The sequence below is a fragment of the Rhizobium sp. NPDC090279 genome, assembly GCF_044769665.1.
In the GTDB taxonomy this organism is placed as follows: Bacteria; Pseudomonadota; Alphaproteobacteria; order Rhizobiales; family Rhizobiaceae; genus Rhizobium.
The window spans coordinates 341,449-572,134 of record NZ_JBIVYI010000001.1 but is presented as its reverse complement, the minus strand read 5'-3'; the positions used below and the strand labels follow the sequence as shown (position 1 = coordinate 572,134).

General features: G+C 60.4%; 198 protein-coding genes and 1 pseudogene (2 of these 199 running past the window's edge). 99 read left to right on the top strand and 100 right to left on the bottom strand.

The annotated features are described in order from the left end of the window. Both ACIQWP_RS02590 and ACIQWP_RS02585 read left to right on the top strand, forming a co-directional pair. A protein-coding gene (locus ACIQWP_RS02590) for a precorrin-2 C(20)-methyltransferase (RefSeq protein WP_402781876.1) crosses the window boundary here: on the top strand, nucleotides 1–277 show its final stretch. Its footprint begins 461 nt before the window's first position; only the last 277 of its 738 coding nucleotides appear in the window; the start codon falls outside the window, past its left edge; the stop codon is at nucleotides 275–277. Next, nucleotides 274–1,038: a precorrin-3B C(17)-methyltransferase gene (locus tag ACIQWP_RS02585; RefSeq protein ID WP_402781873.1), complete on the top strand. Its 765-nt coding sequence runs from the start codon at nucleotides 274–276 to the stop codon at nucleotides 1,036–1,038. Before ACIQWP_RS02590 ends, ACIQWP_RS02585 begins: the two co-directional genes overlap by 4 nt. On the opposite strand, the gene ACIQWP_RS02580 is transcribed toward ACIQWP_RS02585, so the two are convergent. Beyond that, entirely contained in the window at nucleotides 1,002–1,772 is a 771-nt protein-coding gene (locus ACIQWP_RS02580; protein ID WP_402781870.1) for a cobalt-precorrin-6A reductase, read from the bottom strand. The genes ACIQWP_RS02585 and ACIQWP_RS02580 overlap by 37 nt on opposite strands. Here ACIQWP_RS02580 and cbiE point away from each other — a divergent pair. The 3 genes from cbiE to nikR all read left to right on the top strand — a co-directional run bounded on the left by cbiE (nucleotide 1,756) and on the right by nikR (nucleotide 4,290). After that, nucleotides 1,756–2,997, top strand: coding sequence for a precorrin-6y C5,15-methyltransferase (decarboxylating) subunit CbiE (gene cbiE, locus ACIQWP_RS02575; protein WP_402781867.1), 1,242 nt, complete (start codon nucleotides 1,756–1,758; stop codon nucleotides 2,995–2,997). The genes ACIQWP_RS02580 and cbiE overlap by 17 nt on opposite strands. Nucleotides 2,998–3,016: 19 nt before the next feature. After that, on the top strand, nucleotides 3,017–3,775 hold the full coding sequence (gene cobM / locus ACIQWP_RS02570) for a precorrin-4 C(11)-methyltransferase (protein ID WP_402781864.1): 759 nt from the start codon (nucleotides 3,017–3,019) through the stop codon (nucleotides 3,773–3,775). Nucleotides 3,776–3,852: 77 nt separating this feature from the next. Next, nucleotides 3,853–4,290 (top strand): nickel-responsive transcriptional regulator NikR, encoded by a 438-nt coding sequence (gene nikR, locus ACIQWP_RS02565; protein WP_402781861.1) that lies wholly within the window; start codon nucleotides 3,853–3,855, stop codon nucleotides 4,288–4,290. 54 nt (nucleotides 4,291–4,344) lie between these two features. Here the strand turns inward: nikR and ACIQWP_RS02560 are convergent, their stop codons facing one another. Beyond that, nucleotides 4,345–5,157, bottom strand: a complete 813-nt coding sequence (locus tag ACIQWP_RS02560; protein ID WP_402781858.1) for a TIM barrel protein — start codon at nucleotides 5,155–5,157, stop codon at nucleotides 4,345–4,347. 159 nt (nucleotides 5,158–5,316) lie between these two features. After that, nucleotides 5,317–6,345 carry a LacI family DNA-binding transcriptional regulator gene (locus ACIQWP_RS02555; RefSeq protein WP_402781855.1) on the bottom strand — a complete coding sequence of 343 codons (1,029 nt, stop codon included), beginning with the start codon at nucleotides 6,343–6,345 and terminating at the stop codon, nucleotides 5,317–5,319. Between the two features lie 150 nt (nucleotides 6,346–6,495). Between ACIQWP_RS02555 and ACIQWP_RS02550 the strand changes: the two genes are divergently transcribed. The 5 genes from ACIQWP_RS02550 (at nucleotide 6,496) to ACIQWP_RS02530 (ending at nucleotide 10,812) form a co-directional block, all read left to right on the top strand. Next, nucleotides 6,496–7,581, top strand: a complete 1,086-nt coding sequence (locus tag ACIQWP_RS02550; protein ID WP_402781852.1) for a fatty acid desaturase family protein — start codon at nucleotides 6,496–6,498, stop codon at nucleotides 7,579–7,581. A 26-nt stretch (nucleotides 7,582–7,607) separates the two neighbouring features. After that, nucleotides 7,608–7,919 carry a MocE family 2Fe-2S type ferredoxin gene (locus ACIQWP_RS02545; RefSeq protein ID WP_075855758.1) on the top strand — a complete coding sequence of 104 codons (312 nt, stop codon included), beginning with the start codon at nucleotides 7,608–7,610 and terminating at the stop codon, nucleotides 7,917–7,919. Between the two features lie 10 nt (nucleotides 7,920–7,929). Next, nucleotides 7,930–9,156, top strand: coding sequence for an NAD(P)/FAD-dependent oxidoreductase (locus tag ACIQWP_RS02540; RefSeq protein WP_402781848.1), 1,227 nt, complete (start codon nucleotides 7,930–7,932; stop codon nucleotides 9,154–9,156). 70 nt (nucleotides 9,157–9,226) lie between these two features. After that, the gene (locus ACIQWP_RS02535; RefSeq protein WP_402781845.1) at nucleotides 9,227–9,787 is read left to right on the top strand and encodes an NADPH-dependent FMN reductase; all 561 of its coding nucleotides are present in this window, start codon (nucleotides 9,227–9,229) and stop codon (nucleotides 9,785–9,787) included. 128 nt (nucleotides 9,788–9,915) lie between these two features. After that, on the top strand, nucleotides 9,916–10,812 hold the full coding sequence (locus ACIQWP_RS02530) for a DMT family transporter (RefSeq protein ID WP_402781842.1): 897 nt from the start codon (nucleotides 9,916–9,918) through the stop codon (nucleotides 10,810–10,812). Here ACIQWP_RS02530 and ACIQWP_RS02525 read toward each other — a convergent pair. From ACIQWP_RS02525 to ACIQWP_RS02485, 9 genes and pseudogenes are all read right to left on the bottom strand, one after another. Next, nucleotides 10,809–13,151 (bottom strand): polysaccharide biosynthesis tyrosine autokinase, encoded by a 2,343-nt coding sequence (locus tag ACIQWP_RS02525; RefSeq protein WP_402781839.1) that lies wholly within the window; start codon nucleotides 13,149–13,151, stop codon nucleotides 10,809–10,811. The two genes, ACIQWP_RS02530 and ACIQWP_RS02525, sit on opposite strands and share 4 nt — an antisense overlap. An 83-nt stretch (nucleotides 13,152–13,234) precedes the next feature. Next, nucleotides 13,235–14,140 carry a UTP--glucose-1-phosphate uridylyltransferase gene (locus ACIQWP_RS02520; RefSeq protein ID WP_402781836.1) on the bottom strand — a complete coding sequence of 302 codons (906 nt, stop codon included), beginning with the start codon at nucleotides 14,138–14,140 and terminating at the stop codon, nucleotides 13,235–13,237. A gap of 4 nt (nucleotides 14,141–14,144) precedes the next feature. Next, the gene (locus ACIQWP_RS02515) at nucleotides 14,145–15,170 is read right to left on the bottom strand and encodes a glycosyltransferase family 2 protein (RefSeq protein WP_402781833.1); all 1,026 of its coding nucleotides are present in this window, start codon (nucleotides 15,168–15,170) and stop codon (nucleotides 14,145–14,147) included. Continuing rightward, the gene (locus ACIQWP_RS02510) at nucleotides 15,167–16,105 is read right to left on the bottom strand and encodes a glycosyltransferase (protein WP_402781830.1); all 939 of its coding nucleotides are present in this window, start codon (nucleotides 16,103–16,105) and stop codon (nucleotides 15,167–15,169) included. The genes ACIQWP_RS02515 and ACIQWP_RS02510 overlap by 4 nt, the downstream gene beginning before the upstream one ends. Then, a complete protein-coding gene (locus ACIQWP_RS02505) occupies nucleotides 16,102–17,076 on the bottom strand; it encodes a glycosyltransferase family 2 protein (protein ID WP_402781827.1) in 975 nt (324 codons plus the stop codon). Before ACIQWP_RS02505 ends, ACIQWP_RS02510 begins: the two co-directional genes overlap by 4 nt. Before the next feature lie 20 nt (nucleotides 17,077–17,096). Next, nucleotides 17,097–18,305, bottom strand: coding sequence for a glycosyl transferase family 1 (locus tag ACIQWP_RS02500; RefSeq protein WP_402781824.1), 1,209 nt, complete (start codon nucleotides 18,303–18,305; stop codon nucleotides 17,097–17,099). Nucleotides 18,306–18,410: 105 nt separating this feature from the next. Then, nucleotides 18,411–19,214, bottom strand: a complete 804-nt coding sequence (locus ACIQWP_RS02495) for a glycoside hydrolase family 16 protein (protein WP_402782714.1) — start codon at nucleotides 19,212–19,214, stop codon at nucleotides 18,411–18,413. Nucleotides 19,215–19,424: 210 nt separating this feature from the next. Further along, nucleotides 19,425–20,303: pseudogene (locus ACIQWP_RS02490) on the bottom strand (acyltransferase); the annotation flags it as partial. Nucleotides 20,304–20,389: 86 nt separating this feature from the next. Beyond that, nucleotides 20,390–20,911, bottom strand: a complete 522-nt coding sequence (locus ACIQWP_RS02485) for a hypothetical protein (protein WP_402781821.1) — start codon at nucleotides 20,909–20,911, stop codon at nucleotides 20,390–20,392. Between the two features lie 109 nt (nucleotides 20,912–21,020). Here ACIQWP_RS02485 and ACIQWP_RS02480 point away from each other — a divergent pair, with 109 nt between their 5' ends. Then, nucleotides 21,021–21,980, top strand: coding sequence for a glycosyltransferase family 2 protein (locus ACIQWP_RS02480; RefSeq protein WP_402781818.1), 960 nt, complete (start codon nucleotides 21,021–21,023; stop codon nucleotides 21,978–21,980). 86 nt (nucleotides 21,981–22,066) lie between these two features. Then, a complete protein-coding gene (locus ACIQWP_RS02475; RefSeq protein ID WP_402781815.1) occupies nucleotides 22,067–23,011 on the top strand; it encodes a polysaccharide pyruvyl transferase family protein in 945 nt (314 codons plus the stop codon). A 12-nt stretch (nucleotides 23,012–23,023) separates the two neighbouring features. Here the strand turns inward: ACIQWP_RS02475 and ACIQWP_RS02470 are convergent, their stop codons facing one another. Beyond that, nucleotides 23,024–24,034 carry a glycosyltransferase family 2 protein gene (locus ACIQWP_RS02470; protein WP_402781812.1) on the bottom strand — a complete coding sequence of 337 codons (1,011 nt, stop codon included), beginning with the start codon at nucleotides 24,032–24,034 and terminating at the stop codon, nucleotides 23,024–23,026. Nucleotides 24,035–24,124: 90 nt separating this feature from the next. Next, a complete protein-coding gene (locus ACIQWP_RS02465) occupies nucleotides 24,125–24,415 on the bottom strand; it encodes an exopolysaccharide production repressor protein (protein ID WP_402781809.1) in 291 nt (96 codons plus the stop codon). Nucleotides 24,416–25,145: 730 nt separating this feature from the next. On the opposite strand from ACIQWP_RS02465, the gene ACIQWP_RS02460 reads away from it, so the two are divergent. From ACIQWP_RS02460 to ACIQWP_RS02445, 4 genes are all read left to right on the top strand, one after another. After that, nucleotides 25,146–25,826, top strand: a complete 681-nt coding sequence (locus ACIQWP_RS02460; protein WP_402781806.1) for a sugar transferase — start codon at nucleotides 25,146–25,148, stop codon at nucleotides 25,824–25,826. Between the two features lie 85 nt (nucleotides 25,827–25,911). Further along, on the top strand, nucleotides 25,912–27,186 hold the full coding sequence (locus ACIQWP_RS02455) for a polysaccharide biosynthesis/export family protein (protein WP_402781803.1): 1,275 nt from the start codon (nucleotides 25,912–25,914) through the stop codon (nucleotides 27,184–27,186). A gap of 8 nt (nucleotides 27,187–27,194) precedes the next feature. Further along, complete coding sequence (locus ACIQWP_RS02450; RefSeq protein WP_402781800.1) at nucleotides 27,195–28,502, top strand: O-antigen ligase family protein; 1,308 nt, start codon at nucleotides 27,195–27,197, stop codon at nucleotides 28,500–28,502. Then, complete coding sequence (locus ACIQWP_RS02445; RefSeq protein WP_402781797.1) at nucleotides 28,499–29,500, top strand: acyltransferase family protein; 1,002 nt, start codon at nucleotides 28,499–28,501, stop codon at nucleotides 29,498–29,500. The genes ACIQWP_RS02450 and ACIQWP_RS02445 overlap by 4 nt, the downstream gene beginning before the upstream one ends. A 121-nt stretch (nucleotides 29,501–29,621) precedes the next feature. Here the strand turns inward: ACIQWP_RS02445 and ACIQWP_RS02440 are convergent, their stop codons facing one another. From ACIQWP_RS02440 to ACIQWP_RS02425, 4 genes are all read right to left on the bottom strand, one after another. Further along, complete coding sequence (locus ACIQWP_RS02440; protein ID WP_402781794.1) at nucleotides 29,622–30,593, bottom strand: ABC transporter permease; 972 nt, start codon at nucleotides 30,591–30,593, stop codon at nucleotides 29,622–29,624. A gap of 32 nt (nucleotides 30,594–30,625) precedes the next feature. Next, nucleotides 30,626–32,176, bottom strand: a complete 1,551-nt coding sequence (locus tag ACIQWP_RS02435) for a sugar ABC transporter ATP-binding protein (RefSeq protein WP_402781791.1) — start codon at nucleotides 32,174–32,176, stop codon at nucleotides 30,626–30,628. 94 nt (nucleotides 32,177–32,270) lie between these two features. Beyond that, nucleotides 32,271–33,260: an ABC transporter substrate-binding protein gene (locus tag ACIQWP_RS02430; RefSeq protein WP_402781788.1), complete on the bottom strand. Its 990-nt coding sequence runs from the start codon at nucleotides 33,258–33,260 to the stop codon at nucleotides 32,271–32,273. Between the two features lie 176 nt (nucleotides 33,261–33,436). Next, complete coding sequence (locus ACIQWP_RS02425) at nucleotides 33,437–34,456, bottom strand: aldo/keto reductase (RefSeq protein WP_402781785.1); 1,020 nt, start codon at nucleotides 34,454–34,456, stop codon at nucleotides 33,437–33,439. Between the two features lie 329 nt (nucleotides 34,457–34,785). Here ACIQWP_RS02425 and ACIQWP_RS02420 point away from each other — a divergent pair, with 329 nt between their 5' ends. Beyond that, entirely contained in the window at nucleotides 34,786–35,697 is a 912-nt protein-coding gene (locus ACIQWP_RS02420) for a GntR family transcriptional regulator (RefSeq protein ID WP_402781782.1), read from the top strand. Nucleotides 35,698–35,720: 23 nt separating this feature from the next. On the opposite strand, the gene ACIQWP_RS02415 is transcribed toward ACIQWP_RS02420, so the two are convergent. Next, the gene (locus ACIQWP_RS02415; protein WP_402781779.1) at nucleotides 35,721–37,964 is read right to left on the bottom strand and encodes a glycoside hydrolase family 2 protein; all 2,244 of its coding nucleotides are present in this window, start codon (nucleotides 37,962–37,964) and stop codon (nucleotides 35,721–35,723) included. Between the two features lie 178 nt (nucleotides 37,965–38,142). Then, entirely contained in the window at nucleotides 38,143–39,045 is a 903-nt protein-coding gene (locus tag ACIQWP_RS02410) for an AraC family ligand binding domain-containing protein (RefSeq protein ID WP_402781776.1), read from the bottom strand. 211 nt (nucleotides 39,046–39,256) lie between these two features. Between ACIQWP_RS02410 and ACIQWP_RS02405 the strand changes: the two genes are divergently transcribed. From ACIQWP_RS02405 to ACIQWP_RS02370, 8 genes are all read left to right on the top strand, one after another. Next, nucleotides 39,257–40,723 (top strand): alpha-glucosidase/alpha-galactosidase, encoded by a 1,467-nt coding sequence (locus ACIQWP_RS02405; protein ID WP_402781773.1) that lies wholly within the window; start codon nucleotides 39,257–39,259, stop codon nucleotides 40,721–40,723. 138 nt (nucleotides 40,724–40,861) lie between these two features. After that, nucleotides 40,862–42,949: an ABC transporter substrate-binding protein gene (locus ACIQWP_RS02400; protein WP_402781770.1), complete on the top strand. Its 2,088-nt coding sequence runs from the start codon at nucleotides 40,862–40,864 to the stop codon at nucleotides 42,947–42,949. Nucleotides 42,950–43,111: 162 nt separating this feature from the next. After that, nucleotides 43,112–44,122: an ABC transporter permease gene (locus ACIQWP_RS02395; RefSeq protein WP_402781767.1), complete on the top strand. Its 1,011-nt coding sequence runs from the start codon at nucleotides 43,112–43,114 to the stop codon at nucleotides 44,120–44,122. Next, the gene (locus ACIQWP_RS02390) at nucleotides 44,122–45,249 is read left to right on the top strand and encodes an ABC transporter permease (protein WP_402781764.1); all 1,128 of its coding nucleotides are present in this window, start codon (nucleotides 44,122–44,124) and stop codon (nucleotides 45,247–45,249) included. The genes ACIQWP_RS02395 and ACIQWP_RS02390 overlap by 1 nt, the downstream gene beginning before the upstream one ends. A 13-nt stretch (nucleotides 45,250–45,262) precedes the next feature. Next, nucleotides 45,263–46,933 (top strand): ABC transporter ATP-binding protein, encoded by a 1,671-nt coding sequence (locus ACIQWP_RS02385; RefSeq protein ID WP_402781761.1) that lies wholly within the window; start codon nucleotides 45,263–45,265, stop codon nucleotides 46,931–46,933. 17 nt (nucleotides 46,934–46,950) lie between these two features. Continuing rightward, complete coding sequence (locus ACIQWP_RS02380; RefSeq protein WP_402781758.1) at nucleotides 46,951–48,321, top strand: alpha-glucosidase/alpha-galactosidase; 1,371 nt, start codon at nucleotides 46,951–46,953, stop codon at nucleotides 48,319–48,321. Between the two features lie 179 nt (nucleotides 48,322–48,500). Then, entirely contained in the window at nucleotides 48,501–49,643 is a 1,143-nt protein-coding gene (locus ACIQWP_RS02375; RefSeq protein ID WP_402781755.1) for a fumarylacetoacetate hydrolase family protein, read from the top strand. 311 nt (nucleotides 49,644–49,954) lie between these two features. Continuing rightward, nucleotides 49,955–51,031 carry a YncE family protein gene (locus ACIQWP_RS02370; RefSeq protein ID WP_402781752.1) on the top strand — a complete coding sequence of 359 codons (1,077 nt, stop codon included), beginning with the start codon at nucleotides 49,955–49,957 and terminating at the stop codon, nucleotides 51,029–51,031. 189 nt (nucleotides 51,032–51,220) lie between these two features. Here ACIQWP_RS02370 and ACIQWP_RS02365 read toward each other — a convergent pair whose 3' ends face one another. The 11 genes from ACIQWP_RS02365 to ACIQWP_RS02315 form a co-directional block, all read right to left on the bottom strand. Further along, on the bottom strand, nucleotides 51,221–51,697 hold the full coding sequence (locus ACIQWP_RS02365; protein WP_402781749.1) for a cyclic nucleotide-binding domain-containing protein: 477 nt from the start codon (nucleotides 51,695–51,697) through the stop codon (nucleotides 51,221–51,223). Nucleotides 51,698–51,750: 53 nt separating this feature from the next. Then, on the bottom strand, nucleotides 51,751–54,465 hold the full coding sequence (locus tag ACIQWP_RS02360) for an ABC transporter transmembrane domain-containing protein (protein WP_402781746.1): 2,715 nt from the start codon (nucleotides 54,463–54,465) through the stop codon (nucleotides 51,751–51,753). 238 nt (nucleotides 54,466–54,703) lie between these two features. Beyond that, a complete protein-coding gene (locus ACIQWP_RS02355; protein ID WP_402781744.1) occupies nucleotides 54,704–55,864 on the bottom strand; it encodes a glycosyltransferase family protein in 1,161 nt (386 codons plus the stop codon). Next, complete coding sequence (locus ACIQWP_RS02350; protein ID WP_402782712.1) at nucleotides 55,846–57,111, bottom strand: glycosyltransferase family 4 protein; 1,266 nt, start codon at nucleotides 57,109–57,111, stop codon at nucleotides 55,846–55,848. Before ACIQWP_RS02350 ends, ACIQWP_RS02355 begins: the two co-directional genes overlap by 19 nt. 11 nt (nucleotides 57,112–57,122) lie before the next feature. Beyond that, nucleotides 57,123–58,337 (bottom strand): glycosyltransferase family protein, encoded by a 1,215-nt coding sequence (locus ACIQWP_RS02345; protein WP_402781742.1) that lies wholly within the window; start codon nucleotides 58,335–58,337, stop codon nucleotides 57,123–57,125. A gap of 99 nt (nucleotides 58,338–58,436) precedes the next feature. Then, nucleotides 58,437–59,612 (bottom strand): ABC transporter permease, encoded by a 1,176-nt coding sequence (locus tag ACIQWP_RS02340; protein ID WP_402781740.1) that lies wholly within the window; start codon nucleotides 59,610–59,612, stop codon nucleotides 58,437–58,439. Then, nucleotides 59,609–60,607 carry an ABC transporter permease gene (locus tag ACIQWP_RS02335; RefSeq protein ID WP_402781738.1) on the bottom strand — a complete coding sequence of 333 codons (999 nt, stop codon included), beginning with the start codon at nucleotides 60,605–60,607 and terminating at the stop codon, nucleotides 59,609–59,611. The genes ACIQWP_RS02340 and ACIQWP_RS02335 overlap by 4 nt, the downstream gene beginning before the upstream one ends. Next, nucleotides 60,600–62,516 (bottom strand): ABC transporter substrate-binding protein, encoded by a 1,917-nt coding sequence (locus tag ACIQWP_RS02330; protein WP_402781736.1) that lies wholly within the window; start codon nucleotides 62,514–62,516, stop codon nucleotides 60,600–60,602. Before ACIQWP_RS02330 ends, ACIQWP_RS02335 begins: the two co-directional genes overlap by 8 nt. Beyond that, nucleotides 62,513–64,420, bottom strand: a complete 1,908-nt coding sequence (locus tag ACIQWP_RS02325; RefSeq protein WP_402781733.1) for an ABC transporter ATP-binding protein — start codon at nucleotides 64,418–64,420, stop codon at nucleotides 62,513–62,515. Before ACIQWP_RS02325 ends, ACIQWP_RS02330 begins: the two co-directional genes overlap by 4 nt. A gap of 160 nt (nucleotides 64,421–64,580) precedes the next feature. Beyond that, nucleotides 64,581–65,918 (bottom strand): adenylate/guanylate cyclase domain-containing protein, encoded by a 1,338-nt coding sequence (locus tag ACIQWP_RS02320; protein WP_402781731.1) that lies wholly within the window; start codon nucleotides 65,916–65,918, stop codon nucleotides 64,581–64,583. A 363-nt stretch (nucleotides 65,919–66,281) separates the two neighbouring features. Continuing rightward, nucleotides 66,282–67,457 (bottom strand): DUF3095 domain-containing protein, encoded by a 1,176-nt coding sequence (locus tag ACIQWP_RS02315; RefSeq protein WP_402781729.1) that lies wholly within the window; start codon nucleotides 67,455–67,457, stop codon nucleotides 66,282–66,284. Nucleotides 67,458–67,600: 143 nt separating this feature from the next. Here ACIQWP_RS02315 and ACIQWP_RS02310 point away from each other — a divergent pair, with 143 nt between their 5' ends. Next, the gene (locus ACIQWP_RS02310) at nucleotides 67,601–68,080 is read left to right on the top strand and encodes a class I SAM-dependent methyltransferase (RefSeq protein WP_402781727.1); all 480 of its coding nucleotides are present in this window, start codon (nucleotides 67,601–67,603) and stop codon (nucleotides 68,078–68,080) included. Between the two features lie 67 nt (nucleotides 68,081–68,147). Here ACIQWP_RS02310 and ACIQWP_RS02305 read toward each other — a convergent pair whose 3' ends face one another. Then, complete coding sequence (locus ACIQWP_RS02305) at nucleotides 68,148–69,026, bottom strand: FkbM family methyltransferase (RefSeq protein ID WP_402781725.1); 879 nt, start codon at nucleotides 69,024–69,026, stop codon at nucleotides 68,148–68,150. Nucleotides 69,027–69,095: 69 nt separating this feature from the next. Then, on the bottom strand, nucleotides 69,096–70,820 hold the full coding sequence (locus ACIQWP_RS02300; protein WP_402782710.1) for an adenylate/guanylate cyclase domain-containing protein: 1,725 nt from the start codon (nucleotides 70,818–70,820) through the stop codon (nucleotides 69,096–69,098). Between the two features lie 200 nt (nucleotides 70,821–71,020). Here ACIQWP_RS02300 and ACIQWP_RS02295 point away from each other — a divergent pair, with 200 nt between their 5' ends. Both ACIQWP_RS02295 and ACIQWP_RS02290 read left to right on the top strand, forming a co-directional pair. Continuing rightward, a complete protein-coding gene (locus ACIQWP_RS02295; RefSeq protein WP_402781723.1) occupies nucleotides 71,021–72,118 on the top strand; it encodes a glycosyltransferase family 4 protein in 1,098 nt (365 codons plus the stop codon). Further along, nucleotides 72,108–72,854, top strand: coding sequence for a polysaccharide deacetylase family protein (locus ACIQWP_RS02290; protein WP_402781721.1), 747 nt, complete (start codon nucleotides 72,108–72,110; stop codon nucleotides 72,852–72,854). Before ACIQWP_RS02295 ends, ACIQWP_RS02290 begins: the two co-directional genes overlap by 11 nt. A gap of 35 nt (nucleotides 72,855–72,889) precedes the next feature. On the opposite strand, the gene ACIQWP_RS02285 is transcribed toward ACIQWP_RS02290, so the two are convergent. The 14 genes from ACIQWP_RS02285 to pcaD form a co-directional block, all read right to left on the bottom strand. After that, a complete protein-coding gene (locus ACIQWP_RS02285) occupies nucleotides 72,890–73,720 on the bottom strand; it encodes an MBL fold metallo-hydrolase (RefSeq protein ID WP_402781719.1) in 831 nt (276 codons plus the stop codon). Nucleotides 73,721–74,026: 306 nt separating this feature from the next. Continuing rightward, nucleotides 74,027–74,554 carry a winged helix DNA-binding protein gene (locus ACIQWP_RS02280; RefSeq protein ID WP_402782708.1) on the bottom strand — a complete coding sequence of 176 codons (528 nt, stop codon included), beginning with the start codon at nucleotides 74,552–74,554 and terminating at the stop codon, nucleotides 74,027–74,029. A gap of 85 nt (nucleotides 74,555–74,639) precedes the next feature. Then, entirely contained in the window at nucleotides 74,640–78,293 is a 3,654-nt protein-coding gene (locus tag ACIQWP_RS02275) for a hydantoinase B/oxoprolinase family protein (protein WP_402782706.1), read from the bottom strand. A gap of 224 nt (nucleotides 78,294–78,517) precedes the next feature. Continuing rightward, nucleotides 78,518–79,204, bottom strand: a complete 687-nt coding sequence (locus tag ACIQWP_RS02270) for an alpha/beta hydrolase (protein WP_402781716.1) — start codon at nucleotides 79,202–79,204, stop codon at nucleotides 78,518–78,520. 167 nt (nucleotides 79,205–79,371) lie between these two features. Further along, a complete protein-coding gene (locus ACIQWP_RS02265; RefSeq protein ID WP_402781713.1) occupies nucleotides 79,372–80,088 on the bottom strand; it encodes an ABC transporter ATP-binding protein in 717 nt (238 codons plus the stop codon). Then, a complete protein-coding gene (locus ACIQWP_RS02260; protein WP_402781710.1) occupies nucleotides 80,069–80,833 on the bottom strand; it encodes an ABC transporter ATP-binding protein in 765 nt (254 codons plus the stop codon). The genes ACIQWP_RS02265 and ACIQWP_RS02260 overlap by 20 nt, the downstream gene beginning before the upstream one ends. Next, complete coding sequence (locus ACIQWP_RS02255; protein ID WP_402781707.1) at nucleotides 80,830–81,834, bottom strand: branched-chain amino acid ABC transporter permease; 1,005 nt, start codon at nucleotides 81,832–81,834, stop codon at nucleotides 80,830–80,832. Before ACIQWP_RS02255 ends, ACIQWP_RS02260 begins: the two co-directional genes overlap by 4 nt. Nucleotide 81,835: 1 nt before the next feature. Next, entirely contained in the window at nucleotides 81,836–82,699 is an 864-nt protein-coding gene (locus tag ACIQWP_RS02250; RefSeq protein WP_402781704.1) for a branched-chain amino acid ABC transporter permease, read from the bottom strand. A 92-nt stretch (nucleotides 82,700–82,791) separates the two neighbouring features. Then, the gene (locus ACIQWP_RS02245) at nucleotides 82,792–83,964 is read right to left on the bottom strand and encodes an ABC transporter substrate-binding protein (RefSeq protein WP_402781701.1); all 1,173 of its coding nucleotides are present in this window, start codon (nucleotides 83,962–83,964) and stop codon (nucleotides 82,792–82,794) included. Nucleotides 83,965–84,108: 144 nt separating this feature from the next. Continuing rightward, nucleotides 84,109–85,161 carry a 3-carboxy-cis,cis-muconate cycloisomerase gene (locus tag ACIQWP_RS02240; protein WP_402781698.1) on the bottom strand — a complete coding sequence of 351 codons (1,053 nt, stop codon included), beginning with the start codon at nucleotides 85,159–85,161 and terminating at the stop codon, nucleotides 84,109–84,111. Nucleotides 85,162–85,164: 3 nt separating this feature from the next. Beyond that, complete coding sequence (gene pcaG, locus ACIQWP_RS02235) at nucleotides 85,165–85,779, bottom strand: protocatechuate 3,4-dioxygenase subunit alpha (RefSeq protein WP_402781695.1); 615 nt, start codon at nucleotides 85,777–85,779, stop codon at nucleotides 85,165–85,167. Continuing rightward, complete coding sequence (pcaH, locus tag ACIQWP_RS02230; RefSeq protein WP_402781692.1) at nucleotides 85,779–86,528, bottom strand: protocatechuate 3,4-dioxygenase subunit beta; 750 nt, start codon at nucleotides 86,526–86,528, stop codon at nucleotides 85,779–85,781. The genes pcaG and pcaH overlap by 1 nt, the downstream gene beginning before the upstream one ends. A gap of 12 nt (nucleotides 86,529–86,540) precedes the next feature. Then, nucleotides 86,541–86,945, bottom strand: a complete 405-nt coding sequence (gene pcaC, locus ACIQWP_RS02225) for a 4-carboxymuconolactone decarboxylase (RefSeq protein WP_402781689.1) — start codon at nucleotides 86,943–86,945, stop codon at nucleotides 86,541–86,543. Next, on the bottom strand, nucleotides 86,942–87,751 hold the full coding sequence (pcaD, locus tag ACIQWP_RS02220; RefSeq protein WP_402781686.1) for a 3-oxoadipate enol-lactonase: 810 nt from the start codon (nucleotides 87,749–87,751) through the stop codon (nucleotides 86,942–86,944). The genes pcaC and pcaD overlap by 4 nt, the downstream gene beginning before the upstream one ends. Before the next feature lie 94 nt (nucleotides 87,752–87,845). On the opposite strand from pcaD, the gene pcaQ reads away from it, so the two are divergent. After that, nucleotides 87,846–88,772, top strand: a complete 927-nt coding sequence (pcaQ, locus tag ACIQWP_RS02215) for a pca operon transcription factor PcaQ (RefSeq protein WP_402781683.1) — start codon at nucleotides 87,846–87,848, stop codon at nucleotides 88,770–88,772. A gap of 7 nt (nucleotides 88,773–88,779) precedes the next feature. Here pcaQ and pobA read toward each other — a convergent pair whose 3' ends face one another. Beyond that, on the bottom strand, nucleotides 88,780–89,952 hold the full coding sequence (gene pobA / locus ACIQWP_RS02210; protein ID WP_402781680.1) for a 4-hydroxybenzoate 3-monooxygenase: 1,173 nt from the start codon (nucleotides 89,950–89,952) through the stop codon (nucleotides 88,780–88,782). Between the two features lie 112 nt (nucleotides 89,953–90,064). Between pobA and ACIQWP_RS02205 the strand changes: the two genes are divergently transcribed. Beyond that, nucleotides 90,065–90,952, top strand: a complete 888-nt coding sequence (locus ACIQWP_RS02205) for a helix-turn-helix domain-containing protein (RefSeq protein ID WP_402781677.1) — start codon at nucleotides 90,065–90,067, stop codon at nucleotides 90,950–90,952. Between the two features lie 3 nt (nucleotides 90,953–90,955). On the opposite strand, the gene ACIQWP_RS02200 is transcribed toward ACIQWP_RS02205, so the two are convergent. Continuing rightward, on the bottom strand, nucleotides 90,956–91,711 hold the full coding sequence (locus tag ACIQWP_RS02200) for an IclR family transcriptional regulator (protein ID WP_402781673.1): 756 nt from the start codon (nucleotides 91,709–91,711) through the stop codon (nucleotides 90,956–90,958). A 131-nt stretch (nucleotides 91,712–91,842) separates the two neighbouring features. Here ACIQWP_RS02200 and ACIQWP_RS02195 point away from each other — a divergent pair, with 131 nt between their 5' ends. The 3 genes from ACIQWP_RS02195 to pcaF are packed head-to-tail and all read left to right on the top strand — an operon-like array spanning nucleotide 91,843 to nucleotide 94,689. Next, on the top strand, nucleotides 91,843–92,703 hold the full coding sequence (locus ACIQWP_RS02195; protein WP_402781670.1) for a CoA transferase subunit A: 861 nt from the start codon (nucleotides 91,843–91,845) through the stop codon (nucleotides 92,701–92,703). 10 nt (nucleotides 92,704–92,713) lie between these two features. Continuing rightward, the gene (locus ACIQWP_RS02190; protein ID WP_402781667.1) at nucleotides 92,714–93,484 is read left to right on the top strand and encodes a CoA-transferase subunit beta; all 771 of its coding nucleotides are present in this window, start codon (nucleotides 92,714–92,716) and stop codon (nucleotides 93,482–93,484) included. Continuing rightward, complete coding sequence (pcaF, locus tag ACIQWP_RS02185; RefSeq protein ID WP_402781664.1) at nucleotides 93,484–94,689, top strand: 3-oxoadipyl-CoA thiolase; 1,206 nt, start codon at nucleotides 93,484–93,486, stop codon at nucleotides 94,687–94,689. The genes ACIQWP_RS02190 and pcaF overlap by 1 nt, the downstream gene beginning before the upstream one ends. A 189-nt stretch (nucleotides 94,690–94,878) precedes the next feature. Here pcaF and ACIQWP_RS02180 read toward each other — a convergent pair whose 3' ends face one another. Beyond that, on the bottom strand, nucleotides 94,879–95,127 hold the full coding sequence (locus ACIQWP_RS02180) for a hypothetical protein (protein ID WP_402781661.1): 249 nt from the start codon (nucleotides 95,125–95,127) through the stop codon (nucleotides 94,879–94,881). Nucleotides 95,128–95,168: 41 nt separating this feature from the next. Between ACIQWP_RS02180 and ACIQWP_RS02175 the strand changes: the two genes are divergently transcribed. The 3 genes from ACIQWP_RS02175 (at nucleotide 95,169) to ACIQWP_RS02165 (ending at nucleotide 97,322) form a co-directional block, all read left to right on the top strand. Continuing rightward, nucleotides 95,169–95,744 carry a cation:proton antiporter gene (locus tag ACIQWP_RS02175; RefSeq protein ID WP_402781658.1) on the top strand — a complete coding sequence of 192 codons (576 nt, stop codon included), beginning with the start codon at nucleotides 95,169–95,171 and terminating at the stop codon, nucleotides 95,742–95,744. A gap of 33 nt (nucleotides 95,745–95,777) precedes the next feature. Next, a complete protein-coding gene (locus tag ACIQWP_RS02170; protein ID WP_402781655.1) occupies nucleotides 95,778–95,999 on the top strand; it encodes a universal stress protein in 222 nt (73 codons plus the stop codon). A 120-nt stretch (nucleotides 96,000–96,119) separates the two neighbouring features. After that, nucleotides 96,120–97,322: an MFS transporter gene (locus ACIQWP_RS02165; RefSeq protein ID WP_402781652.1), complete on the top strand. Its 1,203-nt coding sequence runs from the start codon at nucleotides 96,120–96,122 to the stop codon at nucleotides 97,320–97,322. Between the two features lie 42 nt (nucleotides 97,323–97,364). On the opposite strand, the gene ACIQWP_RS02160 is transcribed toward ACIQWP_RS02165, so the two are convergent. Beyond that, entirely contained in the window at nucleotides 97,365–97,751 is a 387-nt protein-coding gene (locus tag ACIQWP_RS02160) for an ester cyclase (protein ID WP_402781649.1), read from the bottom strand. Between the two features lie 34 nt (nucleotides 97,752–97,785). After that, nucleotides 97,786–99,777 (bottom strand): putative bifunctional diguanylate cyclase/phosphodiesterase, encoded by a 1,992-nt coding sequence (locus ACIQWP_RS02155; protein ID WP_402781646.1) that lies wholly within the window; start codon nucleotides 99,775–99,777, stop codon nucleotides 97,786–97,788. Nucleotides 99,778–99,982: 205 nt separating this feature from the next. Between ACIQWP_RS02155 and ACIQWP_RS02150 the strand changes: the two genes are divergently transcribed. After that, nucleotides 99,983–101,014, top strand: coding sequence for a class I SAM-dependent methyltransferase (locus ACIQWP_RS02150; RefSeq protein WP_402781643.1), 1,032 nt, complete (start codon nucleotides 99,983–99,985; stop codon nucleotides 101,012–101,014). Between the two features lie 23 nt (nucleotides 101,015–101,037). On the opposite strand, the gene ACIQWP_RS02145 is transcribed toward ACIQWP_RS02150, so the two are convergent. The 6 genes from ACIQWP_RS02145 to ACIQWP_RS02120 form a co-directional block, all read right to left on the bottom strand. Next, the gene (locus ACIQWP_RS02145; protein ID WP_402781640.1) at nucleotides 101,038–101,658 is read right to left on the bottom strand and encodes a DedA family protein; all 621 of its coding nucleotides are present in this window, start codon (nucleotides 101,656–101,658) and stop codon (nucleotides 101,038–101,040) included. Continuing rightward, entirely contained in the window at nucleotides 101,655–102,245 is a 591-nt protein-coding gene (locus tag ACIQWP_RS02140; protein WP_402781637.1) for a class I SAM-dependent methyltransferase, read from the bottom strand. The genes ACIQWP_RS02145 and ACIQWP_RS02140 overlap by 4 nt, the downstream gene beginning before the upstream one ends. Nucleotides 102,246–102,344: 99 nt before the next feature. Continuing rightward, nucleotides 102,345–103,700 carry a sensor histidine kinase gene (locus tag ACIQWP_RS02135; RefSeq protein ID WP_402781634.1) on the bottom strand — a complete coding sequence of 452 codons (1,356 nt, stop codon included), beginning with the start codon at nucleotides 103,698–103,700 and terminating at the stop codon, nucleotides 102,345–102,347. Next, nucleotides 103,697–104,371, bottom strand: a complete 675-nt coding sequence (locus ACIQWP_RS02130; RefSeq protein WP_402781631.1) for a response regulator transcription factor — start codon at nucleotides 104,369–104,371, stop codon at nucleotides 103,697–103,699. Before ACIQWP_RS02130 ends, ACIQWP_RS02135 begins: the two co-directional genes overlap by 4 nt. Nucleotides 104,372–104,729: 358 nt before the next feature. Beyond that, nucleotides 104,730–104,972: a DUF1127 domain-containing protein gene (locus ACIQWP_RS02125; protein ID WP_402781628.1), complete on the bottom strand. Its 243-nt coding sequence runs from the start codon at nucleotides 104,970–104,972 to the stop codon at nucleotides 104,730–104,732. A 457-nt stretch (nucleotides 104,973–105,429) separates the two neighbouring features. Then, a complete protein-coding gene (locus ACIQWP_RS02120; protein WP_402781625.1) occupies nucleotides 105,430–106,989 on the bottom strand; it encodes a DUF4070 domain-containing protein in 1,560 nt (519 codons plus the stop codon). A 428-nt stretch (nucleotides 106,990–107,417) separates the two neighbouring features. Here ACIQWP_RS02120 and ACIQWP_RS02115 point away from each other — a divergent pair, with 428 nt between their 5' ends. From ACIQWP_RS02115 to ACIQWP_RS02060, 12 genes are all read left to right on the top strand, one after another. Then, nucleotides 107,418–108,617: an MFS transporter gene (locus ACIQWP_RS02115; protein WP_402781622.1), complete on the top strand. Its 1,200-nt coding sequence runs from the start codon at nucleotides 107,418–107,420 to the stop codon at nucleotides 108,615–108,617. A gap of 369 nt (nucleotides 108,618–108,986) precedes the next feature. Beyond that, nucleotides 108,987–110,870 (top strand): MFS transporter, encoded by a 1,884-nt coding sequence (locus tag ACIQWP_RS02110; RefSeq protein ID WP_402781616.1) that lies wholly within the window; start codon nucleotides 108,987–108,989, stop codon nucleotides 110,868–110,870. 557 nt (nucleotides 110,871–111,427) lie between these two features. Further along, nucleotides 111,428–112,909, top strand: coding sequence for a sugar ABC transporter ATP-binding protein (locus ACIQWP_RS02105; RefSeq protein WP_402781613.1), 1,482 nt, complete (start codon nucleotides 111,428–111,430; stop codon nucleotides 112,907–112,909). Next, nucleotides 112,909–113,943 carry an ABC transporter permease gene (locus ACIQWP_RS02100; RefSeq protein WP_402781610.1) on the top strand — a complete coding sequence of 345 codons (1,035 nt, stop codon included), beginning with the start codon at nucleotides 112,909–112,911 and terminating at the stop codon, nucleotides 113,941–113,943. The genes ACIQWP_RS02105 and ACIQWP_RS02100 overlap by 1 nt, the downstream gene beginning before the upstream one ends. A gap of 221 nt (nucleotides 113,944–114,164) precedes the next feature. Then, nucleotides 114,165–115,199: an ABC transporter substrate-binding protein gene (locus ACIQWP_RS02095; RefSeq protein WP_402781607.1), complete on the top strand. Its 1,035-nt coding sequence runs from the start codon at nucleotides 114,165–114,167 to the stop codon at nucleotides 115,197–115,199. A 5-nt stretch (nucleotides 115,200–115,204) separates the two neighbouring features. Further along, nucleotides 115,205–116,017: an ABC transporter ATP-binding protein gene (locus ACIQWP_RS02090; protein ID WP_402781604.1), complete on the top strand. Its 813-nt coding sequence runs from the start codon at nucleotides 115,205–115,207 to the stop codon at nucleotides 116,015–116,017. Further along, nucleotides 116,014–116,847 carry an ABC transporter permease gene (locus ACIQWP_RS02085; RefSeq protein WP_402781601.1) on the top strand — a complete coding sequence of 278 codons (834 nt, stop codon included), beginning with the start codon at nucleotides 116,014–116,016 and terminating at the stop codon, nucleotides 116,845–116,847. Before ACIQWP_RS02090 ends, ACIQWP_RS02085 begins: the two co-directional genes overlap by 4 nt. 27 nt (nucleotides 116,848–116,874) lie before the next feature. Next, entirely contained in the window at nucleotides 116,875–118,233 is a 1,359-nt protein-coding gene (locus ACIQWP_RS02080; RefSeq protein ID WP_402781598.1) for an FAD-dependent oxidoreductase, read from the top strand. Beyond that, entirely contained in the window at nucleotides 118,230–119,387 is a 1,158-nt protein-coding gene (locus tag ACIQWP_RS02075; protein WP_402781595.1) for a CaiB/BaiF CoA transferase family protein, read from the top strand. Before ACIQWP_RS02080 ends, ACIQWP_RS02075 begins: the two co-directional genes overlap by 4 nt. After that, nucleotides 119,384–120,160, top strand: a complete 777-nt coding sequence (locus ACIQWP_RS02070) for an enoyl-CoA hydratase-related protein (RefSeq protein WP_402781592.1) — start codon at nucleotides 119,384–119,386, stop codon at nucleotides 120,158–120,160. The genes ACIQWP_RS02075 and ACIQWP_RS02070 overlap by 4 nt, the downstream gene beginning before the upstream one ends. A gap of 35 nt (nucleotides 120,161–120,195) precedes the next feature. Further along, nucleotides 120,196–121,119 carry a LysR family transcriptional regulator gene (locus ACIQWP_RS02065; RefSeq protein WP_402781589.1) on the top strand — a complete coding sequence of 308 codons (924 nt, stop codon included), beginning with the start codon at nucleotides 120,196–120,198 and terminating at the stop codon, nucleotides 121,117–121,119. A gap of 12 nt (nucleotides 121,120–121,131) precedes the next feature. Continuing rightward, the gene (locus ACIQWP_RS02060) at nucleotides 121,132–122,526 is read left to right on the top strand and encodes an amidohydrolase family protein (RefSeq protein WP_402781586.1); all 1,395 of its coding nucleotides are present in this window, start codon (nucleotides 121,132–121,134) and stop codon (nucleotides 122,524–122,526) included. A gap of 25 nt (nucleotides 122,527–122,551) precedes the next feature. On the opposite strand, the gene fdxA is transcribed toward ACIQWP_RS02060, so the two are convergent. The 4 genes from fdxA to ACIQWP_RS02040 all read right to left on the bottom strand — a co-directional run bounded on the left by fdxA (nucleotide 122,552) and on the right by ACIQWP_RS02040 (nucleotide 126,818). Then, entirely contained in the window at nucleotides 122,552–122,893 is a 342-nt protein-coding gene (gene fdxA, locus ACIQWP_RS02055) for a ferredoxin (RefSeq protein ID WP_402781583.1), read from the bottom strand. Nucleotides 122,894–123,076: 183 nt separating this feature from the next. Further along, nucleotides 123,077–125,365 (bottom strand): xanthine dehydrogenase family protein molybdopterin-binding subunit, encoded by a 2,289-nt coding sequence (locus ACIQWP_RS02050; protein ID WP_402781580.1) that lies wholly within the window; start codon nucleotides 125,363–125,365, stop codon nucleotides 123,077–123,079. Continuing rightward, a complete protein-coding gene (locus ACIQWP_RS02045; protein WP_402781577.1) occupies nucleotides 125,362–126,345 on the bottom strand; it encodes an FAD binding domain-containing protein in 984 nt (327 codons plus the stop codon). The genes ACIQWP_RS02050 and ACIQWP_RS02045 overlap by 4 nt, the downstream gene beginning before the upstream one ends. Further along, nucleotides 126,345–126,818: a (2Fe-2S)-binding protein gene (locus ACIQWP_RS02040; protein WP_402781574.1), complete on the bottom strand. Its 474-nt coding sequence runs from the start codon at nucleotides 126,816–126,818 to the stop codon at nucleotides 126,345–126,347. The genes ACIQWP_RS02045 and ACIQWP_RS02040 overlap by 1 nt, the downstream gene beginning before the upstream one ends. Before the next feature lie 555 nt (nucleotides 126,819–127,373). Here ACIQWP_RS02040 and ACIQWP_RS02035 point away from each other — a divergent pair. Further along, entirely contained in the window at nucleotides 127,374–127,721 is a 348-nt protein-coding gene (locus ACIQWP_RS02035) for an NIPSNAP family protein (protein ID WP_402781571.1), read from the top strand. 161 nt (nucleotides 127,722–127,882) lie between these two features. Here ACIQWP_RS02035 and ACIQWP_RS02030 read toward each other — a convergent pair whose 3' ends face one another. Beyond that, nucleotides 127,883–128,086 carry a hypothetical protein gene (locus ACIQWP_RS02030; RefSeq protein WP_092707204.1) on the bottom strand — a complete coding sequence of 68 codons (204 nt, stop codon included), beginning with the start codon at nucleotides 128,084–128,086 and terminating at the stop codon, nucleotides 127,883–127,885. Between the two features lie 335 nt (nucleotides 128,087–128,421). Here ACIQWP_RS02030 and ACIQWP_RS02025 point away from each other — a divergent pair, with 335 nt between their 5' ends. The 4 genes from ACIQWP_RS02025 (at nucleotide 128,422) to ACIQWP_RS02010 (ending at nucleotide 133,710) form a co-directional block, all read left to right on the top strand. After that, nucleotides 128,422–129,141 carry a CDP-diacylglycerol diphosphatase gene (locus tag ACIQWP_RS02025; protein ID WP_402781564.1) on the top strand — a complete coding sequence of 240 codons (720 nt, stop codon included), beginning with the start codon at nucleotides 128,422–128,424 and terminating at the stop codon, nucleotides 129,139–129,141. A 278-nt stretch (nucleotides 129,142–129,419) separates the two neighbouring features. Next, complete coding sequence (locus ACIQWP_RS02020) at nucleotides 129,420–129,881, top strand: (2Fe-2S)-binding protein (RefSeq protein WP_402781561.1); 462 nt, start codon at nucleotides 129,420–129,422, stop codon at nucleotides 129,879–129,881. Then, the gene (locus ACIQWP_RS02015; RefSeq protein ID WP_402781558.1) at nucleotides 129,878–132,145 is read left to right on the top strand and encodes a molybdopterin cofactor-binding domain-containing protein; all 2,268 of its coding nucleotides are present in this window, start codon (nucleotides 129,878–129,880) and stop codon (nucleotides 132,143–132,145) included. Before ACIQWP_RS02020 ends, ACIQWP_RS02015 begins: the two co-directional genes overlap by 4 nt. A gap of 215 nt (nucleotides 132,146–132,360) precedes the next feature. Beyond that, entirely contained in the window at nucleotides 132,361–133,710 is a 1,350-nt protein-coding gene (locus ACIQWP_RS02010; RefSeq protein ID WP_402781555.1) for a c-type cytochrome, read from the top strand. 140 nt (nucleotides 133,711–133,850) lie between these two features. Here ACIQWP_RS02010 and ACIQWP_RS02005 read toward each other — a convergent pair whose 3' ends face one another. The 3 genes from ACIQWP_RS02005 to ACIQWP_RS01995 form a co-directional block, all read right to left on the bottom strand. Further along, the gene (locus ACIQWP_RS02005) at nucleotides 133,851–134,288 is read right to left on the bottom strand and encodes a VOC family protein (protein WP_402781552.1); all 438 of its coding nucleotides are present in this window, start codon (nucleotides 134,286–134,288) and stop codon (nucleotides 133,851–133,853) included. Nucleotides 134,289–134,431: 143 nt separating this feature from the next. Further along, entirely contained in the window at nucleotides 134,432–135,931 is a 1,500-nt protein-coding gene (locus tag ACIQWP_RS02000; protein WP_402781549.1) for a sensor histidine kinase, read from the bottom strand. Continuing rightward, on the bottom strand, nucleotides 135,928–136,653 hold the full coding sequence (locus ACIQWP_RS01995) for a response regulator (RefSeq protein WP_402781546.1): 726 nt from the start codon (nucleotides 136,651–136,653) through the stop codon (nucleotides 135,928–135,930). The genes ACIQWP_RS02000 and ACIQWP_RS01995 overlap by 4 nt, the downstream gene beginning before the upstream one ends. A 579-nt stretch (nucleotides 136,654–137,232) precedes the next feature. Here ACIQWP_RS01995 and ACIQWP_RS01990 point away from each other — a divergent pair. From ACIQWP_RS01990 to ACIQWP_RS01975, 4 genes are all read left to right on the top strand, one after another. After that, a complete protein-coding gene (locus tag ACIQWP_RS01990) occupies nucleotides 137,233–137,490 on the top strand; it encodes a hypothetical protein (RefSeq protein ID WP_402781543.1) in 258 nt (85 codons plus the stop codon). A gap of 70 nt (nucleotides 137,491–137,560) precedes the next feature. After that, nucleotides 137,561–138,139 (top strand): flavodoxin, encoded by a 579-nt coding sequence (locus ACIQWP_RS01985; protein WP_402781540.1) that lies wholly within the window; start codon nucleotides 137,561–137,563, stop codon nucleotides 138,137–138,139. 151 nt (nucleotides 138,140–138,290) lie between these two features. Then, a complete protein-coding gene (locus ACIQWP_RS01980) occupies nucleotides 138,291–138,884 on the top strand; it encodes a class I SAM-dependent methyltransferase (RefSeq protein WP_402781537.1) in 594 nt (197 codons plus the stop codon). 223 nt (nucleotides 138,885–139,107) lie between these two features. Continuing rightward, a complete protein-coding gene (locus ACIQWP_RS01975) occupies nucleotides 139,108–139,764 on the top strand; it encodes a hypothetical protein (protein ID WP_402781534.1) in 657 nt (218 codons plus the stop codon). A gap of 69 nt (nucleotides 139,765–139,833) precedes the next feature. Here the strand turns inward: ACIQWP_RS01975 and ACIQWP_RS01970 are convergent, their stop codons facing one another. The 3 genes from ACIQWP_RS01970 to ACIQWP_RS01960 form a co-directional block, all read right to left on the bottom strand. Further along, nucleotides 139,834–141,021 carry an arabinose transporter gene (locus ACIQWP_RS01970; protein ID WP_402781531.1) on the bottom strand — a complete coding sequence of 396 codons (1,188 nt, stop codon included), beginning with the start codon at nucleotides 141,019–141,021 and terminating at the stop codon, nucleotides 139,834–139,836. Between the two features lie 319 nt (nucleotides 141,022–141,340). Next, a complete protein-coding gene (locus ACIQWP_RS01965; RefSeq protein WP_402781528.1) occupies nucleotides 141,341–141,970 on the bottom strand; it encodes a ParB-like protein in 630 nt (209 codons plus the stop codon). Nucleotides 141,971–142,603: 633 nt separating this feature from the next. Further along, nucleotides 142,604–143,296, bottom strand: a complete 693-nt coding sequence (locus ACIQWP_RS01960) for a phosphatase PAP2 family protein (protein WP_402781525.1) — start codon at nucleotides 143,294–143,296, stop codon at nucleotides 142,604–142,606. A gap of 271 nt (nucleotides 143,297–143,567) precedes the next feature. On the opposite strand from ACIQWP_RS01960, the gene ACIQWP_RS01955 reads away from it, so the two are divergent. Together ACIQWP_RS01955 and ACIQWP_RS01950 are read left to right on the top strand one after the other, a co-directional pair. Continuing rightward, nucleotides 143,568–144,260 carry a response regulator gene (locus ACIQWP_RS01955; protein WP_402781522.1) on the top strand — a complete coding sequence of 231 codons (693 nt, stop codon included), beginning with the start codon at nucleotides 143,568–143,570 and terminating at the stop codon, nucleotides 144,258–144,260. Then, nucleotides 144,257–145,489, top strand: coding sequence for an ATP-binding protein (locus ACIQWP_RS01950; RefSeq protein WP_402781519.1), 1,233 nt, complete (start codon nucleotides 144,257–144,259; stop codon nucleotides 145,487–145,489). Before ACIQWP_RS01955 ends, ACIQWP_RS01950 begins: the two co-directional genes overlap by 4 nt. 88 nt (nucleotides 145,490–145,577) lie before the next feature. Here ACIQWP_RS01950 and ACIQWP_RS01945 read toward each other — a convergent pair whose 3' ends face one another. Next, a complete protein-coding gene (locus ACIQWP_RS01945; protein ID WP_402781516.1) occupies nucleotides 145,578–147,302 on the bottom strand; it encodes a hypothetical protein in 1,725 nt (574 codons plus the stop codon). A 259-nt stretch (nucleotides 147,303–147,561) separates the two neighbouring features. On the opposite strand from ACIQWP_RS01945, the gene ACIQWP_RS01940 reads away from it, so the two are divergent. The 15 genes from ACIQWP_RS01940 (at nucleotide 147,562) to ACIQWP_RS01870 (ending at nucleotide 163,813) form a co-directional block, all read left to right on the top strand. Next, complete coding sequence (locus ACIQWP_RS01940; protein ID WP_402781513.1) at nucleotides 147,562–148,545, top strand: helix-turn-helix transcriptional regulator; 984 nt, start codon at nucleotides 147,562–147,564, stop codon at nucleotides 148,543–148,545. A 226-nt stretch (nucleotides 148,546–148,771) separates the two neighbouring features. Next, the gene (locus ACIQWP_RS01935) at nucleotides 148,772–149,854 is read left to right on the top strand and encodes an HD-GYP domain-containing protein (RefSeq protein ID WP_402781510.1); all 1,083 of its coding nucleotides are present in this window, start codon (nucleotides 148,772–148,774) and stop codon (nucleotides 149,852–149,854) included. Then, nucleotides 149,851–150,177 (top strand): STAS domain-containing protein, encoded by a 327-nt coding sequence (locus ACIQWP_RS01930; RefSeq protein ID WP_402781507.1) that lies wholly within the window; start codon nucleotides 149,851–149,853, stop codon nucleotides 150,175–150,177. The genes ACIQWP_RS01935 and ACIQWP_RS01930 overlap by 4 nt, the downstream gene beginning before the upstream one ends. Further along, nucleotides 150,174–150,542 (top strand): response regulator, encoded by a 369-nt coding sequence (locus ACIQWP_RS01925; protein WP_402781504.1) that lies wholly within the window; start codon nucleotides 150,174–150,176, stop codon nucleotides 150,540–150,542. Before ACIQWP_RS01930 ends, ACIQWP_RS01925 begins: the two co-directional genes overlap by 4 nt. Beyond that, the gene (locus ACIQWP_RS01920) at nucleotides 150,539–152,563 is read left to right on the top strand and encodes a chemotaxis protein CheA (protein ID WP_402781501.1); all 2,025 of its coding nucleotides are present in this window, start codon (nucleotides 150,539–150,541) and stop codon (nucleotides 152,561–152,563) included. The genes ACIQWP_RS01925 and ACIQWP_RS01920 overlap by 4 nt, the downstream gene beginning before the upstream one ends. Further along, the gene (locus ACIQWP_RS01915; RefSeq protein WP_402781498.1) at nucleotides 152,560–153,072 is read left to right on the top strand and encodes a chemotaxis protein CheW; all 513 of its coding nucleotides are present in this window, start codon (nucleotides 152,560–152,562) and stop codon (nucleotides 153,070–153,072) included. The genes ACIQWP_RS01920 and ACIQWP_RS01915 overlap by 4 nt, the downstream gene beginning before the upstream one ends. A 24-nt stretch (nucleotides 153,073–153,096) precedes the next feature. Beyond that, nucleotides 153,097–154,818 (top strand): methyl-accepting chemotaxis protein, encoded by a 1,722-nt coding sequence (locus ACIQWP_RS01910; RefSeq protein WP_402781495.1) that lies wholly within the window; start codon nucleotides 153,097–153,099, stop codon nucleotides 154,816–154,818. 189 nt (nucleotides 154,819–155,007) lie between these two features. Then, complete coding sequence (locus tag ACIQWP_RS01905) at nucleotides 155,008–156,864, top strand: methyl-accepting chemotaxis protein (RefSeq protein ID WP_402781492.1); 1,857 nt, start codon at nucleotides 155,008–155,010, stop codon at nucleotides 156,862–156,864. Next, complete coding sequence (locus ACIQWP_RS01900) at nucleotides 156,865–157,374, top strand: chemotaxis protein CheW (RefSeq protein WP_402781489.1); 510 nt, start codon at nucleotides 156,865–156,867, stop codon at nucleotides 157,372–157,374. Between the two features lie 12 nt (nucleotides 157,375–157,386). Beyond that, a complete protein-coding gene (locus tag ACIQWP_RS01895) occupies nucleotides 157,387–158,238 on the top strand; it encodes a CheR family methyltransferase (RefSeq protein ID WP_402781486.1) in 852 nt (283 codons plus the stop codon). 5 nt (nucleotides 158,239–158,243) lie between these two features. Then, a complete protein-coding gene (locus tag ACIQWP_RS01890; RefSeq protein ID WP_402781483.1) occupies nucleotides 158,244–159,326 on the top strand; it encodes a chemotaxis response regulator protein-glutamate methylesterase in 1,083 nt (360 codons plus the stop codon). Nucleotides 159,327–159,464: 138 nt separating this feature from the next. Beyond that, entirely contained in the window at nucleotides 159,465–160,187 is a 723-nt protein-coding gene (locus ACIQWP_RS01885; RefSeq protein WP_402781480.1) for a ParA family protein, read from the top strand. A 169-nt stretch (nucleotides 160,188–160,356) separates the two neighbouring features. Further along, entirely contained in the window at nucleotides 160,357–161,085 is a 729-nt protein-coding gene (locus tag ACIQWP_RS01880; RefSeq protein ID WP_402781477.1) for an SDR family oxidoreductase, read from the top strand. 3 nt (nucleotides 161,086–161,088) lie between these two features. Beyond that, on the top strand, nucleotides 161,089–162,786 hold the full coding sequence (locus ACIQWP_RS01875) for a GMC family oxidoreductase (RefSeq protein WP_402781474.1): 1,698 nt from the start codon (nucleotides 161,089–161,091) through the stop codon (nucleotides 162,784–162,786). Between the two features lie 133 nt (nucleotides 162,787–162,919). Further along, the gene (locus ACIQWP_RS01870) at nucleotides 162,920–163,813 is read left to right on the top strand and encodes a hypothetical protein (protein WP_402781471.1); all 894 of its coding nucleotides are present in this window, start codon (nucleotides 162,920–162,922) and stop codon (nucleotides 163,811–163,813) included. Between the two features lie 21 nt (nucleotides 163,814–163,834). On the opposite strand, the gene ACIQWP_RS01865 is transcribed toward ACIQWP_RS01870, so the two are convergent. From ACIQWP_RS01865 to ACIQWP_RS01855, 3 genes are all read right to left on the bottom strand, one after another. Then, nucleotides 163,835–164,605, bottom strand: a complete 771-nt coding sequence (locus ACIQWP_RS01865) for an SDR family oxidoreductase (RefSeq protein WP_402781468.1) — start codon at nucleotides 164,603–164,605, stop codon at nucleotides 163,835–163,837. A 70-nt stretch (nucleotides 164,606–164,675) separates the two neighbouring features. Beyond that, nucleotides 164,676–165,518 carry an alpha/beta fold hydrolase gene (locus tag ACIQWP_RS01860; RefSeq protein WP_402781465.1) on the bottom strand — a complete coding sequence of 281 codons (843 nt, stop codon included), beginning with the start codon at nucleotides 165,516–165,518 and terminating at the stop codon, nucleotides 164,676–164,678. A gap of 56 nt (nucleotides 165,519–165,574) precedes the next feature. Beyond that, nucleotides 165,575–166,261 carry an alpha/beta fold hydrolase gene (locus ACIQWP_RS01855; protein ID WP_402781462.1) on the bottom strand — a complete coding sequence of 229 codons (687 nt, stop codon included), beginning with the start codon at nucleotides 166,259–166,261 and terminating at the stop codon, nucleotides 165,575–165,577. 161 nt (nucleotides 166,262–166,422) lie between these two features. Here ACIQWP_RS01855 and ACIQWP_RS01850 point away from each other — a divergent pair, with 161 nt between their 5' ends. Then, nucleotides 166,423–167,043, top strand: coding sequence for a CGNR zinc finger domain-containing protein (locus tag ACIQWP_RS01850; protein ID WP_402781459.1), 621 nt, complete (start codon nucleotides 166,423–166,425; stop codon nucleotides 167,041–167,043). A gap of 101 nt (nucleotides 167,044–167,144) precedes the next feature. Here ACIQWP_RS01850 and ACIQWP_RS01845 read toward each other — a convergent pair whose 3' ends face one another. Together ACIQWP_RS01845 and ACIQWP_RS01840 are read right to left on the bottom strand one after the other, a co-directional pair. Then, nucleotides 167,145–168,302 carry a DUF3734 domain-containing protein gene (locus tag ACIQWP_RS01845; protein WP_402781456.1) on the bottom strand — a complete coding sequence of 386 codons (1,158 nt, stop codon included), beginning with the start codon at nucleotides 168,300–168,302 and terminating at the stop codon, nucleotides 167,145–167,147. A gap of 38 nt (nucleotides 168,303–168,340) precedes the next feature. Then, nucleotides 168,341–169,087, bottom strand: a complete 747-nt coding sequence (locus tag ACIQWP_RS01840) for an acetoacetate decarboxylase (protein ID WP_402781453.1) — start codon at nucleotides 169,085–169,087, stop codon at nucleotides 168,341–168,343. A gap of 207 nt (nucleotides 169,088–169,294) precedes the next feature. Between ACIQWP_RS01840 and ACIQWP_RS01835 the strand changes: the two genes are divergently transcribed. The 3 genes from ACIQWP_RS01835 (at nucleotide 169,295) to ACIQWP_RS01825 (ending at nucleotide 172,502) form a co-directional block, all read left to right on the top strand. Continuing rightward, nucleotides 169,295–170,083, top strand: coding sequence for a 3-hydroxybutyrate dehydrogenase (locus ACIQWP_RS01835; protein WP_402781450.1), 789 nt, complete (start codon nucleotides 169,295–169,297; stop codon nucleotides 170,081–170,083). 97 nt (nucleotides 170,084–170,180) lie between these two features. Next, on the top strand, nucleotides 170,181–171,095 hold the full coding sequence (gene ppk2, locus ACIQWP_RS01830) for a polyphosphate kinase 2 (protein WP_402781447.1): 915 nt from the start codon (nucleotides 170,181–170,183) through the stop codon (nucleotides 171,093–171,095). A 123-nt stretch (nucleotides 171,096–171,218) separates the two neighbouring features. Further along, entirely contained in the window at nucleotides 171,219–172,502 is a 1,284-nt protein-coding gene (locus tag ACIQWP_RS01825) for a cystathionine gamma-synthase family protein (RefSeq protein WP_402781444.1), read from the top strand. 61 nt (nucleotides 172,503–172,563) lie between these two features. Here ACIQWP_RS01825 and ACIQWP_RS01820 read toward each other — a convergent pair whose 3' ends face one another. The 3 genes from ACIQWP_RS01820 to ACIQWP_RS01810 form a co-directional block, all read right to left on the bottom strand. Next, nucleotides 172,564–173,100, bottom strand: coding sequence for a hypothetical protein (locus tag ACIQWP_RS01820; RefSeq protein WP_402781441.1), 537 nt, complete (start codon nucleotides 173,098–173,100; stop codon nucleotides 172,564–172,566). A 144-nt stretch (nucleotides 173,101–173,244) separates the two neighbouring features. Next, nucleotides 173,245–174,102 (bottom strand): MurR/RpiR family transcriptional regulator, encoded by an 858-nt coding sequence (locus tag ACIQWP_RS01815; protein WP_402781438.1) that lies wholly within the window; start codon nucleotides 174,100–174,102, stop codon nucleotides 173,245–173,247. A 54-nt stretch (nucleotides 174,103–174,156) separates the two neighbouring features. Next, the gene (locus ACIQWP_RS01810; RefSeq protein WP_402781435.1) at nucleotides 174,157–175,200 is read right to left on the bottom strand and encodes a spermidine/putrescine ABC transporter substrate-binding protein; all 1,044 of its coding nucleotides are present in this window, start codon (nucleotides 175,198–175,200) and stop codon (nucleotides 174,157–174,159) included. A 164-nt stretch (nucleotides 175,201–175,364) separates the two neighbouring features. On the opposite strand from ACIQWP_RS01810, the gene ACIQWP_RS01805 reads away from it, so the two are divergent. From ACIQWP_RS01805 to ACIQWP_RS01790, 4 genes are read left to right on the top strand one after another with little or no spacing between them, the layout of a single operon-like run. Next, nucleotides 175,365–176,459 carry an ABC transporter ATP-binding protein gene (locus ACIQWP_RS01805; RefSeq protein ID WP_402781432.1) on the top strand — a complete coding sequence of 365 codons (1,095 nt, stop codon included), beginning with the start codon at nucleotides 175,365–175,367 and terminating at the stop codon, nucleotides 176,457–176,459. Further along, nucleotides 176,459–177,358 (top strand): ABC transporter permease, encoded by a 900-nt coding sequence (locus tag ACIQWP_RS01800; protein WP_402781429.1) that lies wholly within the window; start codon nucleotides 176,459–176,461, stop codon nucleotides 177,356–177,358. Before ACIQWP_RS01805 ends, ACIQWP_RS01800 begins: the two co-directional genes overlap by 1 nt. 10 nt (nucleotides 177,359–177,368) lie before the next feature. Continuing rightward, on the top strand, nucleotides 177,369–178,199 hold the full coding sequence (locus ACIQWP_RS01795) for an ABC transporter permease (RefSeq protein WP_402781426.1): 831 nt from the start codon (nucleotides 177,369–177,371) through the stop codon (nucleotides 178,197–178,199). A 1-nt stretch (nucleotide 178,200) separates the two neighbouring features. Beyond that, nucleotides 178,201–179,331 (top strand): P1 family peptidase, encoded by a 1,131-nt coding sequence (locus tag ACIQWP_RS01790; protein ID WP_402781423.1) that lies wholly within the window; start codon nucleotides 178,201–178,203, stop codon nucleotides 179,329–179,331. A gap of 49 nt (nucleotides 179,332–179,380) precedes the next feature. Here ACIQWP_RS01790 and ACIQWP_RS01785 read toward each other — a convergent pair whose 3' ends face one another. Beyond that, on the bottom strand, nucleotides 179,381–180,319 hold the full coding sequence (locus ACIQWP_RS01785) for a LysR family transcriptional regulator (RefSeq protein ID WP_402781420.1): 939 nt from the start codon (nucleotides 180,317–180,319) through the stop codon (nucleotides 179,381–179,383). A gap of 134 nt (nucleotides 180,320–180,453) precedes the next feature. Between ACIQWP_RS01785 and ACIQWP_RS01780 the strand changes: the two genes are divergently transcribed. After that, a complete protein-coding gene (locus ACIQWP_RS01780; protein ID WP_402781417.1) occupies nucleotides 180,454–181,227 on the top strand; it encodes an SDR family oxidoreductase in 774 nt (257 codons plus the stop codon). A gap of 38 nt (nucleotides 181,228–181,265) precedes the next feature. Here the strand turns inward: ACIQWP_RS01780 and ACIQWP_RS01775 are convergent, their stop codons facing one another. The 4 genes from ACIQWP_RS01775 to ACIQWP_RS01760 form a co-directional block, all read right to left on the bottom strand. Continuing rightward, on the bottom strand, nucleotides 181,266–182,039 hold the full coding sequence (locus ACIQWP_RS01775; protein WP_402781414.1) for a FadR/GntR family transcriptional regulator: 774 nt from the start codon (nucleotides 182,037–182,039) through the stop codon (nucleotides 181,266–181,268). Nucleotides 182,040–182,142: 103 nt separating this feature from the next. Continuing rightward, complete coding sequence (gene araH / locus ACIQWP_RS01770; RefSeq protein ID WP_402781411.1) at nucleotides 182,143–183,099, bottom strand: L-arabinose ABC transporter permease AraH; 957 nt, start codon at nucleotides 183,097–183,099, stop codon at nucleotides 182,143–182,145. A 16-nt stretch (nucleotides 183,100–183,115) separates the two neighbouring features. Further along, complete coding sequence (gene araG / locus ACIQWP_RS01765; protein ID WP_402781408.1) at nucleotides 183,116–184,621, bottom strand: L-arabinose ABC transporter ATP-binding protein AraG; 1,506 nt, start codon at nucleotides 184,619–184,621, stop codon at nucleotides 183,116–183,118. Between the two features lie 71 nt (nucleotides 184,622–184,692). Further along, on the bottom strand, nucleotides 184,693–185,676 hold the full coding sequence (locus ACIQWP_RS01760) for an arabinose ABC transporter substrate-binding protein (protein WP_402781405.1): 984 nt from the start codon (nucleotides 185,674–185,676) through the stop codon (nucleotides 184,693–184,695). 379 nt (nucleotides 185,677–186,055) lie between these two features. Here ACIQWP_RS01760 and ACIQWP_RS01755 point away from each other — a divergent pair, with 379 nt between their 5' ends. Together ACIQWP_RS01755 and ACIQWP_RS01750 are read left to right on the top strand one after the other, a co-directional pair. Beyond that, nucleotides 186,056–186,949, top strand: a complete 894-nt coding sequence (locus ACIQWP_RS01755) for an aldose 1-epimerase (RefSeq protein ID WP_402781402.1) — start codon at nucleotides 186,056–186,058, stop codon at nucleotides 186,947–186,949. A 54-nt stretch (nucleotides 186,950–187,003) separates the two neighbouring features. Next, entirely contained in the window at nucleotides 187,004–187,780 is a 777-nt protein-coding gene (locus ACIQWP_RS01750; RefSeq protein WP_402781399.1) for an SDR family oxidoreductase, read from the top strand. 68 nt (nucleotides 187,781–187,848) lie between these two features. Here ACIQWP_RS01750 and ACIQWP_RS01745 read toward each other — a convergent pair whose 3' ends face one another. From ACIQWP_RS01745 to ACIQWP_RS01720, 6 genes are all read right to left on the bottom strand, one after another. Next, complete coding sequence (locus ACIQWP_RS01745; RefSeq protein ID WP_402781397.1) at nucleotides 187,849–190,053, bottom strand: DUF1217 domain-containing protein; 2,205 nt, start codon at nucleotides 190,051–190,053, stop codon at nucleotides 187,849–187,851. Nucleotides 190,054–190,236: 183 nt separating this feature from the next. Further along, nucleotides 190,237–191,196 (bottom strand): ROK family protein, encoded by a 960-nt coding sequence (locus tag ACIQWP_RS01740; RefSeq protein ID WP_402781394.1) that lies wholly within the window; start codon nucleotides 191,194–191,196, stop codon nucleotides 190,237–190,239. Nucleotides 191,197–191,209: 13 nt separating this feature from the next. Then, on the bottom strand, nucleotides 191,210–191,911 hold the full coding sequence (locus ACIQWP_RS01735; RefSeq protein ID WP_402781391.1) for a ribulose-phosphate 3-epimerase: 702 nt from the start codon (nucleotides 191,909–191,911) through the stop codon (nucleotides 191,210–191,212). Then, complete coding sequence (locus ACIQWP_RS01730; protein ID WP_402781388.1) at nucleotides 191,904–192,725, bottom strand: alpha/beta fold hydrolase; 822 nt, start codon at nucleotides 192,723–192,725, stop codon at nucleotides 191,904–191,906. The genes ACIQWP_RS01735 and ACIQWP_RS01730 overlap by 8 nt, the downstream gene beginning before the upstream one ends. Next, nucleotides 192,722–193,558: a sugar phosphate isomerase/epimerase family protein gene (locus tag ACIQWP_RS01725; RefSeq protein ID WP_402781385.1), complete on the bottom strand. Its 837-nt coding sequence runs from the start codon at nucleotides 193,556–193,558 to the stop codon at nucleotides 192,722–192,724. Before ACIQWP_RS01725 ends, ACIQWP_RS01730 begins: the two co-directional genes overlap by 4 nt. Then, nucleotides 193,558–194,634 carry a Gfo/Idh/MocA family protein gene (locus ACIQWP_RS01720; RefSeq protein ID WP_402781382.1) on the bottom strand — a complete coding sequence of 359 codons (1,077 nt, stop codon included), beginning with the start codon at nucleotides 194,632–194,634 and terminating at the stop codon, nucleotides 193,558–193,560. Before ACIQWP_RS01720 ends, ACIQWP_RS01725 begins: the two co-directional genes overlap by 1 nt. 277 nt (nucleotides 194,635–194,911) lie before the next feature. Between ACIQWP_RS01720 and ACIQWP_RS01715 the strand changes: the two genes are divergently transcribed. After that, a complete protein-coding gene (locus ACIQWP_RS01715) occupies nucleotides 194,912–196,111 on the top strand; it encodes an ROK family protein (RefSeq protein ID WP_402781379.1) in 1,200 nt (399 codons plus the stop codon). Nucleotides 196,112–196,242: 131 nt separating this feature from the next. Here the strand turns inward: ACIQWP_RS01715 and ACIQWP_RS01710 are convergent, their stop codons facing one another. Together ACIQWP_RS01710 and ACIQWP_RS01705 are read right to left on the bottom strand one after the other, a co-directional pair. Further along, complete coding sequence (locus tag ACIQWP_RS01710) at nucleotides 196,243–197,625, bottom strand: sensor histidine kinase (protein ID WP_402781376.1); 1,383 nt, start codon at nucleotides 197,623–197,625, stop codon at nucleotides 196,243–196,245. After that, a complete protein-coding gene (locus ACIQWP_RS01705; RefSeq protein WP_402782704.1) occupies nucleotides 197,622–198,362 on the bottom strand; it encodes a response regulator in 741 nt (246 codons plus the stop codon). Before ACIQWP_RS01705 ends, ACIQWP_RS01710 begins: the two co-directional genes overlap by 4 nt. A gap of 616 nt (nucleotides 198,363–198,978) precedes the next feature. Here ACIQWP_RS01705 and ACIQWP_RS01700 point away from each other — a divergent pair. Further along, nucleotides 198,979–201,324 carry an LPS-assembly protein LptD gene (locus tag ACIQWP_RS01700; RefSeq protein WP_402781373.1) on the top strand — a complete coding sequence of 782 codons (2,346 nt, stop codon included), beginning with the start codon at nucleotides 198,979–198,981 and terminating at the stop codon, nucleotides 201,322–201,324. 328 nt (nucleotides 201,325–201,652) lie between these two features. Beyond that, nucleotides 201,653–203,980: an outer membrane protein assembly factor BamA gene (bamA, locus tag ACIQWP_RS01695; protein ID WP_402781370.1), complete on the top strand. Its 2,328-nt coding sequence runs from the start codon at nucleotides 201,653–201,655 to the stop codon at nucleotides 203,978–203,980. A 286-nt stretch (nucleotides 203,981–204,266) separates the two neighbouring features. On the opposite strand, the gene ACIQWP_RS01690 is transcribed toward bamA, so the two are convergent. From ACIQWP_RS01690 to ACIQWP_RS01675, 4 genes are read right to left on the bottom strand one after another with little or no spacing between them, the layout of a single operon-like run. Beyond that, entirely contained in the window at nucleotides 204,267–205,625 is a 1,359-nt protein-coding gene (locus ACIQWP_RS01690; RefSeq protein ID WP_402781367.1) for an efflux transporter outer membrane subunit, read from the bottom strand. A 44-nt stretch (nucleotides 205,626–205,669) separates the two neighbouring features. Then, complete coding sequence (locus ACIQWP_RS01685) at nucleotides 205,670–208,951, bottom strand: efflux RND transporter permease subunit (protein ID WP_402781364.1); 3,282 nt, start codon at nucleotides 208,949–208,951, stop codon at nucleotides 205,670–205,672. Then, nucleotides 208,948–212,061: an efflux RND transporter permease subunit gene (locus ACIQWP_RS01680; protein WP_402781361.1), complete on the bottom strand. Its 3,114-nt coding sequence runs from the start codon at nucleotides 212,059–212,061 to the stop codon at nucleotides 208,948–208,950. Before ACIQWP_RS01680 ends, ACIQWP_RS01685 begins: the two co-directional genes overlap by 4 nt. Next, entirely contained in the window at nucleotides 212,058–213,131 is a 1,074-nt protein-coding gene (locus ACIQWP_RS01675) for an MdtA/MuxA family multidrug efflux RND transporter periplasmic adaptor subunit (RefSeq protein WP_402781359.1), read from the bottom strand. The genes ACIQWP_RS01680 and ACIQWP_RS01675 overlap by 4 nt, the downstream gene beginning before the upstream one ends. 489 nt (nucleotides 213,132–213,620) lie before the next feature. Here ACIQWP_RS01675 and ACIQWP_RS01670 point away from each other — a divergent pair, with 489 nt between their 5' ends. Continuing rightward, nucleotides 213,621–214,331 (top strand): response regulator, encoded by a 711-nt coding sequence (locus ACIQWP_RS01670; protein WP_402781357.1) that lies wholly within the window; start codon nucleotides 213,621–213,623, stop codon nucleotides 214,329–214,331. Beyond that, nucleotides 214,328–215,641, top strand: coding sequence for an ATP-binding protein (locus ACIQWP_RS01665; RefSeq protein WP_402781355.1), 1,314 nt, complete (start codon nucleotides 214,328–214,330; stop codon nucleotides 215,639–215,641). The genes ACIQWP_RS01670 and ACIQWP_RS01665 overlap by 4 nt, the downstream gene beginning before the upstream one ends. A 35-nt stretch (nucleotides 215,642–215,676) precedes the next feature. Here the strand turns inward: ACIQWP_RS01665 and ACIQWP_RS01660 are convergent, their stop codons facing one another. From ACIQWP_RS01660 to ACIQWP_RS01645, 4 genes are all read right to left on the bottom strand, one after another. After that, nucleotides 215,677–217,221, bottom strand: a complete 1,545-nt coding sequence (locus tag ACIQWP_RS01660) for an MFS transporter (RefSeq protein ID WP_402781352.1) — start codon at nucleotides 217,219–217,221, stop codon at nucleotides 215,677–215,679. 368 nt (nucleotides 217,222–217,589) lie between these two features. After that, on the bottom strand, nucleotides 217,590–219,017 hold the full coding sequence (locus ACIQWP_RS01655) for an efflux transporter outer membrane subunit (protein ID WP_402781349.1): 1,428 nt from the start codon (nucleotides 219,015–219,017) through the stop codon (nucleotides 217,590–217,592). 27 nt (nucleotides 219,018–219,044) lie between these two features. After that, nucleotides 219,045–220,310 (bottom strand): ATP-binding protein, encoded by a 1,266-nt coding sequence (locus ACIQWP_RS01650; protein ID WP_402781346.1) that lies wholly within the window; start codon nucleotides 220,308–220,310, stop codon nucleotides 219,045–219,047. After that, entirely contained in the window at nucleotides 220,310–220,993 is a 684-nt protein-coding gene (locus ACIQWP_RS01645) for a response regulator (protein WP_402781343.1), read from the bottom strand. The genes ACIQWP_RS01650 and ACIQWP_RS01645 overlap by 1 nt, the downstream gene beginning before the upstream one ends. Before the next feature lie 451 nt (nucleotides 220,994–221,444). On the opposite strand from ACIQWP_RS01645, the gene ACIQWP_RS01640 reads away from it, so the two are divergent. From ACIQWP_RS01640 to ACIQWP_RS01630, 3 genes are read left to right on the top strand one after another with little or no spacing between them, the layout of a single operon-like run. Next, nucleotides 221,445–222,425: an HlyD family secretion protein gene (locus tag ACIQWP_RS01640; RefSeq protein ID WP_402781341.1), complete on the top strand. Its 981-nt coding sequence runs from the start codon at nucleotides 221,445–221,447 to the stop codon at nucleotides 222,423–222,425. A gap of 1 nt (nucleotide 222,426) precedes the next feature. After that, nucleotides 222,427–223,644 (top strand): ABC transporter permease, encoded by a 1,218-nt coding sequence (locus ACIQWP_RS01635; protein ID WP_402781339.1) that lies wholly within the window; start codon nucleotides 222,427–222,429, stop codon nucleotides 223,642–223,644. Continuing rightward, entirely contained in the window at nucleotides 223,641–224,795 is a 1,155-nt protein-coding gene (locus tag ACIQWP_RS01630; protein WP_402781336.1) for an ABC transporter permease, read from the top strand. The genes ACIQWP_RS01635 and ACIQWP_RS01630 overlap by 4 nt, the downstream gene beginning before the upstream one ends. Before the next feature lie 46 nt (nucleotides 224,796–224,841). Here ACIQWP_RS01630 and ACIQWP_RS01625 read toward each other — a convergent pair whose 3' ends face one another. Continuing rightward, a complete protein-coding gene (locus tag ACIQWP_RS01625; RefSeq protein ID WP_402781334.1) occupies nucleotides 224,842–225,849 on the bottom strand; it encodes a LacI family DNA-binding transcriptional regulator in 1,008 nt (335 codons plus the stop codon). A 203-nt stretch (nucleotides 225,850–226,052) separates the two neighbouring features. Here ACIQWP_RS01625 and ACIQWP_RS01620 point away from each other — a divergent pair, with 203 nt between their 5' ends. From ACIQWP_RS01620 to ACIQWP_RS01600, 5 genes are all read left to right on the top strand, one after another. Beyond that, the gene (locus tag ACIQWP_RS01620) at nucleotides 226,053–227,372 is read left to right on the top strand and encodes an alpha-L-fucosidase (RefSeq protein ID WP_402781331.1); all 1,320 of its coding nucleotides are present in this window, start codon (nucleotides 226,053–226,055) and stop codon (nucleotides 227,370–227,372) included. 33 nt (nucleotides 227,373–227,405) lie between these two features. Continuing rightward, nucleotides 227,406–228,191, top strand: coding sequence for a DUF4037 domain-containing protein (locus ACIQWP_RS01615; protein WP_402781328.1), 786 nt, complete (start codon nucleotides 227,406–227,408; stop codon nucleotides 228,189–228,191). Between the two features lie 86 nt (nucleotides 228,192–228,277). Continuing rightward, nucleotides 228,278–229,492, top strand: coding sequence for an ABC transporter substrate-binding protein (locus ACIQWP_RS01610; RefSeq protein ID WP_402781325.1), 1,215 nt, complete (start codon nucleotides 228,278–228,280; stop codon nucleotides 229,490–229,492). A gap of 96 nt (nucleotides 229,493–229,588) precedes the next feature. Next, on the top strand, nucleotides 229,589–230,494 hold the full coding sequence (locus ACIQWP_RS01605) for a carbohydrate ABC transporter permease (protein WP_402782702.1): 906 nt from the start codon (nucleotides 229,589–229,591) through the stop codon (nucleotides 230,492–230,494). Next, nucleotides 230,484–230,686: the beginning of a carbohydrate ABC transporter permease gene (locus ACIQWP_RS01600; RefSeq protein WP_402781322.1), read on the top strand. The gene runs 652 nt beyond the window's last position; only the first 203 of its 855 coding nucleotides appear in the window; its start codon is at nucleotides 230,484–230,486; the stop codon falls past the right edge of the window. The genes ACIQWP_RS01605 and ACIQWP_RS01600 overlap by 11 nt, the downstream gene beginning before the upstream one ends.

Sequence of the window (230,686 nt, the reverse complement as noted above, 5' to 3'; positions counted from 1 at the left end):
GGGAGACGATGTTCTCTCCGTGCTGCCGGGAACCATGGCGGAAGCCGAGCTTACCCGCCGCTTGGGCGATACGCAGGCGGCCGTCATCATGAAGGTCGGTCGCAATCTACCGAAGATCCGCCGCGCGCTCGATGCTGCCGGCCGGCTTGGAGAGGCCATCTATGTCGAACGCGGCACGATGGCGAACGGCGCCATGACGCCACTTGCCAGCCGCGACGATGCCGAGGCTCCCTATTTCTCGCTGGTTCTCGTCCCGGGTTGGGAAAGCAGGCCATGAGCGGGCGTCTCTATGTCATCGGCACCGGCCCCGGCAACCCCGCGCAGACGACGCCGGAGGCACTTGCTGCTGTCGCGGATTCCCATGAATTCTACGGTTACGGTCCTTATCTCGACCGCCTGACGCTACGCGACGACCAGATCCGCCAGGCATCCGACAATCGCGAGGAACTGGACCGCGCCAAGGTGGCGTTGCAGCGAGCCGCAGCCGGCGTCAATGTCTGCGTCGTCTCCGGCGGCGATCCCGGCGTGTTTGCCATGGCGGCGGCCGTTTGCGAGGCGATCGATCACGGCCCGGCGGAATGGCGCGCGATAGACCTAATCGTCGTGCCGGGCATAACGGCCATGCTTGCCGTCGCGGCGCGTATCGGCGCCCCTCTCGGTCACGATTTCTGCGCGATTTCGCTGTCGGACAATCTGAAGCCCTGGCCCATGATCGAAGATCGGCTTCGCGCCGTCGCTGGGGCCGGCTTCGTCATCGCGCTCTACAATCCGATCAGCAAGGCGCGGCCCTGGCAGCTCGGCAAGGCTTTCCAAATCGTCCGTGACATCTTGCCGGCGGATACGCCTGTTATCTTTGGACGAGCAGCCGGCCGGCCCGACGAGCGCATGAGGGTGGCGCGGCTTGAGGATGCCGATACCTCCCAAGCCGATATGGCAACCTGCGTCATCATCGGCTCGGCCGAAACGCGCATCATTGCCCGCGAAGGACGCCCGGATCTGGTCTATACGCCGCGTTTCATCAGGGAAGAGACGAAATGATCGATCCGATTGAGCGCAGCATCGACTGTTTCGACCACCGGCAGGCCGGCGGTATCTGTGCGCTCGATCATGATCACCTTAATGCCGAGGTGCCTTGCCGCCTCGATTTTCGCGTAGGTCGCGTCGCCGCCGCTGTTCTTGGCGACGACGACCTCGATCCCGTGCCGCTGCAGCACGTCGAGTTCGTCGGCCAGTCGGAACGGACCCCGGCTGTGGATGTAACTGACATGCGGCACCGTCAGCGGCGGCTCGACGGGATCGACGCTGCGGACCCAGTAATGATGCTGCGGCGCGGCGTTCGCCTGATGCGCCTCCTGCCGGCCGGTTGCCAGGAAAATGCGCAAAGGTGCCGCGCCGAGCGCGGCCACGGCCTGCGAAACGCTATGCACCGAAAGCCAGTCATCTCCTTCGACCGCGGTCCAGGCCGGACGACGCAAGGCGAAGGCCGTCACATCGCATTGAGCAGCCGCCTGCGCGGCATTGGCGGAGATGCGGGCAGCAAAGGGATGAGTGGCGTCGATCACCAGATCGATCGCTTCATCACTGACATAGCGCGCGAGCCCCTCCGCACCGCCGAAACCGCCGCTGCGCACCGGAACGGGCTGCGGCGCCGGATCGGCGGTCCTGCCGGCAAGCGACAGGACAACATCGAGATCGGCGCGGGCAGCAAGGACCGCCGCCAGCGCGCGGGCCTCCGTCGTACCGCCCAGAATCAGAATGCGGGCCTTGCCCATGGCTGAGACACCTTCAATTCAACGCTGGCTCACTCTTATCGGCATCGGCGAAGACGGTCCAGCCGGCCTTGGCGACGAGGCCAAACGGCTGATCGCCGAAGCGTCGATCGTCTTCGGTGGGGCGCGGCATCTCGAGCTGATGAACCCCATCACGACAGGCGAAACGCAGGCGTGGCTATCGCCCTTCGAAAGATCGGTGGAAGCGGTCCTTGCCCGGCGCGATGAGCCGACCGTGGTGCTCGCCTCCGGCGACCCGTTCTTCTATGGCGTCGGCGTGACGCTCTCGCGGCACATTCCGGTCGCTGAAATGATCGTCATTCCAGCGCCCTCCTCCTTCAGCCTTGCCGCATCCCGCCTCGGCTGGCCCTTGCAGGACACCACGGTTCTGTCGCTTCATGGGCGGCCGATCGATCTCATCCGACCGCATCTGCATCCCGGCCGCAAGATCCTGGCGCTGACATCGGATAGCAGCGGTCCGGCCGAGTTGGCCGCCCTGCTCCGGACCTCAGGTTTCGGTCAGTCCGAACTTACGGTTCTCGAGGCGCTTGGGGGGCCGCGTGAGAAGGTCTCACGCCAGAGGGCGGCAGAGTTCACCCTTTCCGGCATCAGCGACCTGAATATCTGCGGCGTCGAGCTCAAAGCCGACGCTGGTGCGCGGATCTTGCCATTGAGCGCCGGACTGGCCGACGAATTCTTCGAACATGACGGCCAGATCACCAAGCGTGAGATACGCGCGATGACACTGTCCGCGCTTGCGCCGCGTCACGGCGAGCTGCTCTGGGATATCGGCGCCGGCTCCGGTTCGATCGGCATCGAATGGATGCTCGCCGATCCCTCGCTGCGCGCCATCGCCATCGAGGCGTCGACTGAGCGTACGGCACGTATCCGCCGCAATGCGGCAAATTTTGGCGTGCCCAGCCTGGCGATTGTCGAAGGCGAGGCGCCGAGCGCCCTTGCGGGGCTGCCGACGCCGGATGCGATCTTCATCGGCGGAGGCGGCAGCGACGCTGGTGTGCTGGAAGCCGCAATCGGCCATTTGAGAAGCGGCGGCAGATTGGTTGCCAATGCGGTCACCACCGAAATGGAAGCGCTGCTGCTGGCCGAACAAGCACGCCGGGGTGGCTCGCTGATCCGCATCGACATTGCGCGCGCCGCGCCTGTCGGCCGCATGACCGGCTGGCGGCCGGCCATGCCGGTGACGCAGTGGTCGTGGACCAAGCCATAATTCAGAACGAGGTAGAGCGATGACAGTGCATTTCATTGGCGCAGGCCCCGGGGCCGCCGACCTGATCACGGTTCGCGGCCGGGATCTGATCGGCAAATGCCCGGTCTGCCTCTATGCCGGCTCGATCGTTTCGCCGGACCTGCTGCAATATTGCCCGCCCGGCGCACGCATCATCGACACGGCGCCGATGTCGCTCGACGAAATCGAGGCGGAATATCTGAAGGCGGCGGAAGCGGGTGAGGATGTCGCGCGGCTTCATTCCGGCGATCTCTCCGTCTGGAGCGCCGTCGCCGAGCAGATCCGCAGGCTCGAACAGCATGGCATCGACTATACGATGACCCCGGGCGTTCCGGCTTTCGCAGCCGCAGCCTCGGCGCTCGGCCGCGAATTGACCATCCCGGCCGTCGCCCAGAGCCTCGTTCTCACACGTGTTTCCGGCCGTGCCTCGCCGATGCCGAACAACGAGACCCTGGAGAAATTCGGTGCGACCGGCGCGACGCTGGCGATCCATCTGGCGATCCACGCGCTCAAGGAGGTCGTCGAGGATTTGACGCCGCTCTATGGCGCCGATTGTCCGGTTGCGATCGTCGTCAAGGCCTCCTGGCCGGACGAACGGATCGTTCGCGGCACGCTGGCCACGATCGAAGCGCAGGTGGCGGCCGACCCGATCGAGCGCACCGCCCTGATCTTCGTCGGCCCGTCGCTCGCCGCCCGCGATTTCCGTGAAAGCTCGCTCTACGATCCGACCTACCAGCGTCGTTTCCGCGGCCGGCAATAGCGCTGGGCACCGTTGCAAATCTCCTCGAAATTTCCTCTAGTCGACGCCGACAAACTGCGGGGAACGAGGATCAGGACATGCAGCGCATTACCATCACCATTGATGACGATCTTTTGGAGACGATCGACAAGATCAGCGCGCAGCGCGGCTATGCCAGCCGCTCGGAAACGCTGCGCGATCTTGTTCGCGATGCCGTCACGCGTGCCCAGCCGACCGTAGACGGCGAGGCCAGATGCTACGCTGCGCTGACCTATGTCTATGAGCATGAAACCCGCGACCTGTCACGCCGCCTGACGACGGCGCAACACGACCACCATGATCTTTCAGTCTCGACGCTGCATGTCCATATCGACGGGCAGGATTGCCTTGAGGTTTCTGTGCTGAAAGGCAAGGCGGCGGAAATCAAGACCTTTGCCGACAGCGTGGTGACGCAGCGCGGCGTGCGCTTCGGGAACCTGCATATCATCCCATCGGACCAAGGCGCAGATCACCCCGAAACGCATTCGCACGATTGAGCCGTGGGCGCACGATTGAGCTGCGGGCGAGTTGCCCGCGGACTACTATGTCAGTCAGAGCTGACCCGTGACATAGGCCATGCTCTCCTTGAGGGCCGCAACCGGCTCCTTCAAGGCGTGGACTGTTGGAGCGAAGGGCTCGAAAGATGCGGGGCCGGCATAGCCGGTGGACAGCAATGCGCGCAATTGGCCGAGATTGTCGAGGCGATCCCCGGCATCGACGAGAACGCGGTGCGGATCACGCATGTCGGCAACCGAAACCTCGGGATCGCTGACGCCGGAAATATGAACAAGACCGGTCAGCTCCGGGAAGATCGCCGCCTCTCCGGCGAGGTGATGGTGGAAAGTATCGTGGACGAGGCGGAAGGTGGATTTTGCACCGAGCGCTTCGATCGCTGCTGCGGCTTCGCTCTTCAGGCGCAGTGAGCAGATCTCGAAGCCGAGCGGCTCGACGAGCCCCATGATACCCGCAGCATCCAGCATCGGCTTCAGAGCCGACAGCGCAGTGCGAAGATTGGCGCGGCGCACTTCCGGCTCGCGGCCGCTGCCGTCATTGACCGGAACGAGAACGAGGGCCCTGGCACCGCAATCGCGCGCATAGTCGATCAGTTCTGCCGCTTCCCGGGCGCGCGCGTCGTTCCACTCATTGAAACGCTGCAGCGCATTGATCGAGATGATCGTCAGCCCGTGACGCGTCGCAAGCTCCTTCACCGCCGTCGCCGGGGTGCCATCCAGAATAGCGTTGCCTGCGAGATCGTTGCGGATTTCGACACTATCGATGCCAAGCTCCTTTGCGGCGGCAAAAAACGATTCGAGCCTCAGGGACGGCGCGCACATATGATTGAGCGCGAAGCGAATGGAACTCATGGTGGGCACTCCTCCTCAAGGCGTCCGGCCGCAAGAGACATTCCAAATCCGCCGCGCCTGCCTGCGAAGGACTAGCGATATTCATGCCCTTGTTCCATCGTCCCCAGCTATCATCCCTGATAGAATTCCTTGATAAATGATGGAATTACATCATAGTCGTCAGATGTTTTCCGAGAGGAAGATTTCAAATGGCAGGACACTTTGTCCGGGCACGGCGGCCTCATCGTTCTCGACGGATTTGATCATCAGACCCATCAATTCGTTGCAGAGCGCGGGCAACGGCGTGCCGATCGCCATGGTGACGACATCATCGGCAAGCGCCGCTTTCGACTCGGGCGTCAATTCGTTGACGACGGCGATCAGCTTGCCGGACAAGCGCTCTTCGCGAATGGCCGAAATCGCCCCTTCCATGCCGCCACCGCAGACATAGAAGCCGATGAGATCCGGATGCTTCTGGAGAAGATCGAGCGTCGCCTCATGCGTGATCTCGGGCGTATCGAGGTTGATGAGCGTGTCCAGCACTTCGAATTCGGGCGCATTTTCGCGGAAGTAGGAGCGAAAGCCGATTTCGCGCAGCTCATGGCCCAGAAAGCGATGGCTGCCGACGAAGCAGGCGACCTTGCCGGGGCGAGGCGCCGAACGCGCGATGATCCAGGCCGCAGTGCGCCCGACTTTGCGGTTGTCGACGCCGATATAGCCCTGACGCGCCGTGGTGGAAAAATCGGACAGCAGCGAAAAGACCGAAATGCCCTTTTCCTTCAACTCCTCGATGGCGGCCGTGACGGCGGGATAATCCGGCGCAACGAGTGCGACCGCCTGGCTGCGCGCCGCCACCGCCTTCAATTTCTCGACAATCGCCGTCGGCGTCGAGGCAGCCACGAAGTCCACATGGGCGTTGATCCTGGCCGATGTCACCGCCTGTGCGGCCACGACGATTTCCTTGGCAAAAGCCTGATAGAAGGACTGCACCGGCTTCTGCAGGACGAAACCCAAGCGATATTGCGGCAGGTCCTCGAAGACGCGCTGACGCAGCAGACCGACGGCGTGATAGCCGATTTCCTGCGCCGCCTCATAAACCCTCCGCGCCGTCTCCTCGCGGACGCGATGGCGTCCGTTCAACACGCGATCGATCGTCGCAACGCTGACGCCGGATGCCTTGGCAAGATCGGATATGGTGGGGCGACGCATGATTGCTCCTGAGATATGTCATCATTCGTGACATCAGCTCTTGATATGTTTTGATAGATTCCATCATTCCTGCATTGAGGCAAGTGAAAAGTCGATCTATCGTTTCCGGCATCGAGGGCGGTGCGCTGTTGCGCATCGCGGGAGGCGGGGATGACGACGATAATCAAGCGTGACTACGATCTGCTCGGCGAAAGCGGCAGACGCGCGGTGGAAACGGGGCTTGCCGCCGCCGAATGGTATCACACGGATATCACACGCAAGGACATGAAGGCGCTGATGCAGCGCTCCGACGCGCCTGGTATCCGCGACACCCTCCTCTGGCTCGGCGGCATGATGGTCTTCGCTGCGCTGGGTGTCTATTTCTGGGGGTCCTGGATCTGCGTCCCCTTCTTCCTGGCCTATGGCGTGCTCTACGGCTCTGCCTCCGACAGCCGCTGGCACGAATGCGGCCATGGCACGGCGTTCAAGACGCGCTGGATGAACGATGCGGTCTACCAGATCGCCTGCTTCATGATCATGCGCAATCCAGTGACCTGGCGCTGGAGCCACGCCCGCCACCACACCGATACCGTCATCGTAGGCCGCGACCCGGAGATCGCCGTCATGCGCCCGCCGGATCTCTTCCGCCTCGCCCTGAATTTCTTCGGCATCCTCGATGCCTGGTATGCGATCGTCGACATGCTGCGCAATGCGGCCGGCGTCGTCAGCGCTGCGGAAAGGACCTTCATTCCCGAGATGGAACAGCCGAAGGCGATCCGCATCGCCCGCATCTGGCTTGCCGTCTATGTCGTCACGATTGCAACGGCGATCGCCATGGGCTCGGTCCTGCCGCTGATGCTGATCGGCCTTCCCCGGCTCTACGGCGCCTGGCATCACGTTCTGACCGGGCTGCTGCAGCATGGCGGCCTTGCCGACAACGTCATCGACCACCGGCTGAACAGCCGTTCCGTGATGATGAACCCTATCAGCCGCTTCATCTACTGGAACATGAACTACCATGTCGAACATCACATGTTCCCGATGGTGCCCTATCATGCCCTGCCGAAGCTGCATGCGATGATCAAGCATGATCTGCCGGCCGCCAATCCATCCATGTGGTCCGGCTATCGCGAGATGATACCGGCATTCCTGCGGCAATTGCGTAACGAGGACTATTTCCTGAAGCGCGAGCTGCCATCGACGGCGCGGCCCTATCGCGAGGAATTCCACGGCGAGCTACCGGCCGCCGCTCAATAGAACCGACATTGCCGAGGGAGGAAACCATGAGCAACTGGATCGAAGTCTGCGCAGCTGATGCAATCGACGAAGAGGATGTCATCCGCTTCGACCATGACGGCCGAACCTTCGCCGTCTATCGCAGCCCCGAAGACGATTATTTCGCCACCGACGGCCTCTGCACGCATGAGAAGATCCATCTCGCCGACGGCCTGGTGATGGATAACATCATTGAATGTCCCAAGCACAATGGCCGCTTCGACTATCGTACCGGCGAAGCCAAAGGTGCGCCGGTCTGCGTCAATCTGCAGACCTATCCGGTCAAGGTCGAAAACGGCACCGTCTTCATCGGGCTCTAGGGAGGTCATCGTGACGCATTTCGTCATCGTCGGTGCCGGAGAATGCGGTGCCCGCGCCGCCTTCGCGCTTCGTGAACAGGGGTTTGCGGGCGGCATCACCCTCATCGGCACCGAGCCGCTTGCCCCTTACGAGCGCCCGCCGCTTTCCAAGGGCGGATCGGGCGAGGCGCCGGAACCGAAATTCATCGCCACGTTGGAGCTCTATCGCGAACAGGCGATCGACCTCCGGCTCGATACGACGGCGGCCACGCTCGACCCCGCCGGGAAGACGATCGGGCTCGCGGACGGGGAAACGCTCTCCTACGACAAGCTTCTGCTCGCAACCGGAGCCTCGGCACGCGGCTTTCCAGGCATCGATGGCGCCTCCCACCGCATCCACATGCTGCGGACCCATGCGGATGCGGTGGCATTGCATGCGGCCCTCCACCCCGGCCGGCACATCGCCATCATCGGCGGCGGCTTTATCGGTCTTGAGCTGGCGGCAACCGCGCGCATGCGCGGCGCTGACGTCACCGTCATCGAGGGTCTGCCACGCGTGTTGAAGCGTGGCGTGCCCGAGGCCATCGCGGAAGCGATCGCGGAACGCCATTGTCGGGAAGGTGCCGATATCCGCTGCGGCCAGGCCATCGAAGCTGTTCAGGAAGAAGCCGATGGAGTGGTCGTTCGCCTGGCCAACGGCGAAATCATTTCAGCCGATCTGCTGCTCGTCGGTATCGGCGCCGCCCCGAATGTCGCGCTTGCCGCGCAAGCGGGGCTTGCGATCGAGAACGGGATCGCCGTCAACGAGCGGCTGGAAACCTCCCATGCCGACATCTATGCGGCAGGCGATTGCTGCTCCTTTCCACTGGCGCTTTATGGCGGACGGCGTGTTCGCCTCGAATCCTGGCGCAGCGCGCAGGAACAGGCAAATCTCGCTGCCGCCAACATGCTGGGAGAAGGCGCGGCAATATCCGCCGTGCCGTGGTTCTGGTCCGACCAGTATGACCTTACGCTGCAGATCGCCGGCCTGGCGGATGAGGCGACCATCCATGTGCGGCGCGATCTCGATGACGGGGCCTTTATCCTCTTCCATCTTGATCCCGATGGACGCCTGCTTGCCGCCAGCGGCATCGGTCGCGGCAATGCCATCGCCCGCGACATTCGGCTTGCCGAAATGCTGATCGCCGCCCGTGCATATCCGGATCAGGCGGCTCTCGCGACAAGCACGGTCAAGCTGAAGTCGCTGCTTGCCGCATGAGATTGCTCTCAGAGCTTGACGCACGGCCGCGAAGCATCAATGTCTCCTCGGAACGCAGATGGGGAAAGCGATGAAGATACTCGGCATATCAGGCAGCCTGCGCAAAGGCTCTTTCAACACGGCCCTGCTCCACGCGGCGGTCGAGCTGGCACCAGAAGGGGCAGAGCTGATCGCCCGCACCATCCATGGCGTACCGCTCTATGACGCCGATATCGAGACGGCGGATGGCATTCCGGACAAAGTGCGCGAGCTCAAGGATCTGGCCATTTCGGCTGATGGACTGATCCTGTTTACGCCGGAATACAATAATTCGCTTCCGGGCGTGTTCAAGAATGCCATCGACTGGATGAGCCGCCCGTCTTCCGACATCGCTCAGGTCTTCGGCGGAAAGCCGATCGCTGTTCTCGGCGCCTCACCCGGCAATTTCGGCACCATTCTCAGCCAGAATGCGTGGCTGACTGTGTTGCGTACACTCGGCGCCGAGGCATGGTTTGGCGGGCGATTGATGGTATCGCGCGCCGGCAGCGTCTTTGATGCCGATGGCACGATCGTCGACGAGAAGGTGAAACACAATCTCGCGGCCTTCATTGAAGGTTTCGCGGCTTTCATCGCAGATCGCAAAAAGGGTTGAAGCGCGGCTCTCCGGATCGACCGGAGGGTAAACACGAAGCCTATGATTGAACCGATGAATAGCCTAATGTAACCGCGGCGCCGGGTTCCGGCGCCTCCGGGGCCCCATATCTTCTTCCTTCGAAAACCATGAAATCCAATAGTACCGGTTACGTCTTCACGCTGTTGGCAATCAGCATCTTCGCCATACAGGACGGCATATCCAAGCACCTTGTCAGCGTCTATCCGCCGCTTCTGGTGGCGATGATCCGCTACTGGGCTTTCATGCTCTTTGCCGTCGCAATGGCCTCGCGCGCACCTGGCGGCTTGCGACGCAACGTCAGAACCAAGCGGCCTGTCCTGCAAATTGCTCGCGGCCTGCTGCTCGCCGCGCAGATCGTCGTCGCCATCTCATCCTTCGTCATCGTCGGATTGGCCCATTCGCAGGCAATTTTTTCATCCGGCCCGCTGATGGTCGCCCTATTGTCCATACCGATCCTCGGCGAGACGGTCGGCTGGCGGCGATGGCTGGCGATCTGCTTCGGCTTTGTCGGCGTGTTGCTGATCCTGAAACCGGAAAGCGGCGTCTTCGATGCGCGATTTCTGGTGCCGCTTTTCGGCGCGCTGCTATTTTCGCTCTACGTCGTCCTCACCCGCTATGTCAGCCGCGAGGACGGCGCCATGACCAGCTTTTTCTATACGGGCGTCGTTGGCGCGGTCGCCATGAGCTGCATAGGCCCGTTCTTCTGGACGACGCTGGCGCCGCATGACTGGATCTTCATGGGCATTCTCTGCCTGACGGGCGTTTCGAGCCACTATTTCCTCATCCGCGCCTACGACATGCTCGACGCGGTAGTGATCCAGCCGCTCACCTATCTGCAGCTCGTCTTCTCCGCCATTATCGGCGTCATGATATTCGGCGAAAAGCTGAGCGCGCCCATGATTTTGGGCGCGCTCATCGTCGTTGCGGCAGGGATATTCACGATCTGGCGCGAACATGCTTTGGCAAGGGCGCGGCTGAAGGCCGGCAAGGTCCGGGTGGGCTAAGCGTCCACCTGCGCGCGCGGCTGCGCCTCCGTGTAGTAGCTCACATATTTCTGCCGGTAGCGCTCCGTTCCGCCGAAGTCGCTGTAGCGCGGCAACTCCGACATGTCGGTCTTGTTGAGGATGACGCCGAGGATGCGCGAATTGATCTGCGGCTCTTGCTCCAGAACATCGCGGACCAGATTGGTCGGTGTCGCGCCCCATTCGGTCACCAGCAGGAAGGCATCGACCTGCGGCGCAAATGCCTTCGCGTCGATGACGGGACCAAGAGGTGCAAGGTCGACAATGATATAGTCGAACATCTTGCGCGCATTTTCCATCAGATGCTGCATGCCCTGCGAGGACAGAAGCTCGCTGGTGTGCAGCAGGTGATCGCGCACGACAACCGGCAAGATGGCAAGCTTGGTGCGCGGATCGACCTTTACGGCATTCGTCCAGGGCACCTCGCCGAGCACGGCCTCGATTAGGCCGGCCTGTGGCGTCGTTTTCAGCGTGCGGCTGAGACCCGGATTGCGCAAGTCGGCATCGATGAGCAGCGTGCGCTTGCCGCTGCTGGCGAGCAAGGCGGCAAAATTGGCTGCTGTCGTCGACTTGCCCTCGCCCGGCAGCGCCGAGACGACACCGATGACGCGGTCGGCGCGGCCCTGCAGCATCACGTCGCTGGCGAGCTTGGCGTTCCTGAGGGTCTCGGCAAAGATCGAGCGCGGCGCCTCGACCGAGATGCGCATCATGCGTTCGAAGGTGACACCGTTTTCCGCCTCTTCCGCCGTTATCGGCTGAGGCCCGGCATTGACCTTGCGCGGCTTCTTCCTGTTCTTGCTCTGCTGGCCGAGCAACGGCAGATAGCCGAGGAACTTCAGCCCCAGAGCAGAACGCACATCCGCTTCGACACGGAAGAAACGATCGCGGAATTCCTGGAACGCAGCCACGCCGCAGCCCACCATCAAACCGAGGATCACCGAGAGCGCCATGACGAGCGTCTTCTTCGGGCTCGACGGCGCGGTCGGCACGCCGGCAACCGAGATGACGCGCGCCTTGGCAATCGGGAAGGAGCGTTGCTGGGTCGCCTGTTCGAAGCGGCCAAGATAGGATTCATAAAGCGTCTTCAGCGCCGATGCCTTCTGGTTCAGCTCATTGAGGTGAACCAGCGACTTGTTAGCCTCGGAATTCTTGCCGACGACCTTGTCGATACTTTCGCGCAGCGATTCCGCCCGCGACTGCGCGACATCAAGCTCGTTCTTGTAGCTGGCAGTCAGCTGCTGAAGTACCTGGTAAATCTGCCGGGTAATGTCCTGCCGCTCGGCCTTGAGCGCGACGGCTTGCGGGTGATCGGCGCCGAAATTCTGCGTGACATCCTGCTCGCGCTTTTCGACGGCGAGGTAGCGCGTTTTCAGGTCCTGGAGCACCGAGTTGTCCGTCGAGCTTGACGAGATGGTGGCGTTCTTGACCGCGTTGTCGGGACCCTGGTCGATGATCGACTTGTACTGATTGTAACGCGCGGATGCGCTTGCCGTGTCGGCCTGGGCGATGATCAGCTGCTTGTTCAGGTCGGAAATCTGCTGTTCCGACATCAGCTCGCCGCCGGTCGACGTCAACCCATTGTCGGCCTTGTATTTCTCGACTTCGAGCGAAGCCTCCTGGGCGCGCTGGCGCAGGTCGTTCAAGCGTTCCTGCAGCCAGACGGAGGCACGTTCGGTCGCATCGAAATTGGCATTCAGCTGATCGGTCAGATAGGCATCGGCATAGGCGCGCGTGACCTTGGCGGCGAGCAGCTTGTCCGTCGAGCTGTAGGAGACGGCAACGACCGAGCTGCGCGTGACGCGCTCGACCTTCAGATTGTCCTGCAGCACGGCAGCAACCTTCTGCCGCTGGGCCTCGCGCTGTTCCTCGGGCGTCATCGGTGGACGCCCCGGCGTGAAGATGCTGACGATCAGACTGACGCCGGATTTGAGCAGCGCCGCTGGAGACACCGGTGGATTGAGCAAGGTATTGTTGTCGGAGAGACCGGCCGTATCGACGACGCGCAGCGCCATCTCGTTCGATTTGAGGATTTCGACCGCACTGGCGATCTCCATGTCCGCCTGCTGGCTGCTCGCCGCCGGCGGCTGATCCTCGGCATATTTCGTCATGGTTTCGTCGAGCAATATCTGCGTCATCGAGGTATAGCTCGAGGTAGCGGTCAGCAGATAAGCGACGGCCAGAATGACAAAGGCGGCCACGGCGAAAATGATGGTGCGGATGCGCCGGACCACGACGGCCATCAGCCGATCGAGGTCGATAAAGCTATCCTGCGACTCCGCTTGCGGAAGAGCGCTGTGGAAAGTGAAATTCTTCTGATGCATGGCGACCACCTTGTCGGAGAAGCCCGAATGAACAATAGCTGTGGCCTGCAGCCTTCCGGCCGCAGGCCACAATGTGAGCAGGCTTAAGCGGCGGTCATCTGCGCTTCGTGCGAGACGACCAGGTTGCGGATCGAGTCGTAGACCAAGCCGCCAATATCGGAGCGAGCGAGCGCGAAGGCGACATTCGCTTCGATGAAGCCGTGCTTGGACCCGCAGTCGAACGTGCGTCCGTTATAGACCTGGGCATGGAAGGATTGCGTCTCGGAGAGGCGCAGCATGCCGTCGGTCAGCTGGATCTCATTGCCGGCGCCGCGCTCCTGGCGGGCCAGAATATCGAAGATCTCAGGCTGCAGAATATAACGGCCATTGAGGTAAAAGTTTGAAGGCGCCTCGGACGGATGCGGCTTTTCAACCATTTTGGTCACGGCAAAGCCATGGCGCACCGCCTCGCCCTTGCCGATAATGCCGTATTTCGACGTTTCTTCCGGAGCGCATTCCTCGACGGCGACGATGTTGCCGCCAGTCTCATTGTAGAGATCCATCAGGCCGGCCATGCAGCCGCGCATGCCGTAGCAGAGCATGTCGGGCAAAAGCAGCGCGAAGGGTTCGTTGCCGATCAGGTCGCGGGCGCACCAGACGGCGTGGCCGAGGCCGAGCGGAGCCTGCTGGCGGGTGAAGCTGACAGCGCCCGGCCGCGGCAGAAGGCGCTCCAGCTCGCTGACCTGATGGCTCTTGCCGGCAAGCCGCAGCGAGGAAATCAGCTCCGGCGTGTCATCGAAGTGATCTTCGATCGCCGACTTGTTGCGGCTGGTGACGAAGACGATGTGCTCGATACCGGCCTCGATGGCTTCGTCGACGGCATATTGCACGACCGGACGATCGACGATCGTCAGCATCTCCTTCGGCATCGCCTTGGTGGCGGGCAGGAAGCGCGTTCCATTGCCGGCAACTGGGATGACTGCTTTTCTCACGCGATGTTTGGGGTCCATGGCTCTATCCTTTGTTAGAGTGAGGGCCTGCGCCCATATTGGGCAAGGGCGAGGAGAGTGGAGAGGTGGGCGAAGGCTGGCGACCGCTCCGCAAGGACGCGGCCAACCGACGGAAACGGGCGGCGATCGGCATGCTGAGATGGCGGACCGCCCGGGGATTGAGGCATGCGATCTTCAGCATCGCCTGCAGTTCGCGCTCCTTGATGCTGTTGACCAGCTTCAGGAATGCGATGACATCCTTCAGATTGCGCGTGCGCCGCCGCTGCGCGGCAAGAGCAGCGGCTCCGAAGGGATGTTCGGCGAAGAATCGGGTGTCGGCGGCCAGCATGGCCTCGACATGGTCTTGTCTGAGAACACGCGAGATCGAACCATCACGAATATAATACAGGTAGCCCACGGTCGGCTCGACGACGCAGACGCCGCCCCTGGCAAGGGCGGAAGCAAGGAAAATATAGTCTTCACCGATCCGCAAGGTCGCATCGAAGCGCAGGCGATGCTTCTCGACGAAGGCACGCTCGAAGACCGGCTTCATATAGCCGAAATTGTGCTCCGACTGGAAAATCATGTTCGAGGCGATGAACTTCGCCAGCGTCAGCAGCGGCATGCGCGCCAGCATCGGCTCGGGGAACATCGGCAGCATCGTGCCCACGTCCTCGCGGATGACGTCGAGATTGTCGACCGCGATCTGCGCTTCGGCCTTTTCAGCCCTGGCGATCAGGCGGGCCATGCGGTCCGGACGCAGCGCATCGTCGGAATCGAGCACGGCAATCCAGCGGCCGCGAGCCGCATCGAGCCCGGCATTGCGGGCAGCACCCGGACCGCCGTTGCTGGCCATGGCGACGAGGCGAACGCGCGGATCAGGGTGGTTGCCGGCAATCTCACGCGTACCGTCCGTCGAGCAATCGTCGACGACGATGACTTCCATGCTGACGGCACCTTGCGCCAGCGCGCTGTCGATGGCGCGCTCAAGCGTTTCCTCGGCGTTGTAGGCAGCGATGACGAAACTGACATCGGGGATGAAATCCGTCATTGCGGCGCCTTCTCCAGATTCCCGTATTGCTCGATTTCGCGAACCCCGAAGAGGCCGCTGACGACGCCGGCATGCATGATGCCGCGCAAGCCATAGCGATGACGCTTGATGGGTGATGCCGAGAGCAGCGCTGCGGCCACGAAGCAGTAGGCGGATTTCGTGCCCGCCAGCGCAATCGCGCGCCAACGCCCGAAACCGCCCCTGGCCTCCAGCAGCATGCGACCATGAGTCTGACCCATGCGATACCGGCGCTTCGACAGCCAGGAGATGGTCGCCCGCCCATTGGGGACGGGTTCGTAGACCAGTGCATCCGCCGCATAGGCGATCCTGCCGCCCGCCTTGTGCATATGGGCGAAAAACTCGGTATCCTCGCCGCCGCTGCGCCCGAGCGCGATATTGAAGCGCCGGCCGGCGAGCGAAGGCGCGCCGCGGCGCAGCAACACATTGCAGGTGTAACCGGTCAGAATGTCTCCGGCGACCCAAACCGGCAGGGTCGAATGGAAGTCGCCGCGCTGCATCCAGGCCGGAGCAATGTTTGCATAGATTGCCTGAACCGGACCGAGCACGGCGTCGGCGCCGGTCGTGTCGGCCATGACGAGCATCTCCGTCAGCCAGTCTTCGGAAGCGGTCTCGTCATCATCGATGAAAGCGAGGAAATCGCCGCTCGCATGTTCCAGGCAGGCATTGCGGGCGATCGAGATATTCGATGCCGGGCAATGGACATAGAGGATCTCGAAGGGCACAGCCGAACGCATGGCGTCGACGCGACCCTGCGCGCTTGGCGTCACATCATTGTCGGCAACGATGATCCGGATGATCGCGCCGACCGGAATATTGAGTACGGCCAGCGACAATAACGTCTGATCGAGCTCTGCCCGTCTGTATGTGCAGACCGCGATATCGATCTTTATCGGGCGCCGATGGACCTGTGTCATGACGCGATCCTGCGGTTGCGGAAGCTGAGGACCTCCATCCAGAAGCCCATGGACCAGGCGAAGTGCATGACCATGGCGGAGATTGCGGCGAGCGGCCCATAGGGGTTCTTCTGGCCAAGAGCGATCCAGAAACCGTAAGCGATACAGGCGACGGCCCAGAGGCTGACAGGAATGACCGCGATCCAGTTAAGCACGGCCAGGAAGGCGCCGATGAAGATCGGCACCACCGCCAGCGGCAGCATCTGGCGCAGGCTCGGCATGCTGCGATGCTTGAGGATGTTGCGCGCACGACCGCGGCCGTAACCGAGATATTGCTTGAAGAGTGTCGGGATGCTGGCGCGCGGATAGTAGGTCATGGCCGTCTTGTCGGTGAGCCAGATCCGATACCCCGCCTTGTGCAGCCGGTAATCCAGCTCGGCATCCTCGTTGTGGCTGAAGGTCTCGTCATAGCCGCCGACCGCGCGGAAGGCGGCAACGCGCATCAGCGCATGATGCCCGTGCTCTGCCCAGTGACCCTTGGCGCCTTCGCGATGCTTGGAGCCGCCATTGCCGAGCTTGGAGTTCTGCGCCACGGCCGTTGCCTTCTGGAAGGCGCTGAAGCCCATCGTGCGCATGGCAACGACGACGGAATCCGCGCCTGTCGCGCCAGCTTCCTGAACCAGCATCTGGCAGTAATCGTCCGGATAGTCGCCATGGGCGTCGATACGGATGAAATACTCGTGATCGTCGCCGAAGGTTTCGATGGCAAGATTGATCGCTGCGCTCTGCAGCCGCTTCGGATTGTCGAGCAGCAGGACGCGCGGATCTCTCCCGGCGATATCCCGGACTATCTCGCGCGTGCGATCGGTGCTGCCGCCATCAGCCACCACGATCCTGGCATCGAGTTCGTCCAGAGCCCGACCGAGCTTGCCGATCAGCGGCTCGATGTGCTTTTCCTCGTTGAGGCAAGGAATAACAATTACGCAACGCATATCCCCTGAACTTCCGGTCGTCATTGCAATCCACCTCTATTGCGATGCAGTTGTGGGAGGGTCTGTATTTCGGCAAGCCGCTCGTTGGCGCGCGTCAGCGACGCCAGCCGCTGGACCAGCCCATGACAATCGGCACGGTCCATCATCCATTGCTTACGATCCTGGGACGCCACGGCTTCGAAAGCGGCGAGATAGCGCCTTTCGTCCATCGCGCCCAAAAGCGACGCCAGATATGCGGCATCGGCCGCGTCGAGCGTCAGTCCGATCTTTCGGCTTGCGAGGAACCGGGCCGTCTCCGTGCCCTCGATCGCGATTGGAACGGTGCCATAGAGGCCGCCTTCATAAAGCCGGTTCGGCAGCAGCCAGCTCGAATTCAGTCCCTCTTCGAAAAAGTCGATCGCCCAGGAGAACTGGACCTCGTTATAGATCGTCGAGAGGTCCTCGGGGTTCTTGTAGGCGCCGGCGAAATGCATGAAGGGCGCATTGCGCACGACACGATCGAAATCGTCAAATTCGGAATAGGCGGGCCGCCCACGCAGAACGATCTCGAAACGGCCTTCCATCCGGCGAGAGAAATCATCGAGCAGCGCCAGCGACTTGCGGCAGCGGAGCGCGCCGAACCAGCCGATCTTCCACGGCTTTCCTGGAGCTGGCGGCCTAGCAATCGGCGCGGCGACATGCACTGCCGATTCAAGCACGAGCACCTTGTTTTCGAGCAGCATGACAGGCACATGCAGGCCGGAACGCGGGCGGAAATAACGCTCGATGAAGGCCGGTGAACTGGTCACCAGCAGCTCCGCCTGCGAGCCGAAATGACGCTCCGCGCTGCGAAGGGCGCTGCCCACCACATCGTCGCGCAGCAGCAACCGATGGATATCGAGGCATTCATAGACGATCGGCATATCGCCGCCGAAAACGGATTTGGCGCGGTTGGCCAGCACCAGCATTTCAAGATTGCGGCCGATGATCACGTCCGGTCTTGCGACCGTGCGCAAGGCACTGCGCAGTTTCGCCGCGGATCTCGCCACTGCCGCAATACGCTGCGCAAACTGGGCATCCTGCGTCTTGCCAAGCTCGATCGGCTCGACGCCATGGATGGCAGCCAGCGCATTGTCATCGCGCCGGAAACCCGCGAGCGTCACGAGTGCCCCGCCGGCCTGCAGCATCAGCACCCGCCTGCGCACGGCCGGATCGGCAAGATCATGAACGAAATACAGAATATGCAGCATCAAAATTTCCGCTTTTGCGCCCAGCCGAAACCGGGCGCCTTGTGTGGTGGTGTTGCATGGTGGCATTGCAACCGGCCGCGACGGATGCCGCGCGGCCAGCCAGATTCAATCGAGCTTGCAGGTGATCGATTCCGGGAACAGGCACTTCTGGCCCGGCGCAGTGAAGGCGACGCGCTTGATCTCCATGGTTGCCGGCTCGCCGCCATAGGCGAACTTGCCCATCCAGCCGCTGAGGGTATCGGTGCCCCAGAGGCTGAAGAAGATCTTCTGCGCGTTCGTCGGTATTTTCGAAGGGTCGGTGACTTCCTGAACGAGCTTGCCGTTCACATAGTAGCGCAGACGATCCTTCTCCCAGACGAAAGCATAATCGTTGAAGCCCTGATCGGCGCCGCCTGAAACCGGCACCAGCTTTTCGTTGCCGCCCTTGGCGGAGATATATTGGTTGACCTGAACTTGGCCAGGGTTCTTGCCGAGCACTTCGAAATCGATCTCGTCATGCGGCTTCTTGTCGGTCGGACCGATATAGGTGAAAAAGGCGGAGTTCAGGCCTGGCCCGGTGGCGGTGCGGTAACGTGCCTCGTAGGTGCCGTAGCCATAGCGTTTCATCGTCTGGATTTCGCCGCAGGCATAGTTGCGCTCGCCTGCCTTGGACTGGATGAACTGCAGTTGCAGCATCCCATCCTTGATGTTCACCTGCTTTCGCGACCAGGTGCAATTCTGATGCGGTCCGTTGTTCCAACCGTCGGAGATGTACCAGCGGCCGGTGTCCAGGTGCCCGAAATTGTCGACGAAGGACCCGCCTGTCGGCTGATCATCTTGCGCGAATGCGGCCTGTGGCAGGAAGCAGGCGCCCATAAGGGCGATTGAGACAAGCCCAAGTCTTTGCATGCAGCTTTTCGATGTCGTCATGGCATCACCTTTGCTTTGAACGCGCTTGCCGATTATCGGCGGCGCGGTTCTGGACAGCACGGATTCGGCCCGTGGGCGCGTCCGGCTGCCGGTCAGCAGGTTGTACAAGCTCGGCAGGGCGTAGCGCGCCATGCCGTTGGTCAAAGGCAGCAGCAGCAAGGCAAGCGCCGCCGCCAGAAGATAGAAAATCGGATAGAGATCGCTGCCGCTGCGGTTCCAAAGGACCCAGAGACAGAAGAGCAGCGGATAGTGGGCACAGAAGATCCAGAAGCTGAGGCTGCCGGTTCCGGCCAAGCCCTGTCCGATCCGGCTGCGGATAAAGATCGCCGATAGCGCCCAGAAGCCAGGAATGCCGACAAGCACCATCAGATTGCGGCAAACTTCGAGCCACAACGGCAATCCGGGTCCCGACATGTAGGCAGCCGTCGCCAGAAGCGCTGCCAGCACGATGAAGGCAGGAGCGATAAATGCGGCATAGCGATCCGTAATCGTCACGTCGACACGATAGAGGCCGAGATAGATTCCGAAGCTAAAGCTGAAGAGAATCGAGTTCCGCAGCACAATACCGATAGATACGGGCCACGCAGCAAGTAAAAGCAGAAAGATCAATGTCGGCAACGGAGCACGCCGAATAAGAAAAGCCAATAACGGCGAGAGCAAGATGCAGACGAAGAGATCTCGCAGGAAATAGAGCGGCAGATTTATCGGCTCGCCGTCGATAGCGAGCAAGAGGTTCGAGATCGTATGCGGAGTAGCTTCCGACAGATCCGGCAGATACCCGTCGCCGATACTGTAATACTGGAGAAGCAATACGAACAGGAAGAACGCGCTATTCCACAACAGGAGCGGCAGAATAACGGTCTTTGTCTTCCAGCCAATGGTCTTTGTATAGCTGTTGGGTGCCGCTCCATTACGAAACAGCAAGTATCCGGAAATCACGCTCAGGCAGGGCACGCCAACGCGAAACAGGCTGTCGCGCAGAAACACCCGCAGCCAATCGAAAAAACCATAGGCGCCGTTCAACGGGCTGGTATGCGGATCGAACGGTATATGGACAAAAATTATACCCGAGATGAGCACGATACGCATGAGGTTTATCCGCGAAGACACGTTGGCAGTCACATTCACGATGTCTGTCACCCCTTCTTCGGGCTGCATCCCCCCTCGCAGCCATTTCAAACAGAGCAGAGCTCGCAGACGTAACCTAGGGCGCTCTTCGGAAAGGGAATATGGCACCGCAGCAAAAATGAGAGGAAAGTCATTTGCGGATCTATGCTGAAAACATCCGTTTGCACGGTTTTACGGGCGGAATAATCGATTTGAATCGCGGAAAAGCCGAGCTGTGAAAGATACTTAGACGACCGTGCGATATTTCGGCGCTGGCTTCCGGTAAAAGATTCAACCTGTCTTGATTTTTTTGCCGGAAGGTGAAGATTTTTTGCAGCGCAGCAGAAGTTAGCAAGTGAAGCATGACCAAAATGCGACAACCTTTCAATCATTATGAGAAAAGTAATTCGAACCGCTCCCCTCATGAGTGCGCCGGCGTACGGTCTCGGCGCGCAATGTGTCGCAATGGTGCATCCTCGAAACAGGCCAGGGATTTCCGCCGCATTCCAACAAAGTTTCATAAAATCTCTTTTCTCAACATTGCTCCGCATCGATCGGACGCTACCTGTTGGCGTCACGGCGACATCCATTACGGGCCAATCGGTCGAAGAATTGTCGCGGATGCCGTCGGAAAGCCAATGATCGCGTCCCCAGGGATCAAACCGCAAGTTCTTGAATTAAAACCGTAAAGGCGGGAAAATGGCGTCCATCACGATTGTTATTCCGTTCTATCAGAAGCAAACCGGTGTTCTGCAGCGCGCTTTGAAATCGATATCCCGCCAAACGTTTCAGGATTTCGATGTTCTCATCGTCGATGATGAATCGCCGCTTCCGGCAGAAGGCGAGCTGCAATCGCTGAGCAGCGAGGAAAGAAAGCGCATCCGCGTGATCCGCCAAGCCAATGCCGGTCCCGGCGGAGCGCGCAACACCGGCCTCAACAGCGTGCCGGCCGAGAGCAGGTTCGTGGCATTCCTGGACTCCGATGACGAATGGGCGCCGGAGCATCTTAGCAACGCCTTCGGAACGCTGACCCATTACAACGCCGATTGCTACTGGGACTCCATCGATGGCGGCCAGGAGTTCCACTATCATTTCAGCATCGCAGAGCTTGGAAAATCGACCGAGACGGTGCGATTGTCGGACAGACCGTCCGTCGTCGAAATCCCCAACATCGCCAGCGTCATGCTGCAGGACTGGAGCTTTCTGCACATGTCCTGCATGGTGATCGGACGGCCGCTTTTCGAAAAAATCCGTTTCGAGCCGTCATTGCGGCTGGCGGCTGAGGATATCTTGTTCTTCTGCGACTGTATTCTCGGAGCCAAGCGCGTCTTGCTGTGCGAGAATGCCGGTGCACTGCGCGGCGAGGGCGTGAACATCTTCCACAGCATCGACAACGATTCCCCGCAATTCCTGCGCCAGCAATTCAACACATGGACGGCGCTCAACACGCTGGAGCAGAGATTTTCGCGGCGGCCCCAGGATGTCGAAGCCATCCGTCTCTACAAAAATCGCGCCCGCCGGCAAGCGCTCTGGAGCCAGGCGCGACAGATGCGGCAGCGGCGGCTACCGCAATTCGGACTGCTGGCAAAATGGGCCTTGCGCGACCCGGGGATTTTACAAAGCGTCATGCAGCTTGCCGTGGGCAAACTCGCGCCCTAGATTTTGCAGCGCAGCATGAGCTGCGCATGCCGCATCGAAGAGCCACGGCATGCCCCGCTATCATTTGGATCAGCAAGGAGTCCTGCATGAAGCCGTTCCACTGGGAATCCACCCATGGCAATTTCGGTGACGATCTCAATCTTTGGCTCTGGGATTTCCTACTTCCCGGCCTTCGCGGTGTTCACGAGGAAACATTGCTGGTCGGCGTCGGAACCGTCCTCAATAGGGAGATCCTGCCCGCCGACGGCCGCAAGCTCGTCATCGGCAGCGGTTTCGGCTATGGCTCCCTTCCCGATATGCGCGACAGGTCGCAATGGGATGTCCGCTGCGTACGCGGCCCGCTGACCGCAGAGAAGGTTGGCCTGCCTGCCGAAATGGGCATCGTCGATCCCGCCGTCCTGGTGACGGAAATGCCTGAATTCCAGAATGTTTCGAAAAACGGGAAGCGTACCTTCATACCGCATTGGGAGTCGGCTGCCGCAGGCCTCTGGCCCGAAATCTGCAAGACCGTCGGCCTTTCCTATCTCGATCCGCGCGGCGAGGCGAAGGCCGTGATCCGTGAGATCGCAGCCTCCGAGCTGATCGTTGCGGAATCCATGCATGGCGCCATCCTTGCAGACGCCTTCCGCGTTCCGTGGATTGCCGTCAGCTCCTCACGCTCCATCAATAGCTTCAAATGGAACGACTGGGCCCGCTCGCTCGGCGTCACCTATCAGCCGAAACACATCCCCGTTTCCACCCGTGCCGAGGCGATCGCCAAGGGTGCCAGGTTCTGGGGCGTCGGCTTCGAACGCAGCAAGCAAGCGATGGCCGAACTCGAAAAGCAGCGCTACGGCGAAAACGTGATGCTCGCCGACCCCGAGCAGACCACGCTGCGCGTCATGGCGAAGCAGGCGCTCGCCGTGCCCTCGGCTCTGGCTCTGTGGCAGGCAAGCAAGGCAAAGCCGCAGCTGAGCAAGGACGGCGCACTTGCTTCCTGCAAGGAGCGCCTCCTCAACGTCATCGAAGGCGTCCGCCGCGACTATCTGTAGGCCGCGATACAGCTATTCCGGAGCGGCCTGCAGAAGATAACGCAGGCCGTTCGCGCCGGAATGAGCGATGGGCGCACCGCCCTGCTTGCGGAAGCGCTCCGTCTTGTCCGCCAGGATGCCGCCGGCGATCGCCGGAACGGCGAAGGGATGCGAAAGCGCGTAGGTTGCCGCGGGCAAAAGTCCCGATTGCGACTTGATATCGAGGAAATGCCGCAGCTCGTAGCGGTCACGGATATGCCGCTCGTGGCGCCGGATCGCTGCGGCATCTTCAGAAGAAAGCCCGCCTTTGGCGAGAATGGTCCGATCCGCCTCATAGAGACGGCGCAGATCCTCGGTCCTGTGCCGGCCGCTCAGGGAATCGCTGCGCACGACCGCACCGTAACCGCAGCTATGGATGATCTTGTAGCGCGCGCGCTTGGCGAGCGCGCGGACATAGAGGTCATAGTCTTCGCCGAGGCGCAGCGCCTCATTGTAGCGCAAGCCGTGAGCGTCCAGAAAGGAACGTCGCATCAAGGGTTTCAGGAAGCCGATCTCGCCGCGGCGCACGCCGCGCTTGGAAATATTGCCCTCGACGAAAGCAACGAGATCGAGAAAGCGCGGCTTTGCATCGAAATGATCGAGCCTTGCCTGCGCGTCCGAGACGGTATCGGCGTTGACGAAAGCGATATTGTCGGCAACGAAATCCCAATCATCGGCGGCAAGCAACGAAGCAAAACGCCCGGGAAAAAAGAAATCGTCGGCATCGAGAATGCCGATCAGCGGCGCCCTGGATATTTCGATCGCATGATTTCGTGCGGCGGCCGGACCGCGGTTCTTCTCGAATTCCTGGATCAGCAGCCTGCCACTGCCGTCATCGGCTTTGGCTGCTACTGCAGCGGTTCCATCCGTCGATCCGTCGTCGATGACGACGACTTCAGCCACTTCAGGCTCCCGAAGGGCCGAGGCAACTGCCAGCCCGATGGTGTCGCTGGCATTCTTCGCGGCAATGATTACGCAGACACTTTTTTCTGCACTGTCGGTCACGTCAGCCTCCAATGGTTCAGGCGGAGACTTAGGACATGGCTCCGATCCGACAACCGCCGGACCCTCAAAAGATCTAACGATCTACCCGGCTCAGGGGTTGAACGGCTCGGACCGCTTGAGACTGGACGCAGCCAGACCGGCGACCTTGCTGTCCTCCTGACCCGATGCCGGCACCTTGTCTTCGTTCAACAGGGCCTCGTGGGCCTTGCGCTCCTTCCAGACAAGATAGAGCACGCCCAGGAAATAGCCGATCTGCAGGAGGACGGCACAGATAACCGTTTCGACCAAGGTGGTCGAAAGCGAATTCGTCAGGAAATATGTCGCGATGGCAAATACGATCAGCGTGCCCAGCATGCTGATGAAGACGCGCGGCGCATACATAATCTTACCTCGCCCGCTCAGACGTCATATGAAAAACGATCAAGGTCTTTCCTCCCTTATCAGACCTGAAACTCAAATATATTTTATGATTCATTGAGATTCAACCAAGTTAAGATGATCCGTTACGATTTGAGACGACCCTAGCGCTGCGCCTGTTAAAACTACACCTCGATTATAATTACAATTGAATTTGTTTATCTTTCTCTTTGCAATTATACGGAGACATATCGAAATTATGCAATTATAGAGACGTATGGGGTCAGCCGCACGCCTCTCGTTTGGCCACCAATCCAATCAACTTTTATTACAAAGTCCTGAGAAACCACATCCCAGTATGTGCGCTGCAAAATATTGCTGCGATGCAATATATCCCGTGAAGAAATCAGGACAGCATGTAGCTGAAGGCAAAGCGGACACAGGCTAACGAAGCCGATGATAATGAACAACTTACCGTTCGATGCCTATAAGATCCTTAGAAATCGTCGAGTATGATACGGCTGAGCTATCAACCCGGTCATTATACGCAGCGCGATACAGTACAACTCCTCCATAACCGACCACTGATTTAAACCAAGTCACCATTGATGCGGTAAATATATACCGCCATGCCATATCGCTACAAAAGTTTGGCTTAAAAAGTCCAAATCCCAACCTACACTCCAGTCATCCCGGCTCTAATTACGCGTCCGAGCAATTCCGACCAATCGTCAACATGAATGGAGTTTTCTCTATGAAGTCTGCGACGAGATCGGCCACATCGGCTTTTTTCAGCGCCGCCGAAAGCGACGTGTTTCCGCCCACTGGCGGGGTACTGAAGCGCGTTTTCGACGTCTCTACCGCTATGGCCGCTTTAGTTTTCATCAGCCCACTCTTTCTGATGCTGATGCTGCTGGTAAAGCTTACCGACCAAGGACCTGCCTTCTACGGCCACCGCCGTATCGGCCACAACGGCAAGACCTTCCGTTGCCTGAAGTTCCGCACCATGGTCGTCGACGGCGACAAGGTCCTGCATGCCTACCTGCAGGCCAATCCGAAGGCGATGGAAGAGTGGCGCGCGACACGCAAGCTGCAGAACGACCCCCGCGTCACCACCGTCGGTGCCGTCCTGCGCAAACTCAGCCTCGACGAGCTGCCGCAGCTCATCAACATCATCCGCGGCGAAATGAGCGTCGTCGGTCCGCGACCCGTGGTGGAGGACGAGCTTGAGCTCTACGAGACCGCGGCAATCTACTATCTGCAGTCTCGTCCGGGCCTGACCGGTCTCTGGCAGGTCAGCGGCCGCAACGACGTCTCCTATGAAAGCCGCGTCGCCTTCGACACGCATTATGTGAAGAACTGGTCGCTCAGCAGCGACATGATGATCATCGCCAAAACCATTCCTGCGGTCTGCCTCTCACGCGGCAGCTATTGATGATGACTGGCAGATACCGCAGGATATCTCCTGCGGTTTTCCCGCAGCTTGCGGGGTTGCCAACCAGTAACAGGGAAGATCCTGCATGATTGAATTTCGGCCTTCCAAGAGGCTTGTTCGCGTCAATAAATCGCTTCGGTGCGCAGCTGCCGTTGCTCTCAGCCTTTGCGCAGCTTCCGTCTCGGCCTCGGCCGAAAATCTCCCCGGATATCATCTGGGCGTCATGGACAAGCTGCATGTGCGTGTTGCCGAATGGCAGACCGCCGAAGGCACCATCCGCGACTGGTCGGTAGTGACGGGCGACTATACGGTAGGACCTTCCGGCTCGATTTCGGTTCCCTTCATCGGCGACATGCCCGCCGTCGGCAAGACCACGGATCAGATCGCCGACGCCATCGGCCTCGGACTACAGAAGCAGTTCGGCCTGCGCGATCGGCCTTCGGCATCAGTCGAAATGTCTCAGTTTCGGCCGATCTACCTGTCCGGAGAAGTCCAGAACCCCGGAGAATATCCGTTCGTACCCAACCTGACCGTGCTCAAAGCCGTCAGCCTTGGTGGTGGCATGCGCCGTGCCGACGCCGGACAGCGCTTCGCGCGCGATTTCATCAACGCCAAGGGCGATGCCGTCGTCTATATGGCGGAGCGCAGCCGTCTATTGATGCGCAAGGCACGTCTGTTGGCCGAATTGTCCGGCAAGGACGATATCGACGTCCCGGCGGAGCTTAAGCAATTGCCGCATACGACAGATCTGCTCGCGAGCGAGAAGGCGTTGATGGACACACGCAGCCAGCGCATGAAGACGCAACTGCAATCCCTGGAAGACCTGAAGACGCTTCTGCAGAACGAAGTCGAGGCCCTTTCGAAGAAGAACGACACGCAGAGCCGTCAGCTCGATCTCGCGAAGGCTGACCGCGACAAGGTCGAAAGCCTGGCCGAGCGGGGGCTGGAGCTCGCCTCCCGCCGGATCTCCGCCGAACAGCGTGCCTCCGACCTGGAAGCGACGCTCCTCGACACGGAAACCGCGTCACTCAAAGCCAAGCAGGATATCAACAAGGCCAATCAGGACGAGATTACTTTGCACAATGACTGGCAGAGTTCATTGGCCCAGGACATGCAGGATACTGACACGCAGCTGGAAACGCTGCAGCTCAAGCTGTCAACCAGCCAATCCCTCATGCAGGAAGCCGTGGCTCAATCGGCGGACGCCAGCAACCTCGATGCCAACGGACCAGGTGTGAGCGTCTCCTACACGATCATTCGTGACGACAACGGCCAGTCGAAGGAAATCCAGGCGCAGGAGAACACGCAGGTACTGCCGGGCGACCTTATCAAGGTCAACACCGGCGTCGCCATGCGATAGGATAGTCGATGCGGATAGCCAAATCGACCTTCGTCCGTCCAGGCTGCAACGCCACCTATGGCATGGTGGCGATTGCTCTGTCCTTCTTCGTCTTTGCCTATTCCTCCCGCTTCGGCCAGCCTTCCATTCTGCTCTACTACGCGCTCTGGTTCCCGCTTGTGATGATGGACTATCGCAATGTGCTCGGCAGCTATCACAGGCAGCTCTGGCTCTTCGCCTTCGGCGTCTTCACCTGCCTGTCGATCTTCTGGTCGGTCGTCCCTTCCGTGACGGCGCGAGCCGCGATCCAGTATACGACGCACATCTTCTGCGCCCTCGTCGCCATGCGAACGCTCGACATCCGCACGCTGACGCGCGGCGCGATCGCCGGCACCGGCATCGTGCTCATCTATTCGATATTGTTCGGCTATTATGCCTATGATCCCATCGACGGAACCTACAGCTTCGTCGGCGCCTTCGATTCCAAGAATCAGCTCGGCTTCTATGCCTCGCTCGGCATCTATTTCGCCTTTGCCGCCGTCTTCATCCTCGGCGAGCGGCGGATCTGGATGCTGGGTGCTGGATTTGCCGGCCTGTTGTCAGCCTATTGCCTACATGCTTCGGCCTCGGCAACATCGGTGCTGACGACGGGGCTGGTCGTGGCATTGTGCATGAGCCTGCGCATCATCCTGTACCTGTCGCCAAAACAGCGCAAAAGGCTGTTTGTAACAGTGGCCGTCTCCGGGGCCATCCTTGCGGTCGCAGGCGTCTATCTCGGTGCGGTCGATCTCATCCTCGGCCTCTTCGGCAAGGATTCCACGCTCACCGGGCGCACCTATCTCTGGCAACAGGGTATCGCGGCCGCGCAGCAGAATCCCTTTTTCGGGGTCGGCTATCAGGCCTACTGGGTCCAGGGCTTCTCCGAGCCGGAGCGGCTGTGGGAAGAATTTTACATCGCCTCGCGCGCGGGCTTCCATTTCCACAATACCTATATCGAAACGACGGTGGAAACCGGGCTCATCGGCGTCTTCCTGCTTGCCTCGATTCTGCTGACGGCCTTCGTCGGCCATATCAGCCGCTTCCTGAGCGACGTCAGAAACGATGAATCCTACGTGCTTCTCGGTGTCGCGACCCTGTTGCTGATCCGGTCTTTCGTGGAGATCGACATCCTGAACCCGTATCACGTCGGCTCCTTCCTGTTCTACTTCACGGCAGGAAAGCTTTCCATGCGGGCGCGGGCGCCGACGAGCGCACCATCGCGGATGGACGAATCGCGGATGGACGAGCAGATGCAGTTCGCGCCGCCTGTCAACTGGGAGCCGCGAACCGGTCAATGAAGACACTTTACGGCATCCAGTATCTCCGCGCCTTTGCCGCTTTAGCGGTCGTGCTGTTTCACGCAGCCGAGCGCAGTGGCGGCCATTTCCGCATCGGCGCCGCCGGCGTCGACGTGTTCTTCGTCATCAGCGGCTTCATCATGTGGACCATGAGCGAGCGCCGCCCCGTGACGCCGCTCCGCTTCGTGCTCGACCGGCTGCAGCGCATCGCGCCGTCCTACTGGATCGTGACGGCCATCATGATCGCCGGCGCGGTCGTCGGTCTGTTTCCGAACATGAAGCTGACGGCGAGCCATATATTCGGCTCGCTGCTGTTCATTCCGGTCCGCTCGCCGAGCAATGGCGAGATCTGGCCGGTTCTGGTGCAGGGATGGACGCTGAACTTCGAGATGTTCTTCTATGTCATCTTCGCCGCCTGCCTGTTTCTACCGCGGCGGCTGCGGCTTGGCAGCCTGATCGGCGTCTTTGCCGCCTTCGTGATCGTCGGCGCCATCATCCACCCGCAATCGCCGCTGCTTGCCACCTATACCAGGCCGATCATTCTCGAATTCGTGGCAGGGGCCGTTCTCGGACAGCTCTGGTTGAAGGGCACCGTGCCAGGATTTGGACTAGGACTTGCCCTGATGATCGCCTCGATCGCCGGCTTCGCCGCCATCGAGATACTCGGCATAGAATTCAATGAGGTGACATGCGGCCCGCTCGCCATTGCACTGGTGCTAGGCATGGTTTCGGTCGAGCGCGGAGGCAGGTTGCCGCAGATTGTGCCGCTTACCTATCTCGGCAACGCCTCTTACTCGATCTACCTATGGCATACGCTGGCAATCTCGATGATCGTTAAGCTCGTGGCAACGACACCGATCCCTTCCGATGTCGTCGCCTTCATCGGCATGATATTAGGCACCTTGCTCGGCGTCTTCGCCTATGAGCTCGTCGAAAAGCCGTTGCGCAATTTGTTGCGGAACTTCAGCTGGCGAAGGGCTCGCCCCTCGCCAGCATAAGAACGGGTGGCCGGGATCGACTAGAACCTTTCCGCTTTTCTTCGAATCGCGAAAACGCTCCATCCTTTGTATTTACGCAATTCCGGACGGAAAACCGCTACGCACTTTTCCTGGAATTGCTCTAGGCCCGACGCCGACGCAGCTGATCGAAATAGACGATGACGATGATCAAGACGCCGGTGATGATGCGCTGCCAGAAAGAATTCAGGTTCAGCAGATTGGCACCGTTGTTGATGGTCGCCAGGATGAAGGCGCCGATCAGCGGGCCATAGACGGTGCCGACCGCGCCGAACAGACTGGTTCCGCCGATGACCGAGGAGGCGATCGCCTGCAGCTCCCAGCCGTCTGCCTGGGTGGCATTGCCGATTGCAATGCGCGATGCGAGCAAAACACCGACGAAGGCGGCGCAGGTTCCCGACAGAATATAGGCGAGATAAATCATCCGGTTGACGTTGACGCCGGAAAGCCGGGCTGCTTCGCGGTTGGAGCCGACGGCGAAAAGATAGCGGCCCCAGCGGCTCAGATGCAGAAAGATGACAGCCGGGATCGCCACCAGGATCACCATCCAGAACAGGCTCGGAATTCCTAAGAAATCCGACACCGCGAAATTGGTGAAACTATCATTGACGATATTGATCGTGGAGCCGTTGGTGATGAGGAGGCCAATACCGCGAAGCGAAGTCAGCGTCGCCAGCGTGATGATGAAGGGCGGCAGGCCCATGCGGACGATGCCGAAGCCATGAAACGCCCCGATCAGAACCCCGAACAGCAAGGTGATGAGAATGGAGGCCCAGAGCGGAAACCCGGCCTGAAGCAACCAGGCGATGATGACGGTGCAAAAGCCGACGATCGCGCCGACGGAGAGATCGATGCCCCCGGTGATGATGACGAAAGTCTGGCCGAGCGCAAGGATGGCGGTCATTGATCCCTGCCGCGCCAGATTGGTGATGTTGAGCGGCGTCCAAAACACGTCCGTCGACAAGCCGAGCACGATCCAAAGCGCGAGCAAAAGCAGGATCAGCGTCAGGCTGAAGAGGATGTTCATCTTGCGCTTGGGCGCAACGGTCGGGCCTTCTGTCGTATTCGCGGCCATTCTTGTTCTCCCTCTATCGACTTGTTCGTTGTTCAGACACCGATCGCCTCGCCGAGGACTTCCTCATGCGTTGCGGCATGGAAATCATGGCTGGCGACCAGCTGGCCGTGGCGAAAGACGTGCAGACGATCGGCAAGTTCGTAGACCTCGGGCAGATAGGATGAGATCACGATAATGCCGGCGCCATCGCGAAGCAGCTTGGCAAATAGCCGATAGATCTCCGCCTTCGTGCCGACATCGACGCCGACCGTCGGCTCGTCGAAGATGAAGAGCTTGGCGCCGTGGCTCAGCCATTTGCCGATGACCACCTTCTGCTGATTGCCGCCGGACATGGCGGAGACCAGAACCCGCCGGCTCGGCGTCTTGATGCTGAGATCGCGGATCTGCTTGTCGGCATTGGCCGCTTCGCTCTTGTTGTTGATGATCGGACCACGGCTCAGCCGCCTGAACACGGGTAGATTGATGTTGAGCCCGATCGGCAGGTTGAGGCAGAGCCCCTGATCGCGCCGGCTTTCCGGCGCCAGCGCAATACCGAGTTCCATCGCATCGCGCTCATTGCGGATGTCGACCTTGCGCCCCTGCCAGTAGATTTCACCGGCGGAAAGCGGTTGGCGCCCGTAAAGACCGAGCGCAAACTCGCTGCGGCCGGCGCCGATCAGCCCGTAAAGGCCGACGATCTCGCCGGCGCGGACGCTCAGCGACACATTCTCGAAACCGGGGCCGGAAAGCCCCCGTGCCTCGAGAATGGTATCGCCGATCGGAATCTCCTCCTTATGGTAGATCTGCTCTATGGAACGATTGATCATCAGCTTGATCAACTCGTCCTCATTGGTTTCAGCAATCGCGCGGGTGCCGACATGCGTGCCGTCGCGCAGCACGGAGACGCGATCGGCCAGTTCGAACACCTCTTCCATGCGATGGCTGATATAGACGATCGTCACGCCCTCGCCCTGCAGGCGGCGGATAAGCTTGAACAACTGCGCCGATTCCTGACGGGTGAGGTAGGCGGTCGGCTCGTCGAAAATCAGAAACTGCGTGCCGCGCATCGCGGCTCTCGCGGTCGCGACCAGCTGCTGTTGGCCGATCGTGAGCGAGCTCAGAAGCTCGCCGGCCGGCAGTCCGAAGCCGAGATCGTCGAGAACGGTCTGCGCCATCGCCACCATCTGCTTCTTGCGCATCAGGCCGAAACGGTTGACCTCGTCGCCGAGGAAAAGATTGGCCGCGACCGTCAGATGCGGGCAAAGAACCACTTCCTGATGCACGGCATTGATGCCGCGCGCGATCGCCTCATTGGGCGTTGCGAGCGCTACCGGATGGCCGCACCAGAAGATTTCGCCGGCCGTCCTCACTATCACACCGGTCAGGAGCTTGATGAGCGTCGACTTGCCTGCGCCGTTTTCGCCGACAATCGCATGAATCTCCCCGGCCAGAAACGTGACGGTCGCCGGCTTCAGTGCTTCGACGAAACCGTAGCGTTTCTGCAGACCTTTCAGTTCCAGGATGGGCGAGCCAGCCGGAATGCGGTTTGCTTCCGTCTTGACGGTGTCGTCGTGACGATGGCTGATTTCTTCAAGGCTCGTCATGAGGTCTCCTCCCTCTCGCATCGCCGCGCGACCACCCGAAAAGGGCGGCCGGACGAAAAGGCCGCGCCCGATCTCGCGGGCGCGGCCCCAAGCCTTACTTGACCTTCGGGTTCAACAGGGCGTCGATCTTCGGATCGCTCATATTCGCCTTGGTGACGAGGTTGGCGCCGGTATCCACATTGGCCTCGACCTTTTCCTTCTTGGAAGCGGCGAGCGCCGTCTTGATGCCGTCATAGCCCATGCGGTAGGGGTCCTGCACCACGAGACCGGCGAGAACGCCCGACTTCAGGAAGCCAACGGTCTTGTCGTCATTGTCGAAGCCGATGACCTTGATCTTGTCGCCGAGCTTGTTTTCGGCAATCGCCTGGCCGACGCCCTGGGCCATGATCAGGTTGGAGGCGAAGACGCCGACGAGCTTCGGATTGGCCGTGATCAGGTCGGTCATGATGTTGAGGCCGGTGGTCGCCTGACCGTCCGCATATTTGTCAGCAACGACCTTGAGGCCCGGATACTTGTTCTTGACCTCTTCCAGGAAGCCCTGACGGCGCTGGTCGAGAGAACCGACACCCGGCAGACTGGTGATGATGGCGATCTCACCCTCTTCCTTGCCGGTCATGCCTTTGATCGCAGCGGCAAGACCGTCAGCGGCGATACGGCCGCCCTGCGTGTTGTCGGTGGTCAGGAACGAGATGAAGGACTTGGAATCGGCAGCGGAGTCGATGCCGACGACCGGCACGGATTTGGCGGCCTCATCCACGGGCTTGCCGAGCGCCTTGAACTCGGTCGGCGAAATGACCACGGCTGCCGGCTTGCCGGCAACGGCGTTTTCGAGAATGCTGATCTGGCCGTTGATATCGGATTCCGACTGTGCGCCGAGTTCCGGCACCTTCACACCGAGATCCTTGCCCGCCTGGCGGGCGCCGGCGAGAACGATCTGCCAGTAGAAGGATGTCGTATCCTTGACGATGATCGGAATTGTCACGTCGGCCGCGAAGGACTGCACGGGCATCGCCATGGCGATGATGGCAGCGCCGGCAAGGCCGGCAAAGCTGCGGCGGGACAGAAGTGACTTGGCAATTTTCATCTGCTTCTCCTCTCAACGCGCTCTCTTTCCTGCACACCCGCCGTTGAACGCTTACGGCTCGGTATCGTGACATCTTAAGCGTCACGCATCGCGCGGCGGAAAGGCCGCCGACGCCAAAACAGGCTTTCCTCCTCTTCGAAGCCGCCTCTCCCGACGGCTCGATAGCTCCTAATCTATTAGACCCGAACCGCCTCGTCTCCCAACGGTGGCGCAACCAGGGTCAATCCTTCGAATTCCGCGTAGAGGCTGTCGGGAAGCCGTGGCTCCATCAGCTGCATGTTGCGGACAAGACTTTCCGGCTTCGCCGTGCCGATCAGCACCGAGGCGACACTTGGATTGCGCAACGGGAACTGAAGCGCCGGCTGAGCAAGTGGTATGCCGTGCTTGCGGGCGATCTCCTCCATCGTCCCGACCTTGGCCAAAACCTCAGCCGTTGCCGGCAGATAGTCGAAATGCGCGTCGGGTACGGAGCCTGTCGCCAAAATCCCGGAATTGAAGACGCCGCCTACGACGAGCGACGTTCCCTTCTTCTCGCAAAGCGGCAGCAGATCGGCAACGGCCGAACGGTCCAGCAGCGTGTAGCGCCCCGCAAGCAAGATACAGTCGATATCGGCGGCATGCATGACATCAAGGCAGACTTCCACCTCGTTGACGCCGAGGCCGTAGGCCTTGATCGTACCTGACGATTTCAACTCTTCCAGCGCCTTCAGCCCGGACTCGAGAAGCTGTCCGAGGTAACGCTGGTTAAGGACCTTGCCGTGGGTGTAGCCGCCGATATCGTGAACGTAGAGAATATCGATGCGATTAAGTCCCAGGCGCGCATAGCTGAACTCCACCGACCGCATGATGCCATCATAGGAATAATCGTAATCGACATCAAACGGCAGCGCATCGACATAGCCGTAGTCCGGCACCTTGTCACTCGGCACCGGCCGCAGCAGCCGTCCGACCTTGGTCGAAAGTACGTAGCTGTCGTCCGGCTTGTCGCGCAGGAACTCGCCAAGACGGTGCTCGCAAAGGCCCATGCCATACCACGGCGCGACATCAAAATAGCGGATGCCGCTATCCCAGGCCGCTTGCAAGGTCGCCATCGCCTGATCGCGAGGGCATGTGCGATAAAACCCGCCCAGCGCTGCCGTACCAAAGCCGATTTCTGTGACCTCAAGGCCCGTCTTGCCGATTGTTCTCGTCTTCATCACCTCTCCCTTGTGATGACTGTCATTTCAATTCCGTCGCATACGGCTCGACGGAGTCGCCATCGTCATGCTGCGTCATATCTATCGCAGGGGTGAGGCAATTCCCACCTCCTCACTGCTTATCGGCGTTTACGGAAACTCCCATCCGTCGCCAATTGATTTTGTTTTTTATCTACAATAAACATTTTGGTGTCAACGAGGAAATCGCCAGCCGCCGAGGAGGAAAGTGGTCGGGACGGTTCCGTCAACACTCCTGCAATTGACTGCCATTCGATCATGGTTCAGACAGCGCCGCCGGTAAAGAGCGGCGACGATACGCGAGGGGGGAAATGGCAAGGCAAAACACGCTCTTCAAGGAGGCGTATAATCGCTACGCGGCGCGCCTGAAGCCCGATACCGAGCTGCCGAGCGAGCCTGATATCGCTGCCGAACTCGGCGTCAGCCGCAGCACGGCGCGAGCGATCCTGATGCGTCTAAGTGACGCCGGCATCATTCTCTGGAACAAACGGCAGAAAACGGTTCTGCGACGGCCGACAGAGGCCGATTTCTTCCCCAAGGAAGAGACCGATTCACTGCATGACATCATCGAGCGCAGCTTCATGATGCGCATCATGTCCGACGAAGCCCAGCCCGGCATGCAGATCAACGAGCTGGAACTGGCGCGCGAGATCGGCACCGGCACCTCCGTCGTGCGCGAATTTCTGATCCGTTTCAGCCGCTTCGGCTTGATCGAGAAGCGCCCGAACAGCCACTGGATACTGAAGGGCTTTACCAGCGAGTTCGCGCTCGAGCTCGCCGACGTGCGCGAAATGTTCGAGCTGCATTCCGCCGCCGAGTTCGGCCGCTTGCCCGCCAATCATCGGGCCTGGGACGATCTGAAGGCGATCGAACGGGAACATCACGAGCTTTTGAAGGACTTCGACGCGCACTACCGCGATTTCTCGCGTCTCGATGAGAAGTTTCATCTTCTCATTCACCGCGCCTCGAAGAACCGCTTCATTGCCGATTTCTACGATGTCATCGCGATCGTGTTTCACTATCATTTTCAGTGGAACAAGGCGTTTGCCCGCGAACGCAACGCCCGCGCTGTCGCCGAGCATCTCGACTATATCGAAGCGCTGCAATCGCGGGACCCGCAACGGATCGATGCCGCCTGCCGCATTCACCTTGCCTCGGCACGGCAGACGCTGTTGCAGTCGATCCCGCAAACTACGGGAGAAATCGCCGGCTCGGTCGCCTGACAGGGCGGGAGCCGGCCGCTCCCTTATTTTGCGGTTAAGCTGACGCTTTGGCTGGCGAAGCGCGGTGACGCGACTTCGAGCCTGATCGTGCCGAGCTCTCCGGTTGCCTGCAGCCAGAAGCCCGTGGTTCCGCCCTGGAATGCGACCGTTTCCGGGCCGATGACCTTGGCCGGGCCATCGATCTTGATCGTGATGGCCTCATTGAGGAAAGCCAGACGCGAGCCGGCCTGATCGAGCGCACGCACGATGACGCGGACCGTGTCGCGATCGCCTGCCCGCAAGGTATCGGCATCCGCTTCGATCTGAAGCAAGGTCGGGAGTGGATCGGCGACCATATGCTGCTCGACGACCGCCTTGCCGCCGATATAGCCGGTGAAGCGCACATCCTCCCACTCCATCCCCCATACGCCCAGTTCATCCGGCGTGAAGGAACGGTGATCGAAAACAACTGGCGGATGCGGCAGATGCGGAAAAGTCTCCCGGTCCGGCCCGAGGCGCTTGGTCAACGAGCCATAACGAAGCTCGACCTCATCGCAATTGGTCAACACAAGGAGCGGCAAGGCGCCGCCGATATTGCGCTCGCCGCGCGCCCAGATCGTCACCGGCCTCATGACGATCTCTTCAGATGGCTCGCACTGGCTGGCATAGGCGTAAGCCGCGAATTTCGGCTCGCGGAACATGTCCATGACGCCGTGGTAGCAGATGCGGTCGCCCGAGCCGAAATCGCTATGGGTATTATAGTCGAACATGCACCAGCCTATGGCGCCGGAGATCGACGGATCGCCATAGGCGGCATTCAGAACCTCCAGATGCCGGCGCACATGCTCGGCTTGGCGCTGCTCCTGATCATAGATCTTCGTCGGATACATATGGCCGCCGAATTCGGTGATCAGATAGGGCACATCCCTGGAAAGACCGGTGTTTTCCTGCTGGGGCCTCAACGGCGTGCGCGGCCGGTTGGCGCCCGCCAGCTCCTCATTGCCGAGGATGAAATCATTCATCGTGTAGACGTCCTCGAGCATCTCGCTCTCGGTGATGTAGCGGACGCCGCCGGTCTGGCGCGTTGGATCGAGTTCGCGCGCAAGGCGGTTGGTTTCGGCGTAGAAATCATGGGAATCCTGGGATTCGTTGATGCGCACACCCCAGATGATGATCGAGGGGTGGTTCCAGTCGCGCTCGATCATGCGGCGCACGTTGCGGATCGATTCCTGCTGCCATTCCTCGCCGCCAATATGCTGCCAGCCGGGAATTTCCTCGAAGACCAAAAGACCGATGCGGTCGCAATGCTCCAGGAACCACTTCGACTGCGGGTAATGCGAGGTGCGCACAATATTGCACTTCAGCGTGTGCTTCATGATTTCCGCGTCACGCTCTTGGGCCGAGCGGCCCATGGCATAACCGACATAGGGGAAAGCCTGATGCCGGTTCAGCCCGCGCAGCTTCAGCTTCCTGCCGTTCAACAGAAAGCCCTCGGCGGTAAAGGTGGCCATACGGAAGCCGAAGGTGGCGGTGAGGTTATCAGCGCCATGCTCGGTCACAAGCTCGACTTCGGCCGTGTAAAGGACCGGATTGTCGAGATCCCAAAGCGAAATATTCGCCAGACCATCGAACGTAACAGTCACGCTTCCGCCGGAGGTTTCGCCACGTGCCGAAGCGAGGACCGTGCCGTCGGGACTGCGTAGTGTGACGGCTGCGATGCCCTTGAAGCCGAGCTTTTGCGGATTGGCGAAATCGCAGCGCACGGTCGCGGACCTGAGGTCGGCGAGCACATTGCCGGTTTCGACCTTGATGTTGGCGATCGATACGGGAGCGGCAACTTTCAGCCAGACATCGCGATAGATGCCGGCATAGGTCAGATAGTCGATGCGGCCGCCGAAGGGCGGGAATTCCGGATTTTCACTGCCATCGATCTTGACCGTGAGAAGGTTTTCTCCCTGTCGCAGTCGGCCGGTCAAACGTGCTTCGAACGGTGTATAGCCATCCTTGTGAGCAACGATCTCCTCGCCGTTCAGATAGACGACGGCATCGGCCATGGCGGCATCGAAGACCAGCGATACCTCGCGCTCAGCGAACCGCTCCTCCCAAAGCAATATCTTCTGGTAGGTGAAGGCGCGCTGATAGGACTTTTCGTCGAAATAGTTGAAGGGCAACTCGACAGCCGTATGCGGCAATGTGACGGCCTCGCCTTCCTGCGGACGGCCGGCATCGGCGGAAGAGAACCCCTGGCGAAACGTCCAGGATTCGTTGAAGGCAACAACTGAGCGCATATTCAGTCCTATCGATTAAGCCCGTCGCATCGGGGACGAAGACATGTCGTCTGGAAAATCGGGTGCGGCAAGGCAGGTATGGTGCCGCGGGGCGATATCTATACAGGCTCGCCGCGCTCGCGCAATGCGACCGGTTGGCGGATTCTAGATTTCCGGGAAAGCGAGGGTATCTCCTCTGCTAACGGTTACGTCCGTTCTTTGATTCCTCATTGGGACTGCGAACGGCGGCATACATGCCTGTCGTGCGAAACTCGGTCGGATTGATGCCGTAGATGCGACGGAACACCTTGGAGAAGTAATTGGCATCGTCGAAACCCGTCATGATCGCCACCTCCTTGACGGGAATGAAGGCCGCCTTGGTCAAGAGTTTCGCGGCGCGCTGCATGCGCTGCTGCAGCACGAATTCCGCCGGCGGCACGCCTTCGCTCTCGGCAAAGACACGAGAGAAATGTGCGCGGCTGAGACCGCTTGCCCTGGCAAGCTCGCTGACAGGCAGCGGCTTGTCGAGATTGGCGCCGATATAGTCGATGACAATCTGCATGGCGGAACGGTCCGCAGCAAAAGCATGCGAGCCGAAGACATCGTCATAGAGCGCCATTGCCGCCTCGTAGGCGAGCGCCGAGGCCGCAGCCGGCGTCTTCGCATCCCTGATGAGCCTCAGGCTGCAATCGGCAAGGTGATCGATCGTCGCCTGTTGCAAACGCAGGATGGGACCGGCGGCGGCAAGGATGAGCCGATGGATGCGCAACGCTTCCTCACCGTTCATCGAGATCCAGAAATATTCCCAGCGCTCCCCCTTTTCCAGCCAGTAGCGATGGTTGTGAGGGACAAGCACCAGCAGCGTATCGCCGGCGCCCAGGCGATAATTGCGGTTTTCATAGCGCAGCCGGCCGGTGCCACTGATCGTGTATTGCAGCACTGTAAACGGCGTCTGGCCACGCCTCCGCCCATCCCAATCGTAAGTCTCGTTGTCCCTCACCTCATATCCGGCGCTGGTCGGCATGGCATGCAGCCGGTGGCGCCCGCGCGGGAGGGAAACCGTCCGCATGACCTGTCCATTGTCGATCAAATTTTGCAGCACAAAATTACCCTTGAAAGCATAATTGTTCTCTGTTCGCCTCGATGATTATAGGCATAATCCCGCCAGAAAACAGCACTTACCCGCCAAAGAGGATCGGCGGATGGAGGAAAATCACGATTTCGTCCCTGTCTCGCAACTGCTGCGATCATAGGACGAAAATGCTGTCATAATCCCTGTTGCTGCTTGTTCGACCGACTTGAAGGTGAGGATCATGAGTTTCAAAATCGCTATTATCGGTGCCGGCAGCGTCGGCTTCACGAAAAAGCTGTTTACCGACATTCTCTGCGTGCCGGAATTCCGCGATGTCGAGTTCGCGCTGACCGACGTCAGTGAGCACAATCTGACGATGATCAAGGCGATCCTCGATCGCATCGTCGAAGCCAACAAGCTGCCAACGCGCGTTACCGCAACGACTGATCGTCGTGCGGCACTGTCAGGCGCGCGCTATATCATCAGCTGCGTGCGGGTCGGCGGCCTCGAAGCCTATGCGGACGATATCCGCATCCCGCTGAAATACGGCATCGACCAGTGCGTCGGCGATACGATCTGCGCCGGCGGCATTCTCTACGGCCAGCGCAACATTCCGGTCATTCTCGATTTCTGCAAGGATATCCGCGAAGTCGCCGAGACAGGCGCCAAGTTCCTCAACTACGCCAACCCGATGGCAATGAACACCTGGGCGGCGATCGAATACGGCAAGGTCGACACGATCGGTCTCTGCCACGGCGTGCAGCATGGCGCCGAACAGATTGCCGAAGTGCTCGGCGCAAAGGACAAGAGCGAACTCGACTATATCTGCTCCGGCATCAACCACCAGACTTGGTTCGTCGATCTGCGCCTCAATGGCCGCGAGATCGGCAAGGACGAGCTGATCGCCGCCTTCGAAGCGCATCCGGTCTTCTCGCAGCAGGAAAAGCTGCGCATCGACGTGCTCAAGCGCTTCGGCGTCTACTCTACCGAGAGCAACGGGCATCTGTCCGAATACCTGCCCTGGTATCGCAAGCGCCCCGACGAGATCAACAAATGGATCGATATGTCGGACTGGATTCATGGCGAAACCGGTGGCTATCTGCGTCACTCCACCGAGACGCGCAACTGGTTCGAGACGGAATTCCAGCAGATCCTCGACAGCGCTTCGCAGCCGATCGACGTCAGCAGACGCTCCAACGAGCATGCCAGCCATATCCTGGAAGCGCTGGAAACCAACCGCGTCTATCGCGGCCATTTCAACGTCAAAAACAATGGCGTCATCACCAATCTGCCTGCCGATGCCATCATCGAGTCGCCCGGCTTCGTCGACCGCTTCGGCATCAACATGGTGGCGGGCATTACGCTGCCTGAGGCATGCGCGGCGACTTGCATCTCGTCGATCAACGTTCAGCGCATGTCGGTTCATGCCGCCATCAGCGGCGATATCGATCTTCTGAAGCTTGCCGTCCTGCATGACCCGCTGGTCGGTGCCATCGCCACTCCGGAGGAGGTCTGGCAGATGGTCGACGAAATGGTCGTCGCCCAAGCACGCTGGCTGCCGCAATACGCCCACGCCATCGGAGACGCCAAGGACCGGCTGTCGCATAGCAAGGTGAAGACGCGCGACTGGAAGGGGGCCGCGAGCCGTAACGTTCGCTCGATCGAGGAGTTGCGGGTCGAAAAGGCTGCGCTGAAGCAGGCCGGCTGAGGCGGGCAAAGTTCGGGAAATGAGCACGCGGCGGTGATTTCGGATGAGATCAACCGCCGCATCTCGATCATTTCCCCTCGTACTGGAGGAGTGCGGCGCCTCGAACAGAGCGCACGCAAAAGAGGGAGAGAGAACAAGATGAGACATTTTCGACCGATCGGCCTTTTAGCCGCGTTGACGATTGCCACATCCGCAATCGCCATCAGCGCCTACGCAGCCGAACCGACAGTGCCACCCGTTCCACCGGTCTTCCCGGCGGAAGGAAAGATCAAATATGTCGAGCGCAGCTCCATCCTGGAGTTTAAGGCACTGCCGGACTATCACGAGCCGGCCTGGGTTACCGATAACTTCGTCAAGACCGGCAAGCTGCCGCCGGTCAAGGATCGCCTCCCGAAAGAGCCACTGGTCTACAAGACCGGTAACATGCCCGACGGCATCGGCGTCTATGGCGACACGCTGCGCCACGTCATCGGTGGCCGGCCGGAAGGCTGGAACTATGGCGCCGGTCAGACCCAGGGCTGGGGCGGCATCGATATCGGCCTTTCCGAATGCCTGACGCGCACCGCGCCATTGTTCCAGGTCGAGGCCAAGGATACCGAGCCGTTGCCGAACCTTGCCAAGGGCTGGGAGTGGTCGCCGGACGGTCATAAGCTGACCATGCACCTGATCGAAGGCGCGAAGTGGTCCGACGGCGTTCCCTTCAACGCCGACGACATCATGTTTTATTGGGACGACGAAGTCATCGATCCGAACGTCTCGCCGCTCGGTGGCGGCGCATCGCCGGAAGCCTTCGGCGAGGGAACGACGCTCAGGAAGATCGACGACTATACGGTCGAATGGACTTTCAAGGATGCCTTTCCGAAACAGTATCTCTACACGATGGCCTACCCGAATTTCTGCCCGGGACCGTCGCATATCCTGAAGCCGCAGCATCCGAAGTATTCGAAGAACACCTACGATCAGTTCAAGAACGCCTTCCCGCCGGAATATATGAACATACCGGTCATGGGCGCCTGGGTGCCGGTCGAATACCGCTCCGACGATATCATCGTCATGCGCCGCAATCCCTACTACTGGAAGGTCGACGAGAAGGGCAATCAGCTGCCTTACCTCAACGAGCTGCACTACAAGCTTTCGACCTGGGCGGACCGCGACGTGCAGGCGGTCGCCGGCTCGGCCGACCTGTCGAACCTCGAACAGCCGGAAAACTTCGTCGCCTCGCTGAAGCGAGCCGCGCAACCCGATGCTCCCGCGCGTCTGGCCTTTGGCCCTCGTCTCATCGGCTATAACCTGCAGATGAATTTCTCCGCCAATGGCTGGGGCAATCCCGATGCACGCGGTCAAGCCGTCCGCGAACTGAACCGCAACGAGGATTTCCGCAAGGCCGTTACGATGGCACTGGACCGCAAGGCGCTCGGCGAGTCGCTGGTCAAGGGTCCGTTCACGGCGATCTATCCGGGTGGCCTGTCCTCCGGCAGCAGCTTCTATGATCGCAACTCCACCGTCTATTACCCGTTCGATCTGGCGGCGGCAAAGGCAGAGCTTGCCAAAGCCGGCCTCAAGGACACCGACGGCGACGGCATCGTCAACTTCCCGGCCGGTGTCAACGGCGGCAAGGATGTCGAGGTCACGCTTCTGGTCAGCAACGACTACACCACGGACAAGAGCCTTGCCGAAGGCATCGTCGCCCAGATGGAAAAGCTCGGGATTCGGGTAATCATCAATGCGCTTGATGGTCCGAAGCGTGACGACGCCAACTACGGCGGCCGTTTCGACTGGATGGTCCGGCGTAACAGCACCGAACTCGCCTCGGTCGTGCAGAACACCGAACAGCTTGCTCCGGTCGGCCCACGTACCAGCTGGAACCATCGCGCCGCGGAAGGCGGCCAGGTGGATCTGATGCCCTTCGAGAAGGACATGGTCGACATCGTCAACAAGTTCACCACGTCGAAAGATAACGACGAGCGCGTGGCCTTGATGAAGCAGTTCCAGAAGATCTCGACCGGACACCTCTACAATATCGGTCTGACAGAGTATCCCGGCGCGCTGATCATCAACAAGCGCTTCTCCAACGTTCCTCCGGGCACGCCGATCTTCCTGTTCAACTGGGCTGAAGACTCGATCATCCGCGAACGTCTTTGGGTCGCGGCCGACAAGCAGGGCAAGTACGAGCTGTTCCCGCAGCAGCTTCCGGGTGCGCCGGGCAGTGCCGGTCCGATCAAGTAAGATCGACCGGACAACCAACTGCGGCAGCCGGCCATCCGTCGGCTGCCGACCAGGCATCACGCATTCCGGCGGCTCGACCGCCGGTCAAACTGAACACAGCCGGCGCCTGCTGCCCCCGACGGATCGGGGCAGCCGCCAGCATCAAGAGAAGCGAACCGTCCCATGTTACGATTCCTGCTCGTGCGAATAGCTTCAGCCATACCTGTGCTCTTCATCCTGAGCGTGGTGACCTTCGCCATCATAAAGGCGCCGCCAGGCGACTATGCCGATTACATCCGTTCGCAATTGATGAACCAGGGCGGTGCATCCTTCGCACAGGCTGACGAGCAGGCGCAGATCTACCGCCGCGAACATGGCCTCGACAAACCGCTGGTCGTACAATACGTCAACTGGGTCGGCGGGATCGTTACACGAGGCGATTTCGGCTACAGCATGTTCTATAACAAACCCGTCGCCGACGTCGTTGGCGAGCGCCTGCCGCGAACACTGGCCCTCGCTCTGGTTTGCCATATCCTCGCATCCATTCTCGGGATCGGCTTCGGCATATGGGCGGCGACGCGGCAATATAGCTGGATCGACAGCCTGCTCTCTGGCATCTCCTTCCTCGGCATGACGGTGCCGCGCTTCCTGATGGCGCTGATCATCGTCTACATCCTCGTTTTCCAGCTCAATGTCTCGGAGATAGGCAGCTTCTTCTCGCCGCAATATGGCGGCGCGCCCTGGTCCTGGGCCAAATTCGTCGATCTCGTCAAACATGTCTGGCCGGTCGTTGCCATCGCCACCTTCGGCGGCCTTGCCTATAATATGCGCGTCATGCGCGGCAACCTGCTCGACACGCTGAATGCCCAATATGTCGAAACAGCGCGCGCCAAAGGCCTTTCCGGCGGCGCCGTCGTCATGCGCCATGCCGTCCCCAACGCGCTGCACCCGCTGGTCATGTATCAGGGCGTGGTTCTGCCTTACATGCTGACCGGCGAGATCGAGACGGCGATCATCTTTACCCTGCCGACAGTGGGGCCGGCGATCGTCGGCTCGATGGCGGTCGGCGACGTCTATGTCACCGCCACTTTCATGATGGTGCTTTCGGCGACCCTCATTATCGGCAACATCATCGCCGACATGCTGCTTGCCCTGCTCGATCCGCGCGTGCGCCAACAGGGAGGGATCAACTAATGCTCGCCTTCAGCAACTCCCCGCTGCCACCGGAAGAAAAGATCAAGCACAAGAGCGGCGGCGAAAGCTACGTGGCGCTGGTCTGGCGGCGCCTGAAACGCTCGTGGACCGGCATGAGCGGCCTCACCCTCGTCATCCTGCTGCTGCTGATGGCGGTCTTTGCCGAATTCGTCGCGCCGCTCGATCCGAAAGCAACCGATACCGGCTTCGCGCCGCCGCAGGTCATCAGCTTTCACGACAAGGACGGCAATTTCGTCTTCCAGCCCCGTGTCTACGCACTGGTCGAGACCAGCGACCTCGACCCCGTGACGTTCCAGCCGATCGTCGGCCCGGATTACGACAACCCGCGTCCGCTCGGCTTCTTCGTCAAGGGCGCTCCCTACTATCTGTTCGGCCTCATCCCCGGCGACCGGCATCTTTTCGGCACGACCGACGGCGGACCGGTGCATTTCCTCGGCACCGACAAATTCGGCCGGGACGTGCTGTCGCGCGCCATCTACGGCTCGCGGATCTCGCTGATGATTGCCTTGACCGTGGTTGCCATCGTCACCGTCGTCGGCACGACGGTCGGCATGATCTCGGGCTATTTCGGCGGCGCGACCGATGCCTGGATACAGCGCTTTGTCGAAGTGGTGCTGGCCTTCCCGCAATTGCCGCTCTACTTGGCGCTGACCTCGCTCATCCCCGTGACGGCGCCGACCAACGTCTTCCTCGCCTTCGTCATCATCGTCATGTCGGCACTCGGCTGGGCGCAGATGTCGCGCGAGGTTCGCGGCAAGACCCTGGCACTGGCAAGGATCGAATATGTGCGGGCCGCGATGGCAGTCGGTGCAAGCGACCGGCGCATCATTCTTCAGCATATCTTCCCGAACGTCATGAGCCATGTCATCGTCGCGGTGACGCTCGCCATCCCGAGCGTGGTTCTGCTTGAATCCTTCCTCGGTTTCCTCGGTTTTGCCGTGAAGCCGCCGCTAATCTCCTGGGGCCTGATGCTGCAGGATACGTCAACCTATTCGGTCATCGGCTCCTACCCCTGGATTCTCTCGCCCGTCGCCTTCGTTCTCGCCACCGTCTTCGCCTTCAATGCGCTCGGCGACGGACTGCGTGACGCGATCGATCCCTATTGAGAGGAGAACGGATATGGCTCTTGCACTCATCAATCCCTTCGCCCCCGACGTCAGGCACGATATTGGCGAAAAGACAACCTCGCCTGTCATCGACGCCCGGAACATCGCCGTCAAATTCAAGGTCGAGGACGGCATGGTCGATGCCGTCAAGGACATCAACTTCCAGCTCTATCGCGGCGAGACCATCGCCATCGTCGGTGAGTCCGGCTCCGGAAAGTCGGTAACAGCCCGTACGGTGATGGGGCTCTTGACCAAGCGCGCCATCGTCTCGGACAAATCCGCCGTTCACTACGACGGCAAGAATGTGCTGAAATTTTCGGAGAGGGCGCGCCGGCAGCTGCGCGGCGACCGCATCTCGATGATCTTCCAGGAGCCGATGAGCTCGCTCAATCCGATCTATACGATCGGCGGCCAGATCGTCGAAGCCATCCGGGTTCACCGCAAGGTCAGCCGCCGCGATGCCGAGAAGCGGGCGCTCGACCTGCTGAAACAGGTGCAGATCCCCGATCCTGAGGCGCGGCTGAAGCAGTATCCGCATCAACTGTCCGGCGGCCAGCGCCAGCGCGTCATGATCGCCATGGCGCTCGCCAACGATCCCGACGTGCTGATCGCCGACGAGCCGACGACGGCGCTTGACGTCACCGTGCAGGCACAAATTCTGAACCTCATCCGCAACCTACAGAAGCAGCTCGGGATGGCCGTGATCCTGATCACACATGACCTTACGGTCGTGCGCCAGTTCTCCGACTATGTCTATGTGATGCAGCATGGCGAGATGCGTGAGCACAACACGACTGAAGCCCTGTTTGCAAACCCGCAACATGCCTACACGCAGCACCTCCTGTCGTCGGAACCGCGCGGACGGGCGAAACCATTGCCGCCGGACTGCGGCACGGTGCTCGAAGGTAAAGCCGTCAAGGTCGCCTTCATGCTGCGTCACGGCAGCTTCTTCAAGCCCGACATGCGCGAGCTTGTCGCCGTCGACAGTCTGAATATCGACCTCCGCCGCCATGAAACGCTGGGCCTCGTCGGTGAATCCGGCTCCGGCAAGACCACCTTCGGCCAGGCGCTGCTGCGCCTGATCGACGCCGATAGCGGCGCGATCTTCTTCGATGGACAGCCGATCCACGGTCGCTCGCGCGCCGAGATGCGACCGCTGCGCTCCCGCATGCAGATCGTCTTCCAGGACCCGTTTTCGTCGCTCAATCCGCGCATGACCGTCGGACAGATCATTTCCGAAGGGCTGGTGGTCAACAATATTGGCGCCAGCAAAGCCGAGCGGTCGGAGCGCGTCAAGGAAGCGCTGGTCAGCGCCGGCATGCCGGCCAACATTCTCTCGCGCTTCCCGCATGAGTTTTCCGGTGGCCAGCGCCAGCGCATCGCCATCGCCCGCGCCATCGCCCTCGAACCGGAATTCATTCTGCTCGACGAGCCGACCTCCGCGCTCGATCTTTCCGTCCAGGCCCAGATCATCGACCTCCTGCGCAAGCTGCAGGACGAACGGGGCCTGAGTTACCTTTTCATCTCACACGACCTCAAGGTCGTCCGCGCCCTTTGCCATCGCGTCATCGTCATGCAGCACGGCAAGATCATGGAGGAAGGGCCGGTCGAAGAGGTTCTGTCCCATCCCAAGACCGCTTACACCGAACGCCTCGTCAGAGCGGCGTTCGACGTAGCTTCATAGCATCAGGAGACTTTGAAATGACAGGCACTCCCAAGATCACCTTCATCGGCGCCGGCTCGACCGTCTTCATGAAGAACATCATCGGCGACGTTTTGCAGCGACCCGCACTTGCTGGCGCCAGGATCGCGCTGATGGACATCAATCCGCAGCGGCTGGACGAAAGCGCGATTGTTGCCCGCAAACTCGCTTCGACGCTCGGTGCATCCGCGACCGTCGAAACCTTCACCGATCAGCGCAAGGCGCTGGACGGCGCTCATTTCGTCGTCGTCGCCTTCCAGATCGGCGGCTACGAGCCCTGCACCGTCACCGATTTCGAAGTGCCGAAGAAGTACGGCCTTCGCCAGACGATCGCCGACACGCTCGGCGTCGGCGGTATCATGCGCGGCCTGCGCACGGTCCCACATCTCTGGAAGATCTGCGAGGACATGCTCGCCGTCTGCCCGAACGCGATCATGCTGCAGTACGTCAACCCCATGGCGATCAACACCTGGGCGATCGGCGAGAAGTTCCCTGATATCAAGCAGGTCGGTCTTTGCCATTCCGTGCAGGGCACGGCGATGGAACTGGCGCACGATCTCGACATTCCCTATGACGAGATCCGCTATCGCTCGGCTGGCATCAACCACATGGCCTTCTATCTCGAATTCGAGCATCGTCAGGCCGACGGTTCCTACCGCAACCTTTATCCGGATCTCGTCCGCGCCTATCGCGAAGGACGGGCGCCGAAGCCCGGCTGGAACCCGCGCTGCCCAAACAAGGTGCGCTACGAGATGCTGACCCGCCTTGGCTACTTCGTTACCGAAAGCTCGGAACATTTCGCCGAATATACGCCCTACTTCATCAAGGAAGGCCGCGAGGACCTGATCGAGAAGTTCGGCATTCCGCTCGACGAATATCCGAAGCGCTGCATCGAACAGGTGGCGCGCTGGAAGAACCAGGCAGAGGAATATCGCACGGCCGAGAAGATCGAGGTCAAGCAGTCGAAGGAATATGCCTCCTCGATCATCAACTCCGTCTGGACCGGCGAACCCTCCGTCATCTACGGAAACGTCCGCAACAATGGCTGCATCACCTCGCTGCCGTTCAATTGTGCAGCCGAAGTCGCCTGCCTCGTCGATGCCTCCGGCATCCAGCCCACCTATGTCGGCGATCTGCCGCCGCAGCTGACAGCCCTGATCCGCACGAATATCAACGTGCAGGAACTGACGGTGAAGGCCCTGTTGACGGAAAATCGCGAGCACATCTATCACGCCGCCATGATGGACCCGCATACGGCAGCCGAGCTCGATCTCGACCAGATCTGGTCGTTGGTCGACGAACTGCTCGTCGCTCACGGCGACTGGCTGCCCGAATGGGCACGCGGTAATCGCAAGGTTCAGGCCGCGTAAAGCCACTCTCTCCCGGTTTGCGGCCCAAGGGCCTCGCGGCGTTGCCGCGGGGCCTTACATTTTTACCGCGTCGGAGAAAATGAAAATCCAAAACGCGGGCGAATGTCGCATCGATAACCGATGGCAAAGCACATTCGCCTGGGTTAGAAAACACTCGCAGTTTGGAGGAGACGAACGACATGGCCAGCTCGGAAACATTCACCACCGGAACATTCGTCGGCCGCATCTGGCGCCCGGATGTGGAAGGCCCTGCCCTCGTCACCCTTCGCGACGGCATGCTCTACGACATCACCTCGAAGCAAGCGCCGACCATGCGCGATCTTCTCGAGCGCGACGATCCGGTTGCTTTCGTCCGCGCTCAGAAAGGCGAGCCCGTCGCCAAACTTGATACTCTCCTGGCTGCCAAGGCCGATCACTCGGCCATCCACCTTCTCGCCCCCATTGACCTACAGGCGATCAAGGCCTGCGGCGTCACCTTCGCCCGCTCGATGCTCGAGCGCGTCATCGAGGAACGTGCGGCCGGCAATCCGGATCTTGCCGAGGCGATCCGCGGCAAGGTCACTGCATTGATCGGCGATAGCTTGCGAAACCTGAAGGCCGGGTCTCCCGAGGCGGCCAAGGTCAAGGCGGCGCTGATCGAGGAAGGCGTCTGGTCGCAATATCTCGAAGTCGGCATCGGTCCGGATGCCGAAGTCTTCTCCAAGTCGCAGGTGATGTCGTCGATGGGGCCGGGCGCAGACGTCGGCCTGCATCCGATCTCCAAATGGAACAATCCCGAGCCGGAAATCGTGCTCACCGTCGATAGTCAAGGCCGGGTCAGAGGCGCAACGCTCGGCAACGACGTCAACCTGCGCGATGTCGAAGGACGATCCGCGCTGCTGCTCGGCAAGGCCAAGGACAACAATGCCTCCTGCTCGATCGGGCCCTTCATCCGTCTGTTCGACGAAACCTATACGCTCGATGACGTGCGCAATGCCGATCTCGACCTCAAGGTCGAAGGCGAGGACGGTTATGTGCTGCATGGCCGCTCGTCGATGAAGGAAATCAGCCGCGATCCTCTCGACCTCGTCTCCCAGACCATCGGCCGCCACCATCAATATCCCGATGGATTCGTGCTGTTCATGGGAACGCTTTTCGCCCCCGTCGAAGACCGCGACACGCCCGGGCAAGGCTTCACCCACAAGGTCGGCGACGTCGTCACCATCTCCAACGACAAGCTGGGATCGCTGCAAAATCGCGTGCTGCTATCGACCGAGTGCCCACCCTGGACCTTCGGCGCGTCGCATCTGATGCGCAATCTTGCAGGGCGTGGACTGATTTAGGACCTCGCTTGAACCCAGATTTGGAGCGGTTCAGCCCGCCAGGCAAGCCATGGCGGGATTTCTTCAATTTGCGTGGTGTTCGGCAGTCGGCGACACATGGAATTGTAAGATGTTCCGCAGTTGCTCCGCTATAGATTGCATGCTTGATCGTCTCGGTCGAAGGCGGCGAATCGCGCGCTCCCGAGAACCATCAAGCTGGACATTTGGGTGCGATGAGCACCCGAGGACTCCTCGATGAAAGCTGGTTGAAAGCTTCGCCTGTTAATTTGCGGAGCCCGGGGGGGAACGGCAAACTTATCAGGAGGAATAGGATGATAAGGTCGCGCTTGGCAATTTCTACAACTGCGCTCGCGTCAATTATGATGACGCCGGCATTCGCATTCGATGGATGGCACCAACAACACGCCACAACGATCGAAGGCAAGGGCTCGGGCTATGACTATGTTTCGGTCGATTCAGCGACGCATCACGTTTTCCTGGGCCATCGCAAGGAAGGTTTGCAGGTCTTCGATCCTGCTGCCGACAAGGTCATCAAGGTGATTGATAAGACAGCGACCGATAGTTCAGATGGCGCTGTGCTTATCCCCGAATTCGATCTCGGCATTTCCAACAACGAGGATGGCACGATCACGCCGTTCAAGCTCTCGACGCTGGAGGCCCAGGCGCCGATCAAGGTTGGTGAGGACCTCGACACCAGTCATTATGATCCCGTCAGCAAACGTCTGGTGCTCAATATGGGCGCCGGACAAGACGGCACCGAGCTGATCATGCTGGATGTTCCTTCGCTCAAGGAAGTCGGTCGTCTGAAGGTGCCTAGCAAAAAGGTCGAAGGTGCCGATAGCGATGGCAAATCCGCCTTTTTCCTCGCAGCACAGGATCTCGATAAAGTCTACAAGATCGACACCAAAGTCGGAAAGATTGTTGCAACCTATGACACGGCCCCGGTCTGCGGTCACCCGACCGCAGTGACGGTCAATGCTGCTGACGAGCGCGTCTACATCAGTTGCCGCGGGCACGACACCATCAAGCCCTCTCTCGCCATACTTGATGGAGATAGCGGCAAGATAGTTTACAGCACTGAGATTGGGGGAGGAACCGATAGCATCGTCTACGACGGTGATCTGAAACGTATTTTCACTGCAAATGGCGTGAGCGCCAATCTCAACGTCTTCGAGGTCGACGGCCCCGACAATTACAAGCCGCTGGAAACGCTCGGCACTCGCGCCGGTGTTCGTACCATGGCGATGGATCGTCAAACCAAGGCGATCTATGCCATCACTGCCGAAGGCAGCGCCGATGCTTCCAGGAAGATCCTGACGGCCGTCTCTCCCTTCTATGCCAACACGTTCTTCCCGAATACGTTCACAGTACTGACTTACGGAAAATAGCGAAACATACGATCAGGACGTCGGCCTTGCCATTGAACCATGGCCGACGTCTTAATGCACAAGCTAAGCAAATCAGTATTAATCGCCATCGGCGACGCGACATCCGAAATACCGCCATGGCCAGAGCTGAATATTGAACGGTTCAGCTCTTCACAACTCCCCCGAACCACTCGATCTCTTTGCTTTTTCTCAATGCGTCGACATAGGCTGCGGCTGGCTCAACCGGCTGCGGACAGCCGTCAGTTCGGAGGTCGTGTGGTTCAGGCGATCAGCGAGAACCCGCATGATCTCGACGGCCATTTCTGGAAAGTCGCTGAGCAACTTCAGAAAATGTTCCTTGCTGATCTTCAGCGCTTCTAGCCTCGAGGTGGCCTTCACGGTCGCGGTACGGGAGACGTCGCAAAGGATGGCGATTTCGCCGACGATGGAATTGAGATCGACTTCAGCAACCTTGATCTCCCCAGCCGGGCTGTCGACGAGAATATCAGCAGTTCCTGAAAGAACAACATAGGCTGCATCGCCCTGATCGCCCTGATGGAACAGAGTTTGGCCAGCATTATAGCTAACGCGATCCGACGTGAACGCCAACAGTTTCAATTTCGCAGGCGCGATGCGCGAAAAAATCGGCACGCGCTTCAGCATTTCAACTTCATCCTTCAGAAGCATGAGCTTCAAAACCCCCAGTGTTCGGCCCCAGACGCCACTGTTGAGATAGAATATTACGATAACAGTTCTTTGAACATACCATTTTTCTCTAAAAGATCGGTCGTGGAGCCGCTTTCGACAAGGCTGCCGTGGTCGAAGACCAAAACACGGTCGAACAACTCGGCAAAGCTGGGATTGGACAGGACCCAAATGATCGCGGGCGCATAGCCGTCGCTCTCGAGCTCGCCGAGAATTGCCCTCGCAATCTGATCCTGAACGCGGTGGTCGAGCGCCGGCAGCGGCCGATTGCAGATGATGTAGTCTGCCCGCTTCAGGAGCGCGCGGCCGAGATTGAGTTTCTGGCGCTGCACGTTCGTCAGACGCTTGCCGCCCGAGCCGACATCAAAATCCAGGCCGATCGAGAGCACGCTGTCATGCATGCCGAGACGCCCGAACACGTCAAACATGATCTGATGGATGCGCTCGGGTGCATTGGCCTGCTGATGCGCGATGCGGCCGAACAGCACATTGTCCATCAACGTGGCAGACGCGGTAAAGCGCTCCGGATCGTAACGTTCGATGACCTTGGCAAGATCGTCCGGAATGTTCTCATAGAACTTCGCACGCGCCTGCACGATCTTTTCCATGAGCACCTGCGTCAGAAGGCCGAAGCGGTGACGCGGTTCGATGTAGGAGAAGCTCAGCCGGATGATGGCGGCGCGCTCGTCGTCGGCGGCCGCCTCATAACCCTTGCCGTTCAGCTTCTGCAGCAGCGCCTCATAGGTCGGGATGTCTTCCGCCGTCATGAAGGTCAGCTGCTGGAAGAACGGATGGTCCGGCGGCAGATCGGTGAAGAGCTCGACCGCGTTTTCGGCGATCTCCAAGCCCATGTCGTATAGATCGGACACCAGGCCGGTCTCGGCGAATATCTGCTGGAAGTAGGGATGAGCCGCCAGCTTGCGATTGGTCATCTGCGGCCGCTTCAGCGTGCCGAAGAGCAGATTTTCGCCAACGGTCGCCTGCAGATTGTAGGCATCGAACTCGAAGGGAACGACGAGGTCCTCGAGCTTCTCTTCCTCGAGCCGCAACCGCAATGCCTGCCGCATTTCGACGATACGCGATGTCAGATCCTGATGTGCCGCGGCATCGACATTCGAGCGCAGCGCCATATCGAAAATATCCTGCGACATGGCAACGGCATCGAGCACGGGGCGGATCGCGGAATAAATATCTCCGGGACCCGTTGCGCCGGCAGCGGCGTAATCGACCCAATCGCTGTTGAGATCGAATTCCGGATTAGCGGCGCGGCGCGCCTCGCTAACGCGCCATTTGGCCTTCGTCGCCTCCTCGTCGTCATAGACCGGAGCGATGAGCGGCGCGTGCTTGAGAGCATAGAGGAGATTGCTGCGCAAGGTACCGTGGAAGAAGAAGGTCTCGGAGGAAGCATAGGCTATGCGTCGCCCGGTGACGGCTTCCGGCAATTCCAGGATATCGCGGCCGTCGATCGAGATTCGGCCGCTGTCCGGCCAGGTCAAGCGCCCGAATGCCTCGGCGAGATATTCGCCGCCGGCACCACTGTCGCCAACGATCGCCACCCTCTCGCCGGGATGAACCTCGACAGAAACGTGGTCCAGCACGCGCGCGCCGCTGTCGTCGACCACGGTCAGATTGGTCGCAACGAGAGAATGGGTGATGCGGCCCGCCGGCGCATGCGAGAGGACCTGGATCTTGGGATCAATCAGGTTGTCGACGCTGAACTGCTCGACCACCTGATTGTATTTCACCTGAACGTCCTGGCGCGACTGGTCCCAGTCGATCAGCTCCTTCAGCGGCCCGGGCAGATCCTTGTAGGCATTGATGACGGCGACGAGCTGGCCGATATCCAGACGACCCTGCAGCGCCAGGAAGCCGCCGATCAGATAGAACAGGAACGGCGTCACCTGCGCGAGAAAGTTGTTGATGAACTTCACCATGAACTTCCACTGGTAGAGATCGTAGCGGATCGAGAAGATCAGCCCCAGCCGATGGGCGATATCGGCGCGCTCCAGGTTCGTGGTGTCATTGGCGTGGATGGTGCCGATACCGTCGACGATCTCGCCGACACGGCCGGAAAGCTCGCGCGCCGTCAGCTGCCGCTGGCGCCCAAGTTCCAAAAGGCGCTTGCGCATGCGGGGAATAACGATCGCCTGCACGGCGACGATGGCTGCGGCGATCATGCCGAGCCAGAAGTTCTGCATGATGATGAAGATGAGCGCCGTGACCGCCTGGCCGCCCAGGAGCGCCGGCTGCACGAAGGCATCGCCCGTGAAGCCACCCATCGGCTCCACTTCGTCCTTAATCATGGTGGCGATTTCCGCGGGCTTTACCCGCTTGAAATGCGCCGGCGGAAACCGCAATACGCGATCGATCAGCTCGAAGCGAATGCGGCGAAGCATGCGCTCGCCGAGACGGCCCTTGTAGGTATTGATATAGAGCTTGAAGAGGCCGTTGAGCACGACAAGCGCCAGGAACACCATGCTCAGCGCAACGAGCATCCACACGCGCGTCAGCTGCATGCCCTGAAAGACCTCGATATGGCCGATCAGCGGCACATCGAAGGCAATGTGCATGAAGGTCTGCGTATCGCCGGGATGTTCGAAACCTTTGCCCTGGATAGGCCCGTTGACGATCTGCTTCGGCAAGTCGAAGGACAAGAAGTACGGAATCATCGAGGCCGCGACGACAAGCAGTATCCAGATCTGCTCCAGCCGGGTATTCGACCAAATGTAACGCGCTAGGCTTTTTTCCATTGCTTACTGCAGGCTTTCAAAATCAACGCCCAGCGCCAGCGTGATGCCGGCACCGATGTTGCAGAGATGCGGGAAGGTTTCGTTGCGGATACGTGGCCCCATATGTGAAAGGGGACTCCGCCCGGTCTTTCGTCCACGCTCCTCCCGATTCATCGATTTTTCGATTTATATCACAAGATTGCAGGAATCCAGGAGGATAAAACGACAGGCTGTCTTCGATACCCGCCGCGCCCATTCGCTACGTGACCCGGCGCAGAATAGCCGATGTTCTGGCGGCGCCGCCGAGATCGATATCCGGATTGCCCGGCTTGGATCGCGACAGCGCGGTCTTCACGGCCTCGAGCAGCAAATCCGTCGTCAATCCCGCCTCCGGCAAGGCCAACGCCAGCCCCAATTTCTCCAGCCGCTCGGCCCTGACGGATTGTTCCGTCTCGCCGCCGGCGGTGAAAGGAACCAGAATGGCACGGCAACCGGCCATGAGAAGATCCCCGACCGTATTGTAGCCCGCCTGCGAAATCGACAGCTCCGCGCTCCGCAGAAGAGACGGAAAATCCCTGCGGAAGCGAACGAGCTCGACATTGTCTGGCGCGTCCCTGGCGAGATCGGCATAATCCTGTTCGGGCAGGTTCGGCCCGGCGATCAAGAGCCAGCGGCGATCGATGGCCACACGGCTTGCTGCCTCCAGTGATGCGCGGATAAGGTCGCGTCCGACGGCGCCGCCGCCGGCCGAAACGACGATATCGAAGGTCTCGCCGGGCTCCGGCGGCAAAGCGGGCGCCACGAGACCCGTATAGACGATCTTGTCGGTGATCGCCTCGGTCAAGGGAAAGGTTTCCTCCAGCCGGACGAAATGCGGATCGCCGTGGACGAGCACGCCATCGAAGTGGTCGCGAAGGAGGCGCACGGTTTCTTCGTCACGCCCAGGCTTCTTCTGCTGCTGCAGAATATCGCGTACCGAGGTGTAGAGCCTTGGCTTGGGATCGGCTTCAGAAATGGCATCGAGCAGCGGCAGAAGTTCGAAGCGCATCTGTCTGCGGCCGAAGGGAAAGGCCTCGATGATGACGACATCGGGCGCAGCCTGCCGGAACGCCTCCAGCAGCAGATCGCGCCGGCGTGACAAAAATTCCTCACCGGCGGGGTTGCCGAATTGATCGGCGAGACCGGAGAAACCGGCGCTGCTGGCTACCACGGCCGGCAATGTGACTGATGTCACATCCGTCCCGGGGAATCCGTTTACCGGCACGCCGCCTGTCACCACCGTCACCTGGCAGCCGTCCTTTGCGAGAGCACTGGCAATGCGGCTCGCACGCGCCAGATGGCCGATGCCGAGTAGATGCTGAACGTAGAAGAAGACACGCAACGGAGGAATATGCGAGGCCGTCATGCGGATTTCCGCCATTCGTCTTCCTTCTGCCATTGCTCCTCGAACAACCCGGTCAATTGCCGGATGCTGGCATGATAGTCGAAATGCTCGCGTACCCGCCTTTCGGCCGCCGCACCGAGCCTGTGGCGCAATGGCGGATTGCGAATGGCGGATTCCAGCGCCGCGGCGAGTGCCTGCGGGTCCTCCGAGGGAACGACAAGGCCGTTGGCTCCATCTTCCAGCAGTTCCGGAACGCCGGAGACATTGGTGGAAACGCAGACGAGACGCTGGCTTGACGCTTCGACGAGGACATTGGGCAGCCCGTCACGATCGCCGTCGGCTGCCACCCGGCACGCCAGCGCAAAAATATCGGCCTGACGATAGTGGGCGAGCACATCTTCCTGGGCAAGTGCGCCCTTCCAGGCGAGGCGATCCGCAATGCCGAGCGTGTCGGCCAATGCCTTCAATTTTGTCAGGCCATCACCGCCGCCGATATGGGTAAAACGCCAGTTGAGGTCGCCGGGCAACAGCGCCAGCGCCTTCAGCAGTACGTCATATCCCTTCTTTTCCACGGCCCGCCCGACGCTGAGAATGAAGGCGGGATCGGCAAGGTCGGCGCCATCGCGATCGGAGTGTTCGCCGGCGAAGGAGGCGAAGCGATCGAGATCCAGCCCGTGATAGCTCAGATGGACCTTGTCGTCTGCTCCGACCAGGTCGCGCATGTGCTCGAAGCCGGTGCGCGTGCAGGTCACCGTCCAGCGGGCGCGGGCGAGCTTTTCCGAAAGCTCCCAGTCGGGCGACGTCCAGATATCCTTGGCATGGGCTGAGCATGTCCAGGGAACGCCGGTCATGATGCTGGCATAGAAGGTCACGGACGCCGGCGTATGGATGAAATGCGCGTGCAGCCATTCCCCGCCATCAGGCCACTCATGCGCCAGCACCAGGGCCTGACCGAAGCGCCGCACGCGGTTCGGCGTGATATCCCGCTTCAGATCGGCCCAGAATTGCTTCACGAGCGGCTTGAACCCAGGCTTGCCGATGCCGGCAACCAAGGCTCGCAGTACTCTCAGCGGTTCATTGTGCAGGTATTCCGGCAGATAGACGACCCGCGCCCTGATCTCGTCATGAACGGGATGGCGTTTCTTGTCCGTCGGTTTGCGCATCGAAATCAGCGTCAGGTCGAAGCCGGCCTTCTCCAGGCCAAGCAACTCCTGCGCAATGAAGGTTTCCGACAGGCGAGGATAGCCCTTCAGGACCACCAGTATTTTCTTCCGCATCGACAGGTTCCGGTGCTCTACTCGGCAACGATCGACAGCGGCGTATAGCGCTCGCGATCATCGAACCATTCGCCGACGGTGCGCGAAATATGCACCAGCCCTTCCAGCCGCATATTGCTGGCACTGGCTGAAGGTGGCGCACGGTTCGGCAGGCGCTTCAAGGCGGCGGCAAGCTGCTTCGGATCGGCCGATTCTTCCGGTAGCAGCATGTCGACGAGGCCGAGCTCGCTGGCCCGCTGCGCGCGGATGAGTTGCTCTTCACGCGGGCGCGTGCGTGGAATGATCAGCGCCGGCTTGTCGAAGGACAGGATTTCGCAATAGGTATTGTAGCCGCCCATCGCGACAACGGCCTTGGCGCCGGCGATCAGCTCTTCCATCTTGTTGTCGAATTCGATGACCTGCAAACAGTCGATCTTGCTGGCACGCTCCAGCAACTGGCTGCGTTCCTTGGCCGGCATATAGGGGCCAAGCACGATCAGCGTCTTCTGGGTCAGTGAGCTGTCGTGCTCGAAGGCGGCGATGACATCACTGACGAGATCGGCGCCGTCGCCACCGCCACCGGTCGTCACCAGGATATAGTCCTCGTCAGGCACATGTTCCGACTTCGTGCCCAGCGTGGAAACGCTGCGCTGCAGGAAACCGACGAACTCCATCTTCCGGCGCACGCCCGCGGGTACATCGAGGCCGACGAGCGGATCGTGGAAATCCGGCGGGCCATAGACCCAGACGCGATCGTAGAACTGATCGATCTTCTGCAGCACGTTGTTCTTCTTCCACTCCGCTTCCAGGAGATGCGGCGCATCCATGACATCGCGCATACCCAGAACGAGCGTCGTGCCGCGGGCCTTGAGATAGGTCAGCGTCTCTTCGACCTCACCCTTCAGGCCCATCGGCTCCTTGTCGACGATGAAAACGTCAGGCTGGAAGGTTTCGGCTGTGTGGCGAATGATCGACTGCCGCATCTTCAACGTCTCCTGAAGCGCGACATGGCTTGCCATTGATGTGTATTCGCCGTCGCGCAACTTGATGACGCTTGGCACTTTGACGAAATCCACACGGGCACGATAATCGAATGCCCCGGCGATGGTTGCGCCGGAGATAATCAGCACGTTCAGCCCGCGATAGTCTTCGACAAGCGCGTGGGCGATGGTCCGGCATCGCCTGAGATGGCCGAGACCGAACGTGTCATGGCTATACATGAGGATTCGAGCATCTTCTAAGCGCCGCTTCATAGGCAAAACCTCTGGGGGTGAAAGTTGTACGCGGTGTGTCGGCAAACGACATCCGCGGCCGCTTCTCGAATTGCAATCCTGTCTTCGCCGTTCATCCTGCTATTTGTAGGGATCAGCGGCATCGCGCAAGCCGTCTCCTAAAAAGTTGAACGCCAGAATGACCAAAATCACCGGGATCATAGGGAAAAGGAGCCATGGATAGAAGGCGATGACGCTGACGCTTCTTGCCTCGGTCAGCAAAATACCCCAGCTCGTAATGGGCGGGCGCAGCCCCAATCCCAGGAAGCTGAGCGCCGTCTCGCCGAGAATCATGCTCGGAACCGAGATCGTCGCAGTTGCGATCAGATGCGACATGAAGCCGGGAACGAGATGGCGGCCGATGATGCGCCGGGTCGGGGCGCCCATCAATTGGGCGGCAAGCACGTAGTCTTCCTCGCGCAGGGACAGAAGCTTGGAGCGCACGGCGCGAGCAAGGCCGGTCCAGTCGAGAATGCCGAGAATGATGGTGATGCCGAAATAGACGATGATCGGGCTCCAGCTCACGGGCATGATTGCCGCCAGCGCCATCCACAATGGCAGGCTCGGCAGCGATTGCAGCACCTCGATCACGCGTTGAACGAGGAGATCGAAAAGGCCGCCGTGATAGCCTGCCAGGCCGCCGATGACGATGCCGAGCACAAAGCTGATAGCTATGCCGATCAACCCGATCGTCAAGGATATGCGCGCGCCATAGATGATGCGCGACAGCACGTCGCGGCCGAGCCGATCGGTTCCAAGCAGGTACATTTGCCCGCCGACCGACGGGCAGACCAGATGGAGGCTCGAATCCACCAAGCCCCAGAAGCGATAGGCATCACCGCGACAGAAGAAGCGGATCGGCTGCACGTCGGAAGGATTTTCGGTGTAGATCCGGCGCAGCGTATCGATATCGAGCGTCATCTTGCGGCCATAGACGAACGGCCCCACGAACTCGCCCTTGTCGAAGAAATGGACCATCTGCGGCGGCGAGTGGATGTAGTCGACATTGCGGGTGTGCAGCCCGTAAGGCGCCAGGAATTCCGCAATCAGGATCGTGCCGTAGGCCAGCAGCAGGAAGATGCCGGAGGCAAGCGCAAGCCTGTGCTTCTTGAACTTCCACCACATCAGCTTCTTTTGCGAGGCCATGTAATAGCGCTGTTGACCAGCGGACATCGCTTCGAACTGATCCGGATCGAAATCCGCGCTCGAGACATAATGCTCCAGAGGGGCACCGGGTTTTGGCAGGGATACGCTCACTTTGTACTCCTGCCTTGCAAGCGGATGCGGGGATCGAGAAAGCCAAGCGCAATATCCGAAATCAGCACGCCGATGACGTTGAGGAATGCCAGAAACATCAGAAATGAGCCGGCAAGATACATATCCTGGCTCTGCAGGGCACGGATCAGCATCGGGCCGGTGGTCTCCAACGACAGCACGATGGCGGTGATTTCCGCGCCGGAGATGATCGATGGCAGGATGGAACCGATATCGGCGACGAAGAAGTTCAGCGCCATGCGCAGCGGATATTTCACCAGAGCCTTCAGGGGATGCAGCCCCTTGGCTCGCGCGGTGATGACATATTGCTTCTGCATTTCGTCGAGCAGATTGGCGCGAAGGCGGCGGATCATGCCCGCCGTCCCGGCCGTGCCGACGATGATGACCGGAATCCACAGATGCGAGAGGATGGAGCGCGCCTTTTCCCAGCTCATCGGCTGCGAAAGGTACTTCTGATCCATCAGATGGCCGATCGACACGCCGAACCAGACATTGGCGAAATACATGAGGATCAGCGCCAGCATGAAATTCGGGATGGCGATGCCGAGCAGGCCGAGGAATGTCAGGCCATAGTCGCCCCAGCTATATTGATGGGTCGCCGAATAGATACCGATCGGGAAGGCGATCAGCCAGGTCACGAGGATCGTCGTCATCGACACGAGAATGGTCAGCCACAACCGGTCGCCGACGACATCCGAAACCGGCAGCTGGTATTCGAAGGAATAGCCGAAATCGCCGTGCAGCATCCCGGCGACCCAGCGGACATACTGAATTGGCATCGGTTGATCGAGCCCGTATTCATGGCGAAGATTCTCGATCTCCTGCAGGTTTGCCGTCTCGCCCTGGGCGCGCAGCTCGGCAATCTGGCTTTCGAAAAAGTCGCCGGGCGGAAGCTGGATGATCGTGAAGACCAGCATCGAAATGACGATCAGGGTCGGGATCATGACCGCGATGCGCCAGAGGATATATCTAAGCATTGCGGCGATCCTCCTTCATCCAGAAGGTATCCGGCATGTAGATACCGAGATAACAGGTCGGATCGAAGCCGTAGAGCGCCTTGTCCGGCACGTTCTGCATGTGCGCAGAATGGACGATCGGCTGCAGCGTGGCATTGATGAGGCCGATGGAAAAGACCTGATCCGTATAGATCGACAGCATTTCGTGCCAGATTTCGGCACGTTCGAATGAAGAGGCGGCGGTCCCCCACTCGCGCAGCAGCTTGACGAGTTTGGCGGCCTCCGGAACATCTGGCGCGACGCCCTGCGTCTCGCGCGAAAGGTAATACATGCCCCAGAGCGGCCATTGCATCTGGTCGTCCTGGGTCGGGGCCAGCTCGGCCGGATTCATGTCCGCCGTCGGCACGCCGTTGTCGAGCCCATACCAGAGCGACATCAGGATACGGCCGCCCATGGCGCGGCTGCGGAAGATGTCGCGCTGCGACACCCGGGTGAAAAGGGCGATACCGACCTTGCGCCAATGATCGGTGACCAGTTCCAGAACGTCGGAATCCAGCGTGCTTTCGCCGGGAGTCTCGACGGTGATTTCCATCCGCCGCCCGTCCGGCAGCAGGCGGATACCATCCTCATCGCGCTTGGCAAGGCCGGCGGCATCGAGGAGCGCGTTGGCCTGATCAGGATCATGGGCGATCCATGCGGAGGCATATTCCGGCTTGAAGAGCGGGCTGTCGGGCAGGACCGTATCGGCGCTTTCCGTCCCGAGGCCGTAGAAGACGGCCATGTTGACTTCGTGACGATCGATCGCCAGCGACAGCGCTCTGCGCACCCTCACGTCACGTAGGACATCCCTCCAGACGGCATCGGCGCTGTTCAGGTTTGGAAACAGCGCGACACGGGAACCGCGAGCCATCTTCCACAGGTCGACCTTGATTGGATAGCGCTTCTCCGCCTCCTTCAGGAACGTATAGTCGTTGAAATCTATGCCGGTTGCCTGCAGGTCGCTCTCACCCGCGCCGGTCTTGGCGGCGATGATCGCGGAAGAGCTGATATTCAGGATCATGCGATCGATATAGGGCAATTGCCTGCCGTTCTCGTCCACACGATGAAAATAGGGATTGCGCTCGAAGACGAATTGCTCCGCCGGCGGCGCGGTCGTGTTCTTCCACGGGTCGAGGACGGGCAAATTGGGGTTTTCGGGCCTGTAAGAGCGGCCCATCTTGATGTGAAGATCCTGCCATTTCTTCACCCGGTTGTCCTTCATGAGCGCAGAAAGGCGAATGCTGTCCTGATATTTCTTGTGGAACTGCTTCAGGTAGTGCGCCGGCCCGGCAATGACGAGCGGCTGCGGCGCGGCGAGAATCGGCAGGAAATTCGGATTTGGATCATCCCAGGAATAACGCACCGTCAGTTCGTCGAGCAGCTCGAAGCGCGGCAGGCTGCCATGTGGGCGCAGCTCCAGGGCGCCCCCGCCCGGCGTAAGCTCCTTGTTGAGGATGACGTCTTCCCACCAATAACGGAAATCATAGGCGGTGAAGGGCTGCCCATCCGACCACTTGTGTCCGTCACGCAGCTTGAAGGTGAAAACCATGTCGTTGACGGAGGTGTAGGATTCCAGAATATCCGGCTGCAGCGACAAAGTGCGGTCATAACCGACGAGACGGGCATAGCCGTAGATCGTCATGAAGCGGATATCGTTCTGGCTGCCGATGATGGTGCGCACGTTGCCGCCATATTGGCCCGGCGTGCGCCCCATGGCGGCAACGTTGACGATGCGCGGAAATTTCGGCAGGCGCCTGGCGAGATGCGGCAACTGGCCGGCCCTCAGCCAATCGGCAAGATATTCCGGCTCATTGTCGACATCAGCCGCAAGAACAGGCTGGGGTAAGACGCTGGACGCCAGCAGACCGAGAAAGACGCGCCGATTGATCATTTGCGCAGCTCCTGGGCACCGAGACCTCGGCGCGCACGCACGAAATGCCCCCCACCCAAATCAGCATAGGTCAGATCTCCATCCGCTCCCTCGGAAAATTGCGGCCCCCATTTCTGCTTGGCTGCGGGCCCTTCGCTATTCAGTGCGGAGAAATCCAGCGGCCGATCGAGATCGGGGAACGGGACGGCCGCAAGCAGTGAGCGCGTGTAGGGATGAACGGGATCGCGCAATATGATCTCGCGCGGCGCAATTTCAACGATGCGTCCCCGCGCCATCACGGCAATCCGGTCGGCCATATAATCGACCACCGCGAGGTTGTGCGAAATGAACAGGTAGGTCAGGCCGAGCTCCTTCTGCAAATCCTTGAGAAGGTTCAGGATCTGCGCCTGTACGGACACGTCGAGCGCTGAGACGGGCTCATCGAGGATCAGAAGCTTCGGCCCCAGCGCCAAGGCGCGCGCAATACCGATGCGTTGGCGTTGGCCGCCGGAGAAACTATGCGGGTAGCGGCTCAGATAGTGCTTGTCGAGGCCGATCGCCTGCATCAGCGCCTTGACCTTCTCCTTGCGCTCGGCGCTGTCGCCATGCCCATGAATTTCCAGGGGCTCGCTCAGGATGTTGCGGATGGTCATGCGCGGTGAAAGCGAAGAGACCGGGTCCTGGAAAACCATCTGGATCTTCGTGCGCAGATCCATCAACTCATCGCGCTTGACGGCGAGCACGTCGATCTTGCCGCTGCCGTCGTCGAAACTGACGGAGCCGCTGTCGGCAGTCACGGCACGCATCAGGATCTTGCTCACCGTCGTCTTGCCACAACCGCTTTCGCCGACGAGGCCAAGACACTCGCCGCGGCGGATATCGAAGCTGACATTGTCGACCGCGCGGAACTTGGTGCCATCCCGCCTGCCGAATAGCCCGCCGGCCTTCGACGTGTACGTCTTGGTCAGGTTGCGCACGCTGAGCAGAACATCGGGCGCCGTGCCCGCAGCCGGCGCAGCATTGCCGATGAGCTTCTTCTTGCCGGAGAAGGTGCCTAGATTGACCGGGACATCCCGCAGGGACTTCAACCGCTCGCCGGGCTTCATGTCGAAATGCGGCACCGCCGACATCAGTGCTTTCAGATAGCGATGCTGCGGCTGGCGGAAGATGGTTTCGACCGGCCCCGCCTCCATGATCTCGCCGTGATAGATGACCACGACCTCGTCGGCCATGTTGGCGACGACGCCGAGGTCATGGGTGATCAGGAGCATCGCCATATTGAACGTCTGCTGGAGATTGCGCAGCAGGCCGAGAATCTGGGCCTGGATGGTGACATCGAGAGCTGTCGTCGGCTCGTCGGCAATCAGCAGCGCCGGATTACAGATCAGCGCCATTGCGATCATGGCACGCTGGCGCATGCCCCCTGAAAGCTCGAAAGGATACATGTCGAAAGTGCGAACCGGGTCCTGGAAACCGACGAGGTTCAGCATCTCTTCCGTCTTTTCACGCTGCTCGGCTCTGCTGGTTCCGACACTGTGGATGCGAAGCGCTTCGCTGATCTGGTTGCCGACCGTGTGCAACGGCGATAGCGACGTCATCGGCTCCTGGAAGATCTTTGCCATGCGCGCGCCACGCAGCCGGCGGATGGCGACACCGTCGCGCGGCAGTTGGAGAATATCGGTCGTCTGGCCGTCGAGCGGGTCGGTGAACAAAATTCGGCCGCTCGCCTTCGCGGCGGTCGGGAGGATGCCCATGATCGATTGGCTGATGATCGATTTGCCGGAGCCGGATTCGCCGACCAGCGCCGTAACCTTGCCCGGAAGCACTCTCAAGCCGGCGTTTTTGACGACGCGCAGACTATCCCCGTAAAGGGAGAACGAGACGTCGAGGTTCTCAATACGCAGCAGATCAGTCCCTGACGCCATACATATTACTTCCCGCTCACATGACCTTTGTGGCCTTACAAGGCACACTAACGTAGGCCATAACGGGTGTCTAGCTGGTCAAAGCAACGCTACGACTGTAAAAAAACTGTCGTCTTTCCAGTGATATATCGGCTTATGCTGAAGCGAGGACCGTCTGCCATTACGGAGTGAGGTTTTCGACTTGAAGACGGCTCTCGAACTTCTTGGCATCCCTGTGCAGGAGAATGACTTGCTCGGCCTCCGACAGGCTATCCGCCGCCTCTTCCTGAAAGATTTCCAGCCCGGCGTTGGCTGCTGTCGCCGCTTTCGGATGGAAGACCGTGAAGCGCTGGCGCACGCCGCGCAGCTTTTCTTCTCCGAGCTTTCCCCATTCGCAATCGGTGTAGCTGGAGAAAGCCTGGCTGGCGACGACCTCGGTCGAATACTTCTTGGTCAACGACTGCAACCGCTCGACCTCATTGACCGCAGCGCCGAAGGCCGAAAACGTCAGCCGATCCTTCAATCCGACATTGCCGAACATGACGTTGCCGACATGCAGGCCGATCCCATAGCGCACCTCGCTCAAGTTGCGTGACTGACGATCACCGTTGAGCGCCTTGACCCGGCGTTGCGCCTCGAAAACGGCCGAAAGTGCGGCCTCGCATGCGACCTTGGATGGGTCCTTGTGCCGCCCGCATGGATAGACGGCCAGAAATCCGTCGCCGAGGAAGCTCAGGATCTCGCCGCCATTGCGATTGAATGGTGCCGCGATCGCATCGAAGAACTCGTTCAGCGTATCGATATAGGCCTGACGCCCTTCCTTTTCGGCGTAAACTGTGGATTGACGCATGTCGCCCATGACCAAGGCGGCACGGATCGTCTCACCGTCGCCGCGGCGGATCTGGCCGTTCAGCACACGCTTTCCGGCATCCCCGCCGAGATAGGTCGTCAGCATATTGTTGGCGAGCCTGCCGAGGACCGCCATCTTGGCAGCCATGGCAAGGTGGTTCTGCATGCGCATCAACGCGCCGATCATCTCCTCGCTGAAGCCGCCGATGCCGTCGGTGGACCAGGAGCCCATCATGCCCTGGACCGAGCCGGCGCCGAAGGTCTGCACGAAGGCCATGTAGTCGGTGACCTTCTCCTTGCGCAGATCCTCGAAGATCGGGAACTCCACGGCGCCGTCGACATCGATCCGGCGGCGCAGGTGCTGGAGATTGTTGGACAGGAGATAATAATAGGGGCTTTGCATGAAGCGTTCCGGCTTCTCGTTGACGTGCCGGTAGCCCTCGATCGTCAGGCCGCCGGCGCGGCGCCAGGTAAAGCCGAGCGCGTCGTAGAGCGGATGAAGCATGGAGAAGGTCAGATGCACGCGGTTGAGCGGCATCCCCGTGGCAGCCATGCGCTCGCAAAAGCCGCGAACAATGGTCTCCAGGTTTTCGCCCGTCAGCGCCGCCTGTGTCAGCCATTCCGCCACTTTATCGAGAAGAAGATCAGAAACACTCGAATGAATAGTCATTATCCCCGCGGCCTATCTTGCTTTGCCCGATGTCTCGCCCGGCCATGGAGCGCCGCCAATTTCGTCGGCGGACATGCCCGGAAATTCCGGCCTATCGTTCAAGGCTGGATGAAACAATGATGCAACAGCGCCGGCACGCTCCCTTGCCACCTCTGGATCGTGCAGGCACCAGAAAAATCGACTTCATTTCCCCACGCCCCCGCACGGGAAATGCTGCAAAAGGACAGCCGTCACAATCGGCGGCTCTCGTTTTGTTCTCTTTGAGATAAGGCGCATATGCCGCTGAAACAATGGGCAAAAACCAAATGGATCGACAAAAATCACGACTGCAGCCTCTAACCGGCTGCGTCTGACTGAGGAAAGTCACTCGCCCGCGGCAAGCTCGGGTGGCCTCTTTTCCCGCAATGCCATGGCGGCCATCGCATAACCGCCGCTTGCCCCGTCGATGAAATGCATGTGGTCGCGCATCAGCGGGGTCGGGACGAAGCAGGTCATCAGTGCACTGTCCTGACGATGAAGGCCGAAGCGGCAGACCCCTTCGGCCTCGGCCTGACGCAAACGAGCCTCGATACGTCCGAGATGTGCCGCATCGACATCGATGGTCATTTTCAGACCGTCGTCGAATTTGCGGAAATCGGAATTTGCGGCGAGGTCGCGCCGATAGATCTTGGCATCGAAGGCTGCCATATGCAGCCCGAGTTTGTCAAGGATGCACATGAAGGTGATCTGCGCGGCGATGGCAAGCTTGCGCCGCCATCGATGGGCGGGCGACGCTTGGGCTCGCGCCTCCATGTCGGCACCTTCGAAGATCAGGCCCGTCTCCGGGCCTTCGACTGGCACCGGGTGGCCGTCACGGTTCTGCTCTCTCGAAATGGCGATGATATCGGCAACAAGCTGCTGGAATTTGGCGCCGTTGCCGCTATTGCCCGGAACAGCGATGATCGACACGATCTCGCCATTCCGAGCCTTGATCGGATTCCAGCGACAGGACAGACCGGTCAGGTCCGGCCTGGCCTCCGGCGGCCCCGCGTCGACAATGAAATTGCCGGCCTTCATCTCTCCTTCGGCCCAACTGGTGCCACCGCCAACGAACATGGCATAAGAGACATATTCGCTCGGATTGAAGCGGGCGACCATGACATCCAGTCCCTGGTTGCGGACGGCCGACACGGGAACGAGCGCGGTACGCAGATCGAGTTCCAGTTCTTCCTTAACCCACGTCCGCACCGCTGCAAGGGCTTGCCGGACCCGAACCGCGCCGGATGGCGGAATGGCGACCAATGCACCGTCGCCCCCGAAGACGAAGGGATAGTCACCCTTGTCCAACGCATTGAGCACGGCCGATATCACGCTGGCGCCGGCCATATTGACGGATTTGTAGTGGCCATCGGCAATGGCTCTGGTCGAACTGACGATATCGGCAACCGCAAGCAGCCAGTCGTCGGGAAGCGGGCGATAATTGGCGCTGTCTGTTACCCCTTCGAAACGGGTAAAGCCCGTCAGCCCACGGAAGAAATCATCGTTGGATGGCTCGGCCATGATATCCCCCTTCAATGAGCGCCGCGACAATCTATCCCTACAGCAAAAGCGTCGAAAAGCCAGCGGGCGGTCGACGGCGCGACGCCGGCTGTGCTACTCCCGTCGCGGGAGAGGCATAGCACGCCAAGGATACTTCAAATACGATGAGCCGCCTGGATAGTTTCATTCGTCGCCTCAGCGCACAGCGCGACATTCTCAATATCGTTGCCGAGGAGGTCAAGACGCTCGATGGCCCAGTGCTGGAGTTGGGGCTCGGCAATGGCCGCACCTTCGACCACCTGCGCGAACTTTTCCCCGATCGCCGCATCATCGCCTTCGATCGCGCTGTCAATGCCTACGGCCCCTCCATGCCGTCGGCAGACAATCTCGTTCTCGGTGAAATCATGGATACGGCGAGAGCCTTCGTCGGCGCGAATGCCTCGCTCGCCCATGCCGATATCGGCACAGGCTATGAAGACAAGGATGCGATAACATTGAGCTGGTTGCCGGGGATCATGGCCGGCGTTCTCGCCTCGGGTGGACTTGCGGTCAGCGGCCTTCCTCTCCACCATCCAGATCTCAAGATGCTGCCCCTGCCCTCGACCGTCAAGGAAGGGCGCTATTTCATCTATCGGCGCCGTTAGAGCGGTTGATCGCCCCGAAGCAATTCCGGACGGAAGCCCTTCTGGCCTTTCCGAAACTGCTCCAGCCTCAACGCAGGAACAGAACGTCGAACTGTTCGCCTTCGGTGGGCAGTTCGACCACCTTCATGACCCGCTCAGCCCCTTCAAAAAAGGCGAGGCATTCGCTGTAATGCGTGGCGAGATCGGCGATGAAGCCCATGGTCTGGTCCTTGCCGTAAAAAGCTGGCGTAAATTCCATGTAGAGCGGCACCTTGCGGGCCATCAATGTGCCCATCGAACGGCAGGCCACCGGCTCGTAGCCCTCGATATCCATCCAGATCAGCCCGATATCGGCGGGGTCGACGCCGGCCTGCAGGAGAATACCGGTAACGGGCCGGACGGGAACCGAGATCTTCTCGTCGGTTGAACTCTGCCGCAACGCACTGCTTTTGCCATGGTTCTTGCGGTTGAGATAGAAGTCGAGCTGCCCCTCGCGGTCGCCGGCCGCGCAGTTGACCGCGGTCACCATCTCCTGCAGGCCATTGTCGGCGATGTTGGTCGCCAGCAGGCGAAAATTGCGTGGGTCCGGCTCGACGCTGACGATGCGGTCATAGGCGCCGCTAAGCGCGAAATAGCAGGTCTGCGTACCGATATTGCCGCCGAGCTCCAGAAGCGCCGAACCCTGGCGCAGCAGGCCGCGCTCGCGCAGCACGCTCAGCAGCCGGTCGACGTGGTCGCGCTCGAAATGGCCCTTGCGAAAAACCTTGCGGCCGATGTAGTCGGCCGGCGAGAAACTCAGGACATGATCTCCGCAATCGACCGTCATTGTTTTCACGCGGGGACCGAGCGCTCTGACGAGGATATCCCGGCCGAGTCTGGTATTGAACAGGCGTATAGCGATCGCATCCCGCTTGCGGCGAAACGCCCGTTTCCAGTATTTTCTCGTGAGGATCTTGCGGTCGAACATGAGCGCCATCCCTACACCAGCGCCATTCCGTTGCAAACGGGGAAGATCGACGCTGCCGGTCTCGGAAAATCAGGCAAAGTGGCCGCTCGCCTCCTTCGAGACGATATAGACCCGCAAGGGCTCGCCTCGGCCTCTAACGGCGATCTCGCGGCTTTCGGTGCCGGCGATATCTGCTTCCGAAAGCTGCGCCACCGGCTCTGAAAAGACGAGTGCGGTGTTGAATTCCTTGGCGACGCTTTCGAGACGGCTGGCGACATTGACCGTATCGCCGATCGCCGTCACGTTCTTGACGCTGCCGTATCCCATCGAGCCCACCACCGCGAGACCGGTGTGGATACCAATGGCGATTTCGAGCGGCGCCGCCAGCTCGTCGGCCAGTTCGTCGCTCAGCTTGTCGATCTCCCTGATGATCGCGGCTGCCGCCTTCAATGCTTGACGATTGGCCTCTTTCGGGGTCGTGCGAAGGCCGAAGAGGGCCATGGCGCCGTCGCCGATGAACTTGTCCATCCGGCCGCCATTCTCCTCGATGATGCGACCGACGATGGCGAAATAGCGATTGAGCAGGAAGACGATGTCGAAGGGCAGCCGCGATTCCGTCAGCGACGTGAAGTGGCGCAGGTCGCAGAAGAAGACGACGATCTCGCGCTCGCGGCCGGGACTTGCGGCTTGGGTATAGACCGGGATCGTCGCCTCGGCCATCGGCGTCAGCAACGGCACGACGCTGACATTGCCGGTCGGACGCAGCTGGCAGGCAAGCCTGATATCCGGCGTCGCGCCGATGCGGTTCAGGGTTTTCTGCTCCAGCAGCTCCGGCGGCGGCAGGTTTTCGGCCCCCTCGATGATCTGCACCCGGCACGTGGAGCATTGCCCCTTGCCGCCGCAGACAGAATAATGCGGAATGCCGCCGAGACGGCTTGCCTCGAGCACGCTAAAGCCGCGCGGCGCGTGCACCACCTCACCGCCGGCATAGCGGATGGCGACCTGATATTGCCGTTCTCGCAGCCTGCGATGCGCGCGAAAACCGAAAAGGGCGACGATCGACAAGCTGAAAGCGCCATAGAATCCGGCGCGATATGGCCATATGGCTTCAGCCATCTGACTGCCCGGCACCGAGCCGGACTCGCCGAAGCTTCGCATATCGCTGTAATAGCCGCCGCGATAGCCGCGCTCGTCGTCATGGGCGACCTCATGCGCCACGGTCTTGCCCATGGCGGCGAAACCGAGCAGAGCGAGAACCGGCAGCACGATGGCAAGCGACAGCAAGACGGGCGCAATCGCCGTGTACCAGGGGCGATAACGCAACCAGAAATGAACGCCGATGCAGCCGTGAAGCCAGACGATCAAAAGCACGATCGATTGGCGCCAGGCACCGATGGGCGACAGTACCCACAAATTGCGCACCACCGCCTTGTAAGTGTCTTGATAGCCGTAGACATCGTGCAGGACACGGGTGCTGACGATGTGATCGATCAGAAGAAGAGGCACAAGCAGGCCAGTGACAATCTGGAAGGCTTCGCCGGCCGGCATGACGAGCGTCCGGCGCCTGTAAAGCATCCGCAGCACGAGCAGAATGTGGACGAGCAGGGCTCCATAGAGAAGCACGGTTCCGACGGGGTTGCGCCACACGTTCATGAACCAATGCTGTGCATGTTCCGCGACGCCGAGGGAAATCAACCCGAGGGAATGATTGGCCAGATGCATGATCACGAAGGCAAAAACGATCAAACCCGAGCCGAGGCGCAGTTTTCGCACGAGGCGATCGGAAATGATTGGCTTTCTTGCCTCGATGGTCATCAAACCCAATGTATATTGTCCGTTCACAACAGAAGCGAAAACGGTTATCGCCTATTCATCTAGCCGCAACGCCGCATGCTGTCGAGGATGCGGCTTTTTGAAGCAGGGATCTTATTGTCACGCAACCGGTCGGAATTCGGGCAATCCTCTCACAATTCTGGCTCCTGCCATCACTTAATCGTCAACCACGTGACGACATCATGAAAATCGCCTTCTACGCTCCCTTGAAGTCGCCCCGCCATCCGGTCCCATCCGGCGACCGGCTGATGGCACGCCAGATCATCGCGGCGCTGGAAATGGCGGGGCACCGCGTCGAGATCGCTTCGGAGTTACGCAGTTTCACGCCGACCCCGGAAGCCGGTCAGCGCATCGAGATCGCCGGACAGGCGCAAAGCGAGACGGGCCGACTGCTCGAACGCTGGCGGTGCGAGGCTGCGCCGGATCTTTGGTTCACCTATCATCCCTATTACAAGACGCCCGATCTGATCGGCCCATCCGTCGCCAGACGCCTGCGCATTCCCTATGTCACGGCGGAGGCTTCCTATTCGCGCCGCCACGATGAAAACGGATGGAGCGAGAACCAGCGCCTCATCGCGGATGCCGTGCGGCTAGCCGCCGTCAATCTGTGCTTTACCGAACGCGACCGGATCGGCCTCCTAGATGCTATTCCGGATGGCCGTTACGAACGTTTCCTGCCCTTTATCGATACTGCGCCCTTTGCACGCTCCATCTCCGATCCGCGTCAGCTGATTGCCGTGGCGATGCTGCGCAAGGGTGACAAATTCGACAGCTACACCATGCTGGCGGGCGCACTCGATCGCATCCGCGATCGGGACTGGAACCTCACCGTCATCGGCGACGGGCCGATGCGGACCGAAATAAAATCGCTGTTTTCCACATTCGGCGAAGACCGGATCACCTGGCGCGGCGAACGCAGCACTTCCCAGATCGCCAGCGAGCTGGCAACAGCCGGCCTCTACGTTTGGCCTGGCTGCAACGAGGCCTATGGCCTTGCCTATCTGGAGGCACAGGCGGCAGGCCTGCCCGTTGTCGCGCAGGCTACGGCGGGCGTACCGGAAGTGGTGATGGCGGACAAGACGGGGCTCTTGACACCGGAGGGTGACATTGATGCCTATGCCCACGCTGTCGCGCAGCTTCTAACCGATCCGGAAAGACGACAAGCGATGGCGAATGCGGCCCATGATTTTGTTCATCGGGAGCGCTCGCTGACTGCCGCGTCGAAGCGACTGGAAACCATTCTTCGAAACCATCTGGGAGACAGCTATTATGAGCGATAGAACCGAATGGCAGCCCTTGCGCGACGAATTGCAGCGCTGGAGCGCGGCCGGACGACAGGCAAAATTCTGGTTCCGAGACGACGATGCCATCGAGCCGACCCCTGCGCTCGACCGGCTGCTGTCACTTTCCGATCGTTTCGACGTGCCGATGACGCTTGCGATCATTCCCGGACCCACGGGCGAACAGCTGGCCGAACGACTGGCGAGCGAAGGCCGCGTCACCGCCACGGTGCATGGCTGGACACATCAAAACTATGCGCCCGATGACACCAAGAAGCAGGAACTCGGCTTGCATCGGCCCCAGGCAATCGTGCTCGACGAACTCCATCGCGGCTTCGACAAGATCAAGGCGCTTTATCCGCACCAGTTCGTTCCGCTGCTGGTGCCACCATGGAACCGGATCGACGACGCGCTGTTGCCGCATCTCGCGCCCTTCGGCTATCGCGCCGTCTCCGTCTTTGGTTTGGCAAAACAGGCGCCTATCGGCCTGGTCAATACGCATATCGACATCATGAGCTGGCATGGTGTGCGCGGCGGCTTACCACATGCAGAGATATTGGGCCGACTGGTGGAAGAGCTCCAGAACCGCTTCGGCGGCAATGACGAGCCGATCGGCGTGATGACGCATCATCTCGTTCACGACGATCTTGCCTGGGATTTCGTCGAAACGCTGTTTGAAGAAACGGCCGGCCATGCCGCCATCGAATGGCGGCCGGTCGACAATTTCATGCATTAGCCTCGATCGGATGCTCGATCTGTCGCCGCTGGCTCTTAAAGCTGCAGCGACTGCCCGTCGAAGGCGAAGAATGCGCCGGGGAAGCTCTTTTGCGCTTCGCGCTGCATGTCGTCCAGCTCGCGATCCGTGCGGCCGGGCGCGTGGTGGAACAGGGCAAGCCGTTTGGCGCCTGCCTTCTTGGCGAGCTTGATACCCTCCTGCCATGTGGAATGGCCGAAGCCGAGATATTTCTGCATCTCCGCTTCGAGATAGGTCGCATCGTAAATGACAAGATCGGCATCGGCCATCAAGGCGAGCGCCGCCTCATCGAGCTTGCCCGCCACATGCTCTGTGTCATAGACCATGGCAATCACCCGGCCCGACCATTCGATGCGATAGCCGATGCAACCGCCCGGATGGTTCAGCTTGGTCGTGTGCATCACGATGCCGGGATGCGGCTTCAACGTGTCGCCGGCAGCGAAATCGCGAAAGCTCATCGCGGCACGACAGATGTCGGGTTCGACGGGAAACCATGGCGGCCGCATGAACTGGCCGATCAGCTGCCGGGTCGTTGTCTTTCCGGCGAGATGGCCCGACCAGAGATCGACGCTGACACGCGGATCATAGATGGCGTTGAAGAAAGGCAAACCGATGATGTGGTCGTAATGCGAGTGGGTAAAGAAGAGATCGATATTGCGGACCTCGTCTTTGGCAAGGGATGCCGCGGCTTCGCGCAAACCGGTCCCGGCGTCGAATAGGATATGCCTGCCGTCATGCCGTAACTCAATGCACGACGTATTGCCGCCGTATCGCTCAAATTCCGGTCCCGATACGGGGATGCTCCCCCGCACGCCCCAAAACTTCAGCTCAAAACTATCGTTGTTCATGGAAGTTCTTACACCATTCCCCTTTTCGGTCAAAAAAAGCACACTTTTGCTATCGTGCGAAGCCAACAATTTCCAAAAGTCGTGCAGTGGTAAAAACTGGATCTCATCGGTCAGCCGACGCAGATCGTTCGACGGATAGCCGTCAACGGATCGCACAGATCTAATATAGGTACGAAATGACAGAATAGATAAGAGGCGGGGATTTGCGTGCGGCCCCGATCGCCCGAACTATATTAGCTCGCAACGAAAAACGAAGCTTAGAGCGAACCAAGAAGATTTGGGAGAAGCTTGGTTCCGGCCTCTATGCTACAGTGTGGCGGCCGATCGTGCGGCCTGCTCGTAGTAGCCGGACAGGGCCCTGAGATGCGAGGCGATATCGGAGAGGCCATCCTGCGAGAGACCGGACACCTTGGTCGCCTCCACCAGTAGCCGTTCGCGAATTTCGGTATAGCGCTTCAACGCGTCCAGACCCTTGTCGGTCACCCGGATCGTCTTTTCCTTGCCGGCCTTGCCGCTTTTGACGAGCCCCCCGGCCTCGAGCTTCTTGATGGCGTAATTCGCCACATGCGTATCCTCGATGTCGAGGACGAGGCAGAGATCGGCGAGTGTCTTCGGTCGGTCGCGGTGCCGCACCGAATGAATGATCAGGATCTCGATCGGCGAAAGGCCGGGCACGCCGGCCGCGGCCATACAGCGGACCAACCACCGGTTGAAGGCATGCGAAAAGAGGATCGACCCGTATTCCAGCTCCGAGAGAGCGGGCGAACTGCCTCCCGCAAGATGGGCCGACGATACGATCAGTTCGCGCCGTTTGCTCTTTTCCTCGGACGTCACCTGAAAACTCCTTCGAACCGGATCAAGGCCCTGCAGATTCGACAGGCCGAGCGGTTCATTGCCGCTCGGCTTTAGCATCACATTTCTATTCGTCCCGCTTTCCGTAGCCGCCGCCTGTGGGGGTGACCACGATGAAGGCCTCACCCGCCTCGAGCACGGTGTGTGCCGAGCCGATCAGCTCTTCGCTCGTGCCATCGTTGCGGCGAACGTAGTTGCGGCCGGTCTGGCCTGCTTCACCGCCCTTGACGCCGAAGGGCGCCACGCGCCGATGGCCCGAAAGGACGGCGAATTCCAGCTTTTCACGGGTGCGGATAGTGCGCTGTGTGCCATTGCCGGCGTTCCACTTGCCGCGTCCGCCCGAATTCGGACGAATATGGAAATCCTCCAGCACGACCGGGAAACGCGTCTCGAGGATCTCGGGATCGGTCAGGCGCGAGTTGGTCATGTGCGTGTGGACCGCATCGGCACCATTGAAGCCCGGCCCCGCCGGCGCGCCCGAGCAGATCGTCTCGTAATATTGATAGGCGTCGTTGCCGAAGGTGAGATTGTTCATCGTTCCTTGCGCTGCGGCAAGCGCCTCGACCGCGCCGAACAGGCAATTGGTCACGGCCTGACTGACCTCGACATTGCCGGCGACGACGGCGGCCGGATATTTCGGCGTCAGCATCGTGCCTTCGGGAATGACGATCCGGATCGGCCTTAGGCAACCGGCATTCATTGGAATATCGGCCTCGACCAGAACGCGGAAGACATAGAGCACGGCGGCCCGCGTCACCGGCTGCGGCGCGTTGAAATTGTCGGCGCGCTGCTCCGACGTGCCGGTGAAATCGACCGTGGCTTCGCGCTCGTCCTTGTCGATCGAAATCTTGACGACGATCTTGCAGCCCTGATCCATTTCATAGCTGAACTCGCCATCCGGCAGGCGGTCGAGAACGCGGCGCACGCTTTCGGCGGCATTGTCCTGGACATGCCCCATATAGGCGTCGACCACGTCTTCCCCGAAGTGGACAATCATCTTCTTCAGCTCGGCGACGCCCTTTTCATTGGCGGCGACCTGCGCCTTCAGGTCGTTGACGTTCTGGGCAAGCGTGCGCACGGGATAGCGGGCGCCGGTCAAAAGATTCGCCAGTTCCGCCTCGCAGAACCGCCCGCGATCGAGCAGCTTGAAATTGTCGATATAGACGCCTTCTTCCTCGATATGGGTGGCAAGCGGCGACATCGATCCCGGCGAAATGCCGCCGATATCGGCATGATGACCGCGGCTGGCGACCCAGAAGCGGATCTTCTGGCCGGCTTCGTCGAATACCGGAGTGCAGACCGTGAGATCGGGCAGATGCGTGCCGCCATTGTAGGGCGCGTTGATGAGGAAGACGTCGCCTGGATGAATGACGGCGTTTTCACGGATCGCGGTTGCGACGGACGCATCCATCGAGCCCAGATGAACCGGCATATGCGGCGCGTTGGCGACCAGATTGCCTTCCGCATCGAAGACGGCGCAGGAAAAATCCAGCCGCTCCTTGATGTTGACGGAATAGGCGGTGTTCTGCAGCGTCATGCCCATCTGCTCGGCGATCGACATGAAGAGATTGTTGAAGATCTCCAGCATGACAGGATCGGCCTTGGTGCCGATGGCATTGCGCTCCGGCAGCGCCTTGATGCGCTTGAGGACGATATGATCCTTGGCCGTCAGCTGCGCCTGCCAGCCGTCTTCGATGACGATCGTCTGGTTCGGCTCGATGATGATGGCCGGGCCGCTGACGGTCTGGCCGGGCACAATCGCCTGGCGCAGCACGACGGCCGCATCGTGGCTCTCGCCACCGGAATAGAAAGCTGTACGTCTTGCCGCGTTAGCCTCGCCTTCGGCAGCCCCTTCGAGCTCGACCGCAATGTCAGCGGCCGCGCCGCCGATGGTTTCGATTTCCACGGCCTCGACCACCAAAGGCTTGTCTTCCGCAACGAAGCCGAAGCGGCGCTTGTGCAACGCCTCGAACTGGCTGCGCAGCCGCGCGGGATCATCGATCTCGGGGAAGGTCGTCTCGACCGCCAGCAAGGTGTCGGTGCCGGCATAGCGGATATGCGCACGCTGAACCGTCTTGATTGCGCTTGCGGGGACACCCTGCGCCTCCAACTCGGGCACGCATTCACCGCGTAGTTCGATGCCGAGCGCAGCAATGGCCGACGGTGCGGCATCATCAAGGGAAACACCAAGTGCTTTCTGGCGCGTGGCCCTGATATCGGCAAGCCCCATGCCATAGGCGGAAAGAAGGCCGGACATCGGATGCAGCAGGATACTCTTCATGCCAAGCGCATCGGCGACCAGGCAGGCATGTTGTCCGCCGGCGCCGCCAAAGCAGTTCAGCGCATAACGCGTCACGTCATAGCCGCGCTGGACCGAGATCTTCTTGATCGCCTCGACCATGTTGGCGACGGCGATGCGGATAAAGCCGTCAGCCACGTCTTCCGGGCTGCGACCATCGCCGATTTCGGCCGCGAGTGCTGCAAACTTGCCGCGCACCGTTTCGACATCGAGCGGCTGATCCTGGTTGGGGCCGAAGATGGAGGGAAAGAATTCCGGCAGAAGCTTGCCGGCCATCACGTTAGCGTCGGTCACCGCCAATGGGCCACCGTTGCGGTAGCAGGCTGGCCCCGGAAAGGCACCAGCCGAATCCGGACCGACGCGGAAGCGGTCGCCATCGAAATGCAGGATCGAGCCGCCACCGGCGGCCACGGTATGGATCAGCATCATCGGCGCGCGCACACGCACGCCGGCCACTTCCGTTTCAAAGGCGCGCTCGTATTCACCGTCGAAATGCGCAACATCCGTCGAGGTGCCGCCCATGTCGAAGCCGATGACATTGGTAAAGCCCGCCTGCTCACCCGTCTTCGCCAGGCCGACCACGCCGCCGGCGGGACCGGAGAGGATGGCGTCCTTGCCCTGGAACATATCGGCGGCCGTCAATCCGCCCGATGACATCATGAACATGACGCGCGCGCCTGTGCGCTCGACATCAAGCTCATCGCAGACTTGGCCGATATAACGGCCGAGTACCGGCGAGAGATAGGCGTCGATGACAGCCGTATCGCCGCGGCCGACGAGCTTGATGAGCGGCGAGACCTCATGGCTGACGGAGACCTGCTCGAAGCCAACGGATCTGGCGATCTTGGCGACGGCAGCTTCATGGCTGGGGAATTTATAGGCATGCATGAAGACGATGGCGACAGAGCGATAACCTTTCGCAAGCAGGTCGCGGAGCGACGCTTCGGCCGTCTTCTCGTCCAGGGCAAGCTCGACGGTGCCGTCGGCAAGCACCCGTTCCTCGATCTCGACGACGTCTTCGTAAAGCGCTTCCGGCTTCACGATCTCGGTCGCGAAGATCTTCTTGCGCTCCTGATAGCCGATGCGCAGCGCATCGCGGAAACCCTTCGTCGTCACGAGAGCGAGGCGTTCGCCCTTGCGCTCGAGCAGCGCGTTGGTCGCGACCGTCGTGCCCATGCGGACCTCGCCGATGGCACCTTCGGGAACCGGCTCACCCTTGCCGAGGCCAAGATGGAGACGGATGCCATGAACGGCCGCATCGCGATAGGCCTCGGGATTTTCCGACAGAACCTTGCGGGCATGGAGAGCGCCAGACGGATCGCGCCCGACAACGTCGGTGAAGGTGCCGCCGCGATCGATCCAGAAATCCCAATGACCCGAAATGTTCTCCGACAAACCAGCCTCCAGCAGCACTGCGCCCATAACGATGATAATATATCGATAAATCGTCAACGTTTTGTCGTCAACATGAATCGAGAACTATATCCTCGCAAGCTGGATTTGGCTGCGTATCGGCACGCAAAGCGCGCTGACACAGTTCGGCAAACAGGATACGCCCGGTTTGCCCGGGCGAATGCACAATCCACCGCTGCGACGAAAGCCACGCTTCCGTCGCGCTTGCGGTTAAACGATGCCTCGCAGATGTCTCAGCTTCTTGCCGCCTCGGCAATCAAGGCGGCCACTTCAGCGGGATGCGACGCGAGGGACGCATGGCTTGCATCGAGCTCGGTCTGTTTGATCGGCTTCATGCGCGCCGCCATCATCCTCTCGTTGTCCGGATGGATCATGCGATCCGCCGTGGAAACCTGGTAATAGCAGGGCTTCCTTTTCCAGGCGGGATCGGAGACGGTGTCGCCGAACGTGCTGCCGAGCGGCGCTTTCTGTGTCACGGCCATGACCAGAGCCTCATCTTCCGTCAGATCCTGGCAAAAGCTCTGCCGAAACTTGTCCGGCTTGATCCAGAGATAGCCGTCGCTATCCGGAGCGATGTTTTCGAAGGCAGCGGGAGGCTTTGCCTGGCTGATGCCGCCGGCGCTCTCGCCGGCATCCGGCGCAAAGGCGGCGATATAGACCAGAGCCTTCACGTTCGGCAGATCACCCATTTCGGTAATGACCTTGCCGCCGTAGGAATGACCGACAAGGACGACCGGGCCAGGGATCTGTTTGACCATCTGGCGCGTACGCGCAGCGTCATTTGCGAGGGATGTCAACGGATTCTCGACCGCATGCAGATCGGTATAGCCGAGCCGGTTCAGCTCAAGAATGGCCTTCGACCAATGCGCCGCGCCGCCCCAGAACCCATGCACCAACACGATAGCAGGTTTATCAGGCATCTCTTCCTCCCAAGATTTAAGGACAAGTCTTCCCTGTATCTGCATCGGTCGAGGCGCTGGCATCGTATCATGCCTTCGGTCACGCCATGCGTCTTCAGACTACGATCCAGAGCCCGAACGATAGGCGCCCGTCCGTGAAAGCGTCAACTTGTTTATGGATGCTCGAACTAATGCAGGCCGCCGACGCCGAGCAGGCGCTCGACCGCGTGATGATCCCTGGCGAGCGCCTCGGGCGTGCCCTTCCAGGCAAGCCGGCCGCGCTCCAGAATGATGACGTCGCTGGCGAAATCCAGTGCGCTCTGGATGCGCTGCTCGACGAGCAGGATCGTCATGTCGCCCGATTTGGCAAGCTTGGCGAAGGCGGCCATCAGCTCCTCGCAGATGACGGGAGCAAGCCCCTCCAGCGGCTCGTCGAGAAGCAGGACGGAGGGACGGCCGAGGATCGTGCGGGCGGTCGACAGCATCTGCTGTTCGCCGCCGGAAAGCTGGCCGCCGAGGTTCTTCCGGCGCTCCTGCAGGCGCGGGAACATGTCGTAAGCCTCCTGTATCGCGCTCTTCGGCCGTCCTTTCAGCCCGACGGAAAGATTTTCCTCCACCGTCAGCGTCGGGAAGACGTCGCGCGTCTGCGGCACGTAGCCGAGGCCCTGATGGGCGCGTCTGGCGCTCGGCAGGCCGGCAATCTCGGCCGAACCCAGCCGGATGCGGCCGTCGTAGCGGCGGGTCTGGCCGGCAAGCGTTGCCAGCAGCGTACTTTTACCCATGCCGTTACGGCCGAGCACGGCAAGCCGGCCACCGGCAGGCACCGCGAAGGAAACGCCTTCCAGCACCCGCGTCGGCCCGTAACCGGCCGACAGATTTTCGACTTCAAGCGGCGTGGCCGGCATTGGCGTAGCTCCCGAGATAGGCTTCGCGCACACGCGCATCCTGCGTCACGTCTTTCGGCGACCCGTCGAAAATGATCGTGCCGGCGGCCAGCACCACGACGCGCTTGGCGAACCGGAAGACGAGATCCATGTCGTGCTCGATCATCAGCACGGCGAGATCATCAGGCAGATCGGCGAGCGCCTGCTCGATACGGCCGGTATCGCTTTGCGGCACTCCGGCGGCGGGTTCATCGAGCAGCAGCACCTTCGGCTTCAGGGCCATCGCGACGGCGATCTCCAAAAGCCGTTGCTGGCCATAAGCGATCTCGCTGACCTTGCGGTGCGCCAGGCTGGCAAGACCGAGCGTACCGAGCAATTCCTCGGTCTCGGCCATGACATCGCGCATGGCAAGGAAGTTGCCGAACATGCGGCCGGAGCGGCCCGTGCGTTGCAGCACCGCCATCCCCACATGCTCGGCCGGCGTCATGTCCTGAAACAGCCGGGTCACCTGGAACGAGCGCACCAGACCGCGACGGACCCGGCCGATGGCATCGACCTTGTTGACGTTATGGTCCGCAATGCGGACCTCACCGGAATCCGCCGGCAGGTTGCCTGTCACGAGATTGACGAAGCTGGTCTTGCCGGCGCCGTTCGGGCCGATCAGAGCGACGCGGTCGCCCGGCGCCATCGACAGGCTGACATTGTTGGTCACCGTCAGGCCGCCGAATGCCTTTTTCAGATTGCTGACCTCGAAAATCGCGCTCATGTCCGCGCCTCCCTGCGGCGGGCGACATAGGCGGCAGCGGTGCCGTAGATACCCTTCGGCGCGAACAGAACGACGAGGATCAACAGCGCGCCGACGATCGTCAGCCAGTGGAAGGGATTGGCGGCGGAGACGTAATCCTCGAACAGCATGAAGATCAGCGTGCCGACGAGCGCACCGAACAGGGAACCGGTGCCGCCGAGCACGAGCATGACGAGCGCCTCCGCCGATTGGGTGAAGGACAGGCTGTCGAGACCGACGACCTGCGTCGAAATTGCAGTCAGCGCCCCGCCAACGCCGGCAACGGCGCCGGAAATCATATACATCTTGATAAGCGCCATCTTTGGCGATGCACCCATCGCGCGGATGCGCAGCGGGTCCTGACGAACACCACGGCAAAGCATGCCGAAAGGCGAGCGCACGAGGATGCGCAGCAATACAAGCGTAACGATCAGCAGCGCTACGCCATAGATGTAGGCCGTATGGCCATAGAGATCGAACTCGAAAGTGCCGAACAGCGGATCAGCCGATATGCCCGACAATCCGTCGCTGCCGCCCGTCCAGCTCGATGCCTTGTTGGCGAATTCGTGGAAGAGATAGACCAGCGCGATCGACAGCACGAGCTGCGGCAGCCCGTGCGCTCTTAGGATAACGACGCCACAGATCAGCCCGGCAATAGCTCCGGCGACAATGCCCGCAAGCGTCATCAGCAGGGGATCGTTGATGCCGTAGTGGGCTGATGCGATGCCGGCCGCATAGGCGCCGGCGCCGAACAGCGCCGCATGACCAAGGGTCGCCACGCCGCAATAGCCGGTGACGAGATCGAGCGACAGCACGAGAAGCGCGATCGCGATCAGACGGGTGAGAAGCGCAAGGTTATCCGGAAACAGCAGGTAGCCGACGGCCGCCACGACGATGATGACCGCAACCGCGATCAAATCCTGCCCGAGTGTACGATGTCTTGTCACGGTCGGCGCGGCCTCTCTTTCAAGGATCAAAGCCATGTTACTTCATTCTCCCGGCAAAGCCGCGCGGGAAGACGCAGACGATGGCGATGACGGCCAGATAGAAGAAGAACTCCCCATATTCCGGCATGAGGTAGCGGCCGGTCGTGTCGATGCAGCCGAGGATCAGACAAGCAAGCAATGCGCCGGAAATGGAGCCGGCGCCACCGACCGAGACGACGACGAGGAAAGTCACCATATAGCGCAGGGCATAATAGGGTTCGACGGGCAGAAGCTCCGCACCCACGACACCGCCGAACGCGGCAAGCCCGACCGCGATGGCGAAACTGACAGCGTAGACGATTTCGGTACGGACACCAAGAGCCGCCGCCATCGAGGCATTGTCGACGGAGGCGCGCAGCTTGACGCCGAACGATGTCTTCTCGATCGTGTACCAAAGCGCCAAAGCAACGATGAGGCCACAGACGATCGCGAAGATGCGATGCGTGCCGATGGTCCGAAAGCCGAGATCGACCGAACCTTGCAGGGCCCCCGGCAGCGGTATGGTCTTCAGGGTCGGGCCGAAGACATAGTTGGCGATACCGATGATGCAGAAGGTGATGCCGATCGTCATCAGCACCTGCGTCAGTTCCGGTGCGCCGTAGATGCGACGATAGAGCAGCCGTTCGATCGGGATGGAGATGATGACTGTCCCGACCACGGCGAGCAGCACGGCCGCACCGTAACCAAGGCCCAGATCGCGCGCCGCATAGGAAGCGATATAGCCGCCGATCATGGCGAAGGCGCCGTGGGCAAGATTGACGACGCGCATCAGCCCCATGGTGACGGAGAGGCCGATCGAGATGACGAACAGCACCATGCCGTAAGCGAGGGCATCGACTGCTATGCTGAGCACGGTTTGCATTAATATCGCTGGTCCGGTTGTTGTGGCGCGACCGCTGCCATCATGCACCTGAACGGAATCTTCCGCTCAGGTGCAAAAGGGTCGGAAGTGCCTTACTTCGCCGCGGCAAGGCCGGGATCGCCCTGCTTCTCGAAGGTCTGGATTTCCTTGTTGTAGTACTTGCCATCGCTGCCCTTGGCGACTTCGCGCAGATAGATGTTCTGCGTGATGTGCCGGCTTTCCGGATCGATGGTGACGGGGCCGCGCGGACTGACCCAGGACAGACCCTTCACGGCATCGACGGCCTTCTGCGCGTCCTGCTTGCCGCCGGTCGCCTCGATCATCTTGTAGATGACATGCATGCCGTCGAAGGCGCCGACAGCCGGGAAGGTCAGTTCGGCTGGATTGCCGATCGCCTTGTCGGCGGCGGCAACGAAGGCCTTGTTTTCCGCTGAGTCATGCGAAATCGCGTAGTGGAAGGTCGTCTGCATGCCGAGTGCCGCGTCACCAAGGGCCGGCAGATCGGATTCTTGCGTGAGGTCGCCGGGCGCGAACAGCTTGATGCCGGCCGACTTCAGGCCGTTTTCATTGTACGCCTTGACGAAGCCGAGCGTCGTCGGGCCGGAGGGCAGGAAGGCGAAGACGCCCTGTGCGCCCGAATCCTTGATGCGCTGCATGATCGGGCTGAAGTCGTTGGTCGACAGCGGCATACGGATCGCCTGCACCACCTCGCCGCCCTGCTTCTCGAAACCGGCCTTGAAGGCATTTTCGGCATCGACACCAGGACCATAATCGCTGACGACGGAGATGACCTTCTTCACGCCGGCATCATAGGCAACCTTGGCGATCGGCGTCGAGGTCTGCCAGGTGGTAAAGGAGGTGCGCACGACGAGCGGGCTCTTGGTGACGATCGCCGAGGTCGCGGCATTGAAGATCACCATCGGCACATTGGCCTGCTTGAGGATCGGCGTCACAGCCATCGCGTCTGGGGTGAAATAGAAGCCGGCGAGATACTGGACCTTCTCTTTGACGACGAGTTCCTGGGCCAGCGCCTTCGACTGGGCGGGATCGGCCTGCGGCACGTCGCGATAGATCACCTCCACCTCGTCATTGCCGACCTTCTTGCCGTTGACGGCCATATAGGCGTCGATGCCGGCCTTGAAATTCTTGCCCTGAAGGGCGAACGGACCGGAAAACGGACCGATGACCCCGACCTTGATGGTGTCTGCATAGGCAGCGCCGCCAAGAGCAACAACCGCGATGGCGGCCAAGATAAACCGTTTCATTTTTCTCCTCCCGGCAGCCGTTTTTCGAACCGCCCTTGATCGTCTAGATCTTGATCATCACCAATTTCTCATAGGAAATGGTGATGTAAAATGAAATAAAGCCTTATATTCGTACTTATTTGGTTATGGATTCCGGCTGATACTCTATTCCGCTACCGCTCCCAGGCGCCTGATCATGCCGACCAATTGCAGCGCATGGCGCAGCGATGCCGCCGTTGCCACCACCATGGGCGGCAACAGCAACCATTCCAATGTCCAGGCAGCACCGGAGCGCTCCTGTTCGTGTACGAGCGAATGATGAATGCCTGAAAGCTGCACGGCGTTGAAGCGGGCAAGCGTGACCAGCGTTTCGGCCGCCACCGGATTCTGCTTGTGCGGCATCGCAGAGGAACCGCCGCCGCCTGTAAGCTCGATCTCGTCGCCGGCTTGCGCCAGAAGAGCGATATCCTGGCCGATCTTGCCGAGACTGCCGGAGATCATGGAGAGCAGCCCGGCCAGCTCGGCAACGCGCGCCCTCTGGCTTTGCCATTGCAGCTCGTCCGTCAGGCCGAGCGCCTGTGCGAGCGAGCTCCGGACCTCAGCCGCCTTCGGCCCGAATTTTTCCAGCGTGCCGGCGGCACCGCCGAACTGCAGCGGGAAGGTCTCCTGCGTCAGCCGATCCCGATATTGATCCAGAGGATGGCGCCATGCCCGCAGCCGATCGGACACTGTAATCGCGATCGCGGCCTGCATCCGGGTGCGGCCCATGAGCCTGTTCGACCCGAAACCCTCGTCCAGCTTGGAAAGAGCGGACGATACTGCGAAGAGACGGCCGCCAAGGATAAAGGTGGCAGCCTTCAACCGCATCATCAGGCTGGTATCGATGACGTCCTGACTGGTGGCGCCGAAATGCACATGCTTGTCCGCATCCCCGCCGACCGCCTTGCGCAACTGTCTGACAAGATCCGGCACGACGACGCCGTCGGACGCCGTTGCCGTCGCCAGACTTTGCAGGTCGGGCTCGAAATCCGTGCAGACATCTGCGATATGCGCGGCCGCGGCCTGCGGGATCAACCCGTGCTGCGCCTCGACCTTGGCAAGCGCCGCTTCAAAGGCGAGCATCGCGCGGATATCGACCTTGGCCGAGAAATACGCCGCGATCTCCTCGTCACCGAGAAGACCCGACAGGAATGGATGGTCGAAGGGTGAAACGCTCATGGTCTATATATCGAGGAAAACCGTTTCTTTGTCGCCCTGCAAATGTATATCGAAGGTGTAGGCGGAGCCTTGCTTGACACCGACGAGCGTTGCGACGCGATCCCTGTGCTCGATGCGCGCAAGCAAGGGGTCCTCGGCGTTGGCGGCAGCCTCTTCCGGGAAATACATACGCGTGTGCAGGCCGATATTGATGCCGCGCGCCACGACCCAGAAGGTGATGTGCGGTGCCATCTTGCGGCCGTCCTTAAAGGGAACGCGGCCCGGCTTGATCGTCTCGAAGCGGAAAACGCCGTCGGCCGAATTGGTCGGGCAACGCCCCCAGCCGGTAAAATTCAGATCGGCTGTGCCGCGCAGTTCCGAGGGGCTGTTGTAAAGCCCGGCGCTGTCGGCCTGCCAGATCTCGAGGACCGCATCCTTGACCGGCGCTCCCGCGCCATCGAGCACCCTGCCGGTCACCGTGATGCGCTCGCCGAGCGTCTTGTCGTTGACCATGACGGAGCCGAGATCGGTTTCATAGACGCCGTCGATCTCGCTGTAGTTCGGCGTCAGGCCGATGTGGACATAGGGCCCTGCCGTCTGCGACGGCGTTTCCTTGAGATAGCCGAGTTCCTGTACCATCAGTTGCCCTCCAGCCGGTTTTCGAACAGGGTCGAACGGCGACCGCGTAGCACGATATCGAATTTATAGGCACGCGCATCCATCGGGATCGTATTGCCCCAGTCGAGCGGCGCGATCAGCTGCTCTATAGCCTGCTTGTCGGGGATGGTCCCGACGATCGGACATTTCCAGATCATCGGATCGCCCTCGAAATACATTTGCGTGATCAGCCGCTGCGCAAAGCCGTGACCGAAGACGGAGAAGTGAATATGCGCGGGCCGCCAGTCGTTGACGCCATTGGGCCAGGGATAGGCGCCGGGACGGATGGTGCGGAAGGCATAATAGCCTTCGTCATCGGTGATCGCCCGGCCGCAGCCGCCGAAGTTCGGGTCGATGGCCGCGAGATAGGTTTCCTTCTTATGGCGGTAGCGCCCGCCGGCATTGGCCTGCCAGAATTCGAGCAGCGCGCCCGGCACCGGCCGGCCGCGCTCGTCAAGCACGCGACCATGGACGATGATCCGCTCGCCGATGGCGCTCTCGCCCGGCTTTGCGAAGTTGTGGATCAGGTCGTTGTCCAGTTCATTGAGTATGGAGTGACCGAAGACCGGTCCGGTGATCTCCGAAATCGTGCCGTCGAGCGAGAGCAGCGCCCGCTGCGGCGAGCGCAGAACGGAAGTCTTGTAGCCGGGCGCGAAAGCTGGCGGATGCCAGGCGCGATCCCTGGCGAAAAAGGCGCCCGTTTCGGGCTTGCTATTGCTTCTATCGGACATGTCTGCCTCGCTTCAAGCCGCCCTTTCGGCGTCCATCTGTTCAAAAACCTGCTTGGCGATCTTGATCGCATGGTTGGCGGCCGGCACGCCGGCATAGATCGCCACATGCAAAAGCGCCTCGCAAATATCGTCGCGCGTTGCGCCGGTATTGCTTGTGGCGCGCACGTGCATCGCTACTTCGTCGTCCTGACCGAGCGCGGCAAGCAGCGCGATCGTCACGATAGACCGCTCACGACGGCTGAGCGTCGGGCGCGACCAGACGTGCCCCCAGGCCGCCTCGGTGATCAACTCCTGAAAAGGCTGGTCGAATTCCGTCACCCCTTGCTGGGCACGATCGACATGGCCGTCACCGAGAACGGCACGGCGCGTCGCCATGCCCTGCAGATAGCGCTCGGAGGGCGTGGTGGTGTCATTCATGGGGCTTGTTCTCCACGCAGGACGACGTCGATGAAGGCACGGATGACTTCGGTCAACGCCTCGGGTTGTTCGACGCAGGGAATGTGGCCCGCGTCCTTGATGACTTCATAGCGCGCATTTGGAATGAGCTTGGCCATCGACAGCACCAGCTCCGGCGGCGTGGAGCCATCCTGATCGCCGACGATGCAGATGGTGGGAACCGCGATCTTGGCCGCGGCGTCGGTCAGATCGGCATCGCGAAGGGCGGCGCAGGTCGCGGCATAGCCTGTGGCCGGTTGGCGGATCAGCATGTTGCAGTAACCGGCGAAGGCAATATTTTCCGGACGGCGGAAGGCCGGTGTGAACCAACGCTCCATGACGGCATCAAGGATGGATTCGATGCCGTCGGCCTCGACCTTCGCGATGCGGGCGTTCCAGCTGTCGGCCGTGCCGATCTTGTGGGCGGTGTCGCACAGGATCAATGCACGTACCAGATCCGGGCGCCGCTGATAGAGCGACTGCGCGATCAGCCCGCCGACCGATAGACCGCAAATCATGGCATTCTTGACCGAGAGAAAATCGAGCAGGCCGGCAAGATCGGTGGCATGATCTTCGATGGAATAGGGCATCTGGCCGACATCCGAGAGGCCATGGCCGCGCTTGTCGTAGAGCACAATGGCGAAATCGCCGGCCAGCCGCACGATCACGTCGCGCCAGATCCGGAAATCGGTGCCGAGCGAATTGGCAAATACAAGAACCGGCTTGTCGGCGGGGCCGCCAATGATCTGATAGTGGATCGTAACGTCGTTGATGCGGGCAAACTGCACTGGAAATCTCCTCGGAGGCGAGATTGGAACTATAATTTGGTTAGGTAAAATGATATTTCCTTGCTCTACGATAACTCCATGGTTATGAGTGAGCATGCTCGACGCACGCATCAAGTTCCGCCATCTGCAGACCTTTGTCGAGGTTGCGCGTCAGAAAAGCGTGGTCAAGGCAGCCGGCCTGCTGAATATCAGCCAGCCGGCCGTGACGAAGACGATCCGGGAGCTGGAAGAGGCGCTCGGCGTCGACGTCTTCGAACGCGAAGGACGCGGCATCCGCATCACCCGCTATGGCGAGGTGTTTCTGCGCCATGCCGGCGCCGCGTTGACGGCGCTCCGACAGGGGCTGGACTCTGTCTCGCAGGAACGCTCCGGCGAAGCGCCGGCGATCCGCGTCGGCGCGTTGCCGACGGTCTCGACGCGGATCATGCCGCGGGCGATGGACCTGTTTCTCCGCGAGGAGACCTGGAGCCGCATCAAGATCGTGACAGGCGAAAACGCTGTGCTGTTGGAGCAGCTGCGTGTCGGCGACCTCGACCTCGTCGTCGGCCGGCTGGCAAGCCCCGACAAGATGACCGGCTTTTCCTTCGAGCATCTCTATTCCGAGCAGGTAGTCTTTGCGGTCAGGGCCGATCATCCGCTGCTTTCGGCGGAACAGTCGCCGTTTTCCGATCTCAGCCATTACACGCTCCTGATGCCGACGCGCGGCTCCATCATCCGCCCCTTCGTCGAGAGCTTTCTGATCGCCAATGGGGCCGGCGGGCTGCCCAACCAGATCGAAACCGTTTCGGACTCGTTCGGCCGCGCCTTCGTTCGCGCCAGCGATGCCATCTGGATCATTTCGGCCGGCGTCGTTGCCGGCGATGTCGATGACGGGCTGCTGGCTCTGCTGCCGATCGACACCAGCGAGACGAAAGGGCCAGTCGGGCTGACCATGCGCACCGACGCCATCCCCACCCTGCCCTTGTCGATCCTGATGCAGACGATCCGCGAAGCGGCGAACGAGGTCGCCAAAAAGCTCTAGGACCAGCTCAGAACGGAAGACCGACATAGTTTTCGGCAAGCGCGGTCGATGCGGCGCGCGAATGGGTGAGATAATCGAGCTCGGCTTCCTGGATCTTCTGGTCGAAATCATTGGTATCCGGGAAGCGGTGCATCATCGTCGTCATCCACCAGGAGAACCGCACGGCCTTCCAGACCCGGGCGAGAGCGCGGACGGAATAGGCGTCAAGCCCGGCATTCGAGCGATCCCGATAGTGTTCGGCAAGCCCGGAGAATAGATAATGCACGTCGCTCGCCGCCAGATTGAGCCCCTTGGCGCCGGTCGGCGGCACGATATGGGCGGCATCGCCGACGAGAAACAGACGGCCGAAGCGCATGGGTTCGGCGACGAAGGAGCGCAGGGGTGCGATCGATTTCTCGAAGGATGGTGCGGTGAGCAGGGCTTCGGCATGATGGACCGGCAGGCGCCGGCGTAATTCGTCCCAGAAACGGTCGTCGCTCCAGTCCTCGATCTTCTCGTCGAGCGGACACTGGATATAGTAGCGGCTGCGGGTCGTCGAGCGCATCGAGCACAATGCAAAACCACGCGGATGGTTGGCATAGATCAATTCGTGATTGACCGGCGCCACTTCCGCCAGCACGCCGAGCCAGCCGAAGGGATAGACCTTCTCGAAACTGCGGATCGATTTTTCCGGAACCGATTTGCGGCTGACGCCGTGAAAGCCGTCGCAGCCGCTAATAAAATCGCAATCGATGCGATGGGAAACACCATCCTTCTCGTAGGTCAGATAGGGCGCGTCGCCGTCGAAGCCGTTCGGCTGGACATTGGACGCGCTGTAGATGGTCGGCGCGCCGCTTTCCTCGCGGCGGGCCATCAGATCGCGGGTCATCTCCGTCTGGCCGTAGATGACGACCCGCTTGCCGCCTGTGAGACCATGAAGGTCGATGCGATGATCGCGGCCGTCGAAAGCGAGCGAGAAACCATCATGCGGCAAGCCCTCCGCATGCAGCCGTGCGCTCGATTTCGCCGCGTCCAGCAGCCGGACGGTGCCCTCCTCCAGAACGCCGGCGCGCACGCGACCGAGAATGTAATCCTTGCCGACCCGGTCAAGGATGACGTTGTCGATGCCGGCCTCCGTCAGCAGCTGGCCAAGCAGCAGCCCGGATGGCCCCGCACCGATAATGGCGACTTGAGTGCGCATCGTCTCCTCCCATGTGTGATCTTCATTCAAGTCTCTTCGGCGCATCGCCGATCCGCAATGGACATTTCGGTCATGAAATTGCACAAATCGAACATGGTGACGGAGGAAAGCCATGACGAAGAATGTGCCGACCTACGAGCTCTACGGTGAAAATACCGGCCGAAAGCCGGATTTCTGGCTGCATTGCGAGACGATTCCATCGCGCAGCAGCCTCCATCACTGGGAGATCCACCCACATCGGCACGAGAGCTTCTTCCAGATCTTGTACATAGATGCCGGCTCCGGCGATGCGGTCTTCGACGGAACCAGCCATGCAATCGTACCGCCCGCCGTCATCACGGTGCCGCCGCACCTCAATCACGGCTTCCGGTTTTCGCGAGACATAGACGGTTTCGTCATCACGGTGCTGATATCTCACCTGAAGGCCTCTCCCGGCGATCGCAGCCGGCTGGGAACATGGCTTGCCGATCCGCATCTGACCCTGCTCGACACCCGCAACGAAGACGCGGCTCACGTCGCGAGCACGCTAAAGCGTCTGGGCGAAGAATTCGCCAGCCACCGCAATGGCCGCAACGACCTGCTCGACGCCTATCTGACCTCGGCCTTGCTTCTGACGGCGCGCATTGCCCAAAGAGCAGATGAAGGATCAAGCCCGAGCGATGAGAGCGAACGCCGGATGGAGATGCTGCAGGGCCTGATCCAGCGGCACTTCCGCTCGCACAAACCAGCCGCCTTCTATGCCGAAAGCCTCGGCATCTCGCCGGCCCATCTTAGCCGAATCGTGCGCAGCCGGACGGGGCACGGCGTGCATGAGTTGATTACCCGCAAACTGCTCGACGAAGCCAAGCGTGAACTGGTCTTCACCTTCGCGACCGTCCAGGAGATCAGCTATCGCCTTGGCTTCGCCGACCCGGCCTATTTCTCCCGCTTCTTCGTCAAGCAGGCCGGCCAGACACCCCGCACCTGGCGCATCGAGGAGCGAGAGAGGCTGGGGATGTAGCTGCTAGGGCAGCACTAGCCGCAGCGCCTTCTGCGTTTCCTTCAGCAGCGGCAGGAATCGCTCCACCATTTCGGCAGCGGCGACATAGGCGGCCGGCGCGCCGATATTGATCGCCGCCACGATCTTGCCGTGGTCGTTCTCGATCGGAACGGCGATGGAGCAAAGGCCGATTTCCAGTTCCTGGTCGATGAGAGCATAGCCCTGCGCCCTCACCCGCTGGAATTCGAGCATCAGCTCCTCCGGATCTGTCTTGGTGTTCGGCGTATTCGCCTTGAGATCGGTCCGCGCAAGAACGGCGCGCGCCTCGCTCTCCGGTAATGACGCTAGCAGGACGCGGCCCATGGAGGCACAGAAGGCCGGAAGGCGGCTGCCGGGCGTCAGGTTGATCGACATCACCCGGCGCTGCGAGGCGCGGGCGATATAGACGACCTCGGTTCCATCAAGCACCGAAGCCGAAGCATTCTGGCCTGCCCGCTCGGACAATAGATCGAGGTGCGGCTGGATGATGATCGGCAGGGGCGTCGCCGCGAGATAAGCATGACCGAGCCGCAGGACCTTCGGCGTCAAGGTGAAGAATTTTCCGTCGTAAACGGCATAGCCGAGCTCGGAGAGCGTCAGCAGGGAGCGGCGCACAGTGGCGCGGTCGAGCCCGGTCAGCTTCGAGGCTTCTGCGATCGTCAGGCGCTGTCGCGTTTCGCCGAAGGCTTCGATGACTTTCAGGCCCTTGGCAAAGCCGCTGACGAAATCGGTCTCTCGCATCTCGCTCTCCAGATTTGCGATAATTTTGTGCGATATATGAACAAATGTCAAATATCGCACAAAATTATTGACGGCCAGAGGTTGAAGGCGCTTATTGACGGCAACAGGACAGCATTTGTTGAGGAGGCCTTATGGCAAAGATTCTATCGCTTTCGCAGGCGGTGGCGGAGAATGTGCGGGATGGCGATACGGTCGCCATGGAAGGGTTTACTCACCTCATTCCCTATGCAGCCGGCCACGAAGTCATCCGCCAGGGCAAGAAGGATCTCTACCTGATCCGCATGACGCCGGACATTCTCTATGACCAGTTGATCGGCGTCGGCGCGGCCCGGGGCATGAAATTCTCCTGGGGCGGCAATCCCGGCGTCGGCTCGCTCCATCGCTTCCGCGATGCCGTCGAGAACCAGTGGCCGCGACCGCTTGAGATCGAAGAACATTCGCATGCCGCCATGGCCAATGCTTATGAGGCAGGTGCTGCGAACTTGCCGTTCGCCATGCTGCGCGGCTATATCGGCGCCGACCTGCCGAAGGTCAATCCGAACATCAAGAGCGTGACCTGCCCGTTCACCGGCGAAGTGCTGGCGGCCGTCCCGGCGATCCGGCCCGACGTTTCAATCATCCACGCGCTGCGGGCCGACCGGAAGGGCAATGTGCTGCTCGAAGGCATCGTCGGCGTGCAGAAGGAAGCGGTGCTTGCCGCCAAGCGCTCGATCGTCACGGTCGAGGAAATTGTCGACGAGCTGAAGCCGTCCTCGCCCAATTCCGTGGTGCTGCCAACCTGGGCGGTCACGGCAGTCGCGATCGTGCCGGGCGGAGCCTTCCCATCCTATGCGCAGGGCTACTACAAGCGTTCCAACGCCTTCTATATCGCCTGGGACGAAATCGCCCGCGATCGTGACAGCTTTCTGGCCTGGATCGACCAGCATGTGATGAAGGCCGACCCTGAGGACTTTGCCAAATATGCCGGCAAGACGCCGGCCAAGTCGGCGTAAGGAGGTCAAGATGAACGATTTTACGCCTACCGAAATGATGACCATTGCCGCCGCGCGGGCGCTGACCAATGACGATGTCTGCTTCGTCGGCATCGGCGCGCCATCAGCCGCCTGCAATGTTGCGCGGCTGACCCATGCGCCCGATATCACCCTGATCTATGAAAGCGGCACCGTCGGCACCAAGCCGGATGTACTGCCGCTGTCGATCGGTGATGGCGAGCTTTGCGATACCGCACTTTTCACCGTCGCAGTCCCCGAAATGTTTCGCTACTGGCTGCAGGGCGGCCACATCACGACGGGCTTCCTCGGCGGCGCGCAGATCGACAAGTTTGCCAATCTGAACACGACAGTCGTCGGCCCCTATGACCATCCGAAGGTCCGTCTGCCCGGCGGCGGTGGGGCGCCCGAAATCGCCAGCAATTGCGGCCAGATCTTCATCACCATGGCGCTCTCCAATCGCGGCTTTGTCGAAAAGCTGCCCTTCATCACATCGATGGGCCATGGCGAAGGCGGCAATCACCGCGAGCGCCTGGGCATGAAGACGAAGGGGCCGACTCGCATTATTACCGATCTCTGCATTCTGGAGCCTGATCCGGTGACCAAGGAATTGACCGTCGTGTCGATCCACAAGGGTGTTACCCGAGAGAAGATATCGGAGAATTGCGGCTGGGCGATCAAGTTTGCCGACGAGGTGATCGAGACGCCGCCGCCAACCGAGACCGAACTTTCCGTCCTGCGCGACATCAACGCGCGAACCAAGAAAGCCCATGAGGCAGCCTGATGACCGAAGCTTTTATCTGCGACTACATCCGAACCCCGATCGGCCGCTTTGGCGGATCGCTCTCCTCCGTCCGCGCCGATGATCTCGGGGCCGTGCCGCTGAAGGCTCTGATCGAGCGCAACAGCTCGGTCGACTGGGAAGCCGTCGACGACGTGATCTACGGCTGCGCCAACCAGGCCGGCGAGGACAATCGCAACGTCGCGCGCATGGCAAGCCTGTTGGCCAGCTTGCCGATTTCAGTGCCAGGCACAACGATCAACCGCCTTTGCGGCTCGGGCATGGATGCCGTCATTGCAGCCGCCCGCGCCATCCGCGCCGGCGAAGCCGAACTGATGATCGCCGGCGGCGTGGAAAGCATGTCGCGCGCGCCCTTCGTCATTCCCAAGGCCGAAAGCGCCTTTTCGCGCAACGCCGAGATCTATGACACCACCATCGGCTGGCGCTTCATCAACCCGCTGATGAAAAAGCAATATGGCGTCGATTCCATGCCGGAAACCGGCGAAAACGTCGCCGAAGATTATAAGGTCAGCCGCGAAGACCAGGACGCCTTTGCCGTCCGCTCGCAGGCAAAGGCCGCTGCAGCGCAGGAAAACGGCCGTCTTGCCAAGGAGATCACGCCGGTCACGATCCCGCAGCGCAAGGGCGATCCGATCGTCGTCGGCAAGGACGAGCATCCGCGCGCCACGACGGTTGAAACGCTCGCCAAGCTCGGCACGCCCTTCAAGAAGGAGGGCGGCACGGTCACCGCCGGCAATGCGTCCGGCGTCAATGATGGCGCAGCAGGCCTGATCATCGCGTCGGAAGCCGCCGCCAAGAAATACGGCCTGACCCCGATTGCCCGCATCCTCGGCGGAGCCGCCGCCGGCGTTCCCCCGCGTATCATGGGCATCGGCCCCGTTCCGGCCTCGCGCAAGCTGATGGCGCGGCTCGGCATGCGGCAGGAGCAGTTCGACGTCATCGAACTCAACGAGGCCTTCGCATCGCAGGGACTTGCCGTGCTGCGCGAACTCGGCATCGCGGATGACGACACCCGCGTCAATCGCAACGGCGGCGCGATCGCGCTTGGCCATCCACTCGGCATGTCCGGCGCGCGCATCACCGGTACCGCTGCCCTGGAACTGCAGGAAACCGGCGGCCGCTATTCGCTGTCGACCATGTGCATCGGCGTCGGCCAGGGAATTGCCATCGCGCTCGAACGCGTCTGATCGGTCCGATCAACCATAGCCCGCCGCCGTGTGAGCGGCGGGCTATCTTTGTCGCCGCGCCCGCACGACAAACTAAATAAGGCGGCAATCACCGATGTAGTCGGGAACGGCAAAGGCTCCGGCGCGTTTTCCTGCTGCTCAGCGGGATCGATCCATGCCGTCACGCCAGAATTCTTAAAAACATTTCGGTCAAGCGCCCTCGTCATTCTCATTGCCCTCATCCTGTCGCTGTCGATTGCGCAAGCCGCCTTCGCCGCCGAGGGGCAAAGGGCCAGCCACCCTTCCGAAGGGTTGTTTCTGGTCCAGATCGTTCTGCTTGTCGTATTGGGCAGGTTGCTCGGCGAATTGATGGTGCGCATCGGCCAGCCATCGATCATGGGCCAGATCATCGCCGGCATCATTCTCGGCCCATCCCTTCTGGGGCTGGCCTTTCCGCATGTGCAGGCCAGTCTCTTTTCATCGAACAACGCCCAGAGAGCATGGCCGATGCGGTCGGCCAACTCGGCATCGTCTTTCTCCTGTTGCTCGCCAGCATGGAAACCGATCTGGGCCTGGCAAAACGTCTGCGCAAATCGGCGGCCGGCGTCTCGTTGACGGGCATCGTCATTCCGTTTGCCGCCGGCTTTGCGCTTGGCGAACTTATTCCGGACGCCTTGCTTCCCGATCCCGAAAGACGGCTGGTCACATCGCTCTTCCTTGGAACCGCGCTTTCCATCTCTTCGGTAAAGATCGTCGCCACCGTCGTGCGCGAGATGGACTTCATGCGCCGGAACATCGGTCAGTTGATCGTTGCCTCGGCGATCATCGACGATACTGTGGGATGGGTCATCATCGCGATAACCTTTGGCCTGGCCGGAAAGGGGCACGGTCGACCTCACAACGCTGGCGACCAGCGTTATCGGCACGGAGCGTTCCATCCTGGCGGCCGAATTCGGGCTCGCGATCGCCAAGGCGGCTGGAGCCCATTGTGCGCTCCTGTTGATCGTGGAGCCTCGGCAGGTGAGAGCCATCCCGCGCATCAGCGATCGCGGCAACGACCGTATGGACGTTCTTAAAAAAAGGTCGGTGCGATTGCTGACTATTACGGCGTGGACGTCGAAGAAGTGGTGCAGGAGGGACCGTCGCCGGAACTATCGATCCTGCGCCATGCGCGCAGCGGCAAATATAATCTGATCGTGCTTGGGATCAGCAAGCGGGCAAGCGGCGATCTCTCCTACGGCAGCGTAGCCGATACGCTGCTGCAGACGGTGGACAGATCCTGCATTTTCATCGAGACCGACCTAGCCGCCTCGCAGGCAATTCGTGAATAGATCCGTCCGTCGGACTTTGGACCGATCAAGAGAATCAATCAAAGGATCAACGCTATTCATTTCTCCAATGCTGTCCCCCAAGCCATACTGACGGGCAGTATGATTTGACCGAGCGCGCCGATGTCCGAACTTGCTCTTTCGCGTGACCAGGAACAAGCCGATACGCGGGAAGGATGGAAAGTCGTCGCCGCCACGCATGTGCTGACGGCCGTGACCTTCGGAGCCGCCTATTCCTTCTCCGCCACCTTGCCGGGGCTTGCCGCGGAATTCAGCGCCTCTCGCGGCGAGATCGCCCTCGTCTTCTCCATTTCCGCATTCCTCTTCTATTCCCTTGGCGCAGTTGCCGGGCCGCTCGCCGACAGATGGTCGCCACGCAACCTGAACCTTCTCGGGCTCGCGGCCATGATCCTCGGCTATATCGGCGCCAGTCGCGCAGGCTCTCTCTTGTCGCTTTACATCTGGTACGGCTTCGGCGTCGGGTTTGGGATCGGGCTGTCCTACGTCCCGGCGATTGGCGCCGTTCAATCCTGGTTTGTCCGCAAACGAAGCCTGGCATCGGGCATCGCGACGGCGGGAATCGGCCTTGGTACCCTGATTCTGCCCTTTGCCGTCGGTCAAGCTCTGCCATCGATCGGCTGGCGGGGATGCTTCATCGCGCTTGCATGCGCCGTTGCGGGTTTTGGATTGCCCGCGGCAATGCTCATCCGAAAGAGGCGCGACAATAGCAATGCATCCCCGCACCGCGAGCGCACCGATACAAGCGCTCCCGCAATATGGCGGGACAGCCGGTTCTACCTTTTCTATCTCGTGCTTATTCTGTCGTCGTTTTGCACCTTTATCCCTTATGTCCATATCGTTGCGGCGGCCCAGGACCTCGGTCTTTCCATTCAGGACGGAACCACACTTGTTGGTCTTATCGGCGTCGGCAATATCGTCGGCCGCTTTTTCCTGGCCGGTCTTGGCGATCGTCTCGGGCGCCGCCGGCTGCTGGCATCGCTGACATTCGCAGTCGCCGCGTCCTTTGCCCTGTGGGCATCGGCATCAGGCATGATCCAGCTGGGATTGTTCGCACTGACGTTTGGCATGAGCTATGGCGGCTGCGTCGGTCTTTACCCCGCTGTCGCGGCCGATCTGTTCGGCACGCGCAATATCGGCGCGGCGATCGGCTACCTCTATACGGCGGTGGGTATCGCAGCCTTGATCGGCCCGACGGCCGCAGGCTCCATTTTCGACCATACCGGCAGCTATTCCGGCCCCATCATCGCAAGCGGCCTGGCCGCGCTCCTAGCGGGTTTCATGGCGCTGCGCCTTGGACAGAAATAGCCGGATTGCCGGCGGTGAATTGCGAAACGGAAACGTCGTCACTTACAGCTGGTCTGCGATCGCCGTCTTGTCAATGACAGACCAGACATTCCGAATGCGCCCGTCCAGAAATTCGTAGAAGACATTTTCCACAAACCGCACCCTTCTGCCGTTCACCGCCATGTCGAACAGCACTCCAGTCGGCGTACAATCAAATTGCAGACGGCTTGCGATGCGCGGCGGTTCGCAGAGCAGCAGCGCAATATCGAAATGGAGATCCGGAATGGCGCGAAAGTCGCCTTCGAGCATTTCCAGATAGCCTGACAGCCCAATATGAGCGCCGTTATGATGCACGTCTTCATGGACAAATTTGCCCAGATTCGACCAATCCTGGCCGTTCAGGCAGGCAATATAGCCTCTGTAGATCCCGGACAGGTCGACGCTTGCCATTCTCATTGCCTTCGGCCCGGTAAGGGCCGGCTGCTCACGCCGACGCCTGCAGGCGGAGGCGACCCCCATGCATCATGGTGATCGGATGCTTGAGCGGCGGGGCCGGACGGCCGATATGGTATCCCTGAACGGCGTCGATGCCAAAGGATTTGACCAGATCAAGCTGCTCCCCGTCCTCCACGCCCTCGACCAGGATGCGATGGCCGCGATTGCGCACCAGACCGATGATGTCCTCGAGAAGGATCTTCGCACCGTCATTGTTTGCGGCATCATGCAGGAAGGATTTGTCGATCTTGACGGTTTCGAACTCCATCAATCGAAGCCATGACAGACCGGCAAAGCCTGTGCCGAAATCATCCAGCCAAAATTTGATGCCGAGCTTTTTCAGATCCTGAATACTGTCGAGGACATCGGGGCGGATCTCCATATCGACGCCCTCGGTGATCTCGAAGGCCACCCTGTGACCCGAAACGCCCGTTTCAGCCAGAATGGCGGCTACCTGCGCCGCGAACCCCGGCGCCCGCAGCTGGATGGGGGAGACGTTGATGCTGACCGTGTCGACGATGTCGCGGGTGAGCAGGTCGCAGCAAGCTCTTCTGATCGCCCAATAGCCGAGCTCCATGATGGCGCCGGTACGCTCCGCTATCGGGATAAACACCGCCGGAGAAGAATTTGACCCATCGAGCAATTGCAGGCGCATCAGGGCTTCGTAGGCGCCGATCTCTCCCGTGTGAAGATATTGGATCGGTTGATAGACCAGGGAGACGAGGTTCTGCTGGATGGCGATCTTCAGAATGGCCGCGATATTTTCGCTCGCATCGCCGCCGGGCAATTCGTTCGGATCGAATATCCTTGCGCAATTGCGGCCGCTGGCCTTTGCGGAATACAGAGCGCGGTCGGCTTCGTTGATCACATTCTCCAGCTTCGCGCCGGCGACATCTCTTGTAACGGTCGCTCCGACGCTGACGGTGACATGCCGGAAACCGTCGAGACGCTGGGCATGGACGATATCAAGCGCTTCGATCCCCTGACAAATGGCTTCCGCCAAGGCGAGCGCATCCGAGCTGCACTCCAGATCGAGGATGACGATGAACTCCTCGCCACCGTAGCGTCCAACCGTCGCCCCCAAGGGAGCGACGATATTCGACAAGGCATTGGCAACCGTCACAAGGCAATGATCGCCCTCCTGATGGCCGTAGTAGTCATTATACTTCTTAAAGAAATCGACATCGACCAACAGAATGGCGAATGGTGCGTTCTTCTCTCGCCATCGATCCCAAAACTGCTTCAGCCTTATATCCGCAGCTCTTCTATTTTCCATTCCGGTGAGGGAATCGGTAATGGAAAGCCGCAGAAGCGCCTCGCCACGCTCGGTCGCCTGGCGCTGCTGCAACTCCGCTTCTCTGGCATTGAGAAAAACGTTAAAACGCTCCTTGTTCAATTTCCAGTTCACATAGGACGTGAACACGAAGCAGCAGAGATAAAAGGTCGCGAAGGCCAGGCAATAGGCGGGGCTGTAGTGAAACTCCGTAAGCGACAGCAGGAAGGAAGCCAAGATCAGCCCTGACGAGACAATTGCCAGGCCGAACTCAAGACTGAAGAAAAGGTTAACGCCCATCATGAAGATGGCACCAAAGGCGGCATAGTAGGAGAATGCCTCGGCATTGGTTGTCTGCAGCGCGGGCACCAGCCACACGACATAACCAAGGACAACGGCGGCAGCACATGTCGCCTCAAGCTCGCCGGCGCGACGCTGGCGCGAAAACTGGATTTCCAGGATCAGAAGCGACAGGCCGCCGATCAGAAAACGGGCGGGGATCGTCACCGGCGAGACGTCGGGAATGAAGACCAGATCGGTGATCAGGAAAAGGACATAAACGGGTACGGCAAGCCACAGACCGCTGCGAGCCAAGGCACGCCGCGCATCGTTGCTATAGGCTTTGTAGAGCACGCGCAGTTCGTCCGGGCGTTCAGTCCTGCGAGCCTCGCTCCGACCAAGATCGCTTCTTCCCGACAATCGACGCATGCTCACCATCACCCGAGTTAGCCGAGACTTCATGTCCACCGCGTTACCTTTGCGTCACTCGACTGAACAAATCACTCGCTTCACCAAGGCGGCTAATTTGATCCGTTTGATAACGACAGCGTTGCCGCAGCGACATTAACAAAACCATAGCGCTCAATTTTTATATGAGATATGGTTTGCATAGTGTTCACGGAATGATTTAAAATTGAAACAATTTCAGACCGCTCTCGATGGCTTCAGCCTGGTTACCGCCCAGTCCATCTCGGAACATACGAGATCGTCCGGTAACAACCTTGCAACTGATCAAATCAAGGAGGGCGAGGCCGAACTCGCCCTCATTCTCTCCCTCACACAGCAGGCGTTCGAAGCAAACGCACCCGTTCAAGGTACGATGAAAGCCTTGACGGAGCGTCTGCAGACCCTGAAGAACAAGACGACACCCCTGACCTGGGCTCATCTGGCCTCGGTTGCGCAGGGTCATCCCGTGTCGTCCTTTCTACTGCAGGACCCTCTGACGCGATGGTCGTTTGAAAAGCCGCGCGGCTACAGTGGAGATGCCTATCTGCTGGATTTCATTTATGAACATCCGGCTGTTGCGGCACAGGTGAAAGAGGCTTCGGCGCTTGGCGCGGAAGTTTACGATTTCACCCGGCGCGCAGCATCCGCCGTCGCCGTGCGCGAAAGGCGCGAGATCCTGGCAGCGCATGTCGATGCGGTGGCGGAGAACAAGGATGACGCCGAGATCCTGGCGATCGCGGCTGGTCATCTTCGCGAAGCGGAGCGCTCCCAAGCTCTGCAGAGCGGCAGGCTCAAGCGCTGGGTCGCACTCGACCAGGACCCGGTCAGCGTCGGGACTGTGAGCTCGGCCTTCCACGGAAGCTGCATCGAAGCGATCAACGGCTCCGTTCGCACCATTTTGGGGCGTGCGCAGAAGCTCGGCACGTTCGACCTCATCTATGCAGCCGGCCTTTACGACTATCTGGCGGAAAGCGTAGCCGTGCGGTTGACAGAGCGCTGCCTGCAGATGCTGAAGCCCGGCGGCAAGTTCCTGCTCGCGAACTTCGCAAAGGATATCGGTGTCGAAGGCTACATGGAAACCTTCATGAATTGGCCGTTGATCTGGCGTACTGACGAGGATGTCCAGTCGATCATCGACAAGGTCAAGCACCCGATCTCCGATGTCTCCGTCACGCGCGGCGAGAATGGCGGCGTCATATACGCTGTTCTGACCGTATAGTTAACGGCATGTGACATGACCGGCTAAGCCGCGGTACGGCTTAGCCGGCAAAGTCGGGACAGGGCAAGTAGCGGAAGATTAACCAAGACGATTGCGACGATGGCGGCAGGTACCGCTGTATCCGGCGCAACTATCTGCTTGCGCAGCAAGTAGCCCGATACTAGAAACGGCGCATTCCACATCACTGCGCCGCAGTATGTTGCAACGGCAAAGCCTGGCGCCGGTACGGCAAGCACGCCTGCCGGAAATGCCATATAGGCCCTGACGACCGGCACAAGCTGGCCGAAGAACATGACCCATATCGGGTTATGACGATAGTTGCGCTTCAGGCGCAAATACCATTCCTCTTTGATATGCAGACGCCTGCTCATTTTCTGCGCGAAGGCATCGCCGCGTGCAGACCCCAACCATCGACCCGCTCCATACCAAAACAACGATCCGACCGTTGAACCGGCGGCCGTGATGGCAATCACGGCGGGCAGATCGCCTGGATTGGCGGCACCCAACAAGCCGAGCATCAGGAACATGCCGGCTGAAGGTATGATGGGGACAAGCTTCTCCATCGCAGAACATATCGCAAGACCGAGCAGCCCCCATGCGGCCAGATCAGGCACGATATCCAAGAGGTAAGAAGAACCATTCATTCGGCGATAACCGGACAATGACGTGGCCGGCGCCGGACGATCTTATAGACCCTTGCAGGCGGGAAGTTGCGCAGCACCTGGCCATGCAGCGTTGCCTTGAAGCCGAACCGGTCGAGCAGGCGGAGCGGCACCGGGCAGCGGATGCCATAGGTGAACTGGTAGAGCGCGCCGCCTTCATGCAGCCTTGAGGAGATCCCAGTCAGAATGGCTACCACTGTCTTCGGCGACATATTCAGCAATGGCAATCCGCTGATCGCGCAGCTGAACAACAGCCCTTCGGGCAGGGTTTGAGAGCCAAGTCGCGCGGCATCGGCGCAGATAACGCGGGCATCGGGAAACCGCTGTCGAAGCAGGCTGGCAAAGCCGTGAGCGGACTCAATCAGTGTGATATCGCTTTCGCATATGCCGCGCGCAAGCAAGGCTTGCGTGAAGACGCCCGTGCCGGGACCGAGTTCCAGAACCGGCCCGGCCGAGGGATCAACCTCGCTCGTCATGAGATTGGCTAGCATTGTGCCGGAAGGAGCTACCGCTCCAACCATGCGCGGATTGGTCAACAGCGTTCGCAGAAATAGTGAGGTGCTTGACATGTTCCCGCCAGTAGGGCCTGAAAGATTCGCCTGTGCGACAGGCTTTTCCTTAAGGAGAACCGATTGCGAGAACATTGCACCGGGAAGCCGGTCTATTGCCTATCCGACCGCCGGGAAGCTCAATCTGAAAGCTGCCCCGCCGGTCGGTCCATCCAAGACGCAGACGCCGCCGCCATGAAGCCTGGCAATTTCCTGAACGAGGTTGAGACCAAGACCGAAGCCTTTGCCATGTCCTGGGAGACGATGAAACGGCTCGAAGATGCGAGCCTGCTCCTCCTGCGGGATGCCGCTGCCTTCGTCGGTTACCGTGATACCGCTGGCACGGCCGACATGGACCGTTATTCTGCCGCTGCGGCCACCGTGCTGGATCGCATTCTGCACAAGATTGGTAACGGCTCGCTCGATGGCGAGCCGGTCGCCGAGGACCTCCACCACCTCCTCATCCCTATTGAAACAAGGCTCATAATTTGCAGCGATCGCAAGCGGTGCCAACTCCGAAACGACCTGCTGCGCGACCTCGACAAGATTGACCGGCACCGGTTCGAACCGATGATTGAGACGCTGAAGATCGAGGAACTGCTCGGCAAGGGTCGCAAGGCGAACCGTATCCTCGAAGAGCCGTTCCTTCAAAGGACCAGCCGGCAGACTATCGAGACGCGCCTGCAAGATCGCGACCGGGGTCCGCCACTCATGGGCAAGATGAGAAAAGAGACGCTTCTGCCGCTCGTAGCCCTCGTCCAGCCGGCTCAGCGCCTCGTTGATGGCTTCGACAAGCGGCAGAATCTCGCGCGGAACATCTTCGACCGGCAGCCGCGTACCCTGCCGATTGATGTCGATCTGCCCGGCGCGGGCAACGGCTGAATCGAGCGAGGAGAAAGCGCGGCGAACCACGAGTGGCGCGGCAATCACCGTTGCGACCGCCGTCACGATGAGCAACGGCAGAAGGGCGCTGAAGAACACGATGCCCATCGCACCGAGGATACGAATCGTCGATACGCTGCCGTCCACGCCCGTCAGGACCTGCACCTCGCCGGCCGGAGACGATACCCATTGCAGCCGGGCGGCGGGCACGACGCTTCCGCCGAGATTGCTGCCGAAGCGGGCCTGCCCGATGCCGTCGAGCGCGCCGCCGATTACCGCATAGGCCGGCGGCACGCTTCCATCTCTTATCGTGTTACCGCCGCGATCCCGCGCGACGAACCAAAGGCCCGGCAAGTTGCCGCGCCGCGCCGCAAGCGCGGGTGTCTCCTTCAGCACAAGGGCACCCGTCTGATCCCGCCCGACGGACTGGGAGATGGCGTCGATGGTCTCGTCTTCCGGCTGAAGCGAGATAAAACTGCCGGTCGCCCAGAGGGCGACGACGATGAGCACTGCAAGCAGCGACAGAAAAATCGCCTGCAGGAAAGACAGGCGCGAGACGAGGCGCCATCGCAAGGAAGGCTGGCTTTTGCTCATGATATCCGTCTCATCAGATAGCCGATGCCGCGAACCGGGTGAATTTCCAGGCCGGAGCCGACCGAGGCGAGCTTGCGGCGAAGGCGGGAGATATGCGCATCCAGCGTGTTGGACTGGATATCGTCGGCAAACCCATAAACGGCCTCTTCCAGTGCATGACGCGGCACCGTGCGGCCGAGCCGGCGCGCAAGCGCCTCGAAGACCAGCACTTCTCGACGCGGCAGCTCAAGCCTTTCGCCTTCGATCAGGATATCATGGCAGCCGAAGTCATAAGAGAGCCTGCCGAAGTTCACCACCTCGGTCCGCACATCGCCGGGGCGGCGCATGATGGCGCGCAATCGCGCCAGAAGCTCCTCCATGGCGAAAGGCTTGACGAGGTAATCATCGGCGCCAGTGTCGAGGCCACCAATACGGTCGTCGAGTTCGCCGCGCGCCGTCAAGACGATAACCGGCGTACCGACACCGGCAGCCCGCAGCTTCGGAACGATCGACAGGCCGTCTCCGTCCGGGACCTGACGGTCGAGAAGGATGACATCGTAAGGGAGGTTGATTGCCGCCTCCTCGGCATCGGCCAGCAGCGACACGTGGTCGACAATGGCATCGCGAGCCCGTAACGCAACGCTCAGCGCCGCGGCCATTTCCGGCTCGTCTTCAAGCAACAAGATCCGCAATGAACCATCCCCACAAATGGAACAACGTCGTTGCATAGGCGGATTGCGGGAAGATTGCGACCCTCTTCGGACGCGGTTCGATCATTTATGGGAAGAACTCGGATCGCGGGACATTCTGCGCAGAACGCGCTGAATGAGATCGTCAGCTGCAACGGTGTTGCAGGGGAGAACGCATCGCCTTCTCCCCTGCTGCGCCCCTCGCGGGACATTCCATCGGTAAGCATGAGCTGACTAATTCGGTCGGCCCGATCCGCCAGCAGCTTCCCTTTCCGGTCTTGCTTCCTGCCACAGAACCATGCTCGAGCCAAAATGGAGCGAGAATGATATGCAGCCGGGCCTTAGCTTGCACCGCTTCCATTCAGCTGTAGCTGCGCAGATGCGGAGGCATGTAGCTGGGATGCCCCAAAGGGTCTTCCCGTTCGGGCAGACCGATATCCCGAAGCTGGTAGTTCGACAGTTCGGACACCAGCTTGCGCGTCTGGCGTTGCCTCCAGACGACGAACATCAAGGCGCGCGCCGTCCTCCAGGCACCGAATTTCAGGCACAGTTCATCGACCGTTGCTGTTAAGCTATCAGCAACTAAAAATTGTGAGTTCGTCATTGTTTTTCCTGGCGCAATCACGCAACCAGGTCCTCTTGAAGCTCGACTGGCATCAGGAGCTGACGCATGGAACATGCGTCGGTTTATTCCATCAGCAAGTCACAATGTGTTTATGGGAAAAACGCCTAAGTGGCGGCATTCAAAGCTATTTCTGGCTTTAAATAGCTGCTCGTCGTGTAGCTGGCATGGCACATACCAAACCAGTAACGAGCATTCCGCTAGAGGCGTAGGTAAACATGTGTGTATGTTGCATATCACGCCTCCTGTGTTCGATTTGCGGATGAGCGAATAATACGCGAGATCTGGAAATCGGCAAGCCCACAATTTCGAATTGTAGATTTGCAGCCTTCTGTGTTGCCACATGGCAACAGTCCGTAGCTCGTATCCTCGATGCGAAAAACGCGCGTCGAAAACCGGAAGCACATATCCGAACCGGCTTTCCAGGCCGCCAATCAGGTCAGAACGAATTGACGATACCGCCGCCCGTGCGCATTTGCTGAACCATGATATGGGCGTGATAATGCATGGCACACTTGATGGCGTAGATCTGCAGCACCACCGGGGAACGCCGATGTCGCAGGAGATTGAAAAGCCGCGCGCGATAGGTGGCGCGCAAATCCGCCTCCTTCACCCGGCGCATCAACCGAATGAAAATCCCGACCGCTTCGAACGCCCATGTGGCGTTGAGCGCCAGCAAACGCAACGGGTGGCGACGCAGGTGGCGTAAGCGGGTACTTTCCGGTTCGATACGGGCATCGATGTAGAGCGCATCCAGCCGATCGAAATAGGCGGCCGGCTGATGCAGATCGCTGAGAACGGAAAGATATCCGTCCCGCAACGTTTCGCGCGAGAGATTGAGCGGAATGACATTGGTGCCATAGGCCGGCGGATCGTCGTGATCGAGCCTGCCTTCCTTGGCGAGGCGCGTGTATAGCGGCGTCTTCGGGATCGCCGCCAGCATGCCGATCATGGCGTTGACGATGCGCGCATCCTTGATGAAGACACGCTGCGCCTCGAAGATGGTCGCATCGTCGCTGTCGAAGCCCAGGATCATGCCGCACCAGACTTCCATGCCGGTCTGCTGGATCGCGTGGATCTTGTCCAGCATCGTCCCGCCCTTGCGCAGGTTCTGCAGCTTCTTGGTTTCGCGCAGCGCCTCCTCGTTCGGCGTCTCGATACCGACGAAGACGGTACGGATGTTGGCGTCGACCATCAGCTGCATCAGTTCCGGGTCATCAGCCAGGTCGATCGATGCCTCCGTCAGGAACGTCATCGGATAATGATGGCGCTCCTGCCAGGCGACGACATCGCGCAGGACTTCCTTGATCGCCTTCTTGTTGCCGATCAGGTTATCGTCGACGATGAAGGCCGTATCCATTCCGGATGCGAGCAGGGCCTCCATCTCGGCGACGACCTGGACACTGGTCTTGATGCGCGGCTTGCGGCCGAAGACCACGATGATATCGCAGAAATCGCAGGTGAAGGGACAGCCGCGCGAGAACTGGATGCTGCCGACGGCATACTCGTCCATCTTCAGGAGGTCGAAGCGCGGCACGGGCACCGTGCTCATATCCGTCCTGTCGGATTGTTCATAGCGCCGCGCGTGCTGCCCCTCCTGCCATTCGAGCAGAAATCTGGGCCAGGTCTCCTCTGCCTCGCCGATGAAAGAGACATCGACGAGATTGCCGAAATAGTCCTCCTTGACCGTCACCCAAGGTCCGCCGACGACGGTGAAACAGTTGCGCCGTTTGAGCTCGGTCAGGATTTCCGTCATTCGGAAGCGCTGAACGATCATGCCCGTCAGCGCCACGATATCGGCCCTCTCGCACAGGCCGTAATCTATCGGCTCGATATTCTCATCCACCAGCGTGATGGTATGTTCAGCCGGCGTCAGTGCCGCCAGCAAGGGCAGGCAGGCCACCGGCAGATTGGCCTTGACATCGAACAGGGGCAGAGCGTGCTCCATGCCCCAGTAGGAGGTTTCGAAACGCGGATTGATGATGACGATATGAGCCATTGAATATGCCGCTCCATGACGTGAAGATCTGGTTCGGTATGCTTTATGCCTGTATGTCATTTTCAGCCGCTTGCGCTCGCCTTACGGCTGCGAAGCAGGGTCTTACAGCATCGAGGCGGTTGTCTTAGCAGCCCTAAATGAGCTCAAGATTAAATCCGCGACGCCAGGATGCCGGCAGCCTTGCGGCGCGATGTCCGTGGATCGGCATCCTCATATTTGCAGAATGGCACAGATATCTGACGGGACCATTGCGTCCCGGCGATCCTGTCGCCAGACTCTCGAAAGCACCGCCCCGCAATGCCGATCAAAATTTTTCGGGCGGCAATGTCGAAATCATTCCGATGCAATCGTCTTTATTCCAGACATGAGGCGAAAGATGATAATCCGATCTTTCGCACCTGGGCTGAACCGGATGGAGGGAGCTGCAAATGAGTTCGTCCTATCGTTGGGTGATCGTCGGCGCCGGTGCGCTGATGACCTGCGTCGCGCTCGGCGCGATGTTCTCCCTTGCGATCTTTCAGGTGCCGATCGCCGCCGATACCGGGTGGTCACATGCCGGCATCGCTGCCGCCATGACGCTGAATTTCCTGACCATGGGCCTCGGTGCCTTTGCCTGGGGTGCGGCAAGCGATCGTTTCGGCGTCCGTATCGTCGTGGTGATCGGCGCTCTGCTGCTCGGGCTGGCACTTGTCCTCGCGAGCCGGGCTGGCTCGCTTTTGCAATTCCAGCTGACCTACGGCATTCTTGTCGGCCTTGCCGCCAGCGCCTTCTTCGCGCCGATGATTGCGGCGACAACCGCCTGGTTCGACGAGGGCCGAAGCCTCGCGGTATCGCTGGTTTCAGCCGGCATGGGCGTCGCGCCGATGACCGTGTCGCCTTTCGCCCGCTACCTGATCTCGGCCTATGACTGGCGTTTCGCCATGCTTGTCATCGGCATCATGGCCTGGGTTCTGCTGATTCCAGCGGCATTGCTCGTGCGCAGAGCCCCCGTTCTTGCCGAAGCTTCCGGCGCAGACGGACGGAGGGAGGAGCAGAGCCTGCCGCTCGGCCGGATTTTCCGTTCGCCGCAGTTCCTCGTGCTTGGCGCGACCTTCTTTGCCTGCTGCGCGGCCCATTCCGGGCCGATCTTCCACATGGTCAGCTATGCCACCATCTGCGGCGTGGGGCCGATGGCGGCCGTCAGCATCTATAGCGTCGAGGGGCTCGCAGGTCTCGGCGGGCGCCTCCTTTATGGAACGCTCGCCGACCGACTCGGCGTCAAGCCGGTGCTTGTCGCCGGCTTGCTGGTGCAGGCGGCAGCGCTTGCCACCTATCTGCTGGTCAGCGAACTCGGCGAGTTCTATGCGCTGGCGGTCATTTTTGGGAGCGCCTATGGCGGCGTCATGCCGCTTTATGCCGTGCTTACACGCGAATATTTCGGACCGCGTGTCATCGGCACCGTCTTCGGCGCGGCATCGATGCTCTCAAGCATCGGCATGGCGGCCGGGCCTTTGATCGGCGGCTGGATATTCGATACCTTCGCCAATTACTCCTGGCTCTTCATCGGATCGTCGATGGTGGGCCTGGGCGCCGCGGCCATCGCCCTTGCCTTTCCGCCCATGCAACGCCTGCGGCTGCAGCCGGCGTGACCTACGTCAAAAACGACTCGAATGCGGGTCGGCAAACTTTGTCAGCTGCGCCGCGTTTCACCGCAGCTGACGCCACTTTTCCTCGGGAGAATTCGACGCAGCAGCCTCGCCTGGTGATATATTCGGATTTCTTGATGATTACACACAGTTTTCCATAAGCGACGGCGGTTGCAGCCATTGCAATTTTCAATTTTTAGCCAACACTCGCTCATGCATCAGGTGCGTGATCTCCTGGGGGAGGAAATCAGGAGAGCATCCACTGGCGCGACTTTCCGCGCCCATCGGCAGGAGAGTCCCGCGTAATGTCATCATGGGGGACAGACACGGGTCTTTTGACCATGTCCCTGGTGCAATTGGGAGGATTGATTAATGGCATCCACGTCCGTGGCCGAGACGACGAGTCGAGGCATGACCAGGGAAGAGAAGAAGGTCATCTTCGCCTCCTCCCTCGGAACCGTGTTCGAATGGTACGACTTCTATCTCTATGGGTCCCTGGCCGCATTCATCGGCGCAGCCTTCTTCAGCGACTATCCGGAGGCAACCCGAAACATTTTTGCCTTGCTTGCGTTCGCCGCGGGCTTCCTCGTCCGGCCGTTCGGCGCGCTGGTTTTCGGACGGATCGGCGATCTTGTCGGCCGCAAATATACATTCCTCGTCACCATTCTGATCATGGGTCTTTCGACCTTTCTGGTTGGTATCCTGCCTGGCTCGGCCAGCTGGGGTTTCGCGGCCCCGGTCATCCTGATCGTACTGCGCATGTTGCAGGGCCTGGCGCTTGGCGGCGAATATGGCGGCGCGGCAACCTATGTTGCCGAACACGCGCCCAATGACCGTCGCGGCTTTTACACATCATGGATACAGACCACGGCGACGCTCGGCCTCTTCCTGTCGCTTATCGTCATCCTTGTGGTGCAGAATTGGCTTGGCAAAGACGCCTTTGCCGCTTGGGGCTGGCGCATTCCCTTCATCCTATCCTTTGTCCTTCTCGGCATTTCCGTCTGGATACGGTTGTCTCTCAGTGAATCGCCGGCCTTCAAGAGGATGAAGGAAGAGGGCAAGGGCTCGAAGGCACCGCTGTCGGAAGCCTTCGGACAATGGAAGAATGCCCGGATCGCTCTGCTGGCGCTCCTCGGTCTCACCGCCGGCCAGGCCGTCGTCTGGTATGCGGGCCAGTTCTACTCGCTGTTCTTCCTGCAGAACGTGCTGAAGGTCGACGGTCAGTCGGTCAACATCATGATCGCCATCGCGCTTTTGATCGGCAGCGGCTTCTTCGTGTTCTTCGGCTGGCTTTCCGACAAGATCGGCCGCAAGCCGATCATCATGGCCGGACTTGCCCTGGCGATCCTCACCTACTTCCCGCTGTTCAAGGCATTGACCCACGCAGCAAATCCGGCGCTCGCCCAGGCCGAACAAACTGTCCGCGCCACCGTGACTGCTGCCCCCGGCGATTGCACCTTCCAGTTCAATCCTGTGGGAACGGCGAAATTCAACAATTCGTGCGACATTGCGACCTCGTTCCTGTCCAAGAGCTCGGTTCCCTATACTGTCGTTGACGGCCCAGCCGGACAACCAGCCACCATCAAGGTTGGTGACGCCACAATCACTTCCTACGACGCTGTTGCAGCCGGTGCCGGTGCGGCTGCCAAGAGCGCGGCCTTCACGCACGATATGAACCTTGCCCTGCAAAAGGCCGGCTTCCCGCTGGCCCGTGATCCCGCCAAGGTGCCGGACGCCAAACTTGACGGCTTCATCACCGCAAACCCCGAGCTCGCGCTTAACGCGGCAACGGTTCGGGCTGGCGACAAGGCCGTCACGCCTGTCGCCGATCTCATCAAGGCGAAGCTGCTGACGGCGGACCAGGCGGCAGGCGCCACCGACATGCCGGTCTATACGATCGCGAATGGCGGCGCCTTCAAGATGGTCGCCGATCCCGCTGCAATCAACTGGCCGCTGACGATCGCCATCCTGACCGTTCTCGTGATCTACGTGACCATGGTCTATGGCCCGATCGCCGCGATCCTGGTGGAGATGTTCCCGACCCGCATCCGTTATACCGGCATGTCCTTGCCCTATCATATCGGCAACGGCTGGTTCGGCGGCCTGCTCCCGGCAACCGTCTTCGCCATGAGCGCCGCCAAGGGCGATATCTACTATGGCCTCTGGTATCCGATAGCGGTGGCGGCGATGACCCTGGTCATCGGCCTCATCTTTATTCGTGAAACCAAGGGTGTCGATCTGAACGCCATCAAGTAACGGCTTAAAGGCCCGGCGTGCAAATACGGCACGCCGGGCTTTGTCACTCTTTTGTGGTCACTCGGGATTTCAGGCTCCGCAGAGAGCGTGCAGCAATACCAAAAAGGAGAATAGGACCATCAGACCTGCCAGGACGTGCTGCAGGATCGACCAGATGCGCCTGCTTACGGCGCGACTTGGTCGCGTTGCGAGAGAAGCAAGGTAGAGCACTGTGTCCATGAAAACTCCTGGCGCAGGTTTCCGCACGAGCGAAACGAATGCCATCGCGACAGCGGAAATTCTTGATATCTAAGCGTTTTATATTGTCTATAAAATTAATAGATTAAAGGAAGGGTTTTCTGGCTCTCTCAGAATTTCAGACAAATTAAACTCCCATGCGGCAGGACCGGCGTTGCTCGTTCAAGCGCACCGCAGACCCTCATTAGCAGCGCCAACGAGGTCAAGCCGACAGCGGCTAAAAATTTATTCTATAGAATAAGTGAACAAAGCAAGGCCCATCCTTGTGATTGGGCGTCGGTGGCTTACGAGTATCGCAAACGATCATCGAACCCTTGCTCATGACCTTGCTGGATGCCCAAAATCTCTCGCTTGCTTTCGGCTCGACACAGGCCCTGGCGAGCGCGTCCCTGACCATCGATCGCGGCGAGGTCGTCGCGCTGATGGGAGCCAATGGCGCCGGCAAGTCGACGCTGGTGAAAATCCTGTCGGGTATTCACAGTGCCGATTCAGGTCGGATCGTATGGAATGGCTCGGATTATCGCCCCGAAAGCCCGGCCGAGGCAACGGCACGGGGCATCGTCACCGTGCATCAGTCGACCGACGTCGTCGGCGTGGTGGGCCTTTCGGTGGCGGACGCGCTGCTGCTCAATCAATTCGTTGACGGACGCCAGCCCTTCTTTCTGTCGAAGCGCTCGGTGCGGCGAAAGGCGGAAGCCATCCTGTCGGAAGCCGGCTTCGACCTACCGCTCGACCGGGATTTCGGCGATCTGGGCACCGCCGACCGGCAGATGGTCGCCATTGCCCGCGCCCTTTCCAACAAGGCGCAGCTGCTGATCCTGGACGAACCAACGGCAAGCCTCTCTGCGCGCGAGACAGCCCGGCTCTATGATATCCTTCGCCAGCTGAAAGCCCGCGGTCTGGGGATTCTCTACATCTCGCATCGCACCGCCGATCTCGATGCGCTTGCCGACCGCGTGGTCGTCCTGCGAGGCGGCCGCAATGTCGGCGCCTTCTCTCATCCGATCGACTTCGACGCAGCCATCGAAACCATGATCGGCCGTTCCATGAAAGCGGCGCGTCCGCACCGCCGGGAACAATTCGACACGACGGTACTGGAGCTTCAGCGCGTGCAGCTGTTTGCCGACAGCCCGCCGATCGATCTCAAGCTCCATGCTGGCGAGGTCGTGGCCATTACCGGCGTTCTCGGCGCGGGCAAGAGCCGGCTTCTGTCGACCCTCTTTGGTCTCGAACGCTTTGCGGCCGGCGTTGCGCGGCTTGATGGCGCCCCCTTCCAACCCACCTCGCCTGCGGAGGCGATCGCGCGTGGCGTCGTCATGGCCGCTGCCGACCGCCATCGCTCCTCGCTCATGCCGCTGGGCTGGCCGGGAGAAAGCATCGCGGCCACCATCAGCCTGCCGCATCTGACGCAATGGTATCCGTCGGGCTTCCTGCTCTCGCGACGCGAGATCCGCGAAGGAGAAAAGGCCATTCGGCGCCTTGGTATAAAGGCATCCGCTCCGGAAGCATCCGTCTGGTCGCTTTCCGGCGGCAATCAGCAAAAAGTGGTGTTGGCGCGCTGGGAGGCGGAACCGAGCCGGCTGCTGCTGCTCGACGAGCCGTTCCAGGGTGTCGATGTCGGCGCCCGCCAGGACATCATCGCAGCCATACGCGCCCATACGGACCGCGCCACATTAATCGCGACATCCGATCCGGAAGAGGCGCTCGAAGTCGCCGACCGGGTGCTGGTGATGGAGCATCACAGCCTGAAGGACGTCGAACAAGCGATTGCCGGCGGCCGGCAGAATGAGGAATACGCCTAATGAGTGAAGGTACAGCCGAGATCCCCGCGCAGGCCAAGCCAGCAAGCAATACGATATCGTCGCAGGAATTCGTGCGGCGGGGAGCGGTGTTTCTCCTCCTTTTTGCGCTCGTCATCATCTTCAGTTTCGCCCAGCCGGCCTTCATCAACATCAGCAATCTGATGAGCATCCTGCAGGCGGTTTCCGTCGTCGCCATCATTGGCGCCGGCGTCACGGTGACGCTTGCCATCGGTGGCTTTGATCTGTCCGTCGGCGCAGTGGCCGCCTCCAGCGTCATGGCTGCCAGCTATGCCATGATCGTATGGAACCTCGACGTCTACGAGACCGTGCCGCTGGTGCTTGCCTTCGGTGCGATCGTCGGGCTTTCCAACGCTTTGCTGATCGTTCGGCTGAAGGTGCCGGATCTGCTCGCCACCCTTTCCACCATGTTCCTGTTGACGGGCCTGCAACTGATCCCGACGGCCGGGCGCTCGATCTCCGTCGGCTTGATCCTTCCCGATGGAACGACGGCAACCGGCAAGGTCGACCCCGCCTTTCTGGCGATAGGACGCTCAAGCTTCTTCGGCACCATTCCCCTTCCGGTCATTCTGATGCTTGTCGTGGCCCTGGTGCTCTACGTCCTTACCGAACGGACGCGTCTCGGCCGCCTTCTCTATGCGACCGGCGGCAACGAAGCGGCGACCCGGCTGGCGGGTGCCAATATCGCCCGATTGAAAACCCTTGCCTATGTGCTCTCAGGCGTCCTCGCCTCGCTCGGCGGCATCATCGTCGCGGCCCGTGTCGGCCGCGGCGACGTCTCCTCCGGTGCTTCGCTGCTGATGGATTCCGTCGCAGCCTCGCTCATCGGATTTGCGGTCCTCGGATTGCGTCGCCCCAACGTTCTCGGCACGACGATCGGCGCCGTCTTCGTCGGCGTGCTTCTGAACGGGCTGACGATGCTGAATGCGCCTTACTACACACAGGATTTCATCAAGGGTGCGGTTCTGGTCGGGGCGCTCGCATTGACCTACGGGATCAGCCGCGGCAAGGCGTAACACCGCCTCACCCTCCGCTCAACCTGATTACGGCTCGGCACGCGCAGGCGGCCGCAAACATTGCCCATCGATTGCTTGCGCCATTCCTACCGTTGCCTTTTCGGCAATCGATAGTGCGCATAATTGTTCTTTATTAGAACGCTGAATTCCCCCATCATCTCGTCATCGGTGGATAACGAGACGAAAAGTCCGATCGCCCGATCAACAGGGGAACTATCAGAATGTCTCAATTCATGATGAATCGCCGTCGTTTCCTGTCCAATGCTGCTTTGGTCGGAAGCCTCGCCGCAACCCAGACTTTCGTCGGCATCCGCGCCGGCAAGGCCGCCGATGTCGCCGAGGTCCGGATGCAGCTCGGCTGGCTCGCCTCCAACGGATTGCTCGGCGAAGTCGCCGCCCAGAAGAAGGGCTTCTTCACCGAACAAGGTATCAATCTTACGATCGTGCCGGGAGGCCCGAATGTTGATGGCGTCGCTGGCGTTGCGGCCGGCCAATCCACCATCGGCCAGATATCTTCAAGTCCTTCCGTCATGCTCGCGCGCTCGGCCGGCATGCCGGTCAAGGCATTCCTGGCTGGATACCGTAAGCATCCGTTTACATACTTCTCGCTGAAGAAATCGCCGATCCACGAGCCGAAGGACATGATCGGCAAGACGATCGCCACCCAACCCACAGCCTTCATCCTCTTACGCGCACTGCTGGCTCAAAACGGCATTCCGGAAGACAAGGTGAAGATGGTCAACATGGGCTCCGACATGAACCAGTTGATCACCGGTCAGGCCGATGCCGTCACCGGCTGGGTGACGAACACCAATGCACTGAAGGTGCTCGGCGACGAGCGCGTCGATATGATGCTGTGGGACGCCGGCCTGAAGCTCTACGCCAACGTCTACTATACGACCGACGAACAGCTCGACAAACATTCCGACGTGCTGGTGCGCTTCACCACGGCCGCCGCCAAGGGCTGGGGCTATGTCCGCGACCATCCGGAAGAAGCCGTCGACATGCTGGTCGACGCCTATCCCAATCTCGACAAGGCAAGCGAACTCGAAGCCGTCCGTCCCGTCATCGACTTCTCCTTCGGCGACAGCACGAAACAGACGGGCTGGGGAGCGATGAACAAGGATAATTGGGCCGCGCAAATCAAGGCTTACGCCGATCTCAAGCAGTTTACGGGGGCCACACCGACCGTCGACGACGTCGCCACCATGGCGATCCTCGACGCGACCACCGAAATCCGCAAGCAGATCGGGTGAACGTCATGATGAGCGCCGCCACTATCAAGCAGCCGCTGCCCGTTGCCGAAACGGCAAGGCTTGCGGTCTCCATTCGCGATCTCGACATTCGCTTCGGCGACAAGGGCAACGAGTTCACTGCTCTCTCCAAGGTTTCTGTCGATATTGCCGAGGGCTCGTTCGTCACCATGCTCGGGCCGTCCGGCTGCGGCAAGTCGACCTTGCTGCGCTGCATCGCCGATCTCGTCCAAATCAGCGACGGCTCGGTCTCGGTTTTCGGGCGCCCACCGCGCGAGGCACGGGAGGGCCGCGACTTTGCCTTCGTCTTCCAGGAAGCGACGCTGCTGCCTTGGCGCAGCGTCATCGACAATGTCCGTTTACCGCTCGAAGTCGGCAGGCACGACAAGAGTTCCTATGCCGAGCCCATGGAACTGCTCGCTCTCGTCGGCCTGAAAGGGCGTGAAAATGCGCTGCCGCATGAATTGTCCGGCGGCATGCGTCAGCGCGTCGCCATCGCCCGTGCGCTGGTGACCAAGCCGCGCATCCTGCTGATGGACGAGCCCTTCGGCGCTCTCGACGAAATCACCCGCGACAAGCTCAACGAGGAACTCTTACGCATCTGGCGGGAAACGGGCACCACCATCGTCTTCGTAACACATTCCATCCCGGAGGCGGTCTTCCTTGGTCAGCATGTGCTGATGCTGCAGGCCCATCCTGGCAGGGTGAAAGAGTTCATGAAGGTCGACCTTCCCTATCCCCGCGCGCTTCCGATGCGTGACACGATCGACTTCATCAAGGTCACCGCGCATCTGCGCACACTGCTGGAGGAATGCATATGAGCAACGCCGTGCACTCCGACATTGGCCGCATCGCCAAGGCGCCGCGCAAGGTCGCCATCCTCGACGCAACCATTGGCGTTCTTTCCTCGCGCATGCCGGCAATCCTGGCCGCACTCGGTTGCATCGTCCTGTGGCAGGCGGTCATCTGGATCTTCAAGATCCCGACCTTTATGGCGCCGGCTCCGGTCGACGTCCTCTATGCCTTTCGCGACAATGCCGCGACGCTGACGCGAAACCTCCTGCCGACGCTGCTCGAAGCCGTCCTCGGTTTCATCTTCGGCAATCTCATCGCCATAATGCTGGCGATCTGGTTCGTCCACAGCGCCACCGCAGAGAAGGCGTTCTATCCGATCGCCGTCTTCGTCAAGGCGATCCCGATCATCGCGCTTGCGCCGATCCTCGTCCTGATCTTCGGCAACGGCGTCGCCCCGAAGATCATCATCGCCGGCCTCATCTGCTTCTTCCCGACATTGGTCAACATGGTCCAGGGACTTCGCTCCACCAGCCCCGCCATGCTTGACCTGATGCGGGTGCTTTCGGCCAGTAACTCCGAAATCCTCTGGAAGGTTCGCCTGCCAAGCTCGCTGCCATTCCTCTTCGCCGCCTTGAAGATCGCCGCGACGAGCAGCGTCATGGGAGCGATCGTGGCGGAATGGATCGGCTCCAGCTTCGGTCTCGGCGCGCTCATCATCGAGGCGACCTACAATTTCCGTTCGCCGCTGCTTTACGCAACGGTTGTCATCGCCGCGCTGCTGGCCGTGATCCTCTTCTTCATCGTCTCGGTCACGGAGGCGAGGATGATCCGCTGGAAGCCGGCCGGACAGCACTAAACGCTAAGAAACATCGAGGAAACACCAATGGAACAGGTTATTCACCAGCCTGCACGGGATATCCGTGTCGTCGATCGCTCCGATGTCGTCGTGGTCGGCGGCGGCCCGGCAGGGATTGCCGCTGCCGTATCGGCGGCTCGCAATGGCGCCAGCGTCACGCTTCTCGAACGCTATCCCTATGTCGGCGGGCTTGCTGCCGGCGGCATGGTGCTGGTGCTCGACGACATGATCAACGAGCTCGAAATCACCGTACGCGGCATCTGTATGGAAATGATCGAGCGCATGAAGCGCTGGGGGCTCTGCGTGACTCCCACGGACCGCGATCGCCTGATCGAGTTCCGCGACACGCCGGAGGCCTGGCAGCGCTGGGCGCGCTGGGGGCTTTTCGACTTCCACACCCAGGCGATGCCGCATCCGATCTGCTTTTCGGCGGCCTTCGATCCCGACGCCTTCAAGCGCGCCGCCTATGACATGATCGGCGAAGCGAAGATCAAGCTTAGAACCCATAGCTGGTTTTCCTCGGCGATCGTCGAGGATGGAACGATCAAGGGCGTGATCTGCCAGACGAAGGAAGGCATGCAGGCGATCCTCGGCGATGTCGTCATCGACACCACCGGCGACCTCGACGTGGCCGCAAGTGCTGGCGCTTCCCACATCGAATCCAATTTCATCCTGACCACGGTTTCGCGCTGGGGCGGCGTCGATACGGAAGCAGCCGAGCGCTTCGAGCAACAGGAGCCGGAGGCCTTCAAGGCGCTCGATCACGAAGCCAAGCGGCTGATCGGCGGTTGCTGGTCCTTCTGGTGGCTGAAGACGCCGCTGCCCGGCGTCGTCTGGCTGAACTGCCCGCATATGCCGACGCTGAGCGGCCTCAAGGTCGAGGATCTGACCAAGGCGGAGATAGAGGGCCGCTCGCGTATCGCCAGGCTGCTCGAATTTGCCCGCCAAAAGATGCCGGGTTTCGAGAATGCCTATGTCGTCGATTTCGCGCCACAGACCGGTGTACGCCAGACGCGACAGCTGGAAGGCGCCTACGTCGTCACCAAGGACGATGTCATGTCGCGCCGCCACTTCGCCGATACGGTCTGCCGCGGCCGCGATTACTACACGCCTTATCGGGCGATGCTGCCGAAGGAGATCGATCAGCTGATCGTCGCCGGCCGGCATTACTCGGCAACCCCGCAGGCACAGAAATCCAGCCGCGAGATCCCGCCCTGCATGGCCATGGGCGAGGCTGCAGGTGTTGCCGCAACGGTTGCCCTCAATGCCGGGACGATCGTTCGCAAGGCCGATATCCGGGCAATTCAGAAACAGATGCGAGCCCAGGGTGCCGATCCCGGCGACATCCCCTCGGAGAACGCGACATATTTGGAGGCTGCAGAATGACCACCTTGCCACTCGACGGAATCCGCGTGATCGACTTCACACAGGTCATGCTCGGCCCCTCCTGCACGCAGGTGCTGGCCGATTATGGCGCCGAAGTCATCAAGATCGAGAAGGTGAAGATCGGCGATCTCTCGCGCTGGTCGCTCGGCTCCGATCCGGACGGGCTCAACAACCCGGTCTTCTGCTCCCTGAACCGCAACAAGAAGAGCCTGGCGCTCGATCTGAAAGAGCCCAGCGCCCGCAAGACCGTCCAGGCGCTGCTTGAAACGGCCGACGTCGTGGTCAACAATTTCCGGCCCGGCGTGATGGAGCGCATGGGCTTTGGCTATGAAGACCTGAAGAAGATCAATCCGCGTCTGATCTACGCCGTCGGCACGGGCTTCGGGCTGACCGGTCCCTATCAGCACAAGGGCGGGCAGGACGTGCTGGCACAAGCGGTTTCCGGCGTCATGCGCCGCAAGTCCGACAATAGCCATCCTACTTCAATCTATGCCACGCCGCTTGCCGATTACTCGGCCGGGATGCATCTCGTCCAGGGCATTCTCCTTGCGCTCCTGCAGCGTGACAAGACAGGCGAGGGTCAGCAAGTCGCGGTCAGCCTCTACAATTCCATGATCGCCATGCAGATGCAGGAAGGCACGACGCATCTGATGCGCCAGAAGGACCTGAACTGGGGCGCCTTCCCACTGACGGGCGTCTTCGAGACCACGGACAGCGCCATCGTTATGGTCGGCGCCTTCAAGCCGAACCCGTTGCGCGATATCTGCGAGGCGCTTGAGATCGAGGACCTCTCGCAATACCCGCATTACAAAGATTTCGACGCGCAGATGGCGCGGCGACCGGAATTGCAGGCGATCTTCCGCGACAATTTCGCCAAGAACAGCACGGCCCACTGGATCGAGCGGCTGGAAGGCGTCGACATCCTCTGCGCGCCGGTGCGTTCGCTCCCCGAGGCACTGAAGGACGAACAGACGATCATCAACAAGATGATCCTCGATGCGGGCGAGACGGCCGCCGGCCCGATCCGCCTGATCGGCTCGCCGATCGACATGTCGGCCGCGCAGGTAAGCGTGCGGATCGCGCCGCCGCAGCTCGGCCAGCATAATGAGGAGATTCTGGCTTCGCTTTCCGGGCTGCAGGGGGACGCCGCATGAGCGTCACCTTCACCGTCGAGGACCGCGTCGCCCGCGTCACGCTGGATCGACCCGAGCGGATGAACGCGGTCGATGCCGAGACCGAGAAGGAGCTGGAAGCCATCTGGACAGAAGTCGAGAGGCGCGACGACATCAGCTGCGTCGTCCTGACCGGCTCCGGCGAGAAGGCCTTCTGCGCCGGCGCCGACCTCAAAGGCGGCAGCGGCAGTTCTGGCGTCGATTACTGGACCGTCGGGCGGGAAAACGGCTTTGGTGGCCTTGCCTTCCGCCGCTCGCTGGACGTACCCGTGATTGCCCGCGTCAATGGTTATGCACTGGGCGGCGGCTTCGAGATGGTGCTCGGTTGCGACATCGTCGTTGCCGTGGAAACGGCCCGCTTCGGCCTACCGGAGGCCCGCGTCGGCCGCATGCCGCTCGATGGCGGCATGGTGCTGCTGCAGCGCAAGATCCCGTTCAACCGCGCGATGGCCGTGATGCTGACGGGACGGCAGTTTGGCGCACAGGAAATGGCAAGCTTTGGCGTCGTCAATGAAGTCGTCTCAGCCGGCGAACTCGACGCTGCCGTCGATCGCTGGACCTCCGATATCGTCGCCTGTGCGCCCTTATCCCTGCGGGCGATCAAGCAGACGGTCAATCGCACCGCGCATTTGAGCCCGGCTGAGGCGCAAGCGCTGCGGACGCCGGCGCTCATCAAGGCCTTGAAAAGCGAGGATGCCATGGAAGGTGTCGCAGCCTTCCAGGAGAAACGTGCTCCCGTTTGGCGTGGCAGATAGGCATGTTATAGCTTCGAGATTGCCGAGGGCTTTTCATGCATGCCAGCATCCTGAAGTATTTCGCCGAGGTCGCACGTTCCGGATCGATCCGCAAGGCATCCGACGAGCTGCATGTGGCAACTTCCGCCGTCAGCCGCCAGATCAAGAAGCTGGAAGACGAGCTAGGGACGCCACTATTCGAGCGCTTCTCCGACGGGTTGCGATTGACGTCGGCCGGCGAGATCGTACTGCGACATGCCAAGGATACCTTACACGAATACGAGATCATGAAGTCCAATCTCGGCGATCTCCACGGCAAGAGCACCGGTCGCGTTCATATCGCCGCGTTGGACAGCCTCGCCATCCAGTTCCTGCCGGAATTCGTCTCTACCTTCCACAAGAAGCATCCGGCGGTGGATTTTCGCATCCGTACCGATAACTACAACAATATCTTTCGGTTCCTCGCCGAGGGCGATGTCGACATCGGCGTCACCTTCGACCTTGCCCGGCCGCATGACATGAAGCTGATCCACGGCGTGCGCATGCCGTTGATGGCGATCGTTGCCAAGACCCATCCGCTCGCGCGGCAGAAGTCCGTAACGCTGCAGGAATGCGCCCAGTTCAACATGCTGCTGCAGCTCGACAACGAGGTCATGAGCTCGATGATCGCCGTGGAGTTAGGCGCGCTCAATCGCGTCGGTCGCACCCTCGTTGCGACGAACAATCAGATGATGCTGAAACCGATGATTCTTTCCGGAGAAGGTGTGGCCTTCTTCACCCCGCTCGGGTTGTTGCGCGAGCTGGAAGCCGGCGATGCCGTCGCTCTGCCGATCGCCGGATCGAAGCTCCAGAATCTCGAGGTCGGCATCGTCGTCTCGCGCCGCCGCCAACTCACCCATGCGACCGAAGTCGTCGCGCAATCGATGGGCGAGGAACTGGCAAAGTTCGGCGAGAAGATCAACAGGCTGGTCTCGCGATAAAGGAAAGCGATTATGGCGATGCGGTTACTGCCCAGTCCGGGCCATGCGCCGGCTCAGAGGATCACGGAAGGGGCAGAACTGCCGCAAGCATTCCAATCCTTTGGGCTGCAAGCCGGCGATCTGGTGCTGCCCTCACCTGTCAATGCTCACGACCATGGCTATGGCATCCGCACCCTCGATTTCGGCGCCGTCGACGACGCGCTGGAAGTGTGGATACCGGGCCTGAGGCTGCGGCCGCGTACGGACCCCTATCTCGAAGCCCTCGTCGCATTCGGCCGGCTTGCCAGAACCGGCATCGGCGCGACGATGCACTGCCATAACTCTCTGAATGTCGATCGTCTGGTCAATGAGGCAGGCGCGGTCATGCGCGCCGCCGGCGATATCGGCATTCGACTTGCGTTCTCCTGTCCGCTGCTTGACCATGACGCCTGGGCCTATGACGGCGGGCCGCAACGGCTACAGCCATTTCTGTCACCGGAGGACTGGCAGGCGCTCGCCGGAACTATTCCCGCCTATGCGCCCATCCGCACGCAGCTAGCCGCCGTCGAGGCGGTTGCCGCTGCCAATGCCAATCCGCTAATCGACGTGCAGTATGGGCCGATCGGGCCGCAATGGTGCTCGAATGCCCTTCTGGAGGCGATTGCGGAAGCTTCCGCGCGCCATGACAGGCGCATCCACATGCATCTGCTCGAAAGCCCGCGCCAGCGCATCTGGCTCGACCGGCGTTTTCCTGAGGGCGTCGTCAATTATCTCGACAGAATAGGCTTTCTGTCGCCGCGGCTCGCGGTCGCTCATGGCGTTCAATTGCGTCGCGATGAATGCGAGCTGCTGGCCGAGCGCGGCGTGCAGCTCGCCAGCAATCCGACAGCCAATCTGCGTCTCCGCTCAGGCGTCGCCCCAATCTCATCCACGATCGAGCTTGGTGGCCCGGCCTTCGCCATCGGCCTCGACGGCACCGGACTGGACGACGATCAGGACCTCTGGCGCGAAATGCGGCTCCTCTATCTCCTGCAGGGCGGCCGCGGCCTGTCACGGCAGTTGACGGCGCGAAATGTATTCGATGCCGCAATCCGGGCCGGAGGTCAGGTCATCAACGCAAGAGATGCGGAAGACTACACCATCGTCGATTATCAGGCCCTCATTGCCGAAGCACTGTTCGACGATATCGACGAGGCGGAAGTCCTCCTGACCCGCATGAGCGCGAGATATGCCAAAGGGCTCTTCGTCGCCGGCCGCGCGGTGATGCGCGAGGAGGAACTTACGGGCATCGACTTCGACGCTGCCCTGTCCGAGCTGCTGGCGCAGGCAAGAGCCGATCTGCCAAGGCTTGAAAAGCAAAGACCGCTCATCGCCGCCTTATCGGCAGCGACGCGTGCCTATTACGCCACCTGGCCCGGACTCTCTTGATGCCGCGATCGGCGCAAGTCTCGCGTCACAGGCGGTTGCCGGACGCGCCGCCATGGGCCGCCACGAAAGGGTGATCCAGACTGGTGGTCCGGCTCTTGTCCCAGCCACCGGGCGCACCCCAGCCGGTAACACCGTCGGCGAAGAAATCGCGATTGACGTCACGCAAGAAGAGCCGTTCCCTCGGCATTTCCTCATCCCACAGGATGGCATCGACGGGACAGACGGAGAGACAAAGCCCGCAATTGATGCACTCGTCCGGATGGATGTAGAACATCCGCCCGCCCTCGTAGATGCAATCGACCGGGCAGGCGACCGTGCAGGCACCATCCTTCGTGTCGATGCAGGGCTCGGTGATTACGTAAGCCATGACGTTCGCCTCGCTGCGCTCCCAAGAGCGCTTGCAACAAACTATGACAAACGGACGCGTTCTGAAGAAGCGCCGATTTTCGGGGTTTTCATTGCCAAAAAGGCAACGCGTTGGCAATGACATGGCTTCGTCAAACGGCGCCGGGCCGCATGCTTACGCAATGCGGCCCGGGCCAAGCCACCTTTACAGCAACTTTTCCAACGTGATCGGCAGGTCGCGGATGCGCTTGCCGGTCGCATGGAACACAGCATTGGCAATCGCCGGCGCGACGCCGACGATACCGACTTCGCCGACACCCTTGCCACCGAGCGCCGAGGCATTGAGGTCCGGCACGCCGACGGAGATCACCTGGATATCCGGAATGTCGGAGTTCGTCGGCACGAGGTAATCGCCGACATTGTTGTTGACGGTTCGCCCGTTGCGTTGATCGACCAGCCCCTCCTCGAGAAGCGCCTGGCCAATGCCCATGATGATGCCGCCGCGCCACTGGCTTTCGACCAGCCTGGGATTATAGAGGCGGCCGCAATCGAAGGCGGAGACCATGCGGGAAACGCGCACCGTCCCGAAATCCTCATCGACCCGCACTTCGGCGAAATGGGCGCACCAGCTGTGCATGGAATAATCGCCCATGGTCGGCCCCTGGACCTTGGCCATGGTGGTCCAGGCCTGGAGCTGCTCCTGCGCGTTCGCACCTTCGGGCAGGGTATTGCGCCGGACCTCGATTTCCTCGCGCTTCAGCGCAGACATCAGTTCCGCCAGCGTCAGCGACGGCGCCTCGCCGCGGGGTGCTGCGATGCGCCCCTCGGCGAAATTCAGCGTATTCGCACCCGTATCCCGGAACGGCGAATTGGCATCGCTGAGCGCAAGGCCGATAAGCTCGTCGCGGGCGGCGACCGCAGCCTTGTGGACGGCTCCCATGATCGAGCCGGCCAGCATCGAGCCGCCGGCGATCGCCGCACCCGGCAATCGTGAATCGCCAAGATAGACCTCGACCTGATCCACCGGAATGCCGAAGACCTCGGCGGCACTCTGGGCGAGGATCGTATAGGTCCCCTGCCCCATGTCGATGGCACCGCTGACGACCTCGACCCTGCCGTTTCCGAGGATGCGGATCATCGCCTCGCTCGGCGCCCGGATGACCGGGAAGGTGCCGCAGCCGATGCCCCAGCCGATCAAGGTCTTGCCGTCGCGCATCGAGCGCGGCGCGTGGCTGCGCCGCGACCAGCCGAAAGCTTCCGCACCCTCGGTCAGCGCCTCGCGCAGCCGGCGCGTCGACCACGGCTTGCCGGACTGGTAGTCGTGGTCGGCATAGTTCCTCAGCCGAAGCTCGAGCGGGTCCATGCTGAGCTTGTAGGCCAGTTCCTCGATCGCGCATTCGATGCCGTAGGCGCTCGGGTTCTTGCCCGGGCCGCGCAAGGCGCCCGGCGTCACGCTGTTGACCGGCACGACGCGGTGCTGCGAGGAGAAATTCTCGACCTTGTAGAGGACCGCCGTTGCGGCCCCCGTCTGTTCCGGCCAGTCTGCATCCATCGAGGTTTCGCTGGCGCCGCGATGGACGATCGCCTGCAGGATGCCATCCTCCGTTGCGCCCAGTGCGATCTTCTGCCTGGTCGCAGCACGGCCGCCATAACTGGTAAAATTCTGCGGGCGGGTGACCGCGAGTTTTACCGGCCGGCCGAGCTTTCTTGCAGCCGCGACAGCGACGGCGCCATAGGCGAGCGGCACACCCTTCGATCCGAAGCCGCCGCCGATGAAGGGCGAGATGATCCGGACGTTTTCATAGGGCATGTCGAACCATTCGGAATACATGCGCGCCATGCCGTGCGACCACTGGCTCGGTTCCCAGATGGTCAGCTGGTCGCCATCCCATTTTGCCGTCAGTCCGTGCGGCTCCATCGCGACGTGATATTCGCGCGGCGTCGAATATTCAGCCTCGATCCGCACCGGGGAAGCGGCAAGCGCCGCCTCGGCATCGCCCCAGGCCGAAGAGAGGGGTTCCATGAGCTTGCCCTCACCGCCATTCGGGTCGTTGAGGTCGGCAACGTGCCTGCTCTCTTCATAGGTGACGCGCACGAGCCTGGCGGCCTCCGTCGCCAGCTCGCGGCTTTCAGCGACGACGGCGGCAATCGACTGCCCGTTGAAACGCACCTCGCGCGGCAGCGGATAATAGGGCCCATCGGCGGGCTTGTTGCCGCCCCAGTCAGCCGAAAGTTTAAGACCCAGATCGTCCTCCGGCGTCAGCACCAGCAGCACGCCCGGCATTGCAAGCGCTGCCGAGGCATCGACCTTCACGACACGTCCGGCCGGAATCGTGCTCTGCACGAGGACGGCGTAAGCGAGATTTTCGACCGGATATTCCAGCGCATAGGTCGCCGTGCCCGTCACCTTCATATTGCCTTCGAAGCGCGACTGGCGGCCGCCGACGGTACCGTCGGACGCATCGCCGTGTTTGCGGGGTTCCATCATGGTCATGCAAGACCTCCCATCGTCAGAATGGCGCGGGCGATGACACGCGGCGCAAGTTCGATCTTGTAATGGTTGCCGCCATGCGCGACGGCACCCTCCATGGCGAGCCGGCTGGCCTTTTCGACGGCTTCCCGAGTGAGAGCCTTGCCGACGAGTGCCTGCTCGACAGCCCTGGCACGCCAGGGCTTGGTGGCGACGCCGCCAAGGGCAACGCGAATATCAAGGACGGTCCTGCCGTCGGCTTCCAGCTCCAGACCTACGGCCGCACTCGCTGCGGCAAATTCATAAGACTGCCGATCGCGGACCTTGAGGTAGGTCGAGTTGCGGGCAACGGCAGAAGCGGGAATTGTGACGGCAGTGATGATTTCGCCGCGCTGAAGGAGCGTTTCCCTGTTCGGCGTATTGCCGGGAGCGAGGAAGAAATCGTCAATCGCAACCTCGCGGCTATCCGTCTCGACCACCGCATCGAACGCCACCAGAGGGACCGCAAGATCGCCGGGATAGGAAGCGATGCAAGCCTCGCTCGTGCCGAGCACGGCATGATTGCGCGTGACTCCGCCCATCGCCGAACAGCCGGAACCGGGATTGCGCTTGTTGCAGGCCGGAAAAGTACCTGGATCGCGGAAATAGGAGCAGCGTGTCCGCTGCAGGAGATTGCCCCCGATCGTCGCCATGTTGCGAAGCTGGGCAGAGGCAGCCAGAGACAGCGATTCCGAGATCGCCGGGAAAGCCGCACGAATATCCTTGTGGTCGGCGACTTCGCTCATTTTCGCAAGCGCGCCGATGGTTGCGCCATCAGCGTTGACGGAGATGCCGCTCAGGCCGGAGAGATGGGTGATGTCGATGACCGTGTCGGGTTCGCCCACGCCGCATTTTGCGAGATCGAGCAGCGTCGTTCCGCCGGCAAGCAGCATGGCGCCGGCCTGTTGCGCCGCCTGAGCAGCTTCGGCGGTCGACGTGGCGCGCAGATAGGAGAAGTTTCGCATCACGCCACCTCCGCTGCCTGGCGCACCGCCGCAACGATGCTGTTATAGGCCCCGCACCGACAGAGATTGCCGGACATATATTCGCGGATTTCCGCATCGGAACCGGCATGTCCTTCGCGAATGCAGGCGACCGCGGACATGATCTGGCCTGGCGTGCAGTAACCGCACTGGAAGGCGTCGTGCTCGATGAACGCGGCCTGCACCGGATGCAGATCGCCTGCCTCCCCGGCAATTCCCTCGATCGTCGTGATCTCACGGCCTTCGGCCTGCGCGGCAAGCGTCAGACAGGAGAGCACGCGCTTGCCGTCGACATGACAGGTGCAGGCGCCGCACTGGCCCTGGTCGCAGCCCTTCTTGGTGCCGGTAAGGGAAAGATGTTCGCGCAGCGCGTCAAGCAGCGTCACACGCGGCTCGATATCGAGTTTGTGGCGCTGCCCGTTGATGTCGAGCGCGATATGAATGGTTCGTGTCATGATAAGCTCCTGCCATCGTCACGAAGATGAGACCTGCGGAATCTAGTAGAAACTATCCGTCGGTCTACCGGTTGCTATAGGTTTCTTTCAGGAAGACGAGGCCGATGGAATTCTGGCGTCATGGTCGGCTCTCATTTGAATTGGGAAGCGAAGGACACCACGAATAAACGGAGGCGCCTCCGTTTAAATTAATGCCTGGCTTATTTTCGTCAAGCCCCAACATCCGAGCGAATCTAGCTTTGAACCGATCGCGATAGAGGATGGGCAGGGGGTAGGGCCGAAAGAGCCCTGGCTATTTGTCCTCGATCGCGCACCACTGCGGGCCGGTGGGATCAGGGGATCGATCAACGCCATTCCCGGTCGGTAAAATCACTTGAGACATGAAGCCCGTTTCAGTTATGCTCAAATCGAGCAATATAAGTTCACGTCATCGAAGACCCATCTTAATTCGGCGCCAAAGGGAATCACAACCCGCTGTTATCGCTCAACTACTTTTAAGTCGGGTTCTCAGGGAAAGGCTCGGCCTGTTCTGAATTCGTCCAAGGAGGATTTTTCATGATCCATGAAATGCGCATCTATACTTGCTTGCCCGGCAAGCTGCCAGCGCTCCAGGAGCGCTTCGAAACGGCGACACTGGCGATCTGGAGCCGGCTCGGCATCCGCCCCCTCGGTTTCTGGACGACGATGGTCGGGTCCTCCAGCAACGACCTCATCTATTTCCTCGAATGGCAATCGCTGGAGGAGCGCCAGCGGAAATGGGCGGAATTCGTGGCTGATCCGGCTTGGAAGGAGGCTCTGGCAAGGAGCGAGACGTCCGGCCCGATCCTTGCCAATATCGCCAGTTCGATCCTGCAGCCGACTGGATTCTTTCGCCCCTTTGCCTCCGTCGAGGCCGATGGCTGAAGACGGATAGAAAATTGATCGATGAGATCTACGTCAAGATCCGCGGCAAGTGGTGCGATCGCCAGCTGCGGGGAGGAGGCGGCAGCTATCGAGAGAATCAGAAAGCCGGGACATGCCCGGCTTTCAAAATCTTTTCGACGCGTGTGCCTGCCGCTTTCCAGTCAGCCGTTCTGGTCGCCGCTATTGTCGGCGGCCGGCTCCTGCTCTTTTTCTTTCAGAACGTCCGTCAGCTTGTTGACGCCTTCGAAGCCGGCGACGGCAGCGGCGGCCTTCGTCAGGAAACCGGCATTCGGGTCGACGGCCTCAACGGCCTCGTCGGCAGCCACGGCACCTGCAACTTCTTCAATCAGCTTTCCGATACCCATTTCAAGCTCCTGATCTCTTTGCTTTGCCGCTGGCGTGCGGCGATCGAGCGTTGCAAAGACCTCGCTACGGATAATTAAAGGGCCGCTGCGAGCAGCCTTTTCCTCCCTGGAGCGAGGCATAGTTTCCCCCGGCTCCTGCCATTTAGGCAACGAAACTGAAAGCGACCTTAGCCGAAGATGAAGCGAGGCTGATATTGCTTAATCTCGACCGCGTGGATCGGCCCTCATTTGGCAAGGACCGCCGTCAAGCCGTCACATCAGCCTAATAGGCCTGTGCTAAGCCCTCCGGAATTTCGGAAAATGCCAAATCGCTTGAACCTGGGAAATTTCCTGTCATGACATACTCGCGTCGCGTCACGGCACTTGCCGCATCGTTCCTCCCCCTCCTTTTCGCTCCGGCCTTTGCCGACTCCGACGTGCTCTGGAAGATCGTGCATGACAAGTGCGTCGTGCAAACCGCGCCATGCCTTTCGGTGAACACGGCCGAGCACTATGCGATGCTGAAGGATCTGCGGGGCGTTGCGCAGGTTCTTCTCATTCCGACCGACAAGATCACGGGCATGGAAAGTGCCGCCCTCCTCGATCCCGCAACCCATAATTACTTTGCCGACGCCTGGGCCGAGCAAGGCGACGTTAACGCCCGATTGTCGCACGCGCTCCCGCGCGACGGCCTCAGCCTGGCTGTCAACGCGCAGCAGGCCCGTTCGCAAAACCAGCTGCATATCCATGTCGATTGCCTGAGCGCGGATGCGCGGGCTGCCCTCAAGGCCGATGCCGACAAGATCGGTGACCACTGGGCTCCGCTTCCCGATACCATCGCCGGCCACAAATTCTCGGCGATCCGGGTCAAGGGCGAGACATTGGGCGACTTCAATCCGTTCCTGGCGCTTGCCAAGACATTGAAGGACCCGACAAAGGAAATGGGCGATCACAATCTTGTGGTGGTCGGTGCGAATTTCGCCGATGGCCCCGGCTTCATCGTCCTGACCGACGTCGCCGCACCGGGCATGGGTGGCGAAGACGTACAGGACCACAGCTGCGCGATTACGCACTGAAATCATAAGCTTACGCTTGAGATAAAGGCCGCATCCCTTGCGATGATCGATGCGGCCTCCCTCTCTTCCCTGAAGAGACAGAGGTTTGGAAGCCGATTTATGATCCTGGCTTCTAACTTCTATCGCGATTCACACACTAATCTTTTTGATGCAGCGGGTTCAGTGTTATAGTCCGGGTTGTGAGCCTGAGCTATGCGTCATCCGATTGTCCAGCATTCAGATCATCGCGCAGCGTCTGGCATCGAAGGCTCGCCATCGAAAGCCTCAGGAGGCGCCTCATGAATCTTCAGATCAATAGCCAGTCCTATCAGGTCAAGTCGGATGGAGACACACCGCTCCTTTGGATCATCCGCGACGAGTTGGGCATGACGGGCACGAAATATGGTTGCGGACTGGCGCAATGCGGCGCCTGTTCCGTCCTTGTCGATGGCGAAGTGGTCCGCTCCTGCGTGACGCCGCTCGACAGCGTCGCCGGCCGCCAGATCACCACGATCGAGGCGCTCGAGGCGGACCCGATCGGCAAGCGGGTGGTTGCCGCCTGGGTCAAGCACCAGGTCCCTCAATGCGGCTACTGTCAATCGGGGCAGGTCGTGGCGGCGACCGCGCTCCTGAAACAAACGCCCAATCCTTCCGATGACGAAATTGCCGCGGCGATGATCAATCTCTGTCGATGCGGAACCTACAATGCGATCAAGGCGGCGGTCAAAGACCTCTCCTCCAAGGAAGGGGAAACGCTATGACCGAAACCGGCCGCAATCTCATTCCGGAAGATGAATTCCCGACCGGATCTCCGGTCAACATCTCGCGCCGGCACTTTCTTCTCACCTCCGCCGGCGCGGCGGCAGGCGCCTTCGTCCTCGGCTTTGGCGTCCCGGTCGGCCCCGCGCGCGCTCAGCAGGCCGCGGCAGGCGCCATGCCCCCGGGCACCCGCGTCCCCGCATTTCTCGAAATCCGCCCTGACAGCACCATCCGTTTCATGAGCCCCTTCGTCGAAGGCGGGCAAGGCGTGTTTACGGCCATGGCCCAGATCGTCGGCGAGGAACTCGACGCCGATCCGAAGACCTTCGTCGTCGAAAACGCCCCGACGGGCAGCGACTATCTGGTCGTGCATGGCAAGATGCGCATCACCGGCGGCAGCATGTCGGTGCGCACGAGCTATGAGACCATGCGCCGACTCGGCGCCCTGGCGCGCAACATGATCCTGCAGGCCGCCGCCAAGCGTCTGGATGCGCCCATCACCGAACTGACGACCGAGCCCGGCCGCGTGATCCACGCCGCATCGGGACGCAGCCTCGCCTATGGCGATGTCGCCACCGAGGCATTGGATCTGCCGGTTCCCGCGCCCGACAGCGTGGCGCTTCGCGACCCAAGCAAATTCCGCTGGATCGGCAAACCCGTCGAGCGGCTTGACGTTTACGACAAGTCGACGGGCAAGGCAGTCTACGCGATCGATTGCAAGGTCGATGGCATGCTGCACGCCGCCGTCCAGCATGCGCCGCGCCTCGGCCTGACCATCGGCAAGATCCGCAACGAAGACCAGCTGAAGGCAATGCCGGGCATTCATTCCGTCCATAGCCTGCCCGGCGCCGTCGCCGTCGTTGCCGAACGCTGGTGGAATGCCAAGCGGGCCGCGGAGGCCGCACAAGTCGATTGGCGCGAGCCCGGCGCCGACGCCAATCCCGCATTCCGCTATATGCCCGCAGATTTTTCGACCGCGGCCTTCAACGACAGGCTCGCCAACGAGCCGGGTCCCGGCAAGGATGCGGAGAATGTCGGCAATGCGACCGATGTCTTGGCCGGCGCCAAGACCGTCGTTTCGGCAACCTACAAGAGCCAGTATCTGCATCACGCGCAGCTGGAGCCGCCCTCTACCCTGGCCCGCTTCAACCCGGACGGCAGTCTGGAAGTCTGGATGCCCAACCAGGCGCCCGAACAGTTCCAGGCTGATATTGCCAAGCTGACGGGGCTCGATCCATCGAAGGTGACGGTCCACAGCCCGATCCTCGGCGGCTTCTTCGGACGGCACTTCCTGTATCCATCCGCCAATCCCTATCCGCAGGCCATCCAGTTGGCCAAGGAGGTCGGGCGGCCGGTGAAGCTCATCTGGAGCCGCGAGGAGGAATTTCTGCGCGATCCGATGCGCCCGATGGCGGCCGTGCGCTTCCGTGGCGCAGTCGATGCCAGCGGCATGCCTATCGCGCTAGAGGCCATCAGCGCTTGCGAAGGGCCAACGGAGGGCGTTTTCGGCCATAAGGAGGATTCGCTCGACCCGACGGCCCTGGAAGGTCTGACCGGCAAGTCCTATGCCATCCCGAATTACCGCATCGCGCAGATCTACGTCAAAAACCCGGCGATGCTGGCCTATTGGCGCTCGGTCGGCAATTCCATGAACGACTTCTTCTACGAAACGTTCCTGGACGAGCTGGCCGACAAGGGCGGGCAAGATCCTTATGAGCTGCGCATCAAGCTGCTGCAAAAGAACGAGCGGCTGAGCACTCTCCTGAAAGCGGTCGGCGATCTCTCGGGCGGCTGGAAACGGGGTCCGTTCACGGGAGACGATGGCTCGCGGCGGGCGCGTGGCGTAGCCATGGCATCTCCGTTCGGCAGCCATACGGCGGCGATCGCCGAAGTCTCCATCCGCAACGGCCAGGTCGTCGTCCATGACGTCTGGGAGGCTATCGATCCCGGCAGCATCGTCAATCCGGCGATCATCGAAGCCCAGATCAATTCGGCGTCCGCTCTCGGAATGTCGCAGGTGCTGATGGAAGAGGCCGTCTACAAGAACGGCGAACCCATCGCCCGCAACTATGACCTCTATCCGATCCTGCCGCCGGATCGCATGGCCCGTGTCCATGTCCGCATCGTCGAAAGCGGAGCCGAGATGGGCGGCATCGGCGAGCCGGGGCTTCCGGCCATCCCGCCGGCGGTCGCCAATGCGGTCTCGACGCTGACCGGCAAGCGGATACGCAGCATGCCTCTCTCCAACTACACCTTTGAAAGCTGAGGCGCAGCTTTCGCTGCGCCAGGCACAGATCCGGCTCTCGGCCCGCTCGGGTTCGAGAGCCGGCGTGGTTGGCTCCCTCCCTAGAGTCGGATGATCTCATCCGGCTCAAGAATCAAGGGAGTAGAGCATGATGTCGTCCGAAAACCGATCACACTTTTCGGCATCACGCTCTAGCCAATTACGAAATCCCGAAGCAAAGACGTGAGGGCACACCCTTGAAGAAATTTCTTCTGGTTCTTCTTTTGATTGTCGTGCTTGTAGCCGGCGGCGTCGCATGGTTCGTGACCCGCAAGCCGGCATCCCCTTTTGACAACGTCGCCGCGGTGCCAACCCCCTCGGAGGAGCTGCTGCAGCACGGCGAATATGTCGCGCGGCTCGGCGACTGCGTTGCCTGTCATAGCACGCCGAAGAGCGCACCCTTTGTCGGCGGACTGGAGATGGGGACGCCGCTCGGCTCCATCTTCACGACCAACATCACCCCGGACAAGGAAACCGGGATCGGCAACTATACGCTCGCCGATTTCGACCGCGCCGTCCGCCAGGGCGTCGCGCGCGACGGACATCGCCTTTATCCGGCCATGCCCTATCCTTCCTACGTGAAGATGAGCGACGACGACATTGGCGCGCTCTATGCCTATTTCACCAGCAGGGTCGAGCCGGTGAAGCAAGCGGACAGGTCCTCTGACATCAAATGGCCGATGAACATGCGCTGGCCTTTGGCGCTCTGGAATGCCGTCTTCACCGAGAGCGGAACCTATCAGCCAAAAGCCGCCGGTGACGATCAATGGAACCGAGGCGCCTATCTCGTCCAGGGGCCGGGACATTGCGGCAGCTGTCATACGCCGCGTGCCATCACCATGGCGGAAAAGGCGCTCGATGAAAGCAGCCCGCTCTATCTCTCCGGCGCTCTTCTCGACGGCTGGTATGCTCCGAGCCTGCGCGGCGACCCCAACACCGGCCTCGGCCGTTGGACCGAGGACGATATCCATGCCTTCCTGAAGACCGGCAGGAACGGCCATGCCGTCGTCTTCGGCTCCATGGCGGATGCGTTCAACAATTCGACACAGTTCATGACCGATGACGACCTCAAAGCCATCAGCCATTATCTGAAGTCGTTGCCGGGCGATCCCACCCGCGATGGCACGCCCTGGCAGTATGACGACGCCACGGCCCAGAATGTCGCTCTCTCCAACCGCCAACAGATTCCGGGCGCCCAGACATTCGTCGCGAAATGCAGCTTCTGCCACGGCATCGACGGACGCGGAAAGCAGCAATGGATTCCGCCGCTTGCCGGCTCCGCAGCCTCGCTCGCGAAGGAGAGCGCTTCGCAGATCAACGTAACCCTGAACGGCTCCGGCCGGGTCGTGGCAAACGGAATTCCGGATGCGTATCGCATGCCGCCGTTCCGCCAGCAGCTTTCGGACCAGCAGATTGCCGATCTCCTGACATTCGTGCGCTCGTCCTGGGGAAACCATGGTGGAGCGGTCGCGGCGGGCGATGTGAAGGCGTTGCGCGAGCATACAGATCCGGCAAGCAGCAGCCCGATCATATTGCAGATGCGGTAGCTTCCCGCTGCGCGCTGACCTTTGACGGCGGCAAGGCCAGGGCGGAAGCGTGCATACGGGATCTCAGGCAGTGAGCGGGTCGGCGTCGGACCCGCTCACTGACGTCAGTCACTCCTCCGCCATTTGTCTTCTTGTTGCGCTCAGCCGAGTTCTTGGGCGATCCCGATGAGAAGCCCTTCAGGCCCACGGATATAGCAGAGCCGATACACGTCCTTATATCGGACGACTTCGCCTACGAGCTGCGCGCCGCGCGCGCGGAGCCTTTCGAGCGTCTCGTCGATGTCGTCCACGGTGAACATGGCGCGGAGGTAGCCGAGTGCATTGACCGGGGCGTTCCGATGATCCGCGACGACAGGCGGCATGAGGAAGCGGGAGAGCTCGATCCGGCTGTGGCCGTCCGGTGTACGCATCATGGCAATCTCGACACGCTGATCGCCCAGTCCGGTGACACGTCCGGCCCATTCTCCTTCGATCATGGCCTGTCCTTCGAGCTCGAGGCCGAGTTCGCGAAAGAAATCAATCGCCACTTCGAGATCCTCGACGACGATTCCTATGTTGTCCATCCGCTTGAGCGCCATGTTTCCAATCTCCGAGGTGTTGTTCCAATCTATGCGGTCTCTTGGAGCAATTCCAGGAAAAGTGCGCAGCGGTTTTCCGTCCGGAATTGCGTGAAAACAAAGAGATAGAGCGCTTCAGAGATTCCACGAAAAACTGAATCGCTCTAGTGCTCCTGCCCGGCAAGCTTGAGCGATTGCGCACGCTTTTTTCGCCTGCTCAGCCGCGACGACGGCGTCTTGACCTGCCCTTCCTGCGGCAGGGAGATGATCGCCTTCAGGCCGGGATTGTTGGGCTGGAGCAGGATGTCGCCGCCATGCTGACGCGCAACGGCACGCGCAATCGACAGACCCAGGCCGACGCCGCCCGTACCCCTGTTTCTCGATGCTTCCAGACGGAAGAACGGCGCGAATACCTTTTCCTTCATATCCTCAGGTATGCCCGGGCCATTGTCTTCGACAACGATATCGATGGTACTGGCAGAATGGCAGACATAGACCTTGGCATGGCCGCCATAACGCGCCGCATTTTCTGCAAGATTGCGGACAGCACGGCGCAGCCCGTCGGGCCGGCAGCGATAGGTCGTCTTCGGTCCTTCGATGTATTCCACCGGCAGGCCGAGATCGGCGAGGTCATCGCAAATGCTACCGACCAGAGCCTCCAGTTCGATGGCCCGCGTTTCCTCTGCCGTGGATTCGCCGCGCGCGAAGGAAATGGCGGCTTCCGTCATGCTCTGAAGCTCGTCGATGGTCGACAGCATCTTCTGCTGGATGTCGGCGTCCTTGACGAATTCCGTTCGCAACCGAAGCGAGGTCAGCGGCGTCCTGAGATCGTGGCCGATTGCGGCCAGCATCCTGGTGCGGTCGTCGACGAAGCGGTGCAGACGCTCCTGCATCCTGTTGAAGGCTTCGGCCGTGCGCTTGATGTCGTCAGGCCCCTCTTCCGGCAGCGGTGGAAGATTTTCGCCGCGCCCCAGCGCCTCCGCCGAGACCGCGAGCCGCCTGAGCGGACGCGCGATGCGGCTGGCGATGAATACGCCGATCAGCGAGAGGATGAGCGCGGTGGTCGCCAGCGAAGTAAGGGACTTCATATCCCACCATCGGTCAGCGACATTCTTGTAGAATGCCGTGTTCAGCCAGACGCCGTCGTTGAGCTTGACAACCAGGCCGTATCCGTTGCGATCTCCGAAATAAACAAATTTTGCAGGCTGCGGCAGGCTCCAGAGAACAGACGGCGGAGTAACCCAGCCGTCGGCCGCATTTGCCGCCATGGCTTCCCCGGACGTCAGATGACCGATATCGGAGTTCGAGCGCATACCGTACTTCCCGGCAAGATCGATGAAATTTTCGATCGGTCGGGCAAGTTCGTTCGCCGCGCGGGAGCGCCATGCATTGGTATCCGTCGGCTCCAGCGGCGAGAGCCAGAAACGGGAATAGCTGGTCTCGCTTGCCAGCAGAGCCTGTTCACGCAATGGCTTCGGCATGGATTCCATCAACCGCGTGACGGAAGCGCACCGGCTGAAGAATTCGCTCTTCATGGCCGCATGCAGCGCCTTGGTGCGCTCATCCCAGGAAATCGAAAATGTCAGGGCCTGCGAGACGACAAGGGCAAGCAGGGTAAAGCCGATGAACTGGGCGGCAAGGCTCCTCCTCCACCAGTAGATCATTCGAACCCCACATCCGCCGAAAGGCTGTAGCCGCCGCCCCAATGCGTCTTGATGACCGAGGGGTTCTTCGGGTCCGGCTCGATCTTCTTGCGCAAGCGGCTCACCTGATTGTCGATGCTTCTGTCGAAGATGTCGGCCGTTCTGCCGACCGTCAGATCGAGAAGCTGATCGCGGCTCAGCACGATGCCCGGACGTTCGAGGAAGACTTTCAAAAGTCGGAACTCGGCTGTGCTGAGGGGAATACCGACGCCATCGTCGCCGGAAAGCTCCTGCCGCCCCATGTTGACGCGCCACTGGCCGACGCGAACGACCTTGGCCTTCTTCAGCGTTTCCCGCTGCTGCTGCGGCACGCCGTTGACCCGGCGCAGGACCGCCCTGATACGGGCCAGCAATTCGCGCGGGTTGAACGGCTTCACCAAATAGTCGTCAGCCCCCAGTTCGAGGCCGATGATACGGTCCATATCCTCGCTCATGGCCGTCAGGAAGATGATGGGGGTCTCCGTCGTCGCCCGCAGATGGCGACAGACCGAGAGACCGTCCTCACCGGGCATCATCACGTCGAGAACGATCAGATCCACGGCGCCGCGCTCCAGGATTCGCCGCAGGGCAAGCCCACTGTCGGCGACACTGATCTTGTAACCCTGCTGCTCGAGGTACTGGCCGACAAGGTCCCTTATGTCCGAATGATCATCGACGACAGCGATATGTGCAGCTTTTTGCATGACAGTTTCCATGATCTCAAGCCACTTTATAGAAGCTCGTTCCGGCCCGCATCGAAAAAAGTGTATCAAAGTTTCGCATAGACCGGAGGGTTGCGCCTCCTCCGGTATTGCCGACAGGTTGGCGACTTGACTGGAGCCGCGGCCAGTCGTGTCTAAAGGATGCGGATTTCATCAAAACTGTCCTCAAAACCCAATCAAGAATTCGGCGCAGGGCCCCCTGCGGCTGACAAACTATCGGGCGGCTGTCGCAGGGATGTGCCGCTCATCGGCAAATTTGTAACAAGCTGTCGCAACTCCCGCGCCGTCAATATCGACTGCCGCGACGGAATGCGGCGGAGAGATCGCACGACGCCAATAATGGTCAAATCCAGCCGTTCCCCCCGCAAAGCAGGCCGCTTGCGACAACGATCGCGCGGCCATCGCCGTGCTGGCCTGCTCTGGCGCTGATGGCTGATACCGCCATCCCCGGCGACAGGCTTTTACATCTTCGGCACAAAGCTGCGACATGACCGGCCTAACCTCTGGCTCGAAAATCACTTGCTCGGTCGAGAACGTCGAACCTGACAGGAGGATATGGAATTGGCCATAGAACTATCGCAGATCGCAACGCTTCGCCGCGTCCTCGAAATCTTCTGCACACGGCACGAACTGGAGTTTGCCGACCGGCCGGCGATCATCGCCGCCCGCGAGCTGATGAAATTCGCAGACGAAGGCGAAACCGATCCCGCCATTCTGGAACAGCGCCTCGATGAGGCGATGCAGACTTATGGCGAGCGCGCACCTCTGGCTTCAAGGGCCGTGGCATCGATGGGCTCTTCGCCTGTCCGGCATCAATAGCCGCCTGCGATCAAGATTGTCTCGTCATCTTCGGCATCCGAAAACCTCTTTGAAATCCGAAGGCAAGCCCATGAACCTTTCCCGCCGCACCATGCTGACATCGATGGTGGCCGCAGCCGCCGCACCCAGATGGAGCCTCGCCGCAGACGCGCGACGGGTTCTGGTTGTCTATTATTCCTACACCGGCCACACCGGGGCGGTCGCCGAAAAGCTCCGTGCATTTCTGGCGGCCGACCTTTACGAAATCCAGATGCGCGCGCCCTACCCACTCGACATGCAGCGCGCAGCCGAGCTATCGAAATACGAGCTGGAGACCGGTGAACTTCCCCCTTTGCTCGATAATCTTCCCAGGCCTTCGAAATACGACCTGATCCTCGTCGGCGGCCCGGTGTGGTGGAACACCATCACGCCGCCAGTGATGAGCTTCCTCGAACATACGGACTTCGAGGGACGAAAGGTCGCTCCCTTCGCCACATACGTGCTGGAGCCGGCGCATTACGAAAAGAATTTTGCCGCGCAGGCGCGCAGCGCTTCTCTTCTGTCGAGCCTGATGGTCAGCGAGTTCGAGCTCATACAGGGACAGGCAGACAAAGCCATCACATCCTGGGCCCTCAAAAACCTGCAGAAGGACGGGCCGCAAGCCCTCTAGGTTCGCCGACGCACTTGGATCACGTTCCTCCGCTGCCGACGCAGACGGCAGCCTGATGTCACGATGGCGCTGCTTTCACCGCGATACTGTGATGCCCCGGCTTCAATGATATCCTATGTTGCCGGAAGCCATCCACCGACGGAGATCCTCAATGGGCGAAGCATTTCCTGCGACATCGATGCCGGACCGCGACTGGTGGGCGGCGCTCTGGCCAAATCCGCTCTCCATCCTGGAAGCGCTCGGCATCATGCCCGGCATGACGGTTCTCGATCTTTGCTGTGGCGATGGCTACTTCACAGCGCCGCTGGCAAGACTCGTCGCCGGAAAGGTCTATGCGCTCGATCTGGATGAGACGATGATCGAAACGGCGAGGACAGAAGCCGCGCGACAAGGCGTCTCCGTGCGGAAATGGATACATGCCGATGCCCGCGACATTGCCGGTCACCTTCCCGAAAATGTCGATTATGTCCTGATGGCGAACACGTTTCACGGCGTTCCCGATCAGCCCGGCCTCGTCCGCGCCGTTCGTTCGGTACTCGCTCGCAAGGGATTGTTCGGCGTCGTCAACTGGGAGGCACGGCCGCGCGAGGAAACCACGGTGCTCGGGTTGCCGCGCGGCCCCCGGACCGAGATGCGCATGACGCCGGCAGAGCTCGCCGCGATTGCCGAGACCGGCGGCTTCAAGCCCCAGGCCGTGATCGAGCTGCCGCCCTATCACTATGGCATGGTTTTCGCCGCATCGTAGCCGAGCCGCAAAGCCGTCCCGCCGCCGCGCAACCTGCGGGCCACAATGAAGCGCCATCCCGTGAGCCAATCCTCTCTCAATACAACGCAAGGTCGGCGCAACTAGCCTCGTGCAAGCCAGGGGCGATAGTGCTTGCGTGGGTGAACGATTGCGGTCTTGCCGGGAGCGGCGAGCCGAGCTGTTCGAACACCGATGATCATTGGGGCAGATCGGAGATATCGGCATGGTAAACAGCATCAATTCGCTGCGGCTTCTCAACACGCACAACACGATGAGGACGCTGTACGGCGGGAATACGGCGGAGAGCGATACGTCGAGAATCTCGCGATCGGCAAACTCGCTGGCAAACAGCGCCTACAATTCGGTTCATTCGAACAGCAAGCTCAGCATCCTTCTTCAGGGGCTGTCGTCGAACAACGCATCCACGAAAGCCGGCACCGCACCTTCGGCTGCGAAGCCGATCGACAATATCTCATCCAGTGATTTCATGAAGGCGCTCAACGCCAAGCTGAAAGCCTCCTCCTACGATCCCGTCAGCGGACAGCAGTCGAAGGCAATGTTGAACGCGCTGAAGAGCGGAAATCTGTCCGTCTACGATCCGACCAAGGGCGTCGCGATCGACGCATGGAATCCGGATGACAAGACCAGCAAGGCCAGCAAGCCCGAAACGATCGAAAGGGGCACCTGGAACGAGTTCCTCAAAGAGCATCTGAAACGCGATGGCAAGGGAGCCCTGGTCAGGACGAGCGACGGCAGCTACCTCGACAAGGCTACCGGACAGAATGCGTTCTTCGGTACGATCAACGGCAAATACTATTATGCGACGTGGCCGTCGGCGACCGCAAGCGAGGGCGCAACGCCCGCAAAGACGAGCGGCTGACATACAAACAAAAATTGTACAGTGCTTTAGGCGGCCCCCAAAGCCAAATCGTGGGGACCGCCATACCATTCAATTGAACGCGACCGCGCGCATCCTGCGAAGCGAGAGCGCGATCAACAGGCCGATGAGCGCAGCGACGGTGCCGGCCAGGAAGACGCTGCCATAGCCGGCCCGGTCGGCCAAAAGGCCGGCGAAAGGCCCGGTCAGCCCGTAGGCAAGATCCTGGAAAGCCGAGAAGCCGCCGAGCGCGGTGCCGCGCAGATGCGGCTCCACCAGCCGAACGACTTCCCGGCCCATGGCGGGATAGATCATCGAGCATCCAAGCCCGGTCAAGAATGCACCCGCCAGCGCAAGCATCGGATCGGTGGCATTCCAGATCAGCAACTGGCCGACCGCTTCGACGGCCAGTGATCCGACCGCGACCCGCAGGCCACCGACACGATCGGGCAGATGACCGAAGAGCACACGCATCAGCACGAAGCCGACGCCGAAGGCCGTCAGGCCAAGCCCGGCATAGCCCCAGCCCTGGTCGAGGAAGTAGAGCGTGAAGAACGCACCGATCGCGGCGAAGCCTATGCCCTGAAAGCACACGACCGCTCCATGCAGCCAGATCCTGCCAATAACAGTCCAGAACGGCGGACGCTCCGCACCGGGATGAGGCGCGACACCGGGAACCCGCCAGATCGCCAGCAAGCCAAGGAACGGCAGGATGGCGCTGATGGCCATCGTACCGGCAAAGCCGAACCGGCTGAACAATGCCAGGCCGATCGGCCCGCCCACGGCAAGCGCCCCATAGATGGCGGCGCCGACCAGCGCGAGGACCCTGCCCGAACGCGCCGGGCCGACGAAGCCGATGCCCCAGGCGATAATGCCGACCGCAACCAGACTTTCGCCCAGCCCCAGAAGCAGACGCCCCAGAAGGAGGAGCAGGAAGGACAGCAGCGGCGTGTGGGTCGCAAGGCCGGCAGCCAATGCCGTCAAGGCACCGGCAACATAAAGGGCAAGGCCCCGCATGACCGCCACCTTGGCGCCGCGATGGTCCGAGAGGCTGCCAGCGTAGCCGCGCGTGAGGATGGTCGCGAGAAAGGCGATGCCGACGCCGAGCCCGGCCCAGACATTGCCGAACCGCAACTGCTCACTCACATAAAGCGGCACGATCGGAAACGACATGCCGATGCAAAGATAGGAAATGAAGAGAATGGCGCTCAGCAGCAGAAGGCGGCCGCGCGCCGGATCGGGTGTCGATTGAAAAGCCATGATGATCTCCAGGCTTTTCCTCGATCGGCGAAGGCATAAAAAAACGCACTCCGACCGGCGAGGATCGTTGAGTGCGTTGCTTGACGTCAAACGCTTACGGCCAGCAAGGCCGGCTGGATTTGCTTTAAGGGCTTGCCGAATGTCTGTCAACACGGCGCTGGCGAAGCTGAGACGTCAGTCAACGAAGCTTGAGGCTTTCGCTGAGGACATCGAGCTGCCCATGCGGCGCGGCTGGCACCACTCGCAACGCAAACGCGCCGTCACCTGGTCTGTAAAATCTTCAATTTATCCCGCATCCCGGCCGGATGCGGGGAGCGGATTATTCCGGTACAGGACCGCACCAACCCGGCAGGTAATCCGCGTCCTTGCCCTTGGCAAGCTCGTGCGCCTTTTCCAGCGCGGCGTTGAAATCCTTCTCCAGATCCTTGCGCTTGATGCGCCGGCGCAGGAAATCCGCCCAGAGAAATTCGCTGAACGGCGTCGTGTCCTTGGCGTAGCCGCCGACATGCCGCAGCTCACCGGCGAGCGAACGATAGGGATCGTCGATCAGATCCTTGATGCTCTTCGGAATGTCCTCATAGCCGCGGCGCTTCCCTTCGTCGTCAAAGGGGTGCATCCAGTCATGGCAGTCCATGACGAACCAGAAGGAGTCCCGGTCAAGCCGGGAAAGATCGGCGACGGTCGTCACCAGAACGTCCTTCACCCCCTCTTCGTAAAGCGCGAGGGAAAGATGGTGATGATCGATGACGTAATATTTTCCGCGCGGTCCGCGGATGGCCGGCACCATATGATTCCCGAGGAATTCACCGGCCTTGTCGCCCTCGGCTTCCGCCTTGAGGCGCCAGGCCTTGCGCTTGGCCTTGACCTCGCGCATGCCGACGGTGATCTGGGTGGGTTTCAATTCTTCGATCGGAACTGGATGCAGGATCGGTTCGCGCAGCGTAACCATTTGAAAGCTCTCCGCAAAGACAGGACGATACCAGCGTAGCACAAGCGGCCGATCCGGCAAGATCGGCGCTACGCGCCGCTTGTGAGCCAAATTGCCACGGCCATATGACAGCTGGCCGCGAGGAGCATACTCACACTTGCACGATCGGATCGCCCATCAGGCGGCCGTTTTGATTACCGTGAACTGCGAACGCCTGTAGAAGGCCATCATTTCCCGTTCAAAACTTTCAACGGCAAGTACGACCCATGGCTCATAATGGTCTTTGCGGGAGCGCATCCTGCGTCGGCCATCCATGTCGAGCATCCCACGCAACGCCCAATCTACCAACCCCATCCCATCACTCTCACCCTTGCCCAGGTTCCTGCGCCATCCGCCCTACCGGCCTCAATCGCGTCCGGCGGCATGGCCAACGGTAAATAGGTAACCCTTGATCGAAGGAAAGGTGAAGAAACGTTGTATTAAGGTTTGTAACATGCGTTTGCTTGGCACTGTCGCATTGCGGCGACACCCGGCGCCCGATCATGTCTCGTAAAGGTCGGAAAACAGAAGTGAATGAGGGTCTTCGCATAAACGCCGCGCACCATCGAGGCACGGATATTCGGAATTGCCGACGCCAGATTCCAAAGCAACGCATCATCGGAACATCAGGCGCGTGACATAACGATCGATCGCCCTCGAATTCATTTCGATCCAGCGCCAGATCATGGCCATGGCAAACATGGTCAAGAGCCATCCGAGCATCACATCGGACAGGAAATGAGCGCCGAAGATCACACGGTTGAATGCGACGAACAGCAGGCATGGCACCAGGATGACGACGGCAATCCATCTGCGCCCGGCAGGCACGAACACCAATAACGACAGCGCCGCAGCCGCAGCGGCGGCCTCGCCCGAAGGGAAGGAGCAATTGCGGGTACACGCCGCCGAGAACTGCCATACCGGGGTAAAATCGGCGGTGCCGCCGAATTCGATCAGGTCACGCGGACGCACGCGTCCGATCGCGACTTTCAGCGTCTGCACGACCAGCAGCGGCCCGGCGGCAAAGCTCAGGAGTACGAATAGCGGCTTGTGGGGAGCGCAAAACCGCAATCGCCGCGGCAGAAAGACATGCAGGACAATGATGACAGCCATGGTGCCGAGAACGTAGGGCTGGCTTTGGCGGGCGACGTCCCTGACGGCTCTCAGCCAGGGATTCTCGGCCAGCCAGAAGACATGTCCATGGGCAAACAAGCGCGCAACGGCCAGATCGAGTTTCGGAAAAACCACGAAGACGAAGCTGGTCCAGACGATCAGCATGCCGATGAGCGCCAGGTCTTCATCCGCCATTGCGTGCTCTTGCTGCCGGCGCGCTGGATCGGAATGAGAATTCCAAGACTGCGATGCAAACTTCCACATGCCATATCTCCAAAGGCGGAACGGCGCCAACCTGAGCCCCGATTGTCAAGAAATGGCGAAGATCGCATCAAGGCCGTGTTCAGAATCGGCCATCAGACGGTCCGAAAGCCGTTTGGAAATTGCGGAAGCCGGCTTTGTCCGCAATAGTAGGGTTCAGACGGCAAAGCCGAGCGGAAAAACGGAAGAAACACAGGGCGCTAGCGTGGACAACAGTCTCGTTCTCATCGTGGAGGATGAACCGGCAATCGCACAGATACTGGAGGGTTATCTGACGCGCGACGGCTTTCGCACGGTTCGCGCCAGCGACGGCGAAATGGCGCTTCAGCATCATGCGCTTCTGAAGCCCGATCTCGTGCTATTGGACGTTCGCCTGCCGAAACTGGATGGCTTTGGGGTGCTCGGTCGCTTGCGCCAGGCCGGCTCGACGCCGGTCATCATGGTTACGGCCGTCGCCGACGACATAGACCGCTTGAGCGGGCTGCGCCTCGGCGCCGACGACTACGTCGTCAAGCCGTTCAACCCGCAGGAAGTCGTCGCCCGCGTCAGGGCGGTGCTGCGCCGGACACAGGGCGATCGCACGGAGGCTATCAAACGTTTCGGCGCGCTGGAGGTCGATTTCAACAGCTACACCGTCTTCATCAACAAGGATGAGCGGCGCATTGCATTGCCGCTGACCCTCAGCGAATTCCGCATCCTCGCCTACATGATCCGCCATCCGACCCAGGCTTTCGCGCGCGCCGACATCCTCGATGCCTGCCTGCCGGAAAGCGACGCCCTGGTGCGGACCGTCGATACGCACATCTCCAACCTCAGGCGCAAGCTGGAGGAAATGGGGCAGATCGGCTTCTTTCCTGCCGTGCGTGGCATCGGCTATCGCTTTTCGGACCCAAGATGAAGAAACCAAGATTTCCGAGCACGCCGCTTGCAACGCTCACGGCCATCGTCATCACGATCATGCTGCTACTCAGCGTCGGACTGACCTATCTGGGGGTCAACTGGTATGCCACCTATCTGGAGCAAGGCATCACCGATACCCTGCCGCCCCAAGCCGCAATCGCCTACAAGATGCTGAGCGAAAGTAAGGTACCGGATGGGGATTCCCTCAAGCTCCTGGTCGAACATCTCAATTCGCTGACGGAACCGACGGATCTCAAGGTACAGCTTTCCGTGCTCGTCTTCGGCCTCACCTCGGCACTCCTATGCGCACTTATCGGGATCTTTCTGGCGCGGCGGCTTACGCGCCCGCTCGAAGACCTCACCGCCGCCGCCGAAGGCCTGAAGTCCGGCGACTTCTCCGTCCGCGTCGCCGCCTCCTACCGCAGCACGCGCGAAGTCGCGAGCCTTGTGGGAACCTTCAACGCCCTCGCGACCAGCCTGGAAACCATGGAGGAACGACTACGCTTCAACAATATGGCGGTTGCCCACGAGTTGCGCACGCCGTTGACCATCCTGCAGGGATCGCTGCAGAGCATGCTCGACGGCGTGTTTCCGATGGATCGGAAAATCATTTCCGATCTCCTTCTGCAAGTCGAAGGCCTAGGGCGGGTCGTCGAAGACCTGCGCACGCTGTCCCTGGCCATCGGCCAGAAGCTCGTGATGGATCGTCAGCGCGTCGACGCATCGCGATTGGTCGAAACCGTTATCGCCTCGGCAAAACCCATGCTGGAGGCGAGCAAGCTGCGGGTCGAAGTGGGGCTGAAGCCCGTCTGGATCTCGGCCGACTCGCCGCGCATCCGCCAAGCCGTGCTCGCACTTCTCGAAAACGCCTGCCGCTACGCCGCGGAAGGCGGCTGGCTGCGATGCGAAACCGAGCAGCTGGCGGACAATAGCGTCGTCATCCGCGTTCTCGATCGCGGCCCAGGATTTCCGCACGACATGGATGCCATTGCCATCAACCCTTTCTGGCGCGGCGACTCCTCGCGTTCGCGCGCGACCGGCGGCACCGGACTGGGACTATCCGTGGTACAGGCAATCGCTCTCGCCCACGGCGGACATCTGGAATTCGCAAACCGGCCCGAGGGCGGCGCCATGGTCGCAATCCATTTGACCGATAGCGGCATCGCGGGAGAGCCGCGCGGCTTGGCGCAGCAGGATGCCTTCTCCCGGCAATGCCGGCTTTGCTGACCAAGGCCATCGCCGCTGGAAGAGGCGAGCCGATGGACGCCGTCAAGGCAAGGTCAGCCTTGCATCAGATACGCCGAGTTGCCGGCAACTAGAAGAGAGCGTCCGCAAAAAGATCCTCGTCGCTGGCCGGAGCCGGCGCGCTTTCGACGACGGGGCTGACCGTGCCGAAGATGCCCGCATGTATCTCTCGTTCGGCGGCCATGGTGTAGATCTTGAAAATGCGCTCGGAAATGACCGCTAACGGCCCTTCCAGCCCGGTCGTATCGACGAATGCGCTCCGCGCGCTGCCGGCCTCCTTCGTGCAGGACGCCAAAGTCTCGCCGATGCCGGCGCGGAAATCCAAACCCTTGACGACATCGGTGACCTGCGAGGTCATGGTCTCGCCGCAGCGGCGCAGCTCCTGCACATTGAGATCCATCGATGCGCCGGCTTCACCAATATGGGCAAGGGCCGTGTCTATATGCGTGCCGAGACCGATGGAGTTTTCCTCCTCGCCGGCCTGTCGCCAGTCCTTGAGGCCGGTCGCCTGCGTTTCAAGTTTGCCGAGTCCGACGAGTATCTTCTCTGCTTCCTCATCGAGCAGCGATGCGAACGAGCGCAGCTCGCCTGCAACAACATTGATGGCCCGCCCTTCCTCGCCGAGCTTGCCGCAACGCAGGTTGGTATTGAGGGCCATATATTGGATGTCGCGCCGCACGAGCTGAATGGTCAGGATGCTGGTGGTCAGTTCCTTGACCATCTCGGACGTCTTCTCGCTGAGCCGATTGGCGCCGGCTGCGGCCACATCGATACGATCGACGACGACCCGGGCGGCGGAGAGATCGCCGCGCAATGAGTGGATCGGGCTTTTGCCATCCTGCCCGCTCTGCGACATCATCGTCCGGTATAGATCGAGCAACGTGCCGATATCGCCGCTAAAGCTGCGGATATTATCGACGATCTTGACGGTCTCACGGTCGAAGCTCTTGGTCGTCTCGCCGAGCAGCTCGAAGAGCAGCGTCATTGCCAGTTGCGACAGGCGCCGGCGATCGGCGGCGGAAAGCTCCACCGGGGCCTCGGAGGCAAGATACCCTTCGACAATGGCATGCGCCGTCTGGCAATGCTCGACCCGCTGCCGCGTGATATCGCCGATCTGCATGGCCGATAGCGTATGGGCAACCTTGTTCTGGATCTTGCGCGCAAGACCGGCGACCGTCTCCGCCAGCTCGGAAAGATTGCGGCGCTGGACCTGGATTTCCTCGGCGTTCGATATGAGGCGCTGGGCGATGGACGGGATGCCGTTGAGATGCTGTGCCAGAGAACCATCTTCATTTGCCGTGGCGGCTTCGATCTGCCCTTCGAGCGAACGGATCTGCAAGGAGAGCGCTTTGACTTCCTTGGCGGCGAATTCGATGCGCTCGACGATCTCGCTGGCGAAACTCGAAAAGTCAGGAATGCGCGCGCCCGCTATCTTTGCCGTCGCGGCAAAGGTCCTCAGATAGCGCAGCGTCTCCTCCATCGAGAGCACGTGCTCCGCGAGCCGCTGTCCGGCCTGCCCGATGGCGGCAACGCTGTCCTGACGCCGCGTTTCGGCTGGCGGCAGCTTGTTCAAAAGGTCCACCGTCTGGAGCAGCCGCGCCGTGGCTTCGCTCGCATTTTCCTCCTTCAGCGAATTGCCGATATGCTCCAGCAAGCTGACGAGTTTGGCGAGCGCTTCCGTGACCGTGATGAGGACTGCACCACCATCCAGGAAGCGCTGCTCGATCTGCAATCGGGCGCTTTCCAAACGGTCGACGAAGCTATCCGTCGAAGGGATAAATTGTCGGCTTGTCACTGCATACGCCATACTGTTCGGACCTCGCCCAAGACTGCTCCCGGCAAACTAAGGCGAACAGAAAAACACGGAGTTAACGCAAGGGACGAAACAGGGCGTCTGCCCGCAACCCCGGCCCTTCGCCGCCGCCGCGAAAGCTCTGGGCAAGACCCGCATCCTATAGCTGGCAATCAGCAAGTCTCGTCTTGGCGCAGGCCGCCGGCCGGCTCTGCCTGCAATCCCATCCTCAAACGAGTCCGCCAATGCTGACTGAAGTAAGATGAAGATAGCTACCGAGAAATACGCATGGTCGTCCTGCGAACCCGCCGAAATACGGGAAAGATTGAGGGACCTCGACATATCGGTCGTCTTCGACCGAAGGCTTGGCAATCCGCTTTTCCATGTCGACGTCACGCTGACGACGATCCGAAGGATGACAGCTTGGAAGATTCTTTCGAAAACAGGTTATGAAATCCATTATCTGTTTGATCCCGCCGACCGGATAGAGCTGCACTTCGTCGAAAGCGGCGTATTTCAGGTTGAAACGGAGGACCAGGAATTCACGGCTACGGCAGGAACCGCCTTCATGCTGCTGTCTCCCGGCTCCACGAAAATCATGGCATCCACGAATGCCCGCAAGATCGCGCTTGCCATACCCCGCATTCAATGCCTGCCGTTGATCGATATCGGAAAAGACGATCCTGAGTTGTTTTTTCGGCCCTTCGCCACAATGGCTAACATTGGCGAGAAGGGAATAGGAACGATCCACCGCATGACGGCCTTGCTGCTGGAGGCAGACGAACACCCCTTCGCCGGCTCCCCATTGGGTGCCTCTCTTTTCAAGGAGGCGCTCATTACGGCCTTTGTGCAATCATGGCCGCGATCGGCGCAGAAGACCGTGATCCAGAGTGCGCGCCCGCGCAACCTGAAGCGGGCGCTGGACTGGATTCAGACCCATCTGGGCGACGAGTTCACCGTACTCGACATTGCAAGAAATGCCGGGCAGAGCGTGCGCAGCCTGCAGCTTTCCTTCCAGCAGAACATCGGCATGAACCCCCTGAACTACGTGCAGCGCCTGCGGCTGCAGCAGATCCACTACGATCTGCTGCACGGCGATACCGACGAGAACATATCCGACATTGCCGCACGCTGGGGTTTCAGCCACATGGGATATTTCGCCGCGCGCTATCGCGCCATCTATGGCGTGTCCCCATCATCGACGCGCACCAGCCGTCGCGATTTCGATACGGCTAGCAATATTTAATATCAGAAAAACGCAATCTTATCATTTAATCGCAGTTAATTACAAAATCATCCACAGGTTGAGCAATAATTTAACTCACCGTTAGCCATTTAACGATTTCGTTACTTCAGCCAAGATTCACAATCATTGTGACGCGGCCCTTTCATGAGAAAGGCCTCCAACAACCCTCCAGCCGAAAATCGTGAGTAGATCCGCGGGTGTGCCGCGGGCGCTCCGCGGGGTAGCTATGCGCGTCTTCGTAATAGATGACAGTCCTTCCGTTGTGGCCACGCTTCGCCGGGTGGTCGAAGCCATCAAGGGCAGCGAGGTATTGTCGTTCCTCCATCCAGGCGATGCCCTAGAACGGCTCGACGACCGGACGCCGGATCTCATTCTCGTCGATTATATGATGCCCGACATGAACGGCATCGACGTGATCAGTCACGTGCGTAAAAACACCGTGACCGCCCATGTGCCCACGATCATGATCACGTCGCGCAGGGAGGCCGATATCCGATTGGCTGCCATGAAAGCGGGCGCCACCGAATTCCTGAACAAGCCGATCGATGAGATGGAGCTGACGCTCCGTGTCCGCAACATTCTCGACATCGGAGAAGAACGGCTGGCGCTGGCCGCCAAGGCCGCGACGCTGCAGCGCGATTTCGACGCCGCGATGCAAAGGATCGAACGGCATGAGGAAGAAATCATCTGGCGTCTTTCGAAGGCCATTGCGTGTCGCCATGGGGAAACGGCCGACCATCTGGACCGCGTCGCGATCGTTGCACGGATCATCGCCGAAGAAGTAGGTCTCGATGCCAGCCAGTGCCGCATGATCTTTCTGGCGAGCGCCCTGCACGATGTCGGCAAGATCGGCCTGCCGGACGCCATTCTCTCGAAGCCGGGGCCTTTGACCCCGGATGAGCGCCGACAAATGCAGCAGCATGCGGATTTCGGCGCCGAGATCCTGAGCGACAGCTCCAGCGAGCTGATCCAGATCGCGCGCAAGATCGCCGAAAGCCATCACGAAAGATGGGATGGCGCCGGCTATCCGAAGGGCGTTTCCGGCACCGCCATCCCGATCGAGGCCCGCATCGTTGCCATAGCCGATGTCTTCGACGCCCTTTGCTCGAAGCGGGCATACAAGGCCGCGTGGCCGATCGCCGATGCATTCCGCGAGATCGTCAACAGCAGCGGCACCCATTTCGATCCGGCCTGCGTTGCCGCCTTCTGCCGCCGCTGGGCGGATATTAAGGCTCTCTTTGAGTCCCAGAACAGCGGCGACACGGCCATAACGCTTCCCACCCTTCAGCTATCGCGAGGTTCGGCATGAGCGAACAATCCGAGATCTTGCATCTGCACGGACCATTGACGATCAAGACGATCACCAATGTGAGAGACATCGTTCAGGTCTACCTGCAGGAAGCGGCTTTGCGGAGCCGCGCCCTGGTCGTCGATATCGATGGCGGCGAGGAGATCGACCTCACCCTCCCCCAACTGCTTCTGTCCGCACGGCAAACAGCCAACCGCGCCGGCGTGACGATGGCATTGAGCAAACCGGCGGACGGCAATTTTCTGACCGTCCTGCAACGCGCGGGTCTCCTTTGCGGAGACCGGCAAAGAGACAGTTTCTGGCTAGAAGGAAAAGCAGCATGAGCGCCAATATTCTCACCGTCGATGACTCCGCCAGCATTCGGCTGACCACGCGCATTGCGCTTACCAATGCCGGATATTCCGTCACCGAAGCGGTCGACGGCGCCGACGGCCTCAGCAAGATGAAATCAGGCAGTTTCGACTTGATCGTCACCGATCTCAACATGCCGAACATGGATGGTCTGACGATGATCCGCAGCCTGCGGCAGCTGCCGGCCTACATGGGAACGCCGGTCATCTTCCTGACCACGGAATCGGACGGAGATCTCAAGCAGCAGGCGAAGGCCGCGGGTGCGACGGGTTGGCTGACGAAGCCCTTCGACCCCGAAACCCTCATCAAGATCGCGCGCAAGGTTCTCGGCAAATGAACGAACTCGATCCGATCGCCGTTTTCAGGACGGAGGCCGCCGAGCAGCTCGAGCTGATCGAGGCCGGCCTTCTCGATCTGATGCGCGACCTGAGCGACCGGGCTCAGATCGATACGGTCTTCAGGGGCCTGCATACCCTCAAGGGATCGGGCTCGATGTTCGGTTTCGATCAGCTGGCCGCCTTTACCCATCACTGCGAAACCGCCTTCGATCGGGTTCGCAAGGGGGAAGCACCGGCCACGAAGGAGCTGGTCGGCGCCGTTCTCGATGCGCAGGGCCACATGCAGGCGTTGCTGGAAAATCCGAACGGCGAATACGAGACCATGAGCTCCGTGCTCCTGGAAAAACTGCGACAGGCCGTCGGCGCTGCCGGATCGCCGCTTTCGTCGGCGGCATCCGTCAATGCACAGTCAACCGCTGCTCCCACCGCGAGCGCCGGTCACGCTAAGACATGGCATCTGAAATTCAGCCTGCCGGCCAATTCGATGGTCAACGGCACCAACCCGCTCGGGCTGCTGGACGAGTTGCGCGAGCTTGGCGAATGCCGGATCGAAGCCGATGCCGAGGCCATCCCTCTGCTCGCGGATCTGGAGCCGCGCGATCTCCACATCGGCTGGACGGTTCATCTGACCACCGATAAGCCGCGATCGGATATCGAAGACGTCTTCATATTCGTCATGGACGAGATGACGATGGAGCTGAAAGAGCTTACGGCGCAACAAGAACCGAGCCCGGCACCGGTCGCTGTGAGGCCGGAACAACCGATCGAGGACGAACCATCGAAGGCCGTTGCCCAGCCGATCGATACGGGCAAAGCGCAGCCTGTTGACGCCAAATCGCAGAAGCAGGCCGACAATGTCCGCGTTCCAGCCTTGCGCCTCGACGAAATGATGGACAGGGTCGGGGAGCTGGTGATCGCCCAATCGCGGCTGAGCCAGATGGCGAATTCGGCCGCCGATCTCGGCCTGCGCTCGGTCTCGGAAGAAATCGAGCGGCTCGCCGGCGAGCTGCGGGACACAATGATGGTCCTGCGCATGATGCCGGTCGCTAGCCTCTTCAGCCGCTTCCGCCGACTGGTTCACGATCTCGCCCGCGAGACCGGCAAGGATATCGAACTGGTTACCGAAGGCGAAGGCACCGAAGTCGACAAGACGGTCATTGACCGCCTGGCCGATCCTCTCGTTCACCTCGTGCGCAACTCGATCGACCATGGTCTTGAAAGCCCGGATGATCGCGTCGCGGCCGGCAAGCCGGTGACGGGGCGCGTCTTTCTCTCGGCGCACCAGACCGGCAGCGAAGTCGTCATCTCGATCAAGGATGACGGACGCGGCATCGACCGGCAGAGGGTGCGCGCCAAGGCGGAGGCCAACGGCCTGATCCAGCCCGGCGCCCAGCTTAGCGACAAGGAGCTGCTGCAGCTGATCTTCCAGCCCGGCTTCTCGACCGCGGAAAAGGTCACGAACCTCTCCGGCCGCGGCGTCGGCATGGATGTCGTCAAGAAGACGATCGAGACGCTGCGCGGGGCGATCGACATTACCAGCGAATTCGGCAAGGGTTCCGAGATCGCACTGCGCATTCCGCTGACGCTCGCTATCATCGACGGTCTTCTCGTCCGCGTCGGCAACGGGCGCTACGTGATTCCGCTCGCAGCCGTCGAGGAATGCCTCGAACTCTCGATCGAGCAGGATCTGCGCTCGCGCGGACGCAGCTTCATCTCGCTGCGCGACGATCTCGTACCGTTCCTGCGCCTGCGCGAACTCTTCCGCACTGGCACGGAACCCGATCCCTACCAGAAGGTGGTGGTGATCTCGACCGGCAGCGAACGCGTCGGCCTCGTCGTCGATCAGATCATCGGCGACCACCAGACCGTCATCAAATCGATGTCGAAGCTTCACGACCACGTCTCCACCTTCTCCGGCGCGACCATTCTCGGTGACGGCAACGTGGCCCTGATCCTCGACGTCGTCCACCTCATCGCCGCCGGACAGCATCAGGAGGCGCAATTGCGGGCAGCAGGATGATCGAAGCAGATGTAAAATCAGACCACCGCGCCATCTGGGAAGGTGCCGACGAGCTTTCGGTTCTGACGTTCAGCCTCAATGGCGAAACCTTTGCCATCGATGCCGTCGTCGTTCAGGAAATCCTCGATCTGCTGCCCGAGACCAACGTTCCCGGCAGCCTGCCCTTCGTCGGCAGCGTCATCAACTTTCGCGGCAAGGTCATACCTCTCGCGGACATTCGCATCGCCTTCGGCATGGAGGCAGCCGATGTCACCATCGACAGCCGTATCGTCGTGACCGAACTCGAACTCGACGGCGAGACGACCCTGATCGGCATTCGCACCGACAAGGTTCACGAGGTCACGCAGCTCCCACGGTCGGCGAGCGAGCCCCCCCCCATCGTCGGCATGCGTTGGCGTCCCGACTACGTACACGCCCTCGTGAAACGCGGCGGCGAATTCATCATCATCCCGAACCTGCAGGCGATCTTCTCTTCGCAGCGAGCAGGTGCGGTCAGAGCTACGGCATAATTTTACCGAGCAAGGAGGCCAACAATGCGGTTTACGATCAAGCTTAAGCTGCTTCTAACCTTTGCTGTCGTGATCGCCATGCTTCTCGGCACGGCTGTCTACAGCATCACAACCCTCGGCAAGGTCAATGATAACTGGTCCGACACCCTATCGGGGCCGGCGGAACGTCTCCGGCTCGCCCAGAATCTGGATATCGCTGTCCTGCAACAGCTGAGACAGCAGAAGAACATGCTGTCGTCCGGTTCGGTCGACGAGACCAAGGGCTACATTGCAAAAAGTGATGCCGCTCGCGCGGAGTTCGATGCGGATCTCACCAAGATCCTCGCCAATACCACGGATCAGGACATGGCCTTCTGGGCCCAGATCAAGACCCTGTCCGCCAACTGGCGCAGTGCGGACGATCGCATCCGGACCATGATGCTTGCAGGCGACAATGCTGGTGCAATTCATATCTCGACGACGGATGCTCGCGACACCAGCACCAAGATCGACGACGTATTGGCTCAGATCTTCAGCGCCGAGCGAGCGCGCCTGAAACAGGCGGATCTCGATGCCGCCGATACCTACACCAGCGCGCGTCTCATCCTGATCACCATTGCAGCAGCGGCTTCGCTCATAGCGCTCGTCTCGGCGATCTGGATCGTGATTTCGATCAACAGGGGCGTAAATCGTGCCGTCAAGACCGTCCAGACGGTCGCCGATGGCGATCTGACGGAATTCGCCGTCATCACCACGAAGGATGAGATCGGCGACTTGCTTGGCCACGTCAACTCGATGATCGAACGACTTCGCGGCGTGGTCGCTGATGCCTTGTCGGCCTCGGACAATGTCTCCTCCGGCAGCCAGCAGCTCTCGGCAGGCTCCGAGCAGCTCTCGCAGGGCGCGACTGAGCAGGCCTCGTCCGCAGAAGAGGCTTCGGCCTCGATGGAAGAGATGGCCGCCAATATCAAGCAGAATGCCGATAATGCGGCCCAGACCGAAAAGATCGCGCGTCAGTCGGCACGAGATGCCGAGGTCAGCGGCCAGGCCGTCGACCGCGCCGTCAACGCCATGCGCACCATCGCCGAGAAGATCTCGATCGTTCAGGAGATCGCCCGCCAGACCGACCTGCTCGCCTTGAACGCCGCAGTCGAAGCGGCGCGAGCCGGCGAGCACGGCCGCGGCTTTGCCGTCGTCGCCTCGGAAGTGCGCAAGCTGGCCGAGCGCAGCCAGGCGGCGGCCGCGGAAATCTCCAGCCTCTCGGGCGAGACCGTGACGGTCGCGACCGAGGCCGGCGACATGCTCTCGCGTCTCGTGCCCGATATCCGCAAGACGGCCGAGCTGGTCGCCGAAATCTCGGCCGCCTGCCGCGAGCAGGATATCGGCGCATCGCAGATCAACGAGGCGATCCAGCAGCTCGACAAGGTGACGCAGCAAAACGCCGGTGCTTCCGAAGAAATGTCGGCGACCTCGGAAGAACTCGCCGCCCAGGCCGAAGAGCTGCAGGCTTCCATCGCCTTCTTCCGAGTCGATCAGGCCAATGGCCGCAAGGCCCAGGTCGCCCATAGCCCGGTCCACGCTCCTGTCCATCATGCCGCAAGCCCGGCCAAGCCGAAGCCCGCCGTCAAGACATCGGCTGGACGAGCCCCTGCTGCACGCACCGACAACAGTGTCGCCGCCCAGCAGGCCCGCCTCAAGGGCTTCACCCTCGACATGTCCATGGGTGGACCCGATGCGGATGACAACGACTTTCGCCAGAGCGCCTGAGCGGCTGGCTGAACGTTAACAAATGCCGGCGCCGAAAGGCGCCGGATCAAAGGCCGGCAATGTTATCGCCGGCCTTAAGAACCGGTCCCGGTTCGCGGAAGGGTGAATGTATCGGTCTTCGCGCATCAAGACGGCTCCCCGTCTGACATTTCAAATATCAAACCCTTCATCTCCAGGAGCTTTTCAGAGATGCGCTTTACCATCAAACTCAAACTGGCCCTCGCCTTCGGCCTTCTGATCCTCATGTCGACCGGCATGTCGGTCCTCGCAATCATGAGCCTGTCCTCCCTTAACTCCGCCATCACCGACATCGTTCAGGGACCGGCTAACAATCTGCGCAATTCCGGTGACCTCTCCACCGCCGTGCTGGATGCCATCCGCAACGAAAAGAACGCCATCCTCAACACCGACCCGCAGGCGATCAGCGGTTATATCGACGCCGTTCACGAGAAACAGGCTACGATCGAGCAGCTCGTCCGGACGCTGGCGCAAGATCCGGCGATTTCAGACAAGGTTGCCGAGTTCTCCAAGCAGTATCCGGCCTGGAAACAGATCGACGATCAGATTCTGAAGCTTGCGACTGAGAATACCGACGAAAGCAACCGCAAGGCTGGCGCTCTCTCCATGGGCGAGGGACGCAAGGCAAGCGACCTCCTCCAGGAGGCCCTCGAGACCCTCAACAAAGCAATCCTCGCTGATCTGCACGCGACCGACCTCGCGACCAACGACCAGTATGCCTTCGCCCGCAATCTCCTGCTGACGTCGCTCGCAGTCATGTTCGTGCTGTCGACCGCTGTTGCCATCTGGATCGCTCTTGGCATCAATCGAGGCCTGAAGAAAATCCAGGCTGTCGCCGAAGGTGTTGCCATCGGCGATCTCGATCAGGATATCGAGATCAAGACCAATGACGAAATCAAGGATCTGGTCAACACCATCAACGTCATGACCGGCAACCTGCGCAACACGGCAACGATCGCCGACCAGATCGCCAATGGCGACCTGACGGTCAAGCCGAAGCCGATGTCGGAGAAGGATACGCTCGGCATGTCGCTGCAGTCGATGGTCGAACGACTTCGCGGCGTGGTTGCCGATGCGCTGTCGGCCTCGGACAATGTCTCATCGGGCAGCCAGCAGCTCTCGGCAGGCTCCGAGCAGCTCTCGCAGGGCGCGACTGAGCAGGCCTCGTCCGCAGAAGAGGCTTCGGCCTCGATGGAAGAGATGGCCGCCAATATCAAGCAGAATGCCGATAATGCGGCCCAGACCGAAAAGATCGCGCGTCAGTCGGCACGAGATGCCGAGGTCAGCGGCCAGGCCGTCGACCGCGCCGTCAACGCCATGCGCACCATCGCCGAGAAGATCTCGATCGTTCAGGAGATCGCCCGCCAGACCGACCTGCTCGCCTTGAACGCCGCAGTCGAAGCGGCGCGAGCCGGCGAGCACGGCCGCGGCTTTGCCGTCGTCGCCTCGGAAGTGCGCAAGCTGGCCGAGCGCAGCCAGGCGGCGGCCGCGGAAATCTCCAGCCTCTCGGGCGAGACCGTGACGGTCGCGACCGAGGCCGGCGACATGCTCTCGCGTCTCGTGCCCGATATCCGCAAGACGGCCGAGCTGGTCGCCGAAATCTCGGCCGCCTGCCGCGAGCAGGATATCGGCGCATCGCAGATCAACGAGGCGATCCAGCAGCTCGACAAGGTGACGCAGCAAAACGCCGGTGCTTCCGAAGAAATGTCGGCGACCTCGGAAGAACTCGCCGCCCAGGCCGAAGAGCTGCAGGCTTCCATCGCCTTCTTCCGAGTCGATCAGGCCAATGGCCGCAAGGCCCAGGCAACCCATAGTCCGGTCCACGCACCCGTCCATCATGCCGCAAGCCCTGCCAAGCCGAAGCCTGCCACCAAGGCACCGCTCGGCAAGGCACCGGCTGGACGAGCCCCTGCTGCACGCACCGACAACAGCATCGCCGCCCAGCAGGCCCGCCTCAAGGGCTTCACCCTCGACATGTCCATGGGTGGACCCGATGCCGACGACAACGACTTCAAGGAGAGCGCATAAATGGCTGCGACCAGCACCGAAGCGCAGTATGTGACATTCGGCCTAGGCGAGGAATGCTTCGCCGTGCCCGTCACCGTGGTCCGGGAAATCCTGGACCATCAGGATGCCTTTCGCATTCCGCACGGGCCGGACTATCTGCTCGGCCTGCGCGACGTGCGCGGCCAGGGCGTGCCGGTTATCGACCTGCGCCTACGGCTCGGCATGTCTCAAACGGCGAAGACGCCGCATACGCGCATCCTCGTCATCGACATTCCGATCGCCGACAAGGTTCTTACCCTCGGCCTCGTCGCCGATCGCGTCTTCGAGGTCACGACTTTCAAGCATCAATCGGTCGAAAGCGCCCCCGATATCGGGGTGCGCTGGCCGTCCGAATACATCGCCGGCGTCGTCCGTCGGGAAAGTGGCTTCGTTGTCATCATCGACCTCGCAAGGCTCTTTTCTTCGTCCGACAAGGTATCGTTGATGGGTGTCGGCATCGGCCAAAAGGCCACCGAGTTGGCCGCTGTTTGAGTGGGATGTCACGTGGCATTGCAGGAATTGAGAGACTACGGAGACAATGGGCTGAGCCGGCGGAATTTCGACCAGCTCGCCCGCTACATCTACGACTATAGCGGCATCAAGATGCCCCCCGGCAAGCGCACCATGCTGGAAGGGCGGTTGCGGCGCCGGCTGCGGGCAACGGGGATCGTCGATCTCGACGACTATTGCGACTATCTCTTCAAGCGCGGCGGTATCGATCGCGAGGCGATCCACCTGATCGACGCCGTGACAACGAACAAGACGGACTTTTTTCGCGAGCCGAAGCATTTCGAACATCTCGAGACGTCCGCCCTCCCCGAGCTTCAGGCAGCGGGGCATGGGCGCCTCAGGATCTGGAGTGCTGCCTGCTCCATCGGTGCTGAGCCTTATACGATCGCCATGGTGATGGAGGACTATCGCGACGCCCGCGGCGCACTCGAATACAGCATCCTCGCGACAGACCTTTCGACCGATGTCCTCAAGGTGGCGCGCAGAGGCGTCTATCCGGCCACGATGATCGATCCGGTCGACCGGCAACGGCGCCAGCGCTACGTCATGGAAGCACGCGACCCGGGACGAGACGAGGTTCGCATTCATCCCAAGCTGCGTTCGAGAATCGGCTTCGGCCGCCTCAATCTCATGGATCGCGCCTATGAGATCGGCGACAAGGTTCATATCGTCTTCTGCCGGAACGTGCTGATCTATTTCGACAAGCCGACCCAGGAGAAGGTCCTGTCCAGGCTTTGCGAAAAGCTGGTGCCGGGCGGCTTCCTCTATGTCGGCCATTCCGAGACGATCAGCGGGCTCAACCTGCCGGTCAGGCAGGTCGCCAACACCGTTTTCAAAAAGGTCTGACACGCATGGCCAAAAAGATCCGCGTGCTCATCGTCGACGACTCCGCCAGCGTCCGCCAGGTCATGACGCAAGTGCTGTCGGCAGATCCGGAGATCGAGGTCATGGGTGTCGCCTCCGACCCCTTCATGGCGGCAAAGAAGATCCAGGAGGAAATCCCCGACGTCATCACGCTTGATGTCGAAATGCCGCGGATGGATGGCATCACCTTCCTGCGCAAGCTGATGACGCAGCGACCGATCCCGGTCGTCATGTGTTCCTCGCTGACGGAAGCCGGCTCGGAAACCTTGATGCAGGCGCTCGAGGCGGGAGCCGTCGATATCATCCTGAAGCCGAAGATTGCCGCCGCCGACCATCTGGCCGAAGCCGCCGCGGCGATCCGGGAAACGGTCAAGGGCGCGGCGGCGGCACGGCTCGGTGGTACCCGCCGCCGCATCCTCGCGGCAGCCGAACCGACGGCCAAGCTAACGGCCGATGTGGTGCTACCGCCGCCGAGCGGCCGGGCCATGGCCAAGACGACGGAGATGATCGTCTGCGTCGGAGCCTCGACGGGCGGCACGGAGGCACTGCGCGAACTGCTCGTGGCGCTTCCCGCCAATACGCCGGGGATGGTCATCGTGCAGCACATGCCGGAAAAGTTCACCGCCGCCTTCGCCAAGCGCCTGAACAGCCTTTGCGAAGTGGAGGTCAAGGAAGCCGAACACGGCGATGCCGTCTTGCGCGGCCATGTGCTGATCGCCCCCGGCGGCAAGCACATGCTTTTGGAGCGGCAGGGCGCACGCTATGTCGTCGCGATCAAGGACGGACCCCTGGTTTCGCGACATCGCCCTTCGGTCGACGTGCTCTTCCGCTCGGCGGCTCGCTCGGCAGCGGGCAATGCCATGGGCGTCATCATGACCGGCATGGGCGACGACGGCGCGCGCGGCATGAAGGAAATGCACGACGCCGGCGCCTTCACCGTGGCCCAGGACGAAGAGACATCCGTCGTCTTCGGCATGCCCAAGGAAGCGATCGCCCATGGCGGCGTCGACAGGACCGTCGGGCTGGATCAGATCGCCCGCGAAATTTTGGCGGCCGACAAGCGGCACTAACCATTACCGAATTCCGGCACCGATTGCGGCTTCGCTCCCAATGGTTTGTTAACCATAAATGCGTAACCATTTCCGCAAGCCATGACAGCTGCTCGCCTAACCCATTGCGTTGCCATCCGATCAGCCCAGGGAGTTCCCATGGCCGTTTTGACTTTTGCCAACACCAAGGGCGGCGCCGGCAAGACCACTGCCGTCGTCATCGTTGCCTGTGAGCTCGCGCGGATGGGCTTTTCGGTGGCCATCCTCGACGCGGACCCGCAATTGTGGATCTCCAAGTGGTATGAACGGTTGAGCGTGAGAGCGCCCGCCTCGCTTTCCGTGGTTCCCTATGTGACGGCAGCCAATCTCGGCCAGCATGCGCGCAAGCTTCGCGACGAAGTCGATTTCCTTCTGATCGATTTGCCCGGCGCGCGCAGCCCGCTGCTTGCCCAGGCGCTTGGCTATTCGAACTATGTACTCATCCCCGTGCAGGGCTCGGCCATGGATGCGGAAGGCGCTACCAACGTCATCGAGCTCCTGCAATATCTCGAGGATCGGGCCGATATCCGCATCCCACATTCGGTGGTTCTGACCCGCGTCAATCCGATGGTTACCACGCGCGCGCTGCAATCGGTGAAGGAGCTGCTCTCCAGCCGCCGCGTCCATGTTCTGTCCACGCCGATCATCGAGCGCGCTGCCTATCGCGAGGTCTTCGGCTACGGCCAGACCCTCTACTCGATCGATCCCGAAAGCGTCAGCAATCTCGACAAGGCACAACAGAACGCCCAGACGCTCGCGCAGGAGGTTCTGCGGCGCATTCTGCCCTATAGCGGCCGCGTTGCCGGACAGACGAAAGCGGAAGGATTCAAGCTCTCGGCCTGATGAAAAGCGCCGGGCTGCTGAAAACAGGATCTGGCCGGCGACGACCGTGACATCGACGCCATCTCCGCGAAATTTATCTGAGAAAGATTTTTCATTGACGGGCTAAGACCACCTTCTTAGGCTCTTCATCGGCGGAGGCTTTCCAAGAGCCCGCCGATGGGAGGACATCTTGGGACAGAAGCTTGAAGGCAAGGTCGCGCTCATCACGGGCGCAAGTTCCGGTATCGGGCGCGCAACCGCATTGGCTCTCGGCGAGCAGGGTGTGAAACTCACACTCGTCGGCCGCTCCGCCGAAAGGCTGGAAGCAGTGGCCGACAAGGCAAGCGGCGATACGCTGGTGCTGCCGGCTGATCTCACCGAACCGGATGCCATCAAGACGGTCGTCAATGCAACGATCGAGCGCTTCGGCCGGATCGACATTCTCCTGCCCAATGCCGGCCTCTACATCCCCGGCGATGTCGCCGAAGGCGACCCCGATGCCTGGGACGAACTCATTGCCATCAACGTCAATTCGGTCTTTCGGCTGGCGCGCGCCGCGCTGCCGGGGATGATTGCGCAAAGCGGCGGCCAGATCGTCGTGACCTCCTCGGTGGCCGGGCATCAGGCGATCCATTGGGAGCCGATCTATTCGGCATCCAAACATGCGATCCAGGCTTTCGTCCACGGGCTGCGCCGGCAGACGATGAGGCACAATATCCGCGTCGGCTCCGTGGCCCCCGGCGTCGTGCTGAACGAGCTTTGGGGCTATACCGATCCCGCCGCCATCGATGCCAAGGTCGAGGCACGCGAGGGCCTGAGGTCGGAAGATGTGGCCGATGCTGTAATCTTCATGCTGACGCGACCGGCCAACGTCACCATTCGCGACCTCGTGATCTTGCCCCAAACCCAGGATATCTGAGCCTTGCCGGAGTTCGACTACATCATCGTCGGTGGCGGCGCGGCGGGCTGCGTGCTGGCCAATCGCCTGAGCGAAGATCCGGCCACCCGCGTCTGCCTCGTCGAAGCGGGCATGGATCGCAATGCACGCAAGGCGATCGTGCGCATTCCGCTTGCCATGGTGACTTTCATGGCGCCGGCGCTCGCCTTTCTCGGCGGGCCGAAATTCATGTCCTGGTTCGAAACCGAACCCGAGCCCGGCCTGCAGGGCCGCTCCATGGCCCTGCCACGCGGCAAGGGCACGGGAGGCTCGACGAATGTCAACGGTCAGATATTCATCCGCGGCCAGCGCGAGGATTTCGACCATTGGCGCGACCTCGGCAATCCCGGCTGGGGTTACGACGACCTGCTACCCTATTTCCGCAAGCTGGAGCGCTTCGAGATCCTCGCTGAACCGGGCTCGGCCAAACATATCCGCTTCGGCAACACGCCGCTCGAAATGCAGATCGATCCGGCCTATCACGGCACCGGAGGTCCGCTCAATATCGCGCCGCTGCGCAGCGTCAATCCAATGGCGGACGTGTTTCTGGAAGCCGCACAGCAGGCCGGTCATCCCTTGAATGCCGATTTCAACGGCGCGCGTCAGAACGGCGTCGGCCTTTACACGTTTACGCAGAGAAACGGCGAGCGTGTCACGGCCGAGGGCGGCTATCTCGATCCGGTACGACATCGCCCGAACCTGACGGTGATGAGCGGGACCGAGGCCACCCACGTCGTGTTCGACGGGCAGAAGGCAACCGGTATCGCGTTCCGGCGAGGTGGGCAGGACGGAATGCTGGAGGGTCGCGAAGTCATCCTCTCGGCCGGCTCTTTCGCATCGCCGCATCTGCTGATGCTGTCGGGTATCGGCAATGCCAACGAGCTTGCGCGCCACGGCATTCCTGTCGTCGCGGACCTGCCGGGTGTCGGCGAAAACCTGCAGGATCACCTCGACGTCACCATCGAATATCGTGCAAAATCCATCGCGCCCTATGGCGTCTCGTGGCGGGCCCTGCCGCGCAACATCGGCCATGTGCTCAACTGGATCTTCAACAAGCGCGGGCTGTTTTCCTCGACCACGGGCGAAGGCGGCGGCTTCATCTCGACGGACCCGGCAAGCGACCGGCCGGATATCCAGCTGTTCTTCTGCACCGGCCGGGCCAATACCCAGGCAGCATCGGGCTTCACCGGCCATGGCTTCCTCATGCATGTCTGCCAGCTTCGGCCCGGCAGCATCGGCCGCGTTGCCTTGAAAAGCGCCGATCCCGGCGAGAAGCCTTCGATCAGCTATAATTTCTTTCGCGGCGACAGCACGATGGACGTGCTGCGCAAGGGCATTCGGCTGGCGCGGAAGATTACCGCAGAGCCCCCTTTCGCGCCGCATCTCGACGCCGAAATCGATCCGGGGCCGGACATCGAAAACGACGGCGCGCTCGACGCCTTCATCCGTGAAAGGGTCGGCACGCTGTTTCATCCCGTCGGCACCTGCGCCATGGGACGCGGGGAGCGATCGGTCGTCGACCCCGTCACCATGCGGGTGCATGGTGTTGAGGGCCTGCGCGTCGTCGATGCCTCGATCATGCCGAGCATCGTTTCGGGCAACACGGTCGCGGCGACCTATTGTCTGGCCGAGAAGGCGGCCGATCTGATCCGCGCCACCGACAATACCAGCTCCATTGCCTGAGGGCATCACATCCTCATGCAAGGGGGTTGCGGCAAGCCAGCTATTGGAGTGCCATGCCTTGACACAAGCGGCATAGCCGCAAACATGGCGCTGCCCGTATTTGCCGATCGACTCAAATAGGTAGTTCTGAAAGATGCGCTTTTCTCTTCTGCTCCCGCTGCTCGTCGCCTTCGCCCCTCTCACAGCAGCAGCCGCGGAAGCGCCATGCGCCGACCTCATCGAGGGGAGCGCCGCGATCCAACGCGCGGACGGCTTTGCCATTTCCGATCTGCATGACGGCTGCGCTGTCACCAACGGGATTTTCAAATCCGGCACCAGAATGGGATGGACCTTCGATCGCGCCGAATTCAAGGGAGACGGCCTGGTCGACTTCCTCAAGTCCATCGCGAACAAACCCGATCGCCTACCGACCTGGGGACGGTTCTCCGTCGAGGGCGTGCGCTTCACGCCGCTGCTCGACAATGCCATGGCCAATTACATCACGACAGTCCAGCAATGGCCGATGGATCTGTCCGGCGCTTTCCGTTTCGACCCGAAAGACGGCTATCTGGATATTCAACAGCTACAGCTCACCAATCTACGCCTTGGCGAGGCCTCGCTCTCTGCCGAGCTGAACCTGCCCAAAAATGCCGGTGTGCCGGCGTTGACGCAGGAGGGGTCGGTTAGCCTCGCCCATCTGCGCTTCCGGCTCGATAATATGGGACTGTTCGAGGGCATGGCCGTACCGTCGCTTGCGGCTTTCCTCCAGCAGGTGACGGGTTCGGATGATCCCGCGCAAGGCATCAACCAGTTGCGTGATACCACGGTCGCGGCGCTGCAAGCCCTGCCCGACAACAGGATCGATGCGGAATCGAAAAGGGCCCTTCTCCGCTTCGTGCAGGATCTGCCGCACCCGACCGGCTTCTTCACGCTTGACCTCGCCTTTGACAAGCCATTGCCGATCGGGACCCTCGGCCTCGATGCTGCGCAGCTGGCACAAACCGCCCTGGCAAGCGCCAAGATCTCGGTCAGCTACAAGGCTCGCTAACCTCGCTCCCACAAATGCCGATCAGATGGACTTCACCTCGCCGCCGTCCATGCGCAGCGCCGAACCGGTCATCCAGTGCGCTCCCGGCGAGACCAGGAAGGCCATCAGCTCCGCGATCTCGTCCGGTTCGCCATAGCGGGCGATCCCGGCTTCCTGCGGAAACTTGGCGGTCGCGTCTTCGACAGTCATGCCGTGCAACGGCGCCCAATGTTCGAGATAGGATTGCCGCCGCCCGGTCATGACAGGACCGGGCAAGACGCTGTTGACCTGGACACCGTCGGCGATACCACGATCGGAGAAAGCCTTCGCCAAGGCTACAATTGCCGCGTTGATCGTGCCGACGGCCGCATAGGGCGCCTTGGGAAAAATCGCAGAGTTTCCAGACATCAGCACGACCGATCCCTGGACTTTCTTCAGTGCCGGCCAGGCCGCGATGGTGAGGCGGCGCGCGCCATGCAGCTTCAATGCCAGGCCGTCCTCCCATTGCTGATCCGTCATCTCGAAAAGGTCGATCTGCGGTACGGCGCCGGCAATGTTCAGCAGTGCATCGATCCGACCGAAGGCGGACAACGTCTCGTCGACCACATACTGAGCCGCCGCTGCCTCACCGAGATCGGCATCGATGACGAGCACTTGGCTGCCCGCCTCCCCGGCCGCTTTGGCCGTCTCCTCAAGCTTGGCCTTGTTACGGGCAACGAGGACCAGCGCGCCAAAATCCCGCGCAAGACGGATAGCGGTTGACCGTCCGATACCCTGGCTGGCGCCGGTAATAACAGCAACTCTGCCGGACATGATATTCCTCCTTTTCAAAAGATGCTGTCCGGACCGCGCCCGCCAATCGCCGGCGCGGTCCGGCTCGATATCAACCGAGGAAAGCGCGGATTTCGGCCGCAATCTCGGCTGCATGCGTCTCGAGGGCGAAATGGCCGGTATCGAGGAATTTAACGATCGCCTCCGGAATATCCCTGCGATAGGCCTCGGCGCCCGGAGGCACGAAGAAGGGATCGTGCTTGCCCCACACCGCCAGCAGGCGCGGCTTATGGGTTCTGAAATAGGCCTGGAATGTCGGATAGAGCGCGACGTTGCTCTTGTAATCGCCGAAGAGATCGAGCTGTACCCTTTCCGCGCCGGGACGGGCCAGATAGAGGCTATCGAGCGAATAGCCATCCGGGGAGACCTTCGAGATATCAGGGACCCCGTGGGTGTATTGCCAAGCCGTTGCTTCTGGCGTGAACGCCGCCTTCAGCGCATTGCGGTTTTCCTCCGAAGCGTCGCGCCAGTAAGCCTGGATCGGGCTCCACTCGTCGCCCAAACCCTCTTCATACGCATTGCCGTTCTGCGAGATAATGGCCGTGATCCGCTCCGGATGCTTTACCGCCAGCCGGAAGCCCGTGGGTGCGCCATAGTCGAAGACATAGACGGCATAGCGATCGAAACCGACGATTTCGGTGAAGCGGTCGATCGTCTCGGCAATGCTGTCAAACGTGTTGCTGCCCTTCGGCGCATCGGATTGACCGAAGCCCGGAAGATCCGGTGCGATGATATGGTAGCGATCGGCCAGAAGCGGGATGAGATCGCGGAACATATGGCTGGAGCTCGGGAAGCCGTGCAGCAGCAGGAGCTTGGCTGCGCCCGGGGAGCCCGCCTCGCGATAGAAGACCTTGACGCCTTCGACATTGATGGTGCGATAGTTGATATCAGTCATGATAAGGTCCTTTCATAACCTTTCCGATTTAACTTATTGAGTTACCAACCCGGGATTCAGAGGGTGGTGGCGGCTTCCCGGATGACGTCGATGACGGCGGCCGGCGCCGTGACCATCGGCATGTGATCGGCCCGGACGGAGCGTTGCTTCGCCTTCATGCGCGCCGCCATGAAGCGCTGGTTGTCGACCAGGATCATCCGGTCCTCCTCGGCGATCAGGAACCAGGTGGCACGATCCTTCCAGAGCGGACGACCGACAGGGACGGTGATACATGCCGGCGAGATCGGCCGCTGCGAGGCCGCCAGCACCGCCAGCTCGTCTGCCTCCGCGTTCTGGGCAAAGGCAGTGGCGATTGCCTCACGCGGAAGGTAGATCAGCCCGTGGCCGTCTGGCGCCAGTTTCGGCGCTTGCGGGTGGGGCTCGCCGCGATAGAAGACATCGGCAACCGTCTCGCCTTCCTCCGGCGCAAGTGCGGCAACATAGACGAGCGCCTTCACCTTTTCGCTGGAAACGGCGGCGATGACGGCACCGGCATAGGCGTGACCGACCAGGATCACCGGCCCTTCCGCCCGCTCCAGCGTGCGTTCAAGCGCTGCCACATCCTCGGCAAAGGAGGTCAAAGGCAAGGGAGCGGCACTCACCGAAAAGCCGGCGGCCGCCAACGGCGCGATCACCTTTGCCCAGCCAGACCCATCCGCCCAGGCGCCATGGACAAGAACAATACCTACGTTTCGCGACGACATCAGCTTTCTCCCTATGGCTTGAAGTTAGTAACCGTTTAAATGACACCAATAGGGTTACGCTCGATATGCGTAACTTGTCAAGCGGCATTTGATAGGTTATGTAAAGGCTGCATTTTCGAGCGGCCTTGCAGTATCCCTGTCGGCCGGAACAGGAGTAGTCCATGGACAACCATTCCCCCGCCATCTTCGTCGGCGACACGCTGGGACTGGATTTTCTCAATTCGGTCGCAACGCCCGTGGATGTGCCGATCGACTGGATCGATGATGGAGAGGGTCTGCTGCGCTGGCTGGAACAGGCGGGCCTGGTGTCGCGGGAGATACTGGCTACCATGCGCGAGCAGGCGCTTCCCGGCGAACTCGACAAGGTCGCCGATCAGGCCAGAAGCCTGCGCGAATGGTTCAGAAGCTTCGTGCTTGCCCGCAAGGGATCGCCGCTGACAACGGATGCCGTGAACGAACTGGAGCCTCTGAACCGCCTGCTGGAACGCGACGAAGGCTTCGGTCGGATCGTCGCAGCACAATCGGACAAGGACGAGGGGCTCGGCTTTCAGTCGATGCGGAAATGGCGCTCGCCGGAGTCGCTGCTGTTACCGATCGGCGAAGCGCTGGGACACTTCGTCTGCGCGGAGGATTTCTCCGATGTGAAGGCGTGCGAAGGTCATGCTTGCACCCTGCTTTTCGTCGACCACACGCGCGGCCACCGCAGACGCTGGTGCAGTATGGCAATGTGCGGCAATCGCGCCAAGCAGGCAGCCCACCGGCACCGGCTCAAGCAGGGATAGCTTGCCGCGTCGGGGAGTTTTGCGAGCCCAGTCAAAAATTGTGCCGGCGGAGCGAAAGCCCGGCCGGCAATTTGGTACAATCGGGTTGCAGCTTGGCTGCCTCAGACCGGATCTTCGCGGTGCAGATCGTGGATGGCGACGCCATCGTCGGTGAAGGGCGGCAGCAGCCATTCGGAATGACGCAGCGTGCGCTTGGTATCCTCGAGCCCCATGTCCCAATGTTCGCGCATCGAGGTGCCGGAGAATTCATAGTCCTTGGCGTGGCCTTCGTAATTCTTGTGCTGATAGATCAGATGCACGATGTTGACCACGCCGGCGTCGGAATAGTCGGCGATCAGCTCTTCCTCTGCGGGGGTCAGCTGATCCTTCGGAACACGCTTCAGCGCGCTCAAGAGCTTCATTTTCAGCCCGTGAATGCGCTTGAAGTTGTCGGTGTTCTGCCGCGTGCGGCTCGAATACATGATGTCCTTATGACGCGACAGCACGTCCGGCATGCTGCGCGGCAGGACGCCACGCGCGCTGAAGAGATCCACCTGGAACACGAGCGAGCTGCGGTCTTCTTCCTGATCGAGCAGATATTGCAGCGGCGTGTTGGAGACGATGCCGCCATCCCAATAATATTCGCCTTCGATGCGGATGGACGGCAAGGCGGGCGGCAGGGCGCCGCTTGCCATGATGTGCTCAGGGCCAATCCAGATATTGTCGGTGTCGAAATAGACGAAATTGCCGGTTCTGACGTTGACCGCGCCGACACTGAAGCGCTTCTTGCCATCATTCAGCACGTCGAAGTCGATCAGCATTTCCAGCGTCTTCTTCAGCTCGGCGGAATCGTAGAAGCTGGTCGCACCTTCGGCACCCGGCAGCTCGAGCCAGGGATTGGGAAAGCGCGGTTTGAAGAAGCCGGGCTGCCCCATCGTCATGGTCATCCATGAACTCGTGCGGTTGCGGATATCACGGAAGAAATCGCCTTCCGGCGTGTAGGCCCAGATCTTGCGGCCTGAGATGATCTGCCAGAATTGCTCCAAACGCTGCAGCCGCCGGCTCGGTTCGTTACCGGCAATGATCGCGGCGTTGACCGCGCCGATCGAGACGCCCGACAGCCAGGTGGGCTCGCATCCGGCCTCGGCAAGCGCCTGGTAGACGCCGGCCTGATAGGCGCCGAGGGCGCCGCCGCCCTGGAATACCAGGGCGACACGATCATATTGAGCGGCAATTTCCGGGATAGTCGGGGCTGCGGCCTTGGTGTTTCGTTCGAGCACGGTCCGTCTCCAGCATGAAAAGAAAATAGAGCCTTTGGCTATCGGCGCTCGGCGAGGTAGTCGTGAACGACTTCGCCAAGGCCGAGGGTCAAATCGGCAGTGAAATGAACGGCGGAAACCACTTCGAGAACGGGCAGCCGCGCGACATCGGCCATGACGTGTGGCCTCAGATCGAGGGCGGCAGGCGAGGTCCAGGCTTCCTTGATGGTGATATCGGTCAAATAATAGCGCACCAGCTCGCAGATGCGGGGCGTTGCATCGACATGCGGCACGATCTTGATCAGGAAATTCGGCTCCGACAGAGCGGACAAAAGCGGTCCTTGATCGACCGGCTTGTGCTTGTAGCCCATCGTTCCGGTGGCGCAGAGGACGCTGCCATAATGCAGCGTACCAACGATGACTTCGCCCTCGTTGACGATCTTCGGACTGGCAAGCTTCTTCGGAAAGCCCCAGATTTCACGGCCACCGGTGATCGGCGCATCGTCATCGAGATACATAGAGTGGACATAACCACCCTTTTGTCCGCGATATGTCACCGGGATGACCTGTCCGGTCTCGGTATAGTCGCCGAAGCCGGTGGAATCGGGCATGCGGATGAATTCATACTTTACCAGCGGCTCGTCGATCTCGAGCGGCGCGGGCACGACGGCCTCAAGGGCCTCGCGTGTCGTGCGGTAGGTAATGATGATGTATTCTCGATCGAAGAACCTGTAGGGTCCTGGGGGATAGGAGGGATTGGTCAGCGGCATTGCATAGGCATGTTTGAGAATGTCTTCGACCTTCATCATATTTTCCGTCGCTAGAGAAAATCGCCGGGCACCATTGCGGAAATTTGCACGGTTGCATGACAATGAAGTGTCAGGCGCCGGACGGTTGCGGCGCGGGGCCTGACCGCCACTGTAATCAAAGCGACATACGAGGCTGGCAGTGTGCGCTCATCTTGAGCATTTCCCTTTATCCAACCATGTCATAGCGATTGCGGGAGTAGCATAATGGGTTCGTTGACTTCGAAGAATGCGCTGGTCACCGGTTCGACGAGCGGTATCGGGCTGGCGATTGCCCGCGCCTTTGCCGCCGAGGGCGCGAATGTGACGATCAACGGCCTCGGCGATGCCGATGCGATCGAAAAGGAACGCGCAGCCATCGAAGCCGACTTCGGCGTGAAGTGCCGTTACTCCGGCGCCAATATGATGAACGGCGAGGAAGTGACATCAATGGTGCGCGAAGCCGAGGAAGCCTTCGGCAGCCTCGATATTCTCGTCAACAATGCCGGCATCCAGTTTGTCGCGCCGATCGAGGAATTTCCCGATGACAAGTGGGAAGCGATCATCCGCATCAACCTGCTGGCCGCTTTCTATGCCATCAAGGCGGCCATTCCCGGCATGAAGGCGCGCAAATGGGGCCGCATCATCAACACATCCTCGGCGCACGCGCTGGTCGCCTCCCCCTTCAAATCGGCCTATGTCTCCGCCAAGCACGGCATTACCGGCCTGACCAAGACCATCGCCCTCGAAACCGCGCAGAACGGCGTGACCGTCAATTCCATCGCGCCTGGCTATGTCTGGACGCCGCTGGTCGAAAAGCAGATCCCCGAGACGATGAAGGCACGCAACATGACGGAAGAGCAGGTCAAGCACGATGTGTTGCTGGCCGCCCAGCCGACGAAGGAATTCGTGACCGTCGACGAAGTGGCCGCCATCGCCGTCTTCCTGTGCGGCGACGCCGCGAAGCAAATTACCGGCACGACGCTTTCCGTCGACGGCGGCTGGACCGCCGAATAATGTCAAAGCCACAGCCGGCACGTGCATGAGCAGCGTGCCGGCTTTCTGCGGCTTCAGGGCTGCAGCATCAACATGAAAACAGAGCAGGAGGCGCACAATGACCGAAGAGACCCAGGACCCGCTCAGCCGTATCAAGGATGAGATCGTCGACAGCTTTGACGAAGAGCTGGAGCTGCAGCTCGAAGAGGACCGCCTCGACGAGCTGGTTGCGGAAGGCCTTATCAGCGAAGGCGAGGCAACGCTCGACCGCCGGCTCTATTTCCGCGAACTCTTCCGCCTTCAGCATGAGCTGGTGCGCCTGCAGGACTGGGTGCAGTACAAGAAGCTCAAGGTCGTCGTGCTGTTCGAGGGCCGCGATTCCGCCGGCAAGGGCGGCGCCATCAAGCGTGTCACCCAGCGCCTCAATCCACGCGTCTGCCGCGTCGTCGCATTGCCGGCACCGACCGAGCGTGAGCGGCATCAGTGGTATTTCCAGCGTTACACCGCTCATCTGCCGACCGCTGGCGAAATGGTACTGTTCGACCGCAGCTGGTATAACCGCGCCGGCGTCGAACGCGTCATGGGTTTCTGCTCTCCGGATGAGCTGGAAGAGTTTTTCCGCTCCGTGCCGGATTTCGAGCGGATGCTGGTTCGCTCCGGCATCATCCTGCTCAAATACTGGTTCTCGATCACCGACGAGGAGCAGGAATTCCGCTTCAACATGCGCATTCAGGACCCGCTGAAGCAGTGGAAGCTTTCGCCGATGGACCTGCAGAGCCGGGTGCACTGGGAAGAATACACCAAGGCCAAGGAAGAGATGCTGGAGCGCACGCATATTCCGGAAGCGCCGTGGTGGGTCGTCCACGCCGTCGACAAGAAGAGAGCACGCCTCAATTGCATCGCTCATCTTCTGAATCAGATTCCCTATGAAAACGTGCCGAAGCCGGAAATCGTCCTGCCGGAGCGCCTTCGCCACGAAGACTACCACCGCACCCCGGTGCCGCCGGAAATGTACGTGCCGGAGATCTACTGACCATATCGATAGGACGGGCTCGCCTTGGTGGGCCCGTCATCTGCCAAAGACTATGGCAAGCAGCCCCTCAACTGATAATATGATGCGAATCTAAAATTCGTGCCGTCGGCTGAGGAGACCGTCATGACTGCGCCGCATCCCTCGAAAACGCATATCGGCAACCACGCCCTCCATCCCGAAACCCAGATGCTGAATTACGGCTACGACCCGGAGCTTTCCGAGGGCGCGGTCAAGCCGCCTGTTTTCCTGACCTCCACCTTCGTCTTCAAATCGGCCGAGGACGGACGTGATTTCTTCAATTACGTCTCCGGCCGCACGGAGCCGCCGGCAGGCACCGGCGTCGGCCTCGTCTATTCGCGCTTCAATCACCCCAACAGCGAAATCGTCGAGGATCGTCTCGCTGTCTATGAAAAAGCCGAAAGCGGCGCGCTGTTTTCCTCGGGGATGTCAGCGATCGCCACCACCCTTCTCACCTTCGTCCGCCCCGGAGACGCAATCTTGCATTCCCAACCGCTCTACGGCGGCACGGAAACGCTGATCGCCAGGACATTCCTCAATCTTGGCGTCGCCGCCGTCGGGTTCGCCGATGGCGTCAGTGAAAGCTCCGTCATGGCAAGCGCCGAGGAAGCCATGTCCAAAGGCCGCGTCTCCGTCATTCTCGTGGAAACGCCGGCCAACCCGACGAATAGCTTGGTCGATATCGCGATAATCCGCCGCACTGCCCAGACGATCGGCAAGAAGCAGGGACATACGCCGATCATCGCTTGCGACAATACGCTGCTTGGTCCTGTCTTCCAGCGACCGATCGAGCATGGTGCGGACATCTCCCTTTATTCGCTGACCAAGTATGTCGGCGGCCATTCGGACCTGATCGCAGGTGCGGCCCTCGGCTCAAAGGCCATCATCAGGCAGGTCAAGGCATTGCGCGGCGCGATCGGCACGCAGCTCGACCCGCATTCCTGCTGGATGCTCGGCCGCTCACTGGAAACGCTGCAGATCCGCATGGAGCGGGCAAACAGCAACGCCCGGGCCGTGGCCGATTTCCTGCGCGATCATCCGAAGGTCGAGCAGATCCACTATCTGCCCTATACCGATCCATCATCTCCAACGGGCCGCACCTTCGCGGCCCAGTGCAGCGGTGCAGGCTCCACCTTCTCCTTCGACATCAAGGGCGGCCAGCCGGCATCGTTCAAATTCCTGAACGCGCTGCAGATCTTCAAGCTCGCCGTCAGCCTCGGCGGCACGGAATCGCTGGCGTCCCATCCGGCAACCACGACACATTCCGGCGTGCCTGTGGATGTACGCCACCGTATCGGCGTGCTGGAATCGACGATCCGCCTGTCGATCGGGATTGAGCATCCCGACGACCTGATCGCCGATCTGGCGTCTGCACTCGACGCTGCGTGATAGATAGCGAAGCCATAAGATTGGCACGCGGTAGTTCGCTCTTGCGAGCTACCGGCCGCCGTTAGTCATCCGGCCATACTTCGATATCCGAATCGAGACTATAGTGCGTGCCGTCGTGCCAGACATAGGCGATGACGAGGTCCTTCTTGCCGGAGCCCGCGACAACCTCGTAGCGACACATCAGGCGGTACGGCCCCTTCTTGTTGCGAAGCACGCCGCGTTCAGTGGTGAACGTGCCCGCGCCGTCATCGACCTCGCCCGTAACCTTCAGCTTCGCATCCCCGCGCAATTTTCGCAGCTCAGTCTGGGCGACATCCGGAGGTGCGCACGCGCCGTCGATTTCCGGAGGTGTTCCCGTTCGTTCCAGCACCACCTCCCATCGCCCGCCAGCCAGACGGAACGGTAGGTTCTGGATGAAATCGCGCCCTTCGGCAGTCAGCGAGCAAAGGCGAGTGGTCGCCGGTTGCCCGAAAGCAGGAACGCAGCCGACGAATTCACGGATTCGAGGAAGGCCGGGTTTCACCCGGTCGAGGGCTTGCTGCAACTGCTCCTTGGTCGGAGACAAAGCCGTTTCGGACGCAGCTCGCGCCTGTGCCAAAGCCATCCCCAAAGCGACAGCCACAATCGGCAGAAAGGCGCAACGCAGAAAGACATTGGTGTTCATAGATCGGACCAAAGCATATTTCGGCTCTCGAAACTATGCCGCGCCCAGTGACAGCAACAAGACATTCAGAGCCTGTGATCAACTCTCGAAATCGCCGAACACATCCTGCAGGCGGGTCAGCAGCTCGACGCGCTCATCGACCTTGCCGCGGAGCAGAACGAGGATGTTGCTGAGAAGCAGATCCATCACCGCGGTCATAGTCGCGGCCCCATCCCAAAGCGGGCCGTGCGAACCGGGTATGACAAGCGAGACATCCGACACCTCTTCCGCCCAGGGGCAAAATTCATCGGTCAGCAGGATGACCTTGACGCCGGCACGGCGAGCCTCCTCCGCCAGCGGCCTTGCCTTGGATGCGAAGCGACGAACATCATGAAGGAAGAGCACACGCCCATCCACGGAGCCGTCGAGCAATTCTGAATAGGTGCCGTTAAGGCCGTCCATGAAGGCGACGCGTGGCCGGGTATAGGAAAGCTGCGCGGCGAAGTATTGGGCGATGCCTCGAACGTTCTGATAGGCGGCGACATAGACCTCGCTCGCCGAAATCAAGGCATCGACCGTCTGCTGCCATTGCGGCGCGGTCGTCAGCTCGTAGATCATGCCGAGATTGTCGACCTGCTGCTGCAGCAGTCCGGCGAGAAACTTGCCATCGCGCAGGTCTTCCTGGAAACGGTCCAGCGACCCCTTGATCTGCCAGGCCGGATTGGAGCGGCCGCCGCGTCGCAGCGCCGCCTTGAGCTCGTCGAGACCGTCGAAGCCGAGCCGCCGCAGATAGCGGCCGACCGTCATCTGCGAGATTTCAAGCCTGGCTGCGATGGATTTGGCGGTCTCGAAGGGAAGCTCGGCGATATTGCGCTCGATGTAGCTGGCGATCAGCTTGTCGGATTTCGACCTGCGCATGTCGGCGCTCTGCACGAGCTTCAAGATATGCTTCGACAATCTTCCCTCCGGTGAAGCTCCGCCCGCGACCGGGCGGAGTATCGTTTTGCAATATTACTGCGCTGTTTTGACTTTCGTCCATGCACGATCGAACTGACGCAGACCACTGCCTAGATCCTCGAAGATCTGCAGGCGCTTCATGGTCTCGTCAGTCGGATTGATCTCCTTGCTATTCTTGATGTTTTCCGGCGTCAATTGGCGGGCCGGAACGTTGGGCGTGCCGTTGGTCTGCTGCGAGACATTGAGCGCGGCAATTTCCGGGCGCGTGTAGAATTGCTGGAACCTGATTGCGTTGGCCTTGTTCGGCGCGGTCTTCAGCACGCACATGTCTTCCTGATACATGGTCGCGCCTTCCTCCGGAATGACATAGCCAAGATCCTTGGGGTTGCCGAAGACGTTGATCATCGAACCGACGAAGAAATGAGCGGCGGCAATATCGCCGGATTCGACCATCGGGCGGGAGTCATAGGTAAAGGCCGCGACGTAGGGCTTCATGTCGATGACCGTATCGGCTGCCTGCTGCAATTCCTCCGGCTTGGTCGAGTTGACTGAATGACCATTGAGCATCAAGCCGACGCCCAACACCTCGCGCATGTCATCCAGCAGCGTGAACTTCAGGTGCTTGGCCTTGACCGTCGCGACCAGATCCTTCCAGCCGGTGATATCCTTGCCGAGAACCCTGCGGTTATAGAGAATGCCGACCGTGCCGAAGGCGTAAGGCAGGCAATATTCGCCCTTCGGATCGCTCTTGGCGCGCAGGAAGCGAGGATCGATATTCTTGAAACCTGCATAAGTATCGATATCGGTCTTCTCCAGCAGGTTCAGCTTGGCCATGATTTCCTGCATATGCACCGACGGGAAGACAATATCGTAGCCCGTCGCGCCACCCTGGATCTTGGCAAGCATTTCCTCGTTCGACGAATAGGTCGAGAGATTGACCTTGATCTTGGTTTCCTCCTCGAACTTCTGAAGGACGGCCGGATTGATGTATTCGCCCCAGTTATAGATGTTAAGCTCATCGGCTAGCACCGTTGTGGGCAGCAATGCGGTAAGCGCAAAGAGACCCAGGCGCCGGAACGCGCCTTTCAAAATCATCATTTCTGTTCCCCTTGGTAGGATTATTGTCCCTTCGGCGCGTTTGGTCCGGCCTTTCTCGGAAGCTGTAACCGACCGCACTGAGGGCGTTGACTTCGACGAAAAAATGATATCAACATATCTAAATCACGCAAGAGTTAATTTAATAACATTTCGGGGAACGACGAATGCGAGATGCGATCGTGCGGCTGGCCTCAGCCGCAAAGGCCTTTGCGACTCCCGAGGGTCGGCAGGTCAAGGCATTGGACGGCATCGATCTTGAGATCGGCCGCAATGAATTCATTACACTTCTTGGGCCGTCCGGCTGTGGCAAGACCACGCTTCTGCAGGCGATCAGCGGCTTTGTCGAACTGGATACGGGTCGCATCATGATCGACGGCGATGACATGACGGATCGACCGCCCTATCGCCGGCCGGTCAATACCGTCTTCCAGAATTACGCGCTCTTTCCGCACATGAGCGTCGGCGAGAATACCGGCTATGCCCTTGAGGCCGCCGGCGTCGGCAAATCCGAACGCATCGAACGGGTGCGATCGGTGCTGAAGATGGTCGGCCTGGAAGACATGGAAGGTCGCCTGCCGCGACAATTGTCGGGCGGCCAGCAGCAGCGCGTGGCGCTTGCCCGCGCCATCGTCGCACGGCCGAAGGTGCTGCTGCTCGATGAGCCGCTATCGGCGCTGGACCGGCATCTGCGCGAGACGATGCAGCTTGAGCTGAAGAACCTGCAGCACGAACTCGGCATCACCTTCATCTTCGTGACGCATGACCAGCAGGAAGCCCTGACCATGTCGGATCGCGTTGCGGTGCTTGCCGAGGGGAGAATCCAGCAGCTCGACACGCCGCTGGAGATCTACGACCACCCGACCAATACCTTTGTGGCGAGCTTTATCGGCGCCAGCAACCTCTTCGAAGGCAGCAGCGACGGTGAGAACTTCATGACAAGAGAAGGCACGGCGATCAGACATGCTCCGGGAATAACGCCCGCGAGTAAGGGGGCAGCCGTTGCGCTCATCCGCCCGGAGAACTTCTTCCTCTCAACCTCTGCCGACAGTTGCCCGGCAATCGACGTCACTGTCGAGCAGATCGTCTATGTCGGCTCGTCCTTCGAGGTCTTCGGTCGGATGGCGGGTGGGCGCAAGCTCATGGCACAGGTTCCAGCCGCGCAGCGGGGCGCTGTCGGCTCGCTTGCCGCCGGTCAAACGGCGCGCTGGCATTATGATCCAGCCAGCGTCCACCTGATCACCGCGAGGGAGGCCGCCTGATGACGATTGCCGCACGCCGGCGTTTTCAGCTCGGACTGTTGCTCGGGCCTGTGACGCTTTTCCTGCTGATCTTCTTCCTCGTGCCGCTCGGCATCATGGTGGTGACGAGCTTTCTTGCGCCTGGCCTCTATGGCGGCGTCGAATGGAGCTTCTATCCCGATAATTTCGGCCGCATCCTGGGCTTCGCCAATCCGCAATTCGAGGAATATGATCCGGTCTATATCGCCATCTTCCTTCGCTCGATCCGGATTGCAGCTTTGACTGTCGTGGCGACGTTTCTCGTCTGCTATCCGGCCGCTTTCTACATCAGCCGCTTGCCGGACAAATGGAAGAATTTCTGCCTCTTCCTCATCACCCTGCCGTTCTTCTCGAGCCTGATCGTGCGGCTCTTCGTCTGGGTCATGATCCTGCGTCCGACCGGGTTGATCAACAATACGCTGATGGCAACGGGCGTGATCTCGGCACCGATGGAGATGATCTACACCGATGGAGCGATCATCCTCGGCATGGTCTACGTCTTCATCCCGTTCATGTTCATGCCGATCTATGCCAGCATCGAAAAACTCGACTGGCGGCTCGTTCAGGCGTCGCTGGATCTCGGTGCTGGCCCCATCCGGACCTTCTTCCGTATCGTCCTGCCCCTCACCACGCCTGGGATCATCGGCGGCTCGGTCATCGTCTTCATTCCCGCGCTCGGCAATTTCGTCGTGCCTGCGGTGCTCGGCGGCGCCAAGGTGATGATGCTCGGCAACCTCATCGAGGGACAGTTCCTCTCGGCGCGCAACTGGCCCTTCGGCTCGGCGCTCGCCATGATGGTGATGGCCGTGATGCTCGTCCTGCTTCTCGCCTATGTCATGCTATCCGGCCGTCGCAATGCGACCGCAGCGCTGACGGCATGAGGAGGGTTTGATGAAGATTATACGCACCCTCTTCAACGGCGGCCTGGCGCTCTACACGCTGCTGTTCTTCGCCTTCATCTACATTCCACTCGTGCTGATCGCCGTTTATTCGTTCAACACCAACCCAGTCAATATGATGAGCTGGAGCGGCTTCACTACCGACTGGTACGCGCAGGTCTTCGGCTTCAAGACGGCAGTCTCGGAAAACGCGCTCTATATCGAATCGACCGACCAGCTCATTGCCGCCGTCTTCAACAGCCTGAAGATTGCCTTCACAACGACTGTGATCTCGACCCTACTCGGCACCGCCATGGCAATCGCGCTTCACCGGTTCAATTTCTTCGGCAAGCGCTTCTATCAGGTCGCCATGTTCATGCCGATGCTGATGCCCGATATCGTTCTCGGCATCGCTCTTCTGATCTTCTTCGTCAGCGCCGGTATCCAGCTTGGCCTGATGACCATCATCATCGGCCAATGCACCTTCCTGACCTCCTACGTCTTTATCGTCGTGTCGGCGCGGCTCGCCGGTATGGACCGGACACTGGAAAACGCCTCCGCCGATCTCGGCGCCAATGAGTGGATGACGTTCCGCCGCGTGGTGCTGCCGCAGCTGATGCCGGGCATACTCGGTGGCGCGCTGCTTGCCTTCATCATCTCGATGGATGACCTGGTGATCACCTATTTCATCGCCGGCGTCGATGTGACGACATTGCCGATGTTCATCTTCGCCATGCTCCGTCGCGGCATCAAGCCGGAGATCAATGCCATCGCCGTGATGATGCTGACCTTCTCCTTCCTCGTAGCCTCGCTTGGCCTCTATCTCCGCTCCCGGCAGAAATGACATGACAACAAAAGCAACCATCCGCAAACCGCGTGGCCGCGAACTCGGCCTGCCCTTTACCGGCCGCACCGGCACGAACAATGCCATCACCGATGTCGCCGGCATCGGCGTCGGCTTTCGCACCATCATCGAGAACGAGCCGCGTCCCGGCCGCAAGCGGCCGACGCGCACCGGCGTGACCGCCATCCTGCCGCATATGGACTCAGAAACTCCCGTCCCCGTCTATGCCGGCATGCACCGCTTCAACGGCAACGGCGAGATGACCGGCACGCACTGGATCGAGGACGGTGGCTACTTTCTCGGTCCCGTCGTCATCACCAATACACATGGCGTCGGCATGGCGCATCACGCCACCATCAGATGGATGATCGAGCGATATGCCTCGACCTACCAGACCGACGACTTCCTCTGGATCATGCCCGTTATTGCCGAGACCTATGACGGCGCGCTGAATGACATCAACGGGCTGCACGTCAGCGAGGCCGACGTACGAGCGGCGCTCGACAGCATTGCGGCCGGTCCGGTGCAGGAAGGCAATTGCGGTGGCGGCACCGGCATGATCACCTACGGCTATAAGGGCGGGACGGGCACATCCTCCCGCATCGTCGAGTTCGATGGCCGCAGCTACACGATCGGGACGTTAGTGCAGGCCAACCATGGCCAGCGCGACTGGCTGACGATTGCGGGGGTGCCAGTCGGCCAGCACATGCAGGACGGTACGCCGCAGAGCCAGCTTCAGGAGCGCGGCTCCATCATCGTCGTCATCGCCACCGATCTGCCGCTAGCGCCGCACCAGCTCAAGCGCCTTGCCCGCCGCGCATCCATCGGCATCGGCCGTAACGGCACGCCAGGCGGCAACAACTCCGGCGACATCTTCCTGGCATTCTCGACCGCGAATGCCCATCCGATGGCGCACAGAGCCAATGGCCACCTACCCCTGGAAATCGTCAACGACGAACCGCTGGACCCGGTCTACATGGCTACGGTGGACAGCGTCGAGGAAGCAGTCGTCAATGCGATGCTGGCGGCCGAGGATATGGGTGGGACGCCCTACGACCGTTTCCGGATTCAGGCCATTCCCCATGAACGGCTGGCCGAGCTTATCCGACAATATGGCCGGACGGGCGCGTAAAAATACCCTGCCAAGCGAGAGAAGGCTGGCCGTCCGCGTCGTGGCTCAATCACATACGGGCGGCATGGCGCTCAAACGGGCTCGATCGCCGGACGACCGTCTCCTCCAAAAGCGCCTGCAGCCAGTCGGCAAAGACCTGAACGCGACGGGAGAGATGCCTGCGGTGCGGATAAAGCAAAGTCATCTGCAGCGGCTCCGCGCGATAGTCCGGCATCACTTCGACTAGCTCTCCCGCCTCCAGATGCAGCCGCAGGTCATAGGCCGGATTCTGGATCAGCCCAAGACCCGCGACGCAGCAGGCGATATAGGCCTCGGCGCTGTTGACGGTCACGCGCCCGCGCATCGGCAGGCTGCGCGACGCGCCGTCCTCCATCCACTCCCAAGGCTCGATCCGTCCGGTCGAGGGCGACGCGTAATTCACGGCCCAATGACGGTCGAGATCTTCTGGCCTCTGCGGCGAGCCATGCTTCGCTAGATAGTCGGGGCTGGCGACATTGATGAGCGGCAGTTTTCCGATCGGCCGGGCAATCAGCCCGGAATCGACGAGCGGCCCGACGCGCAAAACACAATCGACGCTGTCCTCCACCAGATTGACGGCACGGTCTGTGACGCCGAGATCCACTTCGATATCGGGAAACTGGTCGAGAAATGATGGCAGCGCTGGCGCGATGATCAGCCGGCCGATGCGGCCCGGTACGTCCGTGCGCAGCTTGCCTGATGGTTTGGCGTCGCTCTGGCGAAACAGGCCTTCCGTCTCCTCGACGTCGGCAATGACCCGCAGACAACGATCATAGAAAGCCGCACCATCCTGAGTGGGCGATACTCTGCGTGTGCTGCGATGAAGCAACCGAGCGCAGACGCGTCCCTCCAATTCAATGACGGCCGCAGAGACCGAGGAACGCGGCAGGCCGAGCGTGTCCGCCGCGCGGGTGAAGCTGCTGCACTCCACGACGCGCGTAAAAATTCTGAAAAGGTCGATGCGATCCAAATCTAATCCACCATTGTCCGTCAATTCTGACAGATGATGTCAAATTAGCCCGCTTTATCGGAGAATTCCAGACGATAGATTTGCTTCAGGAAGGGCGGCACGGTGCCGTCCCACCTTCCGAAGGAGGCTCATCCATGACCGACCATTCCATCAAGGGAAAAACCGTCATCATCGCCGGCGGCGCAAAGAATCTTGGCGGCCTGATCGCCCGCGATTTCGCAGCGCATGGCGCAAAGGCGATCGCCATCCACTATAACAGCGCCTCAACGAAGGCCGATGCCGAGACGACGGTTGCAGCCGTCAAGGCTGCCGGTGCTGAAGCCGCCGCATTCCAGGCCGACCTCACGACCGCAGATGCGGTCGAGAAACTCTTTGCCGAGGCTGTCGCCGCTTTTGGTCGCCCGGACATTGCGATCAACACCGTCGGCAAGGTGCTGAAGAAGCCGATCGTCGACATATCGGAGGCCGAATATGACGAGATGAGCGCCGTCAATTCAAAATCGGCCTTCTTCTTCCTCAAGGAAGCCGGCAAGTCGCTCAATGACGACGGCAAGATCTGCACGCTCGTCACGTCGCTGCTCGGTGCTTTCACGCCGTTCTATTCGAGCTATGCGGGCACCAAGGCGCCGGTGGAGCATTTCACGCGGGCCGCTGCCAAGGAATTCGGCGATCGCGGCATCTCGGTGACGGCGATCGGCCCCGGCCCGATGGACACGCCCTTCTTCTACCCGGCAGAGAGTACCGACGCGCAGGCCTATCATAAGGGTGCGGCGGCACTTTCGAAGTTTTCGAAGACCGGCCTTACCGACATCGAGGATATCGTCCCCTACATTCGCTTCCTCGTCAGCGAGGGTTGGTGGATGACCGGGCAGACCATTCTGGTCAACGGCGGCTACACGACCAAGTAAGCGGACCGAACCGGCTTACCGGCCACAGGCGAGCCGTTCTATTCGGACGACTCGTTCAGCTTGGCGACGCGCAGAGCGTCGCTGAGCTCCATTCTGGCCGTGCCGATCAACTGCTCCATGGCAAAGCGGGCGGCATCGGGTCGGCGCATGCGGATTGCATCCAGAACATCCTGATGGCGGGCAATCGCATATTCATGCGACTGGCTGGCCCGGTTGGTCAGGCGGAAACTGGCAAGCAGGGCGGCCCGGATGGCGGTAGCGAACTGACGAAAGACCCAGTTGCCGCTGGCATTGATGATGGCGGTGTGAAACTCCAAATCCGCCTGGCTCCACGCCTCATTATCCCTGGCATTGGCGGCCACCATGTCCTCGAAAGCCTCGGCAATCTGAGCGAGCTGCTTTGCAGTGGCGTTGGCCGCCGCCTGGGCTGCGGCGGCGGGCTCCAGCACCTGGCGCGCATCGAGCAGGGAATCGTAGAAGCTGCGGTCGTTGCTGAGCGCGAGCGTCGCGTCGAGAACCAGCGGGTCCAGATAGTTCCAGTTTTCCCGCGGAAGAACCGTGGTGCCGGCGCGCGTGCGCGAACGCACCATTCCGAGCGCCGAAAGATATTGCATGGCCTCGCGCAGGCTGGTGCGGCTGACGCCATAGACCTCGGAAAGCTCGGCCTCGTTCGGAAGGATCGAGCCCTCGACAAGCGCGCCCGAAACGATCTGGCCGATGAGCTTCTTCAACAGCTCTTCGCGCACGGTGCGCCTTCCCTGTTCGGGCGCGGCCCCGCTCTGCGTCCGTAAAGATCCCACACGCGTACTCATCCCTTGCACTCCCTTCCGCTGCCCGGCAGCGATCATGAGCGGCACCATGCCCAGACATCAATGCGCAACTGCAAGTCCGGCAAACTTCTCCCGGGAAATCTGGTCACACGCGACTGCCACGCCCTGCCGCCGACGAACGCAGGTTGTCAAGCAGAACGGCGATCAACAGAATGCAGCCGCGCACCAGATATTGATAGAAGGCCTGGATATTGAGCAGGTTCATGACGTTCTCGGCTATGCCCATGATGAGGACGCCGACGATCACACCGGTCATTGCCGCGCGACCGCCCGCGAGAGAGACGCCGCCAAGCACGCAGGCCGAGATGACGGAGAGTTCGAGACCGGTTGCGGCGTTCGGCTGGCCCGACGTGATGCGCGAGGCAAGCAGAATGCCGGCAATGGCGCAGACGAGACCCTGCAGAGCGAAGATCCAGATCCGCATGTTGACGACATTGACGCCGGCAAGACGCGAGGCTTCGGGGTTGCCGCCGATTGCCAGCGTGTTCTTGCCGAAAACGGTGCGATTGAGCGTGAAGCCGAAGATGATGAAGAGCGCCACCATGATCCAGATCGGCGTCGGCACGGTGAGGAAGCGCGACAGTGCCAACTGATAGAAAGCCGGATCGTTGATGCCGACGGCGCGGCCGTCCGAGGCGATCAAGGCCAGACCGCGCACGATCTGCATGGTGGCGAGCGTCGTGATCAGTGCATTGATGCGGAACTTGGCGATGACGACACCGTTGACGACGCCGACGACGCTGCCTGAGATCAGCGCCGCGAGCAGGCCCAGCGGGATGGAGCCGGTGGAATTCGACACCATGACGGCAATCATGCCCGAGAAGGCGACGGTCGAACCGACCGACAGGTCGAAGTCGCGCGAGGCAAGGCAGAACATCATGGTGCAGGCGACGATGCCGATCGTCACCACAGACTGCAGCAGGCCTAGCATGTTGCGCTCGGTCAGGAAGCTCGGAACGAAGAGCGAGACGATCACGAAGGCGATCGCGAAGATCACCACCAGACCCTGTTCGCCGAGAAGGATTTTTTTCAACGAATTCATCACTACTGTTCCTGAATTAGATTGTGCCGGCGGCGTTCTTGTCGGGCAGGGCCGCGGTCAGAATGGCCCGCTCGTCGAAATCGGCGCGGATGACATTGGCTGCGACGCGGCCCTGGCACATGACCATGATGCGATCGGAAATACCCATGACCTCGGGAAGCTCGCTGGATATGACAACGATCGCCATGCCGCCAGCCGCCAGCTCATAGAGAATTTCATAGATTTCCGACTTGGCGCCGACATCGATGCCGCGCGTCGGCTCGTCGATGACGAGAACCTTGACGCCCTGCTCGGAAAGCCAGCGGCCGAGGATGACCTTCTGCTGGTTGCCGCCCGAAAGATTGACGATATCCTGCTTGCGCGAGGGCGTGCGAACCCTGAGCTTGGCGATGAACTGATCGGCGACCGAAGCTTCCTTCTTCGGGTTGAGGATGCCGAAGGGCGAGAAATGCCGCCGCGAGGAGATGGCGATGTTTTCCTCGATCGACCGTCCCTGAATGATGCCGTCGAACTTGCGGTCCTCCGGGCAGAGCACCATGCCGGCGCTGATGGCGGCCTTCGGGTTGTTCGGTGCAACGGCGACGCCGTCGATCGAGACGCTCCCCCGATGGCGATGATCGGCGCCGTAGAGGAGGCGAGCCATCTCGCTTCGGCCGGCGCCGATGAGACCGAAGAAGCCGAGGATTTCGCCCCTGCGCACCGAGAAACCGACCGGATTGCGCAACTTCGAGCCAGAGAGTTCTTTGGCTTCGAGACGCACCTCGCCGAGCGGACGTTCGCGCCAGCCCCAGATATTGCTGATCTCGCGACCCACCATCTGCGAAATGATCTGCTCGCGCGTCGTATCGGCAATTTTCGGATGATGTGCGGCGAGTTTGCCGTCACGCAGCACGGTGAGGCTGTCGCAGAGCCGGAAGATTTCATCCAGGCGATGCGAGACATAGAGGATGACCGTGCCATTGGCTCTCAGCCGGTCAATCAGGGAAAACAGGATTTCGCTTTCGCGCGAGGATAACGAGGAGGTCGGTTCGTCGAGCGCGATCACCCGCGCATCGACCATGACGGCCTTGGCGATCTCCACCATCTGGCGCGCGCCGATCGACAGCGAGGAGACTTTAGCTGCAGGATCGACGTCGATGCCGATTTCCTTGAGCTTGGTGCGAACGGTCTCGACCAGTGTCCGGCCGTCGATCACACCGGCCTTGCCGGGAAAACGACCGAGCCAGAGGTTTTCGGCAACGGTCAGCTCCGGCACCAATTGAAGCTCCTGGTGGATGACGATGACGCCGGCATGAAAGGCATCGCGGACCGAACTATAATGCTGCTCCACCCCATCGATGACGATGCTGCCCGTATCTGCCGATTGATCGCCTGAGAGAACGCGGATCAGCGTCGATTTGCCGGCGCCGTTTTCGCCCATCAGCCCATGCACGGCGCCTCTTTCCACATTGAAGGAGACGTCGGACAGCGCCTGGACGCCCGGATAGCCCTTGGAAATGCCCTTGAATTCAAGGAAAGCCATGATCGCTCCATCGAGAGAAGGTCCGGCGGCATCGACACGGCCGCCGGACGAAAATCATCCTTTGCGGACAATCATTCGATGCCGAGATCCTTGCGCACCTTTTCGTAGTCGCCGCGCAGCGCCAGGGAACCGGAAGTGAGCGTCAGCTTCGGCGGCTCCTTGCTGTTGGCGATCCAGTCATACATGTTGAGCGCCGTCTCGTAGCCATGGCGCTTCGGCGAGATGATGACCGTGCCGAAGAAGCCGGTCGCGGCGGGCTTCTTGAACTCGTTGATCGCCGAATCCGCGCCGCCGATGCCGACCCCGATCATGTTGGCTGCAGGAATGCCGACCGATTCCGAGGCGCGGACGGCGCCAAGCACGGCTTCATCGTTGAGGCCGAAGGCGACCCAGTACTTGATGTCGGCATGCTTGTTGAGAACCGTGGTCGCGGCGTTGAGCGCGGCTTCCGTATCGGTCTTGGCCTGCGGCGCGTCGAAGATGTTCGCAGCCGGGAAGCCCGCCGCCTTCAGCACCGAGATTGCGCCTTCGACGCGGTCGACGGCGGTCGGCAGCTGATCGTAGGAGACGCGGATCGCACCGACATTCTTCATGTCCCAGCCGCGCTTCTTGATTTCGTCGACAATCGCCTGACCGACCGTTTCGCCGATCTTGGTGGCGGAAATGCCCATATGCGGCACATCCTCGAGCGGCTTGCCCTCGGCATTCACCAGGCGGTCATCAACGGTCATCAGCTTCAGCTGGTTGGCAGCCGCCTTGGCGACGATACCCGGGCCGAGCTTGACATCAGGCGTGCAGATGATGAAGCCCTGCGCTCCCTGCGCACCGAGATTGTCGATCGCCGACTGAACCTTCTCACCATCCTCGGCACCGATCTTGACGAGGGTGAAGCCCTTCTCCTTGGCGGCCTGGTCTGCGAACTTCCATTCGTCCTGGAACCAGGGCTCTTCAGGTTGCTTCACGATGAAACCGATCTTGACGTCCTCGGCGAAAGCCGAGCCCGCCGCCAGAACGGCAAAGGTGCCTGCAAGGATTGCCGCTTTGAAAAAGCGCATGATCTCTCTCCCTTTGTTTGCGTGCTCCCTTCCATCTCCCGGGAGCTGCTCGACTTGCCTAAGATATATTGTAATACGAGTCAATTATTTGTATAATAATTAAATCGCATTCACAGCCCATCGGAGCCGAAGCCTTGAATATGAAAAAACATCATACACGTCAATATTTATGTATGATTATTTCTGTGGCTATGTGACCATCATCATTCAAATTTCATTTCAAGAGTGGCGATATTGAAGGTATTTCAGAAATTATCAGCAAAATGACTGCGGCGTCGCTAAAATAAATCGTATATATCCATTGACATGGAACAAGGCGAATATAGGCTGCCCAGCCATTCGACATCGGCCTTGATTGTGAGGGGAAGGCAACCGCCCAATGACCATCATCGATTTGCAGGACGGTTCGCTTTCGGCTCGCGTATCAACCTCTGGCGGCACGTTACTTGATTACTCCTGGGCGGTGGATGGCCACAGGATTGCACTATTGCGACCCGCTCCGGACGATGCCGAAGCATCCGCCTCCGCCTGCTATCCCCTCGTTCCCTTTGGCAATCGCATACGCAACAATCGCTTCGCATTCGAGGGACGCGACTACAAGCTCCGGCCGAACACGGCCTCAGATCCTCACTACCTGCATGGCGACGGCTGGCAGGCGGAATGGTCCATTCTTTCCCGCCAGAGCAACGAATTGCAGATCGGCTTTCGCCAGCGCGAGGGCGATACGCCCTATGGCTACGAAGCGAAGCAGACAATCGTGCTGTCAGCCGAAGGGCTGACGCTTCGGATGAGCGTGGAAAATACCGGCAAGGACGCTCTGCCCTTCGGGCTTGGCTGGCACCCCTATTTCCCGATGACCCCTCAAACGACGCTCTTTGCGCCGGCGCAACGATTTTGGACGGAGACGGAGGGCTGGCTGCCGGGAGAACATGCCGACATTCCGGCCGATCTCGACTTCTCCAAGCCTTCGCCCCTGCCCCGTCGCTGGGTCAACAACGGCTTCGAGGGATGGAACGGCGAGGCGGAGATCGTCTGGCCGGAGAGACATGCCAGCCTGCTCCTGACCGCCGATGCCTCGGTCAGGCACGCATTCATCTTCATTCCCGACACAGACTTCAACCCGGCCTTTCGCCAGGATTATTTCTGCTTCGAGCCGATGTCCCACATCGCCAATGGTCACAATCTTCCCGACCTCGGCGATTTGAAGATCCTGCAGCCGGGAGAGACCCTTGCAGGGTCGATCCGCCTGCGGCCACAAAGATATCCGCAATAACCCATGACTGGCTGGCTACCGGAATTTCCGCACCAGCTCAAAGAGGAACAATGAATGCCAAATCGCCTTTCTGGAAAACGGGTTTTCATTACCGGAGCCGCGCAGGGGATCGGGCTGGCCATCGCCGAGGCGTGCGCGGCCGAGGATGCGCGCCTCTTCCTCATCGATCGCGACGAAGCCCTGCTGGAACAGGCCGCCGGCGCGCTGAAGGCAACCGGCGCCCACCTTGGCTATCAGGCGGCCGACATCATCGACGCCGAAGCGATGCGCGCGGCCGTGGCTAGAGCTGCCGGCGAGATCGGCAGCATCAATGCGCTCGTCAACAATGCCGGCGTCAACGTCTTTGCCGAACCGCTGCAAACGACGGATGAAGACTGGCAGCGTTGCTTCGACATCAACCTCAAGGGTGCCTGGAACTGTTGCCGGTCCGTCCTGCCAGACATGATCGCCCGGGGTGGCGGCGTCATCCTCAACATCGCCTCGACCCACGCCTTCACGATCATCCCCCACACCTTCCCCTATCCGCTTGCCAAGCATGCGCTTCTTGGCATGACCAAATCACTGGGGATCGAATACGCGTCGAAGAATGTGCGCGTGAACGCTCTTGCGCCTGGCTATGTCGCAACGCAGAAGGCCATCGATTATTGGAACAGCTTTCCCGATCCGGAAAGGGCCAAGGCAGAGACGATGAAGCTGCATCCGGGCGGTCGCATCGCCACCCCGCAGGAGATCGCCATGGCAGCGGTCTTCATGATCTCGGACGAATGCCCCTTCATGAATGCCGCGAGCCTGACCGTGGACGGCGGCTTGAGCGTGTTACAGCATCAATAGCACGGGAAACGAAGACGCCGCTACGGTCACGCAACGGCGCTATTCTCCCGCGAAGGCGGGCGGAACGCCTATCGCGATCTAAGCTGGGCAATCGAGAGCATGAGGTCCGCGCTCATGCCCGTCCCGGAACCACGAGTGAGAATGGCGGAAGCGGGCGAGGTCGTGTTCGCGCCATTTGCCGCATCATAGACGGCGGAGAAGCGCTTGAGCAGATTGTTCACCTTGCCGGCATCATGCAGGTCCTTGATCGGGAAAAGCTTTTCCAGCATCGCCGCCTGGCGGGTCACGTCCATGTTCGACATGGATGCCGGCAGCGAATAGGTCGTCTTGATCACATTGTAGAGCGCCGGGTCGGACATGATGTCGTAGACGGAATTGACCTGCGGCGCCTTTCGCTGGAAATAGAGCGCAAGGCGGACGCCCTCGTTGGAGCCCCCCTGCTGCGTTTCCAGGGTCTGGTGAAGATAGAGATCGTTGGTGGCGAGGCGCGCGCCCTTGTTCTGTCCCGACTCGATCTTGGCTGTCGTCAGATTTCCCTTGGCGTCGAAGTTGAAGACATTCACCATTGCCTTGAACTGCTGGCCCGCCTGCGTGTTCAAGAAGCCCTTGGCATCCTCCGGGTCGGCGGTGAATGCCTTCTTCAAGGCGCTCTTGTCGACCGACTTCGGGTCGATATTGTTCGCGACGAGGATAAACTCCGTCAGCTTCTTGTCCGCCAGGAGGTCATCGACCGTCTTGACCTTGGCGATCGACTTGCTGAATTCGGTCGCCGCGTCCTTGGCATCCTTGACCGCCTTGTCCCGCATCTCGCCGGTCAGTCCGAAGGTTTTCGACTTCGAATAGGCGGAAATGAGGCTGTTGATCGAGGTCTGGGACAGGGCCGCGACCGGCTCCCGCAAATTGCCCTTGCTGTCGAAATTGAACGCCTTCGCAAGCTCGACGAATCTGTCGTCCTTCAGCGAGTTGACATAGCTCTTGCTGTCATAGGGATCGCTCTCCAGGATCTTGCGCAGTTGATCCCTGGAAACCTCGTTCTTGCCGATCCCGAAGGCGCGAAGCGCCATATCCTCGATGGTCGGAAGGTTCTTGCTCTTCGTGTCGTTGGCGGCAAAGAAGTCTTCGATCGTCTTTATTTTACCGACCGCGGTCTTGTAGTGCTTCTCGGCATCGCCGAACAGGGCCTGTTTCGCACCCTTGGTCTGGTTCATATATTTGGTGGAGATATCATCGATAGCCTGTGGCGTCTGCGCGGGCTGACCGGCCGGCAACGTTCCGTCGGAGGCGAACTTGAAGTGCGAAACCATATCCGTCATTCCGGTCACGGCGGCATAGTCGGCATTGGTAAAGGCGAGGTTGAACTGGACCGGCGTGAGCTTGGGATTGAGATTGAATGCGGTCTTTATGTAGGAAAACAGCCTGTTGTCGCCGGTGATGTCGCTGATCGACTGAACTTTCGTAATCGCCTGGCGATAGTATTCGTCATTGCTGGTGGCCGCAGCCGGGGTCAACAGGCTTGGAACCATGTTGTCATAGCGCGAGATGATGGCTTCCTTCTGCTGTGTCGTCTGCGCAGTGGCACCAGAAAGCGTTCCGTCGGCATTGAAGCCGAATTGCGACGCGATCAGCTTGTATGTCGCCTGGGTTGCGACGGAAGAGAAGTTGCTCGCCGTGTTGACGAAGCTGTTGGGATCGTTGACATCGCTGGTCAGAACCGACTTCATGAACGTCTTCGATACATTGTCCGAATTTAAGCCGTGCGCCCGTAGAATATAATCGGTCATTCTACTGCTGTTGACGATATCGTCGACATTCGACACCTTATCGATCCAGCTATCGTAGAACTTGCTTTCCTTCTTGGCCGAGGTCGTTTCATTGGCAAAGGATTGCTCATAGAGCCCGATCGTATCGGTTTTCTGAGAATCGCTCTGCGCCGATTGATTTTTGGACTTGCTGCCAAAATTGAAAGCCGCGGCGAATTGCCGATAGCGGCTGTCCGTCAATTTGTTTGCAAAACTGCTCGTGTCGCTAAGGTCGCTGGTCAGGACCTTTTTCATGAAGGCCTTGGCGTAGGTCATATCCTCGAGGCCATAGGCCTTCATCGCATAGCTGTAGAGCTTGTAGTCGCTCAGAAACTCGTCGACGTTCTTAACCTTGCCGATATGCGTATCGTAATATTGCTGATCGCTTTTGACCGTCGCCTGCTTGGCGATGCGCGCAAGCGTCGATGCCATGTCCTTTGTCGCGGACACATAGCCGAGATACGTCGAAATCATAGATCGCCCCCACAGCGCAGTTCATCGGTATTCGCCCCGCATGGACTATCGCAACCAGACCTTGCGCGAGGCTAGACCGGCAATCTATGGCCTATTTCGGTGGAACAGCGCGATGGACTGGATCGAGGAACTCCCGTCGACAATTCTTTCGGCCAGCACGCCTCTTGCCAGAAGATCCGGCAATCATGGCTCCGTAGGGGACTGTTGCGAGAAAAATGCGAGCGCGGCCGCCCCGACAAGCCCTGAATTCTGCCCGAGCGCTGCGCGCACGACCCTGACATCGCGAAATGCCGGCATTGCCCACTGCGTCACATACGCTTGAATACGCGGCTGCAGCCGCTCGAACTGCTCGGACAGGCCGCCCCCCATGATGACGATTTCTGGGCTGAAAATATGGATGAGATTTACAAACCCACGTCCCAGAATGTCCGCCTCCTCATCGACGAGCACATTGGCAAGCGGATCGCCGTTGTCCGCCGCGGCAAAGACGCTGCGGCTGTCGAGCGCTTCACCGCCACTTGCGAGGGAGGTTTCCTTACATTCGGCAATCCGCGCGCGCGCCCGTTTGGTGAAGGCGGTTCCCGACGCATAGGCCTCGAAGCACCCCTTGCCGCCGCAGGAACACACCAATCCATCCGGAACGATGGACATATGGCCGACATGGCCGGCCATTCCCTTGCGGCCGCGCACCACTCGTCCATCCGCTACGATGCCGCCGCCAATGCCGGTGCTGACCGTAACATAGACGAGGCTCTGGAAACCCCGACCGGCGCCGAATTGCCATTCGCCGATCGCGGCCGCTATACCGTCGTTTTCGAGGCGGACAGGAGGCGACAAGCGCTTCTGCAATTCCTCGCGCAAGGGATAGTTCGAAAAGCCGCGCAATGTCGGAATGTCCAGCGCCAATCCCAGCTCCGTATCGAGCGGACCCGGCGCCGATACGCCGATACCCGTAATGGCGGATGGATCGCAAACCGAAAGCAACGTGTCGACAAGACCGCAGATCTGGCCGAGCACCCGATCCGGTCCCGCCTGTGCGTCCGTGCGCTCCTCCATCCGTTGGTGAATGTTGCCGCGCTCATCCACCGCCGCCGCGCGGACCTGCGTTCCGCCCAAATCAATCCCGATCGCGAACCGGCTCACTCGTTACCTCATATCAAAGCGCATGAAGCCACGCCATCCTCTGCTGCAGCGAGGGGGCGTTGAAGGCCAGCGAGCCGAGGACAACAGTCTCGGCACCGGCCTGGCGAAGGAGCGGAACCGTATGTTCGCGGATACCGCCATCTGCGGCGAGAACGATCCTGTGCGTCGCACCCGAGGTATCGATGAGCCGCTTGGCCTCGACCAGCCGATCGCTCGCCCGCTCGTCGAGCCCCTGCCCCTTCACACCGATCGCCGTGCCGAGAAGCGTCAGGAAATTGAGCCGCGCGACGTATTTCCCGACCTGCGACACCGGCGTCTCAACCTTCAGCACCATGCCCGCCGCAACACCGCGGCGCTCCAAGAGATCCAGCGCCGCGTCGGCAACGGCTTCGTTTTCAAGATGAATGCTGATCAGATCGCTGCCGGCATCGGCAAACTGCTCGATCTGCGACAGGAGAATGTTGTCGGCCACCATCAGATGGACGTGGATCGGGCGCGCGGAGATCTTCCGGATGCCGGCGACCAGATCCGGGAAAAACAGCATGGCCGGAGCGAAGTGACCGTCGGCAACGTCTATATGGAGGACGTCGACATAGGGATCGACCCTCGAAAGATCGTCGGCGAGGCGCAGAAGGTCTGCGGACCAGACGGAAAATTCGCCGATCAATCGATCCTTGGGAAGGTTGGCGATCCAGTTCTTGCGAGCGTCAGTCATTGTTTTTGAGGTCCTTGAGAAAATCGCCCATCGCCTTGCGGAAATCGGCTTGATATTGCGAACGGCTTTCAGCCTTGGATGTGATTTTGACGAAGCGTGCGCCGGGAATTTGTTGCGCCAGATCCTGCGCATAGGAAAGCGGATGGATGAGGTCGCGGTCATGTCCGATGACCAGCGTCGGCATCGATATTCGTTGCACCTCGGCTTCAGTGACGCCAGGGCCATCATTGGAAATCGCGGTCAGCAAAGCCGCGGTGACATCGAGAGGCACGCGCGAAAAGAAGCCCAGCAACGAGGCCAGATTGTCCGGGGCATCCGTGGCCAGCCGCTGGCCGGCGCTGCCGCCAAGAAACGCCATCTTGCCCTCCTCCGCTGGCATCTGCCGCAACAAACGCCCGACTTCCGCGTTCGGGGCCATGTTGTCCGGCGCGGACTGGGCAAGCCATGCGGGCCGGGCAATGATGAGCGCTTTGATGAGATCCGGGCGCTTGACCGCCAGGCGCAGCGAAATTGCCGCGCCCATCGAGATGCCGCCGAGGACGACAGGCCTGGAAGCATGTCTTTCAATGTAGGACGCCACATCGTCGGCAAAAGTGGCGATGGAGAACCGATCGGGGTTGCCGGCCTCCGACCGACCGTGGCCTCTTGCTTCGACCGTTGTGCGGCAAAAGCCGGCATCCGCCGGAAAGACTTCCTCTGTCTGCGTCGCATCTCCGCACAAGCCATGCTGGAAGACGGCCGGAGCGCCCTCTCCGGACATGTCGACATTCAAGAGCGTACCGTCGCTCGTCCGAAACGCAGCCGTCTCGCTCATCGCGTCCCTCCTGTCGCAAGGAGATCCCGAAGAAACGCGGCGACGCCGGCAGCCTCGTCCGCCTTCAGGCCATGAGTGACCAGGTTGCCGCTGAAGCCGATCTGCTTCAGCCTGCCGAGATAGTGAGGATAATCGATGACGCCCTTCCCGGCGGTTGCGAAACTGCCATCCGGATTGCGATCCTTCGCATGAGCCATGACGATGTGCTCGGCCATCAGATCGATGGCGGAAGACACGATATGGCGCTGCTCGTCCAACGGAGCAACCTCGAAGAGATTGGCCGGATCGATCACGACCTTCAGTCTCTGGCTCTTGAGTTCGGCAATCAGGCGATGCGCCTTTTGCGCGGAGTTGATGACATTGGCCAATTCCGGCTCGATGCCGAGATCGACATCGTATCGCTCGGCGATCTCGATGGCGATTTCCATGGCCTCAAGCAGATCCCGCCACGCATCGGGCAGATCGTTGCCGGAATGCGCCCGCCATTGATCAAGGGGGTCGCGCGTGCCGGTGCATAGCGTGATCAGCCCCGTCGACATCGCGGCGCAATGCTTGGCAAGCTCTTCCAGCCTGCGATGTCCGGCCTCGCGCACGGCGATATTGGGGTGGATCATGTTATAGGTGCCGGAGACGGCGACGATCTCGACCTTGGAGACTTCTGCGGCGGCAGCGACTGCGGCCGCCTGCTCTGTGCCGATCGTATCGGGCATCGGCGCCAGACCGGAGCAGGCCATGTTGTATTGCGCTGAGGCGAAGCCTGCATCGGCGACCGATCTGAGGACCGCTGCCGGGTCTGATCCATCGAAGGTCTTGGCGAAGATACCGAGCTTCATCACACACCGCCCGTCACGTCGGCCAGTGCGACGGCCTTGCCGCCTTCGACGGAGCGGGCGATAGCGACCATGGCTTGCACCGAGGCGAGACCGTCGTCGATATCGGCGCCTTCCATGGCGGCACCATCGAGAATGGTGCGGGCAAAGCCCTCCACCTGTCGGCGATAGAAATGGCCGTCTGCGCCGAGCACACGATGCGTCATGCCGTCGGCCTCGCGGAAGATGTCGACCTCGCTCGTCTTGTAGTACCAAGGATTATAGGTCTTGCCGAGGATGCTGCCGTTGCGACCGTAGATCTGAAAGCCTTCGTGCCAGTCCATGCGCACCTGCACGGTCAGATCGAGATGACCGAGCGTGCCGGAGGCGAATTCGACATCGACGAACCAGCACCAGATGCCGGCGCGCTCCGACAGGCGGGCACGGACCGAGACGATGTCGCCGGCAAAATACCGAGCCGTGTCGATCAGGTGGCAGCCGTGCGCCAGCATATAGTAGCGACGCAGATCCGCCTTCGGATTGGTTGACGGCTTCCTCGCACGGGCGCTGGTGACGATCAGCGGCTGCACGGCGTCGGTCATCGGGTAGCGATGGGTGCTGTCGCAATACCAGGCCTTGAGCGCAACCATCTCGCCCATCTCGTCGCGGATGAAGCCCTTGGCCGCCTGCAGCCCGACATCGAAGCGCTTCATATGGCCGACCTGGAAGATCTTGCCCGATCGCTCAACGGCAGCCTTCAGTTCCAGGCACTCTTCGACCGTCACCCCGACCGGCTTTTCGCAAAGCACATGCTTGCCGGCTTCCAGCGCCTTGATCGAGGCCGGCACGTGGAAGGCATCCGCCGTCGCGATGATGACGGCGTCAAGATCCGGATCGGCCAGCATCCGGTCGTAATCGGCGTAGGTCTTCTCGGCCCCGTGGGTGATCGCCATCCGTTCCCTGAGATCGTCGGCCACGTCGCAAATGGCATGAAGGTCGGCATTCACCGCCTTGGTGCAGCTTTCAAAATGCGCCGCCTGGGCGATCTGGCCGGCGCCGAGCACACCGATGCGAAGGCGCCGTTCGTCTTTTACTGGCATCAGGAATTCCTTCGCTTGCGCAATGATCGAGAAACGCTCGAACGAGCGCCAGGACAATGGATTTCAGGAGTGGACGAAGTATGCAGCAATCATTCGGGCCGTGCCTCCCCCGGCAACGACCGATCTGCGCATGACTTCCAGCTTCTCCTCACTCCTTAGTTATAAATCACTTCTATAATTTTTTTACAAAAGAAATAAAATATATTTTGGAAAGATTTCGCGAAAGTGCTGCTAGTGATGCAGCCTGAAATCAAAAGCGGAATTGGATGGGTGGCCCTTGGCGGATCAGACGATCGCGAAATATCTGAACGAACTGACCATCCTGACCATGCTGCGCATTCAGGGCCAGGCCAGCCGCATCGAAATCGCCCGCCATCTCGCCGTCACCCCCGCCACCGTGACCCGCCTGGTCAACAACCTCATCGAGCGCGGGCTCGTCCAGGATGTGGAATTGCCCAATCCTGGCCGCCAGGCCAATCGCGAACCGGGTAGGCCGGCGACCAATGTCGCGCTCAACGCCGACGGTGCCTTCTTCTTCGGTGTCGAGGTCGGTGTCGGCATGCTGCGCTTCGCCCTGCTGAATCTCGCAGCAGCCGTTGTCGAGGCAAGCGAGATGCCATTCAACGGCCGGATGTCGCCCGAACAGGTCGCGGACGAGATCGCATTGCAGGTGAACAGGCTGAAAGACAACCCTGCCTATAGAGATGGCCTCAAGGGCGTGGGCATCGCCTTTCCCGGCATCGTCCGCTCTGACGGCTTCGTCGTCAACCTGCCGATCGTCGGCTGGCGCGACGTCGACTTTCCCCGGCTGCTCTCGCCGCTGATCGATCTGCCCTTCTTCATCGAGAACGACGCCAATGCCGGCGCCTTCGGCTGCGCCTACAACGACCCGTCGCTGCCCGGTACCTGCACCCTCTTCCTGAAACTCGACGCCGGATGCGGCGGTGCGGTCATCGTCGATGGCAGGCTGATGCGGGGCGCGAACGGCACGGCCGGCGAGTTCGGGCATCTGCGCCTGTCCGATGACGGCCCCTTGTGCGGATGCGGCAACAGGGGCTGCCTGGAAAGCCGGATCGGGCTTGCCGCCGTCGCAGAGCAATTTTGGGGAACGGCCCACCTCTCCGAGATCGAACTTGCCGAACTTCCCGGGCAGATCGTCGCGGCGGCACGCCGCAACGACGCCAGAGCCATCGAGACACTCGATTCCTTCGCGCACTGGCTCGTTCAGGGCCTCGTCTCGCTGGTCAATCTCTACAATCCGAGCGTCGTCTTCCTCGCCGGCCCGCTTGCCAAACTGGCCGAGGCGGCGATCGACCGCATATCGGAAGGCGTCAGCCGCGGTATCGTCACCGGCGTCCCTGCCCCGACCCTGATGCTCTCAAGCCTCAGACCGCAGGAAGGAGCCATCGGCGCCGCCGCCATCGCCCACCACCATACATTCGATATCTCCCGCGTCGCTGTCATAACACCGCGTTAAAGCGTTCACGGAATCGCCAAGCCGCTCCATCAATTTGCTTTTGCTCAATTCTAGATGGAAACTCGCCTGGTACTTTCCTGGAATTGCTTGGGGCATATGCAGCCGACCGACGCGTCGCATCGATCGAAGGCTCAGCTCGCAAATTCCTCCAATCGCGATTGATTGAACGACAACCGGACGACAAGGCCCGAAGGCGCGTTGTCGGCAAAGGAAATGGTTCCGCGATGACGGGATACGACATCGCGCACGATGGAAAGACCCAGTCCAAATCCGCTTCTCCCGATCAGCGATCTCGCATCGTCGGCAACATAGAAGGGCTCCAGCACCTTGGCGCGGTGCTCTTTCGGAATACCGGGGCCGTTGTCGGAAATCTGGATCTCAAAGCCGCCTTCCCCCCGGCTTTCAAGCAATACCACGACTTCCGTTCCATGCTTGATCGCGTTGTCGATCACGTTGGACAGGGCACGCCTCATCCCCAATTCCTCGCAGAAAAAAGCCATTCTGGCGGGACCGCAGTATCGTATATCGAAGCCCATATCCGCAAACTCGTTGCAGACGGTCTGAATGAGGCTCGGCATGTCTATGACATAGCCGGCGCGTCGATCATTCTGCTCGCGCAGATAGTGCAGCGTCTCCGAGATCATATTGTCTATGATTTCGATTTCATCGATCATGCCTCCCAATTCCGCGGATCGGACTCCGCGCTCAAGCTTCAGACGCAACCGTGTGAGGGGCGTGCGCAGATCGTGGCTGATCGCAGCCAGCATCCGGGTCCGCTCTTCTATCAGGGACTGCAGACGGCCGTGGAGATGGTTGAGGGCCTTCGCCACCTGGCTGACTTCCTGGGGGCCGGCATCGCTGATCGGCTGGGCCTGTGTCGACACATGACCCAGCGCATCGGCCGCCGCCGCGATCGATGACAGCGGCGCCATCAGCCGCTTGATGATATAGACGGCCAGGAAAAGCACCACGATCATCACCGTGACGACGACGAAGCCAAGCTGTATGAAGATGAACCGCTGCATCGGCGGACGGTGCGTCGTCTGGAAGATCAGCGCATATTGATCATTGATTTTGACGACAACGGAATTGCCCGCGGAGATCGAGATATCGGATGCCGGCAGGTTCCAGTGGGAAAGAAGCTCGTTTTGCAGCTCGTCGGCGAAATTATTGTCCGGCGCCTGGCGTCTCTCGGCAGAGGTGAATTCCCGGCTGGGGAAGAACACTGAGCTCGGGACGATTTCTATATGCATATCGAGCCACCGGGAGCCGCTCATAATCTTCTTTAGCTCCCTCACCGACGAACTTTGCCGCGCCTCCTCCGCAATAGTGGCTATGCGCGCAGCCGCCGAAACCGCCACCAGCTTGAAATCGCCTTCATTGTGCCATCCGTCGGAGAGAAAGAGGAACGCAACCGAGGTGCACACCGTCCCCAGAATGACGGCGGCCAGGACGACCGCGATCATCTGGGTGACGATGGACCGACGATTGATGAAACGAAGATACCCCGTCATAATATCTCTATGCGGGGCGTAAAGACGTAGCCTCCCAGGCGAACGGTTTTGATGAAGGTCGGGGAGCGCAGGTCTGGCTCGATCTTCTGGCGTATTCTGCTGATATGCACATCGACGCTGCGGCCAATCGGACCGGCCGTACCACTGTGCGTGAGCTCCAGAAGCTGCTCCCTTGTTAGAATGCGTCTTGAATTCTGACAGAAGGCCAGAAGAAGATCGAACTCCGTGCTTGTCAGCGTCACCCGGGCGCCCTCGGGACTGAACAGCTGCCGCTGCCCAGGCTCGACGCGCCATCCCTCGAAACGAAAGGCCGAATGGAAAGGATCGGTCGGGGGCCTGGTGATGTGCGAACGCCTGAGGAGCGCGTGGATTCTTGCAAGAAGCTCTCGATGGTTAAAGGGTTTGGTGACATAGTCATCGGCGCCGATTTCCAGCCCTATAATCCTGTCTACATCCTCGGAACGCGCCGTCAGCAGGATGATCGGGACCAACGAGGTCGCTCTCAACCGACGGCAAATACTCAGCCCGCTTTCGCCGGGCAGCATCACATCAAGAATGACGAGATCTGTCGTGTTGTCTTCCAGAAACGCATCCATCTCCTCGGCTGAGGGTGCCCACGTGCTGTTAAAGCCGTTCTCAGCCAGAGCTTCCGACAGTATCTTGGCGATCTCGCTATCATCCTCCACTAGGAGAATCGACTGCCTCTGTTCCTTGTTTGCAGTTCTAATGGTATTCATAGGCACCTTTACTGCCGCTCGGGTCAATTCGATGGCATCACAACATGTTCCAATGCTCTTTCGATCTTGCCGGGGTATTCCCGCACAAGATGTTGCGGTACATTAGGCAGCCTGCATCTAATTTTGTCGAGCTTGTGGCAAGTATCACCTACCACGCTGTCAATACCGTAACTTTATTTCGAAAATTACACAAAAATACATAGAGAAAAACAATATATATGCGGAAACATAGAGAAATATAACTTAACTCAACTTAATCCAAACTGTAGTCGTCTTCGTTTATTCCTTGCCAAATGGCAATGGAGTCTCAAATCGTGCGTCCAGCTACGCATACTGCTGCAATATCCGACTACCAAGATCGAACAGTTATAGACGTGAATGGCGGCGTGAAATCTCGCTATGAAGCACGAACAAATCAATCGCTTCCGATAGTACGGGACATGGATGCAGCTGAAATGGTCTCGCTGCTATCCGGATATCGGTCTGCAAACAGCACTCTGAAAGTGACCATATCCCTCCGTGTAAGAGCATTTATTCCTGACGGGAATACGCCTCAGAAGGAAATGGCGATATTTCCTGCTCGATCTGCGGAGTGTGGCATTTGAGGTGTATATTCATGCGGGGTTCCAACCCTGCCACCGTAGCTTTGTCCGTTATTGTTCTCTCCACGAGTACCGCCGGCAGTCATGTATTCGCTCAGGACCAGGCTCGGCAGCAACCAGCGGGACAGAAGTCCACTTTGCCGACCACAACCAATATAAAAATTCCGGACGGAGCAAAGCTGCTACTGCGGGCGAACGAGGCCATTTACAACAAGGATACGCAGATAATAACCGCGCTCGGCGCAGTTCAAATCCACTATGGCGGCTACAAATTGGTGGCCGACCGCGTCGACTATAACCAGGTGACAAAAAGGATGACCGCAGCGGGAAATGCCGAATTGATCACACCCGACGGTAACCGCACCTATGGTAACAGGATGGATGTGACCAATGACTTCTCGAGTGGATTCATAGATGCCCTGCGGGTTGAAATGCCCGACAATACGCGATTGGTGGCGATCAAGGGCAACCGTGTCGATGGCTCCAAGGTCATCCTGACCAAGGGCGTCTACACCGCCTGCGCTCCATGCACGGAACAGGGGCGCGCGCCGCTATGGCAGGTGAAGGCCGAAAGGATCATCCAGAACGGCATCACCCATACGATAAGGCTGGAGCATGCGAGGCTTGAACTTTTCGGCCAGCCGATCGCCTACATCCCCTGGATGACTGTCCCCGACAATACGGTGAAGAGGAAGTCGGGCTTTCTGTTTCCGACCTTCAGCGTCTCGCAGAATCTCGGCTTCGGCGCGGCAATTCCCTACTACTACGTTATCTCGCCGAGCATGGATGCGACGGTTACTGCCACGGGATACAGCAGTCAGGGCCTGCTGCTGCAGGGAGAGTTTCGTCAGCGGCTCGAAAGCGGAACCTACAGTCTGCGGGCGGCCATCATCGACCAGACCGATCCGGGTGCGTTCGACGCCGGCACCACCGACGCGAGCGCAAAGCTCAGGACGCTCATCGCATCCAAGGGCGACTTCAAGATCAATCCGCGCTGGACCTTCGGCTGGGATGTCATGGCGCAGAGCGACAACGACTTTGCCCGAACCTATAACATCGAGGGGCTAAACCAAAGCACCCACACCAATCAGGCCTATCTGACCGGTATCGGCAAGCAGAATTTCTTCGACATGCGGTTCGCCTATTACGACGAGCAGGACGCGACCACCGGCAGCACCTCGCAAAAGCAGCAGGCTGAAGCCTATCCGGTCATCGATTATCACGCGATCGCACCCAAATCCGTTTACGGCGGAGAATTGTCGCTGACCAGCAATTTCACCAACATCTCCCGAAGCGCAGCAGACGTCGTCGTCAATCCGGACAATACCGATCGCTTCCTCGGCCTTGAGGGCGATTACACGCGCCTGACGACCGAACTGCAGTGGCAGCGCTCCTTCGTGACGCCGCAGGGGCTGGAGCTGACGCCGCTGCTTGCCGCACGCGGCGATACCATGGCTCTGGGAATGGATGGGCCGAACTCCATCAGCCCGTCCTATGTCTATGCCGGCAACTATGACACCAATGGTGTCGCAGCGCGCGATATGCTGACCGCCGGACTGGAGGCCAAGTATCCGATACTCGCGACCACGGCGCATTCCACGCAGATCTTCGAACCGATCGCGCAGATCTATCTTCGGCCGAACGAACAACTCGCGGGCCAATTGCCGAATGAGGACGCCCAGAGCTTCGTGTTCGATGCGACCAATCTTTTCGACCGGGATAAATTCTCCGGGTTCGACCGCGTGGAAGGGGGAACGCGCGCCAATGTCGGCATGCGCTACACCGGCAGCTTTGACAGCGGCTACAAGCTGGACAGTGTCTTCGGCCAGTCCTACCAGCTCATGGGGACGAATTCATTCGCGACGCCGGACCTGGTCGGCGCCGGCCTCGAATCGGGGCTAGAGACGGCGCGATCCGACTATGTGACGATGTTCGGCGTGACCATGCCGCATGGCGTGACGCTCTCGACCTCGTACCGGCTCGATCACGACAACTTCGCGATGAAGCGCGGCGATACGACGATCGGTTACGTCACACCGATTCTCGATACGCAGCTGACCTATACGCATATCGAGGCTCAACCCGACTACGATATTCCGACAAATGAAGACGAGCTCCAGCCGCAAGTCAAATTGAAGCTCTCTGATCAATGGGCGGTAAACACGAAGCTCGGATATGATCTGCGCGCCAACGATCTCAGTGAGCACGACTTCGGCGTGATCTATTCCGACGAATGCACAACCGCCAGCCTGGATTACAACTGGAAACGGGACACGTCCAGCACGACTGGTGTCGACTGGTCGATCATGCTGCACCTGACATTCCGCACGCTCGGTGAGGTCAAGGTCGGTGGCAACTAGAGCAATTTCCGGAAAGGCGCATGGCGCGCTTCCCTGGAATTGCGTGAAAACAAGAGGATAGAGCGTTTTCGCTGCTCGAAGATGGGCGGAGACATGTCGGCTCACGTGCCAGATCGGGCGACGAGACCCATCGGGATGGTTCGTGCATATGTGTGACAATACCGAAGCCAGATCGAAATCTTACTTAACATTACTTAACACCGAGGAACGCGGGGAAGTGATAGTGCTCTTCCAGGTTCACAAGCAGATTCTCCGGCCGCGTGGACATTCATCTCTTTGAAAAAATCCGCGGAACAGCCCCAATTGGAAATGCAAGGTATAAGCGTAGATGAACTCTGATTTACGGCGGTCCAGATTAAAACGTTCAAATTCGACAATTGCCATTCTAGCATTCATAAGCACAGCTACAGTTGCGCCACTATCTGCACACGCAGCCATGGTCAGCGATATACATGTAGTGGGTGCCGAGCGCGTGGGATCGACGGCTGTAAAAGACAATATAACGATAACTCCGGGCAAGAACTTTTCGGATGCGGATATCGATCAATCAATCAAGCAGCTTTATGAAACTGGTTACTTTTCCGACGTCCATATCTCTGTCGAAGGGCATAGCCTCGTTATCTCTGTACACGAAAACAATCTGATCAACGCTGTTGTATTCAACGGCAACAAGCAGATAAAGGACGACAAGCTGGCCGGACTGGTGAAGTCAAAGGCCGCCGGCCCGTACAGCGAAAGCCAGGTTCAGGACGATATAAAATCGATCAAGGATGCCTATGCGGCGATCGGGCGCAACAATGTCGAGATCACGCCAAAAGTCGTCAATATCGCAAAGAATAGGGTCAATCTCGCATTCGTCATCAACGAAGGCGACCGCACCAAAATTAGCAAGCTGACTTTCTCGGGAAATCACGCCTTCAGCAGCGGCCGGCTCGCCTCCGTGATCAGCACGAAAAAATCCGATTTCATGTCGTTTCTGACGCGCAAGGATATCTACAGCGAAACGAAGAAAGGCGCCGACGAGGATGCGCTTCGCAAATTCTACTACGATCACGGATTTGTCGACTTCAGGCTGGTGTCCGATAGCGCGACCTTCGATAATGCAACGAACAGCTACGATGTCAGCTTCGTGCTGGATGAGGGCGAAAAATATCGATATGGCGATATTTCAGTCACGTCCACCGTCCAGGGCATCAATGCCGACGATCTGAAGAGCCTCGTCATCACGCGCAGGGGCGATACCTATAATGCCGAGGATATTCAGAAATCGATTGACGCAATCTCGAAGCGTATCGAAGCGGCTGGCTATCCATTTGCCAAGGTAACGCCCCGCGGCAATCGCAACCCCGAGGATCGCTCCGTCTCGATAGAATACATCGTCGATCAGGGCGAGCGCGCCTATGTGGAACGGATCGAAATTCGCGGCAATACGCGAACGCGAGACTACGTCATTCGACGCGAGTTCGACCTCAACGAAGGGGATGCCTTCAATGAGCAGATGATCGCGCGCGCCAAGCGTCGTCTGGAGGCACTCGGCTACTTCACCTCGGTTAAGATCTCGACGAGCCCCGGCACTGCTCCGGATCGGGTTGTCATCGTCGTCGATGTCGAGGACCAGTCAACCGGCTCCTTCGGTATCGGCGGCGGCTATGCCGTCGGCGTCAACGGCGGCCCTCTGCTCGAAGCCTCGGTGGAAGAGAAGAATTTTCTCGGACGCGGCCAGTATATCAAGATCGCCGCAGGCGCGAGCACGAGCGGAAGCCAGACCTATACCCTTTCCTTCACCGAGCCATACTTCCTCGGCGAGCGCCTTGCGGCCGGCTTCGACCTTTTCAAGAGCATAACGACCAGCAGCGATTACTACGACTACGGCGAGGAAGGCGTGTCGCTGCGGATCACGGCGCCGATCACCGAAAACCTCGCGACGACGCTTCGCTACACTTATAAGCAGATTACCTACACCGGCGAGAACGACTGGCAGGACAACCTCTCGACGCCTTACCAGAACCTGATTAACAACGGTCCCTGGACGCAATCGAGCGTTTCTCAGACCTTCACCTACAACACGCTCGATGATCAGAACTTGCCGCGCGACGGCTTCATCGCCAAGATCACGCAGGAGGTCGCGGGCCTCGGCGGTGACTCGAATTACTATAAGCTCAGCGGCAAGGCGCGCTATTACCATACCCTTTCGGACTCAAAGGACATCATCGGTTCGGTGACGGTTGGCGCCGGCTATATGGCTTCGACAACCGGTCAGAACTTGAATATCTTCGATCAATTCATGATCGGCGGCAGCGAGATCAGAGGGTTTCAGGACGGAGGTATCGGTCCGAGAACCTCGGATAACGATCCCCTTGGTGGAACGAAATACTTTACCGCCTCGGTGGAAACGAGCATGCCGACGCCAGGTATGCCGCAGGATCTCGGCTTTCGCAGCTCGGTCTTCGTGGATGCGGGAACGCTCTATGGCAACGAAGCCGATGTCGACGGAGATGTATTGCACGACGGGTCCGCGCTGCGCGCATCTGCCGGCATCGGCCTGACCTGGTCGTCTCCGTTCGGGGTGATCAATCTCAGCTACGCCGTGCCATTCCTCAAGCAAAACTACGACCAGATAGAAAATTTCCGGTTCGGCTTCGGCAACCAGTTCTAAGGCAACGCGGGTCGAGCACCGGATTGCCAATGCAAGCTTAGGAACGGTGCCGCACCATGGCACCATTCAGCGGCGGAGTTCCTGATGTTCCCTCGGCCTCGTGCGATGAAGGTCGCCCCGCCCGGCAGTCCATGCTGCCGGGCCTTCCCAATGACCCGCTGGCGCCAGGCAAACAGCGCAGGGTCGCCCTTTCGCATCGCACATCGCATATCGGCAAGGGCATGTGTCCACTGGCGGCGCCGACAGGCGATATCATCGTCATTTCGTTCCACCGCACGCGCAAGCACTATGGCTGCGCGTCTTTCGGCAGCTGGGCAACGCTCCAGTTGCCCCCAAGCGCTTCGATGAGGCTCGCGCTCGATGTCATCAGACCTTCCTGGATCTGCAATGCGGCCTCTTCGTTGGAAAGCGCGGTCGCCTGCGCCGTAACAACGCTGGTATAGGCTCCGGTTCCGGCCTGGTATTCGTTGACCGTTACGGTGACTGCCTGGCGAGAGAGGCGCACGGCCTTGTCCTGTGCGGCCGCCTGTTGTTTCAGAATGCGGAGATTGGATAACTGGTCCTCGACGTTCTGGAACGCCGCTAGCACTGTCTGGCGGTAATTGGCGACGCTCTGATCGTAGGTCGCCCGCGCGGCCTTGACCGCCGCAGAGCGATTGCCACCGTCGAACAGGGTCTCGCTGGCGCTCGCTCCAAGTGACCAAATGGCATTGGTCGCCGAGAAAAGCGGCGATGCGCCGGTATATCCGGCGAGAGCCGACAGCGAGACGGTCGGATAATAGGCTGCGACCGCCACACCGACGAGCGCATTCTCCTGTTGCATGGTGCGCTCGGCTTCGGCGATGTCCGGGCGGCGCTCCAGCAGGGAGGAAGGAATTGCAGCGGGAACCTCGGGCACGGATTGCGCAAGCCTGCCCGGACCGATCGTAAGGTCGGACGGAGGCTTGCCGACCAAGAGCGCGATGGCATGCTCATATTGCGCGCGCAACTGTTGGGCGGCGATGGCGGAGGCCTGCGTTGTTGCAAGCTGCGTCTGTGCCGTGATGACGTCCGAGCGGGCGGCGACCCCGGCGGCATATTGGTTCTCCGTGATCGCAAGGGTCGTCTGGTATGCCTTCGCCGTGGCGTTCAACAGACCGACCAGCGCATCCTGATAGCGCAGTTCGAAATAATCCGTCACGAGCTGCGCTTGCGCAGTGAGTGTCAGGTCGGCGAGTTCGGCGGCGCTCGCCTGCGCGCCCGCCTTGTCGCTTTCGATCTGCCGGCGCACCTTGCCCCAGAGATCGAGATCCCAGCTCGCACTACCCTCGGCCGTTCCGGTGGTCTCCGTCACCCCGGCGCTACGAGCACGAGTGACACCGGGCGTGATGGACAGAGACGGAAACAGGCTCGAGCGCGCCTCCGCGATAACGGCTTGCGCCTCGCGATAGGCCGCCTCGTAGGCCTTGAGGTTCTGGTTGTTGATGGCGACCTGCGGCACCAACTCGTTCAACAGCGGGTCCTTGTAGACGCTCCACCAGGCCCCCCGGTCGGCCCCGCTGCTCGGCTGCGCAACCTTCCAGCCCTTCGGCGCCTCCTTGAAGGCGACAGGCGTGGTAACGGGCGGCCTGAGATAGTTGGGGCCCGTGGTACAGGACTGAAGCATCGACAGGGTGCTACATAAGGTGCAAATTGCCCCGATCTTTCTCATTATTGCGCGGCTCCCGTAGCGGCTGGATTTGGAAAGACGCGGCTCCACAATCGCGAGGAGCTGGCGCGCAAGCGATCCAGGTAGAGATAGACGACCGGCGTCGTGTAGAGGGTCAGCAATTGGCTGACGATCAAGCCGCCGATGATGGCGATGCCGAGAGGACGACGCAGCTCCGAGCCCATGCCCTGATCGAGCACCAGCGGAACGGCCCCGAACAATGCCGAACAAGTCGTCATCATGATGGGACGGAACCGCATCAGGCACGCCTGCCTGATCGCCTCCACCGGAGGCAAGCCGTCGGTTCGTTCGGCCTCCAGCGCGAAGTCCACCATGAGAATGGCATTCTTCTTGACGATGCCGATGAGAAGAAAAACGCCGATCAGAGCGATCAGGGTGAACTCGGTATCGGTCAGAAGCAGCGCCAGCACGGCGCCGACGCCAGCGGAGGGCAAGGTGGACAAAATCGTTAGCGGGTGGACATAACTTTCATAGAGGACACCAAGTATCGCGTAGACGGCAAGCAGCGCCGCGGCGATCAGCAGCGGCATGCTCGCGATTACCGATTGCGACGTGCCCGCCGAACCGGCGAAGCTGCCGCGGACGGTGATCGGCATGTTTATGTCCCGCACCGCCTGCTCGATTGCGGCAGTTGCCTCGGCAAAATTATGACCCGGCCCGAGATTGAAGGAAATCGTCGTCGCGCTCGCCAGACCCTGATGATTGACCTGAACGGGGGTGGCCGCAGGCGTCAGTCGCGCAAAGGCAGAGAGCGGTATCATCGTGTCGCTGTCCGTACTGACCGCCGCACCGCTGGAGGCGCTGCCGCCGCTGCTATTGGCGATGGAGTTCGTGGCCTGGTTGCTTGCCGACGAACTACTCGATGAGCTTGTCGAGGTGCTGCTGGAGCTGCTCGTCACGGTATCTGACACGGCATTCGTGCTCGAGGTGCCGCTCGCCGATTCGCCTGACGTACTGACATAGATCTGCTTGAGAGTTTCCGGGTCCTGGAGATATTGCGGCGCCAGCTCCATCACCACGTGATACTGGTTCTGCGCCTTGTAGATCGTCGAGACCTGGCGCTCGCCGAAAGCGTCGTAGAGCGTCTGGTCGATGATGCTGGGGGTGAGCCCATAGCGCTGCGCCGTGGCCCGGTCCACGACGACGCGCGTCTCCAGCCCGCCCGTCTGCTGATCCGTGCTCACGTCGGCAAGCACGGAACTTTGCTTCATTGCCGTCACCAGCTTGTTTGCCCACAATTGCAGCTCGGCGGTATCGTCAGCCTGGAGCGTGTACTGATACTGCGCAAAGCTCTGGCGGGCGCCGACGGAAAGATCCTGTATCGGAAACATCATCAGCTGAGCGCCGGGTATCGCCGCAAGCTTGGGGCGCAGCCGCGCCATCACCTGGAACGCTGACGCTGCGCGCTCTTCCAGAGGCTTCAGCGTAATGAATACCTGTGCCTGGTTGGTACCGTGACCGCCGGTAAAACCCACCACGGCCGCGACGGCCGGATCGGCCTTCACGATGGCCTGGGCCTGGGCCAATTTCTTGCTCATCGCCTGAAACGAAATGCTCTGGTCGGCGGTGATGCCGCCGATCATCAGCCCGACATCCTGCTGCGGAAACAGGCCTTTCGGCACGATGGCAAACAGCAATACATTCAGCCCGACGGTGAGCAGCAGGACCACGACAACCAGAAGGGGATGCGCCAGAGCGCGGCGAAGAGACAGATCGTAAAGATTCTGCAATGCATCGAGCATTCTATTGGCGGCGCGAGCCAGCCGACCAGGCTTGTCCTGATACCCACGGCGCAGGAGAAGCGCGCACATCATGGGCGTCGTCGTCAGTGACAGAATAAGGGATACGCCGATTGCGATCGACAGAACAACGGCAAATTCGCGGAACAGCCGGCCGACGATGTCGCCGAGAAGCAGAATGGGAATGAACACCGCAATCAGCGACACGCTCATGGAAATGACGGTGAAGCTCACCTCCCCGGCCCCCTTCAGAGCCGCCTCGACACGCGGCATACCCTTTTCCAGATGACGGGAGATATTCTCGAGGACGACGATCGTGTCATCGACCACGAAGCCGGTGGCGATGGTCAGGGCCATCAATGAAAGATTATCGAGACTGTATCCGCACAATTGCATGACGCCGAAGGTGCCGAGGATCGACACCGGCACCGTGACGGCCGGAATGAAGGTCGCGCGCAAGCTGCGCAGGAAAACGAAGACGACGACGACGACCAGGATCACGGAAATGATCAGCGTCAGCTCCGTATGATCCAGCGCGGCCCGGATCGTGCTGCTGCGATCGCCCGTAAGCGTCATCTCGACATCTCCCGGCAGAGCTGCCTTCAGCTGCGGCAACTCCGCCCTGACGCGGTCGACGGTTGCGACGATATTGCTGCCCGGCTGCTTGAATAAGATGAGCAGGACGGCGGGCTGTCCGTTGATCCGGCCTTCGTTGCGCAGGCTTTCGACGGAATCGTTGACCTCGGCGACATCCCGCAAGAACACCGGCCGGGAGTTACGCCAGGCGATGACGAGATTCTTGTAATCGGCCGCCTGCAGCGCCTGATCGTTCGCATAGAGCTGATAGCGTCTGCCGCTGTCGTCGATGGAGCCTTTGGCACTATCGGCGTTCGCCGCCGACAGTCCGGCGCGCACATCCTCCAGACCGATGCCGTATTTGAACAGGGCGCCGGGGTTCAGCTCAACCCGAATGGCCGGAAGCGAGCTGCCGCCGATGTCGACATTGCCAATGCCTTCGATCTGCGAAAGCCGCTGCTGCAGCACCGTCGCAGCGCTGTCATAGAGCTGCCCCTGGGTTAGGGTTTTCGAGGTCAAGGCCAGGATCAGGATCGGAGCGTCGGCGGGATTGAATTTGTTATAGGTCGGATTGCTTCTAAGAGAACTCGGCAAATCGGCGCGCGCCGCGTTGATCGCCGCCTGGACATCGCGCGCCGCACCATCGATGTTCCGGTCAAGGCCGAACTGCAGGGTGATGTTCGTGGAGCCGACGCTGCTCTGCGAGGTCATCTGGGTCACATCCGCAATCTGACCGAGATGCCTTTCGAGAGGAGCCGCGACCGTGGCCGCCATCGTATCCGGGCTTGCGCCCGGCATTTGCGCCTGCACCCTTATCGTCGGAAAATCGACCGCGGGCAGCGGCGCAACCGGAAGCAGACCGAAGGCAAGCATGCCCGAAACGCCGATGGCGATCGTCATCAAGATCGTTGCGACCGGACGCCGTATGAAGATCGAGCTGATGTTCATGGCGCGCGCGTCTCCGGCTCAAGAGCCTCGCTGCCGCGCTCGCGCAGCCACTTCGCCAGGCGGTCCAGCGCCAGGTAGACGACGGGCGTGGTAAAGAGCGTCAGCAATTGGCTGACGCACAGCCCGCCGATCATGGCAATGCCGAGCGGCTGACGAAGCTCGGAGCCGCTTCCAGACCCCAGCGCCAGAGGCATCGCGGAGATCAGCGCGGCCACTGTTGTCATCAGGATCGGCCGAAAACGCAGAAGACATGCCTGATGGATGGCGGCGCGCGGCGCGAGACCTTCCTCGCGCTCCGCCGCAATGGCAAAATCGATCATCATGATGGCGTTTTTCTTGACGACGCCGATCAGGAGGATGATGCCGATGATCCCTATGATGTCGAGATCGGCGCCCGTGACCTGCATCGCCAGCAACGCGCCGATGCCGGCAGACGGCAGCGTCGACAGGATCGTCAGCGGATGGATGAAGCTCTCATAGAGAACGCCCAGCACGACATACATCACCAGAACGGCCGCGATCACCAGATAGACTTCGTTCGTCAGCGAGGATTGAAATGCCTCCAGCGCTCCCTGGAAGCTGGTCTCGAAACTCTGCGGCAGCCCGATCGCCTGCTCCGCATTCGTGACGGCGGTGACAGCGGTGCCGAGCGAGGCGCCGGGCGCCAGGTTGAACGAAATCGTCGTGGCGGGAAATTGCGCGAGATGGCCGATCTGGATGGGTTTGTGGCCGACGACTATGCGCGCGATCGCGCTTAGCGGCACCTGGCCGGTGCTCGCGGTCGCCGACGGCAGATAGATCGAATCGAGCGCCGGCAGTCCCTTGAGCAGTTTCGGCTGAGCCTCGAGGATGACACGCATCTGATTGGACTGGGTGAAGATCGTGTTGACGAGCCGCTGTCCGAAGCTGTCGTAAAGCGCGTTATCGATCGTTGCCAGCGTGATGCCGAAACGCGCAGCCGTCGCGCGGTCGACGTCGATCGTTGCCGAAAGGCCGCTATCCTGCAGATCGCTTGCCACATCCGTGAGCTCGGGGGCCTTGCGAAGCGCGTCGAGCAGTTTCGGCGTCCAGGCGCTCAGCTCGTCGAAGGATGGATTGTCGAGGATGAACTGGTACTGCGTCGCACTGATCTGCGTGTCGACCGTGAGATCCTGGACGGGCTGCATATAGAGCGTGATACCTGCGACGGAGGCCACCTCCTGCTGCAGGCGGCGAATGATCTGGCTGGCTGTCTGGCTGCGCTGATCCTTCGGCCGCAGATTGATCTGCATCCTGCCGACGTTCAGCGTCGTGTTTGTACCATCCACGCCGATAAAGGAGGAGACGCTGACGACATCCTGATCCTTCAGAACGGCATCGGCCAAGGCAACCTGCAGCTCACTCATGTGCTCAAACGAAATCGACTGGGAGGCCTGGGTGATGCCCTGGATAATCCCGGTATCCTGGGTGGGAAAGAAACCCTTCGGGATGGCGATATAGAGCCAGGCAGTGACGCCGACCGTTGCGGTCGCAATCAGCAGCGTGATCAGCTGATGTTCGAGCACCCGGCTGAGCGCCCAGTCGTAGCCACCGATCAGGTAGTCGAACCAGCCGTGCTTCTTTTCCTTTGCGGGCTGCTCCGCCTGATGCGGCTTGTTGCTCAGCAGCCGCGCGCACATCATCGGCACAAGCGTCAGGGACACGACGGCGGAGAGCACGATGGTGACTGCGAGCGTCACCGCGAATTCGTAGAAGAGCCGCCCGATCACATCGCTCATGAAGAGGAGCGGGATCAGCACCGCCAGGAGCGAGACCGTGAGGGATATGATGGTGAAGCCGATCTCGCGAGAACCTTTCAGCGCGGCTTCGAGCGGCGGCAAACCCTCTTCGATGTGACGGCTGATATTCTCGATGACGACGATCGCGTCGTCGACGACGAAGCCCGTTGCGATCGTCAATGCCATCAGCGACAGATTGTCGAGGCTGAACCCCCACAGATACATCGCCGAGAACGTGCCGACCAGCGACAGCGGCACCGACAGGCTCGGAATGAAGGTCGCCCGCAAATTGCGCAGGAACAGGAAGATCACCATGACGACCAGGCAGACGGCCAGCGTCAGTTCGAATTCGACATCGGCAACCGATGCGCGGATGGTCGTCGTCCGATCCGTCAGCTGCGTGACGCTGACCGATGAGGGCAGCCCGGCCGTCCATTGCGGCAGCATCGTCTTGATCCTGTCCACCACCTGGATGACGTTGGCCCCCGGCTGACGCTGCACGTTCAAAATGATGGCGGGCGTCGTGTTCATCCAGGCGCCAAGCTGCGTATTCTCCGGGCCGCGCACCACGTCGGCAACATCGGATAAAAGCACCGGTCGGCCGTTCTTGTAGGCGATCACGGTGTTGAGATAGTCGGATGGATCTTTGATCTGGTCGTTCGCATCGATCGTGTAGGAACGGTGCGGTCCGTCCAGCGTGCCTTTCGGAGTGTTGATATTGATATTGCCGAGCGTCGTGCGCAGATCGTCGATGTTCAAGTCATAGGCCGCCATCGCGCGGATATTGGCCTGAACGCGGACGGCGGGCTTGTAGCCGCCGCTCAGCGTCACCAAGCCGACGCCCGGAAGCTGCGATATCTTTTGCGCCAGGCGCGTGTCCGCGAGGGTTTGGACATCGGTCAGAGGCAGTGTCGACGACGTCATCGCCAGGGTGAGAACCGGCGCATCCGCCGGATTGATCTTGGCGTAGATCGGCGGAGCCGGCAGTCCGGACGGCAACAGGTTGCTTGCGGCATTGATGGCGGCCTGAACCTCCTGCTCGGCCACATCAAGCGAGATGGAGAGGTCGAACTCCAGCGTAATGACCGACGCGCCAGACGCTGATTGCGAGAACATCTGCCGCAGCCCAGACATCTGCCCCAGCTGCTTCTCGAGCGGTGCCGTGACGGCAGACGTCATCACATCCGGGCTTGCTCCCGGATAGAAGGTCTGGACCTCGATCGTGGCATATTCCACCGCGGGCAAGGCCGAAAGCGGCAACTGACGCCAGGCGATGATGCCCACAACGAACAGCGCCGCCATCAGCAACGTGGTCGCAACGGGCCGCAGGATGAAGATACGGGAAGGGTTCATTGCGCTTTGTCCGGTCTTTTCCGTGCAGCCGGCGCCGCTCCATCCTGCGGGGGTGCGTTTGCGGGAACGCTCACCTTGGCGCCGTCGCTCAGATGGTCGCCGCCATCCACCACGACCTTGTCTCCCTCGGCCAGGCCCGAGAGCACGGCCGTGTTGCCATCCGCCGATGGACCCGTCCTTATCTTGCGCAGGGAGACGGTGTTATCCGCGTTCAGCACGTAGACGAAGGTCCCCGGCGTGCCTGTATCGACGGCGGCATTCGGCACCAGCACGACATCGTGCAGCGTATCCACCAGCAGCGTCACATCGACGAACTGGTTCGGGAAGAGAGAGCCGTCGGCATTCTCGAACACTGCCCGCAACCTGAGCGTGCCGGTCGTCGTATCGATCTCATTGTCGAGCGCATCGAGTGTGCCCTGCGCCAGCTTGACGGTGCCGGTGCGATCATAGGCGGTAACGGCAAGGTGCGCGCCCGCCTTCAGGCGGCTCAAGACTTGCGGAAGATTATCCTGTGGCAGCGTAAAGACAACCGAGGTCGGCGTCGTCTGCGTAACGACGACGATGCCGGTGGTGCTGGATGCGGTGATATAGTTGCCGGCATCGACCTGGCGCAGGCCAACGCGACCGTCGACCGGCGAAACGATCCGGCAATATTCCAGATTGAGTTTCTGCGCATCGACTTGCGCCTGGTCGAGAAGGACGGTTCCCTCATCCTGCTTGACTGTGGCTTTCTGCGTGTCGAGGGTCTGGCCCGTCGTCGAATCCTGCTTGATGAGGCGCTCGTACCTTGCCAGGTCGACACGAGCATTGTCGAGCAGCGCCTGATCCCTTTCTAGCTGGCCTTGATACTGGGTAAGCGCAACTTCATAGGCGCGGGTGTCCACCTGCGCGAGCAGATCGCCTTTCTTGACCATCTGTCCCTCGTGGAAATTGACGGAGGTCAGGTACCCGCTGATCTGCGATTGGACGGTAATCGTCGCAAGCGACGTCACCGTGCCGAGCGACGACAGGGTGACAGGCATATCGCCTTTGGTGGTGGGCGCGACGCCGACCGATTGCACGATTTGCATGGGTGCGCCGCCGGGAGGGCCATAAGGCATGGCGCTATGCTTCCAGGGTTGGCGCCAGACAACGAGGGCAGCAACAGCGATGACGAAAAGCAGAAACCAAAGCCACCCGCGGGACTTGTGCGATCTGCTGGTCTGAACGTTCGATTCCTGGGGAGGTTTGACTCTTGTATCCATGACAACTGCAACAACGAAGATAGCCAGGCCCGGAGCTGGGCGCGGTTCCAAAGTCACAATGAAAGTCTACGGAGGCGTGGAATCAACTAACTTATTGGTAAGTTTACATATTTAAACATTGTGTGAATACTGACACAATCGATGTATTGCCTTTGTTTAACCTCAAATCTATCTTTTGAGAAAGTATAGCAACATACTGGCTGAGGGCAGATCAAGCGTCCTCCTCGCATATGCTGGCTCACCTGCCAGCATGAAGTTTCAGCTTTGTTCGACTATAATTCGCGTTGAATATATTGGTAATTGATCGAGGGTCGCTTGTCGGAAACCCATATCCTTATCGTCGAAGATGACCCGGATATCAGCGCGCCTCTGGCAGGCTTTTTGCGCGAGAAGGGCTTTGTCACCTCGGTATGTGCAGACACCAAATCCGCGCGCGCGATCCTCGCGAGCAACGATATCGATCTCATACTGCTCGATTTAATGCTGCCCGGCGAGGACGGCTTGACATTTTGCCGGCAGCTGCCCCCCACCAATCGACCACGCATCATCATGCTGACGGCGCTCTCCGAAACCATCGACAAGGTCATCGGGCTCGAACTGGGCGCTGACGATTACATTTCGAAGCCCTTCGATCTGCGTGAGTTGCTGGCGCGCATCCGGGCGGTGCTTCGCCGTGAGGACGGCACCCCTGCGCGGCAGAACTCCGAAATCGTGCTGCAATTCTCCGGCTTCGCCTTCCATCCGCATCGCCGTTTTCTCCGTTCGCCATCCGGATTGCGCGTGCCGCTTACGGGAGCCGAGACGGATCTGCTGTTGATCTTCTGCCAGAATGCGCAGCAGCTCCTCTCCCGCCAAGAGTTGATCAATCTGACGCGCGGCGACGATTTCGCCATATCCGCCAGATCGATAGACCTGCTTGTCAGCCGCCTGCGGCGAAAGCTGTCCGTCGATGATCGGCTGACGGACCCGATCCGCACGGTTCGCGCGGACGGTTACGTCTTTCAGGCGGAAGTTACCAGCGGATGATCTACCGTTTCTTCACAACGACGATAGGGCAGATACTCGCAATTATCGCGAGCTCGTCCATCATCACCTTTCTGCTGATCCTCTTTACCCTGTCGCGCCTCTATCCCGGCATGCCACCTTCCCTACCGTGGCCGTGGCAGATCACCGTGCGTGTCGTGGGCATTGTCAGCGGTTTGAAGCAGGCAGCGGAGGAGCAACGTCCCGCCATAATCTCGGCTGCTCGCCACGCGGACATGCAAATCAGGCTCATGCAAGTACCGATGACGTGCAAAGGCGAGACCATCGACACCCATGGGCTGGAAATGGTGCTGCGATCCGAAATGCCCGATATCTCGGATCGCGTTACCGTTCGAACATGCGGCGCCGGCGATGATACCGACCGTATACAAATCCTGGTCGGACTCGGCGATCAGACCGTTGACATCCGCACCGACCAACCGATCCGTTCTCACTGGCTGACCATGCCTGTCATATCGATGTTGCTCTTTCTCTGCGTGGCTGTGACGGGCATGTCGACCTGGGCAGCATGGCGCGTCATAAGGCCGTTGAAACGCCTGTCCGCAAAGGCGGATGCCTTCGGCCATGAAATCAATGTCACACCTCTTGAGGAGGAAGGCCCCGTAGAGGTCAGGCGCGCGGCCCGAGCTTTCAATCTGATGCAGGAACGCATCAGCCGCGCGATGAGCGACCGGACGCGTACCCTCGCGGCCGTCAGCCATGACCTCCGGACGCCGTTGACCCGAATGCGCCTGCAGCTGCAAGCCGAGCAATCGGAACTCAAGCGCGACACCCTCTTGCGCGACGTGGACTTGATGCAATCGATGGTGACTTCGGCTCTTGCGTTCCTGAGCGGCAGCTTCAACGGGGAGCAAAAGGAGTGGCTGGATCTTGGCGCGCTTCTGTCGACGCTCAGCGACGAATACGAAGATAGAGGCGCAAACGTCACGTACGAAGGTCCGCAGCACATGCGCTTCTTCTGCAGGCCGAATGCGATCAACCGGGCGCTGACCAATCTCGTCGACAATGCGATCCATTATGGCGATGCCGTCAACATCGTCGCATCCGAAACGAGCGACGCCATCATCATCGATGTGATGGATGACGGCCCCGGTATTCCACACGACAAGGTGCGGGAAGTCGTCGAGCCCTTTGTCCGCCTCGATCCATCCCGCTCCAACCGTCCAGGAAGCGTGGGTCTCGGCCTCTCCATCGTAAAGGAGGTTGTCGCTGCCCACTTCGGTACGCTGGAACTGATACAAAGACCGCCGAAGGGTCTTATTGCCCGGATCAGCTTCGCGAACCAACGCTGACGCTCTTAGCACCAGCCGGAATGGCGCAGCCTACGCTAACTCTTCGACGCAGCCGTATCCCTCGATATGGCCTGCCTGTCATCCGGCAGCATCAGAAGAAGCATCGACGCGGCCATCGTCAAAAATCCGCCGACGGAGAGGCCGACTGCAAGAGCGACGCGATAGGCGTCGAGAACGACCGCCTGTATCTGCGGCGGCAATTCCTTGATCTGCTCCACATTGGCTACGATCATCGCACTAGCGTTCATGGTCAGGCCGATTGTCGCGAAATCCTGCGTCAGCCACGCGACCATCATCCCGCCCGCGAGCGTCGCACCGACGGACCCGGCAAGCGATCGAATGTAGGAGATCGTTGCGGTGCCCATCCCGATATTGCCATCCCCCACGGAGTTCTGGACGACGACGGTCATGCAGGGAGCAACCATTCCCATACCCAGGCCAAGGCAAATCAACGCCGAAGAGAACGCAGCGCCATTTGCTTGGATGGCAACAATTATCGACAGGGATATCAGCGCTGCTGCTTCCAGCAGTATCCCGAGAAGAACGAAGGGCTTGAAGAGACCGAAGCGGGACGACAGATAGCCGCTCGCAATAGCTCCAATCGCCATCGCCGCAGCTTGCTGCATCAGCATGATCTCGACCTGATGCGGATCTTGAACGAGCGCTATCTCGAAATAGCGCGGCAGGAAGACCAGCGCTCCGAGCATCGAAAAGGTCGTGACGCCCGTTACCGTAACGGCGACCGAGAATGCACGCAGACGAAACAGACGGAGATCGAACATGGGATATGCGGCGTAGCTTTGCTGCAACAGGAACAGCATCCCGATCACCGCAACAATGCCGGCGATCGCCACCGTTATCGGCGAAGTCCAGGCAACAATCGACCCGATGTTGGCAAGCAGAAGCAACAGTATCGTGCTTGCTGCCGAAAATAGCGATGCACCCGCGATATCGACCCTTTGACCAAGGCGCCGTGCCGAGAAACGCAATCCTGACAGGATCAATGCCAGCGACAATGTGCCTAGCGGTAAATTGGCGTAGAATATCCATTGCCAGGACAGATGCGTCGTTAAGAAGGCGCCGACCGTGGGACCTGCAGCGCTCGACACCATGAAGACGCAGACCAATATCCCCTGATATTTGCCGCGCTCCCGGGGCGGCGCCAGATCGGCGATCACGATCTGCGAAAGGATCAAGAGGCCGCTACCTCCGAGCCCTTGGAGCGCGCGCGCCAGTATGATCTGCGCCTCGGACATCGCCAATGAACAGATTATCGAGGCAGTCAGAAAGAGCGCGAAACTCGCTGCAAAGGCGCGTCGGCATCCATATATGTCGCTGAGCTTGCCATAGAGCGGCGTGGCCGTCGTCATGGCTATCATATATGCAGTGATCGTCCAGCCTATATGTTCCGAGTTACGGAACTCCATGGCCATTTGCAGCAATGCACCATTGACGATATTCATATCGAGCGCGCTGAGAGCCGTCGCGATCACGGCGCCGACGCAGACAACTCCCAAACTGTTGAGCCCGACACTGACCGGGCCATAAGGCTTGATTTGATTGAATGTATGATTATCCATCTTGGACTATGTACCCGTCGGAACGAAGATATTAAATATAGTTCCTATCAGCTCCTCCGGATTCCATATGTTAATTAATATTATTTCTTATTTCAGTTCCATATTCATATCTGTTGTTTTATGGGATAATTGGTAATACTGACCTTGATAGCCGCCCATGGCGATCCGCCGGATCGAACATTGAAGCCGGCGGAAATCGAACCACTTCCGCCGGCTCCTGTCCGCTTGCATTGTGGGGGACAAGCAGAATATCTATCAGTCACCACATCGATGACGGAATTTTGTTACGAATGTTTCTGATAATATTGATGCATTAATTATTGTATCGATTATAGCACCTCAGCTTTTACATCCGTTGTCTCAATTGGTCATCCTGTCTTACGTGCAGTCTTTGACGATGATTGGGATAGCGTCTGTACTCCACTATCATCATTCTCTCCCGCAGGTGCTGCCTTGCATAATGCGATATAGTGATCGGCCTGATCCCTCACTGCCTGCGCCTGGTTCTGTTGTGCATCCAGATAATCGCGTTCGGCATCGAGAATATTGAAGAATACGCCCGCACCCAGCTGGAAGTTTACCCGACCAAGCCGCAGGGCTTCTCCCGATGTTGCGACGAGCTTGTCCTGGGCGGCGAGGTTGCGAGAATCTCTGTCATAGGCGGCGAGCGCCTTCTCGACATCTGTAACGCCATTCAGGACGGCCGCTTGCCAAGCACCCTTGGCTTCCTGCAGCTGACCATTCGCGTAGGCCAGATTGGCCTTGTTCGCACCGCCGTCGAATATCGGGGCTGTGAAATTGGCAGCCATGTTCCAGATATTGACATTAGGTGCGTTGACGACGGCGGTTGGCGTCAAATAGCCGCTCAGCTGGAGGGATGGATAGAATGCAACCTTGGCCACGCCGACATTTTCGGCTGCGGCGACGAAATTGTCCTCGGCCCTGCGCACGTCGGGGCGATTTCTGACCACGTCCGCGGGAATTCCAACCCCGACCTTGTACCTCGGTTTCGGCTGACCCGCCGACGCGAGAAGTTGCGATCGCAGCTGCGCAACGGGCGATCCGGTCAGATTGGCGAGACTGTCGATGGAATTCTCCAGATCGACCTCCAGGGAAGGGATGTCGGCTTCGGCTCTCGCAACGAGCTGCTCGGCTTGAACGAGCTGCAGCTGGCTGCTTTCGCCCGCGCCCTCGCTGTCGCGCATCAGCGAGAGATTGTGCTTTCTGTTGTCCACGGTCCTCTTCGCCAGCGCAATGCGCTCTTGGTAGTAGCGCACGTCCACATAGGTGGAGGCAATGGAGGAAAGCACCGTCAGCCGCGTGTCTTCGGCATCGGACACCGCCGCTTCGTAGCGCGCCTCCGCGGCGCGTTTCTGTGCGCGCGTGCCGCCGAATATATCGACGAGCCAGCTTCCCGATGCTGTTCCATAGCCTCCCGAGCTGGTTCCGATCCCATAGGGATTGCCGCGCGAAGCGCCGACACCGCCGGAAACGCTCGGCAACAGGCTTGCAGCCGCAAGATCGACCTTCGCCTTTGCCTGCTCGATGCGAGCCTGGGCCTGCCGCAGTTCGGGATTGTTGGTCTCGCCGGTCTCAACCAGGCTCGTAAGCCTGGAATCGCCGAAAGCGAGCCACCAATCCTTGGAGACATCCCTGGCTTTCGAATTGGGTATCGCGCCGACAAAGGCCTTCGGCGTTTCCGCCACCGGCGGACCTGCCGGTTCAACCACACATCCGGAAAGGGCGGCCGTTGCGGCAAGAAACGAGGAACCGACTACGCTGCGATAATTCAACATGGATCAGACTTTCAATGAAATCGTTCGTTAGACAGGCAATGTCATGCGGACCAGCAGCCCGCCGCCCTCGGCCGGCTGGGCTTCGACTTGCCCTCCATGGCGCTCGAAGGCACGCTTGGTGATCGACAGGCCGAGACCAAAGCCCATAGCCGTCGCAGACAGATTGTTTCCACGTTTGAACGGCTGGAACATCGCATCGAGCGCGACCTCGGGAATCCCGGGACCTTCGTCTTTGACATTGAGACAGAAGGATTGCCCCGTCCTTTCGCTCCACACGCGAACATGCGAATTCGACGGTGAATATTTGACGGCGTTGCGAACGACATTTTCAATGGCTCTGTAGATCAGCTCGCCATTGACTGATGTCACGAAGGATTCAACGCCGCTATAGAATACGGAAATATTGTTCGGAGAGGCTTCGAACAGGCTGTCGTCGACGATCTCACGCACGAGATCGATCAGATCGAGGGTCTGCCGTTCCAGCGGCTCCTTGCCGGTTGCCGTCAGCCTCGCCATGGTGAGGATTTCGCCGACGAGATCGTCCATCTTTGCGATCTCGCGTTCGAGGCGTTCTATCATCGCCTCCAGGCGCGTGGGGTTTTGATGGAGAACTCCGAGCGCGGCCTGGAGCCTCGATAGCGGAGACCGCAACTCGTGGGACACATCATGAAACAGCCGCCGCTGCACCTCCTGAAACTCCTGAAGGCGAGCCGCCGTCATGTTGAAATCATCGGCAAGAGCCGCAATCTCGTCACGCTTTCGATCCTCCTCGTTTCCGATTCTGATGTCGAAACGACCTTGGGCCAATGCTCGAAGCCCATTCCGCAATTGAGCAACGGGCCTCGTCAGGTAGCGGGCAAGCCAATAAGCCGCTGCGGCCGCCGCCAGCATTGCCGATAGCCATGGGACGAGCCGCGGCAGGTTCCGCGAAAGAAATGCGACCCTCATCGCCTCCCCGTTGATGAGAAAGCAACGTCCCCGATTGACCACATATCTTTCATAGGCACCCTCGGCTCCCACGGAGCAGACTTGAGCATCACCGATCGCGGCAAGGTTGAGCTTGATCGGCTGGGGTGCCTGCAATGCGGTTGCGACAAATTTTTCCGCACTCTCGGGGCCATCCGTCGCGAGCAGGCGGGCGGCGACGTCCAGCGCGAACGATACCTGCTGGTTGTGTACCTCGATCGGAAAGGGGAAGAGCTTGAAAGCGTAGCTTATCGCGAAGAGCAGGGCGATCGAACAAGCCATCGTCAGCCAGACGATCACGAATATTCGCCAGAAGAGCTTTTGCATCATGGCTCCTGCACGAGCTGATATCCCTGGCCGCGCACCGACCGTATCCATGATGTGCCGTCGGCACGCGTGCCGAGCTTGTGGCGAACGCTGCTGATATGGACATCGATACGGCGATCGAACGGCGTCAGAGGACGACCGAAGGCGCGGCGCGAAATATCCTGCTTCGAGACCAGTTGACCCGCGCTGCGGGAAAGCACTTCCAGGATGTTGAATTCGGCGCCGGTCAGCTCCAGCGCGCTGCCGTGCCAGCGCGCGGTGCGACTGGTCGAATACAGGATCAGACCGCCGATCTCCAGGGTGCTCTCGCCCTTGAGCTTGCTTCCGGTCCGCCGGAGGATTGCGCGAATCCGCGCAACCAGTTCGCCGGGCGAACAAGGCTTGGTCACATAGTCGTCGGCACCGAGATTGAGGCCGGATATCCGATCGGCATCGTCGCCTATGGCGGTCAGCATCAACACCGGCACGCTGCTGACCTGACGAATGAGCTGCAAGACGTCAATCCCATTCATGCGCGGCATCATGATGTCGAGGACGATGATATCAGCGGAGTGCTCGATCGCGTCGGCAGTTCCTAGATAGCCGTCATCCGAAGTCTCGACCTGAAAGCCCTCTTGCGAGAGATATTCACTCAAAAGAGTGGTCAGTTCCGTGTCATCATCGATCAAGAGTATCTTCGGCATATCGAATTCCACTCGCACTTTCCGGCAGGCTTACACCCTGCAACGGCGATCGGAAGAATTTTTACACAACTTTACACTGGCAACCAGTTGAGCTGGTCACCGTCTGGTATGAGCGATCGATCCGCCGCCGAGGGCATTTTGCTTGAAATGCGATCGTCTCGACAGGTCTTCGCCGCGACGCGGCTACGGCTTCGAAGCATGCTGCCGGCTTTGCCGGTTTCTCTTTCAGTTCCGCGGGCGGGGCGCGTATCTCCATCTTAGTCGCGGCTGGAGCAAGCCCTTCAAAGGCAAGTGCTTTTGTCATTTTCCTCTGCTACAGTCCACGCAGCAGCCGCCGTCGAAATGCAGCCGGATGATGGGCAAGATCCCTTGGCGCCGATCAATTTCCGAGCAGGGCGATGGTCGTTGCGATGTTGCATACGTCTCGAAAACCGGAGTGGGAGGCGACTGAATGTGGCGCATGGTTCGTGTTCTGATTGGCATCGTGATCCTCGCTGGACTTGCTGTCCTTCTATGGTTTGCCACAAGGCCGCCACCACTTATCGTTCAAGGTGAAGTATCCGCCAACCGCGTCGACATCAGCCCGCGAGTCTCGGGCCGTGTGGCGAAATTGAACGCCGACGTCGGCGACAATGTCGAACGGGGCACCGTCATCGCGGAACTCGAAAGCCCGCAGCTGACGGCTGCACTTCATATGTCGGAGGCCGCACTTGCCGTTGCCGAGGCGGATCTCGTCAGGGTCAACAGCACCAGGCCGGAAACCATCGCGGCGCGCCAGGCCGAGCTGGCAGCGGCGGATGCCGACGTCAGGCTCTATCAGGAAGACTCGGATCGTCAGGCAAAGTTGATTACGACCGGGGCATCGACCCAATCGCGCGTCGACGAAACGACCCGGAACCTCGAAGCCGCCATTCGCAAGCGCGAGTCGGCTCAGGCCGATCTCCAGCTCGCCGTCGCCGGCGCCAGTAAGGAAGAAAAGGCGCTCGCAGCGACGCAGGTCGAGCAATCAAAAGCTTCGCTCAACCAGCAGCAGACGGATGTTCATGAATTGACCATCGTCGCACCGATTTCAGGGCAGGTGACCACACGCGTCGCCGAACTCGGCGAGAATTTTTCGGCAGGCGCGCCGATCTTCTCGCTCATCGACCTGCAGAACCCGTGGTTCACCTTCAATCTTCGCGAGGACCTGCTGAAGGGCCTCAAGGTTGGCGACAATTTTGACGTCACCGTGCCGGCGCTCGGCGACAGCAAGATCACCGTCAAGACGACCGTGATCAATGCCCAGGGACAATATGCGACCTGGCGCGCCACGCGGGCGACGGGCGATTTCGACCTTCGTACCTTCGAGGTACGGGCAACCCCGGTCCAGCCGATACAGGGCCTGCGTCCCGGCATGAGCGTCATTGCGTCCTGGCCGCCGGCGGGGCATTGACATGATGGCGAAAGGGCGGTTGCGCCCCGGCTTCCTGACGGTTTTCAGAAGGGAATTCGATCGTCTCTGGCGCCGTCCCTTCCTGCTGTTCCTCACGACCATCCTGCCTCTTCTCCTGATGGGAGTGCTGGCAACCGTCTTCAGTGCCGGCCTCGCCACGCGGCTGCCGATCGCCGTGCTCGATCTCGACAACACCGATCTTTCGCGAACGATCATCCGCACGGTCGACGCCACGCCGGATACCGCCGTCTTCCGCAATGTGAGCGACCTCACGGAGGGCAAGCGGCTGATCCTGTCCGGCCAGGTGCATGGCCTGTTGATGCTGCCGCTCCATCTTGAGCGCGATGTCCTTTCCGGTCGCCGCCCCGAAGTCGTCTTCTTCTACAACACCCAGACGATGACGACAGGCAATCTGACGCTGCGCGGTGTCAGCGCCGCGGTTCCCTCCGTTGCGGCCGGCATCCGCCTGTCGCTCAGAACCGCCGAAGGCCAGCCGGTCGACGCTGCCGAAGAGGCGCTCGCGCCCATACCAGTCCAGGTCAATCCGCTCTTCAACCCGACGCTCAACTATGCGCATTTTCTGCTCGCCGCTCTGCTGCCGAGCGTGTTGCAGGTCATCATCGTGACGACGATGGCCTATGCCGTCGGGCTTGATGTCGAAACGACGCATCGCCTGCGCATCCTGAGACGTCTCGGCGGAGGATTGTGGCCGGCGATGGCTGGCAAGATCCTTCCCTATATGCTGCTGTTCCTGGTGGTTCTCGGCATAGCGGACTGGGTTCTTTTCGGCTTCCTGGGCATGCCGCTGCGCGGTGATCGCTATCTGCTGGTGCTCGCCGGCATCCTGTTTATCCTTGCCGACCAGTTCATCGGCGTGCTGCTGGCTCTGTTGATTAGGCCGATGGCGAGCGCCATCAGCATCGGAACGCTATTGATGGCGCCTGCCTTCGGCTTCATGGGGATTGGCTTCCCGCGTATCGGCATGAATGACTTTGCCTATTACTGGGGGCAGATCATACCCGGCACCTGGTATCTGATGGCGCGCATCGACCAGACCATCCGCGGCACGCCGCTCGATCTCTCCTGGAAGCCGATTGTCGTACTGCTCTTCATGGTGCTTCTGCTTGCAAGCCTGACGGCATTGCGCCTGGAAGTGATCCGGGCACGGCGGCAACGCCATGTGGAGCGGGCGACCGCGGACGGGAGGGTCGCGGGATGAAGTCAGTTCTCACCGTCTGCCGTATCGAGCTTGGCCGCGTCCTCACCCTGAAACCGGCCTTTTCGGTATTGATCATCGCCACCCTCATCTATGCCGCCTTCTATCCGCAACCCTACCGCACGGAAGCCTTGCGCCATGTGCCGATTGCCGTCGTCGATCTCGACGGCACGAACAGCAGCCGCGAGCTTGCCCGACGCGTCGATGCCTCGGCGGATGTCGCGGTCGCCGCCGTCCTTCCGGATCAGGCGAGCGCTGAGCGCGAGGTCCATGCCCGCAATCTCTTTGGCATTCTCGTCATCCCGCAATATTTCGAGCGCGATCTTTTGCATAACCGGCAGTCGCCCGTCGCGCTTTATGCCGATGCCAGCTATTTCCTGATCTACCAGCGCATATCCGGCGGCGTGAGCGCCGTTGCAAAGACCATGGGAGCGGAGGTCGAAACGGCAAGATTGATTGCCGCCAAGGTCGATCCCAGGATTGCCGCCGCAGCCTCGGACCCCATGCCCTTGACCACCGTGCCGCTCTTCAATCCGCAGGGAGGATACGCGACCTACATCCTGCCGGCCGCCTTCATTCTCATCATGCAGCAGACATTGCTCATCGGCGTCGGATTGCTCGGCACCTACAGGAACGATGCACTGAGGACCGGGCCGGCGGCCTCGATCGGACCGATTTCCGTCGTTGCCGGAAAGCTGCTGGCCTACCTGATCCTCGAGGCGGTTGTCGCGCCCTTCTACCTGATCGTCATCCCCTATCTTTATAATATCCCGCGTCTCGGCACGCCGCTCTCGATCTTCACTTTCGCACTCCCCTTCGTGCTTGCCGTCAGCGCTCTGGGGCTGGTTATCGCCAGCCTCTTCCGCAGTCCTCTAACGGTGCAGCTCGTCTCCGCCGCGCTCGGCATACCCTTTCTCTTCCTCGCCGGCTTTTCATGGCCGATCGAGGCAATGCCGCCCTTCCTGCACGCCATCGCAACGGTGTTGCCGAGTACCTCGGCCATCAACGGCATCGTTGCCGTTTCGCAGCTCGGCGCTCCCCTTCCCTATGTTCGCCAGGCGTTTCTGACGCTGTGGATATTGGCGGCCGTCTATGTCGCCATCGCCATTCTGCTTGAAAGCAGAAGCAGGCGGCGCCTGGCTGCCAAGGCCTAAGGGATGTCCGGCAACGGTGCCTTCCACGACATGCCGCGCGGAAGCCCTAAATCCTCCGGCAGGAATTGCCAGGGACGAATTTTGGCGTCAGCACGAAATCCTGTGGCGGCTCGACCGCGCCCTGCGGACTGGCGATGCGCTGCATCAGGCGCCTTGCGATGATGCTGCCGAGCGCCAGCGTGTCCTGCACCACCATCGTGATGCGCGGCGTGATGACCGAGCTCCATTGTACGTTGTCGATCATGGCAAGCGAGATGTCTTCGGGACAGCGGAAGCCCAGCTCCTGCATGGCCTGCAGCGCCGAGAGCGCCACGGTGTTGTTGGCGCCGAGGATCGCGGTCGGGCGCTCGGGCTGGATCAGCAGGCGCATGGCCGCCTCATAGCCGGCCGTGCGCGTGAACTGCCCATCGACGATGAAATTCTGGTTCACCTCGATGCCGGCATTGGCCATGGTCTCGGCAAAACCGCGATATCGCTCGGTTGCCGTGTGCATGTGGCTCGGCCCGGTGATGAAGGCGATGCGCCGGTGGCCGAGCTGCAAGAGATGCTCCGTCAGCATCGCGCCGGCGAGATAGTTGTCCGAGCCGACGAAATCACGCTCGATGCCGGCGACCTTCTGGTCGAAGCAGACGATCGGCACGTTCAGGCCAGCGATGAAGTCGAGATAATCCCGGTCGTAGCCCGAAGGCGCAAGCGCAAGCCCTGCGGTCTTGAGGCCGATCAGATGCTCGACCATCGCCCTCTCGCGATCCGTCTTGCCGGAGGAGTCGGTGACGACGACGAAATGCTGGTGGTCGAGCGCATAATTTTCCAGCTCGCGCCGGATATCCCCGAAAAACGGATTGCCGACATTGCCGACGACGAAGCCGATCATGCGGCTCCGCCCGCGCGCCAGACTTTGCGCAAGCGGATCGGCAACGAAGCCGACAGCGGCAATCGCCTGGCGAATTTTCTCCAGCGTCTTCTGGCTGACACGCGCCGGATTGCTCAAGGCCAGCGATACCGTCGAAACGGATACATCGGCGAGTTTGGCGACGTCGCGAATTGTGGCCATGAATTTTTCGAACCGTTTCTATCGCCTTTGGCTTTCCGATCGAAGGTGCTTCCTTCGATGAATCGCTGTCATAAATCTAACATTTGTCGGCCATGAAGCAATATGCGGAAAGAGATTTCAACAGCACACTTGACATATAAGGCAAGTAGATCGATGATTAAATCGAACCGGTTCGATGAAGCCGCAACCCTTGGGAGGATAGTGTGAGCGACGCAGCGATCAGTGGCGGCCAGAATGTGGCCGATGGCAAGACATGGTTTGGACACGACCGCTTCGGCATGTTCATCCACTTCGGACTTTACGCCCTCGGCGCACGCCATGAATGGCTGAAGAATCGCGAGGAATTCACCACCGAAGCCTATCAGAAGTATTTCGACAACTTCGATCCCGACCTTTACGACGCCCGCGAATGGGCACGCCGCGCCCGCGAAGCCGGCATGAAATATGTCGTTCTCACCGCCAAACACCATGAGGGCTTCTGCCTCTGGGACAGCAAGGTCACCGACTACAAGGTCACCAACACGCCCTACGGCAAGGATCTGATCGGGCCTTATGTCGAAGCGCTTCGCGCCGAAGGGCTGAAGGTCGGCTTCTACTATTCCTTGCTCGATTGGCATCATCCGGATTTTCCGATCGACGCGCATCATCCGCAGCGCAACCATCCCGATGCTGCCAAGCTCAATGAGGGCCGCGACGTCAAGCGTTACGCGAAATACATGCGCGACCAGGTGACCGAGCTTCTGACAAACTTCGGCAAGATCGATGTGATCTGGTTCGACTTCAGCTATCCCCGCCGCGTTTACAAGGGCCTGCCCGGCAAGGGCCGCGCCGATTGGGAGAGCGAAGACCTGATGAAGCTGGTGCGCCAGCTGCAGCCCGACATCATCGTCGGCGACCGCCTCGACCTGCCGCGCGACGCCGATCACATGCCCGATCTCGTCACGCCGGAACAGTATACGCCACGCGTCGCTCCGACCGTCGCGGGCCTGCCGGTACGCTGGGAAGCCTGCCACACCTTCAGCGGCTCCTGGGGCTACTATCGCGACGAGACGACCTGGAAGGATGCCGGCCAGCTCATCAACATCCTGATCGACACGGTGTCTCTCGGCGGCAATCTGTTGATGAATGTCGGCCCGACCGGTCGCGGCACCTTCGACGCCCGCGCCATCAAGGCGCTCGACACCTACGGCGAATGGATGCGGCTGAACGGCCGCGCGATCTATGGCGCCGGTCCTTCCACACATAAGGCACCGAACGGTTGCCGTTTCACCCAGAAGGGCAACCGGCTCTATCTGCACATCCAGACCTGGCCGTTCCGCCACATCCACATTGAAGGATTGGGGCGCAAGGTGAAATATGCGCAGTTCCTGCACGATGCCAGCGAACTCCATTGGCTCGATCCGGATGCCGAGGTCGATTCCAATATCGGCGTTGCAGTCGGCGAGGGTATCCTGACGCTCGAACTGCCGGTTCTGAAACCTGACGTCGTGACGCCGGTCATCGAGCTGATCCTCAAGGACTAAAGGAGATCGTGGAACCCAGCAGCCGGTGCCGTCATGAGCCGTGAAGCCGAACTCATTGCCGCGATGACCCCATTGATCGCCGATCTGGCCGAAGACGGCAATGGCGCCGTCGCGCTTGCCGGATCGCGCGGCAAGGGATGGTCGGATGCGCAATCGGATTTCGACTTCCGGGTCTATGCCGATGCCTATCGGGGGCCGGAGGCGCGCCAAACCACGGCGTGGCGGCGTTTCGATACCGCGCTGCGGGGCTTGCAGGCAGAGGGCATCCGCATGGATGGCGTCTGGATGCGGCGATATGCTGGCGTCCAGCGCGATCTGGACTCCTGGCTTGCCGGCATCATCGTGCCCAAGAGCTTCGAATGGACGATCTGGGGCTATCACCTGCCGACCGATCTTGCCAGCCAGCAGATCATCGCCGATCCACGGGGTTTGCTGGCTGGCTGGAAGCAGCAGCTGGCGCAGTATCCAGAAGCGCTGAGGGCCTCCGTCCTCCGCCAATACATGGATATTCTGCGCTATTGGGCCAGGGATTATCATTATGAGAGCAAAGTCGTTCGCCGCGATCTCGTCTTTCTTGTCGGGCTGACGGGCAAGCTTGCCAACGCCATCCTGCAGACGGTCTTTGCCTTCAACCGGGTCTATTATCCTGGCGACGGCTGGAACCTGCCGATGGCGGCCGAACTGGAGCGGCTGCCGCCCGACTTCCTCCAGCGGATGACTGTCATTCTGGAGCCGGGACACGGCCTGGATAGATGGCAGCGCCAGCGAACGGAATTGATCGGCCTCATCGCCGACCTGGAGGCCATGATCGCGGCCTGAACGGGCCACAAAACCAAACCGGAGGGGAGCGTCCGGATAGTGATGAACGTCACTGCAGTCAAAATCATTAAGGAGGAGGAACCATCATGAAACGTTCATTGATTTTCGCCGCCGCCCTTGCGGCGAGTTCACTGCCCGGCATTGGCGCGCAGGCGCAGGATGCCCCCGTGACCCTTACCTGGCAGATGTGGGGTCAGCCGAACGATGCAGAACTCTGGCAACAGCTAGCCGACCTCGTCAACAAGCAATATCCCGATATCAAGGTCAAGCTGCAGCTTTCGGGCTGGACGGATTACTGGACGCGCCTGCCAGTTCTGGCGGCATCGGGGCAGGTCGCCGATATCGTCTCGATGCAGTCGATGCGACTGCCGAATTTCTATTCGATCCTGACGCCGCTCGACGATTATGTGAAGAGCAGCGACGTGAAGGTGGCGGACTTCGAGACGTCGATCATGTCCGGCCTTTCGCAAGACGGTAAGCTTTACGCGCTGCCCTACGATGTCGGCCCGTGGATGGTCTTCTACAATCGCGACAAATTCGCCGCCGCCGGCTTGAAGGAGCCCGCCAAGGACTGGACCTTCGACGATTTCAAGGCCGACGCCAAGGCGCTGACGAAGGACGGAACCTACGGATACGGCACCCAGGCCTTCGATTTCATCGCCGGCCCCGTCGCGCTCGGCGCCGACTATTTCAATGCCGACAACGAATTCGACCTGACCAATGCCGGCTTTGTCGATGCGTTCAGCAAATATGCCGACCTCACCGCCAAAGAAAAACTCTCGCCGGTCTTTGCTTCCGCTGCCGACGCTTCCGCCGCAAGCGGCCGCTTCGCCTCGGGCAATGTCGCCATGTATATCGACGGCCCCTGGTCGCTGATTACCGGGCAGGCCAATGTCAATTTCAAGATCGGCATTGCACCGCTGCCGCGCGGCGCGGGCCCGTCACGCTTCATCACAGCCGGTTCGGGCTGGGGCATTTCCGCCAGCAGTCAGCACAAGGATGCCGCCTTCAAGGCACTGCAGGTGCTGACGGGTCCGAAGGCTGCCGAAATCCTCGGTTCGGCCGGGCGGGCGCTGCCGGCGCGGCTTGCGCAGCAGACCTCCTGGTATGACGGCGCGGCCAAGAATGTTGCCGGCACGCGCGACACGCTGGAATATATGTTCGCCCACACCACACCGTTCCGCATAAACGAGAAATGGAACCAGTTCGAGAATCTGGTGATGCAATATGTGCCGCTGGCACTGACGGGGGACTCGAAACCAGAAGGTGTCTTGAGCGACATTCAGAGCCAGCTACCATAAGCCAGGCACCCGGCCGGTCTGCGGTCGGGCCATAGGCTCGACCGCAGCGCCCTTGCCGAAAAGGAGAGGCCCATGATGCTGGGCAAGCACACCGACATGATCGCAAGACCAAGGCCACGCTCGCGCAAATGGTTTAGAGGCGAGGGATGGACGGCCCTGTTCTTTCTGTTGCCGGGCCTGATCGGCATCGTCCTTTTCCTCGTCCTGCCGATCCTCGCCTCGATCGCGCTCAGCTTCACGAATTGGCAGCTGCTCGGCACGCCGCGCTTCGTCGGCTTCTCCAACTATGTGCGCCTGTTTACGACCGACCCGCAATTCTGGACGGTCATGCGCAACACGATCTTCTTCACGGTCGAGTATCTGGTGCTCAATATCGTCATCTCGCTCGGGCTGGCGACCTGGATTTCGAGCCTGAAGATCGGGCAGCGCTGGTTCCGCGTGATCTTCTTTCTTCCGACCTTCACCCCTCTCATCGCCGTTGCCATGGTCTGGATGCTGATCTTCACGAGCGGCGGCCTTTTCGACAGCCTGATGGCTGCACTGTCCCTACCCTTCGCCGGCGTTCTCAACGATCGTACGCTTGCCATGCAGGCGGTCGTCCTCACCTCGATCTGGGCCGGCGTCGGTTACAATACGGTTCTCTTCAACGCCGCTCTCGACATGGTGCCGGCGACCTACCTCGAAGCGGCGCGGATCGACGGCGCGACAGCCTGGGATCGGTTCTGGAAAATTCGCCTGCCGCTGATCTCGCCGACGCTGTTCTTCGGCACGGTGATGACGGCGATCACCTCGCTGCAGGTCTTCGACCAGATCTACGTCATGACCAAGGGCGGGCCGGGATCGTCGACGGCGACGCTCGGCTACGCCATCTACCAACGCGGCTTTCAGAACTTTCAGATGGGCTATGCCTCGGCCATCGCCTGGGTGATGTTCGCGCTGATTATGGCACTGACCGCCCTGCAATTCTGGTTCCAGCGCAAATGGGTGCATTATGACGCCTAGATCCGAAAGCAGAGCACGCCGCAAGCTGGTGCTCGATATCATCAACCACGCTGCCCTTGCGCTCGTCGCACTCGCCTTCCTCTTTCCCTTCTTCTGGATGATCTCGAATGCCGTACGTTCCAATGCCGAGGTGACGGCGATACCGCCGCGCATCCTGCCGGAGGTCTTCGAATGGGGTAATTTCGCCGCGGC

Excerpts from the sequence above, each read along its gene's own strand:
- ACIQWP_RS02585 (WP_402781873.1), top strand. The coding sequence starts at position 274 with ATGAGCGGGCGTCTCTATGTCATCGGCACCGGCCCCGGCAACCCCGCG.
- cbiE (WP_402781867.1), top strand. The coding sequence starts at position 1,756 with ATGCGGGCCTTGCCCATGGCTGAGACACCTTCAATTCAACGCTGGCTC.
- ACIQWP_RS02580 (WP_402781870.1), bottom strand. The coding sequence starts at position 1,772 with ATGGGCAAGGCCCGCATTCTGATTCTGGGCGGTACGACGGAGGCCCGC.
- cobM (WP_402781864.1), top strand. The coding sequence starts at position 3,017 with ATGACAGTGCATTTCATTGGCGCAGGCCCCGGGGCCGCCGACCTGATC.
- nikR (WP_402781861.1), top strand. The coding sequence starts at position 3,853 with ATGCAGCGCATTACCATCACCATTGATGACGATCTTTTGGAGACGATC.
- ACIQWP_RS02560 (WP_402781858.1), bottom strand. The coding sequence starts at position 5,157 with ATGAGTTCCATTCGCTTCGCGCTCAATCATATGTGCGCGCCGTCCCTG.
- ACIQWP_RS02555 (WP_402781855.1), bottom strand. The coding sequence starts at position 6,345 with ATGCGTCGCCCCACCATATCCGATCTTGCCAAGGCATCCGGCGTCAGC.
- ACIQWP_RS02550 (WP_402781852.1), top strand. The coding sequence starts at position 6,496 with ATGACGACGATAATCAAGCGTGACTACGATCTGCTCGGCGAAAGCGGC.
- ACIQWP_RS02545 (WP_075855758.1), top strand. The coding sequence starts at position 7,608 with ATGAGCAACTGGATCGAAGTCTGCGCAGCTGATGCAATCGACGAAGAG.
- ACIQWP_RS02535 (WP_402781845.1), top strand. The coding sequence starts at position 9,227 with ATGAAGATACTCGGCATATCAGGCAGCCTGCGCAAAGGCTCTTTCAAC.
- ACIQWP_RS02530 (WP_402781842.1), top strand. The coding sequence starts at position 9,916 with ATGAAATCCAATAGTACCGGTTACGTCTTCACGCTGTTGGCAATCAGC.
- ACIQWP_RS02525 (WP_402781839.1), bottom strand. The coding sequence starts at position 13,151 with ATGCATCAGAAGAATTTCACTTTCCACAGCGCTCTTCCGCAAGCGGAG.
- ACIQWP_RS02520 (WP_402781836.1), bottom strand. The coding sequence starts at position 14,140 with ATGGACCCCAAACATCGCGTGAGAAAAGCAGTCATCCCAGTTGCCGGC.
- ACIQWP_RS02515 (WP_402781833.1), bottom strand. The coding sequence starts at position 15,170 with ATGACGGATTTCATCCCCGATGTCAGTTTCGTCATCGCTGCCTACAAC.
- ACIQWP_RS02510 (WP_402781830.1), bottom strand. The coding sequence starts at position 16,105 with ATGACACAGGTCCATCGGCGCCCGATAAAGATCGATATCGCGGTCTGC.
- ACIQWP_RS02505 (WP_402781827.1), bottom strand. The coding sequence starts at position 17,076 with ATGCGTTGCGTAATTGTTATTCCTTGCCTCAACGAGGAAAAGCACATC.
- ACIQWP_RS02500 (WP_402781824.1), bottom strand. The coding sequence starts at position 18,305 with ATGCTGCATATTCTGTATTTCGTTCATGATCTTGCCGATCCGGCCGTG.
- ACIQWP_RS02495 (WP_402782714.1), bottom strand. The coding sequence starts at position 19,214 with ATGACGACATCGAAAAGCTGCATGCAAAGACTTGGGCTTGTCTCAATC.
- ACIQWP_RS02485 (WP_402781821.1), bottom strand. The coding sequence starts at position 20,911 with ATGGATGTCGCCGTGACGCCAACAGGTAGCGTCCGATCGATGCGGAGC.
- ACIQWP_RS02480 (WP_402781818.1), top strand. The coding sequence starts at position 21,021 with ATGGCGTCCATCACGATTGTTATTCCGTTCTATCAGAAGCAAACCGGT.
- ACIQWP_RS02475 (WP_402781815.1), top strand. The coding sequence starts at position 22,067 with ATGAAGCCGTTCCACTGGGAATCCACCCATGGCAATTTCGGTGACGAT.
- ACIQWP_RS02465 (WP_402781809.1), bottom strand. The coding sequence starts at position 24,415 with ATGTATGCGCCGCGCGTCTTCATCAGCATGCTGGGCACGCTGATCGTA.
- ACIQWP_RS02460 (WP_402781806.1), top strand. The coding sequence starts at position 25,146 with ATGAAGTCTGCGACGAGATCGGCCACATCGGCTTTTTTCAGCGCCGCC.
- ACIQWP_RS02455 (WP_402781803.1), top strand. The coding sequence starts at position 25,912 with ATGATTGAATTTCGGCCTTCCAAGAGGCTTGTTCGCGTCAATAAATCG.
- ACIQWP_RS02450 (WP_402781800.1), top strand. The coding sequence starts at position 27,195 with ATGCGGATAGCCAAATCGACCTTCGTCCGTCCAGGCTGCAACGCCACC.
- ACIQWP_RS02445 (WP_402781797.1), top strand. The coding sequence starts at position 28,499 with ATGAAGACACTTTACGGCATCCAGTATCTCCGCGCCTTTGCCGCTTTA.
- ACIQWP_RS02440 (WP_402781794.1), bottom strand. The coding sequence starts at position 30,593 with ATGGCCGCGAATACGACAGAAGGCCCGACCGTTGCGCCCAAGCGCAAG.
- ACIQWP_RS02435 (WP_402781791.1), bottom strand. The coding sequence starts at position 32,176 with ATGACGAGCCTTGAAGAAATCAGCCATCGTCACGACGACACCGTCAAG.
- ACIQWP_RS02430 (WP_402781788.1), bottom strand. The coding sequence starts at position 33,260 with ATGAAAATTGCCAAGTCACTTCTGTCCCGCCGCAGCTTTGCCGGCCTT.
- ACIQWP_RS02425 (WP_402781785.1), bottom strand. The coding sequence starts at position 34,456 with ATGAAGACGAGAACAATCGGCAAGACGGGCCTTGAGGTCACAGAAATC.
- ACIQWP_RS02420 (WP_402781782.1), top strand. The coding sequence starts at position 34,786 with ATGGCAAGGCAAAACACGCTCTTCAAGGAGGCGTATAATCGCTACGCG.
- ACIQWP_RS02415 (WP_402781779.1), bottom strand. The coding sequence starts at position 37,964 with ATGCGCTCAGTTGTTGCCTTCAACGAATCCTGGACGTTTCGCCAGGGG.
- ACIQWP_RS02405 (WP_402781773.1), top strand. The coding sequence starts at position 39,257 with ATGAGTTTCAAAATCGCTATTATCGGTGCCGGCAGCGTCGGCTTCACG.
- ACIQWP_RS02400 (WP_402781770.1), top strand. The coding sequence starts at position 40,862 with ATGAGACATTTTCGACCGATCGGCCTTTTAGCCGCGTTGACGATTGCC.
- ACIQWP_RS02395 (WP_402781767.1), top strand. The coding sequence starts at position 43,112 with ATGTTACGATTCCTGCTCGTGCGAATAGCTTCAGCCATACCTGTGCTC.
- ACIQWP_RS02390 (WP_402781764.1), top strand. The coding sequence starts at position 44,122 with ATGCTCGCCTTCAGCAACTCCCCGCTGCCACCGGAAGAAAAGATCAAG.
- ACIQWP_RS02385 (WP_402781761.1), top strand. The coding sequence starts at position 45,263 with ATGGCTCTTGCACTCATCAATCCCTTCGCCCCCGACGTCAGGCACGAT.
- ACIQWP_RS02380 (WP_402781758.1), top strand. The coding sequence starts at position 46,951 with ATGACAGGCACTCCCAAGATCACCTTCATCGGCGCCGGCTCGACCGTC.
- ACIQWP_RS02375 (WP_402781755.1), top strand. The coding sequence starts at position 48,501 with ATGGCCAGCTCGGAAACATTCACCACCGGAACATTCGTCGGCCGCATC.
- ACIQWP_RS02370 (WP_402781752.1), top strand. The coding sequence starts at position 49,955 with ATGATAAGGTCGCGCTTGGCAATTTCTACAACTGCGCTCGCGTCAATT.
- ACIQWP_RS02365 (WP_402781749.1), bottom strand. The coding sequence starts at position 51,697 with ATGCTTCTGAAGGATGAAGTTGAAATGCTGAAGCGCGTGCCGATTTTT.
- ACIQWP_RS02360 (WP_402781746.1), bottom strand. The coding sequence starts at position 54,465 with ATGGAAAAAAGCCTAGCGCGTTACATTTGGTCGAATACCCGGCTGGAG.
- ACIQWP_RS02355 (WP_402781744.1), bottom strand. The coding sequence starts at position 55,864 with ATGGCGGAAATCCGCATGACGGCCTCGCATATTCCTCCGTTGCGTGTC.
- ACIQWP_RS02345 (WP_402781742.1), bottom strand. The coding sequence starts at position 58,337 with ATGAAGCGGCGCTTAGAAGATGCTCGAATCCTCATGTATAGCCATGAC.
- ACIQWP_RS02335 (WP_402781738.1), bottom strand. The coding sequence starts at position 60,607 with ATGCTTAGATATATCCTCTGGCGCATCGCGGTCATGATCCCGACCCTG.
- ACIQWP_RS02330 (WP_402781736.1), bottom strand. The coding sequence starts at position 62,516 with ATGATCAATCGGCGCGTCTTTCTCGGTCTGCTGGCGTCCAGCGTCTTA.
- ACIQWP_RS02325 (WP_402781733.1), bottom strand. The coding sequence starts at position 64,420 with ATGGCGTCAGGGACTGATCTGCTGCGTATTGAGAACCTCGACGTCTCG.
- ACIQWP_RS02320 (WP_402781731.1), bottom strand. The coding sequence starts at position 65,918 with ATGACTATTCATTCGAGTGTTTCTGATCTTCTTCTCGATAAAGTGGCG.
- ACIQWP_RS02315 (WP_402781729.1), bottom strand. The coding sequence starts at position 67,457 with ATGGCCGAGCCATCCAACGATGATTTCTTCCGTGGGCTGACGGGCTTT.
- ACIQWP_RS02310 (WP_402781727.1), top strand. The coding sequence starts at position 67,601 with ATGAGCCGCCTGGATAGTTTCATTCGTCGCCTCAGCGCACAGCGCGAC.
- ACIQWP_RS02305 (WP_402781725.1), bottom strand. The coding sequence starts at position 69,026 with ATGTTCGACCGCAAGATCCTCACGAGAAAATACTGGAAACGGGCGTTT.
- ACIQWP_RS02300 (WP_402782710.1), bottom strand. The coding sequence starts at position 70,820 with ATGACCATCGAGGCAAGAAAGCCAATCATTTCCGATCGCCTCGTGCGA.
- ACIQWP_RS02295 (WP_402781723.1), top strand. The coding sequence starts at position 71,021 with ATGAAAATCGCCTTCTACGCTCCCTTGAAGTCGCCCCGCCATCCGGTC.
- ACIQWP_RS02290 (WP_402781721.1), top strand. The coding sequence starts at position 72,108 with ATGAGCGATAGAACCGAATGGCAGCCCTTGCGCGACGAATTGCAGCGC.
- ACIQWP_RS02285 (WP_402781719.1), bottom strand. The coding sequence starts at position 73,720 with ATGAACAACGATAGTTTTGAGCTGAAGTTTTGGGGCGTGCGGGGGAGC.
- ACIQWP_RS02275 (WP_402782706.1), bottom strand. The coding sequence starts at position 78,293 with ATGGGCGCAGTGCTGCTGGAGGCTGGTTTGTCGGAGAACATTTCGGGT.
- ACIQWP_RS02270 (WP_402781716.1), bottom strand. The coding sequence starts at position 79,204 with ATGCCTGATAAACCTGCTATCGTGTTGGTGCATGGGTTCTGGGGCGGC.
- ACIQWP_RS02265 (WP_402781713.1), bottom strand. The coding sequence starts at position 80,088 with ATGCCGGCCACGCCGCTTGAAGTCGAAAATCTGTCGGCCGGTTACGGG.
- ACIQWP_RS02260 (WP_402781710.1), bottom strand. The coding sequence starts at position 80,833 with ATGAGCGCGATTTTCGAGGTCAGCAATCTGAAAAAGGCATTCGGCGGC.
- ACIQWP_RS02255 (WP_402781707.1), bottom strand. The coding sequence starts at position 81,834 with ATGGCTTTGATCCTTGAAAGAGAGGCCGCGCCGACCGTGACAAGACAT.
- ACIQWP_RS02250 (WP_402781704.1), bottom strand. The coding sequence starts at position 82,699 with ATGCAAACCGTGCTCAGCATAGCAGTCGATGCCCTCGCTTACGGCATG.
- ACIQWP_RS02245 (WP_402781701.1), bottom strand. The coding sequence starts at position 83,964 with ATGAAACGGTTTATCTTGGCCGCCATCGCGGTTGTTGCTCTTGGCGGC.
- ACIQWP_RS02240 (WP_402781698.1), bottom strand. The coding sequence starts at position 85,161 with ATGAGCGTTTCACCCTTCGACCATCCATTCCTGTCGGGTCTTCTCGGT.
- pcaG (WP_402781695.1), bottom strand. The coding sequence starts at position 85,779 with ATGGTACAGGAACTCGGCTATCTCAAGGAAACGCCGTCGCAGACGGCA.
- pcaH (WP_402781692.1), bottom strand. The coding sequence starts at position 86,528 with ATGTCCGATAGAAGCAATAGCAAGCCCGAAACGGGCGCCTTTTTCGCC.
- pcaC (WP_402781689.1), bottom strand. The coding sequence starts at position 86,945 with ATGAATGACACCACCACGCCCTCCGAGCGCTATCTGCAGGGCATGGCG.
- pcaQ (WP_402781683.1), top strand. The coding sequence starts at position 87,846 with ATGCTCGACGCACGCATCAAGTTCCGCCATCTGCAGACCTTTGTCGAG.
- pobA (WP_402781680.1), bottom strand. The coding sequence starts at position 89,952 with ATGCGCACTCAAGTCGCCATTATCGGTGCGGGGCCATCCGGGCTGCTG.
- ACIQWP_RS02205 (WP_402781677.1), top strand. The coding sequence starts at position 90,065 with ATGACGAAGAATGTGCCGACCTACGAGCTCTACGGTGAAAATACCGGC.
- ACIQWP_RS02200 (WP_402781673.1), bottom strand. The coding sequence starts at position 91,711 with ATGCGAGAGACCGATTTCGTCAGCGGCTTTGCCAAGGGCCTGAAAGTC.
- ACIQWP_RS02195 (WP_402781670.1), top strand. The coding sequence starts at position 91,843 with ATGGCAAAGATTCTATCGCTTTCGCAGGCGGTGGCGGAGAATGTGCGG.
- ACIQWP_RS02190 (WP_402781667.1), top strand. The coding sequence starts at position 92,714 with ATGAACGATTTTACGCCTACCGAAATGATGACCATTGCCGCCGCGCGG.
- pcaF (WP_402781664.1), top strand. The coding sequence starts at position 93,484 with ATGACCGAAGCTTTTATCTGCGACTACATCCGAACCCCGATCGGCCGC.
- ACIQWP_RS02180 (WP_402781661.1), bottom strand. The coding sequence starts at position 95,127 with ATGCGGAAAGGCCAGCCCCAGAAGGGATGGGCCGAGAATGATGCCGGC.
- ACIQWP_RS02175 (WP_402781658.1), top strand. The coding sequence starts at position 95,169 with ATGGCCGATGCGGTCGGCCAACTCGGCATCGTCTTTCTCCTGTTGCTC.
- ACIQWP_RS02165 (WP_402781652.1), top strand. The coding sequence starts at position 96,120 with ATGTCCGAACTTGCTCTTTCGCGTGACCAGGAACAAGCCGATACGCGG.
- ACIQWP_RS02160 (WP_402781649.1), bottom strand. The coding sequence starts at position 97,751 with ATGGCAAGCGTCGACCTGTCCGGGATCTACAGAGGCTATATTGCCTGC.
- ACIQWP_RS02155 (WP_402781646.1), bottom strand. The coding sequence starts at position 99,777 with ATGCGTCGATTGTCGGGAAGAAGCGATCTTGGTCGGAGCGAGGCTCGC.
- ACIQWP_RS02145 (WP_402781640.1), bottom strand. The coding sequence starts at position 101,658 with ATGAATGGTTCTTCTTACCTCTTGGATATCGTGCCTGATCTGGCCGCA.
- ACIQWP_RS02140 (WP_402781637.1), bottom strand. The coding sequence starts at position 102,245 with ATGTCAAGCACCTCACTATTTCTGCGAACGCTGTTGACCAATCCGCGC.
- ACIQWP_RS02135 (WP_402781634.1), bottom strand. The coding sequence starts at position 103,700 with ATGAGCAAAAGCCAGCCTTCCTTGCGATGGCGCCTCGTCTCGCGCCTG.
- ACIQWP_RS02125 (WP_402781628.1), bottom strand. The coding sequence starts at position 104,972 with ATGACGAACTCACAATTTTTAGTTGCTGATAGCTTAACAGCAACGGTC.
- ACIQWP_RS02120 (WP_402781625.1), bottom strand. The coding sequence starts at position 106,989 with ATGGCTCATATCGTCATCATCAATCCGCGTTTCGAAACCTCCTACTGG.
- ACIQWP_RS02115 (WP_402781622.1), top strand. The coding sequence starts at position 107,418 with ATGAGTTCGTCCTATCGTTGGGTGATCGTCGGCGCCGGTGCGCTGATG.
- ACIQWP_RS02110 (WP_402781616.1), top strand. The coding sequence starts at position 108,987 with ATGGCATCCACGTCCGTGGCCGAGACGACGAGTCGAGGCATGACCAGG.
- ACIQWP_RS02105 (WP_402781613.1), top strand. The coding sequence starts at position 111,428 with ATGACCTTGCTGGATGCCCAAAATCTCTCGCTTGCTTTCGGCTCGACA.
- ACIQWP_RS02100 (WP_402781610.1), top strand. The coding sequence starts at position 112,909 with ATGAGTGAAGGTACAGCCGAGATCCCCGCGCAGGCCAAGCCAGCAAGC.
- ACIQWP_RS02095 (WP_402781607.1), top strand. The coding sequence starts at position 114,165 with ATGTCTCAATTCATGATGAATCGCCGTCGTTTCCTGTCCAATGCTGCT.
- ACIQWP_RS02090 (WP_402781604.1), top strand. The coding sequence starts at position 115,205 with ATGATGAGCGCCGCCACTATCAAGCAGCCGCTGCCCGTTGCCGAAACG.
- ACIQWP_RS02085 (WP_402781601.1), top strand. The coding sequence starts at position 116,014 with ATGAGCAACGCCGTGCACTCCGACATTGGCCGCATCGCCAAGGCGCCG.
- ACIQWP_RS02080 (WP_402781598.1), top strand. The coding sequence starts at position 116,875 with ATGGAACAGGTTATTCACCAGCCTGCACGGGATATCCGTGTCGTCGAT.
- ACIQWP_RS02075 (WP_402781595.1), top strand. The coding sequence starts at position 118,230 with ATGACCACCTTGCCACTCGACGGAATCCGCGTGATCGACTTCACACAG.
- ACIQWP_RS02070 (WP_402781592.1), top strand. The coding sequence starts at position 119,384 with ATGAGCGTCACCTTCACCGTCGAGGACCGCGTCGCCCGCGTCACGCTG.
- ACIQWP_RS02065 (WP_402781589.1), top strand. The coding sequence starts at position 120,196 with ATGCATGCCAGCATCCTGAAGTATTTCGCCGAGGTCGCACGTTCCGGA.
- ACIQWP_RS02060 (WP_402781586.1), top strand. The coding sequence starts at position 121,132 with ATGGCGATGCGGTTACTGCCCAGTCCGGGCCATGCGCCGGCTCAGAGG.
- fdxA (WP_402781583.1), bottom strand. The coding sequence starts at position 122,893 with ATGGCTTACGTAATCACCGAGCCCTGCATCGACACGAAGGATGGTGCC.
- ACIQWP_RS02050 (WP_402781580.1), bottom strand. The coding sequence starts at position 125,365 with ATGACCATGATGGAACCCCGCAAACACGGCGATGCGTCCGACGGTACC.
- ACIQWP_RS02045 (WP_402781577.1), bottom strand. The coding sequence starts at position 126,345 with ATGCGAAACTTCTCCTATCTGCGCGCCACGTCGACCGCCGAAGCTGCT.
- ACIQWP_RS02040 (WP_402781574.1), bottom strand. The coding sequence starts at position 126,818 with ATGACACGAACCATTCATATCGCGCTCGACATCAACGGGCAGCGCCAC.
- ACIQWP_RS02035 (WP_402781571.1), top strand. The coding sequence starts at position 127,374 with ATGATCCATGAAATGCGCATCTATACTTGCTTGCCCGGCAAGCTGCCA.
- ACIQWP_RS02030 (WP_092707204.1), bottom strand. The coding sequence starts at position 128,086 with ATGGGTATCGGAAAGCTGATTGAAGAAGTTGCAGGTGCCGTGGCTGCC.
- ACIQWP_RS02025 (WP_402781564.1), top strand. The coding sequence starts at position 128,422 with ATGACATACTCGCGTCGCGTCACGGCACTTGCCGCATCGTTCCTCCCC.
- ACIQWP_RS02020 (WP_402781561.1), top strand. The coding sequence starts at position 129,420 with ATGAATCTTCAGATCAATAGCCAGTCCTATCAGGTCAAGTCGGATGGA.
- ACIQWP_RS02015 (WP_402781558.1), top strand. The coding sequence starts at position 129,878 with ATGACCGAAACCGGCCGCAATCTCATTCCGGAAGATGAATTCCCGACC.
- ACIQWP_RS02005 (WP_402781552.1), bottom strand. The coding sequence starts at position 134,288 with ATGGCGCTCAAGCGGATGGACAACATAGGAATCGTCGTCGAGGATCTC.
- ACIQWP_RS02000 (WP_402781549.1), bottom strand. The coding sequence starts at position 135,931 with ATGATCTACTGGTGGAGGAGGAGCCTTGCCGCCCAGTTCATCGGCTTT.
- ACIQWP_RS01995 (WP_402781546.1), bottom strand. The coding sequence starts at position 136,653 with ATGCAAAAAGCTGCACATATCGCTGTCGTCGATGATCATTCGGACATA.
- ACIQWP_RS01985 (WP_402781540.1), top strand. The coding sequence starts at position 137,561 with ATGAACCTTTCCCGCCGCACCATGCTGACATCGATGGTGGCCGCAGCC.
- ACIQWP_RS01980 (WP_402781537.1), top strand. The coding sequence starts at position 138,291 with ATGGGCGAAGCATTTCCTGCGACATCGATGCCGGACCGCGACTGGTGG.
- ACIQWP_RS01975 (WP_402781534.1), top strand. The coding sequence starts at position 139,108 with ATGGTAAACAGCATCAATTCGCTGCGGCTTCTCAACACGCACAACACG.
- ACIQWP_RS01970 (WP_402781531.1), bottom strand. The coding sequence starts at position 141,021 with ATGGCTTTTCAATCGACACCCGATCCGGCGCGCGGCCGCCTTCTGCTG.
- ACIQWP_RS01965 (WP_402781528.1), bottom strand. The coding sequence starts at position 141,970 with ATGGTTACGCTGCGCGAACCGATCCTGCATCCAGTTCCGATCGAAGAA.
- ACIQWP_RS01960 (WP_402781525.1), bottom strand. The coding sequence starts at position 143,296 with ATGGCGGATGAAGACCTGGCGCTCATCGGCATGCTGATCGTCTGGACC.
- ACIQWP_RS01950 (WP_402781519.1), top strand. The coding sequence starts at position 144,257 with ATGAAGAAACCAAGATTTCCGAGCACGCCGCTTGCAACGCTCACGGCC.
- ACIQWP_RS01940 (WP_402781513.1), top strand. The coding sequence starts at position 147,562 with ATGAAGATAGCTACCGAGAAATACGCATGGTCGTCCTGCGAACCCGCC.
- ACIQWP_RS01935 (WP_402781510.1), top strand. The coding sequence starts at position 148,772 with ATGCGCGTCTTCGTAATAGATGACAGTCCTTCCGTTGTGGCCACGCTT.
- ACIQWP_RS01930 (WP_402781507.1), top strand. The coding sequence starts at position 149,851 with ATGAGCGAACAATCCGAGATCTTGCATCTGCACGGACCATTGACGATC.
- ACIQWP_RS01925 (WP_402781504.1), top strand. The coding sequence starts at position 150,174 with ATGAGCGCCAATATTCTCACCGTCGATGACTCCGCCAGCATTCGGCTG.
- ACIQWP_RS01920 (WP_402781501.1), top strand. The coding sequence starts at position 150,539 with ATGAACGAACTCGATCCGATCGCCGTTTTCAGGACGGAGGCCGCCGAG.
- ACIQWP_RS01915 (WP_402781498.1), top strand. The coding sequence starts at position 152,560 with ATGATCGAAGCAGATGTAAAATCAGACCACCGCGCCATCTGGGAAGGT.
- ACIQWP_RS01910 (WP_402781495.1), top strand. The coding sequence starts at position 153,097 with ATGCGGTTTACGATCAAGCTTAAGCTGCTTCTAACCTTTGCTGTCGTG.
- ACIQWP_RS01905 (WP_402781492.1), top strand. The coding sequence starts at position 155,008 with ATGCGCTTTACCATCAAACTCAAACTGGCCCTCGCCTTCGGCCTTCTG.
- ACIQWP_RS01900 (WP_402781489.1), top strand. The coding sequence starts at position 156,865 with ATGGCTGCGACCAGCACCGAAGCGCAGTATGTGACATTCGGCCTAGGC.
- ACIQWP_RS01890 (WP_402781483.1), top strand. The coding sequence starts at position 158,244 with ATGGCCAAAAAGATCCGCGTGCTCATCGTCGACGACTCCGCCAGCGTC.
- ACIQWP_RS01885 (WP_402781480.1), top strand. The coding sequence starts at position 159,465 with ATGGCCGTTTTGACTTTTGCCAACACCAAGGGCGGCGCCGGCAAGACC.
- ACIQWP_RS01870 (WP_402781471.1), top strand. The coding sequence starts at position 162,920 with ATGCGCTTTTCTCTTCTGCTCCCGCTGCTCGTCGCCTTCGCCCCTCTC.
- ACIQWP_RS01865 (WP_402781468.1), bottom strand. The coding sequence starts at position 164,605 with ATGTCCGGCAGAGTTGCTGTTATTACCGGCGCCAGCCAGGGTATCGGA.
- ACIQWP_RS01860 (WP_402781465.1), bottom strand. The coding sequence starts at position 165,518 with ATGACTGATATCAACTATCGCACCATCAATGTCGAAGGCGTCAAGGTC.
- ACIQWP_RS01855 (WP_402781462.1), bottom strand. The coding sequence starts at position 166,261 with ATGTCGTCGCGAAACGTAGGTATTGTTCTTGTCCATGGCGCCTGGGCG.
- ACIQWP_RS01850 (WP_402781459.1), top strand. The coding sequence starts at position 166,423 with ATGGACAACCATTCCCCCGCCATCTTCGTCGGCGACACGCTGGGACTG.
- ACIQWP_RS01840 (WP_402781453.1), bottom strand. The coding sequence starts at position 169,087 with ATGAAGGTCGAAGACATTCTCAAACATGCCTATGCAATGCCGCTGACC.
- ACIQWP_RS01835 (WP_402781450.1), top strand. The coding sequence starts at position 169,295 with ATGGGTTCGTTGACTTCGAAGAATGCGCTGGTCACCGGTTCGACGAGC.
- ppk2 (WP_402781447.1), top strand. The coding sequence starts at position 170,181 with ATGACCGAAGAGACCCAGGACCCGCTCAGCCGTATCAAGGATGAGATC.
- ACIQWP_RS01825 (WP_402781444.1), top strand. The coding sequence starts at position 171,219 with ATGACTGCGCCGCATCCCTCGAAAACGCATATCGGCAACCACGCCCTC.
- ACIQWP_RS01810 (WP_402781435.1), bottom strand. The coding sequence starts at position 175,200 with ATGATGATTTTGAAAGGCGCGTTCCGGCGCCTGGGTCTCTTTGCGCTT.
- ACIQWP_RS01805 (WP_402781432.1), top strand. The coding sequence starts at position 175,365 with ATGCGAGATGCGATCGTGCGGCTGGCCTCAGCCGCAAAGGCCTTTGCG.
- ACIQWP_RS01800 (WP_402781429.1), top strand. The coding sequence starts at position 176,459 with ATGACGATTGCCGCACGCCGGCGTTTTCAGCTCGGACTGTTGCTCGGG.
- ACIQWP_RS01795 (WP_402781426.1), top strand. The coding sequence starts at position 177,369 with ATGAAGATTATACGCACCCTCTTCAACGGCGGCCTGGCGCTCTACACG.
- ACIQWP_RS01790 (WP_402781423.1), top strand. The coding sequence starts at position 178,201 with ATGACAACAAAAGCAACCATCCGCAAACCGCGTGGCCGCGAACTCGGC.
- ACIQWP_RS01780 (WP_402781417.1), top strand. The coding sequence starts at position 180,454 with ATGACCGACCATTCCATCAAGGGAAAAACCGTCATCATCGCCGGCGGC.
- ACIQWP_RS01775 (WP_402781414.1), bottom strand. The coding sequence starts at position 182,039 with ATGAGTACGCGTGTGGGATCTTTACGGACGCAGAGCGGGGCCGCGCCC.
- araH (WP_402781411.1), bottom strand. The coding sequence starts at position 183,099 with ATGAATTCGTTGAAAAAAATCCTTCTCGGCGAACAGGGTCTGGTGGTG.
- araG (WP_402781408.1), bottom strand. The coding sequence starts at position 184,621 with ATGGCTTTCCTTGAATTCAAGGGCATTTCCAAGGGCTATCCGGGCGTC.
- ACIQWP_RS01760 (WP_402781405.1), bottom strand. The coding sequence starts at position 185,676 with ATGCGCTTTTTCAAAGCGGCAATCCTTGCAGGCACCTTTGCCGTTCTG.
- ACIQWP_RS01755 (WP_402781402.1), top strand. The coding sequence starts at position 186,056 with ATGACCATCATCGATTTGCAGGACGGTTCGCTTTCGGCTCGCGTATCA.
- ACIQWP_RS01750 (WP_402781399.1), top strand. The coding sequence starts at position 187,004 with ATGCCAAATCGCCTTTCTGGAAAACGGGTTTTCATTACCGGAGCCGCG.
- ACIQWP_RS01745 (WP_402781397.1), bottom strand. The coding sequence starts at position 190,053 with ATGATTTCGACGTATCTCGGCTATGTGTCCGCGACAAAGGACATGGCA.
- ACIQWP_RS01735 (WP_402781391.1), bottom strand. The coding sequence starts at position 191,911 with ATGACTGACGCTCGCAAGAACTGGATCGCCAACCTTCCCAAGGATCGA.
- ACIQWP_RS01730 (WP_402781388.1), bottom strand. The coding sequence starts at position 192,725 with ATGAGCGAGACGGCTGCGTTTCGGACGAGCGACGGTACGCTCTTGAAT.
- ACIQWP_RS01725 (WP_402781385.1), bottom strand. The coding sequence starts at position 193,558 with ATGAAGCTCGGTATCTTCGCCAAGACCTTCGATGGATCAGACCCGGCA.
- ACIQWP_RS01720 (WP_402781382.1), bottom strand. The coding sequence starts at position 194,634 with ATGCCAGTAAAAGACGAACGGCGCCTTCGCATCGGTGTGCTCGGCGCC.
- ACIQWP_RS01710 (WP_402781376.1), bottom strand. The coding sequence starts at position 197,625 with ATGACGGGGTATCTTCGTTTCATCAATCGTCGGTCCATCGTCACCCAG.
- ACIQWP_RS01705 (WP_402782704.1), bottom strand. The coding sequence starts at position 198,362 with ATGAATACCATTAGAACTGCAAACAAGGAACAGAGGCAGTCGATTCTC.
- ACIQWP_RS01700 (WP_402781373.1), top strand. The coding sequence starts at position 198,979 with ATGCGGGGTTCCAACCCTGCCACCGTAGCTTTGTCCGTTATTGTTCTC.
- bamA (WP_402781370.1), top strand. The coding sequence starts at position 201,653 with ATGAACTCTGATTTACGGCGGTCCAGATTAAAACGTTCAAATTCGACA.
- ACIQWP_RS01690 (WP_402781367.1), bottom strand. The coding sequence starts at position 205,625 with ATGCTTCAGTCCTGTACCACGGGCCCCAACTATCTCAGGCCGCCCGTT.
- ACIQWP_RS01685 (WP_402781364.1), bottom strand. The coding sequence starts at position 208,951 with ATGAACATCAGCTCGATCTTCATACGGCGTCCGGTCGCAACGATCTTG.
- ACIQWP_RS01680 (WP_402781361.1), bottom strand. The coding sequence starts at position 212,061 with ATGAACCCTTCCCGTATCTTCATCCTGCGGCCCGTTGCGACCACGTTG.
- ACIQWP_RS01675 (WP_402781359.1), bottom strand. The coding sequence starts at position 213,131 with ATGCAAATCGTGCAATCGGTCGGCGTCGCGCCCACCACCAAAGGCGAT.
- ACIQWP_RS01665 (WP_402781355.1), top strand. The coding sequence starts at position 214,328 with ATGATCTACCGTTTCTTCACAACGACGATAGGGCAGATACTCGCAATT.
- ACIQWP_RS01660 (WP_402781352.1), bottom strand. The coding sequence starts at position 217,221 with ATGGATAATCATACATTCAATCAAATCAAGCCTTATGGCCCGGTCAGT.
- ACIQWP_RS01655 (WP_402781349.1), bottom strand. The coding sequence starts at position 219,017 with ATGTTGAATTATCGCAGCGTAGTCGGTTCCTCGTTTCTTGCCGCAACG.
- ACIQWP_RS01650 (WP_402781346.1), bottom strand. The coding sequence starts at position 220,310 with ATGCAAAAGCTCTTCTGGCGAATATTCGTGATCGTCTGGCTGACGATG.
- ACIQWP_RS01645 (WP_402781343.1), bottom strand. The coding sequence starts at position 220,993 with ATGCCGAAGATACTCTTGATCGATGATGACACGGAACTGACCACTCTT.
- ACIQWP_RS01640 (WP_402781341.1), top strand. The coding sequence starts at position 221,445 with ATGTGGCGCATGGTTCGTGTTCTGATTGGCATCGTGATCCTCGCTGGA.
- ACIQWP_RS01635 (WP_402781339.1), top strand. The coding sequence starts at position 222,427 with ATGATGGCGAAAGGGCGGTTGCGCCCCGGCTTCCTGACGGTTTTCAGA.
- ACIQWP_RS01630 (WP_402781336.1), top strand. The coding sequence starts at position 223,641 with ATGAAGTCAGTTCTCACCGTCTGCCGTATCGAGCTTGGCCGCGTCCTC.
- ACIQWP_RS01625 (WP_402781334.1), bottom strand. The coding sequence starts at position 225,849 with ATGGCCACAATTCGCGACGTCGCCAAACTCGCCGATGTATCCGTTTCG.
- ACIQWP_RS01615 (WP_402781328.1), top strand. The coding sequence starts at position 227,406 with ATGAGCCGTGAAGCCGAACTCATTGCCGCGATGACCCCATTGATCGCC.
- ACIQWP_RS01610 (WP_402781325.1), top strand. The coding sequence starts at position 228,278 with ATGAAACGTTCATTGATTTTCGCCGCCGCCCTTGCGGCGAGTTCACTG.
- ACIQWP_RS01605 (WP_402782702.1), top strand. The coding sequence starts at position 229,589 with ATGATCGCAAGACCAAGGCCACGCTCGCGCAAATGGTTTAGAGGCGAG.